Annotated in this window: 217 protein-coding genes, 2 tRNA genes and 1 other RNA gene (2 of these 220 running past the window's edge); 75 read left to right on the top strand and 145 right to left on the bottom strand. The window is 69.0% G+C overall.

The features are described 5' to 3' along the window. From serA to ACFVRO_RS12790, 3 genes are all read right to left on the bottom strand, one after another. Window positions 1-1,278, bottom strand: partial view of a phosphoglycerate dehydrogenase gene (serA, locus tag ACFVRO_RS12780; RefSeq protein ID WP_341942301.1) — the 5' portion only. 327 nt of this gene lie to the left of the window's left edge; 1,278 of the gene's 1,605 nt are visible here — the first part of the coding sequence; its start codon is at window positions 1,276-1,278; its stop codon lies off the left edge, out of view. 122 nt (window positions 1,279-1,400) lie between these two features. Next, the gene (locus tag ACFVRO_RS12785; protein WP_386952848.1) at window positions 1,401-1,748 is read right to left on the bottom strand and encodes a hypothetical protein; all 348 of its coding nucleotides are present in this window, start codon (window positions 1,746-1,748) and stop codon (window positions 1,401-1,403) included. Further along, window positions 1,745-2,224, bottom strand: a complete 480-nt coding sequence (locus tag ACFVRO_RS12790; RefSeq protein ID WP_386952851.1) for a hypothetical protein — start codon at window positions 2,222-2,224, stop codon at window positions 1,745-1,747. The genes ACFVRO_RS12785 and ACFVRO_RS12790 overlap by 4 nt, the downstream gene beginning before the upstream one ends. Window positions 2,225-2,312: 88 nt before the next feature. On the opposite strand from ACFVRO_RS12790, the gene ACFVRO_RS12795 reads away from it, so the two are divergent. Then, on the top strand, window positions 2,313-3,224 hold the full coding sequence (locus tag ACFVRO_RS12795) for a hypothetical protein (protein WP_386952853.1): 912 nt from the start codon (window positions 2,313-2,315) through the stop codon (window positions 3,222-3,224). 4 nt (window positions 3,225-3,228) lie between these two features. Here the strand turns inward: ACFVRO_RS12795 and ACFVRO_RS12800 are convergent, their stop codons facing one another. Continuing rightward, window positions 3,229-3,888, bottom strand: a complete 660-nt coding sequence (locus ACFVRO_RS12800; protein WP_386952856.1) for a GntR family transcriptional regulator — start codon at window positions 3,886-3,888, stop codon at window positions 3,229-3,231. 73 nt (window positions 3,889-3,961) lie between these two features. Between ACFVRO_RS12800 and ACFVRO_RS12805 the strand changes: the two genes are divergently transcribed. Further along, window positions 3,962-6,793, top strand: a complete 2,832-nt coding sequence (locus ACFVRO_RS12805) for an FAD-binding and (Fe-S)-binding domain-containing protein (protein ID WP_386952859.1) — start codon at window positions 3,962-3,964, stop codon at window positions 6,791-6,793. 62 nt (window positions 6,794-6,855) lie between these two features. Here ACFVRO_RS12805 and ACFVRO_RS12810 read toward each other — a convergent pair whose 3' ends face one another. Genes ACFVRO_RS12810 through ACFVRO_RS12840 form a run of 7 tightly spaced genes read right to left on the bottom strand, consistent with a single transcriptional unit; the run spans window position 6,856 to window position 14,588 of the window. Next, the gene (locus ACFVRO_RS12810) at window positions 6,856-7,590 is read right to left on the bottom strand and encodes a copper homeostasis protein CutC (protein WP_386952861.1); all 735 of its coding nucleotides are present in this window, start codon (window positions 7,588-7,590) and stop codon (window positions 6,856-6,858) included. Next, window positions 7,587-8,936 carry an alpha-L-fucosidase gene (locus ACFVRO_RS12815; RefSeq protein ID WP_386952864.1) on the bottom strand — a complete coding sequence of 450 codons (1,350 nt, stop codon included), beginning with the start codon at window positions 8,934-8,936 and terminating at the stop codon, window positions 7,587-7,589. Before ACFVRO_RS12815 ends, ACFVRO_RS12810 begins: the two co-directional genes overlap by 4 nt. Beyond that, entirely contained in the window at window positions 8,936-10,471 is a 1,536-nt protein-coding gene (locus tag ACFVRO_RS12820; protein WP_386954471.1) for a M81 family metallopeptidase, read from the bottom strand. Before ACFVRO_RS12820 ends, ACFVRO_RS12815 begins: the two co-directional genes overlap by 1 nt. Window positions 10,472-10,530: 59 nt before the next feature. After that, window positions 10,531-11,493 carry an ROK family protein gene (locus ACFVRO_RS12825; protein WP_386954474.1) on the bottom strand — a complete coding sequence of 321 codons (963 nt, stop codon included), beginning with the start codon at window positions 11,491-11,493 and terminating at the stop codon, window positions 10,531-10,533. 2 nt (window positions 11,494-11,495) lie between these two features. Continuing rightward, window positions 11,496-12,413: a carbohydrate ABC transporter permease gene (locus tag ACFVRO_RS12830; protein ID WP_386952866.1), complete on the bottom strand. Its 918-nt coding sequence runs from the start codon at window positions 12,411-12,413 to the stop codon at window positions 11,496-11,498. After that, window positions 12,403-13,308: a carbohydrate ABC transporter permease gene (locus tag ACFVRO_RS12835; protein WP_105673280.1), complete on the bottom strand. Its 906-nt coding sequence runs from the start codon at window positions 13,306-13,308 to the stop codon at window positions 12,403-12,405. Before ACFVRO_RS12835 ends, ACFVRO_RS12830 begins: the two co-directional genes overlap by 11 nt. Before the next feature lie 20 nt (window positions 13,309-13,328). Further along, window positions 13,329-14,588: an extracellular solute-binding protein gene (locus tag ACFVRO_RS12840; RefSeq protein WP_344010360.1), complete on the bottom strand. Its 1,260-nt coding sequence runs from the start codon at window positions 14,586-14,588 to the stop codon at window positions 13,329-13,331. Window positions 14,589-14,790: 202 nt separating this feature from the next. On the opposite strand from ACFVRO_RS12840, the gene ACFVRO_RS12845 reads away from it, so the two are divergent. Next, window positions 14,791-15,939 (top strand): ROK family transcriptional regulator, encoded by a 1,149-nt coding sequence (locus ACFVRO_RS12845; protein WP_105673279.1) that lies wholly within the window; start codon window positions 14,791-14,793, stop codon window positions 15,937-15,939. Window positions 15,940-15,945: 6 nt separating this feature from the next. Here ACFVRO_RS12845 and ACFVRO_RS12850 read toward each other — a convergent pair whose 3' ends face one another. From ACFVRO_RS12850 to ACFVRO_RS12885, 8 genes are all read right to left on the bottom strand, one after another. Continuing rightward, window positions 15,946-17,211 carry an alpha-L-fucosidase gene (locus ACFVRO_RS12850; protein WP_386952869.1) on the bottom strand — a complete coding sequence of 422 codons (1,266 nt, stop codon included), beginning with the start codon at window positions 17,209-17,211 and terminating at the stop codon, window positions 15,946-15,948. A 91-nt stretch (window positions 17,212-17,302) separates the two neighbouring features. Beyond that, window positions 17,303-18,331 (bottom strand): ketol-acid reductoisomerase, encoded by a 1,029-nt coding sequence (gene ilvC, locus ACFVRO_RS12855; protein ID WP_386952872.1) that lies wholly within the window; start codon window positions 18,329-18,331, stop codon window positions 17,303-17,305. 75 nt (window positions 18,332-18,406) lie between these two features. Beyond that, a complete protein-coding gene (gene ilvN / locus ACFVRO_RS12860) occupies window positions 18,407-18,916 on the bottom strand; it encodes an acetolactate synthase small subunit (RefSeq protein ID WP_105673276.1) in 510 nt (169 codons plus the stop codon). Between the two features lie 2 nt (window positions 18,917-18,918). Beyond that, entirely contained in the window at window positions 18,919-20,721 is a 1,803-nt protein-coding gene (locus ACFVRO_RS12865; protein ID WP_386952875.1) for an acetolactate synthase large subunit, read from the bottom strand. 58 nt (window positions 20,722-20,779) lie between these two features. Next, the gene (gene ilvD, locus ACFVRO_RS12870) at window positions 20,780-22,498 is read right to left on the bottom strand and encodes a dihydroxy-acid dehydratase (protein ID WP_105673274.1); all 1,719 of its coding nucleotides are present in this window, start codon (window positions 22,496-22,498) and stop codon (window positions 20,780-20,782) included. 9 nt (window positions 22,499-22,507) lie between these two features. After that, window positions 22,508-23,308 carry a trehalose-phosphatase gene (gene otsB / locus ACFVRO_RS12875; RefSeq protein ID WP_386952878.1) on the bottom strand — a complete coding sequence of 267 codons (801 nt, stop codon included), beginning with the start codon at window positions 23,306-23,308 and terminating at the stop codon, window positions 22,508-22,510. A 49-nt stretch (window positions 23,309-23,357) separates the two neighbouring features. Beyond that, entirely contained in the window at window positions 23,358-24,767 is a 1,410-nt protein-coding gene (locus ACFVRO_RS12880) for a trehalose-6-phosphate synthase (protein WP_386952880.1), read from the bottom strand. Window positions 24,768-24,818: 51 nt separating this feature from the next. Continuing rightward, the gene (locus ACFVRO_RS12885) at window positions 24,819-26,063 is read right to left on the bottom strand and encodes an MFS transporter (RefSeq protein ID WP_386952883.1); all 1,245 of its coding nucleotides are present in this window, start codon (window positions 26,061-26,063) and stop codon (window positions 24,819-24,821) included. Between the two features lie 185 nt (window positions 26,064-26,248). On the opposite strand from ACFVRO_RS12885, the gene ACFVRO_RS12890 reads away from it, so the two are divergent. Both ACFVRO_RS12890 and ACFVRO_RS12895 read left to right on the top strand, forming a co-directional pair. Then, complete coding sequence (locus ACFVRO_RS12890) at window positions 26,249-27,442, top strand: PLP-dependent aminotransferase family protein (RefSeq protein WP_386952886.1); 1,194 nt, start codon at window positions 26,249-26,251, stop codon at window positions 27,440-27,442. Between the two features lie 4 nt (window positions 27,443-27,446). Next, the gene (locus tag ACFVRO_RS12895; protein WP_341942317.1) at window positions 27,447-27,716 is read left to right on the top strand and encodes a hypothetical protein; all 270 of its coding nucleotides are present in this window, start codon (window positions 27,447-27,449) and stop codon (window positions 27,714-27,716) included. 48 nt (window positions 27,717-27,764) lie between these two features. On the opposite strand, the gene ACFVRO_RS12900 is transcribed toward ACFVRO_RS12895, so the two are convergent. Genes ACFVRO_RS12900 through ACFVRO_RS12910 form a run of 3 tightly spaced genes read right to left on the bottom strand, consistent with a single transcriptional unit; the run spans window position 27,765 to window position 30,361 of the window. Beyond that, window positions 27,765-28,943 carry an acetyl-CoA C-acetyltransferase gene (locus tag ACFVRO_RS12900; RefSeq protein WP_386952887.1) on the bottom strand — a complete coding sequence of 393 codons (1,179 nt, stop codon included), beginning with the start codon at window positions 28,941-28,943 and terminating at the stop codon, window positions 27,765-27,767. Between the two features lie 4 nt (window positions 28,944-28,947). Then, on the bottom strand, window positions 28,948-29,586 hold the full coding sequence (locus ACFVRO_RS12905) for a 3-oxoacid CoA-transferase subunit B (RefSeq protein ID WP_386952890.1): 639 nt from the start codon (window positions 29,584-29,586) through the stop codon (window positions 28,948-28,950). A 1-nt stretch (window position 29,587) separates the two neighbouring features. Further along, entirely contained in the window at window positions 29,588-30,361 is a 774-nt protein-coding gene (locus ACFVRO_RS12910; RefSeq protein WP_386952893.1) for a CoA transferase subunit A, read from the bottom strand. A 104-nt stretch (window positions 30,362-30,465) separates the two neighbouring features. Between ACFVRO_RS12910 and ACFVRO_RS12915 the strand changes: the two genes are divergently transcribed. From ACFVRO_RS12915 to ACFVRO_RS12930, 4 genes are read left to right on the top strand one after another with little or no spacing between them, the layout of a single operon-like run. After that, complete coding sequence (locus ACFVRO_RS12915; protein ID WP_105673266.1) at window positions 30,466-31,251, top strand: IclR family transcriptional regulator; 786 nt, start codon at window positions 30,466-30,468, stop codon at window positions 31,249-31,251. A gap of 33 nt (window positions 31,252-31,284) precedes the next feature. Further along, entirely contained in the window at window positions 31,285-31,722 is a 438-nt protein-coding gene (locus tag ACFVRO_RS12920; protein WP_386952895.1) for a MarR family winged helix-turn-helix transcriptional regulator, read from the top strand. Continuing rightward, window positions 31,719-32,945 carry an MFS transporter gene (locus ACFVRO_RS12925; RefSeq protein WP_386952898.1) on the top strand — a complete coding sequence of 409 codons (1,227 nt, stop codon included), beginning with the start codon at window positions 31,719-31,721 and terminating at the stop codon, window positions 32,943-32,945. The genes ACFVRO_RS12920 and ACFVRO_RS12925 overlap by 4 nt, the downstream gene beginning before the upstream one ends. A gap of 49 nt (window positions 32,946-32,994) precedes the next feature. Then, complete coding sequence (locus ACFVRO_RS12930; RefSeq protein ID WP_386952900.1) at window positions 32,995-33,474, top strand: YbaK/EbsC family protein; 480 nt, start codon at window positions 32,995-32,997, stop codon at window positions 33,472-33,474. A gap of 104 nt (window positions 33,475-33,578) precedes the next feature. Here the strand turns inward: ACFVRO_RS12930 and ACFVRO_RS12935 are convergent, their stop codons facing one another. Together ACFVRO_RS12935 and ACFVRO_RS12940 are read right to left on the bottom strand one after the other, a co-directional pair. Continuing rightward, a complete protein-coding gene (locus ACFVRO_RS12935; protein WP_386952903.1) occupies window positions 33,579-35,075 on the bottom strand; it encodes an Ig-like domain-containing protein in 1,497 nt (498 codons plus the stop codon). A 201-nt stretch (window positions 35,076-35,276) separates the two neighbouring features. Then, entirely contained in the window at window positions 35,277-36,752 is a 1,476-nt protein-coding gene (locus tag ACFVRO_RS12940) for a LuxR C-terminal-related transcriptional regulator (RefSeq protein ID WP_386952906.1), read from the bottom strand. 104 nt (window positions 36,753-36,856) lie between these two features. Between ACFVRO_RS12940 and ACFVRO_RS12945 the strand changes: the two genes are divergently transcribed. The 6 genes from ACFVRO_RS12945 (at window position 36,857) to ACFVRO_RS12970 (ending at window position 42,914) form a co-directional block, all read left to right on the top strand. Further along, window positions 36,857-38,533, top strand: a complete 1,677-nt coding sequence (locus tag ACFVRO_RS12945; RefSeq protein WP_386952909.1) for a SulP family inorganic anion transporter — start codon at window positions 36,857-36,859, stop codon at window positions 38,531-38,533. Window positions 38,534-38,535: 2 nt separating this feature from the next. Continuing rightward, the gene (locus ACFVRO_RS12950; protein WP_386952912.1) at window positions 38,536-39,213 is read left to right on the top strand and encodes a GAP family protein; all 678 of its coding nucleotides are present in this window, start codon (window positions 38,536-38,538) and stop codon (window positions 39,211-39,213) included. A 61-nt stretch (window positions 39,214-39,274) separates the two neighbouring features. Continuing rightward, on the top strand, window positions 39,275-39,649 hold the full coding sequence (locus tag ACFVRO_RS12955) for a PLDc N-terminal domain-containing protein (protein ID WP_223586547.1): 375 nt from the start codon (window positions 39,275-39,277) through the stop codon (window positions 39,647-39,649). Further along, entirely contained in the window at window positions 39,646-40,647 is a 1,002-nt protein-coding gene (locus ACFVRO_RS12960) for a DUF1214 domain-containing protein (protein WP_386952915.1), read from the top strand. The genes ACFVRO_RS12955 and ACFVRO_RS12960 overlap by 4 nt, the downstream gene beginning before the upstream one ends. 75 nt (window positions 40,648-40,722) lie before the next feature. After that, window positions 40,723-42,123, top strand: coding sequence for a hypothetical protein (locus tag ACFVRO_RS12965; protein ID WP_386952918.1), 1,401 nt, complete (start codon window positions 40,723-40,725; stop codon window positions 42,121-42,123). Next, the gene (locus ACFVRO_RS12970) at window positions 42,120-42,914 is read left to right on the top strand and encodes a tyrosine-protein phosphatase (protein ID WP_386952921.1); all 795 of its coding nucleotides are present in this window, start codon (window positions 42,120-42,122) and stop codon (window positions 42,912-42,914) included. Before ACFVRO_RS12965 ends, ACFVRO_RS12970 begins: the two co-directional genes overlap by 4 nt. 215 nt (window positions 42,915-43,129) lie before the next feature. On the opposite strand, the gene ACFVRO_RS12975 is transcribed toward ACFVRO_RS12970, so the two are convergent. Together ACFVRO_RS12975 and ACFVRO_RS12980 are read right to left on the bottom strand one after the other, a co-directional pair. After that, window positions 43,130-43,252: a hypothetical protein gene (locus tag ACFVRO_RS12975; RefSeq protein ID WP_386952925.1), complete on the bottom strand. Its 123-nt coding sequence runs from the start codon at window positions 43,250-43,252 to the stop codon at window positions 43,130-43,132. Window positions 43,253-43,764: 512 nt separating this feature from the next. Continuing rightward, window positions 43,765-43,837 (bottom strand) — tRNA-Lys (locus tag ACFVRO_RS12980). Window positions 43,838-43,985: 148 nt separating this feature from the next. Between ACFVRO_RS12980 and ACFVRO_RS12985 the strand changes: the two genes are divergently transcribed. Further along, entirely contained in the window at window positions 43,986-44,783 is a 798-nt protein-coding gene (locus tag ACFVRO_RS12985) for an inositol monophosphatase family protein (RefSeq protein WP_105673254.1), read from the top strand. 19 nt (window positions 44,784-44,802) lie between these two features. Next, window positions 44,803-45,372, top strand: coding sequence for a hypothetical protein (locus tag ACFVRO_RS12990; RefSeq protein WP_386952928.1), 570 nt, complete (start codon window positions 44,803-44,805; stop codon window positions 45,370-45,372). Between the two features lie 6 nt (window positions 45,373-45,378). Here ACFVRO_RS12990 and ACFVRO_RS12995 read toward each other — a convergent pair whose 3' ends face one another. The 5 genes from ACFVRO_RS12995 to ssrA all read right to left on the bottom strand — a co-directional run bounded on the left by ACFVRO_RS12995 (window position 45,379) and on the right by ssrA (window position 50,959). After that, on the bottom strand, window positions 45,379-46,827 hold the full coding sequence (locus tag ACFVRO_RS12995; protein WP_386952931.1) for an FAD-binding oxidoreductase: 1,449 nt from the start codon (window positions 46,825-46,827) through the stop codon (window positions 45,379-45,381). Window positions 46,828-46,838: 11 nt separating this feature from the next. Continuing rightward, window positions 46,839-47,927 carry a histidinol-phosphate transaminase gene (locus tag ACFVRO_RS13000; protein ID WP_386952934.1) on the bottom strand — a complete coding sequence of 363 codons (1,089 nt, stop codon included), beginning with the start codon at window positions 47,925-47,927 and terminating at the stop codon, window positions 46,839-46,841. Between the two features lie 28 nt (window positions 47,928-47,955). Beyond that, entirely contained in the window at window positions 47,956-49,443 is a 1,488-nt protein-coding gene (locus ACFVRO_RS13005) for a purine-cytosine permease family protein (RefSeq protein ID WP_386952935.1), read from the bottom strand. Between the two features lie 95 nt (window positions 49,444-49,538). After that, entirely contained in the window at window positions 49,539-50,291 is a 753-nt protein-coding gene (locus ACFVRO_RS13010; protein ID WP_386952938.1) for an IclR family transcriptional regulator, read from the bottom strand. Window positions 50,292-50,589: 298 nt separating this feature from the next. After that, window positions 50,590-50,959, bottom strand: a transfer-messenger RNA (tmRNA) gene (gene ssrA, locus ACFVRO_RS13015). A 131-nt stretch (window positions 50,960-51,090) separates the two neighbouring features. Between ssrA and ACFVRO_RS13020 the strand changes: the two genes are divergently transcribed. The 5 genes from ACFVRO_RS13020 to ACFVRO_RS13040 are packed head-to-tail and all read left to right on the top strand — an operon-like array spanning window position 51,091 to window position 55,114. Next, window positions 51,091-51,744, top strand: coding sequence for an SIMPL domain-containing protein (locus ACFVRO_RS13020; protein ID WP_386952940.1), 654 nt, complete (start codon window positions 51,091-51,093; stop codon window positions 51,742-51,744). Between the two features lie 43 nt (window positions 51,745-51,787). Next, window positions 51,788-53,389: a radical SAM protein gene (locus ACFVRO_RS13025; protein ID WP_386952943.1), complete on the top strand. Its 1,602-nt coding sequence runs from the start codon at window positions 51,788-51,790 to the stop codon at window positions 53,387-53,389. Then, window positions 53,386-53,694 carry a hypothetical protein gene (locus tag ACFVRO_RS13030; RefSeq protein WP_386952946.1) on the top strand — a complete coding sequence of 103 codons (309 nt, stop codon included), beginning with the start codon at window positions 53,386-53,388 and terminating at the stop codon, window positions 53,692-53,694. The genes ACFVRO_RS13025 and ACFVRO_RS13030 overlap by 4 nt, the downstream gene beginning before the upstream one ends. 3 nt (window positions 53,695-53,697) lie before the next feature. Beyond that, the gene (locus ACFVRO_RS13035; RefSeq protein WP_386952949.1) at window positions 53,698-54,504 is read left to right on the top strand and encodes a prolipoprotein diacylglyceryl transferase; all 807 of its coding nucleotides are present in this window, start codon (window positions 53,698-53,700) and stop codon (window positions 54,502-54,504) included. Continuing rightward, the gene (locus tag ACFVRO_RS13040; RefSeq protein WP_386952952.1) at window positions 54,485-55,114 is read left to right on the top strand and encodes a hypothetical protein; all 630 of its coding nucleotides are present in this window, start codon (window positions 54,485-54,487) and stop codon (window positions 55,112-55,114) included. The genes ACFVRO_RS13035 and ACFVRO_RS13040 overlap by 20 nt, the downstream gene beginning before the upstream one ends. A 5-nt stretch (window positions 55,115-55,119) precedes the next feature. On the opposite strand, the gene hflX is transcribed toward ACFVRO_RS13040, so the two are convergent. Further along, window positions 55,120-56,631, bottom strand: a complete 1,512-nt coding sequence (gene hflX / locus ACFVRO_RS13045; RefSeq protein ID WP_386952955.1) for a GTPase HflX — start codon at window positions 56,629-56,631, stop codon at window positions 55,120-55,122. Between the two features lie 68 nt (window positions 56,632-56,699). Here hflX and ACFVRO_RS13050 point away from each other — a divergent pair, with 68 nt between their 5' ends. Then, window positions 56,700-57,347 carry a class I SAM-dependent methyltransferase gene (locus ACFVRO_RS13050; RefSeq protein ID WP_223586562.1) on the top strand — a complete coding sequence of 216 codons (648 nt, stop codon included), beginning with the start codon at window positions 56,700-56,702 and terminating at the stop codon, window positions 57,345-57,347. A gap of 12 nt (window positions 57,348-57,359) precedes the next feature. Here ACFVRO_RS13050 and ACFVRO_RS13055 read toward each other — a convergent pair whose 3' ends face one another. The 17 genes from ACFVRO_RS13055 to ACFVRO_RS13135 form a co-directional block, all read right to left on the bottom strand. Beyond that, a complete protein-coding gene (locus ACFVRO_RS13055) occupies window positions 57,360-58,025 on the bottom strand; it encodes an HAD family hydrolase (RefSeq protein ID WP_386952958.1) in 666 nt (221 codons plus the stop codon). Next, window positions 58,025-58,897 carry a diaminopimelate epimerase gene (dapF, locus tag ACFVRO_RS13060; RefSeq protein ID WP_386952960.1) on the bottom strand — a complete coding sequence of 291 codons (873 nt, stop codon included), beginning with the start codon at window positions 58,895-58,897 and terminating at the stop codon, window positions 58,025-58,027. Before dapF ends, ACFVRO_RS13055 begins: the two co-directional genes overlap by 1 nt. A gap of 22 nt (window positions 58,898-58,919) precedes the next feature. Further along, window positions 58,920-59,354, bottom strand: a complete 435-nt coding sequence (locus ACFVRO_RS13065; protein WP_386952963.1) for a GNAT family acetyltransferase — start codon at window positions 59,352-59,354, stop codon at window positions 58,920-58,922. Window positions 59,355-59,377: 23 nt separating this feature from the next. Next, a complete protein-coding gene (locus ACFVRO_RS13070; protein ID WP_386952966.1) occupies window positions 59,378-59,908 on the bottom strand; it encodes a dihydrofolate reductase family protein in 531 nt (176 codons plus the stop codon). Then, window positions 59,905-60,816, bottom strand: a complete 912-nt coding sequence (gene miaA, locus ACFVRO_RS13075; RefSeq protein ID WP_386952968.1) for a tRNA (adenosine(37)-N6)-dimethylallyltransferase MiaA — start codon at window positions 60,814-60,816, stop codon at window positions 59,905-59,907. Before miaA ends, ACFVRO_RS13070 begins: the two co-directional genes overlap by 4 nt. Then, entirely contained in the window at window positions 60,813-62,360 is a 1,548-nt protein-coding gene (miaB, locus tag ACFVRO_RS13080; protein WP_386952971.1) for a tRNA (N6-isopentenyl adenosine(37)-C2)-methylthiotransferase MiaB, read from the bottom strand. The genes miaA and miaB overlap by 4 nt, the downstream gene beginning before the upstream one ends. Window positions 62,361-62,497: 137 nt before the next feature. Beyond that, the gene (locus ACFVRO_RS13085) at window positions 62,498-63,367 is read right to left on the bottom strand and encodes a regulatory protein RecX (RefSeq protein WP_386952974.1); all 870 of its coding nucleotides are present in this window, start codon (window positions 63,365-63,367) and stop codon (window positions 62,498-62,500) included. Between the two features lie 59 nt (window positions 63,368-63,426). Next, window positions 63,427-64,473, bottom strand: a complete 1,047-nt coding sequence (gene recA / locus ACFVRO_RS13090; RefSeq protein WP_386952977.1) for a recombinase RecA — start codon at window positions 64,471-64,473, stop codon at window positions 63,427-63,429. 267 nt (window positions 64,474-64,740) lie between these two features. Further along, complete coding sequence (locus tag ACFVRO_RS13095; protein WP_386952979.1) at window positions 64,741-64,965, bottom strand: DUF3046 domain-containing protein; 225 nt, start codon at window positions 64,963-64,965, stop codon at window positions 64,741-64,743. Between the two features lie 18 nt (window positions 64,966-64,983). Further along, window positions 64,984-65,292, bottom strand: coding sequence for a helix-turn-helix domain-containing protein (locus ACFVRO_RS13100; protein ID WP_105676581.1), 309 nt, complete (start codon window positions 65,290-65,292; stop codon window positions 64,984-64,986). 141 nt (window positions 65,293-65,433) lie between these two features. Beyond that, window positions 65,434-65,916: a CinA family protein gene (locus ACFVRO_RS13105; protein WP_386952982.1), complete on the bottom strand. Its 483-nt coding sequence runs from the start codon at window positions 65,914-65,916 to the stop codon at window positions 65,434-65,436. Beyond that, on the bottom strand, window positions 65,913-66,488 hold the full coding sequence (pgsA, locus tag ACFVRO_RS13110) for a CDP-diacylglycerol--glycerol-3-phosphate 3-phosphatidyltransferase (RefSeq protein ID WP_386952985.1): 576 nt from the start codon (window positions 66,486-66,488) through the stop codon (window positions 65,913-65,915). The genes ACFVRO_RS13105 and pgsA overlap by 4 nt, the downstream gene beginning before the upstream one ends. After that, complete coding sequence (locus ACFVRO_RS13115) at window positions 66,488-69,229, bottom strand: DNA translocase FtsK (RefSeq protein ID WP_386952988.1); 2,742 nt, start codon at window positions 69,227-69,229, stop codon at window positions 66,488-66,490. Before ACFVRO_RS13115 ends, pgsA begins: the two co-directional genes overlap by 1 nt. Window positions 69,230-69,297: 68 nt before the next feature. Then, a complete protein-coding gene (locus ACFVRO_RS13120; protein WP_105676586.1) occupies window positions 69,298-69,792 on the bottom strand; it encodes a GNAT family N-acetyltransferase in 495 nt (164 codons plus the stop codon). Window positions 69,793-69,856: 64 nt separating this feature from the next. After that, window positions 69,857-71,533, bottom strand: coding sequence for a ribonuclease J (locus ACFVRO_RS13125; protein ID WP_386952991.1), 1,677 nt, complete (start codon window positions 71,531-71,533; stop codon window positions 69,857-69,859). A 53-nt stretch (window positions 71,534-71,586) separates the two neighbouring features. Beyond that, complete coding sequence (dapA, locus tag ACFVRO_RS13130) at window positions 71,587-72,564, bottom strand: 4-hydroxy-tetrahydrodipicolinate synthase (protein ID WP_341942371.1); 978 nt, start codon at window positions 72,562-72,564, stop codon at window positions 71,587-71,589. 28 nt (window positions 72,565-72,592) lie between these two features. Further along, window positions 72,593-73,009, bottom strand: a complete 417-nt coding sequence (locus ACFVRO_RS13135) for an EF-Tu/IF-2/RF-3 family GTPase (protein ID WP_386952994.1) — start codon at window positions 73,007-73,009, stop codon at window positions 72,593-72,595. 39 nt (window positions 73,010-73,048) lie between these two features. Here ACFVRO_RS13135 and ACFVRO_RS13140 point away from each other — a divergent pair, with 39 nt between their 5' ends. Then, entirely contained in the window at window positions 73,049-73,591 is a 543-nt protein-coding gene (locus tag ACFVRO_RS13140; RefSeq protein ID WP_105676592.1) for an NUDIX hydrolase, read from the top strand. Between the two features lie 9 nt (window positions 73,592-73,600). Here ACFVRO_RS13140 and ACFVRO_RS13145 read toward each other — a convergent pair whose 3' ends face one another. Genes ACFVRO_RS13145 through ACFVRO_RS13155 form a run of 3 tightly spaced genes read right to left on the bottom strand, consistent with a single transcriptional unit; the run spans window position 73,601 to window position 75,646 of the window. Beyond that, a complete protein-coding gene (locus ACFVRO_RS13145; RefSeq protein ID WP_386952996.1) occupies window positions 73,601-74,362 on the bottom strand; it encodes an SDR family NAD(P)-dependent oxidoreductase in 762 nt (253 codons plus the stop codon). A gap of 1 nt (window position 74,363) precedes the next feature. Then, window positions 74,364-74,840: a dihydrofolate reductase gene (locus ACFVRO_RS13150; protein ID WP_386952998.1), complete on the bottom strand. Its 477-nt coding sequence runs from the start codon at window positions 74,838-74,840 to the stop codon at window positions 74,364-74,366. After that, a complete protein-coding gene (locus tag ACFVRO_RS13155; protein ID WP_386953001.1) occupies window positions 74,837-75,646 on the bottom strand; it encodes a thymidylate synthase in 810 nt (269 codons plus the stop codon). The genes ACFVRO_RS13150 and ACFVRO_RS13155 overlap by 4 nt, the downstream gene beginning before the upstream one ends. A gap of 95 nt (window positions 75,647-75,741) precedes the next feature. Between ACFVRO_RS13155 and ACFVRO_RS13160 the strand changes: the two genes are divergently transcribed. The 3 genes from ACFVRO_RS13160 to ACFVRO_RS13170 all read left to right on the top strand — a co-directional run bounded on the left by ACFVRO_RS13160 (window position 75,742) and on the right by ACFVRO_RS13170 (window position 77,264). Then, the gene (locus ACFVRO_RS13160; RefSeq protein ID WP_223586578.1) at window positions 75,742-76,152 is read left to right on the top strand and encodes a thioredoxin family protein; all 411 of its coding nucleotides are present in this window, start codon (window positions 75,742-75,744) and stop codon (window positions 76,150-76,152) included. A 20-nt stretch (window positions 76,153-76,172) separates the two neighbouring features. Continuing rightward, complete coding sequence (locus ACFVRO_RS13165) at window positions 76,173-76,751, top strand: DUF4395 domain-containing protein (RefSeq protein ID WP_386953002.1); 579 nt, start codon at window positions 76,173-76,175, stop codon at window positions 76,749-76,751. 87 nt (window positions 76,752-76,838) lie between these two features. Further along, window positions 76,839-77,264, top strand: a complete 426-nt coding sequence (locus ACFVRO_RS13170; RefSeq protein WP_105676601.1) for an OsmC family protein — start codon at window positions 76,839-76,841, stop codon at window positions 77,262-77,264. Here the strand turns inward: ACFVRO_RS13170 and ACFVRO_RS13175 are convergent, their stop codons facing one another. Together ACFVRO_RS13175 and dapB are read right to left on the bottom strand one after the other, a co-directional pair. Beyond that, window positions 77,265-77,702, bottom strand: a complete 438-nt coding sequence (locus ACFVRO_RS13175) for a hypothetical protein (RefSeq protein ID WP_341942377.1) — start codon at window positions 77,700-77,702, stop codon at window positions 77,265-77,267. Then, the gene (gene dapB / locus ACFVRO_RS13180) at window positions 77,699-78,439 is read right to left on the bottom strand and encodes a 4-hydroxy-tetrahydrodipicolinate reductase (RefSeq protein ID WP_386953005.1); all 741 of its coding nucleotides are present in this window, start codon (window positions 78,437-78,439) and stop codon (window positions 77,699-77,701) included. Before dapB ends, ACFVRO_RS13175 begins: the two co-directional genes overlap by 4 nt. Before the next feature lie 78 nt (window positions 78,440-78,517). On the opposite strand from dapB, the gene ACFVRO_RS13185 reads away from it, so the two are divergent. Next, on the top strand, window positions 78,518-79,387 hold the full coding sequence (locus ACFVRO_RS13185) for a hypothetical protein (protein WP_386953008.1): 870 nt from the start codon (window positions 78,518-78,520) through the stop codon (window positions 79,385-79,387). A gap of 13 nt (window positions 79,388-79,400) precedes the next feature. On the opposite strand, the gene ACFVRO_RS13190 is transcribed toward ACFVRO_RS13185, so the two are convergent. From ACFVRO_RS13190 to ACFVRO_RS13200, 3 genes are all read right to left on the bottom strand, one after another. Continuing rightward, window positions 79,401-80,003, bottom strand: a complete 603-nt coding sequence (locus ACFVRO_RS13190; protein ID WP_386953010.1) for a histidine phosphatase family protein — start codon at window positions 80,001-80,003, stop codon at window positions 79,401-79,403. A gap of 79 nt (window positions 80,004-80,082) precedes the next feature. Beyond that, window positions 80,083-81,111 (bottom strand): aldo/keto reductase, encoded by a 1,029-nt coding sequence (locus ACFVRO_RS13195; RefSeq protein WP_341942378.1) that lies wholly within the window; start codon window positions 81,109-81,111, stop codon window positions 80,083-80,085. Between the two features lie 216 nt (window positions 81,112-81,327). Next, window positions 81,328-83,604 carry a polyribonucleotide nucleotidyltransferase gene (locus ACFVRO_RS13200; protein WP_386953013.1) on the bottom strand — a complete coding sequence of 759 codons (2,277 nt, stop codon included), beginning with the start codon at window positions 83,602-83,604 and terminating at the stop codon, window positions 81,328-81,330. A 361-nt stretch (window positions 83,605-83,965) separates the two neighbouring features. Between ACFVRO_RS13200 and ACFVRO_RS13205 the strand changes: the two genes are divergently transcribed. Then, complete coding sequence (locus ACFVRO_RS13205) at window positions 83,966-85,276, top strand: UDP-glucose dehydrogenase family protein (protein WP_386953016.1); 1,311 nt, start codon at window positions 83,966-83,968, stop codon at window positions 85,274-85,276. Window positions 85,277-85,316: 40 nt separating this feature from the next. Here ACFVRO_RS13205 and ACFVRO_RS13210 read toward each other — a convergent pair whose 3' ends face one another. Then, the gene (locus ACFVRO_RS13210) at window positions 85,317-87,242 is read right to left on the bottom strand and encodes a GDSL-type esterase/lipase family protein (protein ID WP_386953018.1); all 1,926 of its coding nucleotides are present in this window, start codon (window positions 87,240-87,242) and stop codon (window positions 85,317-85,319) included. Between the two features lie 154 nt (window positions 87,243-87,396). Between ACFVRO_RS13210 and ACFVRO_RS13215 the strand changes: the two genes are divergently transcribed. Further along, window positions 87,397-87,969, top strand: coding sequence for a DedA family protein (locus tag ACFVRO_RS13215; protein ID WP_258132707.1), 573 nt, complete (start codon window positions 87,397-87,399; stop codon window positions 87,967-87,969). A gap of 38 nt (window positions 87,970-88,007) precedes the next feature. Then, on the top strand, window positions 88,008-88,184 hold the full coding sequence (locus ACFVRO_RS13220) for a DUF5302 domain-containing protein (RefSeq protein WP_181155964.1): 177 nt from the start codon (window positions 88,008-88,010) through the stop codon (window positions 88,182-88,184). A 54-nt stretch (window positions 88,185-88,238) separates the two neighbouring features. Here ACFVRO_RS13220 and ACFVRO_RS13225 read toward each other — a convergent pair whose 3' ends face one another. Further along, window positions 88,239-89,678 carry a cation:dicarboxylate symporter family transporter gene (locus ACFVRO_RS13225; protein WP_386953021.1) on the bottom strand — a complete coding sequence of 480 codons (1,440 nt, stop codon included), beginning with the start codon at window positions 89,676-89,678 and terminating at the stop codon, window positions 88,239-88,241. A 146-nt stretch (window positions 89,679-89,824) separates the two neighbouring features. Between ACFVRO_RS13225 and ACFVRO_RS13230 the strand changes: the two genes are divergently transcribed. Then, the gene (locus tag ACFVRO_RS13230) at window positions 89,825-91,099 is read left to right on the top strand and encodes an ATP-binding protein (protein WP_386953024.1); all 1,275 of its coding nucleotides are present in this window, start codon (window positions 89,825-89,827) and stop codon (window positions 91,097-91,099) included. Beyond that, window positions 91,096-91,791 (top strand): response regulator, encoded by a 696-nt coding sequence (locus ACFVRO_RS13235; RefSeq protein WP_386953027.1) that lies wholly within the window; start codon window positions 91,096-91,098, stop codon window positions 91,789-91,791. Before ACFVRO_RS13230 ends, ACFVRO_RS13235 begins: the two co-directional genes overlap by 4 nt. A gap of 123 nt (window positions 91,792-91,914) precedes the next feature. Here ACFVRO_RS13235 and ACFVRO_RS13240 read toward each other — a convergent pair whose 3' ends face one another. Further along, window positions 91,915-92,667 (bottom strand): hypothetical protein, encoded by a 753-nt coding sequence (locus ACFVRO_RS13240; protein ID WP_386953030.1) that lies wholly within the window; start codon window positions 92,665-92,667, stop codon window positions 91,915-91,917. 75 nt (window positions 92,668-92,742) lie between these two features. On the opposite strand from ACFVRO_RS13240, the gene ACFVRO_RS13245 reads away from it, so the two are divergent. After that, complete coding sequence (locus tag ACFVRO_RS13245; RefSeq protein ID WP_386953032.1) at window positions 92,743-93,732, top strand: hypothetical protein; 990 nt, start codon at window positions 92,743-92,745, stop codon at window positions 93,730-93,732. A gap of 133 nt (window positions 93,733-93,865) precedes the next feature. Here ACFVRO_RS13245 and ACFVRO_RS13250 read toward each other — a convergent pair whose 3' ends face one another. From ACFVRO_RS13250 to ACFVRO_RS13265, 4 genes are all read right to left on the bottom strand, one after another. After that, window positions 93,866-94,615 carry an SDR family oxidoreductase gene (locus ACFVRO_RS13250; RefSeq protein ID WP_386953035.1) on the bottom strand — a complete coding sequence of 250 codons (750 nt, stop codon included), beginning with the start codon at window positions 94,613-94,615 and terminating at the stop codon, window positions 93,866-93,868. Between the two features lie 62 nt (window positions 94,616-94,677). Continuing rightward, on the bottom strand, window positions 94,678-96,030 hold the full coding sequence (locus tag ACFVRO_RS13255) for an FAD-binding oxidoreductase (protein WP_386953036.1): 1,353 nt from the start codon (window positions 96,028-96,030) through the stop codon (window positions 94,678-94,680). 54 nt (window positions 96,031-96,084) lie between these two features. Continuing rightward, window positions 96,085-96,732, bottom strand: a complete 648-nt coding sequence (locus ACFVRO_RS13260; RefSeq protein WP_105676615.1) for an FMN reductase — start codon at window positions 96,730-96,732, stop codon at window positions 96,085-96,087. A 1-nt stretch (window position 96,733) separates the two neighbouring features. Further along, complete coding sequence (locus tag ACFVRO_RS13265; protein WP_386953038.1) at window positions 96,734-97,960, bottom strand: LLM class flavin-dependent oxidoreductase; 1,227 nt, start codon at window positions 97,958-97,960, stop codon at window positions 96,734-96,736. Window positions 97,961-98,070: 110 nt separating this feature from the next. On the opposite strand from ACFVRO_RS13265, the gene ACFVRO_RS13270 reads away from it, so the two are divergent. After that, complete coding sequence (locus ACFVRO_RS13270) at window positions 98,071-99,201, top strand: acyltransferase family protein (protein ID WP_223586588.1); 1,131 nt, start codon at window positions 98,071-98,073, stop codon at window positions 99,199-99,201. A 47-nt stretch (window positions 99,202-99,248) separates the two neighbouring features. Beyond that, window positions 99,249-99,686, top strand: a complete 438-nt coding sequence (locus ACFVRO_RS13275) for a VOC family protein (protein ID WP_341942390.1) — start codon at window positions 99,249-99,251, stop codon at window positions 99,684-99,686. A gap of 9 nt (window positions 99,687-99,695) precedes the next feature. On the opposite strand, the gene efeB is transcribed toward ACFVRO_RS13275, so the two are convergent. From efeB to efeU, 3 genes are read right to left on the bottom strand one after another with little or no spacing between them, the layout of a single operon-like run. Further along, complete coding sequence (gene efeB, locus ACFVRO_RS13280) at window positions 99,696-101,009, bottom strand: iron uptake transporter deferrochelatase/peroxidase subunit (RefSeq protein ID WP_386953041.1); 1,314 nt, start codon at window positions 101,007-101,009, stop codon at window positions 99,696-99,698. Window positions 101,010-101,034: 25 nt separating this feature from the next. Beyond that, on the bottom strand, window positions 101,035-102,267 hold the full coding sequence (gene efeO / locus ACFVRO_RS13285; protein ID WP_386953044.1) for an iron uptake system protein EfeO: 1,233 nt from the start codon (window positions 102,265-102,267) through the stop codon (window positions 101,035-101,037). Next, the gene (efeU, locus tag ACFVRO_RS13290) at window positions 102,264-103,208 is read right to left on the bottom strand and encodes an iron uptake transporter permease EfeU (RefSeq protein WP_386953046.1); all 945 of its coding nucleotides are present in this window, start codon (window positions 103,206-103,208) and stop codon (window positions 102,264-102,266) included. The genes efeO and efeU overlap by 4 nt, the downstream gene beginning before the upstream one ends. A 151-nt stretch (window positions 103,209-103,359) precedes the next feature. On the opposite strand from efeU, the gene ACFVRO_RS13295 reads away from it, so the two are divergent. Then, window positions 103,360-104,364 (top strand): isopenicillin N synthase family dioxygenase, encoded by a 1,005-nt coding sequence (locus ACFVRO_RS13295; RefSeq protein ID WP_386953049.1) that lies wholly within the window; start codon window positions 103,360-103,362, stop codon window positions 104,362-104,364. Between the two features lie 169 nt (window positions 104,365-104,533). Here the strand turns inward: ACFVRO_RS13295 and ACFVRO_RS13300 are convergent, their stop codons facing one another. The 3 genes from ACFVRO_RS13300 to rpsO form a co-directional block, all read right to left on the bottom strand. Then, window positions 104,534-104,857, bottom strand: a complete 324-nt coding sequence (locus tag ACFVRO_RS13300) for a transcriptional regulator (protein ID WP_386953052.1) — start codon at window positions 104,855-104,857, stop codon at window positions 104,534-104,536. Continuing rightward, window positions 104,854-105,759, bottom strand: a complete 906-nt coding sequence (locus tag ACFVRO_RS13305) for a hypothetical protein (protein WP_386953054.1) — start codon at window positions 105,757-105,759, stop codon at window positions 104,854-104,856. Before ACFVRO_RS13305 ends, ACFVRO_RS13300 begins: the two co-directional genes overlap by 4 nt. A gap of 146 nt (window positions 105,760-105,905) precedes the next feature. Then, the gene (gene rpsO, locus ACFVRO_RS13310) at window positions 105,906-106,175 is read right to left on the bottom strand and encodes a 30S ribosomal protein S15 (protein ID WP_005048780.1); all 270 of its coding nucleotides are present in this window, start codon (window positions 106,173-106,175) and stop codon (window positions 105,906-105,908) included. Between the two features lie 186 nt (window positions 106,176-106,361). On the opposite strand from rpsO, the gene ACFVRO_RS13315 reads away from it, so the two are divergent. After that, window positions 106,362-107,654, top strand: coding sequence for an MFS transporter (locus ACFVRO_RS13315; protein ID WP_386953057.1), 1,293 nt, complete (start codon window positions 106,362-106,364; stop codon window positions 107,652-107,654). 58 nt (window positions 107,655-107,712) lie between these two features. Beyond that, on the top strand, window positions 107,713-108,606 hold the full coding sequence (locus ACFVRO_RS13320) for a DNA-3-methyladenine glycosylase family protein (RefSeq protein WP_386953060.1): 894 nt from the start codon (window positions 107,713-107,715) through the stop codon (window positions 108,604-108,606). A 247-nt stretch (window positions 108,607-108,853) separates the two neighbouring features. On the opposite strand, the gene ACFVRO_RS13325 is transcribed toward ACFVRO_RS13320, so the two are convergent. The 6 genes from ACFVRO_RS13325 to ACFVRO_RS13350 all read right to left on the bottom strand — a co-directional run bounded on the left by ACFVRO_RS13325 (window position 108,854) and on the right by ACFVRO_RS13350 (window position 114,046). Continuing rightward, on the bottom strand, window positions 108,854-109,408 hold the full coding sequence (locus ACFVRO_RS13325) for a YceI family protein (protein WP_223586597.1): 555 nt from the start codon (window positions 109,406-109,408) through the stop codon (window positions 108,854-108,856). 165 nt (window positions 109,409-109,573) lie between these two features. Beyond that, entirely contained in the window at window positions 109,574-109,942 is a 369-nt protein-coding gene (locus ACFVRO_RS13330) for an FKBP-type peptidyl-prolyl cis-trans isomerase (RefSeq protein WP_105674561.1), read from the bottom strand. Window positions 109,943-110,028: 86 nt separating this feature from the next. Continuing rightward, window positions 110,029-110,841 (bottom strand): ABC transporter permease, encoded by an 813-nt coding sequence (locus ACFVRO_RS13335; RefSeq protein ID WP_223586598.1) that lies wholly within the window; start codon window positions 110,839-110,841, stop codon window positions 110,029-110,031. A 7-nt stretch (window positions 110,842-110,848) separates the two neighbouring features. After that, the gene (locus ACFVRO_RS13340; RefSeq protein ID WP_386953063.1) at window positions 110,849-111,676 is read right to left on the bottom strand and encodes an ABC transporter permease; all 828 of its coding nucleotides are present in this window, start codon (window positions 111,674-111,676) and stop codon (window positions 110,849-110,851) included. A 68-nt stretch (window positions 111,677-111,744) separates the two neighbouring features. Continuing rightward, the gene (locus ACFVRO_RS13345; RefSeq protein WP_386953066.1) at window positions 111,745-112,929 is read right to left on the bottom strand and encodes an extracellular solute-binding protein; all 1,185 of its coding nucleotides are present in this window, start codon (window positions 112,927-112,929) and stop codon (window positions 111,745-111,747) included. A 46-nt stretch (window positions 112,930-112,975) separates the two neighbouring features. Then, a complete protein-coding gene (locus ACFVRO_RS13350; protein WP_386953068.1) occupies window positions 112,976-114,046 on the bottom strand; it encodes an ABC transporter ATP-binding protein in 1,071 nt (356 codons plus the stop codon). 116 nt (window positions 114,047-114,162) lie between these two features. Between ACFVRO_RS13350 and ACFVRO_RS13355 the strand changes: the two genes are divergently transcribed. Together ACFVRO_RS13355 and ACFVRO_RS13360 are read left to right on the top strand one after the other, a co-directional pair. Next, window positions 114,163-114,960: a FadR/GntR family transcriptional regulator gene (locus ACFVRO_RS13355; protein WP_386953070.1), complete on the top strand. Its 798-nt coding sequence runs from the start codon at window positions 114,163-114,165 to the stop codon at window positions 114,958-114,960. A gap of 35 nt (window positions 114,961-114,995) precedes the next feature. Beyond that, entirely contained in the window at window positions 114,996-115,706 is a 711-nt protein-coding gene (locus ACFVRO_RS13360) for a cache domain-containing protein (RefSeq protein ID WP_386953072.1), read from the top strand. Between the two features lie 158 nt (window positions 115,707-115,864). Here ACFVRO_RS13360 and ACFVRO_RS13365 read toward each other — a convergent pair whose 3' ends face one another. Then, on the bottom strand, window positions 115,865-116,566 hold the full coding sequence (locus ACFVRO_RS13365; protein WP_386953075.1) for an alpha/beta hydrolase: 702 nt from the start codon (window positions 116,564-116,566) through the stop codon (window positions 115,865-115,867). 12 nt (window positions 116,567-116,578) lie between these two features. Next, complete coding sequence (locus ACFVRO_RS13370) at window positions 116,579-118,003, bottom strand: PrsW family intramembrane metalloprotease (protein ID WP_386953078.1); 1,425 nt, start codon at window positions 118,001-118,003, stop codon at window positions 116,579-116,581. A gap of 88 nt (window positions 118,004-118,091) precedes the next feature. Here ACFVRO_RS13370 and ACFVRO_RS13375 point away from each other — a divergent pair, with 88 nt between their 5' ends. Then, complete coding sequence (locus ACFVRO_RS13375; RefSeq protein ID WP_386953081.1) at window positions 118,092-118,961, top strand: fumarylacetoacetate hydrolase family protein; 870 nt, start codon at window positions 118,092-118,094, stop codon at window positions 118,959-118,961. 12 nt (window positions 118,962-118,973) lie between these two features. Here ACFVRO_RS13375 and ACFVRO_RS13380 read toward each other — a convergent pair whose 3' ends face one another. The 8 genes from ACFVRO_RS13380 to ACFVRO_RS13415 form a co-directional block, all read right to left on the bottom strand. Further along, window positions 118,974-120,107: a LacI family DNA-binding transcriptional regulator gene (locus tag ACFVRO_RS13380; protein ID WP_386953084.1), complete on the bottom strand. Its 1,134-nt coding sequence runs from the start codon at window positions 120,105-120,107 to the stop codon at window positions 118,974-118,976. Between the two features lie 53 nt (window positions 120,108-120,160). Continuing rightward, window positions 120,161-121,999: a glycoside hydrolase family 3 protein gene (locus ACFVRO_RS13385; protein WP_386953086.1), complete on the bottom strand. Its 1,839-nt coding sequence runs from the start codon at window positions 121,997-121,999 to the stop codon at window positions 120,161-120,163. 46 nt (window positions 122,000-122,045) lie between these two features. After that, on the bottom strand, window positions 122,046-122,933 hold the full coding sequence (locus tag ACFVRO_RS13390; RefSeq protein WP_386953087.1) for a carbohydrate ABC transporter permease: 888 nt from the start codon (window positions 122,931-122,933) through the stop codon (window positions 122,046-122,048). 4 nt (window positions 122,934-122,937) lie between these two features. Further along, on the bottom strand, window positions 122,938-123,888 hold the full coding sequence (locus ACFVRO_RS13395; RefSeq protein WP_386953090.1) for a carbohydrate ABC transporter permease: 951 nt from the start codon (window positions 123,886-123,888) through the stop codon (window positions 122,938-122,940). Between the two features lie 4 nt (window positions 123,889-123,892). Beyond that, on the bottom strand, window positions 123,893-125,158 hold the full coding sequence (locus tag ACFVRO_RS13400) for an extracellular solute-binding protein (RefSeq protein WP_386953093.1): 1,266 nt from the start codon (window positions 125,156-125,158) through the stop codon (window positions 123,893-123,895). Window positions 125,159-125,321: 163 nt separating this feature from the next. Then, window positions 125,322-126,782 (bottom strand): aspartate ammonia-lyase, encoded by a 1,461-nt coding sequence (locus ACFVRO_RS13405; protein WP_341942411.1) that lies wholly within the window; start codon window positions 126,780-126,782, stop codon window positions 125,322-125,324. A gap of 79 nt (window positions 126,783-126,861) precedes the next feature. After that, a complete protein-coding gene (locus tag ACFVRO_RS13410; protein ID WP_386953096.1) occupies window positions 126,862-127,782 on the bottom strand; it encodes a metallophosphoesterase in 921 nt (306 codons plus the stop codon). 43 nt (window positions 127,783-127,825) lie between these two features. Beyond that, window positions 127,826-128,404 (bottom strand): dihydrofolate reductase family protein, encoded by a 579-nt coding sequence (locus tag ACFVRO_RS13415; RefSeq protein ID WP_386953099.1) that lies wholly within the window; start codon window positions 128,402-128,404, stop codon window positions 127,826-127,828. 72 nt (window positions 128,405-128,476) lie between these two features. Here ACFVRO_RS13415 and ACFVRO_RS13420 point away from each other — a divergent pair, with 72 nt between their 5' ends. Then, entirely contained in the window at window positions 128,477-129,043 is a 567-nt protein-coding gene (locus ACFVRO_RS13420; RefSeq protein ID WP_386953102.1) for a TetR/AcrR family transcriptional regulator, read from the top strand. A gap of 13 nt (window positions 129,044-129,056) precedes the next feature. On the opposite strand, the gene ACFVRO_RS13425 is transcribed toward ACFVRO_RS13420, so the two are convergent. Both ACFVRO_RS13425 and ACFVRO_RS13430 read right to left on the bottom strand, forming a co-directional pair. Continuing rightward, a complete protein-coding gene (locus ACFVRO_RS13425) occupies window positions 129,057-129,395 on the bottom strand; it encodes a peptidase (RefSeq protein WP_105674599.1) in 339 nt (112 codons plus the stop codon). Continuing rightward, the gene (locus ACFVRO_RS13430) at window positions 129,392-130,738 is read right to left on the bottom strand and encodes an anion permease (protein WP_386953104.1); all 1,347 of its coding nucleotides are present in this window, start codon (window positions 130,736-130,738) and stop codon (window positions 129,392-129,394) included. Before ACFVRO_RS13430 ends, ACFVRO_RS13425 begins: the two co-directional genes overlap by 4 nt. A gap of 156 nt (window positions 130,739-130,894) precedes the next feature. Here ACFVRO_RS13430 and ACFVRO_RS13435 point away from each other — a divergent pair, with 156 nt between their 5' ends. Then, entirely contained in the window at window positions 130,895-132,991 is a 2,097-nt protein-coding gene (locus ACFVRO_RS13435) for a S9 family peptidase (protein ID WP_386953106.1), read from the top strand. A 260-nt stretch (window positions 132,992-133,251) separates the two neighbouring features. Further along, on the top strand, window positions 133,252-134,085 hold the full coding sequence (locus ACFVRO_RS13440) for an endonuclease domain-containing protein (RefSeq protein ID WP_386953109.1): 834 nt from the start codon (window positions 133,252-133,254) through the stop codon (window positions 134,083-134,085). Between the two features lie 590 nt (window positions 134,086-134,675). Here ACFVRO_RS13440 and ACFVRO_RS13445 read toward each other — a convergent pair. The 6 genes from ACFVRO_RS13445 to truB all read right to left on the bottom strand — a co-directional run bounded on the left by ACFVRO_RS13445 (window position 134,676) and on the right by truB (window position 140,976). Continuing rightward, on the bottom strand, window positions 134,676-135,704 hold the full coding sequence (locus ACFVRO_RS13445; protein WP_105674605.1) for an ATP-dependent 6-phosphofructokinase: 1,029 nt from the start codon (window positions 135,702-135,704) through the stop codon (window positions 134,676-134,678). A gap of 207 nt (window positions 135,705-135,911) precedes the next feature. Further along, window positions 135,912-138,056 carry a DEAD/DEAH box helicase gene (locus ACFVRO_RS13450; RefSeq protein ID WP_223586613.1) on the bottom strand — a complete coding sequence of 715 codons (2,145 nt, stop codon included), beginning with the start codon at window positions 138,054-138,056 and terminating at the stop codon, window positions 135,912-135,914. Between the two features lie 222 nt (window positions 138,057-138,278). Continuing rightward, on the bottom strand, window positions 138,279-139,232 hold the full coding sequence (locus ACFVRO_RS13455) for a bifunctional riboflavin kinase/FAD synthetase (protein WP_386953111.1): 954 nt from the start codon (window positions 139,230-139,232) through the stop codon (window positions 138,279-138,281). Beyond that, entirely contained in the window at window positions 139,229-139,672 is a 444-nt protein-coding gene (locus ACFVRO_RS13460) for a hypothetical protein (RefSeq protein ID WP_386953113.1), read from the bottom strand. The genes ACFVRO_RS13455 and ACFVRO_RS13460 overlap by 4 nt, the downstream gene beginning before the upstream one ends. A 45-nt stretch (window positions 139,673-139,717) precedes the next feature. Then, window positions 139,718-140,086, bottom strand: a complete 369-nt coding sequence (locus tag ACFVRO_RS13465) for a hypothetical protein (RefSeq protein WP_386953115.1) — start codon at window positions 140,084-140,086, stop codon at window positions 139,718-139,720. Further along, window positions 140,083-140,976, bottom strand: a complete 894-nt coding sequence (gene truB, locus ACFVRO_RS13470; RefSeq protein WP_386953116.1) for a tRNA pseudouridine(55) synthase TruB — start codon at window positions 140,974-140,976, stop codon at window positions 140,083-140,085. Before truB ends, ACFVRO_RS13465 begins: the two co-directional genes overlap by 4 nt. 87 nt (window positions 140,977-141,063) lie before the next feature. Between truB and ACFVRO_RS13475 the strand changes: the two genes are divergently transcribed. Next, on the top strand, window positions 141,064-141,963 hold the full coding sequence (locus tag ACFVRO_RS13475) for an A/G-specific adenine glycosylase (protein WP_386953118.1): 900 nt from the start codon (window positions 141,064-141,066) through the stop codon (window positions 141,961-141,963). A 19-nt stretch (window positions 141,964-141,982) separates the two neighbouring features. Here ACFVRO_RS13475 and ACFVRO_RS13480 read toward each other — a convergent pair whose 3' ends face one another. The 5 genes from ACFVRO_RS13480 to nusA all read right to left on the bottom strand — a co-directional run bounded on the left by ACFVRO_RS13480 (window position 141,983) and on the right by nusA (window position 148,864). Next, a complete protein-coding gene (locus ACFVRO_RS13480; protein ID WP_386953121.1) occupies window positions 141,983-144,052 on the bottom strand; it encodes a response regulator transcription factor in 2,070 nt (689 codons plus the stop codon). A gap of 159 nt (window positions 144,053-144,211) precedes the next feature. Next, on the bottom strand, window positions 144,212-144,643 hold the full coding sequence (gene rbfA / locus ACFVRO_RS13485) for a 30S ribosome-binding factor RbfA (RefSeq protein WP_105674619.1): 432 nt from the start codon (window positions 144,641-144,643) through the stop codon (window positions 144,212-144,214). 71 nt (window positions 144,644-144,714) lie between these two features. Then, window positions 144,715-147,474 carry a translation initiation factor IF-2 gene (gene infB, locus ACFVRO_RS13490; RefSeq protein WP_386953124.1) on the bottom strand — a complete coding sequence of 920 codons (2,760 nt, stop codon included), beginning with the start codon at window positions 147,472-147,474 and terminating at the stop codon, window positions 144,715-144,717. 94 nt (window positions 147,475-147,568) lie between these two features. Then, the gene (locus ACFVRO_RS13495; RefSeq protein ID WP_105674623.1) at window positions 147,569-147,823 is read right to left on the bottom strand and encodes a YlxR family protein; all 255 of its coding nucleotides are present in this window, start codon (window positions 147,821-147,823) and stop codon (window positions 147,569-147,571) included. A 57-nt stretch (window positions 147,824-147,880) separates the two neighbouring features. After that, window positions 147,881-148,864 carry a transcription termination factor NusA gene (gene nusA / locus ACFVRO_RS13500; protein WP_105674625.1) on the bottom strand — a complete coding sequence of 328 codons (984 nt, stop codon included), beginning with the start codon at window positions 148,862-148,864 and terminating at the stop codon, window positions 147,881-147,883. Between the two features lie 189 nt (window positions 148,865-149,053). Here nusA and ACFVRO_RS13505 point away from each other — a divergent pair, with 189 nt between their 5' ends. Further along, window positions 149,054-150,409, top strand: coding sequence for a flavin monoamine oxidase family protein (locus ACFVRO_RS13505; protein ID WP_386953127.1), 1,356 nt, complete (start codon window positions 149,054-149,056; stop codon window positions 150,407-150,409). Here ACFVRO_RS13505 and ACFVRO_RS13510 read toward each other — a convergent pair. Both ACFVRO_RS13510 and ACFVRO_RS13515 read right to left on the bottom strand, forming a co-directional pair. Beyond that, window positions 150,378-151,418: a TIGR00730 family Rossman fold protein gene (locus ACFVRO_RS13510; protein ID WP_386953128.1), complete on the bottom strand. Its 1,041-nt coding sequence runs from the start codon at window positions 151,416-151,418 to the stop codon at window positions 150,378-150,380. The two genes, ACFVRO_RS13505 and ACFVRO_RS13510, sit on opposite strands and share 32 nt — an antisense overlap. 50 nt (window positions 151,419-151,468) lie before the next feature. Next, on the bottom strand, window positions 151,469-152,629 hold the full coding sequence (locus ACFVRO_RS13515) for a P1 family peptidase (protein WP_223586619.1): 1,161 nt from the start codon (window positions 152,627-152,629) through the stop codon (window positions 151,469-151,471). A 174-nt stretch (window positions 152,630-152,803) separates the two neighbouring features. On the opposite strand from ACFVRO_RS13515, the gene ACFVRO_RS13520 reads away from it, so the two are divergent. Together ACFVRO_RS13520 and ACFVRO_RS13525 are read left to right on the top strand one after the other, a co-directional pair. Then, window positions 152,804-154,243, top strand: a complete 1,440-nt coding sequence (locus tag ACFVRO_RS13520) for an APC family permease (protein WP_386953131.1) — start codon at window positions 152,804-152,806, stop codon at window positions 154,241-154,243. A gap of 23 nt (window positions 154,244-154,266) precedes the next feature. Beyond that, window positions 154,267-154,866 (top strand): TetR family transcriptional regulator, encoded by a 600-nt coding sequence (locus tag ACFVRO_RS13525; RefSeq protein WP_105674722.1) that lies wholly within the window; start codon window positions 154,267-154,269, stop codon window positions 154,864-154,866. A gap of 51 nt (window positions 154,867-154,917) precedes the next feature. On the opposite strand, the gene ACFVRO_RS13530 is transcribed toward ACFVRO_RS13525, so the two are convergent. Further along, window positions 154,918-156,675: a proline--tRNA ligase gene (locus ACFVRO_RS13530; RefSeq protein ID WP_386953134.1), complete on the bottom strand. Its 1,758-nt coding sequence runs from the start codon at window positions 156,673-156,675 to the stop codon at window positions 154,918-154,920. Between the two features lie 41 nt (window positions 156,676-156,716). Beyond that, window positions 156,717-157,487, bottom strand: coding sequence for an isocitrate lyase/phosphoenolpyruvate mutase family protein (locus tag ACFVRO_RS13535; protein ID WP_386953137.1), 771 nt, complete (start codon window positions 157,485-157,487; stop codon window positions 156,717-156,719). Between the two features lie 100 nt (window positions 157,488-157,587). Between ACFVRO_RS13535 and ACFVRO_RS13540 the strand changes: the two genes are divergently transcribed. From ACFVRO_RS13540 to ACFVRO_RS13550, 3 genes are read left to right on the top strand one after another with little or no spacing between them, the layout of a single operon-like run. Next, a complete protein-coding gene (locus tag ACFVRO_RS13540; protein ID WP_386953140.1) occupies window positions 157,588-159,003 on the top strand; it encodes an RNB domain-containing ribonuclease in 1,416 nt (471 codons plus the stop codon). Between the two features lie 5 nt (window positions 159,004-159,008). Continuing rightward, window positions 159,009-159,704 carry a nucleotidyltransferase domain-containing protein gene (locus ACFVRO_RS13545; RefSeq protein ID WP_386953143.1) on the top strand — a complete coding sequence of 232 codons (696 nt, stop codon included), beginning with the start codon at window positions 159,009-159,011 and terminating at the stop codon, window positions 159,702-159,704. A gap of 40 nt (window positions 159,705-159,744) precedes the next feature. Beyond that, window positions 159,745-160,221 (top strand): NUDIX domain-containing protein, encoded by a 477-nt coding sequence (locus tag ACFVRO_RS13550; protein WP_386953146.1) that lies wholly within the window; start codon window positions 159,745-159,747, stop codon window positions 160,219-160,221. 42 nt (window positions 160,222-160,263) lie between these two features. Here ACFVRO_RS13550 and ACFVRO_RS13555 read toward each other — a convergent pair whose 3' ends face one another. The 3 genes from ACFVRO_RS13555 to ispG are packed head-to-tail and all read right to left on the bottom strand — an operon-like array spanning window position 160,264 to window position 162,673. Next, on the bottom strand, window positions 160,264-161,133 hold the full coding sequence (locus ACFVRO_RS13555) for a hypothetical protein (RefSeq protein ID WP_386953148.1): 870 nt from the start codon (window positions 161,131-161,133) through the stop codon (window positions 160,264-160,266). A gap of 38 nt (window positions 161,134-161,171) precedes the next feature. Beyond that, window positions 161,172-161,498 (bottom strand): hypothetical protein, encoded by a 327-nt coding sequence (locus ACFVRO_RS13560; protein WP_105674647.1) that lies wholly within the window; start codon window positions 161,496-161,498, stop codon window positions 161,172-161,174. A 23-nt stretch (window positions 161,499-161,521) separates the two neighbouring features. After that, window positions 161,522-162,673, bottom strand: a complete 1,152-nt coding sequence (gene ispG / locus ACFVRO_RS13565) for a flavodoxin-dependent (E)-4-hydroxy-3-methylbut-2-enyl-diphosphate synthase (RefSeq protein WP_223586627.1) — start codon at window positions 162,671-162,673, stop codon at window positions 161,522-161,524. A gap of 223 nt (window positions 162,674-162,896) precedes the next feature. On the opposite strand from ispG, the gene ACFVRO_RS13570 reads away from it, so the two are divergent. After that, on the top strand, window positions 162,897-164,780 hold the full coding sequence (locus tag ACFVRO_RS13570) for a chorismate-binding protein (protein ID WP_386953150.1): 1,884 nt from the start codon (window positions 162,897-162,899) through the stop codon (window positions 164,778-164,780). 42 nt (window positions 164,781-164,822) lie between these two features. Here ACFVRO_RS13570 and ACFVRO_RS13575 read toward each other — a convergent pair whose 3' ends face one another. Then, the gene (locus ACFVRO_RS13575; protein WP_386953152.1) at window positions 164,823-166,139 is read right to left on the bottom strand and encodes a M50 family metallopeptidase; all 1,317 of its coding nucleotides are present in this window, start codon (window positions 166,137-166,139) and stop codon (window positions 164,823-164,825) included. Between the two features lie 65 nt (window positions 166,140-166,204). On the opposite strand from ACFVRO_RS13575, the gene ACFVRO_RS13580 reads away from it, so the two are divergent. The 3 genes from ACFVRO_RS13580 (at window position 166,205) to ACFVRO_RS13590 (ending at window position 169,276) form a co-directional block, all read left to right on the top strand. Then, window positions 166,205-166,777, top strand: a complete 573-nt coding sequence (locus tag ACFVRO_RS13580) for a hypothetical protein (RefSeq protein ID WP_386953155.1) — start codon at window positions 166,205-166,207, stop codon at window positions 166,775-166,777. A 95-nt stretch (window positions 166,778-166,872) separates the two neighbouring features. Then, entirely contained in the window at window positions 166,873-167,538 is a 666-nt protein-coding gene (locus tag ACFVRO_RS13585) for a YcnI family protein (RefSeq protein WP_386953158.1), read from the top strand. Window positions 167,539-167,653: 115 nt separating this feature from the next. After that, window positions 167,654-169,276, top strand: coding sequence for a Mur ligase family protein (locus ACFVRO_RS13590; protein WP_386953160.1), 1,623 nt, complete (start codon window positions 167,654-167,656; stop codon window positions 169,274-169,276). 42 nt (window positions 169,277-169,318) lie between these two features. Here the strand turns inward: ACFVRO_RS13590 and dxr are convergent, their stop codons facing one another. Continuing rightward, complete coding sequence (gene dxr / locus ACFVRO_RS13595; RefSeq protein ID WP_386953163.1) at window positions 169,319-170,410, bottom strand: 1-deoxy-D-xylulose-5-phosphate reductoisomerase; 1,092 nt, start codon at window positions 170,408-170,410, stop codon at window positions 169,319-169,321. Between the two features lie 37 nt (window positions 170,411-170,447). Beyond that, complete coding sequence (locus tag ACFVRO_RS13600; RefSeq protein WP_386953165.1) at window positions 170,448-171,431, bottom strand: FKBP-type peptidyl-prolyl cis-trans isomerase; 984 nt, start codon at window positions 171,429-171,431, stop codon at window positions 170,448-170,450. 127 nt (window positions 171,432-171,558) lie between these two features. Here ACFVRO_RS13600 and ACFVRO_RS13605 point away from each other — a divergent pair, with 127 nt between their 5' ends. Next, window positions 171,559-172,338, top strand: a complete 780-nt coding sequence (locus ACFVRO_RS13605; RefSeq protein ID WP_105674664.1) for a 1-acyl-sn-glycerol-3-phosphate acyltransferase — start codon at window positions 171,559-171,561, stop codon at window positions 172,336-172,338. Window positions 172,339-172,353: 15 nt separating this feature from the next. Here the strand turns inward: ACFVRO_RS13605 and ACFVRO_RS13610 are convergent, their stop codons facing one another. Further along, a complete protein-coding gene (locus ACFVRO_RS13610; RefSeq protein ID WP_386953168.1) occupies window positions 172,354-172,833 on the bottom strand; it encodes an OsmC family protein in 480 nt (159 codons plus the stop codon). Between the two features lie 97 nt (window positions 172,834-172,930). On the opposite strand from ACFVRO_RS13610, the gene ACFVRO_RS13615 reads away from it, so the two are divergent. Next, window positions 172,931-173,926, top strand: coding sequence for an asparaginase (locus tag ACFVRO_RS13615; RefSeq protein WP_386953170.1), 996 nt, complete (start codon window positions 172,931-172,933; stop codon window positions 173,924-173,926). Window positions 173,927-173,938: 12 nt separating this feature from the next. Here ACFVRO_RS13615 and ACFVRO_RS13620 read toward each other — a convergent pair whose 3' ends face one another. From ACFVRO_RS13620 to prmC, 16 genes are all read right to left on the bottom strand, one after another. Continuing rightward, a complete protein-coding gene (locus ACFVRO_RS13620) occupies window positions 173,939-176,665 on the bottom strand; it encodes an FtsK/SpoIIIE domain-containing protein (protein ID WP_386953171.1) in 2,727 nt (908 codons plus the stop codon). Window positions 176,666-176,734: 69 nt separating this feature from the next. After that, window positions 176,735-177,529 (bottom strand): PP2C family serine/threonine-protein phosphatase, encoded by a 795-nt coding sequence (locus ACFVRO_RS13625; RefSeq protein WP_105674670.1) that lies wholly within the window; start codon window positions 177,527-177,529, stop codon window positions 176,735-176,737. A gap of 185 nt (window positions 177,530-177,714) precedes the next feature. Next, a complete protein-coding gene (locus ACFVRO_RS13630; protein WP_386953174.1) occupies window positions 177,715-178,548 on the bottom strand; it encodes a large exoprotein in 834 nt (277 codons plus the stop codon). A gap of 116 nt (window positions 178,549-178,664) precedes the next feature. Further along, a complete protein-coding gene (locus ACFVRO_RS13635) occupies window positions 178,665-179,411 on the bottom strand; it encodes a YaaA family protein (protein WP_386953175.1) in 747 nt (248 codons plus the stop codon). Window positions 179,412-179,496: 85 nt separating this feature from the next. Then, on the bottom strand, window positions 179,497-179,757 hold the full coding sequence (locus ACFVRO_RS13640; RefSeq protein ID WP_045258871.1) for a F0F1 ATP synthase subunit epsilon: 261 nt from the start codon (window positions 179,755-179,757) through the stop codon (window positions 179,497-179,499). 2 nt (window positions 179,758-179,759) lie between these two features. After that, window positions 179,760-181,214, bottom strand: coding sequence for a F0F1 ATP synthase subunit beta (gene atpD, locus ACFVRO_RS13645; protein ID WP_105674674.1), 1,455 nt, complete (start codon window positions 181,212-181,214; stop codon window positions 179,760-179,762). Window positions 181,215-181,235: 21 nt separating this feature from the next. Then, complete coding sequence (locus tag ACFVRO_RS13650; RefSeq protein ID WP_105674676.1) at window positions 181,236-182,135, bottom strand: F0F1 ATP synthase subunit gamma; 900 nt, start codon at window positions 182,133-182,135, stop codon at window positions 181,236-181,238. 19 nt (window positions 182,136-182,154) lie between these two features. Beyond that, window positions 182,155-183,795 carry a F0F1 ATP synthase subunit alpha gene (atpA, locus tag ACFVRO_RS13655; protein WP_105674678.1) on the bottom strand — a complete coding sequence of 547 codons (1,641 nt, stop codon included), beginning with the start codon at window positions 183,793-183,795 and terminating at the stop codon, window positions 182,155-182,157. A 47-nt stretch (window positions 183,796-183,842) separates the two neighbouring features. Continuing rightward, window positions 183,843-184,631: a F0F1 ATP synthase subunit delta gene (locus tag ACFVRO_RS13660; RefSeq protein WP_223586639.1), complete on the bottom strand. Its 789-nt coding sequence runs from the start codon at window positions 184,629-184,631 to the stop codon at window positions 183,843-183,845. After that, a complete protein-coding gene (locus ACFVRO_RS13665) occupies window positions 184,631-185,185 on the bottom strand; it encodes a F0F1 ATP synthase subunit B (protein ID WP_386953178.1) in 555 nt (184 codons plus the stop codon). The genes ACFVRO_RS13660 and ACFVRO_RS13665 overlap by 1 nt, the downstream gene beginning before the upstream one ends. 27 nt (window positions 185,186-185,212) lie before the next feature. Further along, window positions 185,213-185,449, bottom strand: coding sequence for an ATP synthase F0 subunit C (gene atpE / locus ACFVRO_RS13670; RefSeq protein WP_067198640.1), 237 nt, complete (start codon window positions 185,447-185,449; stop codon window positions 185,213-185,215). Window positions 185,450-185,492: 43 nt separating this feature from the next. Then, on the bottom strand, window positions 185,493-186,275 hold the full coding sequence (gene atpB, locus ACFVRO_RS13675; protein WP_386953180.1) for a F0F1 ATP synthase subunit A: 783 nt from the start codon (window positions 186,273-186,275) through the stop codon (window positions 185,493-185,495). 147 nt (window positions 186,276-186,422) lie between these two features. Beyond that, entirely contained in the window at window positions 186,423-186,929 is a 507-nt protein-coding gene (locus ACFVRO_RS13680) for a hypothetical protein (RefSeq protein WP_386953182.1), read from the bottom strand. Next, window positions 186,929-188,098 carry a glycosyltransferase family 4 protein gene (locus ACFVRO_RS13685; RefSeq protein WP_105674690.1) on the bottom strand — a complete coding sequence of 390 codons (1,170 nt, stop codon included), beginning with the start codon at window positions 188,096-188,098 and terminating at the stop codon, window positions 186,929-186,931. The genes ACFVRO_RS13680 and ACFVRO_RS13685 overlap by 1 nt, the downstream gene beginning before the upstream one ends. Then, on the bottom strand, window positions 188,095-188,802 hold the full coding sequence (locus tag ACFVRO_RS13690; RefSeq protein ID WP_105674692.1) for an L-threonylcarbamoyladenylate synthase: 708 nt from the start codon (window positions 188,800-188,802) through the stop codon (window positions 188,095-188,097). Before ACFVRO_RS13690 ends, ACFVRO_RS13685 begins: the two co-directional genes overlap by 4 nt. A 41-nt stretch (window positions 188,803-188,843) precedes the next feature. Continuing rightward, complete coding sequence (prmC, locus tag ACFVRO_RS13695) at window positions 188,844-189,704, bottom strand: peptide chain release factor N(5)-glutamine methyltransferase (RefSeq protein WP_386953186.1); 861 nt, start codon at window positions 189,702-189,704, stop codon at window positions 188,844-188,846. 99 nt (window positions 189,705-189,803) lie between these two features. Here prmC and cysK point away from each other — a divergent pair, with 99 nt between their 5' ends. Then, window positions 189,804-190,742 (top strand): cysteine synthase A, encoded by a 939-nt coding sequence (gene cysK, locus ACFVRO_RS13700; RefSeq protein WP_386953189.1) that lies wholly within the window; start codon window positions 189,804-189,806, stop codon window positions 190,740-190,742. A 9-nt stretch (window positions 190,743-190,751) separates the two neighbouring features. Then, a complete protein-coding gene (gene epsC / locus ACFVRO_RS13705; RefSeq protein WP_105674698.1) occupies window positions 190,752-191,321 on the top strand; it encodes a serine O-acetyltransferase EpsC in 570 nt (189 codons plus the stop codon). Window positions 191,322-191,324: 3 nt separating this feature from the next. Here the strand turns inward: epsC and ACFVRO_RS13710 are convergent, their stop codons facing one another. Both ACFVRO_RS13710 and ACFVRO_RS13715 read right to left on the bottom strand, forming a co-directional pair. Beyond that, entirely contained in the window at window positions 191,325-191,723 is a 399-nt protein-coding gene (locus tag ACFVRO_RS13710; RefSeq protein ID WP_105674700.1) for a phage holin family protein, read from the bottom strand. A gap of 70 nt (window positions 191,724-191,793) precedes the next feature. Further along, window positions 191,794-193,338: a CitMHS family transporter gene (locus tag ACFVRO_RS13715; RefSeq protein ID WP_105674702.1), complete on the bottom strand. Its 1,545-nt coding sequence runs from the start codon at window positions 193,336-193,338 to the stop codon at window positions 191,794-191,796. 145 nt (window positions 193,339-193,483) lie between these two features. On the opposite strand from ACFVRO_RS13715, the gene ACFVRO_RS13720 reads away from it, so the two are divergent. Then, window positions 193,484-195,166, top strand: a complete 1,683-nt coding sequence (locus ACFVRO_RS13720) for an ATP-binding protein (protein WP_386953192.1) — start codon at window positions 193,484-193,486, stop codon at window positions 195,164-195,166. Further along, window positions 195,163-195,816, top strand: coding sequence for a response regulator (locus tag ACFVRO_RS13725; protein ID WP_386953195.1), 654 nt, complete (start codon window positions 195,163-195,165; stop codon window positions 195,814-195,816). The genes ACFVRO_RS13720 and ACFVRO_RS13725 overlap by 4 nt, the downstream gene beginning before the upstream one ends. A gap of 22 nt (window positions 195,817-195,838) precedes the next feature. Here the strand turns inward: ACFVRO_RS13725 and prfA are convergent, their stop codons facing one another. The 5 genes from prfA to lysA all read right to left on the bottom strand — a co-directional run bounded on the left by prfA (window position 195,839) and on the right by lysA (window position 202,791). Next, window positions 195,839-196,918 carry a peptide chain release factor 1 gene (gene prfA / locus ACFVRO_RS13730; RefSeq protein ID WP_105674708.1) on the bottom strand — a complete coding sequence of 360 codons (1,080 nt, stop codon included), beginning with the start codon at window positions 196,916-196,918 and terminating at the stop codon, window positions 195,839-195,841. A gap of 11 nt (window positions 196,919-196,929) precedes the next feature. Further along, window positions 196,930-198,861 carry a transcription termination factor Rho gene (gene rho, locus ACFVRO_RS13735; protein ID WP_386953198.1) on the bottom strand — a complete coding sequence of 644 codons (1,932 nt, stop codon included), beginning with the start codon at window positions 198,859-198,861 and terminating at the stop codon, window positions 196,930-196,932. Between the two features lie 178 nt (window positions 198,862-199,039). Continuing rightward, window positions 199,040-199,969 carry a homoserine kinase gene (gene thrB, locus ACFVRO_RS13740; RefSeq protein ID WP_386953200.1) on the bottom strand — a complete coding sequence of 310 codons (930 nt, stop codon included), beginning with the start codon at window positions 199,967-199,969 and terminating at the stop codon, window positions 199,040-199,042. Window positions 199,970-199,971: 2 nt separating this feature from the next. After that, window positions 199,972-201,276 (bottom strand): homoserine dehydrogenase, encoded by a 1,305-nt coding sequence (locus tag ACFVRO_RS13745; RefSeq protein WP_105674712.1) that lies wholly within the window; start codon window positions 201,274-201,276, stop codon window positions 199,972-199,974. A 90-nt stretch (window positions 201,277-201,366) separates the two neighbouring features. Continuing rightward, on the bottom strand, window positions 201,367-202,791 hold the full coding sequence (lysA, locus tag ACFVRO_RS13750; protein WP_386953202.1) for a diaminopimelate decarboxylase: 1,425 nt from the start codon (window positions 202,789-202,791) through the stop codon (window positions 201,367-201,369). Between the two features lie 149 nt (window positions 202,792-202,940). On the opposite strand from lysA, the gene ACFVRO_RS13755 reads away from it, so the two are divergent. Further along, window positions 202,941-203,981, top strand: a complete 1,041-nt coding sequence (locus ACFVRO_RS13755) for a YihY/virulence factor BrkB family protein (protein WP_386953205.1) — start codon at window positions 202,941-202,943, stop codon at window positions 203,979-203,981. A 24-nt stretch (window positions 203,982-204,005) separates the two neighbouring features. Here ACFVRO_RS13755 and ACFVRO_RS13760 read toward each other — a convergent pair whose 3' ends face one another. Together ACFVRO_RS13760 and argS are read right to left on the bottom strand one after the other, a co-directional pair. Next, the gene (locus tag ACFVRO_RS13760; protein WP_386953208.1) at window positions 204,006-204,854 is read right to left on the bottom strand and encodes a DUF2993 domain-containing protein; all 849 of its coding nucleotides are present in this window, start codon (window positions 204,852-204,854) and stop codon (window positions 204,006-204,008) included. Between the two features lie 26 nt (window positions 204,855-204,880). After that, window positions 204,881-206,545 (bottom strand): arginine--tRNA ligase, encoded by a 1,665-nt coding sequence (gene argS / locus ACFVRO_RS13765; protein WP_223586651.1) that lies wholly within the window; start codon window positions 206,543-206,545, stop codon window positions 204,881-204,883. A 71-nt stretch (window positions 206,546-206,616) separates the two neighbouring features. On the opposite strand from argS, the gene ACFVRO_RS13770 reads away from it, so the two are divergent. Both ACFVRO_RS13770 and ACFVRO_RS13775 read left to right on the top strand, forming a co-directional pair. Then, window positions 206,617-207,423 carry an SGNH/GDSL hydrolase family protein gene (locus ACFVRO_RS13770; protein ID WP_386953211.1) on the top strand — a complete coding sequence of 269 codons (807 nt, stop codon included), beginning with the start codon at window positions 206,617-206,619 and terminating at the stop codon, window positions 207,421-207,423. A 16-nt stretch (window positions 207,424-207,439) separates the two neighbouring features. Further along, window positions 207,440-207,512 (top strand) — tRNA-Arg (locus ACFVRO_RS13775). A 94-nt stretch (window positions 207,513-207,606) separates the two neighbouring features. Here ACFVRO_RS13775 and ACFVRO_RS13780 read toward each other — a convergent pair. Together ACFVRO_RS13780 and ACFVRO_RS13785 are read right to left on the bottom strand one after the other, a co-directional pair. After that, on the bottom strand, window positions 207,607-208,434 hold the full coding sequence (locus ACFVRO_RS13780; RefSeq protein WP_386953214.1) for a CPBP family intramembrane glutamic endopeptidase: 828 nt from the start codon (window positions 208,432-208,434) through the stop codon (window positions 207,607-207,609). A 143-nt stretch (window positions 208,435-208,577) separates the two neighbouring features. Then, window positions 208,578-208,949: a hypothetical protein gene (locus ACFVRO_RS13785; protein WP_386953217.1), complete on the bottom strand. Its 372-nt coding sequence runs from the start codon at window positions 208,947-208,949 to the stop codon at window positions 208,578-208,580. Between the two features lie 82 nt (window positions 208,950-209,031). Between ACFVRO_RS13785 and ACFVRO_RS13790 the strand changes: the two genes are divergently transcribed. The 4 genes from ACFVRO_RS13790 (at window position 209,032) to ACFVRO_RS13805 (ending at window position 211,402) form a co-directional block, all read left to right on the top strand. Further along, entirely contained in the window at window positions 209,032-209,466 is a 435-nt protein-coding gene (locus tag ACFVRO_RS13790) for a MarR family winged helix-turn-helix transcriptional regulator (protein WP_223586654.1), read from the top strand. Window positions 209,467-209,488: 22 nt separating this feature from the next. Further along, window positions 209,489-209,911 carry an organic hydroperoxide resistance protein gene (locus tag ACFVRO_RS13795; RefSeq protein ID WP_386953220.1) on the top strand — a complete coding sequence of 141 codons (423 nt, stop codon included), beginning with the start codon at window positions 209,489-209,491 and terminating at the stop codon, window positions 209,909-209,911. Window positions 209,912-209,930: 19 nt separating this feature from the next. Then, window positions 209,931-210,908, top strand: coding sequence for a zinc-binding dehydrogenase (locus ACFVRO_RS13800; protein WP_386953222.1), 978 nt, complete (start codon window positions 209,931-209,933; stop codon window positions 210,906-210,908). A gap of 89 nt (window positions 210,909-210,997) precedes the next feature. After that, complete coding sequence (locus tag ACFVRO_RS13805) at window positions 210,998-211,402, top strand: RidA family protein (RefSeq protein WP_386953225.1); 405 nt, start codon at window positions 210,998-211,000, stop codon at window positions 211,400-211,402. A gap of 27 nt (window positions 211,403-211,429) precedes the next feature. Here the strand turns inward: ACFVRO_RS13805 and ACFVRO_RS13810 are convergent, their stop codons facing one another. From ACFVRO_RS13810 to ACFVRO_RS13830, 5 genes are read right to left on the bottom strand one after another with little or no spacing between them, the layout of a single operon-like run. Continuing rightward, window positions 211,430-212,506 carry a DNA polymerase IV gene (locus ACFVRO_RS13810; protein ID WP_386953228.1) on the bottom strand — a complete coding sequence of 359 codons (1,077 nt, stop codon included), beginning with the start codon at window positions 212,504-212,506 and terminating at the stop codon, window positions 211,430-211,432. 54 nt (window positions 212,507-212,560) lie between these two features. Then, on the bottom strand, window positions 212,561-212,953 hold the full coding sequence (locus ACFVRO_RS13815; protein ID WP_386953230.1) for a DUF1304 domain-containing protein: 393 nt from the start codon (window positions 212,951-212,953) through the stop codon (window positions 212,561-212,563). 37 nt (window positions 212,954-212,990) lie between these two features. Beyond that, window positions 212,991-213,881 (bottom strand): CPBP family intramembrane glutamic endopeptidase, encoded by an 891-nt coding sequence (locus ACFVRO_RS13820; RefSeq protein WP_386953233.1) that lies wholly within the window; start codon window positions 213,879-213,881, stop codon window positions 212,991-212,993. Beyond that, a complete protein-coding gene (gene trmB, locus ACFVRO_RS13825; RefSeq protein ID WP_386953236.1) occupies window positions 213,878-214,603 on the bottom strand; it encodes a tRNA (guanosine(46)-N7)-methyltransferase TrmB in 726 nt (241 codons plus the stop codon). Before trmB ends, ACFVRO_RS13820 begins: the two co-directional genes overlap by 4 nt. Window positions 214,604-214,652: 49 nt before the next feature. Then, entirely contained in the window at window positions 214,653-215,495 is an 843-nt protein-coding gene (locus ACFVRO_RS13830) for a DUF3097 domain-containing protein (RefSeq protein WP_341942466.1), read from the bottom strand. 122 nt (window positions 215,496-215,617) lie between these two features. Here ACFVRO_RS13830 and ACFVRO_RS13835 point away from each other — a divergent pair, with 122 nt between their 5' ends. From ACFVRO_RS13835 to ACFVRO_RS13850, 4 genes are all read left to right on the top strand, one after another. Beyond that, entirely contained in the window at window positions 215,618-217,648 is a 2,031-nt protein-coding gene (locus ACFVRO_RS13835) for a TPM domain-containing protein (RefSeq protein ID WP_386953239.1), read from the top strand. Between the two features lie 56 nt (window positions 217,649-217,704). Next, a complete protein-coding gene (locus ACFVRO_RS13840) occupies window positions 217,705-218,448 on the top strand; it encodes a PspA/IM30 family protein (RefSeq protein ID WP_105676542.1) in 744 nt (247 codons plus the stop codon). Window positions 218,449-218,514: 66 nt separating this feature from the next. Further along, window positions 218,515-219,318, top strand: a complete 804-nt coding sequence (locus ACFVRO_RS13845; RefSeq protein WP_386953242.1) for an arginase family protein — start codon at window positions 218,515-218,517, stop codon at window positions 219,316-219,318. Continuing rightward, window positions 219,315-219,794, top strand: coding sequence for a Fe-S oxidoreductase (locus ACFVRO_RS13850; protein ID WP_386953245.1), 480 nt, complete (start codon window positions 219,315-219,317; stop codon window positions 219,792-219,794). The genes ACFVRO_RS13845 and ACFVRO_RS13850 overlap by 4 nt, the downstream gene beginning before the upstream one ends. 70 nt (window positions 219,795-219,864) lie before the next feature. Here ACFVRO_RS13850 and ACFVRO_RS13855 read toward each other — a convergent pair whose 3' ends face one another. The 3 genes from ACFVRO_RS13855 to ACFVRO_RS13865 are packed head-to-tail and all read right to left on the bottom strand — an operon-like array spanning window position 219,865 to window position 221,562. Continuing rightward, a complete protein-coding gene (locus ACFVRO_RS13855) occupies window positions 219,865-220,335 on the bottom strand; it encodes an SIP domain-containing protein (protein WP_386953248.1) in 471 nt (156 codons plus the stop codon). Window positions 220,336-220,369: 34 nt separating this feature from the next. Next, a complete protein-coding gene (locus ACFVRO_RS13860; protein WP_386953251.1) occupies window positions 220,370-221,089 on the bottom strand; it encodes a tyrosine-protein phosphatase in 720 nt (239 codons plus the stop codon). Next, window positions 221,086-221,562 carry a carboxymuconolactone decarboxylase family protein gene (locus ACFVRO_RS13865; RefSeq protein ID WP_386953254.1) on the bottom strand — a complete coding sequence of 159 codons (477 nt, stop codon included), beginning with the start codon at window positions 221,560-221,562 and terminating at the stop codon, window positions 221,086-221,088. The genes ACFVRO_RS13860 and ACFVRO_RS13865 overlap by 4 nt, the downstream gene beginning before the upstream one ends. A gap of 170 nt (window positions 221,563-221,732) precedes the next feature. Between ACFVRO_RS13865 and ACFVRO_RS13870 the strand changes: the two genes are divergently transcribed. Together ACFVRO_RS13870 and ACFVRO_RS13875 are read left to right on the top strand one after the other, a co-directional pair. Beyond that, window positions 221,733-222,644 (top strand): alpha/beta fold hydrolase, encoded by a 912-nt coding sequence (locus ACFVRO_RS13870; RefSeq protein ID WP_386953256.1) that lies wholly within the window; start codon window positions 221,733-221,735, stop codon window positions 222,642-222,644. Between the two features lie 92 nt (window positions 222,645-222,736). After that, on the top strand, window positions 222,737-223,771 hold the 5' portion of the coding sequence (locus ACFVRO_RS13875; protein WP_386953259.1) for an ABC transporter substrate-binding protein. It continues 486 nt past the right edge of the window; only the first 1,035 of its 1,521 coding nucleotides appear in the window; the start codon lies at window positions 222,737-222,739; the stop codon falls past the right edge of the window.

A 223,771-nucleotide genomic window follows, 5' to 3' on the forward strand; every position in this document is an offset into this window, starting at 1 on the left:
CGTGCCGTCGGAGAGCGCGCCGCGCAGCGTGATGACGTTGCGGTACTCGTCACTGACGTCATCCTTCAGCAGGCGCACCGCAATGCCGCGCTGATCCGCGAGCAGCGGAGCGTTCACGTACGACACGGTCTCGCTGACGATGTTGGTGAAGACGCCCTTGAGCGCGGCGAGCTTCAGCACGCTCACGTCGTAGTCGTTCAGCTCGCCGTGCACCTCGACGTCGAGGCTGGTGAGGGGCGAGGTCGCGAGCGCCGAGAAGATCTGGCCGAGCTTCTCGACCAGGGAGATGCCGGGGCGCACATAGGGATCGATCACGCCGCCGGCGACGTTCACGGCGTCGGGGACGAGGTCGCCGCCGAGGGCCAGGCGCACGGAGCGGGCGACCGAGACGCCCGCCTTCTCCTGCGCCTCGTCGGTGCTGGCGCCCAGGTGCGGGGTGACGACGACGTTCGGCAGCGCGGTGAGGGCGCGCGCGGAGCTGCCCTCCGCCGGGGGCTCCGAGGTGAAGACGTCGAGTCCGGCGCCGGCGATCTCACCGGCGTTGAGCGCCTCGATGAGCGCCGCCTCGTCGATCAGGCCGCCGCGGGCGACGTTGACGACGTAGGCGGTCTTCTTCATGGCCTGGAACTGCTCGGTGCTGAGCATGCCCGTGGTCTCGGGCGTCTTGGGCATGTGGATCGTGATGAAGTCGGACTCGGCGATCAGCTCGTCGAGCGACAGGAGCTGCACGCCCAGCTGCTGGGCGCGCGCCGACGTGACGTAGGGGTCGTAGGCGACCACGCGCATGTCGAAGGCCGCGAGACGCGCGGCGACGAGAGCCCCGATGCGCCCGAGGCCGATGATGCCGACCGTCTTCTCGAAGAGCTCTGCGCCGGTGTAGGAGCTGCGCTTCCACTGCCCGGCGGAGAGCGAGGCGTGCGCAGCGGGGATGCGACGGGCGAGGCTGAGGATGTGTCCGATCGTGAGCTCGGCGGCGGAGACGATGTTCGACGTCGGCGCGTTGACGACCATCACGCCAGCGGCCGTCGCCGCCTTGATGTCGACGTTGTCGAGGCCGACGCCCGCGCGGGCGACCACCTTGAGCTGCGGCGCGTGTGACAGCGCCTCCTCGTCGATGCGGGTCGCCGAGCGGATGAGAACGGCGTCCGCCTCCGCGAGCGAGGCGAAAAGAGCCTCACGGTCGGTGCCGTCGACGCTGCGGACGTCGAAGTCGGGGCCCAGAGCCTCGATCGTGGCGGGAGAGAGTTCTTCGGCGATGAGCACAACAGGCTTCGGCACAGTGGATCCTTCGGGGCAGCGCGACATGCGGGAGAGGGCCGATGCGCCGCACACCATCGGGGGCGCGATCACGTCAACTGTACCGGAGCAGGATCGCTGCCCCGTGCCGTGTGACGGCAGGATCAGGCAGCCACCAGCTGAGACATGTTGAGGATGCTGTAGCCGAGCAGGCTCAGCCAGAACACCGCCACGATGCCCAGACCGGAGAGCAGCACGAGGCTGAGCTCACCCACGCGGCGCCGACGGCCGATCACGAGGGCGAACACGAAGACAAGGGCAGGGAACACGACCCCGAAGAGCAGCGTCGCCCACCCCGTCGCCGTCAGACCGCTCTGCGCCATGGACACCAGGTGCGCCACGGCGTTCCACACCGCATAGGCGTAGAAGAGGCCGCTGAGACCGATGACCAGCCAGACGATCCACCGCGGAGAACCCGCCGAGATCGAGGGCGTCGTCGTGGATGCGGTCATGATCCGATCACCCCCACGGTGACGAAGGGCCAGGGCACGAGGAGCACCACGCCCAGGAGGAGAACGAGCACGCGGATCCACGCGGCCCTGCCGCGCGTCAGCACCCACGTCGCGAGGAACCACAGGGCGGGGGCCGCGACGGCCAGCACGAACCAGGGCACGTACATGCTGTCGGCGACGATCAGGTTCGCGAGCGGCTTGAGACGGAGCCCGCCGACGACCCAGCCCACGGTGTAGAGCAGGTAGACCCCGCCGACCACTCCCAGGGTGAGGAGCATCCCGGTGCCCAGTGCGGCGGGCGCCTCGTCAGCCTCGGTCGGATCTTCGGATGCCGCGGCATCCGACTCCCTACCCTCCTCGACGACCCTGTCGCTGCCCTTGCCGACGGCGTTCCAGCCCGCGGGCAGGGCCGGTTCCTTCGGCGACGTGCCGTCGTCGCCCTCCCACGTCAGGGCGTCATCGGGATCGGTGCTCATGTCCTCCAGCGTAGGACACCGCGTCCACTAGGCTCAGGGGTGCAAATCGGCTGTGCACGCGGGTGCGCAGGGGGAAAGGGTGTTGATCGTGGCAGAGAGCAAGAGCGGCGAGTCCGTCGAACCGGCGGCGAACTGGAAGCCGACGGCCGAAGCCAAGTCCAAGGCGACCACCTTCCGCTGGATCGCCGCCGTGCTGTGGGCCGTCGCCATCGCGAGCGAGGCCGTCGCGATCTTCTGGCTGCTGCGCCAGCGCGACTACGTCGGCGAAGACGGCGTCCTCGTCCGCGATCCCGACACGGGGCTCCTCTCCGACCCCGGCGTGACCGCGCAGTTCCCGCAGTGGGCCTTCATCACCCTCCTCGTGATGCTCGTCGTCATCGCCGCTCTGTCGATCACGGGTTCCGTCCTCTGGAAGAAGGCGAACCGCCTCGACCCCGCGCGCAAGTCGGAGACCGTCCGCTTCTTCGTGCAGAACCAGCTCGGCGCGATCATCGCGATCGTCGCCTTCCTCCCGCTGATCATCCTCATCTTCCTGAACAAGGACATGAACAAGGGCCAGAAGGCCACCGCCGGCATCGTGGGCATCGCGCTCGCGGTCCTGGCGACCGTGATCGGCGTCGACTTCAACCCGCCGTCCGTCGAGCAGTACACGGCCGATCAGTCGGCCGTCATCCAACTGCTCGGCAAGGACGAGGTCGTCTGGGTCGACGGCGGCTCGGTGTACCACGTGTGCGACCAGGTCTCCGACATCCAGACCGGCAGCGAGAAGCGCACCGGCACCACCGCTCAGGCGATCGAGGCAGGCAAGATCCGCCTCACCCTGAAGTTCGCCTCCGAGCTGAAGACCTGCGGCCTCGCCGTTCCCGACAACGCCGACGCGATCACCGAGGCGCTGCGGTCCATCCAGGCCGGCCAGGTCGACACGCCGCTGCCGGCCCCGGTCTGGGCAGACCCGGCCGACGCCCCCATCGAGATCGAGGACGCCGCGCCCGCGAACTGAGCGCTCACCGGGCGCCGAGCGCCTCCACGAGCCGCTGCTCCGCGGCGGAGAGGTGGGCGTGGAGCAGCTCGGCGGCCCGCTCGCCGTCTCCCCCGGCGACGGCGTCGAGGATCCCCGCGTGCTGCTCGGCGATCGCCGAGGCGTCCAGCAGCTGCCTCCCCTGCACCTGCGCCATGCACAGCCGGACCTCGTCGATCACGCTGCGGTACATGCGCCCTGTGCGCTCACTCTCCAGCGCGTCGATCAACGCCGTGTGGAATCGCAGATCGGGGTCGACGGTCGCGGCGTCCGGTCCCGGCGGCATCGCCGCGATCTCCTCGTTCGCGGCGACTGCAGACGCGGGGACCGTCCGGGAGAGAGCGAGCTCCCGAAGGGCGGCGCTCTCCAACCTCGCCCTGGTGCGGTAAACGTCGCGGACGGTCTCCGGGTCGATGCCGACGACCCGCGCGCTGCGATGCGCGGTCCTGGCGAGGAGGCCGGAGGCCACGAGCTGCTCGATCGCCGCCTTCGCGCTCGGACGCGCGACCCCGTAGGCCATCGACACCGCGGCCTCGGTGAGCGGCGCCCCCGAGCGGATGTCTCCGCTGAGGATGCGGGTGCGCAGTCGCGCCGTCACGGCATCCACTACGCCGATCACTCCGAGGTCGGCATCCGTCGTCGTCATGCGGCCATGCTATCGAGACCCTCGCCTCTCGGTACACTTGTCAGACAATCTGTCCGCACTGTCGAGGAGCACCGTGCCCACCACGCTCGCCGAACCCCTGAATCCGGAACTGCTCGGCCCGTCGACCGCGGTGCATCTCCGCTCGATCGACCGCTTCGCCCGCGCGCACGACGCCTCCCACTACCTGCTGGTGCCGGATGCCGTCCTGTCCCCCGTCGATGCCGCCGGGGTCGCTCGCGCCTTCGATGCCGTACGAGCGGCCGGGCGGACGCTCACGTTCCGCTCCGGCGGCACGAGCCTCTCGGGGCAGGGCGTGAGCGGCGACATCCTCGTCGACACGCGCAGCGGCTTCCGCGCCATCGCGATCGAGGACGAGGGGCGCTCGGTCCGGGTTGAACCAGGGGCGACCGTGCGCCAGGTCAACACCCGACTGGCACGGTACGGCCGCAAGCTCGGCCCCGACCCCGCGAGCGAGATCGCCTGCACCATCGGCGGAGTCGTCGCGAACAACTCCAGCGGCATGGCCTGCGGCATCGTCGAGAACTCGTACCGGACGATCGAGTCCCTGTTGCTGGTCCTGCCGAGCGGCACGATCCTCGACACCGCGGCCCCCGACGCCGATGACCGGCTGCGCGCGGCCGACCCGGAGATCGCCGACGGTCTTCTCGCCCTGCGTCGACGACTCCTCGACTCGCCGGAGAACGTCGAGATCGTGCGTCGGCAGTTCTCCATGAAGAACACGATGGGCTACGGGCTCAACGCGCTGCTCGACTTCGACGACCCCGTGCGGATCCTCGAGCACCTGGTCATCGGCTCAGAGGGCACGCTCGCCTTCGTCGCCGAAGCACGGTTCCGGACGATCGAGATCAAGCCGGCGATCGCGACGGGACTCCTCGTCTTCGACACGCTCTCCGACGCGATGGCCGCTCTGCCCGGGCTCACCGCGCTCGGCCTCGCCACGATCGAGCTGCTGGATGCCGCGTCCCTCCGCGTCGCACAGGGGCTCAGCGATGTGCCGCCCGCGATCGCGTCGATCGAGGTGCGCGACCACGCCGCTCTCCTCGTCGAGGTGCACGCGCAGGACGCGGACGCGCTGGCCCTGGACACGACGACGGCCCTCGGACACTTCGCCACGCTCCCGCTCGCGATCGACGCGACCCTCACCACCGACGCGGCCGAGCGCGCCGCCCTGTGGCACGTGCGCAAGGGCCTCTACACCGCGATCGCCGGGGCACGCCCTTCGGGCACGACCGCCCTGCTCGAAGACATCGTCGTCCCCGTGGAGCGTCTCCTCGTCACCTGCGAGCGGCTCATCGCGCTCTTCGCCGCACACGGCTACGAGGGCTCCGTCATCTTCGGGCACGCCAAGGACGGCAACGTGCACTTCCTGCTCAACGAGCGCTTCGACGATCCGGAGAGCCTCGCCCGCTACCGCCGCTTCACCGACGATCTCGTCGAGCTGGTGCTGGAGCAGCAGGGCTCCCTGAAGGCGGAGCACGGCACCGGTCGCATCATGGCGCCCTTCGTGCGCCGCCAGTACGGCGATGAGCTCACCGACATCATGTGGGACGTCAAGCGGCTGCTCGACCCCTCCGGCATCCTCAATCCCGGCGTCGTGCTCTCCCACGACCCCGATTCCTACCTGCACGATCTGAAGCGCGTGCCGACGGTGGAGAAGGAGGTCGACCGCTGCGTGGAGTGCGGGTACTGCGAGCCGTCGTGCCCGAGCAAGAGCATCACGCTCACCCCGCGGCAGCGCATCGTCCTCCGCCGCGACATGGCCTGGGCGGAGGTGCGCGGCGATGACGAGCTCCTGGCCGAGCTGCGCGCCGACTACGACTACGAGGGCGTGCAGACGTGCGCGGTCGACGGCATGTGCGGCGTCGCCTGCCCCGTCGACATCAACACGGGCGATCTCGTGCGACGCCTGCGCGCCGAGCAGGCCTCGACGATCGAGGACGGCCTGTGGGATGTCGCCGCGAAGAGCTGGGGCACGGTCACGAAGGTCGGCGGCGTCGCCCTCACGGTGGCCGATGCCCTGCCCGCGCCTCTCGTGACGGCCGCGACACGAGTCGGCCGCGCGGTGCTCGGCGCCGACACCGTGCCGCTGTATGACGCCGGGCTCCCCCGAGGCGGCTCGACGCCTCCGCGTCCGGACTCGCCCGCCGACGCCAGGGCGGTCTTCTTCGGGGCGTGCATCGGCACGATGTTCGGCGCGGAGGGGCACGGAGAAGGATCGAGGGATGCCGTATCGGCGCTGCTCGACCGTGCGGGCATCCCCGTCGTGATCCCCGACGACGCCGGAGGCGTGTGCTGCGGAACGCCGTGGAAGTCGAAGGGACATCTCGCCGGATACGACCGCATGACCGAGCGCGTGCTCGCATCGCTGTGGGCCGCGAGCCGGCAGGGCGCCCTTCCCGTCGTGTGCGACGCCGCCTCCTGCACGGAGGGCCTGCACGTCATGCTCGCGAAGGGCGTGGACGCGCACCCCGAGTACGCCGGACTCGTCATCGAGGACGCGACGACCTTCGTCGCCCGCGAGGTGCTGCCCCGCCTGGACGTGCGGAGGAAGCTCGACCGGATCGCGGTGCATCCGACCTGCTCCACCACCGCGCTCGGTGCGACGGGGGCGCTGACCGCGCTCGCATCCGCCGTCGCCGAGGACGTCTACGTTCCCGACGGCTGGGGATGCTGCGCGTTCGCCGGCGACCGCGGCATGCTCCATCCCGAGCTCACCGCCAGCGCCACGGCGGTCGAGGCCGCAGAGCTGCGCGATGCCGAGAGGGAGCGCGGTTTCGACGCCTTCGTGTCGGCGAACCGCACGTGCGAGATCGGGATGACCCGTGCCACCGGCCGCGGGTATCGACACGTGGTCGAGGTGCTCGAGGAGCTCACGCGCCCCTGAGACGCGGCGATCGGCGCCGGCCCCGCCCGACACGGGCAGTTCGGCCGGCGCCGACCGCGAGATCAGTGTTCCGCGTGGAGGGCGGCCGCAGCGCGCGCGACGATCCCGCCGTCCGTGATGTCGAAGCCGGTGTCTCCGCCGCCGGGTCCGCTGGGGGCGAGGTCTCCCGACGACGTCTTGGCGGAGAGGTGGACCGCGTGCACACCGCACGCGCGCAGGGCGACGATGTCCTCCACGCGCACTCCTCCGCCCGCCATGATCTGCAGACGTCCGGCGGCCTCGTCGACGAGACCGGAGAGGACTCCGGCGCCGTCGATGCTGCGTGCCGCTCCCCCGCTGGTGAGGATGCGATCCACGCCGCAGTCGACGAGCTCTCCGATCACGGATCTCGGGTCGCTCAGTGTGTCGATCGCCCGATGGAACACGAACTCGGCAGTGCCCGCGGCGCTCTTCCAGAGATCGAGCGTGCGACGGTCCACGCCGCCGTCGCGGGTCAGCGCGCCGACGACCACGGCACCGGCACCACGGCGCACGACCTCGGCGACATCCGCCGCGACGAGCGCCACGTCCTCGTCGTCGTAGACGAACCCTCCGGTGCGCGGACGGACGAGCACCGCGAGCCGCTCGGGGCGACCGACGGCGGCGAGGACGGCGTCCACGGTCGCGGGCGACGGCGTCAGCCCGCCCGTCGCGCTCAGCGCCTGGCACAGCTCGACGCGATCGGCGCCCGCCGCCCGCGCGACCCGTGCGCCCGCGGCATCCTGCACGGCGATCTCGAGGGCGGGAACGGACATCATGGCGTCACGGTGACTGTGGCCACCGGGGTCTCGCGCAGGGCGTCGGGGATGCGCACGCTCGTGGAGCCGTCCGTCGCGCGGATCACCTCCGCGTGGGACCCGTCGGTCCACCGCGCCTCGCCTGCGGAGAGTTCGGACGGGAGCGGCAGCTCGCCGGCGCTGGGATCGAGCGCGTGCACGTGGACACCCGCATCCGACCGCGTGTACCGGATGGGCGCGCCCGCGGCCTCGCCGAAGCGCACCCACGGACGCGTGCCGTAGATCGCCGAGCCGTTGCCCCGGAGCCAGGCGCCGAGCTGCTGCATGGTCTGGCGCTGCAGCTCGGGGATCCGTCCTGCCGCGTCGGGTCCGACGTTGATGAGGAGGTTGCCGTTCTTCGACACCACGTCGACGAGCATCCGGATGAGGTCGGGACCCGACAGCGTGTGGCGAGTGTCCTCCGCGCTGTTGTAGCCGAAGGAGTACCCGAGCCCCCTGGTCGACTCCCACGGCTGCGGGATGATCTCGTCGATGCGGGTGTACTCGCGGGTGAGGAAGCCGTGGTACGGGACTCCCCACCGGTCGTTGACGACACCGTCGGGGACCGCGGCGAAGTACCGCGACAGCGTCTCGGCGACGCCGTAGTCCTCACGGCCCTTGCCGCCGTCCGGCCACTCGATGTCGTTCCACAGGAGGTCGGGTGAGAAGCGCTCGACGAGCTCGTCCAGCTGCGCGGTGGCGTAGCGGGCGAAGTGCTCGTCGTTGCGACGGTACCGGAAGAGGTCGGTGTCGGACTCGATGGCCGGGAAGTCGCTCACATGCCAGTCCAGCGCCCCCGAGTAGTACACGCCGAACTTCGCCCCCGCTCGGCGGGTCGCGTCGTGGAACTCCGAGATCAGGTCTCGGCGGGGCCCGCGCGCGACCGCGTTGAATCCCGTCGTCCCTGTCCCCCAGAGGCAGAATCCCTCGTGGTGCTTGGTGGTCGGGACGACGTACTTCGCCCCCGCGTCGACGAGCTCGCCGACGAACGCATCCGCGTCGAAGGCGGAGGCGTCCCACATGTCGGCCAGGTCCTCGTAGGACGTGCCCGCTCCGTAGAGGCGCTGATGCCGCTCCCAGGTCGGGCTGCCCGCGATGCGCACGGTGTTGCCGTACCACTCCGCGTATTGGTGCCAGGCGTAGGCGTCCTCGGTGGGGATGTTCACTCCCTCGCCGTGCTGCACGGCCCACGCGGGCACCGAGTACAGCCCCCAGTGCACGAAGAAGCCGAGCTTCGCGTCGCGATACCAGTCGGGAACGCCGTTGGTCGGATAGACGGGGGCCTCGGCACCGAAGTCGGGTCCGGTGCGCTTCTCGAAGTTCATCATCAGCGGATCTCCTCGCCGCGTCGCACGACGACGGCGGTCAGGTCGGGGGCTCCCGACGTGTCGAAGGGGTAGACCCCAGGGGCCAGTCGGTGGTGGCCGAGGCGCAGCAGGTCCTGGTCCACGCCGCCGGGGGTCAGCGCGAGAGTCCAGTCGGCGGCGAGGTCGTACAGCTCTGGCTCCAGGTAGCCGATCTTCACGACGACGATGTCCGCCGTGGTCGGCTCCAGACCGAGCATCCGGAAGTCGTCGAGGTGATGGAACGGCTTGCGGCGCTCCGTGATGATCGCGTGGAGTCCGCCGACCGCGATCACGACCTGCGTCCCCGCATCGTGGTCGTCCTCGGTGATCGAGAAGACGGAGCCGGTGATCTCGACGGGACCGTGGGGCCCGTCATCCACGCGCGCGCCCGCCGAGAGGGTGACGGTGGCGCCGACTCCCGCCGCGACGGCCTGCGCGACCGCGTCCCTGTCGAAGATCGAGGCCACGAGGGTCGTGCGAGAACCGTCGGTCAGCTCGGTGCGGCTGAGCAGCTGCGCGAGCGTCCAGGTCACGTCGCCCGCTCCCCCGGCCGTCGGGTTGTCTCCGGAGTCGGAGATCAGATAGGGATGCCGGGCCTCCGGCGCGAGCGCCTTCGCGAGGGCCTCGTCGAGCGAGCCGGTCTCCGCGACGAAGACGAAGTCCTCACGTGCGTCCCAGAACAACCGCGCGACGCGCTCAGCTTCGCGCGCGATGAGGCCGCGGTCGTCGCCCGTGACCACGACATAGGCCTGACAGCGCGGCTCATCAGCCCAGGCGTAGCCGATCCACACCGAGGCGTCCACGACGCCGTCGAGGGCCTCGATGCCGGGCAGCTCCGCGTAGATGCCGCGGGCGGGCTCGAGGCGCGTGCTCGTCTTCTCGCCGGGGAGCAGGACCGGCACGGGGACCCAGGCGCTGAACGGGCGACGACGCAGCGGGTCGGCGCCGTGCTCGCCGCGGAGTCGCGCCAGCAGATTCCAGACCGCGCGCTCCTTCGTGTTCAGCCAGTCCTCGTGGGGGGCCATGCGGTAGCAGGTGAGGAGGTCGACCGCATCGCGGAGCGCCTCGGACACGTTCCCGTGGAGATCCATCGAGGTGGACACGAGCGTGTCGGGTCTGAGGGCCTCGCGTACTGCCAGGGCCAGGTCGCCCTCGGCGTCGTCCATGCCCACGACGCTCATCGCGCCGTGGATGTCGAAGAAGAAGCCGTCGAACGGCCCCTGCTCGCGGATGCCCGCGACGATCGCCTCCTTCATCCGCCGATACGTCGCCGGATCGACCGCGCCTCCTGGCAGTGAGCGCCCGTGGGTGAGGGGGATCCACTCCGCGGCCTCCGCGAGCTCGCGCCCTGCATCGAGGAACGGGTAGTACGCGCGCAGATTCTCGCCCGTGCGGATCGTGAACGCCTCGTCGCCGGAGACGTGCGGGGAGAAGGTGCTCGATTCGATCGAGATCCCGCCGATGCCGATGCGCGGCGTCGCAAGACCTCCGTCGGCGACGGGCGGGAGGGCGCCCATCCAGATGTCGCTGGCTTCGGGGCGTTCGGTCACGTGCTGCTCCTTGGTCTGTGTCGTCTTCAGTGTGCGTCGGCGGGGACGAGGGCGCGACGCACGGCCTCGATGGCACCGAGGGCCACGGCATCCCCGCCCAGCGTCGCGGGGACGATGCGCAGAGGCAGTCCGGACACGGGGGCGTCGGTCCGCAGGGTCTCCTCGATCGTCGGCGCCAGGAGGTCCCAGGCCTCTGCGACTCCCCCGCCGACGATCGCGCACGGGAGGTCGAGAAGGGTCGCCGCGCTCGCGCAGGCGAGGGCGAGGGCGCGGCCCGCCGCCCGGAACACCGCGATGGCATCGGGATCGCCGCCACGCGCACGGTCGGCGACCTGGCGGGCGTCCAACGGCGTCGCGCCGATCCGCTCGGCGTAGCGCCGCCCGATCGACGTCCCCGACGCGAGGGTCTCGAGATGGCCGATCTGGCCACACGTGCACACCAGATCGCTGTACCCGGGCGTGTGTCCGATCTCTCCCGCGGCGCCGTGCGGTCCGTGGCGCAGTGCGCCGTCGATGATGACCGCTCCTCCCACGCCGGTGCCGAGCATCACGCCGAGCACATCGCGCTCGCCCGGGGCCGTGCGCGCCGCTTCGCCGAGGAGGAACGCGTTGACGTCGTTCTCCACGCGCACCGGCACGGAGAGTCGCGCGGAGAGCTCATCTCCGAGCGGGAATCCGGCCCAGTCGACGAAGGTCGCGGAGGCGGCGCGCACGACACCGGTCTCGTGATCGATGACTCCCGCTGCACCCACGCCCACCGCGGTCAGCAGAGAGCCGGAGCGGGCGGCGATGTCGCGGGCGAGGGCGGCGGCGGCATCCGCCATCGCCGCCCCGCCGACGCTCGCCGGCGCAGGCACGCTGCCCCGCGCCAGCACGGAGCCGTCCTCTGCCACGGCGATTCCTGCGATCTTCGTGCCGCCGATGTCGATGCCGATCACGCCGTCGGCCGACGCGATGGGCAGGGTTGTCCCCTCTTCCCGCGCGCGCACGGTCAACGGCCGCCGAGCCCGGCCATGGCGATGCCCTTGACCAGGTGCTTCTGCAGCACGATCACGAGCACGGTCGTCGGGACCATCGAGATGATCGCCGCGGCCATCTGAAGGTCCCACCTCGTGCCGGTGAGTCCAGAGAAGCTCGCGAGCCCGACCGGCAGCGTGCCGTGGGCGTTGTAGTCCACGGTCACGATCAGCGGCCAGAGATAGCTGTTCCAGAACGACAGGAATGTGAACACCGACAGCACGGCCACGGCGGACTTCGCCAGCGGAAGGATGATCTGCACGAAGGTGCGGACCGGCCCCGCACCGTCGACGCGGGCGGCCTCCTCCAGCTCGTAGGGGATGCCGCGGAAGAACTGCCGCATGAGGAAGGTGCCGAACGCGGTGAAGGCGAACGGGAAGATCAGCGCCTGATAGGTGTCGACCCAGTTGAACCACTGCATGACCTGGAACATCGGGATGACGAGGACCTCCGCCGGCACCATGAGGGTGGCGAGGAAGAGCACGAACACGGCGTCCCTCCCCTTCCAGCGCAGGCGCCCGAACGCATACCCGGCCGTCGTGGAGACGAACAGCACGACCAGGGTGCCGGCGATCGCCACGAAGAACGAGTTCCCGATGTAGGTGAGGAACGGTCCATAGGCGAACACGTCGAGGAAGTTCGTCCACCGCACCTCGGACGCGATCAGCGACGGAGGCATCGTGAACATCTCGGAGTTCGGCTTGAGCGCCGAGAAGAACGCGTACACGATGGGCGACACGAAGATCGCGGCGGCCAGATACACGAGCACGTGCGCGATGGCCAGGCGCACGCGCTCCGGCCCGCTCAGCGGCGCCTTGGTGCGTCCGGTGCGCTCGGTCTCGACGTGGTCGTCGTCGAGGACGACGGATGCCGTCGACAGGTCAGTGCTCATAGTGCACCCACTTCTTCTGCGCGCCGAACTGGAGCGCAGTGATCACGATGATGAGGGCGAAGAGGATCCAGGCGCCGGCTGCGGCGAGTCCCAGCTCCTGGAACTTGAAGCCCTGGTTGTAGATGAACTGCACGAGCGGCTGGGTCGCGTTGCCCGGGCCGCCGCCGGTGAGCAGCTGCGGCTGCACGAAGACCTGGAGTGCGGTGATCATGGTCATGATGGTCGCGAAGAAGATCGCCGGGGAGATCATCGGGATGACCACGCTGAGCTGCATGCGCAGTCCGCTCGCTCCGTCGATCCGGGCCGCCTCCATGACGGACTCGGGGAGCTGCTCGAGCGCAGCCGAGAAGATCAGCATGTTGTAGCCGACTCCCTGCCACACGCTCATCACGACGACCATGATCATGGCCCACTGCGGGTCGGCGAGGAAGTTCGGGAGCGTCACGCCGAACCAGGTCTCGGAGACGCCGTTGAAGAGACCCTGCGGCTGCAGGAGCATCTTCCACACCAACACGTTCGCGACCATAGGGGTCACGACCGGGATGAAGAAGAGCACCCGGAGCGCCCCGCGTCCGCGGATGCGCGGACCGAGCGCCATCGCGAGGACGAGCGAGAGGGCCACGTTCAGCGGGACGTAGAGGATCGTGAACACCGCGGTGTTCCGCAGCGCCGGCCAGAAGTCCGGGCTGGAGGTGAACAGTCGGATGTAGTTGTCGATACCGATGAAGGTCTTCTCGCCGAACGTCGGCCAGTCGAAGAAGCTCATCACGATGGAGAGCACGACGGGCACGACGGTGAACACGGCGAGGCCCGCCAGGGCCGGGGTTGCGAACCCCAGCGCCTGACGGCCCTCAGCCTTGGCGAGAGACCCCCGACGTCGCGCGTTGGTGGTCATCACTCGTCTTCCTGGATTGCTTACTTGCCGAACTGCTGCTGAGCGGAGTCGAGGACGTTCGCCATCGTCTCCTGCCCGTTGTACACGCTGACCAGCTGCGGCTGGACGTACGTGCCGACCTTCGCCCAGTTGTCGCTGACGTACTGGCCCTGGACGTTCTCGAAGGCCGCGGTGAAGACCTCCTTCACCTGCTCGCGGTACTTCTCGTCGATCGAGTCGAAGTAGAGCGGCTGGCTCTCGGCGCGTGCCGGGTAGCTGCGGCCGGAGGAGGCGATGTAGTCCTGCGCGTCCTTGCTCAGCAGGGAGCCGAGCACCTTGAGCGCGGCGTCCTTGTTGTCGCAGGTCTTGGAGATGCCGAAGCCCGAGCCGAGGATGAGGCTCAGCGAGGTGCCGCCCTCGGACGGGAGCGGGGCCATGCCCGCCGTGAAGCCGGACTCGTTGTTGAGGTAGCTGACCGCGTTCCAGGTGCCGTCGACGGCCATGGCCGCGTTGCCGCTGGAGTACTGGTTCTCGCCCCAGCCGGTGTCGGATGCCGATGCGACCGGGAGAGCGACCTTCTGATCGGTGACGAGGCCGGCGTACCAGGTCGACGCCTCGACGAACTTCTTGTCGGTGAGCTGCAGGGTGCCGTCCTCCGTCACCGGCTGCAGGCCGGACTTGGCGATCGGCAGCGCCTGCCACTGGAAGTCGCCCATGCCCACTGCGAACCCGGACTTGCCCCCGGTGGTCGCCGCCTTGGCCGTCTTCTCGAAGTCCTCGAAGGTCCAGCCTGCGGCGGGAGTCTCAGCGCCGGCGGCGGTCAGCTGATCGGCGTTGTAGTAGACGAGCATCGTCGCGACGTCGAACGGCAGGCCGTAGAGCTCGCCCTTGTTCTTCAGGATCTCGGTCGCACCGGGTGCGAAGTCGCTCTCGGCGAGACCGGCCGCCTTGAGGTCGGCGTCGGTGAGCGTGGCGAAGCCGTCGGTGTAGCTGGAGAGCATCCCGCTGTTCATACCGGTGATGCAGGCCATGTTGCCGGAGGCCATGTTGGTGGTGAGCTTCGTGAAGAAGTCACCCCAGGGCGCCGTGCGCAGCTCGATCTTGAGGTCGGGGTTCTGCTCCTGCGCGACCTTGATCTGCGCCTCGAGCGCCTTGGTGTCATCGGCGGAACCTGCCCACATGTCGACGACGATCGTGTCGTCCGAACCGGAGCCGGTCGAGCCGGTCGTTCCGGCGCAGCCCGTCATGGCGACTGCGACGCCGGCGACGGCGACGACGGCTCCCATACGCATCTTCTTCATTGAATGACTCCTAGCGGATCGGGAAGGTTGCTTCGCGGGTCGAAGCAACCTAGTAGGATTTCGTATGAAGTTACCGTGTCATACTTCACGGGCCGCCGCAAGCGGAACATCCGATGTTTATAGATCCTTGACCTTCCGCGTCATGACCGAGATCACGACCCGACACCGGTAGCCTGACGAGATTCGCCGACGAAGGAACGACATGCCCCGTACCGCCGATCGCTCTGCCGAGGATCTCCACTCGCGACGCATTCTCGACCTCGTCGCCCGCGGGGAGGCGCGCTCCCGCAGCGAGCTCGCCGCTCGACTCGGCATCGCCGCCTCCACCATCGGCCTCCGCGTCCAGGCGCTACTGGATGCCGGGATGCTCGAGGAGGCGGGAGACGGCGTCTCCCGCGGCGGCCGGCGGCCTCGCGTGCTCCGTGTGGCCGAAGAGGGCGGGATCGTGCTGTCCGCCGACCTCGGCGGCGGGCACGCGCGCATCGGGCGCCACGGTCTCGACGGCCACCTGCAGGAGGTGCGGACGACACGCATCGACCTGACGGACGGACCGCAGGCGACGCTCGCGACGGTAGCCGCGGTCTTCCGGGAGCTTGCGGACGGCTCGACCCTCCGCGCGATCGGGGTGAGCCTTCCCGGTCCGGTCGACATCGAGTCCGGATCCGTCGAACAGCCGTCCCGGATGCCGGGATGGCCGGGGTTCCGGGTCGGCGAGCATCTGCGGGAGGCTTTCGGCGTGCCGGTCGCCGTCGACAACGACGCCAATCTGGCGGCGCTCGGCGAGCATCGCCTGCAGCTCGGCTACACGCAGCACAGCATCACCGTGAAGGCGGGCACCGCGATCGGCAGCGGCGTGATCGTGGAGGGTCACGTGCACCGCGGTGCCACCGGGGCGGCAGGAGACATCACCCACACGCGCATCGACGGGAGCGGGGACATCCCCTGCTCGTGCGGGAACACGGGGTGCCTCGAGACGGTGGCGAGCGGCGCCAGCCTGGTCAGGCAGATGCGAGAGCGCGGACGCACCGAGGTGACCACGACGGCCGACGTGCTCGCGCTGGCGCGCGACTCCGACCCGGAGGCGACCATGCTGGTGCGGACGGCGGGCACGCACCTCGGGCAGGCCCTTTCCGGCGTCGTCAACTTCTTCAACCCGAACGCGGTGTTCCTCACGGGGAGCATGAGCGCATCGGAGCCGTTCATCGCCGCCGTGCGCAGCCGCGTCTACGAGGCCTGCCACCCGCTCGCGACGCAGCGCCTGCGCATCGAGGCGGCCGCGACCGGCGCCGACGCGATCCTGCACGGAGCGGCCAGGCTCGCCCTCGACGACCTCGAGCTGCCGGTCGCCTGAGCGGGGCTACTCCCCCGTCAGAACCAACTCGATCACGGGGAGCACCACGTCCGGCCTGCGGACCGGGAGGTGCACGGTGAGCGTTCCCTCCGCCTCCCCCGCCGGAGTCATGTGCGAGGCGCGCTGGTCGGGATCCGAGACGGACGTGCGCAGCCAGGACCCGTCGCTCAGCAGGCGCGCGTAGGAGACCTTTCCCGCGAGCCCGGGGAGATGCACGAAGCCGAGCGGCCAGGCGAGCAGATGCAGATACAGGCGATCCCCGCGCTGCGTGTACACGCCCTCACGGGGCGGGGCGAACGGGGCGTGTCCGGCGCCGACCACCGAGCCGCGGTGCAGGCGCATCCACTCCCCGATCTCCGACAGGGTCGCCGCATCCCGCGGTACGACAGCGCCGCGGCCGTCAGGACCGATGTTGAGGAGCATGTTTCCGTCCATGGACACCGAGTCGACGAGCATCTGCACGAGCAGCTGCGCGGACTTCTGATCGGTGTTGTCGCGGTCGTAGCCCCATGAGCCGTTCAGGGTCTGACACGCCTCCCACACCACGGGCCGGCCGTCCCTCAGGAGGGGTGAGGTGGGCTGATACTGCTCGGGCGTGACGAAGTCCGCCGGGATGCCGAGCCGGTCGTTCACCAGCATCCCCGGCTGGAGCTCGCGGCACATCGCGAGCAGCGCATCGGCGTCCCAGTCCTGAGGGCCCTTGCCCAGCCACCCCTGCTTCTCCTCCGGATACGTGAAGTCGAAGAACAGGTAGTCGATGCCGCCGTAGCCGGTGAGCAGCTCGCGGATCTGCCCGTGCAGATAGTCGCGGTACCTCGACATGTCGCGGCCCGCATTGAGGGCCGCTGCATCGGGGTCATCCCGACGGGGATGGTTCCAGTCGATCGTGAAGTCGGGGTGATGCCAGTCGATCAGCGAGTGGTAGAGCCCGACCTTGAGCCCCTCGCCCCGCACGGCGTCGACGAACTCCCGCACGAGATCGCGCGAGACGGCGGTCGCCGCGGTGAAGTCGGTCAGCGCCGAGTCCCACAGGCAGAACCCGTCGTGGTGCTTCGTGGTCAGAACGACGTACCCCATCCCCGTCTCCTTCGCCCGCCGGGCGATCGCGCGCGCGTCGAAGAGATCGGGGTCGAAGTGGTCGAAGTAGGGCCGGTACTCGGCATCCGTCAGCCGCTCGCGATTCTGCACCCATTCGTGGCGCGCGGCGGCGCTGTAGAGGCCGAAATGCACGAACATCCCGAAGCGGGCGTGGTCGAACCAGTCCTGTCGCATACCCTCATCTTAGCGTCAGACATCGGATGTCTAACGCTAAGCGCACGAAAAAGGGCGCCCCCGAAGGGGCGCCCTCTCACGGTGCTCGTCGTCAGCGCGCGGCGCTGCCGTCGATGTAGTCCTCGTCCTGCTGCTTCCAGGCGAAGAGAGCGCGAAGCTCCTTGCCGGTCGCCTCGATGGGGTGCGTCTCCTCCTTGGCACGAAGCGCAAGGAACTCCTGACCGCCGTTGTCCTGGTCGTCGATGAAGCGCTTCGCGAAGGCACCCGACTGGATGTCCGCGAGCACGGCCTTCATCGACTCCTTGACCTCGGGGGTCACGATGCGCGGGCCGGAGACGTAGTCGCCGTACTCCGCCGTGTCGGAGACCGACCAGCGCTGCTTGGCGATGCCGCCCTCCCACATGAGGTCGACGATCAGCTTCAGCTCGTGGAGCACCTCGAAGTAGGCGATCTGCGGCTGGTAGCCCGCCTCGGTGAGGGTCTCGAAGCCGGCCTGCACGAGGTGGCTGACGCCACCGCAGAGCACGGCCTGCTCGCCGAACAGGTCGGTCTCGGTCTCCTCGGTGAAGGTCGTCTTGATGACACCGGCGCGGGTGCCTCCGATCGCCTTCGCGTACGAGAGAGCCGTGGCCCACGCGGTGCCGGACGCGTCGCGCTCGACGGCGATGATGTCCGGGATGCCGCGGCCGGCGACGAACTCGCGACGGACCGTGTGACCGGGCGCCTTCGGGGCGACCAGGATCACATCGACGCCCTCGGGCGCCTCGATGTAGCCGAAGCGGATGTTGAAGCCGTGCGCGAAGGCGAGGGTCTTGCCCGCGGCGAGGTTCGGCGCGATCGACTCGCTGTAGATGCCGCGCTGGTGCTGGTCGGGAGCGAGGATCATGATCAGGTCGGCCCACTGGGTCGCCTCAGCAACGGACTTGACCGCGAAGCCGGCCTCCTCAGCCTTGGGCGCGGACTTCGAGCCCTCCTTGAGGGCGATCGCGACCTCGACACCCGAGTCGCGCAGGTTCTGCGCGTGGGCGTGACCCTGCGAGCCGTAGCCGACGATCGCGACCTTCTTGCCCTGGATGATGGACAGGTCGGCGTCTGCGTCGTAGAAGATCTCGGTGCTCACTTGTTTCTTTCTCCTTGATAGTTGCGTTTCGTCTCGCTTCGCTCGCTCAACGAACGGCGAAGGTCTTGTGGGTGCTCAGCCGCGCAGGACGCGCTCGGTGATGCTCTTGCCGCCCCGGCCGATGGCGAGGAGACCGGACTGCGCGATCTCCTTGATGCCGAAGGGCTCGAGCGCCCGCAGCATCGCATCGACCTTGCCCTTGTCGCCCGTGACCTCGATCACCAGCGCGTCGGCGGCGTAGTCGACGACCGAGGCGCGGAAGAGGTTCACGACCTCGATCACGTTCGATCGGGTGGTGTTGTCCGTGCGCACCTTCACGAGCATGTGCTCGCGCTGCACGGAGGTGGCGAAATCGAGCTCGACGATCTTGATCACGTTGATCAGCTTGTTGAGCTGCTTGGTGACCTGCTCGAGCGGGAGTTCGTCCACATCGACGACGACCGTGATGCGGGAGATCCCCGGCACCTCGGTCACCCCCACCGCGAGCGAGTCGATGTTGAAGCCGCGTCGGGCGAAGAGCCCCGCGACACGGGTCAGCAGGCCGGGGGTGTTCTCCACCAGCAGGCTCAGCACGTGAGTCGACATGGTCAGATCTCCTCGTCGAAGGAAGGCGCGTGTTCGCGGGCGTACTGGACGTAGCTGTTGCTCACGCCCTGCGGAACCATCGGCCACACCATCGCGTCAGCCGACACCACGAAGTCGATCACCACGGGGCGGTCGTTCGTGTCGAGGGCGAGCTGGATGGCGGCATCCACGTCCTCCTCCTTCTCCACTCGGATGCCGAGGCAGCCGTACGCCTCGGCGAGCTTCACGAAGTCGGGGATGCGGACGGTGCCGTGGCCCGTGTTCAGGTCGGTGTTGGAGTGGCGTCCGTCGTAGAACAGCGTCTGCCACTGGCGCACCATGCCGAGCGAGGAGTTGTTGATGATCGCGACCTTGATCGGGATGTTGTTGATCGCGCAGGTGGCGAGCTCCTGGTTCGTCATCTGGAAGCATCCGTCGCCGTCGATCGACCACACCACCCGGTGCGGCTCGGCGACCTTCGCACCCATCGCGGCGGGCACCGAGTAGCCCATGGTGCCTGCGCCCCCCGAGTTCAGCCAGGAGTTCGGGCGCTCGTACTTGATGAACTGCGCCGCCCACATCTGGTGCTGGCCCACGCCGGCCGCGTACACGGCCTCGGGGCCGGTGAGCTCGCCGATCCGCTGGATCACGTGCTGCGGCGAGAGGTGTCCGTCGGTCGTCGGCTGGAATCCGAGCGGGAACTCCTTGCGGAGGCCGTCGAGGTAGGACCACCACTCCTCGATGTCTGGCGTGGTCTGCGCCGTCGCACCGCGGAAGGCGGTCTCGAGGTCGACGAGCACGTCGCGCACATCGCCGACGATCGGCACGTCGGCCGTGCGGATCTTCGAGATCTCGGCGGGGTCGATGTCGACGTGCACGACCTTCGCGTTGGGCGCGAAGAGCGCGGCCTTGCCGGTCACGCGGTCGTCGAAGCGTGCGCCGAGCGCGACGATGAGGTCGGACTCCTGCAGCGCGAGCACGGCCGGCACGGTGCCGTGCATGCCCGGCATCCCGAGGTGCTGCGGGTGCGAGTCGGGGAACGCCCCTCGTGCCATCAGCGTGGTCACGACGGGGGCGCCCGTGAGCTCGGCGAGACTCTTCAGCTCCGCCGAGGCGCGGCCGCGGATCACGCCGCCGCCCACGTACAGCACGGGCTTCTTGGACTCGGCCAGCATCGCGGCCGCGGCCTGGATCTGCTTGCCGTGGGCCTTCGTCACCGGGCGGTATCCGGGCAGGTCGATCTTCGGCGGCCAGATGAACGGCGCCTTGGCCTGCTGAGCGTCCTTGGTGATGTCGACCAGCACGGGACCGGGGCGACCGGTCGAGGCGATCTCGAACGCGGCGGCGACCGCGCCGGGGATCTCGGCGACGTCCTTCACGAGGATCGAGTGCTTGGTCACCGGCATCGTGATGCCGACGATGTCGGCTTCCTGGAAGGCGTCGGTGCCCATGAGAGTGGAGAACACCTGTCCCGTGATCGCGACGATCGGGATCGAGTCCATGTAGGCGTCGGCGATCGCGGTGACGAGGTTCGTCGCTCCGGGGCCGGAGGTGGCGATCGTGACGCCGACGCGCCCCGACGCGGTCGCGTAGCCCTCGGCGGCGTGCCCGCCACCCTGCTCGTGACGCACGAGGATGTGGCGCAGCTCGGTGGAGTCGAGCAGGGGGTCGTAGACCTCCATGATCGCCCCGCCGGGGATGCCGAACACATCGGTCACGCCGATGAGCTCGAGCGAGCGGACGAGCGCCTGCGCTCCGGTGAGCACGGGCGCCGAGGAGTTCTGGGCCGGAGGCCTCGGCACGGCCGAGACGGAGTCAGTGGTCATGGGACTTCCTTCTGGTGGTCTGTGGGCGACGTCGGATGCCTGGGGCAGCCGACGCGATTCAGCCGGTCGTCGCGCCCTCGGCGGCGGACCGCACGAGACGCGAATACTTGGCAAGTACGCCACGGGTATAGCGCGGGGGAAGCGGCTCCCAGCCAGAGCGGCGGGAGGCGAGCTCCGCCTCGTCGACGAGTAGGTCGAGAGAGCGAGCTGCGATATCGACCCGTATCAGATCACCATCGCGCACGAAGGCGATGGGACCTGCGTCCACCGCTTCGGGTGCTATGTGGCCGATGCACAGGCCGGTTGTGCCGCCTGAGAATCGTCCGTCCGTCAAGAGTAGTACATCTTTTCCGAGCCCCGCGCCCTTGATGGCCGCGGTGATCGCGAGCATCTCGCGCATCCCGGGTCCGCCCTTGGGGCCTTCGTAGCGGATCACGATGACGGTGTTCTTCTCGATCTCGCCGTTCGCCACGGCATCCATCGCCGCCCGCTCACGTTCGAAGACGCGCGCGGTGCCCTCGAACACGGCGGCGTCGAAGCCGGCCGTCTTCACGACGGCGCCCTCGGGTGCGAGCGATCCGTGCAGGATCGTCAGGCCGCCGGTCGCGTGGATCGGGTTGTCGAAGGTGTGGATGACCTCGCCGTCGATCGGCATGGGGTCGAGCTCCGCGAGGTTCTCGGCCAGCGTCTTGCCGGTCACGGTGAGCGCGTCGCCGTGCAGCAGCCCCTCGTCGAGCATCGCCTTCATGATCACGGGGATGCCGCCGTGCCGGTCGACGTCGTTCATGACGTACTTGCCGAAGGGCTTCATGTCGGCCACGTGCGGGACGCGGTCGCCGATGCGGTTGAAGTCGTGCAGGCTCAGCTCGACCTCCGCCTCGCGCGCGATGGCGAGCAGGTGCAGCACCACGTTGGTCGAGCCGCCGAGGGCCATCGCCAGCGCGATCGCGTTCTCGAACGCCTCCTTGGTGAGGATGTCGCGGGTCGTGATGCCCTGACGGAGCAGGTTCACCACGGCCTCCCCCGAGCGGTGGGCGAAGTAGTCGCGGCGGCGGTCAGCCGCGGGCGGAGCGGCCGAACCGGGAAGGCTGAGACCGAGGGCCTCGGCGACCGACGCCATCGTGTTCGCGGTGTACATGCCGCCGCACGCGCCCTCACCGGGGGCGATCGCGCACTCGATGCGCTTGAGGTCCTCTTCGCTCATGAGCCCCGCACGGCACGCGCCGACGGCCTCGAACGAGTCGATGATCGTGACGTCCTTCTCGGTGCCGTCCGACAGCTTCACCCAGCCCGGCGCGATGGAGCCGGCGTAGAGGAAGACGCTGGAGAGGTCGAGGCGGGCGCTGGCCATCAGCATGCCGGGGATCGACTTGTCGCAGCCGGCGAGCAGCACGGAGCCGTCGAGGCGCTCCGCCATCATGACGGTCTCGACCGAATCGGCGATGACCTCACGCGACACGAGCGAGAAGTGCATGCCCTCGTGCCCCATCGAGATGCCGTCGGACACCGAGATCGTGCCGAACTGGAGCGGGTAGCCGCCCCCGGAGTGCACGCCCTCCTTGGCGCCCTGCGCCAGGCGGTCGAGGCTCAGGTTGCAGGGGGTGATCTCGTTCCAGCTGGACGCGATGCCGATCTGCGGCTTGTCCCAGTCGGCGTCGCCCATGCCGACGGCACGGAGCATGCCTCGGGAGGTCGTGGCCTCGATGCCGTCGGTGACGACACGGCTGCGGGGTTTGATGTCGATGGGCGCGGGAGACTCGGGATCAAGCGAGGTCATGACGGAAGTCTATTCCCGTCGCGCCGCGCGTTCGTCCGCCAGTGCCTCCAGAAGCTGGGCGATCTCTTGTGGGTTGCGCACACGGAGCCCGGCTGCTGTCTCGCCTTCGCCCACTCGCACGCCCAGATCGCCGTCGACGAGCACGCGCATGGCGTCCTCGTCGGTGACGTCATCGCCGGCGAAGAGGATGCCGGTGGCGTCGTAGCGCTCGCGCAGAGCCGTCATCGCGGCGTCTTTGCCCTCGAGGCGCGACGAGAACTCGAGCACGTGGTGGCCCTTGCGGCGCCTCCAGTGCGGGAACCGCTCCGCGACGAGCGCGTCGATCTCGGCGAACAGCTCGCGCTCCACCTCGGGCGTCGCGGCCCGGGTGTGCACGCCCATCCCGAAGGTCTTGGGCTCGAGCTCGGCGCCGTCGAACCGGTCGATGATCGGACGCGCGGCCTCCCACAGCTCCTCCTTCGTGCCGTCCTCCTCCGCGGCCGCGGACTCGGCACCGGACTCGCCCGAGCCGGGGTACCAGTACTGGGCGCCGTGCGACCCGGCGAGGGCGACCGGCGAATCGTCGGTGTGCTCCGTGATCTCGCGGAGATCGTGCATGCTGCGCCCGGAGACATACGCCACCACCGTGTCGGGCATCGCGCTCAGACGCTCCATCTGCGCGGCGACCTCCGGAATCGCGCGCGCCGCCATCGGGTCGAGCACGAACGGCGACGCCGTGCCGTCGAAGTCGAGGGCGACCACGAGTCGAGGGGTGGCTGAGATGGCGCTGAGCGCGGCATCCGTCGTTCCTGGCGTCCAGCTGCGGGTCACGAGATCTCCGATCGAGGGGAAGGGTGCCCTTCCAGTATGGCCGCCGGTCTCAGCGCCCATGCACCTCGGCGAGGGCGCGGAGGAAGGACGACGACCACGCGTTCACGTCGTTCTCCAGAACACGGCGACGCAGCGCCCGCATCCGTCTCCCCTGCTCGCGCGGCGTCATCTCCACCGCCTGCATGATCGCGTCCTTCAGCCCCTCGATGTCGTGGGGGTTCACCCGCACCGCCTGGCGAAGCTCGTCGGCAGCGCCGGTGAACTCGCTCAGCACGAGCACGCCCCGGTTGTCGGCCCTCGTCGCGATGTACTCCTTCGCCACGAGGTTCATCCCGTCCCGCAGCGCGGTGACCAGCATGACGTCGGCGGCGAGGTACAGCGCGACCATCTCCTCCCTGGGGTAGCCCTGGTGGAGGTAGCGGATCGCCGTGTGGCCCATCGTGTCGGTGTCGCCGTTGATGCGGCTCACCGCGAGCTCGATCTCATCCCTGAGGTGGACGTACGCGTCCACGCGCTCGCGGCTGGGGCTCGCGACCTGGACCAGCGTCACGTCCTCGACGTGCAGCCGTCCCTCGGCGAGGAGCTCGCCGTACGCCTTGATCCGGTGTCTGATGCCCTTGGTGTAGTCGAGACGGTCGACCCCGAGGAAGATGTGCGCCGGATTGCCGAGGCTCTCCCTGATCTCGGCGGCCCGCGCCTGCACGTCAGGACGCGCGGCGAGCTCGAGGTAGGGCGTCGTGTCGATCGAGATGGGGAACGCCTTCGCGACCGCTGTGCGCGTCTCCCCCGGCGCACTGGGCACGGCCACGGCGGAGCCCTTGACCTCGTACCGCAGGCGGCGCCGCACGGCGGTGAGGAAGTACGTCGCGTCCTGCGCGCGCTGGAACCCGATCACATCGGCGCCCAGCAGCCCGCGAAGCACCTGATCCCGCCACGGCAGCTGCGCGTACAGCCCGTGAGCCGGGAACGGGATGTGATGGAAGTAGCCGATGGTCACATCGGGGCGCAGCTCACGCACGAACTGCGGGACGAGCTGCAGCTGGTAGTCGTGCACCCAGACCGTCCCGTTCTCCGACACGGCGGATGCCGCGGCCTCGGCGAAACGGCGATTCACCGTGACGTAGGCGTCCCACCACTCGCGGTGGTACTGGGGCGGGGCAATCACGTCGTGGTACAGCGGCCAGATCGTGTCGTTCGAGAACCCCTCGTAGTACTCGGCGACCTCCTGGGCGCTGAGCGTGACGGGGATCAGGTCGATGCCGCCGATCTCGAAGGGTGCGAGCTCGAGGTCGGCCTGTCCCGGCCAGCCCACCCACGCTCCGTGGGCGCTGCGCATCATCGGCTCCAGGGCGGCGACGAGGCCGCCGGGCGAGGTCCGCCACTCCTCCTCGCCGTCGGGTCCCTCGATCCGGTCGACCGGAAGGCGGTTGGCGACGACGACGAAATCTGCGACGGCCATGATGGGTCTCCTCACACGAGCGGTTCGGTGTCCCCAGGCTATCGAGGTCGACTACGCCGTGGCGGCAGCGGCGGGTCGGATCGCGCTGAGCCGCCAGTTGAGCAGGCCCGCCGCGAACGTGATGAGGGCGGCGATGATCGGCAGCACCAGCGCCGCGGACGTGCCGACGCTCTCCGCGAGCTCCCCGGCGACCGCCGCGCCGATCGACTGTCCGACCACCACGCCGGAGCCGAGCATCGTCATGACGGTGGCCGAACGGCCGAGCGGGCTGCGCGCCGCGCCGAAGCTGTACTGCGTCACGAGCGTGGGGCCGATGCCGACGCCCATGATCGCGAGGGCGACCATCATCGTCGCGGGCGAGTCGACGAACGGCAGCAGCAGGGTCCCCGCCAGCAGGATGCCGGCGAAGACCAGCCACCGCGCGCGCATCGAGAAGCGCGGGGGCAGCCAGGCGACGCCGAGCGCGAGCACGGCGGAGCCGACGCCCATGACGCCGTAGAGCAGACCGGCCTGCTCCGGCGCGTCGCGGTCGGCCATGAACGACGTGAGCGCGGTCAGCATGGTGCCGAAGAAGATGCCGACGCCGAGGATGCCCAGCACGACGATGAGGAGCTGCGGCCGGAACAGCTCGGACACGGCAGACGGCGCTCTGCCGTCGGCGTCGCGGTGCAGGGAGACCGCGCGTGCGCTCGGATGCAGGGCGAACGCGCCGACGAAGAGCACGGTGAGTCCGGCGGCGACGACGAGCGGCGCCCACGGGGCGAAGGCGGAGGCCAGGATGCCGACGAGGAAGGGGCCGAACACGAACACGGTCTCGTCGGCGGCGGACTCGTACGCCATCGTCCCGGAGATCGTGCGGGAGCGGCCGACCTCCGGCATCCGATCGGTGATCATGGTGACGAGACGCGAGCGGGACAGCGGCGCGACCTGCGGTGCCGTCGCGCCGATGCCGAAGGCGCTCAGGAGCACGAACGGGTCGGCGGCGGCCCCGTAGACGACGACGGTGAACAGCACCAGCATCGCCGCGTTCGCGACCGCGAGCAGCGTGAGCACCGCGCGCTGACCGAATCGGTCGGCCGCGGCACCCAGGAGCGGGCCGAAGCACGCGGTGCCGAGGCCGACGGCCGCGGAGGTGAGGCCGCCGAGCGACAGCGATCCGCGCGCGGAGACGACGACGGTCAGGACGCCGACCACCATCATCGCGAACGGGAGACGCGCGATGAACGCGATGAGGAAGTAGGGAAGACCGGCGATGCGGAGCAGGGTGGGCTCTGCGGAGGAATGCGTGTGTGTCATGGCTCTCGCGCGCCCAGAGGACGCGGGGTGGGGTGCCGCCGCTGTCCGTCGGAGAGCCGACGGCCGGTAGATACACGGGTGCGACTGCGGCGGACCGCAGCCCCTCCAGGATACCGCGTCATGGAGAATCCGGCAGATCCCGCGGCGCAGTAGGGTGGTCGTCACCCGCGCACCCAGGAGGTCCCATGTCCAGTCCAGAGACGCTCGTCGCGCTGCCCGGCCGCTCCGAGCGCGCCGGATCCGCGAAGACCTCCCCTGTCCGGGATCTGCTCGCCCTCACCGAACGCCCCGAGGTCATCTCCTTCGCCGGGGGGCTGCCCGCACCGGAGCTCTTCGACCTCGACGGCATCCGCGCGTCCTTCGACGAGGCCCTCGGCGCACCGGCCGTGCTGCAGTACTCGACGTCGGAGGGCAATCACGCTCTGCGCGAGATCGTCGCCGGGCAGTACACGGCCGACGGTCTCCAGACGGATGCCGGGGACCTGATCATCACGACCGGTTCCCAGCAGGGCCTCGGACTCCTCTCCACGGCTCTGCTCGACCCGGGCGACGTGATCCTCGTCGAGGAGCCCTGCTATCTCGCCGCGCTGCAGACCTTCGCCCTCGCGGGAGCACGCGTGGTCGGCGTCCCCTATCTCGGAGACGAGCTCGACCTCGACGCCCTCGACGCCCTCGCCTCGGCGCATGCCCCGAAGTTCTTCTACACGGTGCCGACGTTCCAGAACCCCACGGGGCGGACCCACGGCCTCGCCGCCAGACGGCGGATCGCGGATGCCGCGATCCGCCACGGATTCCGCATCATCGAGGACGAGCCGTACCGTCAACTGCGGTACTCCGGCGACCCGCTCCCCTCGCTCGCGACCTTCGCACCCGATCATGTGCTGAGCCTCGGCAGCTTCTCGAAGGTCATCGCACCCGGACTGCGCATCGGCTGGGTGCGCACGACCGCTGACATCCGCCCCACCGTCACGATCGCGAAGCAGGCCGCTGATCTGCACACGTCGACCATCGATCAGGCCGCCGCGGCGCGCTACCTGGCGTCGGGTCGAAGCGATGCCGCCCTCGCGCGGATCCGCGCGGCCTACGCCGATCGACGGGACGCGATGCTCGACGCCCTCGCGACAGCGCTCCCTGCGGGCAGTTCCTGGAACAGCCCCGACGGGGGCATGTTCGTGTGGGCGCGACTCCCCGAGGGCATGGACGCCACCGCGGCCCTCCCGCACGTCCTCCGCCATGACGTGGCTTTCGTCCCCGGAGCGCCGTTCTACGCCGGCCCGGCCGACGCCCGGGCGATGCGGCTGTCGTTCACGACGTATGCTCCCGATCGCATACGCGAGGGCATCGCTCGCCTCGGCATGGGGCTCGCGGGGGTAGCGTAGGGGTATGCGCTACCTGTTCAGCACGGGACTGTTCGCCGCGATCTCCGCGGGGATCTCGCTGCTCCGCGGCACTCGAGAGGCGCCGATCACCTGGCGCGCGGTGCTCGCCTGGGTGAGCTGGGGCATCACCCTGGCCCTGGCCATCGGCGCCGTGATCGACACCAGACGCGACGAGCGCGGCGACATCGTCGCCCCCGACTCGCCGCTGGCGCCGACGCAGGCGAAGCGCGCCAAGAAGGCGGAGAAGGCCGCAGCGAAGGCGCTCAAGCGCTGATCCGACGCACGGCCCCCGCCGACCGACGGGACGAGGCCGGAACGCCCCTCACCTCGTCAGGATGAGGGCTTCTCCCTGTCCCCCGCCTCCGCACAGCCCGACCGCGGCCGTGCCGTGCCCACGCCGGGCGAGTTCATGCGCGGCGTGCACGACCAGGCGTGTGCCCGAGGCGCCGATCGGGTGACCGATCGCGATGCCCCCGCCGTGGATGTTCACGATGTCGCTGTCGAGGCCCAGCTCCTGCTGCGACCGGGCGACGACCGCTCCGAAGGCCTCGTTGATCTCCACGAGATCGAGATCGGACGGCGTGATCCCCTGCTTCTCGCAGGCACGCTCGATCGCGCGCGCCGGCTGCGCCTGCAGCGAGTTGTCCGGCCCTGCGGTCTGACCGCTCGCCCCGACGGTGACCAGCACGGGCCAGCCCTTGGACTCGGCGTTGGCGCGGGTGGTCACGACGACCGCCGACGCACCGTCGGAGATCTGCGAGGAGTTGCCCGCGGTGATCGAGCCGCCTTCGGCGAAGGCGGGGCGAAGACCCGCGAGGGATTCGACGGTGGTGTCGGGGCGGATGCCCTCATCCGCCGTCACCTGCACGGCAGGGCCACGCCGCTGAGGCACCTCGACGGCGACGATCTCCGCGTCGAACACACCAGCGACCTGCGCGGCGGCGGCCCTCTGGTGAGACAGCGCGGCCACGGTGTCCTGCGCCTCTCTCGTGAGCTCGTACCGCGCGTTGTGCCGCTCGGTGGAGGCGCCCATGCTCTCCCTGTCGTAGGCATCGGTGAGTCCGTCGAACGCCATGTGATCGAGCACCTCGACGCTGCCGTAGGTCCAGCCGTCACGCGAGCCCATCAGCATGTGCGGGGCGCGGGTCATGGACTCCATCCCGGCGGCGACGACGACCTCCGAGTCACCGGTGCGGATCATCCTCGCGGCGTCGATGATCGCGGTCAGCCCCGAGAGACAGACCTTGTTCACGGAGTGCGCGGGCACATCCCAGCCGATCCCGGCCCCGATCGCCGCCTGGCGGGCGGCGTTCTGTCCTGACCCGGCAGCGAGGACCTGGCCGACGATGACCGCGTCCACCTCGGCCGGGTCGATCCGGGCCTGCTCCAGAGCGCCGCGAATCGCGAAGGATCCCAGCTGCGGAGCCGTGAACGACGCGAGCTGGCCTTTCAGGCGCCCCTGGGGCGTACGGGCGGCGGCGACGATGACGATGTCGGTCATGGGTTCACTCCTTCGTGAGGATCAAAACGGGTTCGGTGGCGGCGATGACGTCGGCGGCGGAGGCCCCCGGCGCGGTCTCGACCAGGACCAGGCCCGCATCGGTCACGTCGATCACCGCCAGGTCGGTGATGATCCGGTCGACGACGCCGCGGCCGGTGAGCGGCAGAGAGCAGTCGTTCACGATCTTCGCCGAGCCGTCCTTGGCGACGTGCTCCATCAGCACGATCACGCGGGCGGCTCCGTGCACGAGATCCATCGCGCCGCCCGGGCCCTTCACCATCTTGCCCGGGATCATCCAGTTCGCGAGATCTCCCGATGCCGACACCTGCATGGCGCCGAGGATCGCCGCGTCGATCTTGCCACCGCGGATCATCCCGAAGCTCGCGGCCGAGTCGAAGAACGCCGCGCCGGGAAGCGTGGTGACCGTCTCCTTGCCCGCGTTGATCAGGTCGGGGTCGACCTCCTCCTCGCGCGGGTACGGCCCCACGCCGAGGATCCCGTTCTCGGACTGCAGGACGACGGTGACGCCCTCGGGGACGAAGTTGGGGACCAGCGTCGGCAGACCGATGCCGAGGTTCACGTAGGAGCCGTCCTGCAGCTCGGCGGCGGCGCGCGCGGCCATCTGCTCTCTGCTGAGTGCCATGTCAGGCTCCTTCCGCGGCGACCGTGCGTCGCTCGATGCGCTTGGGGATGTCGGTGCCGACCTCGACGACGCGGTGCACGTACACCCCGGGGAGATGGATGCGATCGGGGTCCAGCTCGCCCGGCTCGACCAATCGCTCGACCTGGGCGATGCACACCCGCCCTGCCATCGCGGCGAGGGGGTTGAAGTTGCGGGCGGCCTTGTTGAAGACCAGGTTGCCGTGACGGTCGCCCTCCGCGGCGTGCACCAGCGAGAAGTCGGTTCTGATCGCCTCTTCGAGCACGAAGTCGCGGGGTGCGCCGTCGATCTCGAAGGTCCGCACGTCTTTGACCGGGGAAGCGACGGCTATCGATCCGTCCGACGCGTAGAGCCGGGGCAGCCCGCCCTCGGCGACCTGGGTGCCGACGCCCGTCTGCGTATAGAACGCGGCGATGCCCGAACCACCTGCGCGCAGCTTCTCGGCGAGCGTGCCCTGCGGGGTGAGCTCGAGTTCCAGCTCCCCGGAGAGGAACTGCCGTTCGAACTCCCGGTTCTCCCCGACGTACGAGGACGTCATCTTGCGGATGCGCCGCGCCGCCAACAGGACGCCGAGGCCCCAGTCGTCGACGCCGCAGTTGTTGCTCACCACGCTGAGTTCCTTCGTGCCCTGCGCGAGCAGCGCCTCGATGAGCGCGATCGGGTTGCCGGAGAGTCCGAAGCCGCCGACCGCGATCGAGGCCCCGTCGGGGATGTCGGCGACGGCCTCGGCGGCTGTGGACCAGTTCTTGTCGATCACGCGTGCTCCTTCGAAGACGTGTACCCCTCCAGCATCCGCCCGCCGACCACGAGGCGACAGCAGGCTCTTGCGATGTGGGCGAACTCGGCGATAGCGTCCACATTATGGAATCCTCCCGCAGCGTTCCGGGCGCGCAGGCGATCGCCCGCGCGGCCCGACTGCTCCGGCTGGTGACGGCGGGCGGGTCCGACGGCGCCACCCTGCAGGATCTCGCCCGGAGCGCGGACCTGTCGCGCTCCACGACCCACCGGCTGCTCAGCGCACTCAAAGCCGAAGGACTCGTCGATCGCGACGGCGAGAGCACGAGATGGATGCCTGGGCCCGAGCTCTTCCTCATGGGAACCGTGGCAGCCGCGCGCTACGACGTGACCGCGCTCGCCCGCGACATCGTCCGGTCCCTGGCCGTGAAGACGGAGGAGAGCGCGTTCTTCTCCGTGCGCAGGGCCGACGAGACCGTGTGCCTGCTGAGAGAGGAGGGGTCGTTCCCGATCCGCTCCTTCGTGCTCAGCGAAGGGGTCAGATTCCCGCTCGGCGTCGCGAGCGCAGGGCTGGCCATCCTGGCCTTCCTTCCTGACCACGATGTGGATGCCTATCTCGACCGGCATCCCGAGCTCGCACAGGAGTGGGGGCGGCAGCATGCTCCCGACCCGCTACGGGCACGGCTCGCCGACACGAAGGAGCGCGGCTACGCGGTGAACCCCGGTCTCATCGTGGAAGGCAGCTGGGGGCTCGGCGCCGCGGTCTTCGACCGCAGCGGACGACCGGAGTGGGCGCTGAGCCTCACGGGGGTCGAGTTCCGCTTCGGTCCTGAGCGTCTCGCAGACCTCGGCCGCACGCTGCTGGCCCACGCCCATCAGCTCTCCGCGCGCATCGCGAACGGTCGCCGCTGACACTTACATACCATCAGGTATATACTCCTTGGTATGCAACGCGCGGATGTCATCCCCTCCCTCGTCCTCTCCGGGTACGCCCTGGGCAGAATCGCCGCACAGGATGCCGGAAACGACGCCCCGGCGGCGCAGTGGCGCGTGCTCAGTCTCCTCGATCAGAACGGCTCTCGCCGGGTCGGGGAGCTCGCGGCGGCGTCACGCACCACGCAGCCGGGGATGACCCGCCTCATCGGAGGCCTGCAGCGAGAAGGACTCGTGCTCCGCTCCCCCGATCCGGAGGATTCCCGAGCGATCGTCGTCGACATCACCCCTCAGGGCTCCCGGGCGCTGAGCGCCTGGCGCGAGGAGTTCCGCGACACGCTCGCCCCCCGCTTCGCCGATCTCGTCGACGAGGACTGGGCCGCCCTGACCCGCGCCGCGGAGATCCTCGCCGCGCACACCGCCACCGAACCGACAGGAGCAGTACGTTGAACACCGCCGCACCATCCGTGTGGAAGCAGCCCGCACAGGTCTGGGCCGTCGCCTTCGCGTGTGTCGTCGCCTTCATGGGCATCGGCCTCGTCGACCCGATCCTCCCCGCCATCGCCGAATCGCTCGAGGCGACCCCGGTGCAGACCGAGCTGCTCTTCACGAGCTACCTCGCGGTCACGGGCATCGCGATGCTGGTCACGAGCTGGATCTCGAGCCGCATCGGCGCGAAGAAGACGCTCCTGATCGGCCTCGCGCTCATCGTGGTGTTCGCGCTCCTGTGCGCCCTCAGCGGCAGTGTCGATGCCGTGATCGGCTTCCGCGCCGGCTGGGGCCTCGGCAACGCCCTCTTCATCTCGACCGCGCTCGCGACGATCGTCGGCGCCGCCTCCGGAGGCAGCGGAGCGGCGATCGTGCTGTATGAGGCCGCCCTCGGACTCGGCATCGCCATCGGCCCGCTCCTGGGCGGGCTCCTCGGAGAGCAGAGCTGGCGCGCCCCGTTCTTCGGCGTCGTCGTGCTGATGGCCATCGCCTTCGTCGCCATCCTCGCGCTGCTGCGGGGTCCGAGCGAGAAGCGCGAACCCGTGCCCTTCTCCGCCCCCTTCACAGCGCTCCGCCAGCCCGCACTCGCCGTCCTCGCCGTCGCGGCCCTCTTCTACAACATCGGCTTCTTCGTGCTCCTGGCGTTCTCGCCGTTCCCCCTCGGGTTCGGCGCCATGGGGATCGGTTTCACATTCTTCGGGTGGGGCGTCGCACTCGCGGTCACGAGCGTCTGGGTCGCTCCGCTTCTGATGCGCCGCATGAAGCGCACGCACATCATCCTCGTGGTGCTGCCGCTGCTGGCTCTGGATCTGATCGCGGCCGGTCTGCTGGTGGCCTCCGCCACCGCCCTGGTCGTGTGCATCATCGTGGGCGGACTGCTGCTCGGCGTCATGAACACCGTGCTCACCGAGGCCGTGATGGAGGCGACCGACCTGCCGCGCTCCGTGGCGTCCTCGGCGTACTCGGCGGTGCGGTTCCTCGGTGGAGCCATGGCTCCGCCGATCGCCGCGGCACTGTGGCACGCGTTCAACGCGACGGTCCCGTACCTCTTCGCCGCCGTGTCCGTGCTCGTCGCGGCGCTCACGATCCTCCTCGGTCGAAAGGCTCTCGCGCACATCGACGACGAGTCTGAAGGCGGTGCCGCCGAGGACGCGGAGGCGATCCTCCTCGGGGACGCCGCGTAGCACGTCGCCGCCCGAAACACGAGCCTGCCGCGTTCGATACGGTGGGGCGATGACCGCCCTCGACCTCCCTGAACGCAGCAGGCTCGTGCTCCGTCACCTCGAGGATGCCGGTGTCGACACCGTCATCCGTGTACTCCCCGACTCCGCACGCACGGCCGCAGAAGCCGCGGCGGCGATCGGATGCGACGTCGCCGCGATCGCGAACAGCCTCGTCTTTCTCGCCGACGGTGCGCCGATCCTCGTCATGACGAGTGGTGGTCATCGCGTCGACCCGACAGCCCTCGCTCGGAACGTCGGAGCGCAGGAGGTCGTGATGGCTCCCGCCGCTGTCGTCCGGGAGTCCACCGGGCAGGCTATCGGCGGCGTCGCTCCTGTCGGACACCCCGCGCCCCTGCGCACCTACATCGACGTCGACCTGGAGGATCACGGCGAGATCTGGGCGGCCGCCGGCCACCCGCACACCGTGATGCCCCTCACCTTCGACACGCTGAAGGCTCTCACCGGTGGAAAGGTGATCTCCGTCGTCTGAGCGGAACTACGCTGCGGTCGGAACCACCACCGTCATCCCCGTGACGAGGTGCACGACGGCCCGTTCCCCGCTCGATCTCGGCGATGGGGAACGGGCCGCGCACCTCAACGACGTCGACGGCGCAGAGTCGCACCCGTCGTCATCGCAAGACCGAGCAGCAGGGCCGCAGCGCCTGCCAGGAGAAGCGGCGTCGGCACGTCCGAACCCGTCGATGCGAGCGAGCCGGTCAGCGGCAGCTCCTTCGGCGGCGCGGGCTTCTCCGGCGTCGCCGGGGTGGGCGGAGTCACCGGCGGCGTTGTGGTCGCCGTGTTGGTCAGGGTGATCGACGCCGCAGCGCCCTCCCCGATGGTGAGCTGCGCCTTCCCTCCGTCGAGTACGCGCACTCCGGTGCCGCCGAACACGGGCGTGCTCCACACGACACCGTCCACGACAGGAGGAGCCGCCTCCTCGAGCGTCACGACCGTACCGAGGGGAAGCGCGATGCTCTGCACCGGGGTGCCCGGAACGAGCGTGATCGTCTTCGTCACGACGGGGTCGCCGTACGAATACGTCACGGTGTACGCCGCATCTGCGGGCACCTTTCCGGCGCCGTCTCCGGCCACTGCCTTGACGAGCGTGAAGGTGCCGGTCTCCTTGCCCGTTCCGGCGCCGCCACCCGCGGTCGTCCACACCTGGTTGTCGTGCACGGTGATGCCGTTGACCGTGGCGGTGTTCGCGTAGGTCGCGCCCTCCACCGGGTTGGTCGGCTCCGTCGTGTACTTGACCATGTAGTACTTGGTCGCATCGATGGGACCCGGGATCTCGAGATGGAACGCCGTACCCGTGGCGTTCCACTCCCCCGTCCATCCCGGCACGGTGAAGGGCTTGGTGTTCGTCTCGTCCGTGCCCCACACCGTGAGCACGCCGTCGACGTTGTGGTGCTCCGCGGTACCAGCACCAGCCGGGGTGAGCTCGTCGTCGACGGTGATCTTGCCGGCGTCAGCGAAGGCCGAACCGGGAATCGCGACCACCCACGCGATCTTCCCGTCATCGGTCAGCGACGACCACTTCGCCGGAGTCCCCGGCAGCGGCTTGCCCGGGATGATGCCGCCTCCGGGAATGTCGACGGGTGTGATCTTGCCGTCGACCACGAAGTCGACCGTGGTGTCGGTCGTGGCCTTGTCGGCCTTCGCGACGAACCAGAGCGTTCCTTCGATGCCGGTGCGCCCGGTGACGTAGTCGGTCAGCGTGCAGGTCACGACAGGCGCCGCGTCGGATGACACGGTGCAGTTCGCGACGGTCTGACTCGGATCATCCTTCGACGGGATGGAGAACGTGCCGTTGAAGCCGGCGAACTCCTCCGGAAGCGTGAACCCGAACGTCTGTCCTGCGGCGGCGCCGTCTGGCACGGACCAGGCCGCGTCGATCCTGATCTGCTCGCCGACGTTGACCCCGCCGGTGCCGTCGACCGTGGTCACCGTGATCGACGCAGGGTCGATCGCCGCCGGGTAGTCGTACTCCGCGGCAGACGCGGGCGCGATTGCAAGCCCGATCGTCGCCCCGAGAGCGATGAGAGCGCCGATCGCGGCGCGCACGCCGAAGCGCTTTCTGTTGCTGAGCATGGTGTTGTCCTCCAGTCACCGTTGCTCCCTCGCGTCCCCACGCGAAGGTCCCCATATGTAAGTAGACCGCAGAAGGTGCGATCCGTTACGCGGAATACCAGCATCTGGTGCAGATCAGGCATTTCTGCCGGTGAAGCCCGCCCGACGGCCCTTCACGAACGCGCGCTGAAACCGCCGCGGAGGGTCCTGGACGGACCGCGGCTAGCGCCCTTCGGAGACGAGCACCGCAGCACGTCGCGTGGAGACCCCGAACTTCCGGTAGATCGCGCGGATGTGGGACTTCACCGTGGGGTAGGCGACTCCGAGGCGCGCGGCGATCTCCTCGGCGGTCATCGTGGTGCGCAGGAATGCCAGCACCTCTCGCTCGCGGTCCGTGAGGATCCCGGCGAGCGCGGCCGCGTGCGCTCCACGCCTCTCGAACACGGCGAGCAGGAAGGACTGCTCGCTCGATCCCCAATGGGCATGGGCGCTGAGAAGGTCGGCGATCACCGGGTCGTCCGCCAGGAATGGCGCGAAGACGTTCTCGGACGCGGCGGTCTCCAGTGCTCGCTCGAGCTGCTCGTGGGCATGGGAGCCGCGCCCGGCGACGGAGTGGAGTGCGGCGGAGGTCACCAGCGTGCTCACCCTCGCGTACCGGGGCATCCCCGCGGCAGCGGCGAGTCGGAAGGCCTGACTCGACATCACCGGCTCACCCATCACCCGATACAGCTCGGCGAGAAGAGCGTGGGCGACGGCGGCGCCGGTCCGCGTGAGCACGGGCGCCGAGAGAGCGCGGGCGCGTTCGTCCTGCCCCTCTGCGTGCGCGAGCCAGGCCGAGACCACGCGACGGAGGGTGTCCCAGGGGATGCCGTGTTTGTCGGCCTTGCTGATCCCCCTGAGGAGGCCCGTCGCCGTGTGATAGCGGTCCTCGCGCTTCGTCGCCACGAGGCTCATCACGTAGTACAGGCGCGCCAGCGCCTCGAAGTTGTTGCCGGGGCTCTCCTCGACGATGACCGACTCGAAGAGCACGATCGCCCGTTCGAAGTCGCCGCGCCAGTAGGCGATGCATCCGCGATTCGTCTCGGGGAGACCCCCTTCGAAGCGATCCCAGTCGGACGGGTGCTCCGACGGCGGGACCGCATCGAGCACCCTCTCGGCATCCGAGAACAGCCCGGCCTGAGTGAGTGCGAACGCCAGGTTGGACTGGGCGAGCCGACGGGTCTCCGGCCGGTTCCGCAGACGAGCCTCGTCGGCGGCGGAGCGCAGGAGCGCGATGGCCCTGGCGAAGTCCCTGCGGAGCCTGACCTCGGTCCACCCGAGCAGGAACAGCGCCGACGGATAGTCGTCGCCCGCACCGCATTCGGCGAGCGCGACGTGGGCACGATCGGCGACGGCGGCCTTGGCTGCGGCGTCCGGAGCGAGCAGGAGGTCGGTGAAGCACGCGACGAAGTCGTCCTGAGCGACGCGCAGGCCCTGACCGCGCAGGTACTCCGCCCCGTACGAGTCGCCGGCGAGGTCGCGGCAGCAGGCTCTGATGAGGAGGATGTGCGGGTCGTGCGGGTCCTGGTGATCCACGCAGAGCTGCTCGAGCTCTGCGGAATGGGACTCGATGATCAACCGCAGCCAGTTCTTGCGCAGGATGCTCCGAGCCGCCTCGGGGTCCGCGAGCGCCAGTTCCTCGCGAATCGCCTCGATCATGCCTCCACGATAGCGGCGTCCGGAATATCGGAGCGGGCCGGCGTCTCATCCGCTGAGGATGAGACGCCGGCCGCAGCCGCCATCCGCACGCCAGGCTGGCAGCGATGAACCGTCTGCTCCCCGGCCTGAGTCGCCGGAACCTCGGCCGAGAGCTGCTCGCCGGAGTCACCCTGATCGCGATCTCCATCCCGATCAACATCGGCTACGCGCAGATCGCCGGTCTGCCCCCGGTCGCCGGCCTGTACGCGCTCGTGCTTCCGACGATCGTGTGGGCGATCGTCACCTCGTCGCGTCAGCTCGTGGCCTCGCCCGATGCCTCGGCGGCGGCGCTGGTCGCATCCTCCATCGGCGGACTCGCGGCGGCCGGGTCACAGGGCTATGCGGCGATGGCGCTCGCGCAGGCGATCATCTGCGGGGTGCTCTTCCTCGCGATGTCCGCGTTCAAGCTGGGCTTTCTCGCGAACTTCCTCTCCACGCCCATCCTCGTCGGATTCATCGCGGGCCTCGCCCTCGACGTGCTCGTCTCCCAGGTCGCGAAGATGCTCGGCATCCACATCGACTCCGGCGCCGAGTTCGCGGAGAAGTGCGTGACACTCGTCACCGGTCTCCTCGGCGCGAACGCCTGGTCGATCCTGATCTCGGCATCCGCCGTGGTCGTGCTCCTCCTAGGGCGAAAGGTCCTCCCGATCGTCCCCTGGGCCCTGGTGGTGCTCGTGGTCGCCACGGCGGTCGTCGCTCTCACGCACGCCGGTGATGCCGGTGTCGCGGTCCTCGGCTCCGTGCCCTCTGGACCGCCGGTGCTCACCTGGCCGGTGCTCGACTGGCATCAGTGGATCGCTCTCGTTCCTTCGGCCCTCGCCCTCACGGCCGTGGCGACGACGGAGGGGCTGCTCGTCTCCCGCTCCTACGGGGAGCGGCATCGCCATCCGACACGTCCGAACCGCGACGTTCTGGCGTTCGGGGTGGCGAACGTCGCCGCGGGCGCGAGCGGCTCCTTCTCCGTCGGCGCATCCACGAGCCGGACGGCGGCGATGGATCAGGCCGGATCGCGGACCCAGCTCCCCTCTCTCGTCCTGGCCGCCGGCACCGTCCTCCTGCTCCTCTTCGGCACGGCTCTGCTCGCGGAGATCCCCTCGCCCGCGATCGGGGCGATCGTCGGCGTCGCCGTGGTCCCGCTGCTCGGCGTCTCGGAGTTCCGCGGGCTCTGGCGCCTGTCGCGCTTCGAGTTCTGGATCGCGGCCGTGTGCCTCCTGGTCACCGTGCTGGTGGGGGCCATCGCCGGGATCGTGGTCGCCTTCGTACTGGCCCTGGTGAACCTCGTCCGTCGCGCCGCGAACCCCGCGATCGATGTGCTCGCCGAGAACGACGACCCCGGTGCGTCCCTGCTGGACGAGGCGCCGACCGGTGTCCTCACCGCAGACGGGGTGATCGTCGTGCGGATGTCCGCTCCCCTGTTCTTCGCCAACGGCACGGTCTTCGCACAGGCCGTCGAGAGAGCCGTCGAGGCCGCGGGCTCCGAGCAGGTGCACAGCCTCGTCGTGGATATGGAGGGCATCACCGATGTCGACGTGACGGCGGCGCACGCCTTCGATGGGCTCCGCACGTGGTTGCGGGACAGGGAGATCGTTCTCGCGTTCAGTCGCACCCGCGTCGGCGCACGTCCTCGCCTCAGCCGCTTCGGGATCATCGGCGACGACGACCCCGTCTACTCGACGAACCGTGCGGCGGTGAGCGCGCTGACCGGCGTCGACCATGGCCCCACCACCACGGAAAGGTCCTGACCATGCTCGCCACCGTCATCGGGGAGATACTGCCCCTCACTCTCGCCATCGCCATCAGTCCGCTCACGATCGTCGCCGTCATCCTCACGCTGCTCTCGCCGAATGCCCGACGCACGGGGATCGGCTTCCTCCTGGGGTGGGGCATCGGCATCGTGGTGCCCGTGACCGTCTTCGTGCTGGTGGCGGGCGCACTGCCCCCGAAGACCGGCTCCGATGGACCGGACCCAATACGGGCGGTCATCCAGTTCGTGCTCGCGGCGCTCCTGCTCCTCCTCGCCGTCGTGCAGTGGCGCAGGCGGCCGGAGCCCGGCGCAGAGCCCGCGCTGCCGACGTGGATGTCGGCGATCGATTCCTTCACCTTCGCGCGCGCCCTGGGGCTCGGCCTGCTGCTCTCGATCCCCCGTCCGAAGAACCTGCTGATCGCCGCCAGCGCGGGAATGCTCATCGGCGGCGCCGGCCTCTCCTCGGCATCCGCCGCGATCGCGACTGCGGTGTTCGTGCTCTGCGCGGTCTCCACGGTGCTCATCCCGGTCGTCGCCTACCTCCTGGCCGCAGAGCGCCTCCGCGCGCCCATGGAGGCGCTCCGCGAGTGGCTCGCGCGGGAGAACGCGGTGATCACGACCGTGCTGCTCGTCGTCATCGGCGTGCTCATGATCGGCAAGGGCCTCGGCTCGCTCTGACTCATCCATCCGTCGGGCCGCGACCTGCGCGCCTGATCCTCACCGAAAAAGGGAATCACACATGTACTTCTGGGAAATCCTCAGCTGGATGCTCTGGGCCGTCGTCTTCATCAGCTACCTGTTCGCCCTGTTCGCGATCATCACCGACCTGTTCCGGGACCGCGCGCTCAACGGCTGGTGGAAGGCGGTGTGGATCGTCTTCCTGATCTTCCTGCCCTTCCTCACCGCCCTGGTCTACCTCATCGCCCGCGGAGGGGGCATGGCCGAGCGCGGACAGCGGGCGGCAGCGGACGCCGAGGACTCCGCACGGGCCTCACTCCGAGAGCTCGCCGGAAAGAGCCCCAGCGACGAGATCGCCGCCGCTTCGGCGCTCCTGCAGGCCGGCACGATCACCCAGGACGAGTTCGCCCTACTGAAGTCGAAGGCGCTGGCATGAGCGCGGCCTCCGGTGTCGGCACCGGCACGGCGGGCCCCTCGTCCGGCGCGCGCAAGACGTCCCCCATCGAGGTCAACGTCCTGAACTTCGCCAGGGCGGAGACCGATCTCATGTTCTCGCGGCTGGATGCAGGCTCGGGCCTCGGCGTGTGGAATCACACGTACCAGCTGAAGCCGCTCGACGATCAGCCGATCATCCGCCAGAATCGCGACACCCTGTACAGCAGTTCGATCGTGGACGTCCGGGATGGCGTGACGATCACGATCCCGAACACCCGTGGTCGGTACATCTCCGTGTTCGTGATCAATCAGGACCACTACGGCCAGGCCATCCTCCGCGACCCCGGTGAGCACGTGCTGACCCGCGAACTCGTCGGCACGGACTACGCGGGCATCATCGTGCGCATCCTCGTGGACCCTGCGGACGACGAGGATCTCGCCACGGTGAACCGTCTGCAGGACGCCCTCCGCATCGTCGGAGGCGGCACCGGACCGTTCCCGATGCCGGTCTACGATCAGGAATCGCACACCGCGACGCGCGCCGCGATCCTCGACCTCGCGCGCGGCGTCAGCAAGTACGACCACTCCTTCGGCACGGTGGAAGAGGTGGATCCGATCATGCACCTGCTCGGCACGGCATCCGGCTGGGGCGGGCTCCCCGAGTACGAGGCCACCTACATCAGCGTCGACGAGAACCTCCCCGTCGACGAGTACCGGCTCCGCCTCGCCGATGTCCCCGTCGACGCGTTCTGGTCGGTGTCCCTCTACAACGCGGCGGGCTTCTTCGAGGAGAACGCCCTCGGAGTCAACAGCATCAACAGCCTCACGGCGATTCCGGATGCCGACGGCGGCGTGACCGTGCGCTTCGGCGTACGACTGGACGGCGTCGCGAACGCCCTGCCGATCATGCCCGGCTGGAACTACGTGCTGCGCCTGTATCGTCCGCGACCGTCCGTCCTCGACGGCTCCTGGGTCGCGCCCCGTCCGGAGGTTCTCTAGAAGACGGGTGGGGGCGGTCGCGCCCCCACCCGTCTTCCCTCCTCTTCTCCCCCATCCCCCGTAAGGACTCAAAGAATGGTCCAGAAGACAGCCGAAGAGCTCGCAGAGGAGCTCGCGCGACTCACCGCGGCCAACGCCGAACTCACCCGCGCGCTCGATCAGGAGCGCGAGGGGAGCACCACCGATTCGGAGAAGACTGCCGAGGCTGTTCCGCACACCAGACCACCGCGTCGCTGGGGCCGGACGCTCCTGGCGGCCACGCTGATCGCAGTCGGCGTGCTGTTGTCCCCCGTCGCCGTGGTCTCGACCTGGGCGCACAGACAGCTCACCGACACCGCCTACTTCGTCGACACGTTCGCACCGCTGGCGAAGGATCCGGCCGTGCAGGGCTTCGTCGCCGACCAGGTCATCGCTGCGATCGAATCCCAGATCGACTTCGATCGCATCGCGGACGACCTCTTCGCCGGTCTCCAGGATCTCGACGTCGGGCCGAGGGCCCAGGAAGCGCTGGCGCTTCTGCAGGCTCCTGCCGTGTCCGGCATCCGATCCCTGATGGAGACGACGGTGACGGGCTTCATCACGTCGGACGCCTTCGCGGCGATCTGGGTCGACGCGCTGGAGCTCACGCATCGGCAGCTGGTGAACACGGCCACGGGCAGGGAGGACGCGGCGATCACGATCGGCGCCGGTCAGGTCGAACTGCAACTCGAGCCGATCATCCAGGCGGTGAAGGACGAGCTCATCGCCGATGGTTTCCCCCTCGCCGACCGTATTCCGACGATCTCCCGGTCGATCGTGATCGCCGAGGGCGATTCCGTCGGCCTCTATCTCGCCGTCTACCAGCTCGTCGTCGCGATCGGCGTCTGGGTGCCCTGGCTCATGCTGATCGCCCTCGTCGCGGGCGTGCTGTCGGCTCGCAGTCGGGCGCGCGGGGCGGCGTGGGCATCCGGAGCCGTCCTGGTGATGATGCTGCTGCTGGGGGTCGGCGTCGACGCCGGGCGGAACGTGTTCGCGCTGGCCGTCGCCTCCGCCGTCCCGCACGACGCGGCGCTGGCCGTCTACAGCGAGGTCCTCGGATTCGTCACGAGCATGACTCTCGCGCTGGGCACCCTCTCCGCCGCCGTGCTGGTGATCGCGCTCCTCGCCGGTCCGTCGCGCTGGGCTCTCGGTCTAAGACAGCACGCGCGCCGCGCGATCACCGCGATCAGGACCAGTGCGGAAGCGCACGGCTTCACCACAGGAGTCTTCGGGGAGCGCGTGGAGCGCGGCAAGAGACCGCTTCGGATCCTCATCGGCGCCTCCTGCGCCGCGTTCATCCTGCTCATGCGGCCACTCACGCCTGGGATGATCGTGAGCACCGCTCTCGTCGGCATCGGCGCGCTCGCGGTCCTCGAGCTCCTCTCGCGTCCGGCACCCGTCCCGACGCGATCAGCACCATCCACCAGCGAAGACCTCTCGAAGGAGATAAGAGCATGAATGACACCCACGACCGCACGATCCCCCTCGCCAGCGCGCCGAACCTGCGCGATCTCGGTGGGATCCCCACCGAGAACGGGACCGTGAAGCGCGGTCTCCTGTATCGGTCGGCGACGCTCTCCTCGCTGACCGATATCGACCAGCACTGGTTCGCCACGGCCGATGTGCGCACGGTGTACGACCTGCGCACAGCGGACGAGGCCGCCGCATCGCCGGACAACCTCCCGGCCGGCACGATGGGCCGGAACCTGGACGTGCTCGCCGGCAGCCCGACCAGCGTGGCCGCGGGCCTCGCAGAGCTCGCCGCCGATCCGGGAGCCTTCGCGTCGACTCTCGCGAACGGCCGCGGTGAGGAGCTGTTCGAGGAGACCTATCGCGACCTGGTCCGGATGCCGTCGGCCGTGAGCGCCTACCGCTCGTTCTTCCTGAGCCTGATCGACGGCGACCGTCAGGGTGCGGCCCTGTTCCACTGCACCACCGGCAAGGACCGTACCGGGTGGGCGGCGGCGTCAGTGCTCTCGCTTCTCGGCGCCGACATCGACGACGTGTACGACGACTACCTTCAGACCAACACCGACCTCCTGCCCGCCCTGGAACCGCTGCTGCAGCAGGCGGAGGCACACGGTGTGGAGCGCGACGTGCTCCTTCCCGTCCTCGGTGTGCGCGAGAGCTACCTCGCCGCGGCCTTCGCGGAGGTCGATGAGCGCTTCGGCGGTATGCGCACCTATGCGGCGGAGGGGTTGGGGCTGACCGACGAGGAGATTCACGCGCTCTCGGTGCTGCTCACCTGAGCCGCGCGCTCCCGTGCGAAAGCCGACACGTGGAGTGCGCCGTCACGGACGCAGAAAAGCCTCGGAGACTGGCGAGAGTCTCCGAGGCTTATCCGTGCACCCCCAGGGACTTGAACCCTGAACCCACTGTTCGTCCATCGGGGATTCCAACGTGATTGCTCGTGTTCCCAGACGCAACCTGACTGAATCCAGTCTGTGGGCGAGGCCAGCAGGTTCTATTCGCGAACCGAACGCGTAAGTTCCATCACCCGCTGCGAGTAGGTATCGCCGTCGATCTCGCCTTCGTCGTACTGACGCATCAGCTCATCGATCGCGGCCTGTAGTTCTGCTCGGTCCATGCCAGTCCCCTTGCTCGTGTGTGCCCAGGTCTACATCTCGTCTTCTTGCTCGCACCAGTGATCACCGGCGTGCCCCCGCGCGAGACGGCAGAACACCCCACCGAGCGGCTTGCGCCCGCGTGGGAAGTAAAGCGCGTTGCACCACTGATCTTGGTCCACCATCGCGAGCCTCCTGGTCTTACTCGGCACCATGCACGGAACGGCGCGCCCATTCATGCGCCAGGATGAGTCTAATCGCGACATTTGCAACGCACGGTCGAGCGCGGTCAGCTGCCCAACCTCTCACGTCTTGGTCCTGTCGCAAGATGTCAGGGCCTGGCCTTCGGCTTGTCAACGACCATGAGGAGAGTGCCTCAGAATCACCAGAATCGAGCCGTCACGACGTTCGCATCCCGAAACGAATCCGGCCCGCTCGATGCTCTCTTGGCGCTCCAGCGCAGTCATGATGCAGAGCAGAAGTTGTAGACGCAGAAAAGCCTCGGAGACTGGCGAGAGTCTCCGAGGCTTATCCGTGCACCCCCAGGGACTTGAACCCTGAACCCACTGATTAAGAGTCAGTTGCTCTGCCGATTGAGCTAGAGGTGCGTGGCCCGGTGAATCCCCCGGCCGAGGAATTACATTACCAGCGGATGGGCTCCATGTGAAATCGAGCGCATCCCTTCACTCCCGCCGCGCGTGTCGCACCGCGTCCAACGCGCCGGGGGCCGCTCGCTCCGCCGACTATCCTGGACTGGTGACCGCCTCCCCCAGCGCCGACAGCCTCTCCGCCGACCTCGAACTCGCCCTCCGGCTCGCCGACGCCGCCGATGCGCAGGCGCTGCCGCGCTTCGACAGCGCCGACCTCGAGATCTCCACCAAGGCGGACAACTCGCACGTCACCGACGCCGACCTCGCGACGGAGCGCGCGATCCGCGCGATCCTCGAGACCGAGCGCCCGGAGGACGGCATCTTCGGCGAGGAGTTCGGCGCCCAGGGCGACACGCACCGCCAGTGGATCGTCGACCCGATCGACGGCACCGCGAACTTCCTCCGCGGAGTGCCCCTCTGGGGCACCATGATCGCGCTGGCCGTCGACGGCGTGCCGCAGGTCGGCGTGGTCAGCATGCCGGCGCTCGGGCGTCGCTGGTGGGCCTCGACGGGAGCCGGAGCCTGGACGGCGACGGATGCCGGCCCGCGCCGCCTCCGCACGTCCGCCGTGGCCTCCCTCGACGATGCGAGCGTCAGCTTCCAGAGCATCGCGCAGTGGTCGCAAGCGGGCCACCTCGACACGCTGCTGACCCTGGCCGATCGCGTGTGGCGCGACCGCGCCTACGGCGACGTCTTCGCGTACATGCTGCTCGCGGAGGGGCGCCTGGACATGGTCGCGGAGTTCGACGTCAAGGAGTACGACATCGCTGCCGCCGTGCCGATCGTGCGCGAAGCCGGTGGACGCATGACGGCCTTCGACGGAGCCGAGACGATCTCGGCTCGCTCGACACTGGCAACCAACGGCATCCTTCACGACGCCTTCCTGGAACTCCTGCACGACTGACACTCGACGAGGCCACGAGATGACCCCACGCATCCCCATCGCCGCCGCCGCAGCACTCCTTCTCGCGGCGACGCTGACCGCGTGCTCCGGCGGCCCGGATTCGGACGCCACCCCCACCCCGAAGGGCACGAAGCCTGCTGCGGAGTCGACGGCCGAGCCCGCGGCGACCCATGCTCCGGAGACGCCCGTTGCCGATCCCACGTGCGAGACGATCGTGACAGAGGGAACGGTCGCAGGCCTCACGGACGCGGGATGGACGTCCGAGCGCAAGGACTTCATCATCGGCGACGTGGCGCTCCCCGACGGCATCCTCTGCTTCTGGGCCGACTTCTCGACCGGCACCGATCACGGCCAGCTGTACGGATGGTCGCCGATCTCCTCCGACGATGCCAACACGGCGCAGTCCTCCCTGCTCGCGCAGGGGTGGACGCGCGAAGACGGACCCGAGGGCCGCTACTTCACGGAAGACCCCGAGTTCTCCCTGGGCACCGACGAAGAGGGATACGGCATGACCTATCTCTTCGGCGATGGCTGGGTGAAGCTCGCAGACACGAAGCAGAGTCTGATCCTCATCGACTGGGCGGGCTGACGGCTTTCAGCCATCCAGCATCTTGCCCGGATTGAGGATCCTCCTCGGATCCAGAGCATCCTTGATGGCCCTCATCACGCCGATACCCGAAGGATGCTCCTCGATCAGGTCCTGCATCTTGCCCACGCCGATTCCGTGCTCGCCCGTGCAGGTGCCGCCGACCGCAAGCGCTCTGCGGATCATCCTCGAGGTGAGCGCCGCAGCGCGCTCCCTCTCGTCGTCATCGCCGTTCCTGAGCACGAACGCGAGATGGAAGTTCCCATCTCCCACGTGACCAGCGATCGGCGCCACGAGACCGCTCGCATCGATGTCCGCCTGCGTCTCCGTGATGCAGTCGGCGAGGTGAGAGATCGGCACGCAGACATCGGTCGACCAGGTGTATGAATCCGGTCTCAGCGCCTGCGCGGCCGGAAGAGCATCATGCCGGACCTTCCAGAACCGCTCGGGATCGTCGCCCTCGATCCGTCGACGCTCGAGCATGCCCTGCGCGGCCATGATGACCTCGAGCCGCTCCGCTTGATGCACGATGATGTGCGGATCGCCGCTCAGCTCGACGAAGAGCGTCGGCGCGGCCCGGAAGTCCGTGTGCGAGTACGAGTTCAGCGCCTCGATCTGCACCGTGTCGAGCAGTTCAGCGCGTCCGAGGTCGATCCCCGCATGCAGCGCCCGCTGCACGACGAGGGCGGCGGCTCTCACCGACGGGAAGGAGTACACGGCGAGCTCATGCGCCGCCGGCACGGGCGTGAGGCGCAGAGTCAGCTCGGTGATGATGCCGAGCGTCCCCTCCGATCCGACGAAGAGATGGGTCAGATCGTAGCCGGCAGCGGACTTCCGCGCCCGGCTGCCGGTACGGACGACCGAGCCGTCCGACATGACGACGGTGAGACCGCGCACGTTGTCGGCCATCGTGCCGTGCTTCACCGCATTCGTCCCGCTCGCACGCGTCGCCGCCATGCCGCCGATGGATGCGTCGACCCCCGGTCCCGCCACGAACTGCAGACCGTGGACGGCGAGCGCCGGATTGAGTTCGCTCCGCCTCACCCCCGCCTCCACGGTCGCGTCGGCCGAATCCGGATCGACATGCAGGACCCGATTCATCCGCATCAGGTCGACGACGACGCTCGCGGATCTCGTCGTGTCGTCGCGATCGCCCATATCCTCGCGCACGGAGAGGGCGTTCGCTCCGCCCTCCAGACCGGTGCCCGCTCCCCTGGCGATCACCGCTACGCCCGCCGTTCCGCAGATCCGCACGGCGGTGGCGACGTCATCCGTCGACTCCGCCAGGACGACGGCCAGCGCGGGCGCCCAACGGTGACGGGACCGGTCATGCGAGTAGGGGCGAACGTCGGAGAGATCCCGCAGCACGCGTCCTGGCAGCGCGAGCTCCAGGTCCCTGATCGTCGTATCGGGATCCTTGTCAGTGAGCACGCCGCCACGGAGTTCGTGCGCGTCCATCGCCGGCCCCGTCACCGCGCACCCCGGGAACGCAGGTACGTGCGTGTGAGCGCGAGCAGGCGGTCGTGCGCCTCGGGAAGCCCGATGGACACGCGGACACCCTCTCCATCGAAAGGCCGCACGGCGAGCGCCTGAGCGCTGCACAGCGCCGTGAATTGCTCTGACCCCGCCCCCAGGGGCAACCAGACGAAGTTCCCTTGCGCATCGGGGATGCTCATGCCGAGAGTCAGAAGCTCGTCCCTGACTCTCGTCCTCTCCCGCACCGTCCGCTCGACGCGATCCCGCACCGCCGGCAGTTCATCGAGTGAGGCGATCGCCGCCATCTGTCCTGCCTGAGACACGGCGAAGGGGACGGCGACCGTCGTGAGGTGGCGGGTGACCTCCTCCCGGGCCACGCAGTACCCCACCCTCAGCGCGGCGAGTCCATGCGCCTTGGAGAAGGTGCGCAGGATGAGCGCATTCGGGAACTCCCGCTGCAGCGCGAGCGAATCGAGCCGGTCCGCGGTCCGAACGTACTCGATATAGGCCTCATCGATCACCACGAGCACGTGCGCGGGCACCCGCGACAGGAACTCGCGCACCTCGGCGTGGCCCAACGCCGGTCCCGTCGGATTGTTGGGCGTGCAGAGGATCACGATCTTCGTCCGCTCCGTGATCGCGGCGAGCATCCCCTCCAGATCGTGCGTCAGATCCGGCCTCAAGGGCACGGACACGGCCCGCGCTCCTGTCTCGCCGATCGAGATCGGGTACGACTCGAAGGACCGCCAGGCGTAGACGATCTCATCCCTGCTGCCGTCCGGTCGCCGTCCGGCGAACACGCGCAGGATGTCGTTCAGGACCGCGAGGCTTCCCGCCCCCGCGACGATGCAGGACGCCGGCACCTGGAGGACCTCGGAGAGCTTCTCGCGGAGCGGAAGCGCCGTGGGATCCGGATAGACGTTGTGTCGGTCGGCGCGACGAATCGCGTCGACGACCGCGGGCAGCGGCTCGAACGGGTTCTCATTGGACGAGAGCTTGAATCCGGTGAGCCCTGCTCTCTGCTGCGCCGGTACACCCGGGCGATAACGGGGCAGCTCCTGGATCTCGGGACGCGGCTGCACTGCTCCCTTCGCGGCTGAGACCGACACGTCAGCTCACCGCGATCTGGCCGGTCTGCGCCGCGGTGTACTCCGGTGGGTAGATCATGTCCGCCGGAGGTTTCATCGTCTTTTTCGCCCAGGGATAGTAGACGGCGAACGTGACGACCATCGAGACCGCCCAGGAGATGTCGATTCCGCCGAGGACTCCCGCCAGCGGTCCGTGGAAGTCGCCGAGCATGCTGTAGGTGTCGCTCGTGAGGAAGGGGATCTGCACGAGGATGCCGATGCCGTAGGAGACGATCGCCGTGAGGTTCACGGCGCCGTAGCGGCCGCGACGATCGTAGAGAGCGGGGATGTCGATGCGCTCCTTCGATATCAGGTAGTAGTCGACGAGGTTGATGATGCTCCACGGGATGAAGACCGCGAGGAGCAGCAGCACGAAGTTCTTGAAGTTGTTGAGGAAGTCGGCGCTGGCGGCGATCGCGATCACCATCGTCAACGCGACGAAGACGATGATGTAGATCGATCGGGCTCGACGCGAGATCCTCGTCTCGGCATTGAAGCTCGTGATCACCGTCACCGTGCTCATGATGCCTCCGTACGCGTTGAGGGTGTTCGCGGTGAGCTTGCCGACGATGATGACCAGGTAGATCGCGAAGGCCGCGTACGCCGGCCCTGCGAGGTGCCCGACGAAGCCGACGGGACCCTCCAGCAGCGCGCCGCCGGACACTGCACCGATCAGGATGCCCAGAGTCATCGAGATCTGCGTTCCGGTCACGCTGCCGAGGAAGGTCGACCAGAACGTCGTCGCGACCGACGTGTCGGCCGGGAGGTATCGGGAGTAGTCGGCGACGTACGGCGCATACGTCATCTGCCAGCTCGCCCCGAGCGTGAGGCAGACCATGAAGGTGGCAGGATCCGTGGCCCCGGTGCCGAGCGTCGCGCCGACGTCGTAATTCGCGAAGAGCTGGATGAACAGGTACGTGAACCCGAGGATGCCCGCTGCCGTGGCGATCCGGCCCAGCACGTGGATCAGCTGATAGCCGAAGATCGAGACGATGACCGTCAGCGCTCCGAAGATCAGGATGCCGACGATCGGAGCAGATCCTGCGGCGGTCGGGATGCCGAGCAGATGATTGATCGCACTTCCGGAGAGAGCTGCGCCGGTCGAGGCGAACCCGAGGTACATGCAGATCACGAGGACGAGCGGGAGCGTCGCGCCGAGGACGCCGAACTGCGCTCTGCTGGAGATCATCTGCGGCAGCCCCATACGCGGCCCCTGGCCCGAATGCAGTGCCATGGTCACGCCGCCGATGACATTGCCCACGAGGACGGCCAGGATCGCCGTGAGCGGTTCGGCGTGGAAGATCGCGACGGCGATCAGGCCGGTGACGATCGCCGTGATCTGCATGTTCCCGCCGAACCAGAGCGTGAACTGGTTCAGCGGAGTGCCGTGCCTCTCGTCCTTCGGCACCATGTCGATGGTCCGGCGCTCGACGGCGAGGGTTCCGGTGTTGGTCGTCTGTTGACTCGTCATCGGGTCAACTCCTTTCGGGTTGGGAGAACGGGCGTCCGTCATTCGCGCGGCTCCGGGTGCGAATCCGCGCGCCGACGCACGGCGGGTCCTCTCTGTCAGATGTTCAGCTGGTGTCTCGACAGCGCCTGGGCGGCCGAGACGGTCGCGGAGACGGCGGTGCGCATGAGGCGGGCCGCCCGCAGCACCGGTGCCATGGTCGCCACGGCGCCGACCACGCCCCCATCCGCGAACACCGGTGCTGCGACCCCCCAGACCCCCTCGTCGACTTCGCCTGCGCTCATCGCGAATCCCCGCTCGCGCACGTCGGGCAGCAGCGACAGGATGCCAGACGCGGTCGACCCCGCGACTCCATTGCGGGCGAGGATGCCGTCGACCTCTCCCCGCGGCGTGTGCGCGAGGATCGCCTTCGCGCTGGCGCCCGCCACGAGCGGCACGACCTCACCGACGACGAAGGAGCATCGCAGCACGCTGGACCCGTCCGCCGTGTCGACGCACACCATGTCGTCTCCGCGACGCACGAGGAGTGCCGCGAACTCCAGCGTCCGACCGGCGAGCGTGTGCAGGATGCGCGACGTCGCATCCCCACTGAGCACGCTGCGGCGGTAGCGCTCAGCAAGAGAGATCGAGACGATGCCCGCGTGGTATCTGCCTCGCGACGGCCCCTCCTCGATGAGGCCGGCCTCGAGAAGAGACGTGATGCAGCGGTAGACGGCGCTAGACGGCAGACCGGTGTGCTCGCTGATCTGGGCGACGCGCGGAGCGTCCATTCGCGACATGGCCAGAAGCACCTGCGCGACGCGATCGAAGCTGCCGCTGGGCGGCCCCGCGGGCAATGCGACCTGAGACATACGTCGGATGCTACAAGGGCGTCATGCTCCCAGAAAAAGGAGATTTGCGCTCAGTGAGAATTCATCGGAGTGCATTTCAGAAGGCATAATCCAGGAAGGCATTCTTTGCATCTCGCATATCCCCATTAGTGACGGAATCCTCGCCGATTCGTTCTTCGGACACGAAGGTCGACGAGCGCCGCGTCTCGCGCACCCCATCGCCCGGGCCGTGGACGTCGGCACAGGATCAGCGCCCAGAGACGACAGAAGCCCCCGCGGATCCGAGGATCCACGGGGGCTTCTTCTCGCGACAGCGACCTGGTGGAGCTGGGGGGAATCGAACCCCCGTCCAACGCTGAGTCTCCACGCCTTCTCCGGGCGCAGTCTGTGAAGACGTTCTACTCGGCTCCGACCTTTGTCACAGACACCTAAGTCGACAAGCCCAGCCTGGGAAGAGTCCCACGTGACGTCCAGACGCCGTCACGCAGCAAGATTCCTAGATGACGCCAGGATCCGTATCGGAATCACATACGGCCTGACGGACTATCGGGCTCGCTTATGCAGCGAGGGCGAAGTCGTTGCGCTTGGTTTCGGCAACTATTTTTTTGCAGAGAGCGTTTACGAGATAACTCTGCATCCTCGGCCCGCTTCTCGTGGATTCACAGGCGCTGTCGAAACCGATCAGCCCCGTGGTCCTTCTCTCGAAGGAGCCGCTGTCGCACTGTTGACTTTTCAGTTCGGGAGCCGCAGCACCCGAGCATCACAGACTACAACCATTTCGCCTCGTCCGCCATTCCGGCCCCTGGCGTAGAGTCGGCGCATGAGCGAAGTCACGATCACCGTCCGCGGCGAGCACGAGTCTCGTGTCGCCCCCGAACGCGCCACCATCCACGTCGCCGTCCGTGCCGAGGGCTCGGAGCGGACGGAGGTCGTCGACCGACTCACCCGTCTCGCCGACCCGGTTCGCGCCACGCTCGCGGAGCGGAAAGCCGCAGGCACGCTCGTCGATTGGTCGAGCACTCGTCTCTCTGTGCGTGCCGAGCGCCCGTGGAACAACGAGGGCAAGCGTCTCGCGCCGGTCTACTACGCGAGCGTCGACCTCGCCGCGATATTCTCCGAGGCATCCGAGCTGTCGATCTGGGTGAGCGACATCTCCCCCTGGGACGGTGTCGAGGTCGGCTGGGTCGACTGGCACCTCACGCCGGACACGCGCTCTCGCGTCGAACAGGAGGTCGCCGCATCTGCGGTCGGCGTCGCCGTCACGCGTGCTCAGGCGTACGCGAGCGCACTCGGGCTGAGCGATGTCGTCCCGACCGCGATCGCCGACAACGGGCTGATCTCCGCGGGCCAACCGGTGTCGCCTGCTCCGATGATGATGAAGGCCGCCGCCGCCGACAGCGGCGGCGCTGCGCAGTACGAACCCGAAGAGATCGTCGTGGCGGCCACGGTGGAGGCGCGCTTCGTGGCGCGCTGAGATCACAACACCGTCCCGAAGGCGCCGCTGCTAGCGTCGGACCATGTCAACGACGGCTACGAGCGGGATGCCGCTGCGCGATTACCGCATCCACCGCTACGTCAACGCGTTCTGCCCCGAGTGCCATGCGGAAGATCCTGACCGCCCACTCTCCGAAGTGAAGCGCCTGTCGGGTTGGCTGGCCGATCGAGACGGCACGATCTGGCTGGAACGCGGTTGTCGCACGCACGGACTGCAGCGCACGCTGTACGACGAGTCCGCGGAGATCCTGCGGTATCTGGAACAGTGGACCGCGCCGACGAAGGTGCACGAGGCCGACCTCACCGGCAATTTCGCCCCTGTGCCCGAGGCCTACCTCTACGGGCTCCCCGAGATGCAGACGCAGCACACCTGCATCCTGCTCGCCGACATCACCGACCACTGCAACCTGCGCTGCCCGACCTGCTTCGCGGAGTCCAGCCCCGCGGCGACGGCGGTCGCTCCGCTCGACGAGGTACTAGCGACCGTCGACGCGAAGCTCTCGCGGGAGAACAACCGCATCGACGTGCTGATGCTCTCCGGTGGCGAGCCGACCCTGTACCCGTGGCTCGAACAGCTGCTCGAACAGCTCATCGCCCGACCGATCGTCCGCATCCTCATCAACTCGAACGGGCTGCGCATCGCGAACGACGACGAGTTCCTGGCCGTGCTGAAGCGGCACCGCGAGCGCGTGGAGATCTACCTGCAGTACGACGGCGAGGAGCCGGAGACGTCGCGTTTCCACCGCGGCGCCGACATCCGACACTTCAAGGAGCGGGCGCTCGCCCGCTTGTCGGGCGCCGGGATCTTCACGACCCTGACCATGACCGCCGCCCTCGGTGTGAACGACCACGAGATCGGCACCGTCATCCGCCGAGCCATGGTCACTCCCTATGTCGGAGGCGTGACGATCCAGCCGGTCTTCGGATCAGGACGATCGAGCGGGATCGATGTGATGGAGCGTCTGACCCACACCGGCGTGCTCGCCCGTCTCGGACCGCAGACCGACGGCGAGGTCACCTGGCAGGACCTCACCGCCCTCCCCTGCAGTCACCCGCACTGCTGCTCTGTCGGCTATCTGCTGCGCGACGACTCCGACTCCTGGCGCTCGCTCACCTCGCTCGTCGGTCACGAGCAGCTGAAGCAGTTCCTCGACCTGAATCCCGATCTGATCGCGAACCGGATCGCCGACAGCAACATCAACCAGGCGCTCAAGGACAGCGTGAAGCAGTCGCTTCTCGACCTCCTCAGCGAGCAGTCGTCGCTCTCCCATCCGTCGATCGGGTCGCTGTGGAAGGACATCTGCGCCGGCTGCGATCTCGGGATCGGCACGCTCACGAAGCTCGCCACGGCAGCACTGCCGGGGCAGCACAAGCGTCTGCGACAGTTCCTCGGCGAGCGGGTGAAACGCATCACGGTCAAGCCGTTCATGGACATCAACACCATGATCGAGGAGCGTCTGACGCAGTGCTGCGTGCACGTGGCCACGGTAAACGACGAGACCGACGCCCACCAGTGCGCACCGTTCTGCGCCGTGCAGGCGTGGAAGCCGCTGTCCGATCAGAAGCTCTCGACCGCCACAGGTCGCACCTCGCTGCCGCTGATCGCGTCTGCCTCGACGTCATGACCGACTGGCCGCTGAACCAGCGCGACCCGAGCGTCGGAGACCCTCCGAACGCTCGTGATCCGCTGCGGCTGTGCGTCAATGCGACGGTCGCACTGATCACGTGCATCCTCGGGCCGATCGCTCTGCTGGGCTTCGCGAGCATGGCCATCGTCGCCTACGCCCAAGCCCGCCGTGCAGGCCTCCTGCGCTCACGATGCAAGCTCGGCGACACACGCAACGTGCTCGCCTACCTGATCGTGCTCGCCGTTCTCGCGGCGGTGGCCATCCCGTTCTGGGTGCTCCTGTGGATGCGGATGCTGGGCTAGCGCGTGTTCCCGACACTGAACGACCTGTTCGGCTTCGGCCCGCCCATCGAGACCCACGGGTTCTTCGAGGGGATCGGGATGCTCGCCGGCGGCGTCGTCTTCTGGATCGAAGCGCGCCGGCGGGGCGCGAAGGATCCACGGATCCCCTATCTCGTGCTCGGCGCGCTGGTCGGCGCCGCGATCTTCGCGCGGCTGGGCACCTGGGCACAACATCTCGACCCGTCGAAGAATCTCAGCCTGGGTGAGCAGTTCCTGTCGGGCAACGCCTCGATCCTGTCGGCGCTGGTCGGCGCGTGGGCCGGAGTGCACGTGACGAAGCGGATCGTCGGCTACCGCGAACGCAGCGGTGATCTGTTCGCCCCTGCCGTCGCGCTCGCACTCGCCATCGGCCGCTTCGGGTGCCTGTTCACCGAGAAGCCCGGAACGCCCACCGGCGGAGACTGGGGCATCGTCCTGACACCCGAGCAGGCGGCGCGAGTGGGCGCGCCGGCCGGGGTGGGGCTGCATCCGAGCTTCGTCTACGAGATCGTGTTCCACGCCGCCGCCTTCGCCGTGCTCTGGTTCTGGCTGCGTCATCTCGGCATCCGCAGCGGGGAGACGCTGACGCTGTACATCGCCGCGTATGCGGTCTTCCGCTTCCTCGTCGAGTTCGTCCGCGGCAACGAAGTCGCCTGGCTCGTCTTCACCCGTCCGCAACTGTTCCTGCTCCTGACCCTGCCGCTGCTCGCCATCAGGCTTGCCTGGCTGTCGCGAAAGGGCGCATTCACCCCTGCCGATCGGAGGATCCAGAATGAGCATCAACCCGCCTGACGGCCTTCCCGAAGACGCTGATCCGATCGTTCCGCCGGAGCCGGTCGTGCCACCCGGGCCGGTCGTCCCACCCGAGCCCGTCGTCCCACCCGAGCCCGTCGTGCCGCCCGGGCCCGTCGTGCCGCCCGGCCCCGCCGTCCCACCCGAGCCCGTCGTGCCGCCGGCACCCCCGTCGGCACCGCCCTATCCCGGCTCCGCGCAACCGTACTCGGGAACGCCGGCGCCGTACCCCGGCCCGCCGCCGTACTCGGGTCCTCTGCCGCAGCCGGGAACAGCCGGTCAGCCTGCCCAGCCTCCCTATGATCCGTACGCCTACCCGCACCACCCTCAACAGGGACGCGGGCTGGGAAACGGCGCGAAGGTCGGCATCGGCACCGGGATCGGATGCCTGTCGTACATCGTCGCCTTCGTGCTGTTCCTCAGTGTGATCTCAGCGCTCAGTTTTGCGGGCACCGCCGCGTACTTCGTGATCTTCGGGCTCCCGGTCCTGATCGGAATCGGGCTGCTGTTCTCCCCGCGGTCACGAGGCATCGGGGTCGGGATGCTGATCGTCTCGGCGGCCGCATGGCTCATCGTGATCGGGCCGTGCATCGGCCTGATATCGGGCTAGTCCGTTCAGTCTCCGTCGGCGAACGGCGCGAGATCTGCCGCGAGCCGCTCCGACACCCGTGCGCGCACGGCGGTTCCCGCCTCGCGGTGCTCGACGGCGAGCAGCATCCCGGTCTCGTGGATCGCAGCGACGAGGTCTCCCCTGTCGTACGGGATGACGGCGTGCACCTCGATCGCCGGCTGGGGCAGCGCCTCCTCGATGGCGGCGCGCAACTCCTCGATGCCCTCGCCGGAACGCGACGACACGAAGTGCGCGCGCGGCTCCAGGCCGCGGAGCACGAGTCGGTCGTCCTCGCTGATCAGGTCAGCCTTGTTGAAGACGACGATCTCCGGCATGTCCCGCACGCCGACGTCGCCCATCACATCGCGGACGGTCTGGAGCTGTCCTGCCGGGTCGGGGTGCGAACCATCGACCACGTGCAGAACGACATCGGCGTCGCCCACCTCTTCGAGCGTCGAACGGAAGGCCTCGACGAGCTGGTGCGGCAGGTTGCGCACGAAGCCCACGGTGTCGGTGAGCGTGTACACGCGACCGTCGGAGGTCTCCGAGCGTCGCACGGTCGCGTCGAGCGTCGCGAACAGTGCGTTCTCGACGAGCACCCCGGCGCTGGTGAGCGCATTCAGGAGACTGGACTTGCCCGCGTTCGTGTAGCCCGCGATCGCCACGGACGGGATGGTGTTGCGCTTGCGTTCGGCTCGCTTCGCCTCCCGGGCGGGTCCGAAGTCACGGATCTGACGGCGCAGCAACGCCATCTTCGTGCGGATGCGGCGGCGATCGAGTTCGATCTTCGTCTCACCGGGGCCGCGCGAGCCCATACCCGCGCCGCCGGCGCCGACCTGTCCACCGGCCTGACGACTCATGGACTCGCCCCAGCCGCGCAGACGAGGAAGGAGATACTCGAGCTGAGCGAGCTCGACCTGGGCCTTGCCCTCACGGCTCTTCGCGTGCTGGCTGAAGATGTCGAGAATGACCGTGGTGCGGTCGATGACCTTCACCTTGACGACGTCCTCCAGGGCACGACGCTGGCTCGGTGCGAGCTCGGTGTCTGCGATGACGGTGTCCGCGCCGGTCGCGGCGACGATGCCCTTGAGCTCCTGGGCCTTGCCGCGGCCGATGTACGTGGCGGCATCCGGGTGCGGCCTGCGCTGCAGAACCCCGTCGAGCACGACGGCTCCAGCCGTCTCCGCGAGTGCTGCGAGCTCACGCAGGGAGTTCTCGGCGTCCTCCTGCGCTCCCTGCGGGTACACCCCGACGAGCACGACGTTCTCGAGTCGAAGCTGCCGGTACTCGACCTCGGTGACATCTTCGAGCTCGGTGGAGAGGCCGCCCACACGACGCAGCGCATGACGATCTTCGAGATCCCACTGATCTCCGTCCGAACGGGTGTGCGCGGCGGTCGATTCATCCTGCAGCGCCTGTGCGGCACCGAACACGCGCACCTCCGTGCGCTTCTCGGCGTTCGCGAGAACGCGGTCGACGGCTTCGTCGTCGGTGGAGGGGGTTGTGGTGTCCGTCATCCGTTCCTGATCTCTGGGTTTTGTAGCGAGTCTTAACCTTAGCCCGCCCTGTCCGGTACGCTCACGGTATGGGGTCCGACCATTACTTCACTGCGGCCCCGGCAAGCCCCGAGAACCTGCGGACGATCAGTGTGTCGCTCGCAGGCCGTGAGGTCGACGTCACCACCGCCGGCGGCGTCTTCAGCCCGGATCGGCTGGATGCCGGAACTGCGGTTCTCCTCGCCAACATGCCCCCGGTACCGCCGGGTGGCCATCTTCTCGACCTCGGAAGCGGCTGGGGTCCCATCACGCTGTCGATGGCGTTGGCCGCTCCGCACGCGACCGTGTGGGCCGTCGACGTGAACGAACGCGCCCTCGACCTCGTGCGGCGCAATGCCGCAGCGCTCGGGCTCACCAATGTCAACGCATCATTGCCCGATGATGTTCCCGAAGACGTGACGTTCCGCACGATTCGCTCGAATCCTCCGATCCGGGTCGGCAAGAACGAGCTGCACGGGCTTCTGGAACGGTGGATCCCCCGGCTGGACGAGCGCAGCGATGCATGGCTCGTCGTGCAGCGCAATCTCGGGGCGGACTCGCTGCAGCGCTGGATCGCCGCATCCTTCCATCCCGGGTACAGCGTGTTCCGCACGGCGACCGGCAAGGGCTATCGGATCCTCAAGGTCCGCAAGCACGGGACGCCCCCCACGGAGCCGATCGCACTCACGGGGCTGTGACCCCCGCGACGGTCACCGCTGAGCGGCCGTCCTGAGCAGGCCGGGAAGATCGGCCATGTCCGCGAAGACGGTCGTCCCCTCGCCGTCCAGCCAAGACGGCGGCGTGAGTCCGCCGACGTAGCCGAACGATCGCATTCCGGCCGCACGCGCTGCTGCCACGCCGAAGCGGCTGTCCTCGATGACGACGCACCGAGATGGCTCGACTCCCATGCGCGCCGCCGCGTGCAGGAAGAGGTCCGGCGCGGGTTTCCCCTCATCCACGTCGTCGGCGCTGAAGATCCGCCCGTCGAACGTCGGCAGCAGTCCCGTCAAGCTCAGATTCCGTCGGATCTTGTCGTGCGAACCGCTCGAGGCCACGCACATGGCGCCGCCTATCGCGGCGATCGCCGCTTCGACGCCCTCCACCGCGGTGAGGTCGCTCTCGAAGACCTCCAGATACCACTGCTGGTAGGGCTCCTCCCAGTCGTCCGGCAACGGGCGCCCGAGGTGCGCTTCGACGTCGGCGCGGAAGTGAGTAGCAGAGCGCCCGACGAAGCGATGCACGATCTCCTCGGTGGTCAGCGTCCACCCGAGGTCCGTCAGAACTCGCCGATCGATCTCCACGGACAACCGCTCGCTGTCGACGAGCACGCCGTCGCAGTCGAAGATGACCAGCTCGATCGGCTCCGCGCCCGACATCAGACCAGATCGACCTCGCCGTGGAACACGAGCGTCGCGGGACCGGACAGCGCGACGTGCTCGCCGTCCTCCGCGGGGAACATCCGCACTCCGAGCGTCCCGCCCGGCACATCGACACGCCAGTTGTTCGGAGCCTTCTCCCCCGCCCAGTACCGCACGGCGAGAGCCGTGGCAGCCACCCCTGTCCCGCAGCTCAGCGTCTCGCCCACACCGCGCTCCGAGACCCGCATCTTCACGTGACCGATGCCGTCGCGGACGAGCGGCTCACCCGGGACGACGAACTCCACGTTCGCTCCGGCCGGCAGCGCGGGGTCGAGCTCGGGAGTGCGGTGCAGCTCGAGCGAGGCCAGCTCGGCGTCCGATGCCAGCGCGACGACGACGTGAGGATTGCCGACGTCGATGCCGAGGCCGGGGCGGGTCACGGAGAGCCCGCCTGCGGTGACCAGGGGATCGTCTCCGGAGAGCTTCCAGAGCCCGAGGTCGACCTGATATCCGCTCTCGCTGCGCGTCACATCCCGTACTCCGGCGCGCGTGCCGATCGGCAGCGTGGATCCCGGTTCGATCGCGGCGAGTCCCGAACGCACCAGATAGTGCACGAACACGCGGATGCCGTTGCCGCACATCTCCGCGATCGAACCATCGGCGTTGCGGTAGTCCATGAACCATTCGGCGGCGGGCTCCTCCGCCAGCGCCGCAGCACCGTCAGGGATCGCGGAGGACCGTACGACCCGAAGGATGCCGTCTCCGCCGATGCCGAAGTGGCGATCGCACAGAGCAGCGACCTGTTCGCTCGTGAGGTCGAGTTCCCCATCGGGGTCGGCGATGATGACGAAGTCGTTGCCGGTGCCGTGCCCTTTGGTGAATGCGACCATGTCCCCAGTCTAGGGAGGTCGGCTATGCGTCGGCGATGAGCCGCTTGCCCGTGTTCGCGACGGCGAAGCGTTCGTACCCGAGGCTGTCGTAGAACCCCAGGACGCCCTCGTTGCCCTCGCGCACCATGAGCTGCACCTTCGGGCAGCCCATGTCGAGAAGTCGTGCCTCTGCGTCGTGGACGAGGGCGCGAGCGACTCCACGACCGCGATGAGAGACCGCGGTGGCGAGGTAGTACAGCCACCCTCGATGACCGTCGTAACCGGCCATCACGCTGCCGACAGGGACACCGGGCATCGACGGATCCTCGACGACGAGGAAGAGCTCCGGCTGCACCGAGAGCTTTCGCTCTATGTCGAGCCTGGGGTCGTTCCACGGTCGCGTGAGACCCGCTTCCGCCCAGAGGGCGATGACGCCGTCGGTGTCGTCGCGTCGGAAGGGTCTCACATGCCAGGTCATGGCCTCCACACTATTGCGCGCGCTCACTCGCCCTTCAGCACCCGGTACCGCCCGCAGAGGAAGTTGCGGTTGCGGGCGACGTCGATCAGCTCGAGGTCGAGTGCGCGCGGGAGAAGCGGGGCACCGGAGCCCAGAGTCACCGGCGCATACTGCACCCAGACCTCGTCGAGGAGACCGGCATCCGCGAACTGACCCGCCAGGCCGCCGCCGCCGACGATCCACAGGTCCTTCCCGTCGGCAGCCTCGATCATCTGGGCGTGCACGTCCCGCACGTCGGACGATGTGAGGCGCACGTCACCCGTCTCGGGAAGCGCGAGCTCGCGATGACTGAACACCCACGTCGGCTGCGCGTAGCCCCACCGGCCTTCTTCGGCGCGCATCACCCACTCGTAGGTCGACGCCCCCATAGCGAGAGCCCCGATCGTCTCGACGAAGCCCGGATAGGCCATCGGCCCGTCCATGTCGATGTCCTGCTTCAGGAGCCATTCCAGCGAATGGTCGGCGGTCGCGATGAAGCCGTCGAGGCTGGACGCCGTGTAGTAGTGGGTGGTCATGCCTCCAGCATGCCGCGGACATCAGACATCGGCTCGCGCCACTCGATCCCCGGGTACCGCTTGAACCACGACACCTGCCTCCGGGCGTAGCGTCGAGTCAGGGCCTGGGTCTCGGCGATGGCTTCCGCCGGCGTGAGCCGACCGTCGAGCTGTCCGAGTGCCTGTGCGTAGCCGATGGCCCTGCTCGCCGTGACCCCGCCCTCGAGGCCTCGAGCGCGCAGATCGGCGACCTCGTCGACGAGACCGGCCTCCCACATGCGGTCGACGCGCGCGTCGAGACGCTCGACGAGCGCGGGCCTGTCGACATGGAGCCCGACGAGCCTGGTCTCGGGATGCCAGAGGACCGGGGCCTCCGGCAGCGCAGCGCCGTGTGTGGTGCCGCCCTGCTCCAGCACTTCGAGGGCACGGACGATACGGCGGCCGTTGTGCGGATCGACACGGGCTGCCGTCTCGGGGTCGGCTTCGCGCAGCCGCGCCATCAGCGCCGCGCCGCCGAGTGACTCCAGCTCGCTCTCCAATCGGGCTCTGAGCGCGGGATCGCGAGGCGGGAATCGGAAGTCGAAGACGACGCTCGACACGTAGAGGCCCGATCCTCCGACGAGGATCGCATCACCGCCGCGCGAGTGGATCTCTCCGATCGCTGCGCGGGCGAGCGGCTGGTACCACGCGACCGCCGCCTCCTCGGTGACGTCCCTCACATCGAGCAGATGGTGCGCGATCCCGCGGCGCTCCTCCGGGGACAGCTTCGCGGTGCCGATGTCCATGCCGCGGTAGAACTGCATCGCGTCGGCGTTCACGATCTCCGCGGGGTTGCCGCGTGCGCGGAGCTCCTCGGCGAGATCGAGAGCGAGGTCGCTCTTCCCGGTGCCGGTCGCGCCGACGACCGTCCAGAGACGCGGTCTCGTCACACGCCCACGCGCAGCGTCGGCAGCCCCAGCGAGACCGCGCGCGGCCCACCGTCAGCTTCCGGAGCAGGCACCGCGCACGACTCGGCCTGCGAGCGGTCCCAGGCGTCTCCGCCGCGGGTGCGCCGGATGCGCAGCGGCCGTCCAGAAGGATCGTCGGCGAGCAGGTGGAACGGAGCAGCGTGCGTGATGGACACGGTGACGACGTCGCCCGGACGCGGGAGCTCGGAGCCGGGGGTGACTTCGAAATGCACGAGACGGTTGTCCTCGCCGCGACCGGTGAGCCGATGCGTCTCGGCGTCCTTCTTGCCTTCGCCGACGGAGACCAGCACCTCGACCTCTCGGCCGACCTGCTTCTGGTTCTCCTCGAGGGAGATGCGCTCCTGCAGGGCGATCAGCCGTTCGTAGCGCTCCTGGACGACGGCCTTGGGAACCTGGTCCGGCATGGTCGCCGCAGGCGTGCCCTCGCGGATCGAGTACTGGAATGTGAACGCCCCCGAGAACCGGGACTGCTCGACGACCCGCATGGTGTCTTCGAAGTCCTCGTCGGTCTCGCCGGGGAAGCCCACGATGATGTCGGTGGTGATCGCCGCGTGCGGAATGCGCTCCCGTACGCGTTCGATGATGCCGAGGAACCGCTCGCTGCGGTACGAGCGACGCATCGCCTTGAGGATGCTGTCGCTGCCCGACTGGAGCGGCATGTGCAGCTGCGGCATGACGCTCGGAGTCTCCGCCATGGCGTCGATCACGTCATCGGTGAATGCGGCGGGGTGCGGACTGGTGAAGCGGATGCGCTCGAGCCCCTCGATCTCACCTGCGGCGCGGAGCAGCTTGCCGAACGCCTGCCGGTCGCCGAACTCGACCCCGTAGGAGTTGACGTTCTGACCGAGCAGCGTGACCTCGATAGCGCCGTCCTCGACGAGCAGTCGGATCTCGTTCAGGATGTCGCCGGGCCGGCGGTCCTTCTCCTTGCCCCGCAGGTGCGGGACGATGCAGAAGGTGCAGGTGTTGTTGCAGCCGACCGAGATCGACACCCAGCCGCTGTGTGCCGAGTCGCGCTTCGTCGGGAGCGTCGAGGGGAACACCTCGAGCGACTCGAGGATCTCGAGCTCAGCCTCGCCGTTGTGACGGGCCCGCTCCAGAAGCCCCGGGAGAGAGCCCATGTTGTGCGTGCCGAAGACCACGTCGACCCACGGCGCCTTGTCGAGCACGGCCTGCTTGTCCATCTGGGCGAGGCATCCGCCGACGGCGATCTGCATGCCGTCCTTGCGGCGCTTGACAGAAGCGAGCTGGCCGAGGGTTCCGTAGAGCTTGCCTGCCGCGTTGTCGCGGACCGCGCACGTGTTGATGATCACGACGTCGGCCTCTGCGCCGTCGGCCGCCCGGACGTAGCCGGCGCTCTCCAGCGAGCCCGAGAGCCGCTCGGAGTCGTGCACATTCATCTGGCACCCGAAGGTGCGCACTTCGTACGAGCGCTGCCGCCCGTCGCTGTCGACTGCTGCCGACGAGGCATCGATGATCGTCGGTTCACTGCGCGGGATAGTCATGATGGGTCAATTCTACGTTCGAGTGGCGTCTTCTCGCGCTCAGGAATGCCTCGTTCCCCTGACCGCGTCGAACGTCACCGAAGCGTCGACCAGGAACCCGTTGGGATCATGCTCGAAGAGCACGCCGTCGAACGCGACTACTCGAAGCGCACGCCCGAAGAAGGCCGCCGACCGCCGAACTGCTCGGCGGTGACCGTCCGAACCACGTTCGAGACCACCCCTCCCGGATAGCCACGACGAGCGAGTTGGCCGGTGAGTCGGCGCTTCGCGGTCTCCGGATCGAGCCGCGCCAGCGACCGCATCTTGGTGCGAGCGAATTCGAGCGCCCGCTCGATGTCGTCGTCGGGGAGCTCGTCGAGCGCCGCATCGATCACATCGCGAGGGAGGCCACGCTGGGCGAGAGCCCGTGAGACGGCGACCCTCCCCTGCTTCTTCCGCTCCACTCCGGAGGTGACGAGCTGGGCGGCGAGCACCGCATCGTCGAGGTAGCCGCGACGGCAGAAGTCGTCGATCACGTCGTCGATCTGTGCCGCGTCGAGCCGCTGCCCCTGCACCTCGAACCCCTTCAGCACCATCTGCGCTTCCGAGATGGAAAGCGATCTCGCGCGCAGCTTGCGCACGAGAAGCTCCTCCGCCGACTCTCGGATCTCGGCCGGATCGAGGCCGTCGCCGGCTTCCTCCACCGCATCCGGAGACTGCAGGGCACGCAGTCTCGGAGCGGACCTCTCCAGACCGCCTCGTGCCGGATGACGGTCGCTGGGACGGCCTGCGTCGGCGACGCGACTCGTCGCCGTACGCTCGCTCGACGCATCCCAGGTCGACCGCCATGCATCGTCACCGGTGCGGTGAGAGAAGACGTCCTCGACGTTCTCCCCCACCGCACCGGGCTCAGGAGCATCCACGGCAGCGGCCTCATGTTCGACCGTCGCGCCGAATCTGTCGCTGCTCGCTGCCGCAGGGCCGCCGAACAGCGGGATCACCGGCGCAATCCGCTCAGATTCGTCCATGGGTCACTCCGATCTTTGAGCAGGGCGGCACACGACCTCGGGCCGATACCGCAGCACGATCACGCCGGGCGACGCTCGGCGAGCTCGTCGGTCGGGGCCGCCTCGGCCTGCACACCGATGCCGAGCTTCTGCTTGATCTGGGTCTCGATGGCCAGCGCGATGTCAGGGTTCTTGAGGAGGAACGACCGCGCGTTCTCCTTGCCCTGGCCGAGCTGGTCACCGTCGTAGGTGTACCAGGAACCGGACTTCTTCACGATGCCGTGCTCCACGCCGAAGTCGATCAGGCTGCCCTCGCGGGAGATGCCGATGCCGTAGAGGATGTCGAACTCCGCCTGCTTGAACGGCGGAGCCATCTTGTTCTTGACGACCTTGACGCGCGTACGGTTTCCCACGGCATCCGTGCCGTCCTTCAGCGTCTCGATACGACGGATGTCTAGGCGGACCGACGCATAGAACTTGAGCGCCTTTCCACCGGCGGTGGTCTCCGGAGATCCGAAGAAGACTCCGATCTTCTCGCGCAGCTGGTTGATGAAGATCATCGTCGTGTTGGTCTGGTTCAGGCCACCCGTGAGCTTTCGCAGCGCCTGAGACATGAGTCGGGCCTGGAGACCCACGTGCGAGTCGCCCATCTCGCCCTCGATCTCCGCGCGAGGCACGAGCGCCGCCACGGAGTCGATGACGATGAGGTCGATGGCACCGGAACGGACGAGCATGTCGGCGATCTCGAGCGCCTGCTCACCCGTATCGGGCTGCGAGACGAGAAGAGCGTCGATGTCGACACCGAGCTTCGCCGCGTAGTCGGGGTCGAGCGCGTGCTCGGCGTCGATGAACGCTGCGATGCCTCCCGCCCGCTGCGCATTGGCGATCGCGTGGAGGGTCAGGGTCGTCTTACCCGAGGACTCAGGGCCATAGATCTCGACGATGCGGCCACGCGGCAGACCACCGACGCCGAGCGCGACGTCGAGAGCAATGGAACCGGTCGGGATGACGGCGACGGGGGCGCGCTCGTCGCTCCCCAGCCGCATGACCGAGCCCTTTCCGAACTGGCGGTCGATCTGAGCGAGTGCTGTCTCGAGGGACTTCTCGCGGTCTGCGGGTGATGGCATGATGTGTTCCTTCTGCTCGCGTGTTGCCGTCTGTAGGCTGTCGCGGCTCCCCCAGGCTGGGCGAACTCTCCGACAAGACGTATGGCTCCGTGGCCATGTCTTCACCGTACGGGGGGCCTCCGACATCGAGTCGGAACGCCCACGAACTGTGCAGAACACGGTTCCTGAACCACTTGTGCAGAAGACTACGCGGCCTCGAACAGATATTCGAGCACCTTGTGCGCTCGGCGTGTCGGAATGCGGAGCACTCGAACACTCATGATCTGTTCAGCGCCTCCGCGGTTCCAGACGCCCGGCACCGTGCCGACGCGCCAACGGGACGTCGGTCTCATCGCACAGCGCGAGCCAGATGTCGCGAGGAGGAACACCGGCATCCAGCGCTTCGAGCGCCGTACGGCCCGCGAGCTGAGACAGGACGAGGTCGTTCACCAGAGAGAGGGCTCTGCCCTGGAACTCCGCATCGACCGCACGGAGGAACTCGCTACGGCGCATGGAGATGCGGGGGACCGATCAGCGCAGCGAGAGCTGCGGCTCGATCGACGCGACCAGATCGTCGGGAACGACGTCCGGGAACACCTGGAGACCCTCGAGCACGGAGATGCGATCTCCGACTTCGCGCATGATGATCGAGATGGGGACGTCGAGCGCATCGGCGACCGAAGCGAGGATCTCGCTCGAGGCCTCCTTCTGCCCTCGCTCGACCTCACTGAGATAGCCCAGCGCCACAGACGCCTTGCTTGCGACCTGCCGGAGGGTGCGCCCCTTCTGCAGACGGAAGTCCCTCAGCACATCGCCGATTTCCTGCCTGACAAGAATCATCGGAACCTCCTCCCCGTTCGGTCCGCCGGAGTCTCCTCCGACGAGATCGCCAGTCTAATACCACTGGCATGCACAGAATCTACTCTTTCACCCTGTGGTTTGAATGTGAGCACACTCATGTCAACTTTGCCCTGGGGATTTCTATTCCCCGACGAGCTCTCGCAGGATCGCAAGCGCAGCGTCGACAGTCTGGGCTCTGATCGCAGCGCGATCGCCCGTGAACACGAACGCGCGGCTCACCTCCACGACGGGGGTCGCCACGCCGATGTGCACCGTTCCCACCGGCTGCCCGTCCGGCGAGTCCGGACCGGCGATGCCCGTCGTCGACACTCCGACATCGGCCGAGCGTCCTCCGATGGCCACTGCGCTCCTGACGCCCCGCGCCATCTGCGCCGCGACCTCCGGATGCACAGCACCGTGCGTGTCGAGCAGGTCTGCGTCGACGCCCAGGAGGGTGTGCTTGACCGGCGTCGCGTAGGCGACGACCCCGCCGAGCAGTACGGCGGACGCGCCGGGGACGCCGACCAGCGCCGAGCAGAGGGCGCCACCGGTGAGAGACTCCGCGACGCCGAGGGTCCACCCTCGCGCGTCGAGCGCGGCCAGGGCGTCGGAGGCTGCGCTCACGACGCTCGCCGGGCTCCACGGACCTGGGCGACGATGTAGTCGATGCCGCTGGCGACAGTGAGCACGAGGACGATGACCATGAGAACAGCGGTCACGAGCGTCCACGGCTCTCGTCCGATCAGCACGTGCAACGGGAGCAGCGCCCACGACAGGGCGACGCCCTGCACAGCCGTCTTGATCTTCCCCATCCAGGCCGCGGCGACCACGTGCTCGTTCACGATCATCAGGCGGTGGACGGTGATGCCCCACTCGCGCACGAGGATGATCGCGACCAGCCACCAGTTCACCTCGCCGAGGATCGCGAGTCCGATGAACCCCGCCCCCGTGAGGAGCTTGTCGGCGATCGGGTCCCACAGCTTGCCGAAGTCGCTGACGATGTCGTACCGGCGAGCGAGGTAGCCGTCTACCCAGTCCGTCGAGATCGCGACGATGAACAGCGCCGCCGCGACCCAGCGCAGAACGATGTCGCCATCCCCATACGTGCCACCGAGCAGAAGAAGCACGAAGAAGACGACGGCGAGCGGGATGCGGGCGATCGTGATCGCATTGGGCAGCTGCCGGGGAATGGACATCAGTCGCGCCCCGTCAGGCCCCAGGCGTCTTCATCGCCCTCTGCTTCGACGACCGGCAGTCCTTCGAACTGCGCCTCGATCGGGTCGTAGGAGTGCGCCGGCACCGCAGGCGCCTGCGCGACCGGAGCCGCCGGCGCAGCCGAGGCCGAGGAGGCTGCGGGCGCGTCGACTCCCCTGAGCTTCGCGAGCACCTGCGGAAGCTGCTCTGCGGTGGCCAGCACGTCGCGGGCCTTCGACCCTTCGGACGGGCCGACGATCTCGCGCGATTCGAGGAGATCCATCAGGCGTCCCGCCTTGGCGAAGCCGACGCGGAGCTTGCGCTGGAGCATCGAGGTGGATCCGAACTGAGAGGACACGATGAGCTCCGCAGCGGCGAGCAGCAGCTCGAGATCGTCGCCGATGTCCTCGTCGACGTCCTTCTTCTTGGCCGGGTCCATCGCCTCCTGCACATCGGAGCGGTACTCCGGGCGCGCCTGACGGGTGACGTGTTTGACGACGGCGTCGATCTCCTTCTCATCGACCCAGGCGCCCTGCAGACGGAACGGCTTCGACGAACCCATCGGCGAGAACAGGGCGTCGCCCTGGCCGATCAGCTTGTCGGCGCCGGGGCTGTCGAGGATGACGCGGCTGTCCGTCACGCTGGTGACGGCGAAGGCGAGGCGCGACGGCACGTTGGCCTTGATCAGACCGGTCACGACGTCGACGCTCGGCCGCTGCGTGGCGAGCACCAGGTGGATGCCGGAGGCGCGGGCGAGCTGCGTGATGCGCACGATCGAGTCCTCGACGTCTCGCGGGGCGACCATCATGAGATCGGCGAGCTCGTCGACGACGACGAGGAGGTACGGGTACGGCTTGAGCACCCGCTCGCTGCCGACGGGCACCTCGACCTCCCCCGCGCGCACGGCCCGGTTGAAGTCGTCGATGTGGCGGAAGCCGAACGACGCGAGGTCGTCGTACCGCATGTCCATCTCCTTCACGACCCACTGCAGCGCCTCGGCTGCCTTCTTGGGGTTCGTGATGATGGGCGTGATGAGATGCGGCACGCCGGCGTAGCTGGTGAGCTCGACACGCTTCGGGTCGATCAGCACCATGCGCACGTCGGAGGGGCGCGCGCGCATGAGAAGGCTGGTGATCATCGAGTTCACGAAGCTCGACTTACCCGAGCCGGTGGAACCGGCCACGAGGAGGTGAGGCATCTTCGCGAGGTTCGCCGTGACGAAGTTGCCGCCGACGTCCTTTCCGACGCCGATCGTGAGCGGATGAGTGTTCTTCAGGGCCGCCTGCGATCGCAGGACGTCGCCGAGCGCCACCGTCTCGCGGTCGGTGTTGGGGATCTCGATGCCGATCGCGCTCTTGCCGGGGATCGGCGAGAGGATGCGCACGTCGTTCGACGCCACGGCGTAGGCGAAGTTGTTGCTCAGCTGGAGGATCTTCTCGACCTTGACACCGTGGCCGACTTCGACCTCGTACTGCGTGACCGTCGGACCGCGCGAGAAACCGGTGACCTTGGCGTCGACGTTGAACTGCGACAGGACGCTCGTGATCTGCTCGACGATCCGGTCGTTGGCCTCGGAGCGCGCCACAGAGGGCGGGCCCTCGGCGAGCACGCCGGGAGACGGAAGGATGTACGGAGCGAGCGGCGCCTGCGGGCCGCCCTCCCCCGGGCCTTCGGTGCCGAAGCCGTCGAGGCCGGGGAGCTCGGGCATCTCGCCCGTGTCGGAGTCGTCGAGGAGCGCGGTCGTCTGCTGCTCCGCCAGCGCGTCGGTCACGGAGCGCACATCGGACAGCACCTCGGTGGCGGCGTCGTAGGGGTCGGCGACGGTGATCGCCTGGTCGTAGGCGGGTGTCGCGTCGGTCGTGGTGAGCAGCGCCGTGATGTCGTCGGAGTCGAGCGATCCCTCATCGGGATCCTCCTCGCGACCGGTCTTGTTGCGGCGCCACCACGGCAGGACATCGGGGTCGTCGACCTTGTCGGCCTCGTCGATCGCCGCGGCATCCTTCGCCGGCTTCTCGGCGCGCTCCGCGTCGAACATCCAGGCGTACAGGTCGCCGAGGCGCTGCCCGATGCGGTTCGGCGGCGTCTTCGTGAGGATGAGGATGCTGAGGCCCGCGAGCAGCGCGAGGACGATGTAGGCGGGGATCGTGGTCAGGTAGCTCAGCGGCTGACCGACCATCCAGCCGAACAGACCGCCCGCAGCGCTCAGGGAGACCATGCCCTCCCTGGGCTGCGGCATGCCGCCGGCGATGTGGCAGAAACCGGCCATCGTGATGGCGAAGAGGCCGAAGCCGATGCCGATGCGCCCGTTGTCATGCACCGACGAGGGGTGCCGGAAGAGCCATCCGGCGAGCAGGAGCAGCAGCACGGGCATCACGAAGGCGACGCGCCCGACGAGGAGTCCGACCGAGTAGGCGCTGATGTTGCCCGCGACCTCGTTGCCGATGAAGAACCACTCGTTCACGGCTCCGGCGATGGCGAGCAGAACCAGGAGGAACGGGAATCCGTCGCGCCGGTCGTCCTTCTCCAGCGTTTCTGGGCCGAAGGCGCGGAACATGCCGCCGACGCCGTGGGCGATACCGTTCCAGGCGCGCACGAGGACGGGAGGCTTCTCGGCCTCGTCGATGTACTTCTTCGGCGCGGCCTGGGCGCGCGGCGCGGCTTGCCGCTTCGGAGTGGCCTGCCGCTTCGGGCGCGACGGCGCGCTCTCCGATGCGCGCTCGGACTTCGTGGTGCTCCTGGCCATGGGACTCACGTTACGGCCAGCAACCGACAAAGCCGCGTAATGACGCGGCATTCCGGTGATCCGGGCGCTCAGGACAGGCGATGCACCATGGTGTCGCGATCGGGCAGAGCGTGCGTGACCACGAAGCCCTCCGACCGGTAGAGAGTGCGCGCGAAGTTGTCGCGCTCCACGCTCAGGCTGAGCCGTCGGTGCCCCTGCTCGCGTGCGCGACTCAGAAGCCGTCGCAGCAGGGCTCGCCCCGCGCCGTGAGCCCGCCAGATCGGCTGCACGCCGATGATCAGCTCGGGAACAGCCGTCTCGACGAAGCCCAGACCCGGATCGCTCGGCGGCAGCATCCGATACCAGGCCGCCCCGATCGGTCGATCGTCGGAGTCGACCGCGACGAATCCGGCATCCGCGGGCCTCATCCACCCGGCGATGTACCGGCGATGCTCGACGGAGGTGAGGATCTCATGCCGAGCACGAGGTGAGCGCCCCCGCCAGTTCGCCGCTTCGACGACCATATCGCCGAGGAAGCTGCCGTCGCTCTGGACGGCGGCGCGGATCGTGAAGTCCTCTGGCATGACCAGAGCCTAGGCCGGTCCCGTTACAACCGGATGACGCGCTCCTGTGAGTCGGAGCCCGCCCTCACGCCTCGATGACGAGCGGGACGATCATCGGACGGCGACGGAGCTTCTGGTTGACCCAGCGCCCGATCGTGCGTCGCACGACCTGCGACAGCGCGTGCGTGTCGCGCACGCCGTTGCCCGAGGCCTCCTTGAGCGCCGCGACGATCTTCGGCACGACGTCGTCGAACACGGAGTCGTCCTCGGCGATGCCGCGCGCGTGGATCTCGGGGCCGGAGATGATGCGACCGGTTCCGGCATCCACCACCACGATGACCGAGACGAAGCCCTCCTCGCCGAGGATCCGACGGTCCTTCAGGTCGGCGTCCGTGATCTCTCCGACGGTCGAGCCGTCGACGTACACGAATCCGAGGTCGAGCTGTCCGACGACCTTGGCGTCACCGTCCTTGAGGTCGATCACCGTGCCGTTCGAGGCGATGATCGTGCGCTCCTCGGCGATCCCGGTGTCCTGCGCGAGCTTGGCGTTCGCGATCAGGTGGCGGTACTCGCCGTGCACGGGGAGCACGTTCTTCGGCTTGAGGATGTTGTAGCAGTACAGCAGCTCTCCGGCCGCGGCGTGGCCTGACACGTGCACGCGGGCGTTCGCCTTGTGGACCACGTTCGCGCCGAGCTTGGTGAGGCCGTCGATCACGCGGTACACCGCGTTCTCGTTGCCGGGGATGAGGCTGGAGGCGAGGATGACGGTGTCGCCCTCGCTGACCTCGATCGCGTGGTCCATGTTTGCCATGCGGCTGAGCACGGCCATCGGCTCGCCCTGAGAACCGGTCGACATGTACACGATCTGCTCGTCGGGAAGGTCGCGCGCCTTCTTGAAGTCGATGAGCACGTTGTTGGGCACCTTGAGGTAGCCCAGCTGCTCGGCGATGGTCATGTTGCGCACCATCGAGCGTCCGAGGAACGCGACACGGCGCCCGTGCGCGTGCGCGGCGTCGATGACCTGCTGCACGCGGTGCACGTGGCTGGAGAAGCTCGCGACGATCACGCGACGAGGAGCCTTGCCGATCACCTGATCGAGCACGGGGCCGATCGACCGCTCGGTCGGGGTGAACCCCGGCACGTCGGCGTTCGTCGAGTCCACCAGGAAGAGGTCGACGCCCTCTTCACCCAGGCGCGAGAACGCACGGAGATCCGTGATGCGTCCGTCGAGCGGGAGCTGGTCCATCTTGAAGTCGCCGGTGGCGAGCACCATGCCCGCGGGCGTGCGGATCACGACGGCGAGGGCATCGGGGATCGAGTGGTTCACCGCGACGAACTCGAGGTCGAAGGGGCCGACCTTCTCCTGCTGCCCCTCCTTCACCGTCAGGGTGAATGCCTTGATCCGGTGCTCCTTGAGCTTCGCCTCGACGAGGGCGAGGGTCAGCCCGGAGCCGATCAGCGGGATGTCGCTCTTCATGCGCAGCAGATAGGGGACGGCGCCGATGTGGTCCTCGTGGCCGTGCGTCAGCACGACGCCGACGATGTCATCGAGGCGGTGCCTGATCGGCTCGAAGTCGGGAAGGATCAGGTCGACGCCCGGCTGGTGCTCCTCGGGGAAGAGCACACCGCAGTCGACGATCAGGATCTTGCCGTCGAACTCGAAGATGGTCATGTTGCGACCGATCTCGCCGAGGCCGCCGAGCGGCGTGACGCGCAGGGTCCCCTCGTCGAGTGCGGCAGGATCTGCGATGGGGATGGACATGCTGTCTCCTCAGTCGGACACTGTGCGCGTCCGTTCGTTCATGGCGACGCGGGTCAGCGCGTCGTGCCGTGCACCTTGGGCAGGGCGCCGCCCGCAGCCGCGTTGCGGTCGGGGCGGAAGTTCGAGAAGTCTGCGCCCGGCACGTCAGTGACGAGAGCGAGCTCGTCCTCGATGAGGGCGGCCTCCCACTCCTCCGGACCGACCAGGGGCAGACGGACGCGCGGGCTCGAGATGCGGCCGAGTCCGTGCAGGATGTACTTCGCCGCCACCGTGCCGGGCACATGCGTCATCGCGGCGCGCACGAGCGGCTCGAGGCGCTTGTGCTCTGCGGTCGCCGTGGCGAGGTCGCCGCGGTTCACCGCGTCGACGATGGTGCGGTACGGGGTGGCGGTGATGTTCGCGGTGACGCCGATGAGGCCCGTCGCGCCGATCGCGAGGTGCGGGAGCACGTTCGCGTCATCGCCAGAGAAGTACATCAGGTCGGTCTGGTTGAGCACCCGGCTGACCTCGGAGAAGTCGCCCTTGGCGTCTTTCACGGCGAGGATGTTGGGGTGCTTCGCGAGGCGCAGGATCGTCTCGTACTTGATGGGCACGCCGGTGCGGCCGGGGATGTCGTAGAGGATCACCGGCAGGTCGGTGGCGTCGGCGACGAGCCGGAAGTGCGTGAGGATGCCCGCCTGGGTCGGCTTGTTGTAGTACGGCGTGACGATCATGATGCCGTCGGCGCCGGCCTTCTCGCTGGCCTTGTACAGCTCGATCGCGTGCGCGGTCTCGTTGGACCCGCCGCCGGTGATGATCTTCGCGCGTCCCGCCGACACGGACTTGCCGACCTCGACGAGCTTGAGCTTCTCAGGGTCGGTCAGAGTGGAGGTCTCGCCGGTCGTTCCCGTCACGACGATGCCGTCAGCACCCGCGGTGATGACGTCATCCATGTGCTTCTCGACGGCGGGCCAGTCGACTTCACCGTCGGCCGTCATCGGAGTGACGAGCGCGACGAGAACCTGTCCGAAGGGGTTGCCCGAGTGCGTCATGCCTCCAGCGTATCGGTTCGGATGCCGCTCACGCTGACGAACGAGCCCGGATGACGTCGCCCCGGGCGATGTCGAGCTTCCCTCGGAGCAGGAGCCCTGCCATCGTCCCCACGGTCGCCTCGTTCGCCTTCTTGCGGAACATCTCGATGCCGGTGATCTCCGAGACCGCGACCTCGGACGCGCCGCGGTGCACGGTCACGGCGTCGCCGACGCGGAGCACGCCTGACGAGACCGTGCCGGTGGCGACCTGTCCGCGGCCGGTGATGGTGAAGACGTCCTCCACCGCGAACTCCGCCACGGATCCCGCTGCGGAGAACGACGGCCGTGCGGCATCCGCTGACGTGCCGTTCGCCAGCCTGGCCAGACGGGCGGCCTCCGCGTCGTTGTACCGCCGCAGCATCTCGTTCGCGTCCTGGGGATCGCGCTTCCTCCCGAACCAGCCCATGAGTCGATCCTAGGCAGACCGGGCACCTAGGCTCGTCCCATGGTCTGGGAGACGCACGAATCGACGACGGTCTACGCGAACAGCTGGATCTCGGTCAGGGAGGACCGGGTCACGGGTCCTGCGGGCGACGGCATCTACGGCGTGGTGACGATGAGGAATCCCGCCGTGTTCGTGGTGGCCGTCGACGACGAGGACCGCATCTGCCTGGTCACGCTCGACCGGTACACCACCGGCACATCGATCGAGGTCCCCGCGGGCGGCAGCGACGGGGAGGATCCGCTGGTCGCCGCACGCCGGGAGCTCCTCGAGGAGACGGGGCTCGAAGCGTCGGAGTGGACCGCGATCGGCACCATGAACGCCCTGAACGGCATCGCGGATGCGCCGGAGCACGTGTTCCTCGCCCGCGGCCTCCGACGTGCGGCCGAAGACCCGAAGCATAGTCAGGCCGAGGAGGGCATCGCCGCCGTCACACGGGTTCCGTTCACGGAGGTGCTGGCGATGATCGCGGACGGACGCATCACCGACGGCGAGACGGTCGCCGCGATCGCGTACGCCGGGATCCGCCTCGGACGCTTCCGCTGATCCCCTTCCTCAGACCCGTCCTCGGCGCGCGACACCCGAGGTGAGCCCACGCGGGAGGATGCGCGTCAGAGCGACGACGGCCTTATAGCGCAGGGACGGGATCGAGACCGCCCTGCCGCGCGCCGCGTCGCGCAGACCAGCGCGCACGACATCGGGAGCCTGCAGCCACAGGATGCTCGGCACGCCCTCGTGCCCCTGTTCGAGCCCCATGCGCTCGTGGAAGGTCGTGTGAACGAATCCCGGGCACAGGGCCGTCACGGTCACTCCGTCGCGTGCGTACTCCGCGTTCGCCCAGCGGCTGAAGCCGATCAGCCAGCTCTTGCACGCCGAGTAGGTGGAACGGGAGATGAAGCCGGCGACCGAGGCGACGTTGATGATCCTGCCGCCGCGACCGCGCATCGTCTGCAGAGCGGCGTGCATGAGGCGCATGGAGGCCTCGACGTGCACGCGGAGATGGCGCACCTCGTCGGCGATGTCGTTGTCGGCGAACTGCAGCGGAAGGCCGAAGCCGGCGTTGTTGACGAGCAGATCGACGGGGTCCGCGGTGTCGAGCAGCCGGGCGGCCACCCGCTCGACGTCCCCCTCGACGGCGAGGTCGGCGGGGAGCACCTCGACGGCGACACCGTACGTTCCTCGCAGCTCGGTCGCGAGCTCCTCGAGGGCGTCGCCGGAACGCGCGACCAGGATCAGGTCGGCGCGGCGACGGGCCAGCTGACGGGCGAACTCGGCGCCCAGGCCGGCGCTGGCTCCGGTGATCAGTGCGGTGGGCATCTCAGCGCTCGTATCCGAGGAAGCGGTAGCGGATGCCGGTGCGGGAGGTCTGCCACTCCCCCTCGTCGACGAGACGCCATCCCGCCTTCGACGGGGCGTAGGCGTCGCCCGCGACGTCGACGTCGAGCTCCGTCACCTCGAGACGGTCGGCATCCGCCGACACCTGGCGGAAGATCTCGGCGCCGCCGATGACCCATACCCGCTCCTGCCCGCGGACCGCCTCGGCGACGGTGGCTGCGCGCCGCGCACCCTCCCCCGCCCAGTCCTGCTGTCGCGTGATGACGATGTTCTCGCGCCCGGGAAGCGGACGGAACCGCTCCGGCAGTGAATCCCAGGTCTTGCGGCCCATCACGACGGGCGCACCGAGCGTCACGTCCTTGAAGTGCGCGAGGTCCTCGGGAACATGCCACGGCATCCCCCCGTCGGCGCCGATGACGCCTCCGTGCGCCTCCGCCCAGATCAGGCCCACCCACGTCATACGGCCACCGCCGCACGGATCGGGGCGTGGTGCTGGTAGCCCTCGATGACGAAGTCCTCGTATCGGTAATCGAGGATCGACTCGGGCGTCCGCGCGAAGCGGAGTGTGGGATAGGGGTACGCCTCGCGCGAGAGCTGCTCGCGCACCTGCTCGACGTGGTTGTCGTAGATGTGGCAGTCGCCACCGGTCCAGACGAAGTCGCCGAGCTCCAGGCCGACCTGCTGCGCGACCATCAGCGTGAGGAGCGCATAGGAGGCGATGTTGAACGGGACGCCGAGGAAGAGATCGGCGCTGCGCTGATACAGCTGGCACGACAGCTTGCCGTCGGCGACGTAGAACTGGAACAGGGCGTGGCACGGAGCCAGCGCCATGTCGGGGATGTCGGCGGGATTCCAGGCCGACACGATGAGCCGACGCGAGTCAGGGGTGGCCCTGATCTGCTCGATCACCTCGGACAGCTGGTCGATGCTCTCGCCGTCCGGCGTCGGCCACGAGCGCCACTGCACTCCGTAGACAGGACCGAGGTCGCCCTCGGCATCCGCCCATTCGTCCCAGATGGTGACGCCGTTCTCCTGCAGCCATCGCACGTTCGAGTCGCCGCGCAGGAACCAGAGCAGTTCGTAGGCGATGGACTTGAAGTGCACGCGCTTCGTGGTGATGAGCGGGAAGCCCTTCGCGAGGTCGAAGCGGATCTGCCGTCCGAACACGCTCGTGGTGCCGGTTCCGGTGCGATCCGACTTGTGCGTGCCGGTCTCCAGCACGTCGCGGAGCAGGTCTTCGTACGGCGTCAGGACGGCTTCGCTCATGACAGCCAGACTACCGTCCCCACGCGGAACGAGCTCGGGCGTCTTACTCCGAAACATCGACCCGCTCAGGGGCGGGACGGACGTACGCTCTTCGCATGTCGCCACTGCTCGCCCTCGCGATCGCGGGAGTCCTCCTCGTGGTCGCCGTGCTCGTCGGAGTGGTCCTGCGCGTGCTCGACGGGCGCCGGAGAGGGGGCGGACATCTGCGATTCGACCCCGCGGATGCCGCCGCAGAGCTGGGCGCCAAGGCCACGCTCGTGCAGTTCAGCACGGAGATGTGCGCTCGGTGCCCGCAGGTCAGGCGGATGCTCAGCACGATCGCCACGCAGGACGACGGGCTCGCTCACATCGAGGTCGACCTGACCCATCGCCCCGACCTGTCCACCCGCTACCGGGTGCTGCAGACGCCGACGACGTTCCTCGTCGACGGCTCGGGAGCCGTCCGCGCACGATTCAACGGCGTACCGCACCGGCACGCCCTCACCGAAGCCCTCGCCGCCGTCTGAGGCGCAGTCTGGAGTCCCCCATGTCCACTCCCGCCGGCATCGACCCCCGCGGCCCCCGCTTCGCCGCGACGATCACGACCGTGCTGCTGCTCGCGGCCACGTTCCTCGGACTCATCGGGCTCTCCACCGCACGGGCGACCACCGCGACCTTCGGCTGGTTCGCGTATCAGCCGCTGGCGGACGCGACCTTCCCCTCGGACGGGTGGGCGCTCTCATCGGCGTCTCTCGTGCAGCGCGTGCTCGACCCTGCGTTCCTGCTCACGCTCGTGATCGCCCTGCTCTTCCTGTGGAGCGTCGTGTCTCCGTCGACCGCCCCCTGGGGCGTTCTCTTCCGCAGGGCTGTGCGCCCCCGCCTCGCTCCCCCGACCGAACTCGAGGACCCGCGCCCTCCGCGATTCGCTCAGGGAGTGGGCCTCTTTGTGGTCACGATCGGACTCGTGCTCCACCTGCTCGGCGTGCCGTGGGCCCTCCCCATCGCGACGGCCGCCGCCTTCATCGCCGCCTTCCTGAATGCCGCGTTCGGGCTCTGCCTGGGCTGCCAGCTCTATCTGCTGCTCCAGCGCGCGGGACTCATCGGCAGGGCCGCCTCCCCCGCCTGAGCGCGCTGTTCCGCAGGGTCGCCCCGGTAGGTAGGCTGGCCGGGACGCGACGCTGCCGCTCGGGCAGTGCGAGAACCGGAGGTCACCATGCCCGTCACCAGCGAAGCCACCAGCACCTGGACCGGATCGCTCATGGAAGGCTCGGGCACCGTCGCGTTCTCGTCGTCGAACCTGGGAACCTTCCCGATCGACTGGAAGGCCCGCAGCGAAGGCAGCGACACCACCACCACGCCGGAGGAGCTCATCGCGGCCGCCCATGCGTCCTGCTTCAGCATGGCGCTCTCGCACGCCCTCGCCGAGAACGGCACCCCGCCGGAGCGCGTGAACACGAGCGCGTCGGTCACCTTCAAGCCCGGCACCGGCATCACCGGCAGCCACCTCAACGTGAACGCCTCCGTGCCGGGGCTCACCCCCGAGCAGTTCCAGGAGATCGCCGAGGGCGCCAAGGTCGGCTGCCCGGTCTCTCAGGCGCTCGCAGGCATCGAGATCACCCTCGAGGCGACGCTCGCCTGATCAGGCGCGTTCGAGGCGGATCGCCTCGCGGATGCTGGCCCGGGCGTCCTTGCGGCGCCCGGCGGCATCCTGCACCACACCGAGCCGATAGCGTGCACGCCAGTCGTCCGGCGCCTCCTCAGCGGCCGCGGTGTACTTCGCGATCATCGGCTCCACGTCCTCGCGGGGCAGACGTCCGCTCGCGCTGACCTCGCCCTCCGCCTCCGGCATCCCGCCCTCGGCGTCGAGCGCACGACCCAGCCGATCAGCGGCGAACCCGAAGCGCGTCTCGCGATAGAGCGCCCACGCGCCGATCAGCGGCATCACCAGGAGCGCGACGCCGATCGCGATGGCGATGGGCTCGCCCGTCATCAGCATGACGATGGCGCGCTGCCCCACGACGACGAGATACAGCGCCAGGCAGGCGCCCATCACGGCGACGCCGATACGCGACATCATGATCGGATGCCGATGTCGATCATGTTCTCCAGCCCCACGACCACGCCGGTCGCGGTCAACGCATGCGGCACGGCCAGGCGGATGCCGGGGGCGTAGGCGAGAGCGGAGTCGACGGTGTCGTGCGTGAACGTCAGCGACTCCCCCGGTCCGGAGAGGATGACCTCCTGCTTCGCGATGACCCCGGGGCGCCGCAGCGAGTGGATCGGCACGCTGCCGACCTGCTGGCCGCGGGCGCGCTGGTCGGCGTGCGGGGCACTCACCGGCCCCTGCTCCGCACGCGCAGCGGCGATCAGCTCCGCCGTGCGCACGGCGGTGCCGCTGGGGGAATCGATCTTCGAGGCGTGGTGAGCCTCGATGATCTCGGCCGAGCCGAAGAACGGGGCGGCCGCCGCGGCGAGAGCCGAGCCCAGCACCGACCCCAGCGAGAAGTTCGGGATGAACACGGCTCCCGTCCCCGCGGCCTCGACGAGCGGACGGACGAGAGCGATGCGCTCCGCCGACCAGCCGGAGGTGGCGACGAGCACGTTGATGCCGCGTTCGACCGCTGCGCGCACGACGTCGATGCTGATCTGGGGCGTCGTCGCGTCGATGACGAGATCGGCGCCGTCCATCTCCGAGAGGTCGCTCGACGACGTCAGCACGCGGCTCACCTCGATCCCGTCGAGCTCGTCGATCACCGCGTGGATGATCTTCCCGAGCTTTCCGGTTCCGCCGACGAGTGCAACGTGCTGGGTCATGGGTCCAGTCTATTTCGGTGAGAACGGCGGATGCGCGCGAGGGGGGGCGAAGGCCTCGACGTCGGATAGGTTGTGAGAGTGCCCCTGATCCGGCCTCCGCATGCGGACCCGTCGCTCGATCCGTTCGATGACGGCGTCGGCGTGCTCACACGCGACGGAGTGAACTGCGGCCACGTCTTCACCACGCGCAGCTGGTTCTGGTCGCCTTCCTCGCCGTTCCGTCGTCAGTGGTGGATCTGGTACACCGTGGTCTGGGCGGACGGCAGTCGCGAGCCCGAAACCGAAGACTACCCCCCGTTCACCGCCGTCACCGAGATGAAGTCCGGATTCCTCGACGTGATCAGTCGTGACTCCGGTCGCAGTGGCCGCTACGACTTCGAATGGCTGGACGTTGAGGATCTCCATGCGGCTCGCGCCGAATCCGTCGCTCCTCCGAGCGGCATCGACGACGCAGAGAAGCCGGAGGATGCAGTCGGCCCCGGACGCGCGCATCTGTCGCTCGTCGAGGCTATCGCCTGGTGGCGAATCGATGCTCGGGACGGTCGTCAGCGACTTGCGGATGCCGCAACCGATGCCCTCTTGGAAGGTGCGGACGGTCTGGCAGTGGCCCAGCTCGCGGGCCTTACTTCGGACGAGAACGCCTTCGAGATCGACCGTCTGATCGAACAGGTCGTCGACGAGCTCGAGCTCCACGCCGCATTGGACGAGGGCGACGAGATCCTGGCGAGTCGATTCATCTGCCGGGAGCTTCTGCGCGGTGCGATCACTTCGCGGGAGCTGACTCGTTGGGCGCACCAGAGGTTCCACCACGAAAGCACCTCGGAGCACCTGAATCGCCTTGCGGAGATCGATGATGACCTCGATCTCGCTGGCACCGTTCTCCGAAGATCTGTGCGCTCACACGACGAGGAAATCCGCCTGATCGCGCTTCGCATCGTCGAGGGCTGAGCGCTCGTCCTGCTCAGACGGGCATGCCGTCGGGGATGCCCGTGCGGAGCTCCACCGGGAGGTGCCCGGTGTCGTTGTGCGCGAGGAGCGTCCAGGGACGCCCCTGCTTCTGAGCGATCACGGTGAGCCCGCAGTGAGCCTGATTGAGGGTCATCCAGCGCCACTCGGGCGCGCCCAGCACCTCCCGGACGAACCAGGAGATCACGAAGTTGTGCGTGATGAGCACCTCGTGCACGTCACCGGTCTTGCGCACGAGGAACTCGTTGACCGCGTCGGCCATCTGCGCACCGCCCGCCTCGATCTCCGCCTCGGTGACCGAGCCGAAGAAGGGCTCGAACGCCGCAGGCGTCTCCTCCGTCATGCCGGTGGGTACGCAGTCGAAGAGCAGCGCCGTCGGCTCGGGATCGACGGACGGGAGGCGCTCGGCGACCGCACGCGCCGTCTCGTTCGCCCGCAGCAGCGGCGAATGCCACACCGCGTCGAGAGGGAGCCCGGAGAGGCGGTCGGCGATCAGCTCCGCCTGACGCTGCCCCCTGGGCGAGAGGGGTCCGTCGGCGAGGCCGTGCTCGGCATCCTGATGTTCACCGTGTCTGACCAGATATATGTAGTGCGTCACAACTCGCTCGCTTCATCGCCAGCATCTGCCGGGCTTCACTCCACCATATGCCAGGTATGTGACGGTCGCGTGACGACGCTCAGTTGCCCGCGCGAGTGAGGTCGGCGACCTGCGCGCGGGACAGCGTGACCCCTGCGCCCTGCATGAGCTCGTCGACGTGATCGGTCGCGAAGGTGTTCACGATCGGCGCCGCGATGGTGCGCTGAGCGAGCAGCCAGGCGATCGAGACGGCGGCGACGGGCACCGACAGCTCGGTCGCGACCTGGTCGAGCGCCCGCAGGATCTTGATGCCCCGACGGTTGAGGTGGCTCCTCAGCTGCTCGCCCCGAACCCCCTGGGATGCGAGCGCCTTGCTGCGGTGGCGACCGGACAGGAAGCCGTGCTCCAGCGCGTGCGATGGCGTGACCGCCAGGTTCTGCGCGCCGGCAACCAGACGCAGGTCGCCCTCGAACGGCTGACGGCGGACGAGGTTGTACGGCGCATCGATGACCTCGATGCGCGGATAGCCTGCGGAGGCGAGGATGCGCGCTTCGACGAGGCGCTCCGGCGAGAAGCCGAAGGCGCCGACCGAGCCGATCTTCCCGGCCTCGACGAGCCACTCCACCGTGGCGAGCGTGTCTTCGAGGTTGGTCGTGACGTCGAGCGTGGCGTCGAGGTACAGCACGTCGATGCGCTCGACGCCGAGTCGCGTGAGCGAACCCTCCACGGCGCGCACCAGGTTCACCGAACCGAGACCCGGGTTGTCGGCGTGAGCGCCGATGCGGACGCTCAGCAGGGTGCGGTCGCGGAGCCCGCGAGAACGCAGCCACTGGCCGATGATGTGCTCGCTGCGGCCGCCGGAGAACCCGTCGGCGGTGTGGATCGCGTTGCCGCCGAACTCGATGTAGCGGTCGAGGATGCCGTGGCTGGTCTCGAGATCGACATTCCAGCCGAACTCGGCGGCTCCGAGCATGAGGGGGAACGTCTCGAAGCCCGTCTCGCCGAGCGCGACGCGAATGTTCTCGCCGACGCCTGGGCCGACGATCGGAATGGGCGCGGACGGGTGCTCAGCGGTCTCGTGCTGTGCACGCTCGACCGGCGCCCCTGCGCCTACGCTGAACAACCGCATACTTTCACCCCCGCGTCGATCGGTGCGTTCCGACCTGCGTCACTGCTTGTGTGTGCACCCCCCGGTGCGTACTTCGAGGGTAAGCGACATCTGGGAACGGGCCGTCCATTCCGGCGAACGCCGCGGAAACTTCCCGTAACGTTTTGGTCACATCGAATACGACGGAACCCGGCCCCTCCGCGAGGGAGGAGCCGGGTTCCGTGCGAGCATCGATGCTTACTCGGCGGCGGCGTCCTCCGCAGGAGCCGCGTCGGCTGCCGGAGCGTCGTCGAGCACGGGCTCGAGCGAGAGCTTGCCGCGGTCGTCGATCTTCGTGATCTTCACGAGGATCTTCTGGCCGACCGAGAGGACGTCATCGACGTTCTCGACGCGCTTGCCACCGGCGAGCTTGCGCACCTCGGTGACGTGCAGCAGGCCGTCCTTGCCCGGGAGCAGCGAGATGAAGGCGCCGAACGTGGCGATCTTCACGACGGTGCCGAGGAACTGCTCGCCGACCTCCGGGTTGGTGGGGTTGGCGATCGCGTTGACCTGGGCGCGGGCGGCCTCGGCCGAGGGGCCGTCGGTCGCGCCGATGTAGACGGTGCCGTCCTCCTCGATGGAGATCTGCGCGCCGGTCTCGTCCTGGATCGCGTTGATCGTCTTGCCCTTCGGGCCGATCAGCTCGCCGATCTTGTCGACGGGGATCTGCACGCTGATGACGCGGGGCGCGGTGGGCGCCATCTCGTCGGGCGCGTCGATCGCGGCGTTGAGGACGTTGAGGATCGTCAGGCGCGCGTCGCGCGCCTGGGTCAGCGCGCCCGCCAGCACCGACGACGGGATGCCGTCGAGCTTCGTGTCGAGCTGGATCGCCGTGACGAACTCGCTGGTTCCGGCGACCTTGAAGTCCATGTCGCCCAGGGCGTCCTCGGCGCCGAGGATGTCGGTGAGCGCCGCGTAGCGGGTCTCACCGTCGACCTCGTCGGACACGAGGCCCATCGCGATGCCGGCGACGGGGGCGCGCAGCGGCACACCCGCGTTCAGCAGCGACAGGGTCGACGCGCAGACGGAGCCCATCGACGTGGAGCCGTTGGAGCTCAGCGCCTCGGAGACCTGACGGATCGCGTAGGGGAACTCCTCGCGGCTCGGCAGCACCGGCACGAGGGCGCGCTCGGCGAGGAAGCCGTGCCCGATCTCGCGACGCTTCGGCGAACCCACGCGGCCGGTCTCACCGGTCGAGTAGGGCGGGAAGTTGTAGTGGTGCATGTAGCGCTTGCTCGTGGTGGGCGACAGCGAGTCGATCTGCTGCTCCATCTTGAGCATGTTCAGCGTGGTGACGCCCAGGATCTGGGTCTCACCGCGCTGGAAGATCGCGGAGCCGTGGACGCGCGGGATGACCTGCACCTCGGCGTCGAGCGGACGGATGTCCGCCAGGCCGCGACCGTCGATGCGGACGCTCTCGGTCAGGATGCGACCGCGGACGATCTTCTTCGTGACCGACTTGTAGGCGGCGGAGAACTCACCCAGTGCCGACTCGGGCAGCATGCCCGCCTCGACCGCTGCGGCGAGCTCGGCCTTGACGCGGTCCTTGATCGCGTCGTCGGCGTTCTGGCGCTCGACCTTGTCAGCGATCTGGTACACGTCGGTGAGCTCGGCGAACGCGCGCTCGGAGACGAAGTCGAGGACCTCGTCGGCGTACGGGGGGAAGACCGGGTACACGCCCGGCTCCTTCGACGCCGTGGCGGCGAGCTCGGCCTGAGCCTTGACGAGCTGCGCGATGAACGGCTTCGAGGCCTCGAGGCCCTGGGCCACGATCTCCTCGTTCGGCTTGGTGGCGCCGGCCTTGATGAGGTTCCAGCTGCCCTCGGTGGCCTCAGCCTCGACCATCATGATGGCGACGTCTTCCGTGCCATCGGACTTGGTGACGACACGACCGGCGACGATCAGGTCGAACACGGCCTCGGACACCTGCTCGGCGGTCGGGAACGCGACCCACTGGTCGGCGTGCTCGCCGTGACCCGGGATGAACGCGAGGCGCACACCGGCGACGGGGCCGGAGAACGGCAGACCCGAGATCTGGGTCGACGCGGAGGCCGCGTTGATCGCCAGAGCGTCGTAGAACTCGCCGGGAGCGATCGACAGGACGGTGATGACGATCTGGACCTCGTTGCGCAGGCCGTCGACGAACGACGGACGCAGCGGGCGGTCGATCAGACGGCAGACCAGGATCGCCTCGGTGGAGGGGCGGCCCTCGCGACGGAAGAACGAGCCGGGGATCTTGCCGGCGGCGTAGGAGCGCTCCTCGACGTCGACCGTCAGCGGGAAGAAGTCGAAGCCCTCGCGCGGGTGCTTGCCTGCGCTGGTGGCCGAGAGGAGCATGGTCTCGCCGTCGAGGTACGCGGCGACTGCGCCCTGAGCCTGCTGCGCGAGGCGGCCGGTCTCGAAGCGGATGGTGCGGGTGCCGAAGCGGCCGTTGTCGAGAACGGCCTCGGTGGCGGTGATTTCAGGACCTTCCAAGAGGTCTCTCCTTCTTTGTTTAGACTCGCGAATCCGTATGACGCGCGAGCGTGTTCATGAAGGAGCGGAAGGGCAGGGTTCGGGCGCGCGGGCACTCCCGCGAATGTCGCCTGCGCTGGCCACCAGTAGAAAGCCACCCGACGATCGCCGAGGAACCCACCACAGGGGACCAGCTTCTCCGCCGATCGCTCCATGAGTCGATATGAAGTTGTGGGGTTGACACACGTCAACTCCCCCACCCTACCAGCGAGGGGCGGATTCCGACGTGGCGCCGGGGGCATCGCGGATCGGACACTCCCCGGTCATCGACCGTTCAGGCGGCGGACGCCGCGGCGTGGCCGGCATCCGCTGGTCTGTACCCATGCGCATGTCAGTGATCGGCTGCGGGTACCTCGGTGCCGTGCACGCCGCGGCGATGGCCTCGATCGGACACGACGTCATCGGCATCGACGTCGACGAGCGGAAGATCTCCTCTCTCTCCGACGGCGTCGTCCCCTTCTTCGAACCGCAGCTGACCGAGCTGCTGCAGGAGGGACTCGCGTCAGGGCGCCTGCGCTTCAGCGCGCGGATGGCGGATGCCGCAGGCTCCGCCGTGCACTTCCTCGCCGTCGGCACCCCGCAGGTCGCTGGTGGGCAGGCCGCCGACCTGAGGTTCGTGGATGCCGCGGTCGACTCGCTCCTCCCGCACCTCCGAGCCGGGGACGTGCTCGCCGGCAAGTCCACCGTCCCCGTCGGCACCGCGACCCGCCTCGCCGCGAAGGTCGCGGAGACCGGGGCCACCGTGGTGTGGAATCCGGAGTTCCTGCGCGAGGGATGGGCCGTGCACGACACCATCTCGCCCGACCGCATCGTGGCGGGAGTGCCGGACGGCGCAGACGGGGAGAGCGCCGCCGATCGGCTCCGGGAGGTGTACCGCCCCGCCGTGGATGCCGGGACGCCGTTCCTCGTGACGGATCTCGCCACCGCCGAGCTGGTCAAGGGAGCCGCCAACGCGTTCCTCGCCACGAAGATCTCCTTCATCAACGCGATGGCGGAGATCGCGGAGGCCGCCGGCGCGGATGTGGCGCTTCTCGCCGACGCGCTCGGCCACGACACGCGGATCGGGCGACGCTACCTCGGCTCGGGCATCGGGTTCGGCGGAGGCTGCCTGCCCAAGGACATCAGGGCCTTCGCCGCACGCGCGGAGGAGCTGGGCCGCCGCGAGGCCGTGGGCTTCCTGCACGAGGTGGACGCGATCAATCTGCGGCGACGCGAACGCGCCGTCCGGCTCGTGGTCGATGCCCTGGGCGGGCTCGTGTTCGGCGCCCGCATCGCCGTGCTCGGAGCGGCCTTCAAGCCGTTCAGCGACGACATCCGCGACTCCCCTGCGCTGGACGTCGCCGTGCGCCTGCGGGGTCTCGGCGCGGACGTGATCGTCACCGACCCCGCCGCGACCGAGAACGCCGCCTCCGTGCATCCGCAGCTCTCCTACACGCGAGAGAGGGACGAGGCCCTTCGAGACGCCGATGCGGTCGTCATCGTGACCGAATGGGACGAGTACCGCCGCGATCTCACTCCTGAACACGCCGGCGCACTGGTCTCGAAGCGCATCGTCATCGACGGTCGCAACTGCCTCGACTCGGCCGCATGGCGCGCCGCCGGGTGGACATACCACGGCATGGGCCGCCGCTAGCGAGACCACTGCCCCGCGAGCACGTGCCGCGGGGCAGTGGTCAGCGCACCTCCACCGCGCTCTGCACGGACGAGCGTCCGAGGTACACGTAGTCGTCGTGCTTCGCCGACCTGCCGTCTCCCGCGGCGCGGCCGTGCAGCCGACGCCAGACCCAGGGCAGCGCGTGGCGGCGCCACCAGACTCCTGCACCGATCGGCTCGTGCTCGTGCAGGGCGGCGTCGAGCGTTCCGAGCGCCTCCGCGTGCGGCACGCCGAGCACCTCACCGGCTCGGTACGCGAGGAACCGGTGCCCTCTGCTGCTGAGGTGCACGAGGTCCTCGCCCCAGTTGGGCCGGTCTCGCAGCGACGGATGCAGATCGGTGTCGATGAGGATCGCACCCGTGCGCGCGGCGACTCCGCTCAGCGCGGTCGCGAAGGCGGCGAACCGTCGCGTGTAGATCGCCGCCGCGCGGCGTCCGGGGAGGAAGGGGGTGACGAGCACCACGTCCGCGCCGCACGCTCTGAGGCGCTCCACCGCGTCCTCGACCCGTCGTGCCAGGGCCGGGACGTCGACGTTCGGCTTCACCAGGTCGTTCGCCCCGACGAGGATCGACACGAGGTCTGGGCGGAGCTGCAGCGCTCGCTCCAGCTGGGGGCCGCACACGTCCGACACCCGCTTCGAACGGATCGCGAGGTTCGCGTAGTGCAGTCCACCGCGGGCCGCGAGCAGCAGTGCGAGGCGATCCGCCCAGCCCCGCAGCGCGCCGTCGGGCGCCGGATCGCACAGCCCCTCGGTCAGGGAGTCGCCGAGGGCGACGTAGCGCCGCCAGCGCGTCTGCGGGGCCGGCGTCGCCCGCTCCGGCCTGACCACGCGGCGAGCGCGTAGACCACGGTCCACCGCCCCCAGGAGCATCGCGTCGTCGAAGTGCGAGAGCAGCTGGTCGCATACGCCGGCCCAGCTGCGCCCCTGCACGGCCTCGTGCCCCGCTTCCCCGAAGGCTCTGCGCTTGCGGACGTCGCCGGCGAGATCGGCCACGCGCATCCGCAGATCGTCGAGGTCGCCGGGTCGGTAGAGCCATCCGTCGATGCCCATGCGCACGAGGTCGAGGGGGCCGCCGCGCCCCGTGGCGACGACGGGGACGCCGCTCGCGTGGGCCTCCTGAAGGGTCTGTCCGAACGTCTCGCTCTCCCCCGGGTGCACGAAGACGTCGAACGAGGCCAGCGCCGCGGCGAGCGCATCGCCGTCGAGATGGCCGAGGAACAGCGCCTCGGGGAGCAGAGACTGCAGCCGCTGTCTGCTCGGACCGTCGCCGACGATCACCAGTCGGGTGCCGGGGATCCCGCGCAGCGCGACGAGGTCCTCGACCTGCTTCTCCGGGGCGAGCCTGCCCACGTAGCCGATCACGGTCTCCGCACCCCAGGACCCCCGCAGGGCAGGGTCGCGTCGCAGCGGCTGGAAACGCTCGGCATCCACCCCTCTCCCCCAGCGCCGCACCCTGTCGACGCCGAGCGTCGCGAGCTGGTGGGCTGAATCCGCCGATGGCGCGAGCGTGAGCGTGGCCCTGCGGTGCAGCCGCGCGATGTGCGTCTGGGCGATGCCGGTGGTGGCGGCGATCCGGTAGCGCTCCGTGTACGCGGCGACATCGGTCTGGTAGGCGGCGACCGAGGCGATGCCCAGACGCTCGGCCGCGAGCACTCCGCGCCACCCCAGGGCGAACGGCGAGGCCAGATGCACGACGTCCGGCTGGAACCGGCGCAGGGATGCCGCGACGCGGTGCGCCGGGGACGTGCCCACTCTGACGTTGCGATAGCCGGGCAGCGGGAGGCTGGGGATCGGCTCGACGATCGCTCCGTGCACGGTGTCGGGGATGCCGACGGCATCCGGTGCGATCACGTGCGCCTCATGGCCCGTGCGCTCGAGGTGCCTCAGGATCTGCAGCACGGATCCGGTGACACCGTTCATGTGCGGAAGGAAGGACTCTGTCACGATCGCGACTCTCACACGCTCAGGATGCCGTCGTCTCGAGGGCCTCGGCGCCCGAAACAGCTCCGGGCACCAGATGTTCACCGGATGCTGGAGCGCCCGTCACCGGCTATCCCGCCGTTGGTTGCCGTTCACCTGAGCCGCGCACTCTGGAGCCGTGCCGCTCGATCTGCTCTCCACCCCGTGGGCCCTCGCCGTGATGAGCCTCCTCGTCCTGGGCGACGCCTTCTTCGTGGTGATCCCCGGGGAGATCGCCGTCACCGCGCTCGGTGCGATCTCCGCGTCGTCCGGTACCCCTCCCCTCTGGGCGGTGATCGGCTGCGCGGGGATCGCCGCCGCGGCCGGAGACGCCGCCTGCTATCTGATCGGGCGCACGGTCGGCACGGAGCGCTGGCGGTGGATGCGCACCGCCAGGGTGCAGCAGGCTCTCGCGTGGGCGCGGCGCCGGCTCGACACGGGAACGGCCACGGTGCTCTTCACGGCGAGGTTCGTGCCCTTCGCCCGACTCGCGATCAATCTCGTGGCAGGGGCCTCGCGCATCCACCCTCCCCGCTACCTGGCCCTCGTCTTCCTCGCCGCACTGGGGTGGGCCGCCTATCAGGCCTCGGTCGGGGCGATCGTGGCCACGCTCATCCCCGGCGGCCCCGTGGTGGCGGTGCTCGTCTCGATCGCCGTCGCCGTCGGGCTCGGCGCGGCGATCGACCTGTCGACCCGCAGACTGCGGAAGTGAACAGCCGACCGGCGGGGGCGTGCCCTAGGCTGGCGGACATGAGCACCGAAGAAGGCGCGTCCTCGACCGAGGACATGAAGCGCAAGTTCAAGGAAGCGCTCGAGAAGAAGAACGCGCACCACCGGCAGGGCGAGGCCCACCTCGACGGCGACTCCGCCGTCCATGGCGCGCCCGCCCCGCAGACGCGGCGCGAGTTCCGACGCAAGAGCGGTTGACCACACGGATGCGGGAACCGGCTTCCACCGGCTCCCGCATCCCTCACCGCCCGCTCAGCCCTGGGAGGCGCGTGCTCTCGCCCTCTCCTCCTTCGCCGACATCTCGGCCACGGCGGCATCGTTGAGCTCGGTCAGATCGGCGGCCTGAGGTGCGGGAGCATCTCCGTGAGCGTCCACTCCGTCGAGCACCGACTCATCGAACGGCAGCTCGCCGCCGAGCACCTGCCGCACACGATCGCGATCGATCTGGCGGGTCCAGGTGCCGATGAGGAGCGTCGCGACCGCGTTGCCCGTGAAGTTCGTCAGCGCGCGTCCCTCCGACATGAACCGGTCGATCCCGACGATCACGCCCACGCCGTCGACGAGGTCGGGACGGTAGGCCTGCAGTCCTCCGGCGAGAGTCGCGAGGCCGGCTCCGGTGACGCCCGCAGCCCCCTTGCTCGCGATGATCATGAACACCAGCAGGCCGATCTGCTCGCCGATCGACATCGGCTGCCCCATACCCGTGGCGATGAACAGCGACGCCATCGTCAGGTAGATCGCCGTGCCGTCGAGGTTGAACGAGTAGCCGGTGGGGACGGTGATGCCGACGACCGGCTTGGAGACGCCGACGTGCTCCATCTTGGCGATGAGGCGGGGCAGCGCCGACTCCGAGGACGAGGTGCCGACGATCAGCAGGTACTCCCGAGCCAGGTACTTCATCAGGCTGAAGATGTTGACCCTCGTCACGGCCCACAGCAGAGCACCGAGCACGACGACGATGAACACGATGCACGTGATGTAGAACGCCACCATCAGCACGCCGAGGCTCCAGATCGCCGCGATCCCCGTCTTGCCGACGACGGCGGCGATGGCGCCGAAGGCGCCGAGCGGGGCGAGCCACAGGATCATCCCGAGGATGCGGAACACCAGCTTCTGCAGCTGCTTGACGGCGTCCATGATGCCGGCACCGCGCTCGCCGAGCCCCTGCAGCGCGAACCCGACCAGGAGAGCGATGAACAGCACCTGGAGCACGCTCTCCCCCGTGAACGCCGCGAAGAAGGTGGGCGGGATGATGCCGAGCACGAACTCCTGAGTGGTCTTCGCCTCGGTCGTGGTGGCGTCATAGGTCGCCCCCGCCATGTTCAGGCCCTCGCCGGGGTGGATGATGTTGCCGACGACGAGGCCGATGGCCAGGGCGAACGTCGACATCACCAGGAAGTAGCCGAGCGCGAGCCCGCCGATCTTGCCGACGGTGGCCGCCTTCGCGATCGAGCCGATGCCGATCACGATCGTGCAGAAGATGATGGGGGCGATCATCATCTTGATCAGCGAGACGAAACCCTTCCCGATGGGCTCCAGCGCCTGTGCGAACTCCGGCCAGACGAGCCCGACCACCGCGCCGAGAACGACGGCGATGATCACCGACACGTACAGCCAGGTGTGCCGGTCCCAGGCCTGCTTTCCGCGTCGCCAGTGGAATCCCGGCAGTGTGAATCCGGTCGTGATGGCCATGTGTCCTCCTCGGTCATGAACGTCGTCGTGTCATGCGTCTCCCCGCGTCGTCGCGGGGCGTGACATCACCGTCGCCGACTTCACAGACGGGCGCCATTTGTGGTCGTATTGGTCACGACCAGGCCGACGAAGACCGGAGGATGCCGATGACGCAGCGCCGCACGCTCAGCGCCGCCACCCGCGTCTTCCTCGTCCTCATCTCAGCCGCGGCGGTGATCGGAATCCTCGTCGCCGGGTTCCTCGTGGCGGAGACGCAGCGCGCCGTGCAGGCGGAGGCCGAGCGCGTGACCGGGGCCACCGCGGCGGCGATCGCCGCATCCGGTGCGGTGTCGAGCGCCCTCCGAGACGACGATGCGGACGCGGCGACCGCCGCCCTCGAGCCGTACGCGCTCTCCGTCATCGATTCCGCCGGGCTGGACTTCGTCACGATCATGACGACCGACGGCATCCGCATCACCCATCCCGACCTGTCGCAGATCGGCGGACGCTATCTCGGCACGATCCCCGAGCAGCCCGCCCCGCTCACCGAGACCTTCACCGGCACGCTCGGCCCTTCGGTCCGGACGATCGTCCCCGTGATCGACGCCGACGGCGTGCTGAGGGGCTGGGTCTCCGCGGGGGTGACGACAGAGACGATCTCCGTGACGCTCGTGCGACGACTCCCCCTCTCGCTGGCGATCACGCTTCTGCTCGTGGCGATCGGCGCGCTCGGAGCCTGGGCCGCTCGGCGCTTCACCCGGCGCATCGCCGGTGACCTGCCGCCGGGCACGGTCCGCGACGCCGTGTCATCGTACGAGTCGATCCGCACCCTGGGCGAGGCGCTGCGGGCGCAGACGCACGAGCATGGAAACCGGATGCACACCGCTGTCGCGCTGCTGGAGCTGGGGCGCACCGGCGAGGCGATCGACATCCTCACCGAGACCTCCCGGCAGAGTCAGTCGCTGGTCGACCAGGTCACGGCGCGCCGCCACGGGGATCCGGCGGTGGGCGCACTCCTGCTCGGCAAGGCCTCGCAGGCGAAGGAGCGCGGCATCGACTGGCGGGTGCACATCGAACCGGAGGCCCCGCGGTCGCCGCTGTCGACGGTGGACAGCGTGTCCGTGCTCGGCAACCTCATCGACAACGCGATGGACGCGGCCTCCGCGGCGGAAGACCGATGGGTCGAGGTGTCGCTGAGCACGTCCGACGCCGGTGGGATCGTGCTCGACGTCGCCGACAGCGGCGCAGGAGTGCCGACCGAGATCAGGGAGAGGATCTTCGAGCACGGCTTCTCCACGAAGCTCGCCGACGCCCAGGGGCGCGGCGTCGGACTCGCTCTCGTCCGCTCGGTCGTGACGGATGCCGGGGGCACCGTGGAGATCCTCGACGATCCGACGACCTTCCGCGTCACGCTCCCCGCCGCAGGCAGGAGAAGGTCGTGATCCGTACGCTGATCGTCGACGACGACGCCCTGACGCTCGAACTGCACCGCACCTACGTGGAGCGCCTGGAGGGTTTCGTCGTCGGCGGCGAGTGCACCGGAGCCCGTGCGGCCCTCGCCGCGGTGCTCGATCAGCCGCCCGAGCGCGCGTTCGATCTCGTGCTCCTGGACATCACGATGCCGGACGGCACGGGTCTGGATGTGCTGCGCACGCTCCGCGCTCGTTCCGCCGCGATCGATGTGATCGCCATCACCGCCGTGCGCGACGCGGAGACCGTGCGGCAGATGGCCGCGCTCGGGGTGTTCCAGTACCTGGTCAAGCCCTTCCCGTTCGCGGTGTTCGCCGAACGCCTCACCGCGTACCGCGAGCATCGCGATCAGGCCCGTACGACCGACGGGGAGGCGACCCAGGCGGAGATCGACGCCCTGCTCGGGCGGACCACCGGCAGAATCGCGCTCCCGAAAGGGCTGTCCGGCGGCACCCTCGACCGTGTCGCCACGATTCTGCGTTCGACCGGCCCGCTGTCGGCGACCGAGGCCGCAGACGCCCTGGGAATGTCGCGCGTCGCCACGCGGCGCTACCTCGAACACCTCGTCGCGGAGGGAGTCGTCGCCAAAGCCGCGCGCTACGGAACGCGCGGGCGCCCGGAGACCGAGTACGCGTGGAGCCGGAACCGGCCCGACGTCAGCTGACACTCGAACGTCCTGCTTGCGCTCCTGCCCACCCTCATGGAGAACGTGTCGGGTCGCAGGCTTCCCATGGCTGTATGGATTCCTGCTTCCCGCGGTTCCTCACCGACCAAATGCGTGAACGCCCTAGGCGCTGTCTGCGTCTCCAACAGGTCCGTCCGCATTCAGGTGATCCTGAAGCTCTCTTGATGCCAGAACATCGCGCATCTGACGCGCGTGGCGTGGATTCTCCCGAACCATTGCGAGAACTGCGGCGAACAAGAGAAGCGCGGCGGAACCCGCAACCAACAGGATCACTTCCAGGGGAGCACCCAGCTGCGTGAGAATCCACAAGGGGAGGGCTACGACCCCAACGACCCCGATCAGAAGAACCGACACCGCCCAGACAATGGTGATGAGAACGGGCGCATCGTGGTGCGCACCGACGATCAGCTGTTGCGGTCGTCTTTGGCCCGACTCCGAAGGAACGATCAGGGGAGCATGGCGGGGCAGCTTTTCCACGTAGGCATCCCAGGGAATCCAGGCCTCATACAAGGGGTTGCTCGACGTGAGCTTGCCCAGTTGCAGCTCGGCGTAAGCGAAGTATGCCCGCAAGATGTTCATCTCGTGAAAGTGCCGGACGATGACCGCAAAGATGAGCAGTATGACGACGGGAACGATGAGCATTCCCCACAGGAAAGGTGTGCTCTGCCCCCTCGAGGCGAGAGCGGCGGCGGCGCCGACGACAAGTCCCGCGAGCGAGACGAGCCTGATTGCCGCCGCTCCCTGGCCGCCGGCGCGAACCTGGTAGTAGTGCGCCTCACGCTGCCAGAACTGAATGGAGTTCTTGTTCCGGTCGTCGAACGCATCCGTCCCGCCGACCGCTTCGTCGTCGATCAAAATCCCCGCCCTTCGGCTGCCTTGTTCGCGGCGAAACCACGGGTGGCGCGGTCTCGCATGGAGAATACTACTGGCATGCGAACAGTCCGCAGCCTGCCCCACCCGCGACCCGGCATAGAGGCGCGCAGCACCGTAACCCGCTGGATTCCTGCATCGCGCCATGGATTCAACGTGTCGGTGACGAGTCCGAAGGCGCCGGAACGAACATCTGCGATCGTGTTCCCGATGCCGTACGACTATCGAATCGATCGACTGGCCCTGGATCGCATGGAGATTCTTGCCGCGAGAACGAACCGCACCGTGGTGGGAGTGGAGTCTCCGGGCATCACCTTGGACGAGGCGGACCCGGTCAGTGCAGGCGCATCCTCGGTTCGTGCCGATGTGCTGCTCGCGCAGATCGGCGGCGACTACCGCCCCGCCGCCTCCCTTCAGTTGTCTGCCATAGACGATGTGCTCGGAGGTCTGCCAGCTGAGCTTCATCTGGTGGGCGAGTCCCTCGGCGCGCAGTTCAGTGCCGCGATCGCCGGTCTGATTCCGTGCCGCTCGCTCACACTCGTCGAGCCGACGAACTGCGTGGACATGGGATGGCGTGGGCTCCTTCGGCAAGGAAAGCTCCTTCGGACGATTGAGGAATCGCGACGCGATCAGTACGTGGCCGCGAACGCGCAGCGCGGATGGCCGCCGACGTTGCCGTTCGAGAAGAGCAGCTCGCACGCCGCTGCAGTTGATCGACGACTCAAGCGATTCCGCCGTCAGGGCAAATATGCGCTCGTTTCAGCGCTGGGTATGCGGAAGAGCCTCGCATCCTCGCTGGAACGGGTCGATGCGGGACTCGACGTCATTCGAGTCTGGCGTGGAATCGACAGCACCGTATGTCTTGCGGCAGATGTCGCAGTGCTCTCAGCGAGGATCGCGCCGCGTCTTCGCGTGGAGGAGACGGTGATGGTTCTCGACGGGCTGCCCGCTGGTCATCATTTCCTCACCCAGATGGATGCGATGCTGCTGTTCGCCGACACATTGGCGGGTGATATCCGTCACCCGCCTGAAAAGGTTGCTTCCTCATGACGTTGTGAACAGCCGGCGTGTGGCAGGGCGGCAACGCCTGCCGCCCACGACGCCTTCGTGCTGTCTGGAACTTCTCTGGGCATGCTGAGTGGCACGACGGAGCGCTCCCTCGCGTGGCCCCGGTGCGTCGCCGTCAGCCGCGGGGCTGCGCGTTGAGCCAGTCGGCGAAGGTCACGGTGCCGAGGTCGGCATCCGCATCCGGGAGGATGCTGCCGTCGCGGATCGCACGCCCGAAGGCTCCAGGGAGCGAGAGCGCCGGCATCCAGCCGCTCCTGCCTGCGTGCGCGGCCCAGGAGCGCATCATGTCGACGAGCTGCTCCTCCTGCGGGCCCGCGATGTCCCGTGCCCGCTCCGACGGTCCTGCCTCGGCGAGGTCGACGAGCCGCGTCGCGACCTCCACGATCGCGATCGGCTGCGTGCGCATCCTCAGGGCGAGATGCAGCGGTCCGAGTGTCGCATTGCGGTAGGTCTGTGCGGCGAAGTCGTGGAACTGCGTCGCTCTCTGGATCGTCCACGGCACCTGCCCCGAGCGGACCGTCTGCTCCTGAGCGAGCTTTCCGGCGTAGTAGCCGTGGGGCGCCCGATCGACGCCGACGATCGACAACGCGAGATGGTGCCCCACCCCGGAACGGTGTCCTGCCGCGAGGAGGTGCGAGGAGGTCTCTGTGAAGAACTCCGTGGCCGCACGGGCGCTCTGCGTCGAGGTGCTGAGCACGTCGATCACGACGTCCGCGCCGGACAGCGCCTCATCGAGTCCGGCCCCTGAGCGCACATCGACGCCGTTGCCACGCGTGAGGACGCGGACTCGGTGACCACGCTGCTGAGCGATCTTCACGACCTCGGATCCTGCGATGCCGGTTCCGCCTGCGACTGCGATCTCCATGGCTCTCCATCCGAAGCTGGTGGGTGATGTCGGTTACGACGCTACCCCGAGAGCGGGCGACATCAGCGGGGCAGCCGCCCTTCGTGCAGGAGTCCGTTCGGATCGACCTCGGCGCGAAGTGCTCTGAGGCGCTCGATCTCCTCCGGTGTGGCGCAGAGATCGAGCGTCTGCCCCGGGGTGAGGAACGTCGGGATCGTGCGCCCGGCGGCGACCGGAGCGAGAAGGTCGCGGAACCCCGCGATGCTGGCATCTCCCGGCTCCCTCGGCGCGCCAGGGAACAGCGGCGAGAGCGCGTGCAGCAGCCAGCCGGCCGATTCGAGCGAGGCCAGTCCGGACCGACGAGGACGTGCGAGAGCCCCTCCGAGCATCCGGATGTCGATGCCGATGATGGGCCACTGCTCCGGCAGCTCGCGGAAGGCCAGCAGCTCGTCGATCGTGCTGTCGTCGAGGTCCGTGAGCGCCGCGGAGGCGCCCCGACCAGGCGTGGGATCGGTCGGTTCGTTCGACCCCGCAGCGAGAGTGGCGGGCGACGTCGGACCGGACACCTCCCTGCGCACGGTGCCAGCACGGCGGATGCCGTCGATCAGCCCCTCTGCGGCGCCATCGGTGGACAGCGCCTGCACAGTGAGGAAGCTGCGCCCGCGGATCTCCTCCGGCAGCTGCGGAGCATCGGGCATCCGCATCGAGTTCATGAAGACGTTGAGCGAGGAGGGCGCGGTCGCGGCGAGGTCGCGCACCGCTCGCATGACTGCTGCGGCATCCGCGACGTCGAAGGTCAGCCCGCTGCCCCACAGGTCAGGGGTGCGGACGAGGTCGATCTCGAGCGCCGTGACGATCCCGACGATGCCGCCCGCGCCGCGCAGCGCCCACATCAACTCGGGGTCGCTGTCGTCGTCGACGCGCCCGTGCGTGCCGTCCGGGCGCAGGATCCACGCCGCACGGAGACCGTCGGATCCCAGGCCTGCCGTTCGACTGAACCAGGAATGGCCTCCGCCGAGCGTGTAGCCCGCGACCGTGACGACGGGGCTCGTGCCTGCGGGCGCCGACCAGCCGGTGCCCTCCAGGGCATCGACGACGACTCCCCATCGAACTCCGCTGCCCACGCGGACGACGCCGGCGCCGAGATCGACGTCGAGCGCGTCGAACGCGCCCATCCGGACGATCACGGCGCCCGCGAGGTCTCCGGACGCGCCGTGCCCGCTCGGCTGCACCGCGAGGCGCACACCGGTGTCTTCGGCCATGCGCAGCAGAGCCCGCAGATCGGCGACATCGGCCGGCGCGGCCACGCCTTCCGGACGCTGCTCGACCGCCAGGTTCCACGGCCGGCGCTGGGCGTCGAAGCCGTCATCGGACGGCAGGACGAGCGCGCCGTTCACGCCGGCGCGGACGGACTCGAGTGCAGAGGAAAGGGGCATGACGCCACCGTACGATGCCCCACGGACATTGTCGACGGCGCCTGCCCCTGCCGCTCACTCCCCCGCGAGACCGCCCAGCATGTGGCCGAAGGAACGCCCTTCGCCCAGGTAGGTCGCGGGGTCGAACGGGTCGGCCGCCTCGGCCGTGTCCCGAGCGGCGACCGCATCTGCGAGCTCACGTGCGCCCTTCTCCACGCGCTTGGCGAGCGGGGCGACGTCGTCACCCGCACCGCCCCAGTCGCTGGAGGCGGCGAACACGCCGGTGGAGACGGCATCCGCGTGGAGGTAGGCGAACAGCGGACGGATCGCGTAGTCGATCGCGAGGGAGTGCCGCGCCGTCCCCGCGTTCGCACCGATGAGGACCGGCTTCCCCGTCAGGGAATCGGGATCGAGCACGTCGATGAACGACTTGAACAGACCCGAATAGCTCGTCGAGAAGATCGGCGTCACGGCGATCAGCGCGTCGGCGGACACGACCGTGTTGATCGCCGTCTCCAGCGCCGGCGGGGCGAAGCCCGTGAGCATGTTGTTCGTGATGTCGTGCGCGTAGTCGCGCAGCTCGATCACGTCGATGCTCGCCTCGATGTCGTGCGCGGCGAGCGCCTTCACGGTCTCGGCGGCGAGGCGATCCGCCAGCATCCGCGTGGACGAGGGGTTGGAGAGCCCGGCCGAGACGACGGCGATGCGACGCGTGGTGGTCATCTCACGCCTCCTTCCGGCCGAGGCCGAACGCGGAGCCGGCGGGCGCCGGGCTGTCCTGATAGGGCGAGTCGCCGGTGAGGTTGTCGCCGCGGTTCGCACCGGGGCGCGCCTGGCGGGTCGGGCCGTCGCCGTACACCGCCGTGACGCGCGCGGCGTGGGTCGGGGCGTCGGGCACCGACTCCGGGCGGTCCTTCGCGAGCTCCCTGCGGAGCACAGGGACGACCTCGGAGCCGAGGATGTCGAGCTGCTCGAGCACGGTCTTCAGCGGCAGCCCCGCGTGGTCGATGAGGAAGAGCTGACGCTGGTAGTCGCCGTAGTGCTCGCGCATCGCGGCGTAGCGGTCGATCACCTGCTGCGGCGAGCCGACGGTGAGCGGGGTCATCTCGCTGAAGTCCTCGAGGCTCGGGCCGTGGCCGTACACGGGGGCGTTGTCGAAGTACGGGCGGAACTGCGTCACCGCGTCCTGCGACTTCGCCGCCATGAACACCTGGCCGCCGAGCCCGACGATCGCCTGCTCGGGTGTGCCGTGTCCGTAGTGCGCGTAGCGCTGGCGGTACAGCTCGATCAGTCGCTGGTAGTGCTCCTTGGGCCAGAAAATGTTGTTCGCGAAGAAGCCGTCGCCGTAGTACGCGGCCTGCTCGGCGATCTCCGGGGTGCGGATGGAGCCGTGCCACACGAAGGGGGCGATGCCGTCCAGCGGGCGCGGCGTCGAGGTGAAGCCCTGCAGCGGCGTGCGGAACTTGCCCTCCCAGTCGACGACGTCCTCGCGCCACAGCTTGTGCAGCAGGGCGTAGTTCTCGATCGCCAGAGGAAGGCCCTGACGGATGTCCTGCCCGAACCAGGGGTACACGGGGCCGGTGTTGCCTCGGCCGAGCATGAGGTCCATGCGTCCGCCGGACACGTGCTGCAGCATCGCGTACTCCTCGGCGATGCGCACGGGGTCGTTCGTGGTGATGAGCGTCGTCGACGTGGACACGATGAGACGCTCGGTCTGCGCCGCGAGCGCGGCGAGGAACGTGGTGGGGCTGGACGACCAGAACGGCGGGTTGTGGTGCTCGCCGATCGCGAAGACGTCGAGACCGACCTCCTCCGCGTGCTTGGCGATCGTCATCGTGGCCGCGATCCGCTCCTGCTCGCTGGGCGTGACGCCGGTGGTGGGGTCGCGGGTGATGTCGCTGACCGACATGATGCCGAACTGCATCGCCTGTGCGCCTGACTGCTCGCTCATGATTCTCCGTGCTCTCCGAAGCGGACGACTCGGCATCCGTTTCTATTCATTTGAATGTATCTGAGTCAACGCGACCGCACCAACTTTATTCCCGGGGGTAGCCTCGGAGGATGAACAGCGCCGGAGCGGATGCGACAGGCCCCGTCACGGGGGCCGTTCCCAGGCCTCGACGCCGCGTGCCGTTCTGGGACAACGCGCGCTACATCTGCATCGTGCTGGTCGTGCTCGGCCACGCCATCCAGCGTCTCATCTACGACTCCGACATCGCGCTCGCCTTCTACCTGGCGCTCTACGCGTTCCACATGCCGGCCTTCGCGATCATCTCGGGGTACTTCTCGAAGTCCGGATCGCCGACCAGGGTCCAGATGGCCCGCGTCATCACCGACATCCTGGTGCCGTACGTCATCTTCGAGCTCGTCTGGACCCTCACGAAGTGGCTCGTCGAGGGGCAGGCGAACCCCAACCTCACCAAGCCGTCGTGGACGCTGTGGTTCCTGCTGGCCCTCGGCATCTTCCGACTGGTGCTCCCCTACCTCGCCCTGCTGCGCTGGCCGCTGCTGTGGACGATCGTCATCTCGATCGGCGTCGGCTACCTGCCGAACATCGACAGCACCTTCTCGCTCTCACGCACGCTCGGCCTGCTGCCGTTCTTCACTCTCGGCTGGTGGCTGCGGGAGCGCGACATCGTCTCGCGCTTCCAGCTTCTGGCACACCGGCCGTGGTGGTCTCGGGTCATCGCCGTCGCCCTCCTTGCCGGAGCCGGCTTCGCGGCGTGGTTCTGGCTCGACGTGTGGGAGAAGATCGACCTGCGGCACTGGCTGTTCTACGAGGACTCGTACGCCGATCTCGGCGGAGAGCAGTGGTGGGCAGGCGGGGCGCGGATCGCCCTGATGGTGGTCGCGGTGCTACTCAGCGCCGCCTTCTTCACGCTCATCCCTCGGGGGACCTACTGGTGGACCTCGTTCGGCCAGTACACGATGTACGTGTTCCTGCTGCACTCGTTCGTGCTGTACCCCTTCCGCGAGTCCGGCATCCTCCGCGATCTCGAGCCGACGTGGCTCTGGCTCCCGCTCGTGACCGTCTCGTCGATCCTCGTCGCGCTCGTGCTCGCCACGAAGCCCGTGCGGCGCCTGTTCCGCCCCCTGGTCGAGCCACGGCCTGCCTGGCTGTTCGCCGACCCGCAGCTCGCCACCCGCGAAGGGCACCGCAGCGACCCGACCGGCTCCCGGCGACCACGGTAGCGACGGTCGCTCTGGAGCATGTCGGGGACAGCGGTTAGCATGCCCCCATGCCCATCACTCTGGAGAACGTCGGGATCGCTGTGAGGGACCTCGACGAAGCCATCGCCTTCTTCACCGACCTCGGCCTGACGGTCATCGGACGGGACACGGTGAGCGGCGAGTGGGCCGACACCGCGGTCGGCCTCGACGGCAACCACGCGAAGATCGCCATGCTCCAGACGCCGGACGGCAACGGCCGACTCGAGCTGTTCGAGTACATCCACCCCGATGCCATCGAGACCCACCCGACGCTTCCCCACGAGATCGGCATGCACCGCGTCGCCTTCTCCGTCGACGACATCGACGCGGCCCTGGAGACGGCGGCGACGCACGGATGCGTCCCGCTGCGCGGCGTCGCGGACTACCAGGGCGTCTACCGGCTCACGTATCTGCGGGGTCCGAGCGGCATCCTGGTCATGCTCGCGCAGGATCTGACGAAGAGCTGAGGTCGATCCTCAGGCGAACAGCTCGGCGCCGACGTACGAGCCCGCTGCGGCGCCGCCGGGGATCGCCCAGATCCCCGATCCGACGTGGCGGATGTACTCGTTCATCAGGTCGGTCGAGAGGCGCTTCTGCAGGGTGATGAACTGCTGCGGGTCGCGCTGGTACGAGAGGAAGAACAGTCCGGCGTCCAGGCGTCCGAGCGCGTTGTTCCCGTCGACGTAGTTGAACCCGCGGCGCAGGATGCGGATGCCGTCGTTCTGGTCGGGGTGCGCGAGCCGCACGTGCGAGTTCCGGTCGATCGCCGAGCCCGAGAACGCCGGCTCAGTGAACTCGTCACCACCCGACAGCGGAGCGCCGCTGCCCTTCTCCCGACCGATGATCGTGTCCTGCTCGCTGAGCCGCACACGGTCCCACGTCTCGATGAGCATCGCGATCTTGCGCGCGACGAGATACGAGCCGCCGGCCATCCAGGCGGGCTCGGCGGACGCAGGCACCCAGACGTTCTCCTCCAGCGCCTTCGCGTCGTCGGCGAGGATGTTCGCCGTGCCGTCCTTGAACCCGAAGAGGTTGCGCGGAGTCGCGCCGGCCGATGTGGTGCGCGAGGTCTTGCCGAAGCCCAGCTGCGACCACCGGAGGCGGGCGCGTCCGAAGGCGATCCGGCTCAGATTCCGGATGGCGTGCACGGCCACCTGCGGATCGTCGGCGCACGCCTGGATGCACAGGTCTCCGTGCGAATGCGCGGGATCGAGGTCGTCGCCGAGGAAGGCGGGAAGACGCTCCAGCCCCTCGGGGCGCAGCGCCGCGATGCCGTACCGATCGCCGTCTTCGTTCTCGAAGAGGGTCGGCCCGAAGCCGATCGTGATCGTGAGCCCGGCCGCGGGAAGCCCCTGCGCCTCGCCGGTGTCGTCCGGCGGCTGCTCGGCGTCACCGCCCACCGCTCCGGTCGCGCTCACCTCGAGACCCTGCGTGATGCGAGAGGCCGCGTACGACCAGTCCTGCAGCAGCGAGATCAGATCGTCGCGGTCGGTGCGCGGCATCATGTCGAAGGAGGCGAAGTGCAGGTGCTCCTGCACCGGGGTGGTGATCCCCGCCTGGTGCGCGCCGAAGAAGTCGTAGACGCTCTGCGCGTCGGCATCCGCCCTCGCCCGCCCGAGCGCGACGCCTCCGGCCAGTCCCCCGCCGACGCCGACGGCGAGTCCGGCCACGCCTCCGCCGAGGGCCAACCCCAGCAGCCCACGCCTGCTCAGACCCGGGGAAGCGGATGCCGCGGCCCCCGCATCGTCATCCGACGCGGGGACAGCGGCATCCGTCTTGCTTTCACTCACCTCGGGATCGTACCTGTTCCGTGTATCAGTCGAGGATCGTGCCGGTCAGCTGCGAGACAGGCTCGGCCAGCGCGTTGATCAGGTCGGTGAACTCGCGCTTGTCGTCTTCGGTCAGCTGCGTGTAGCTCACGAAGCCGTCGGCGAGGGATCCGTGCTTGGCGAGCGCCGCCTCGAGGGCCGCGTAGCCGTCTTCGATCTCGGTCACGAGGGCCTTGCCGTCCTTGCCCTTGGCGTCGGCGAAGTCCTGCACGAGTGAGAACGCCATCTTGGACCCTTCGACGTTCGCAGCGAAATCGTAGAGGTCGGTGTGAGACCACCAGTCCTCCTCACCGGAGATCTTGCCCGTCGCGACCTCGTCGAGCAGAGCGGTCGCACCGTTCGAGATGCCCGTGATGCCCTGGTCGTTCAGCGCGGTGGTGAAGTCCTTGGAGTGCACGTAGTCGTAGAGCTCCTGTGTGTCGGCGATCAGCTGATCCCCGTACCCCGCGCGCTCTTCTGGAGTGGACGGCGCCCAGTCCTGCCAGGCCGGAGTCTCCCCGTCGGCGTTGAGGGCATCCTGGGCGGGCACCCAGAGATCCTTCTCGATGCGGTGGAAACCCGTCCAGTCGAGACCCTCGGCAACGGCGTCGACCTCGCGGTAGTCGATGCGCGGGTCGAGGTCGCCCAGCTTGTCGGCCACCGGCTCGATGCGCTCATAGAACGCGCGGGTCTGCGGGAAGAGCGTGCGTGCGGTCTCGTCGTCGCCCGACTCGTACGCGGCCACGAGGGCGTCGACCGCGGGGACGAGCTGCCCGACCTGGTCCTTCACGAAGGCCGCGTAGAGGTCGACGGCCTTCTGCTTCTGCTCGGCGTCCTCTCCGGTGACGGCGACGCGGTCACCCGTGACCGTGAACTCGGACTTGCCGACGCCGTCGCCGATCATCCCGGGCTTGCAGAGTGTGTAGTAGGTGCCGGGCTGCGCGACGACCGTCAGGGTGCGCGACGCGGCGGGGGCGATGTTCTCGACCTCTCCGACGATACGGAGGCCGTCCTCGGCCAGCAGGTAGAACTCGCTGGTCTGGCCGCTGGTGTTCTTGACGTCGAAGACCAGCGTGCCGCTCTTCGCGGTGGCGCCCGAGACGTCGCACGCGCTGTCGGTCGAGGAGACGTCGAACGAGGCGCCCGCGGCGACGTCGGCCTTGGCGACGCAGCCGCTCAGGACGAGCGCTGCCGCGCCTGCGGCGGCGAGGGCACCGAGGATCCGGCGAGAGGTGGTCATGCTGCTCCTTGCTGTGTGAGGGAAGACGTCGCGGCGTTCTCGACCGGCGCGACCGCTGCACGAGCGGTCCTGCGGCCGCGAAGACCGCGGAGGAAGAAGAATCCGACGACGAGGATGTAGACGGCCCAGACCACGACCTGAAGCCAGGACATCTGCGGGCGGAAGCCGATCGTGGCCTGGAGGATCGTCGCCCACGTGCTGTCCGGCGCGATCGCCGAGCTGACGTCGAACGCCCACCCGAACGGGAAGGCGGTCCAGCCGATGCCGACCGCGCCGGTGACGGGATCGACGGGGGCGAGCGGGCTGAACGGACCGGGGAGCGCCCCAGCCTCCTGCAGATCCATGATGGCGTAGGCGAGGACCCCCGCGGCGACGATCACCAGGAACCCACCTGTCCAGGCGAAGAAGCGCCGGGTGTCGAGGCGGACGGCGCCGCGTGCCAGGAGCCAGCCGACGACGACCGCGACCAGGAGCCCGAGGACTGCGCCGACGACGGCCAGAGGGGCGTCCCCGAACGACTGCACCATCGACCACAGCAGCAGCGTCGTCTCGATGCCCTCCCGCGCCACGGAGACGAAGCCGATCGCGACCAGCGCCCAGAGCCCGCCCTGGGTGAGCGCGCGATCGATTCCGCCCTCGAGCGTCGCCTTCATCGCACGCCCGGCCTTCTGCATCCAGAAGATCATCCAGGTGACCATGGCGACGGCGAGGAGCGACATCAGTCCGCCGATGAGCTCCTGCGCTCCCGGCGCGAGCGCGTACGCGCCGAACGTGAGAACGGCGCCGAAGACGATCGCCAGGGCGATCGCGAGACCGATGCCGATCCACAGCCGAGGAAGAGCGTCGCGGCGACCGAGCCTGCGGAGATAGGCGACGAGGATGCCGACGACGAGCGCGGCTTCGAGGCCCTCTCGAAGGCCGATCAGAAAGCTGGCGAGCACGGGTGGAGACTCTCTCGATACGGATGAAGGTAAGGCATCCCTTACCGATGAGACTTTAGCACCTGCGCATCACCCGCTCGAATGCCGTCTCTCTCGGTAATGCTCTGAAACACTCGGCGCCGGTGCCGCGCAGCCGATCTACTCTCGGGACATGGCTGAACTCTCGCTCCCGATCCTCGACCTCTCCCAGCTCGATGCAGGCCCGGAGGCGGCCGCACGGTTCCGCGACGACCTGCGGAAGGCGACCCACGACGTCGGCTTCTTCTACCTCACCGGCACAGGCGTCTCGTCGGACCTCGAAGCCCGGCTCCACCGCGCCGCCCTCGACTTCTTCGCCCTGCCGGAGGGCGACAAGCTCGCGATCGAGAACGTGAACAGCCCGCACTTCCGCGGCTACACCCGCATCGGCGGAGAGCGCACGCAGGGCAAGGTCGACTGGCGCGAGCAGATCGACATCGGTCCCGAGCGACCGGCGGTCGGCGACGGCCCCGCTTTCAACCGACTGATCGGACCGAACCTGTGGCCCGATGCCCAGCCGGAGCTCCGCGACGTCGTCGGAGAGTGGCACGAGACCCTCTCCGATGTCGCCCGCAGGCTGCTGCGCGCCTGGGCGCAGGCCCTGGGCGCCGAGGAGTCGTACTTCGACGAGCACTTCGGCGAGCCCTCCACTCTCATCAAGATCGTCCGCTACCCCGGCACCCACGAGCCCGAGCCGCAGCAGGGCGTCGGCGCACACAAGGACTCCGGCGTGCTGACCCTGCTCTGGGTCGAGCCGGGCAAGGGCGGCCTCCAGGTCGAGCGGGACGGATCGTGGGTGGATGCGCCTCCCGTGCCCGGCGCCTTCGTCGTGAACATCGGCGAGCTGCTCGAGTACGCGACCGGCGGCTACCTGAAGGCCACGAATCACCGCGTCGTCTCCCCGCAGGCACCGGACGAGCGCATCTCGATCCCGTTCTTCTTCAACCCCGCGCTGGATAAGCGGCTGCCGCTCATCGAGCTGCCCGCCGACCTCGCGGCCGAGGCGACCGGGGTCACCGAGGACCCGAGCAACCCCATCCACGCGCTCTACGGCGAGAACGCGCTGAAGTCCCGGCTGCGCGCGCACCCCGACGTGGCGGCGATCCACCACGCGGACCTGGTGGCGGCGACCGCCTGACCCGACGGCGCTTTCCGTTCCGTCGGTCCTGCCGCCCCATTCCAAGGCTCGGCTGGTCTCAGCAGACGAGCGGGCTGGGTCGGCGCAGTGCATCGCGCCCGCCGTCATGTCGGCGTCCCCGACGCGGTCGCCGAGCTCGTCCGTCGCCGCGGCGAACTTCCGAGAGACGTCAGAACCCGACGTGCCCGCCGAGCTCGACGATCTCGCGCAGCGCCCGCAGATGCCCGGAGAAGGCACTCATTCCTGCCGGAGTGGAGCGCACCCAGGTGCGGGGCCGGCTTCCCGCGCTCCCCTTGCGTGCTCGCACGTAGCCGGCGGCCTGCAGGTGCGAGATCGCTTTGCTGAGGGCGGAGTCGTTCGCCTGGAGGATGTCGGCGAGCGTCGCGAAGTCGAGTTCGACGCCTTCTCCGAGCGACGCCATCAGGGAGAACCTGATGGGCGAGGCGAAGTTGTCGTCGAGACGTGTCCGCGGGTGGGCGTCACGGTCGGTCATCTCCCCTCCGAAGGGGCCTCGGCCGTCGTGTCCGGCGCGGCGACCGGCGCAGGCAGACACGCAGCGATGCACAGCAGCGCTGCGGCTGCGGCGGCCGCTCCCAAGGCCATCGGCAGGGTCACGGCGTCGGAGTACGCGCGCTGGAGCGCGAGCCAGGTGACCACGCCCATGCTCGACAGGTAGGCCGCGATCTGAGGCCACCGCCAGTACCGTCCGAGCGCCTGCGGGCCGGCATCCGTCGCCCAGAGGAACAGCCACACGACCACGGCCATCATCACGAGGATGCCGACGATCGAACCGAGCAGCGCGTTCTCGATGCCGATCGACAGCGCGGCGACGCCGATCAGGATGCCGAGGCCCGCGGTGGCGGCTCGAGTCTGGCCCGGCAACGGCTCCCGCGGTCTCGCGGGTCGCCGTTCCTGACCTCGCTCGCGCCACAGTAGGGCAGCGCCGTAACCGCCGAACCCCAGAAGAATGGCGAGGCCGGGGATGAAGTTCATCCACAGCGGGCGGTTCTGCGCGTCGATGAAGATCAGCAGGAAGAGCGCGACCATCGCGACGCCGTAGACGACCACCGCTACGACCGACCACGGCCTCGGGCCGAACGCCCGCCACTGCACGCCCGCGCGCTCGGCGAACCCTGCGCTGATCTGACCCGTGACGATGATCAGGAAGATGAACGGCTGCGTCGACGTCGCGTCCGCGCGATTGACCAGCAGCAGGGCGGTGATGAGGATGGCGATGGCGATGCCGCTGAGAATGGCCTCCCACGACGACGCACGCCGGTCGACGCGCTCGTCACGACGACGGTGCACCTCCTCGACCTCGTCGAGGTACTGGCGCGCGACGTCGGCGGACGGCGGAGCGAGCGGTGCGATGCCGTCGATCGGCTTCTGTTCCATGATGACCCTCGGTTTCCATCGGGAAAGCTTCTTACTTTCCTACGGGAAAGAAGCCGGGCCGTCAACCGGGACATGACGAAGGCCGCCCACACCGTGGGCGGCCTTCTCAAGAATGTTCTGCGCGACTGAACGCTGGGCTCAATGCCTTATCGACGCAGTCCGAGACGCTCGATGAGCGAGCGGTAACGGTTGATGTCGATGTCCTGGAGGTAACCCAGGAGACGGCGGCGCTGACCGACGAGCAGGAACAGGCCACGACGCGAGTGGTGGTCGTGCTTGTGCTCCTTGAGGTGCTCGGTGAGGTCCTTGATGCGCTGCGTCAGCATTGCGACCTGCACCTCGGGGGATCCGGTGTCACCGGGGTGCGTCGCGTACTCTTCGATGATCGCCTTCTTGACGTCTGCTTCCAGTGCCATAGATTCGATCCCCTCTCTGCTTATTGCGCGGTGCCCGGCACCTGATGTGCGAGCTCTCTTTATCCGCGGCCGATCAAACGGCAACCTGAAGAGTCTACCAGCCATCCGGAGCTGCAGGCGACCATGCGCGGCGCCCGCTCCCCCGCCCCTCGGATACGCTCGGAGGGTGCAGGACCGAGAAGAACAGTGAGCGCGACGCGCGGCCATCTCATCGATCTGACCCCGCTGCGGCGGAGCCCGGCGTTCGCCAGGATGTGGATCGGATCCACCCTCACCGGCATCGGCGGGCAGCTCACCATCGTCACCGTGATGCTGCACGTGTTCTCCCTCACGCACAGCACCTTCGCCGTGTCCATGATCGCGGTGGCAGGGCTCGTGCCGATGATCCTCGCGGGCCTGTACGGCGGCATGCTCGCCGACGCCTTCGACCGCCGTCTCGTCGCGTTGATCGCCGCCACCGTGACGTTCGCCTCGACAGCCCTCCTCGCCGCACTCACCTGGACCGGCATGGAGACGATCTGGTGGCTCTACGCGCTCAGCATGATCAACTCCGCCGCGAACTCGGTGGGCATGGCCACCCGCACCGCGATCGTGCCCCGTCTGATCCCGAGAGATCAGCTCGCGGCGGCATCCGCGCTGAACGGCGTCGCGTTCGGGCTCACCGTCATGGCGGGGCCAGCGCTGGCCGGCATCCTCGTCGCCCTGACCGGATACGGCTGGACGTACTCGATCGACGTCGTGCTCATGCTGTCGATGTTCCTCGGGTTGTGGACGCTCCCGGCGCTGCGCCCCGAGGGCGAGACCGTGCGGCCGGGCCTCGAGTCCCTCAAGGACGGCTGGCGCTTCCTCCGCAGGGCCGGGAACATCCGGATGCAGTACATCCTCGACATCGTCGCGATGACCTTCGGGCAGCCGCTCGTGCTCTTCCCCGCGCTGGGCACGGTGATCCTCGGCGGAGGCGCCGTCACCACCGGCCTGCTCACCGCGGCCGTCGCCGTCGGCACCTTCGGATCGAGTCTGCTCTCCGGCCGCGTCGTGCAGTACCGGTGGCACGGACGCGGCATCGCGAGAGCCGTCGAGGCGTACGGAGCCGCGATCGCCCTGTTCGGCCTGGTCCTGCTCATCGGCGCCCTCACCGGCTCGGCCACCGAGAGATCTCCGAGCATCCCCCTCATCGTGGCTGCCTGCGTCGCGCTCGCCCTCTCCGGAGCCTCCGACAACGTGAGCTCGATCTACCGCAACACGATGATGCAGGCCGCCGTGCCCGACACGATGAGAGGACGCCTCCAGGGGGTGTTCATCATCGTCGTCGCGGGCGGGCCTCGGGTGGGCGCGCTGTACGCCGGCACCCTCGCCACCTTCACGGCGCTGTGGTTCCCGCCATTGCTGGGCGGGTTCATCGTGATCGCCCTCGTGGCGCTGCTGGCCCGGAGGAATCCACGGTTCCGCGCATACGACGCGGAGAGCCCCGAACCCTGAGCCCTGGGTTCTGACGGCAGACCACAGCGATGTCGGAGGTCGGGTGCAGAGTGTGGGCATGAGCACCTCCATCCGCACGGCCACGCTGCCGCTCACCGGGCCTTATGACCTCCGCGAGGTCGCACTCATGGGTTTCGGGCACCGCGACGAATCGTCCTTCGACGGCGTGATGCGCCTGGCCTTCTGCACGGACGCGCTCGACACGCAGGTCGGCGTCGAGGTGCGCCAGACCGATGGCGCGCTCACGCTCACCGTGCACGGCGACGGAGATCTCGGAGCGATCTCCGCTCAGGTCGCGCGCGTCGTGTCCGCCGATCAGGACGGAGACGCGTGGTCCGCGGTCTGCGCGGCGGATCCGGTCCTCACACGGGTGCACGCCGAGGCTCCCGGCTTCCGTCCGTCGAACTTCTACAGTCCGTACGAGGCGGCGGTCTGGGCGACGCTCTCGGCGCGGCGCTCGCGACGCCAGGGCATCGGCCTCCGCCAGCGGCTCTCACTCGCGCACGGCGCCGCTTTCGAACTCGCCGGCGGCACGGAAGCCGCCCTTCCTCTGCCGCATCAGCTGCTCGCCCTCGATGCGGTGCCGGGGCTGCCTGCCGACCGCATCCCGCGGCTGCACGCGATCGCCCGCGCGGCGCAGGAAGGCCTGCTCGACGTGGCGCGCCTCACCGCCATGGACCCCGCTGATGCCATGGCCGACGTGCAACGGCTGCCTGGTATCGGCCCCTTCTACAGCGCGCTCATCGTCATCCGCGCGTGCGGGCTGACCGATGTCCTCTCGACTCAAGAGGACCACTCGCGGGCCGCCGTCCAGAGCCTCTACGGCCTCGACCACACGCCGAGCGATGACGAGCTCGCGCGCATCTCCGAGGCCTGGAGGCCCTTCCGCACATGGGCGGCGGTGTCGCTGCGAGCCGTCGGTTCGCGTCTCTCTCCCCCGGCCGACGGTTGACGGCCGGCTGCTGACCGCCGGCGGGTGACTTGTCTCACCGCCAGCGGCTGACTTTTCTAAACGCCGGCGGCTGGCAGCAGGCGGCCCGCGGCTGGCGACTGGCGGCTGGCGGCTGATCTCTGACCGCCGACGGCTGGCGGCCCAGAGTCGGCCTGCAGGCATCCGACACACCCCGGACTCCGGATACGCCGACGGCGGGCGCCGAGAGTGTCGACGCCCGCCGTCGGGGATGCGGGTGCGGGATCGATCAGTCCTGCTGCAGGGCGCCCTGCAGGTCGAGGTTGATCGTGATGTCCTTGCCGACGAGCACCCCACCGGTCTCGAGGGCGGCGTTCCAGGTGAGGCCGAAGTCCTCGCGGTTGATGACGGTGGTCGCAGAGGCGCCTGCCTTGTACGAACCCCACGGGTCGGAGCCGAAGCCGCCGAAGTCGAACGCGAAGCTCACGGGCTTCGAGACGCCGCGGATGGTGAGGTCGCCGTCCACGAAGAAGTCGCCGTCCTCCACACGGGTGCCGGTCGACACGAACTCCATGGTCGGGAAGTTCTCGGTGTCGAAGAAGTCCGCGGAGCGGAGGTGGGTGTCGCGGCCCTCATCCTTGGTGTCGATCGAGGAGACGTCGACGCTGGCGGTGACCTTGGCCTCGAGCGGGTTCTCCGGAGCGACGAGCGTCGCGGACTTGATGCCGAACGTGCCGCGCACCTTCGAGATCATCATGTGACGGACGCTGAAGGTGACCTCGCTGTGCGCGGGGTCGAGCACCCAGGTGCCGGAGCGGTAGCCGGGGATGTCGATGCTGGTCATGGTGTCTCCTCTGAGGATCTGACGAAAAGTCCGGCCGCGTGCGCGGCGTCAGAGTGGTGCAACTTTCATTCACGGACATGTATTCCCGTGAATGAAGATTCTTCTTCGGAATGACGAAGGCGCCCCGCTCCCGAGGGAGCGAGACGCCTTGCGCAGAAGTGCGGATCAGCCGACGGCGACCAGATCGATGATGAAGATCAGGGTCTTGCCGGAGAGGAAGTGCCCGCCGCCGACCGGGCCGTAGGCCAGGTGCGGAGGGATGACCAGCTCACGGCGTCCGCCGACCTTCATGCCCGGGATGCCGTCCTGCCAGCCCTGGATGAGCCCGCGCAGCGGGAACTGGATGGTCTCGCCGCGACCCCACGAGGAGTCGAACTCCTCGCCGGAGTCGAACTCGACGCCGGCGTAGTGGACGGTCACGGTGTCGCCGGGCTTCGCCTCGGCGCCGTCGCCCACGATGATGTCGCGGATGACGAGCTCAGCGGGAGCGGGGCCGGCGGGTGCGTCGAACTCAGGCTTCGTACGATCAGTCATGACTCCATCCAACCCGAGCCCCGACCCCCGGTCAACGCGAGCGCACCTGCTCACAGCGAACACTCCGGCGACCGCCGAACGAGGTCTCAGTCCCGGTCGGCGAGGTCCCTCCCGAGGCGCTGCGACACCCACACGGGGATGAACGAGGCGAGGATGACGACGGTGGCGACCACGTTCACGACGTTCGCCTCGTTGGGCCTCGCCATCTGGTTCATGATCCACAGCGGAAGGGTGTCCACCCCGGGCGGGGCGGTGAAGATCGTGACGTAGACCTCGTCGAAGCTCAGCGCGAAGGCGAGGATGCCGCCGGCGATGAAGGCGCTGCGGAACTGCGGGAAGGTGACAAGACGGAAGGTCTGCCACGGCGTCGCGCCCAGATCTCTCGAGGCCTCTTCGATGCCGGGGTTCAACCGGCGCAGGCGTGCGAGCACGTTGTTGAACACCATCACGATGCAGAACGTGCCGTGCGCGATGATCATCCCGAAGAAGCCGACCTGGATGCCGATGGGCTCGAGGATCTGGTTGTAGGTGTTGCTCAGGGCAACGCCGGTGACGATGCCGGGCAGCGCGATCGGTAGCACGACGAGCAGGTTGACCGCACGCTGGCCGAAGAACGAGTACCGCTGCAGCGCGAAGGCGACGAGCGTTCCGAGGACGAGGGCGATCGCCGTGGCTCCCGCCGCGACCAGGATCGAGTTCAGGAGGGCCGCGCGCACGGGTTCGCTCGCGAAGGCCTTGCCCCACCACTCCAGGGAGAAGGAGCTCACCGGCCAGCTCGCGATCCGCGCCCCGTTGAAGGAGTTCAGCACCACGAGCAGCAGCGGCACGTACATGAACACGAGGATCGCGGCGACGAGGATCCCGAGGATCGTCTTGGAGGTCCTGGACAGTCTCAGCATGGCGGCCTCACATCCTTTCCAGTGCGCCGGTGCGCTGAACACCGACCAGGTAGATCACCACGAAGGCGATGGGCACGAGGGAGAACGCCGCGGCGATGGGCGGGTTGAGGTTGATGTTGGATGCGATCACGCTTCCGATCATCTGCGTCGACCCCCCGACGAACTTGGCGACGAGATAGTCGCCAAGACTCAGCGAGAACGTGAAGACCGAGCCGGCGATGACGGCCGGCTTGATGAGCGGCAGGACGACCGTCCTGATCGTGCGCCACGACCCTGCGCCGAGGTCGGCCGACGCGTCGAAGAGATTCGGAGGCAGCTGTCGGATCGCGGTGTACACGGGCACGGCCATGTAGGGCAGCCAGAGATAGGTGAGGGTGAGGATCACGGTGAAGGCGCTGAATCCCGGCCCGCGCCCGCCGACGGGTCCGACCAGCCAGTTGAAGAACCCGTCCTCCGTGAAGGTGATCCTCATGGCGAGGACCTTCACCAGATAGCCCGCCCACAGCGGCAGCGTGATCGACGCCGCGAGCACTCCGCGCAGCCATGGCGAAGCCACCTTCGCCATGAAGATCCCGAGCGGGATGGAGATGAGGATGCACACCGCGGTGACGGCGAGGGCGATCCCGAGAGTGCGCAACGACGTCGAGAGATAGGCCGGATTGGCGATGAGCTGTTCGAAGTTGCGGAGCGTGAACCCCGGTTTCACCTTCGAGGTGAAGGGGTCGGTCACCCAGAAGGCGGTCACCAGCAGCATCACGAGGGAGAAGATGTAGACGCCGATGAGCCAGGCCATCGGCAGGGCGAGCAGCCCCGCGATCCGTGCGCGTCGCTTCATGGTCATTCCTGTCTCGAGAAGTCGAGTGCGGGGGGCGGAGCCCGAACGGGCTCCGCCCCCCCCGTGGATCAGTTCTTGACCGTCAGCCAGGCGTCGGTCCACTGCTGGAAGTTGGTGCAGGTCGCGTCGGTCCGCCCGTCGATGCACTGCTCGATCGGGGTCGTCCAGAACCAGACCTTCTTGAAGTACTCCTCGTTCGTGGCGTTGTAGTACTCGCAGTGTGCCTTCGCCTCGTCGCTCGTGTCGCAGAACGCCGCGTTCGCCGGCGCCATGCCGAAGTTCATCGCGATCGCGCCGTTGACCTCGGGCGAGGACGCGTAGTCCATCCACGCGTACGCGCAGTTCGGGCTCTTCGCCTCAGCAGCGAGCATCCACGCGTCCGACCATCCGGTCGACCCTTCCTCCGGCAGCACGCTCTTGAACCTGTCGTCCTCGGTGAGCTTGCGCAGCACCTCCCACGACGTGCCCAGCACCGTGGTTCCGCCGGCGAACGAGGTGATCTGAGCCGCAGGATCGGCCCAGTACTCCGAGACGATGCCGTTCTGCTGCTTCAGCAGGTCGACCGCGGCGGCGAGCTGCTCCTCGTCCAGGGCGTACGGGTTCTTGATGCCGAGCTCCGGTTCGTGCGCCATGAGGTAGACCGCGGCGTCGGCGATGTAGATCGGCGCGTCGTAGGCGATGATCTTGCCCGCATACGGACTGTCCTTCTCCCAGGCCACGTCCCAGCTGGTGGGCTCCTCGGTGACGACCTCGCTGTTGTACTGCAGGATGTTCGCGCCGCGGCCGATCGGGATGCCGTAGGACTTGCCGTTGATCGTGTCGTAGATCTGCCCCTTCATCCCCTCGACGATGTCGTCGCCGAAGTTCGGGATCAGCTCGAGGTTGAGCGGCTGCACATCGCCGCCGGCGATGAGGCGGAGGCTCGCGTCACCCGAGGCCGACACCAGGTCGTAGTCCCCCGTGCGCATGAGCTGCACCATCTCGTCGCTCGTACCGGCGACGCGGCGGTTCACGACGCACCCCGTCTCCTCGGTGAACGCGTCGCTCCAGTCGGACTCGACGAAACCGCTCCAGGCGACGATGTTGACCTCGCCTTCATAGTCGCCGAGCTCCTTCTGCATCGGGATGTCGGGGACGTCGATCTCGAGCTGGCCTCCCCCCTCCACGGGGGCGTCGGTCGTTCCGGAACAGGCGGACAGGGAGAGCACGGCGACGGCGGTCATCGCCGACACGGTCAGGATCTTCTTACGCATGGATCGCTCCTTTGTGATCGGTGCTGCAGGTGGGTGTATGGGTGTTTCAGGGGAGCCGCGCCGCGTGGTCTGGTGTCCACGCGACACGGACGTGGTCCCCGCGGCCGAACGCGGCTCCCGCCGCGGGGTGGTGTGCGTTCGGGCGTTCGGCGATGATGTCGGCTCCGGCATCCGTCGAGACGAGGAATCGTGTCGCCGGCCCCGTATAGACGACCTCGCGGACGACCCCCGTCAGCGAGACCTCGCCCTCGTCGTGCGCGTCGTCGGCACCGAGCAGCCGAACGCGCTCCGGCCGGATGCTCATCGTGCGGCTGTCGCGCGTGAGCTCCTCCGCGAGGTCGCCCCCGATGAGGTTGGAGAGACCGAGGAAACGCGCGACGAACTCCGTCTGAGGGAACTCGTAGACGTCGCGTGCTGTCCCGATCTGCTCGATCCGTCCGTTGTTGAAGACGGCGACGCGGTCGCTGAGGGTGAGCGCCTCTTCCTGGTCGTGCGTCACGAAGATGAACGTGATGCCCACTTCGCGCTGGATCTGCTTGAGCTCGATCTGCATCTGCTCGCGGAGCTGCTTGTCGAGCGCTCCGAGAGGCTCATCGAGCAGGAGCACCTGCGGGCGCAGGATGAGCGCACGGGCGAGGGCGATGCGCTGCCGCTGACCTCCGGAGAGCTGATGAGGGAGCCGACCGGCGACATGGTCGAGACGAACCTGCTCGAGCGCACGACGCACGCGCTCGGTGCGCGTGGCTCTGCCCTCTCCCCTCACCTTGAGCCCGTAGCCCACGTTCTCCGCGATGGTGAGGTGCGGGAACAGCGCGTAGTCCTGGAAGACCGTGTTCACCTGCCGCGCGTGCGGCGGCGTGCGGGTGACGTCGACCCCGGACAGGCGGATGACGCCGCTCGTCGCATCCTCGAACCCGGCGATCATGCGGAGCACCGTCGTCTTGCCGGAGCCGGAGGGACCGAGCATCGAGAGGAACTCCCCCGATGCGACCTCGAGCTCCAGGTCGCGGACGGCGGTGAACTCGCCGAACGACTTCGTGACGCCGTGCAGAGTCACGGTGCCATCGGTCTTGGGGGGATCGGCGACTGCGTCGGCGACGGGGGCTGTGGCGATCATCTCGCGCTCCTCGGATCAACGTCGAACTCGGAAGGTTTCCTAAACATATAAACACAGAGGTAATATTTCAAGTACCGATTTTGTCGCGTTCACCGACAAGGGTGGAGAATCTGAGGATGGAACCGATTGCAGCGCCCACAGAGGCCGCCGCCGATTCCGCTGCGACGGCGCCGGAGAGCCGCGCGCAACAGCATCCTCACCGCCTGCAGGGAGCGCTCTTCCAGCCGATCGGAGACGAGGGCCGCGCCGAGCTCGTCGAGCGCAGGCTCGTCGACGCGATCACCCGCGGCCATCTGCGGGCCGGCGAACGGCTTCCCACCGAGGCGGATCTCGCCAAAAGCCTCGGAGTCGCTCCCGTCACGGTCCGCGAGGCGCTCCTCGCACTGCGCGGGCGCGGGCTCGTCACGACGCGGCGCGGACGCAACGGCGGCAGCTTCGTCGCGGAGCACGCGGACCCGCTCTCCTTCGCCCGCGAGGCCGTCCGGTCGACCTCACGCGTGGCGCTGCGCGATCTCGGCGCGCACTACGCGGCGATCACCGGCGCCTGCGTGCGTCTCGCGGCACGCCGCGCCGATCCCACAGAGACGCAGCAGGTGCGGCGGCGCATCGAGCGGCTGAGCGAGCTGGACGGCGATCAGCAGCGCCGTCTCCTCGACGACGTCCAGATCGAGATCGTGGCGCTGAGCCAGTCCGCGCGACTGACCAGGGAGCAGATGAAGCTGCAGGCAGAGCTCTCGCCGTACCTCCGCCTTGTCGCGTCGGAGAGCGATGACAGACTGCGACAGGCCCGGCATCTCGCCGCCGTCATCGACGCGGTCGAGGCCGCGGATCCGGATGCCGCGGGCGCCAGAACCGAGCTCATGGTCTCCGAGACCATCGACGCACTCATCCAGCTGCAGGCTGCAGCCGGCTGACAGATGACCGACATCGACGTGCACAGGAGGACGCGATGACCACAGGAACCGAGACCGCGGCGGTCGAGGCCGCGGCCGAGATCGTCCGGGGATACTTCTCCGAGCCCATCCGCGCGTTGCGCGCCTGGGCTCCCCGGTTCGCAGCGCAGGTGGCGGACGTTCGCGCCACCAGCCCGCTCACCAGCGCGAGGATCGATGCACTCGTCGAGCCGCACGCCCTCGCATCCCTCGACCTGCCCGGCGTTCCCGTGTACGGAGCGGGTTTCATCGCCGCGATCGATCTCCTCGCCGACGCGCGCAGCCACCTCGCGTGGTGGCAGGGCGCCGACCGCCGTCAGCTGGTGCTCGCCTCCCAGACGGTGAACAAGGAGGACATCGACTACAGCGCCCTGGAGTGGTATCGCGTGCCGATGACCACGGGAGAGTCGCATGTCGCCGGCCCGTACGTGGACTACCTCTGCAGCGACGAGTACACCATCACGATCGCCGTCCCCGCAGACATCGACGGGGAGCGCATCGGCGTGGCCGGCCTCGATCTGCTCGTGGCCGCCGTCGAGAAGGAGCTCACACCGCGCTTCATGGCACTCGGCCACCAGGTGACCCTCACCAACGGTGTCGGACGCGTGGTGGTCTCGACCGATCCGCGGTGCGCGACGGGCGACTCGGTGCGCGGCAGCCGGCTCGCCGCTCTCCCCCGAATCGCGTGCGAGGGTGTGGCCCTCGATGTGATCGTCGAGGAGATCTGACCCCGAAGGGGGCGCGAAGAAACCTCTTGACACCCGAGAGCACCGGGTGCACCCTGTTTACAGATCAACTCAGCGCCCGGTAGACATGCAGGCATCGCCGCAGCACCGGGCGCTGAGTCTTGCTACGACGTACCGCTGCGACCGGCGCGTCGACCCACTCACTCCCGTCCGGAACGGGCCTCTGCGGCGTACCCCTCGAGCATCACCGCGAGCTCGACAGGGCGGCTGAGCGGAACGCAGTGGCTCCCCGTGATGTCATCCGCGACGACACCGAGGCGCTCGAGCGCGAGCGCCCTGAGGAACTCCGGCGGGAAGAAGCGATCCTCGGTGCAGACGTTGTACTTCGTGCTCACGCGGGGCCACTCGGCCAGCGGCCAGGGCGCCGCCATCGCGGCAGAAGACGGATGCGCGCGTTCCTTGCTCATGGCCTCCTCGGCGAGTTCGCGCGGCACGTCGTGATAGAAGCTGACGAACGGATCCTCGTTGCCCGTGAGGCCCCCGTCGCGCTCCGCCGCTGCGGCGACCGCGTCGCCGCAGCCGGTGCGCGTCCACCATTCGTCGGGCGACTCCCCCGGCGAGGGGATCATGCCGGCGAGGAGCACGAGAACGTCGGCCGACAGCCGCTCAGCGAGGATGGGAGCGGTGAAGGCTCCCATCGAGTGCCCCACCACGACCAGATCGTGCAGCTCCCCCACCTCCGCGACGACGGCGTCGGCGTAGTCCGCGTACCCCTGGATCTCGTCGCCCCCGGGCAGATCGGGCGCGAACACCTCGTGGCCGCGAGCGCGGAGCTCAGCCCCCACGAGGTGCCAGGACCAGCCGACGTCGCCGGCGCCGTGGATGAGGAGGAACGTGCTCATGACCGTCTCCGCTCAGTACGCCAGCAGTGCTGCCCTGGTGGCGCGGGTTCGCACGAGGAGCGCCTGTTCGTCCTGCGCGGCGAGCGGATCCCGCCCGGTGATCGCACGCTGACGCACCGATGCCAGCGTCGTCGCGTCCTTGATGAACTCGCGCATCAGCGGACGCCTGTCGCCCCGGAGCTGCGCGGCCCAGCTCATGCCGACCTTGCGGCCACCGGGGGTCGCCAGCATGTTCACCTCCTCGGGGGTGAACCATCCGGCCGCCGCGTACTCGCCCAGACGCGACCGCGTCAGGCGCGCCTCCTCCCGACGGAGCGCGACGATCCCGAAGATGAAGCCGACGAACAGCGGCACCTGGAGCGTGAAGTACAGCAGGAAGAAGTCGGAGAAGGTGGCGGTGCCGTTCCACAGCGCGTGCAGGAGCATCGCGCCGATCCAGCCGAGAACCCCGAACCCGAGGGCCGCCCCCGCTGACGCGTGACGACGCGCCGCCAAGCCGATCGCGAGGCCGGTGAGCGAGGTGAACATCGCGTGTGCGAACGGCGACATCAGAGCGCGCACCACGAAGGTCATCGTCAGCTGGGGACCGCCGCCCTCGATGAGGCTGATCGCGAAGTACTGGATGTTCTCGGTGAACGCGAACCCGGCGCCGACCAGCGCGCCGTAGACCACGCCGTCGACCGGCCCGTCGAAGCTCCGCCTGGCGATGAGGAAGATGAGGAAGACGCCGACGCCCTTCCAGAACTCCTCCACGACGGGAGCCTGCACGACCGCAGCGGCCGCGTCGCTGCGCGGGCCGAAGAAAGCACTGAGACCGAAGTCCACGAGCAGCGTGAGCCCGATGGCGGCGATCGCGCCCCAGGCGATCGCGAAGAACACCAGGAGCTTGGGCTCCGGCTCCCACCTGTCGATCATGCGCACGACGAAGAACACGATCGTGAGCGGGATGAGCGCCAGCACGAGCCCGATGACGGATGCCCAGGTGCCCAGGAACATCGCGAAGTAGCCGATCAGCGCCATCAGCAGGAAGCCGAGGACGCCGAACAGGCAGTAGAGGGCGATGCGGCCGCCGCGCCGCGGCGCCGGGAGCGACGGGAGCCCCTGAGCCGGCGACGGCGCGACGGGAGCGGGGGGCGCGTAGGGAGTGGGCTGGGCGAGCACCGATCCGTAGACCGGCTGCTGGGTGAAGGCCGCCGGCGTGTAGTCCGACCGGGCGTACTGCTGAGCGCCGTACTGCGGCGCAGGAGCACCGTAGGGCGGCTGAGGCGACTGCGTCGGCGGCGCATACTGCGGTGCGGGCGCGCCGTAGGGTGGCTGCGGCGGGGGTGCGTATTGCGGAGCGGGCGCCGCCGGCGGACCGGGCTGCGGCGCCGGCTGAGGCTGCCCGGCGGGCGGCGGAGTGTACGGCGATGGCTGAAACGGTCCTCCGGAACTCATAGGCACAGCATATTGGCCACAATCAGGATCCTCCCGTCATGGCGACTTCCTCCAGGCGGCGCAGCGGCATGGCGGCTACCGTAGAGGTATGCGGTTCGCTCATCTGCGCCGTGCCGACTCCCCCGCCGCTCATCTCGCGGTCGTGGAGGGCACCGACGCCATCCTCGTCTCTGATCTCCTGTCCGACCCTCCTGCCACCCTGCAGCAGCTGATCGAGGGGGGCGACGAGACTCTGGACGCTCTGCGCTCCGCGCTGTCGTCGGCGTCAGCGCCGCGTCATCCGCTCGACGAGTGGGCGTTCGCATCGGCCGTCCTCGCGCCGCCGGCCGTGCTGGCCGTCGGTCTCAACTACGCCGCGCACTCCAGCGAGCTCGGTCTGAAGACCGATGCCGCCCCCACCGTCTTCACCCTGTGGCCCAACTCGCTCACCGGTCACGGAGAGACGACGACCTGGCCGCGCGCGCTCAGCGAAGCGGTCGACTACGAGGCGGAGCTCGGCGTGCTCATCGGCACACCGGCGAAGGACGTCGCCGAGGCGGAGGCCTTGAGCCACGTCTGGGGCTACACGGTCGTCAACGACATCACGGCTCGCAACGTCCAGTTCGCCGAAGCGCAGTGGTCTCGCTGCAAGTCGTTCGACGGGTTCACCCCGACGGGTCCGTTCGCGGTCACCGCCGACGAGATCCCCGACCCGCAGGATCTCCACATCTGGACCGTCGTCGACGGTCACACCGTGCAGGACGCCACCACGGGTCAGATGGTGCGGTCGGTCGCGAAGCTCATCGCGCACCTGTCGCAGTCGCTCACGCTGCTGCCGGGCACTCTGATCTCCACCGGAAGCCCGGGCGGCGCCGGCTACTCGCGCGACCCGCAGATCTTCCTGCGCGACCGCTCCACGGTCACGGTCGGCATCGACGGCATCGGCGAACTCACCACGCACTGCCGCATGATCGACTGACCGCGGTCGCCGTCAGCCGGCGCAGCCGCAGCTCTCACCGCGCTGGAGGCCGACGCCGAGGCGCACGGTCCTCGGCTCCATCGAGCCGTCGCCGGGGTCCGTCAGCAGAAGGTGCGCGGCGATCCTGCCCATCAGCTCCATCGGCTGACGGATCGTCGTGAGCGTCGGCGTCGTCGTGCGAGCCGCGAGGATGCCGTCGAACCCGACGATGAGCACATCGCGAGGCGCCTCGACGCCCTCGGCGCGCAGCACGTCCATGAGGGCGATGGCGACCTGGTCGCTCGCGCAGACGAGCGCATCCGGCAGGGTGCCCGCGCGGGCACGGGCGACGACGTCGGCGAACTCCGGCGCGATGTCGAGATCGACCTCGTCGAGCTGCTCCCCCGTCACGGCGTCTCCGCGTTCGGAGAGGATCCGGAAGAACGCGTCCCCGCGCTCCGCGTAGTCGTGCGAGAGGCGCGCGCCGATCCACCCCAGCGTCGACACGCTGTGCACGTCGACGAGGTGATCGATGAGAAGTCGTTCGCCGCCGACGTTGTCCACGAGAACGTGGTGGCCGTCGCCGGTCTCGCTGCTGAGCACCACGACGGGGAGGTTCGACGCCACGGAGGCGAGAGAGGCCATCGCCGACTTCCCCGGCAGCACCGCGAGCCCGTCCACCCGTCCCGCGGTGTCGGCGACATCGGACAGTCCCGTCCCGCCCGTGCTGAGCAGCACGGCGCGGCCGTTGCGCTTGCACTCCAGCACGAAGCCGCGCTGCACCTCGTCGACGTAGAGCGGGAACGTCTGAGGCTCGCTGAGGCGCGCGTCCTCCGCGGCATCCCACGGCACGAGCCCCGCATCGAGATCCAGCGTCTCGATGTCGACGCGCTTCTCGTGGGCGCCCGGCTGCTGCGGCAGAGCGCCGTCCTGCGGGCCGTCGAGGAGCAGATCGAACAGGTGGAGGCCGAGGACTCCCGTGCGGCCCCTGGCGAGGTTGCGGGCGGAACCGCTCGGCACGTAGCCGATCTCCCGCGCCGCCTCCAGCACGGCATCCCTCGTCTCCGGGCGGACCTTCTCGGGCCTGCGGAATGCGAAGGACACCGTCGCGATGGAGACGCCCGCGCGTTCGGCGACGTCGTAGACGGTGGGGCGGCTGGACGCCATGGACACCTCGCTCTCTGGGCGATTCTACTGACGGCCGCAGACTCCGGCCGCCGTCAGCTCAGGGTGAGTCCGCTGCGCAGCGGGTACAGCGGATCAGAGGTGTCCCCGGGAACATCGGCCCTCGATCGGCGCACGGCCTCCATCGAACGAGGTATCTCCACTGGCAGGGTTCCGCGGAGCGCGACCCTCCCGGAGAGCGCCGCGAGCACCGCCTCGTCCGAGCTGCCGAAGTCGACGACCAGCGCGGACGCGAAGGGCACGAGCGGGGTGAGGATGCCGGGGCGGTCGAGGTTCACGATCACCACGAGCGGACAGTGCGCGGCGATGCGCTGCAGGCGCACGACCAGTCCGGGAGGGAACTCCAGGGATCCCTGATGGAACCATCGTTCGAGGAAGAGGTCGTCGCGCGGCTCGAACGGTGCGCCGATCCTCACGATCGCGACGTCGGAGTCCTCCGGACGCGGCACCGAGTCCGCGTACTCGTCCAGCGCGCTCTCGCGCACTCCTTCCGCGTAGACGCGGGGGCGCGCGCCGCCGAAGAGCGGGAGCATCCCGTCGCGGTTCTCGAGCACGGTGACCGACTCCGCCTGCGCCCGGAAGCCCTCCGCGCGGAAGGCGGCCGAGCCGACGATGCGTTCGGCCTCGTCCTCGTCGACGAACGGGTCGTCGAACAGGCCCAGCTGGAACTTCACGAGCAGGATCCGCCGCACCGACTCGTCGAGCCTCGCCTCTGGAACCGCACCGGACGCGACGAGCTCGAGGAGCAGTTCCACGCACTCCTCCCCTCCGAACTGGTCGGCGCCCGCGTCGAGGAGCATCCGCATGCGCTCGATCGGCGAGAGATGCTCGACGCCCCATGCCCGCGCCGGCAGCACCTGATCTCCGACGTGGTTGTCGTTGACGAGCTCCCAGTCGGTGACGACGACGCCGTCGTAGCCGAGCTCCTCGCGGAGGAGGTCGGTGATGATCTGACGGTTGTACCCGAAGCCGACCTCGGCGATGCGCTCGCCGTTGCGCACCAGGTCGACGGGCATCCCGTAGTACGGCATCATGCCGGCGGTGCCCTGCCTGATGGCCTCCACGAACGGCTTCAGATGCTCCTCGAAGCGTCCGCCGGGGTAGACCTGCTCGCGCCCGTACGGGAAGTGCGCGTCCTCCCCGTCCAGCTGCGGCCCGCCGCCGGGGAAGTGCTTCGTGGTGCACGCCACGCTCTGCGCGCCGAGCGTCTCGCCCTGGAAGCCCTGCAGGTACGCCGCGGTGATCTCGGAGACGCGGTCGGCGTCGTAGCCGAAGGTCTGCGCCTGACGCCCCCACCGCGCTTCGGTGGGCAGGTCGATCTGCGGATGCAGCGCCGCACGGATCCCCACGGCGAGGTATTCCTGACGCGCCGTGTCGGCGAAGCGCCGGATCAGGTCGATGTCGTCGATCGCGGCGAGCCCCATCGCCTCCGGCCACTGCGAGAACGGACCGGCGGAGAAGGCGACTCCCGTGTTCTCCACGAAGGCGTGCCGCGGGTCGGTGCTGATCGTGACCGGAATGCCGTGCGGCGTCTGCTCGGCGAGGCGCTGCAGGTTGTTGTTCCAGCGCGCCCCGTCGCGCGCCGTCCGCATGGCGTGCACGTTGAAGTGGCTGAGGTGCTTGCGGAGGACGACATCCGATGTCGGCGACTTGGAGATCGCGCCCGGGGTCTCGAGCACCTCGCCGTCGGGCCCGATCTCGATGACCGTCTGGAACATCAGCCCGGCCTTCTCCTCGACGGACAGGCGTCCGAGCAGGTCCTCGGTGCGCTCAGCGGGAGACAGACGCGGATCCTCGTACGGATCCATCGTCCCGTTTCCGTTGAGATCGCGGTACTCGACGCCGTCGCTCGACGTGCGGAGGTGGGGGTTCATGCGTGTCCTGCTTTCCGTGGGACGGGGAGATGACGAGAGATGCCGCCTACTTCAGCCCGGTCGTCGCGACACCGCGGATGAACCAGCGCTGCAGGAAGACGAACAGGAGGAGGATCGGCGTGATGACGAGGACCGAGCCGGCGAGCAGCAGGCCGTAGTCGGTCGCGTTCTGTCCCGTCGAGTAGAGCGACAGGGCGACGGGGAGCGTGTACATCTCCTGCGTCTGCGCTGCGACGAGGGGCCAGAGGAAGTTGTTCCAGGAGGACAGGAACGTGAGGATGCCGAGGGTCGCCAGCGGCGGCCCGCACAGCGGCATGACGATGCGCGTGAAGATGCGCCACTCCCCTGCGCCGTCCAGCCGAGCCGCCTCCAGCAGCGGGTCGGGGATGCCGAGCATGAACTGCCGCATGAGGAACACCCCGATCGGCGCCGTCAGGAACGGCAGGATGAGTCCGGGGAACGTGTTCACCAGACCGAGCGCGGAGACCATGACGAACAGCGGGACGAACGTGACGACGCCGGGCACCATGAGGGTGACCATGACGAGCCCGAACAGCGCCTTCTTGCCGGGGAACTCCATCTTGGCGAGCGCGTACCCGACCATCGAGCAGAACACCATGTTGCCGAGCACGGTGACCACCGCGACGACGAGGCTGTTCACGAAGAAGTGCCCGAAGTCGAGCGGACCGAACCAGGCGGCGAAGTTCTCGCCCGTGGGGTTCTCCGGCCACCAGGTCGGCGGTCGGCGGAGGATCTCCCCCTGCGTCTTGACGGAGCCCAGCACCATCCAGACGAAGGGGATCAGCCACAGCACGAGTCCGACGGCCAGGACGGTGTAGGTGAGAGCGCGGCCGCTGCGGCCCGTCGAACGGCGCCGCTTCGGACGGCGGTGCGCCGCAGCATCCGCAGCGGGGGCGAGCGTGGAGGTCGTCATGGCGTCAGTCCTTCGAACGGAGCAGCCGGAACTGCAGCAGGCTGATCAGGGCGATCGCGAGGAAGAGCACGTAGCTCGCCGCCGACGCGAGTCCGTACTCCCCGAAACCGAACTGCTGATACGTGTAGAAGGCGACGGAGAGCGTCGAGTCCAGCGGGCCGCCCTTGGTCATCACGAAGGCCTCCTCGAAGAACTGGAGGTAGCCGACGGAGATGAGGACGGCCCCGAGGAGCAGAGTCGGCCGGAGCAGCGGCAGCGTCACCGAGATGAGACGACGCCAGGGTGAGGCGCCGTCCATCGTGGCGGCCTCGTTCACGTCTTCCGGCACGGCCTGGAGCCCCGCGAGGAAGATCACCATGAGCGTGCCGACGTTGCGCCACACCGCCATCATGATGAGCGATGGCAGCGCGAAGGCGGGGTCGTTGAGCCAGTTGGGGCCGTCGATTCCGACCAGCGCGAGTGCCGAGTTCAACAGCCCGTCCGGCTGCAGGATGTAGCGCCACACCACGGAGATCGCCACGATGCTCGTCACCACGGGCGCGTAGAAGCCCACGCGGAAGAACGAGACGATCCGTCCGCGCCCGTTGTTGAGCGCGAGAGCGAGTGCGAGAGCAACGATCATCGTGATCGGGATGCCGACGAGCACGAAGATGCCGGTGACCCCGAGGGAGGTGAGGAATCGGGAGTCGGCGAACAGGGTGAAGAACTGCTCGAGACCCACGAAGTTCACGGCGAACGGGGACCTGATGTCGCGCGCCGTGAAATCGGTGAAGGACATCGCGAACGATCCGACGATCGGGAACAGCATGAAGATCGCGAACACGACGACGAACGGGAGGGCGAAGCCCCAGGCGACGAAGGCCTGACGCCTGCGACGCACCGCGCCCAGGCTTCGCTTCCCCTCGCCGCGAGGGCCGCGGACGGCCCTCACGGCGGTGGCGGTGGATGCGGACATCGGGTCAGTCCAGCCCGATGGTGTCCGCTTCGCCCTGCAGCGTCTTCAGGACGTCGGCGACGTCGCCCGTCCCCCGACGGAGGGCCTCCAGCGCCTGGTCGCCCTTGGCAGCGACCTTGACCCAGCTCGTCGTCACCGGCGGCGCCTTGGCGGTCTCCAGCTGGGTCCCGAACGTCGCGAGTCCGGCATCGCCGGCGACGGCCGACTCCTTCCACGCCGCGGTGGACGCGGGCAGGTCACCGGTCGCCTCGAAGAACGAGGCCTGCGTCTTCGGCTGGCTCAGCCAGTCGACGAGCTTCCACGCGGATGACGCGTTGTCGCTGCCGTCGAACACGACGAGGTTCGCCCCGCCGCTGAAGGACACGGAGCCGTCGAGAGCCGGAAGCACCGCCGTCGTGTACTTGTCGGTGAAGCCTTCGCCGCCGACAGCTTCGAGCTGGCCCCGCAGGAACGGCCCTTCGACGACCATCGGCGCGGTGCCGTCGACGAACGCGGCCTCGGTCGCGCCGGGAGAGGTGTCGACGTTCGGGTCGGCGATGCCGTCCGTGAAGAAGCTCTGGTAATACTCCAGCCCCTTCGTCATCTCGGGGGTGTCGAGAGTCCAGTTCTTGCCGTCGGTGAGCTCGGCCCCGGCCGACCACGGCATCCACATGGCGCCCTGGAAGGAGTCGTTGCCCGCCGGCAGGCGCATGCCCCACGTGGAGCCGCCCTTGCTCTGCATGTCGGCGGCCATCTGCGACAGCTCTTCCCAGGTCTTCGGCGCCTCGGTCCAGCCCGCCTTCTCCGCGATGTCGGTGCGGTAGTAGAGCACGCGCGTGTCCACGTACCAGGGCACCCCCGCGGCGCGGTCGCCCACCTTCGTCGTGCTCAGGGCCCCCTCGAAGAAGCCGTCGGTGGAGATCTGCTCCGGAACCGTCGCGAAGGCGTCGGCGAAGTCGGCCATCCAGGTCGTCCCCATCATCGCGATATCGGGGGTGTTGCCGCCGGCGATGGCGGTCTGGATCTTGTTGTGCGCAGCATCCCAGGGGATCGGCGTCACGTCGATCTTCACATCGGGATTCTCCTTCTGGAACGCCTTCACGAAGTCGGGAAGGGCCTCGCCCTCCGCCCCCATCGCCCAGATCGAGATCGTGCCCGTCGCGGGTCCGTCGTCGATCGTCGTCGTCTCGCCGGGTCCGGATGCCGCGTCATCCGTACGCCCGCATCCGCTCAGCAGCAGGGTTGCAGCGGTCAGAGCCGCCACTCCCCCCAGCACGCTCGTGAACTTCACGTCTTCCTCCTCGAATCGCTCGCTCAGAATCTATGCGCTTAAACTCGCATGTCCTGCTATCTAAGCGCATAGATTCCCGATCGGCAACCCCTGCCGCGCGCACTCCGCCCCCGAAACGCAGAACAGCCCCGGCGCGGTGCGCCGGGGCTGTTCTGAGAAGGGATCAGATCTCTACGAGGTCATCCGGGGTGATGATCGGGATCGCCGCCGTCACAGCCTCGAGCCCGGACAGACGCGCCGGGGAGAGCTGCTTCGCGACCTCGTCGCGCGACATCAGCCCGGCCTCCACGACGAGGTCTGCGACGTTGCGGTTCGTCAGCAGCGCCGTCTTCGCGAGGGCTGCGGCCGCCGCGTAGCCGATGAACGGGGTGAGGGCGGTGATGACGCCCACCGAAGCACCGACCATCGCACCGAGACGGTCGCGGTTGGCCGTGATGCCGTCGACGCAGTTCACGCGGAGCGTCCACATGGCCTGGCGCATCCAGGTGATCGACTGGAAGATCGAGTGCGCGATGACGGGCTCGAAGGCGTTGAGCTGCAGCTGCCCCGCCTCCGCGGCCATCGTGACCGTCATGTCGGCGCCGGCGACGGCGAACGCCACCTGGTTGACGACCTCGGGGATGACGGGGTTGACCTTGCCGGGCATGATGCTCGACCCGGCCTGCATGGCGGGGAGGTTGATCTCGCCGAGACCCGCCTGCGGCCCCGACGACAGCAGTCGCAGGTCGTTGCAGATCTTCGAGAGCTTCATCGCGTTGCGCTTCAGCGTCGAGGAGAACGACATGAACGAACCGGTGTCGCTGGTGGCCTCGACGAGGTCGCCTGCGGTCACGAGATCGAGCTCGGTGATCTCACGCAGGTGCTTGAGCACGGCGGGCGCGTAGTCGGGGTGGGTGGTGATGCCGGTGCCGATGGCGGTCGCGCCCATGTTGATCTCGAACATCAGCGACGCGTTCTCGGTGAGGCGCGAGTGGTCGTAGCCGAGCGTGGTGGCGAAGCCGTGGAACTCCTGACCGAGCGTCATCGGCACGGCGTCCTGGAGCTGCGTGCGTCCCACCTTGAGGACGTCGTGGAACTCACGGGACTTGCCGAGGAAGGAGCGACGGAGGAGGTCGAGCTCCTCGAGCAGGGAGCGCAGCGTCAGCGACAGTCCGATCTTGACGGCGGTCGGGTACACATCGTTCGTGGACTGGCTGCGGTTCGTGTGGTCGATCGGTGACAGGAAGGCGTAGTCGCCCTTCTCCCGTCCGGCCATCTCGAGCGCGATGTTGGTGATGACCTCGTTCGCGTTCATGTTGGTCGAGGTGCCGGCGCCGCCCTGGATGACTCCGACCGTGAACTGGTCGTGGAACTCGCCGTCGATCACCCGTTGCGCCGCACGATCGATCAGGTCCGCGCGCTCGTGGTCGAGGACGCCGATCTCGCGGTTCGCGCGGGCACTGGCCTGCTTGACCATCGCGAGGGCGACCACCAGATCGGGGTACACCGAGATCGGGCGCTTCGTGATCGGGAAGTTCGCGTCGGCGCGGGCGGTGTGGATGCCCCAGTACGCGTCGGCGGGGATCTCCATGCTCCCGAGCGAATCGGTCTCTGTACGGGTGAGGGAGGGCGCGGCAGAAGCCATGTCACATCCTTGTGGGTCGTGGCGAGTGAGAAGTATGGGGGATGCCACAAGTCTACGCCTGCGCCACGGCCGCGCCCGTTCAGCGACCGCGTTTGCGGGAGAACGCCTCGAGCCGTTGCTCGGGCGAGAGGCGCGCCATCCGCTCCAGCCACTCCGGCGAGAAGTACGTGCCGGTGTCGGCATCGGTCACGGGGACAACCGCATGCGTGATCGTGTCGGGGTGCACGTGCACCAGCTGGAACGCCTGAGCGGCGTCCATCCCGTTGACCTCCGCCGCGGGCAGGGCCACGTTCATCGTGTAGCACGTCGCCGACGCCACGCTCACGGGAACGCCCGCGAACATCCCGTGCGAGGAGTAGTGCAGGTGGCCGGCGAGGATGCCGCGCACGTCGCTGCCGCGGACGATCTCGGTGAGCTCGTCCTGATGCCTCAGCTCGAGGATGTCGAAGAGCGGCAGATGACTCGGCAGCGGCGGATGGTGCATGGCCAGCAGCGTTCCGTGCGGGGCCGGCTCGCGGAGCAGATCGGCCAGCCAGTCGAGCTGTGCACGGTCGAGGTCGCCGTGATGCCAGCCGGGCACGCTGGTGTCGAGAGCGATCAGCCGGAGTCCGTCGAGGTCCCAGACCCCGGTGACCGGCTCCTCGGTGGGGCTCAGATCGAGGAGACCGGCCCGCAGCGCGGGGCGCTCGTCATGATTGCCCGCGACCCAGACGACGGTGGTGCCGAGCGCCTCCGCCACCGGTTCGACGGCGTCGCGGAGCCGGCGGTAGGCGTCGGGCTCCCCCAGGTCGGCGAGGTCACCCGTGATGACGATGGCCGCCGGATGGGGGTGCACCGCGCGGATCGCGTCGAGGGTGCGCCCGAAGTTCGCCTCCACGTCGTAGCGCCCGCCCAGCCGCGCACCACCCGCGAGGAAGTGCGGATCGCTGACGTGGATGAGCACGTGCGATGCGGGCCGGTGTCTGCCGAACGCGTACTCGGCTCCCTGGGGCTCGGACATGGCTCCAGCCTAGGCGGCGGGACAGACGCCCCGCCGCCCGCCGTCACTCGACGGTCGCGCGGACGTACTCGGACAGCACGACACCCGACCCGAACGCCGTCGTCCCGATCTCGTCGAACCGCTCCGGACGGTAGGGGCGCGAGCCGAACAGCGGGATGCCGCTGCCGAACAGCAGTGGGTTCCGCTTCAGCACGAGGCGATCGATCTCGTCGGCGAGGGTCGCCGCGAGAGCCCCTCCTCCGCAGAGCCAGATGGCGCCGCCGCTCTGCTGCTTGAGATCCCTGACCACGCGGACAGGATCATCCGCCGTCACCTCGAGGTTCTCCCCGCTCGCCGTGTTCGAACGGGAGAACACGATCTGACGCAGGTGCCGGTACGGGCTCGTGACCCCGAACGGCAGGCCCACGGCGTAGGTGTTCCGCCCCATCAGCACGGTGTCGAACATTCCGCCGTCGCGGGAGATCCCCTGCGCCTCGGCGATGTCGGTGGGAACGGTGTCCCCGAAGCGCTCGTTGATCGCCGCCATGTGATCGCCCTCGCTGAGGAGGGCGTCGAACTCCCCCTCAGGCCCGGCGATGAAACCGTCGAGGCTCACGGCCACGTAGTAGACCAGTTCTCGCATCACCACTCCAATCACAACATCTGTCGTGAATGAAGAGTACATCAGCTGTAGTGGTTGCGCTACAGTGAGCGCATGGCGAAGAACGACACCCGCCGCCGGTCTCTGGCGGATGCAGGCCTCACCGTGCTCGCACGCGAGGGGTCACGGGGTCTCACGCACCGCGCCGTCGACCTCGAGGCCGGCGCGCCGACGGGGACCACGTCCAACTACTTCCGGAGCAGAGACGCCCTCGTCGCCGGACTCGTCGAACGCATCGGCGAGCGTCTCGCCCCGACCGCCCAGGACCTCGACCGACGGGCCTCAGAGGTCCCGAGCAGGGCCCTGTTCGCCGACTACGTCCGCGACATCGTCCGCCGCCTCACCGGCGATCGCGAGGTCACGATCGCCCTGTTCGAACTGCGCCTGGAGAGCAGCCGGCGGCCCGAGGTCGCCGCCGTCCTCGGCGCGTGGCAGCGCGCGGGCTTCGATGGCGACGTCGCCTTCAACAGCGCGGCCGGACTCCCCGGCGGCCGACGCGAGATCGCCCTCTTCCACTACGCGATCGACGGTCTCCTGCTGGACAGACTGACCACTCCGATCGATCCGGACACCTCGACCGACGACGTGATCGACGATCTCGTCGCCGGCCTGCTGGGCTGATCCTCCTGGCTGGTCAGTGCCCGCCGATGACGATCAGCGCGATGCCGCCGATCACCGCGAGAGCGCAGACGACGAAGCAGGCGTAGGCGCCGACCAGGGAGAGGCGCTTCTGCGCGTCGGTGAGCGGACTCTTCTTGGCCGCCTTGGCCGCCTGCTTGGCGGCGCGCTTGAGGTCCTTCTCCGTGATCACCGTGATCGCGTCGGTGAACTCGGCGGGGCTCACCACGGGAGCATGCCCGCCGCGGACGAGCAGACGGAGGCCCATCGCGTAGAACCCGACGACCGCACACGCTCCGATCAGTGCGGCGGCGAACACCAGGATGAAGGCGTTCCAGTCGATCACGACGTTCACTTCGACTCCTCACCGGTCGATGCCGCAGCATCCTTCTTCGCCGACTTGCCCTTCGACGACTTCTTCCTGTCGTCGGCGGCCTTCTTCGCGTCGGCTTTCGCCTTCTCGCGGGCGGCGGCACGCGCCTTGGCCTCCGCCTTCGCCTGCTCGATGCGCTGCTGCCTCCGCGTGGGCGGCGGGGTGTCGGGAAGTTCGACGGCCAGACCGGACTCCGCCACGTCGCTCATCGCGTTGGCGTGCGTCACGGCGTCCTTGCGCGAGCGCAGGAAGAGGCCGATGATCACGCCGAGTGCGAGGACGGTGTCGATCGCGATGCCCCAGGGACCGAGCCAGGTGATCAGCAGGGCGGCGAAGGCTCCGACCGCGCCGGCGGCCGGAAGGGTCAGCAGCCACCCGATCGCGATGCGCCCCGCTGTGCGCCAGCGGACGGTCGACCCTCGGCGGCCGAGGCCGGATCCGATCACCGATCCGGAGGCGACCTGTGTGGTCGAGAGCGCGAAGCCGAAGTAGCTCGACGCGAGGATCGTCGCCGCGGTCGAGCTCTCCGCCGAGAAGCCCTGCGCGGGCTTGACCTCCGTGAGACCCTTGCCGAGGGTGCGGATGATCCGCCAGCCGCCGAGATAGGTTCCGAGCGCGATCGTCACGGCACAGGCGATGATGACCCACAGGTAGGGGTCCGCCTGGTCGCGGCTCTGCCAGCCGACGGTGATGAGCGCGAGGGTGATGACGCCCATGGTCTTCTGCGCGTCGTTCGTTCCGTGCGCGAGCGCGACCATGGACGACGTGAAGATCTGCCCCCAGCGGAAGCCGTCGCGTCCGTCGGGCTTGTTGTCGTAGCGTCGCGTGATCGAGTACGCGATCTTGGTGGCGGCGAACGCGATGAGCCCCGCCGTGACGGGGGCGATCAGCGCGGGGAGGATGATCTTGGAGAGCACGGCTCCGAAGTCGATGCCGCCGACGCCGACCCCGACGAGGGTCGCGCCGATCAGGCCGCCGAACAGCGCGTGCGAGGAGCTCGACGGAAGGCCGAGCAGCCAGGTCAGCATGTTCCAGGTGATCGCGCCGATGAGACCGGCGAAGATCATCGGCAGGAAGATGCTCGCCTGATCCTGCAGCCCCTCCTCGCGGATGATGCCGTGCGAGACGGTCTGCGACACCTCGGTCGAGAGGAACGCGCCGACCAGGTTGAGCCCAGCGGCGAGGAGCACCGCGGTCTTGGGCTTGAGGGCTCCGGTCGCGATGGGGGTCGCCATCGCGTTGGCCGTGTCGTGAAACCCGTTGGTGAAGTCGAAGAACAGTGCAAGTGCGATGACGAGCACGACGATGAGGGCTGCGGTTTCCACCGTTCGCTTTCGGTCGTTGAGGAAGAAGATTCGTGTCGACGGGATCGACGTGACGAACGAAGAGTTCATCGTGGGTTTGACTTCCGTTAACCGGCCCCGGTAAATCCTCCCACCCGCACAGGGGCCGGTCAACTCGACCTGGGCTAGCGTGGAACGGTGACTGATGCCCCGATCGCCGCCCGCCGCTCGACACTCCGCACCCACCACGGTGACACCTTCGAGGATCCCTACGAATGGATGCGCGACAAGGAGTCCGCAGAGGTCATCGCGCACCTCGAGGCGGAGAACGCCCACACGGATGCCGAGACGGCTCACCTCGAGCCGCTGCGCGAGCGCCTGTTCCAGGAGATCAAGGGTCGCGTCCAGGAGACCGATCTCTCCGTGCCGACGCGCCGGGGCGACTGGTGGTACTACAGCCGCACCGAGGAAGGGTCGCAGTACGGCATCCACTGCCGCACCGCTGCAGCGGCAGACGACTGGACTCCCCCACTGCTCGAGCCCGGTGTGCCCGTGCCGGGCGAGAGCGTCCTGCTCGACGGGAACGTCGAAGCCGAGGGGCACGAGTTCTTCTCGCTCGGCGCGTTCGACACCACCGACGACGCGACGAAGCTGCTCTGGTCGACCGACTTCGAGGGCGATGAGCTGTACACGGTGCGGGTCCGCGACCTCGTCACCGGCGAGACGCTGCCCGATGAGATCCCGAACACCGGCGGTGCGTTCTTCACCCCCGACGGCACGGGCGTCCTCTACACGACCCGAGATGAGGCCTGGCGCCCCGACACCCTGTGGCTGCACCGTCTCGGCACGGACGTCGCCGACGATCTGCGCCTCTTCCACGAGCCCGACGAGAAGTTCTGGCTCGGGGCGGGCATCACGCGCAGCCGGAAGTACCTCGTGATCGCCGTCGGGTCGAGCATCACGAGCGAGGAGTACCTCGTCGACCTGTCCGGCGACCTCACCGCGGAGCCGACCGTCATCTGGCCCCGCAGCGAGGGCGTCGAGTACTCCGTAGAGCACGCCGTCGTCGACGGCGAGGACCGGCTCTACATCCTGCACAATCAGGATGCCCTGGACTTCGAGCTCGTCTCTGTCGCCGCATCCGCGCCGCAGGGCGCGCGCCACGTCGTGCTCCCGCACCGTCCGGGGAGGCGGCTGCTGGGGATGGATGCGTTCCGCGACTTCGCGACTGTCGAGTACCGCAGCGAAGGCCTCGAGCGCGTGGCGCTGCTCGACTACGGCACGGATGCCGTCGAGGACATCGCCTTCGACGAGCCGCTCTACTCGGCAGGCGTCAGCGGCAATCCCGAGTGGCACGCGCCGTTCCTGCGGCTCGGCTACACGTCCTTCGTGACGCCGGGCACCGTGTACGAGCTCGACCTCGCGACCCGCGAACTCGTGCTGCGCAAGCAGGTCGCCGTGCTCGGCGGCTACTCCCCCGCCGACTACGGACAGGAGCGGGCGTGGGCCACGGCATCCGACGGCACCCGCGTGCCGATCTCGCTCGTGTGGAAGAGGTCCTTCGGCGACCCCGGCGCGGCGCTCCGCCCCGTCCACCTCTACGGCTACGGCTCCTACGAGCACTCCATCGACCCCGGTTTCTCGGTCGCGCGCCTCTCCGAGCTCGACCGCGGCGTGATCTTCGCGATCGCCCACGTCCGCGGCGGCGGCGAGATGGGGCGCCAGTGGTACGAAGACGGCAAGCTCCTGCACAAGCGCAACACGTTCACCGACTTCGTGGCCTGCGCCGAGCATCTGATCGCGAGCGGCGTGACCTCACCCGATCGACTGGTGGCTGAGGGTGCGAGCGCCGGCGGTCTGCTGATGGGCGCCGTCGCGAACCTCGCCCCCGAGTCGTTCGCGGGCATCCTCGCCGGGGTTCCGTTCGTCGACGCCCTCACGACCATCCTCGACCCCTCGCTTCCCCTCACCGTCATCGAGTGGGACGAGTGGGGCGACCCGCTGCACGGCGCCGACGTGTACGAGTACATGAAGTCCTACACGCCCTACGAGAACGTCCGCGACGGCGTCGACTATCCGCGCATCCTCGCCGTCACTTCGCTGAACGACTCTCGGGTGATGTATGTCGAGCCCGCGAAATGGGTGGCGCGGCTGCGCGAGGCGGGAGCGGCCGACGTCCTGCTCAAGTGCGAGATGGTCGCCGGCCACGGCGGCGTGAGCGGCCGGTACAACTCCTGGCGCGAGCGCGCCTTCGAGCTGGCCTGGATTCTTGACGTGGTCGGCCTGGCGGAGTAGCACCCCGGATACCGGATGCCCGGATGGCGGATGCCGGATGGCGGATGCCCGATGGCGGATGCCCGCGGCATCCGGGCAGTCCGAGATCCGCACATCCGACCGAAATGCGGAAGCCCCCGCCGGATCGATCCGGATCTCGGGCGAGGTGCCGCACCTCGGCCGGATCGCACTTCTCCTCCACAATGGAGGCGATTCACGGATCCGTCCACAGGCGGCACTATGGGCCCTGCGATGCACCTCCGCTCCCGCAGAATGTGCGGATGCTCCTCGAAGACTGGCTGCGTCTCCACGACGCGATCGCACACACCTCTGAGCTCTACGCCGCAGGGTTCGGCAAGCACGCGCTCGCCTCGGCCGTCGAGCGAGGTGTGATGCTGCGTGTGCGCCGATCCTGGATCGCTCTCCCCGACTGCGACGGCGACCTCATCAGAGCGATCACTGCGGGAGGGCGTCTCACCTGCATCAGCGAAGCGCGGCGCCTCAGCCTGTGGGTCCCTTCAGCTGACCCACGCGTGCACGTCATGGCGCCCGCAGGATCGGGGAAGATGGCGCTCGACGGCGTCCGAATCCACTGGTCGAACGGTCCTGCTCCCGTTCGTCGGCGCGCGCCAGCCGAACCGCTCGTCAACGTTCTGCACCATGTCGCGCAGTGCCTGGAGCCCTCAGCCGCGCTGGCGATCTGGGACTCCGCCCTCAACAAGAGGCTGATCGCCCCTCAGGTGCTCGAACGCGTCTCCTGGCGGGGGCGGCTCGAGAGGAGCCTCGCCTCGCGCGCGACGGCGCTCTCGGACTCAGGGCTCGAGACCGAGTTCGTCGAGATCATGCAGGGCATCGGGGTCAGCGTGCGACAGCAGGTCTGGATCGACGGTCACCCCGTCGACGCGCTGATCGGCGATCGGTTGATCGTGCAGCTGGACGGTTTCGCCCACCACGGTGCCGCGGCACGACGTCGAGACCTCGAGGCCGACGCCCGTCTGAGGCTGCGCGGGTACACGGTGCTCCGCTTCGACTACCAGCAGGTGTTCTTCCGACCGGAGTACGTGCGAGACGTCGTTCGGATGGCGATCGCCCAGGGGCTGCACCTCGCCGGTTGACGCACTGAGTTCCGGCATCCCTCCCGAGATTCGGATGCCGACGACGGATTCATCCGGAACACAGGAAGCCCGCCGGAACTCAGCACAGGGCACCACGGGCTACCCCAGCCACGAACCGGACGCCAGATCTCAGGCCCATCCGACCACACGACGCTCAGTTCCGGCATCCCTCCCGAGATCCGGATGCCGACGACGGATTCATCCGGAACACAGGAAGCCCGCCGCAACTCAGCACAGGGCACCACGGGGTACCCCAGCCACTGACCCGGACGCCAGACCTCAGGCCCATCCGATCACACGACGCTCAGATCCGGCATCCCTCCCGAGATCCGGATGCCGACGACGGATTCATCCGGAACACAGGAAGCCCGCCGCAACTCAGCACAGGGCACCACGGGCTACCCCAGCCGCGAACCGGACGCCAGACCTCAGGCCCATCCGACCACACGACGCTGAGATCCGGCATCCCTCCCGAGATCCGGATGCCGGCAGCGCATTCTTCCGGAACTCGGGCGATCGCGCGAAACTCGGGCGATCTTCCGGACCTCAGGCAGCCTGCCGGAACCGGACAGGCCGGACCTAGCCCAGGCTCAACCGAAGAGCGTGGCCGCGGCGTCGTAGCGGACCTGGGGAACCGTGTTCAGCTCGCCGAGAGCATCGGCGAAAGGAACCCGCACGATCTCGGTGCCCTGCATGGCGACCATCTGACCCCACGCGGCGTCGACGACGGCATCCGCGGCGTGCATGCCGAGGCGCGTCGCGAGAACGCGGTCGAAGGCGGACGGCGCACCGCCGCGCTGGATGTGCCCGAGGATCGTGGCACGGGTCTCGATTCCGGTGATGCGCTCGATCTCGGGGGCGAGCTGATCCCCGATCCCGCCCAGGCGCGGACGGTTGAAGGCGTCGAGGCCCTTGTCGCTGTAGGCCTCGTCCATGTCGCGGAGCTTGAACCCCTCGGAAACGACGACGAGCGGAGCACGGCCGCGGTCGTGAGCGCTCGTGACGAGCTCGCAGATCTCCTCGAGCGACATCGGGACCTCGGGGATGCAGATGACGTGGGCGCCGGCCGCCATGCCGGCGTGCAGGGCGATCCAGCCGACGTGGCGCCCCATGACCTCGGCGACCATGCAGCGTCGGTGCGAGTCTCCCGTGGTCCGCAGGCGGTCCATCGCGTCGGTGGCGATGTTCACGGCCGTGTCGAAGCCGAACGAGTAGTCGGTCGCGCGGAGGTCGTTGTCGATCGTCTTCGGCACGCCGATGACGTTGATGCCGTCCTTCGCGAGACGATCGGCCGCGGCGAGCGTGCCCTCGCCGCCGATCGCGATGATGCCGTCGATCTTGTGCCCGTACAGCGTCTTGGCGATGTTCTCCGCGCCGCCGCGGACTCCCTCGTACGGATTGGTCCGGCTGGTACCGAGGATGGTACCGCCGACCTTCGAGAGGCCCTTCACGTCGTGGCGGGTCAGGGGGAAGAAGTCGCCGTCGACGACACCTCGCCAGCCGTCGCGGATGCCGACGAACTCGAGGTCGTACGCACGGGTTCCCTTGAGCACGATCGCGCGGATGACCGCGTTGAGTCCGGGGCAGTCGCCACCGCTCGTCAGGATGCCGATCTTCATGCTGCCGCCTTCGGTTGTTCGGGTAAGTGAGGGGAAGGCGACGTTGCCTGCGAACGACACTAGCGCCCCAGAACGATGGAGCGCCATTCCAGGCGGTGAAAACGGAGGATCTTACGGTCGATTCGAGACGAAACCGCAGAAGTTCGAGAGTTGTGCCGAATACGACGCGAATGGGCGTTAAGAACCGAGGTTCTTAACGCGCATTCGTCAGACGGCGCCGAGGGCCTGTCGCAGCAGGTGCATGAGGGCCGCCAGCTGCACGGGCTCGCCCGCCACATCGTCGACGGCCTCGCCGTCGAGCGCGCGGGCCGCGAGCCCCTGCTTCTGGTCGATGAGCTCGGCGATCTTGGTGTCGATCGTGTGCGCGGCGATGATCCGCCACGCGGTAACCGGCTCGTCCTGTCCGATGCGGTGCACGCGGTCGATCGCCTGCGTCTGCTCCGCTGCCGTCCACGACAGCTCGGCGAGCACGACGTTCGAGGCCGCCTGGAGGTTCAGTCCGACGCCCGCCGCGGTGAGCGAGCAGACCGCGATGCCGACGGCGGGGTCGCCGTTGAAGTCGTCGATCGCCTGCTGACGGGCGGTGGTGGTCTGGTCGCCGCGGATCGAGACGGCGCGGATTCCGGCGGCGGCGAAATGCGCCTCCGCCTGGTCCATGACGTCGATGTGCTTCGCGAAGAACACGACCTTGCCCACCGAGCGCTGCAGCTGCGCGGCGTAGTCCGCGGCGAGCTGAGCCTTCGCCTGGCCGATGCGGCGGACCATTGTGAAGACGTTGTCCCCGCCCGTTCCCGCCGCCTTGGACTCCTCGAGCTCGTTCTGCGCGACGAGACGGACGATGTCGTCGTCGATCTCTCCCGGCGCGAGACCGCGATCTCCGCGGGCCTCGATGATCCGTCGGTAGCGGACGGCGAGTCGCTCGCCGAGCTCGCGCTCCGCCTGGCGGATGCTGCGGCCGAACTCGTCATCCAACTGGACGGGGAGGTCGGCGATGAGCTTGTCGGGGAGGTCGGCGGCGACGTCCTTCTTCTTGCGGCGCACGATGCCCATGGAGATGACGGCGTCGCGGGCCTCGGGGTAGAACGACTTGTCGGCGGGCGTGAAGCCGGTCGCGTCGAGCTTCTCCATCAGTTCGGGTCCCGGCTTCTCGCCCGTCGTCCATCCCAGGAAGCGCCAGATCGCGTCGAAGTCCTCGACGTCGTTGATCAGCGGGGTTCCGGTGAGGGCCAGCATCAGCGGGTTGCCGCCGGGAGTCCGCTCCCGCACGCGCGACGCGAGCGAGAGGACGTTCTGGGAACGCTGCGATGAGAGGTTCTTGATGAAGTGCGCCTCGTCGACGACCATGCCGCGCAGGCCGATCGACGCGAGCCACGAGAGATGCCGGTCGAGGATCTCGTAGTTGACGATGAAGATGTCCGCGAAGGCGTCGATGTCGGCGCCGTCGCCCTGGATGACGGTCGCGCGACGCTGCGGAGTCCACCGCTCGACCTCCCGCGCCCAGTTCATCTTGACGACGTTCGGCACCACGGCGAGCAGCGGGTAGGCACCGGCGACGGACGCCGCGAGGATGGACTGCGCGGTCTTGCCGAGCCCGGGCTCGTCGGCCAGCAGGAAGCTGCGGTGCCCGGCGCGCACGGCTTCGAGAAACCGCGACTGGTGGACCATGATCTCGAGGCCCTTGGGCGACAGGTGGTCGAACTCCGGCGCGGGGGGAAGGTCCATGGACGCGGCGGATCCGCCTGCACCGGTCTCGAACGCCTTGTAGAGCGGACCCATCAGCTCCCAGCCGTCCAGACGGCGGCGCGGGGTCGTGGTCACACGGGGCGTGAGGTCGGGAGCGAGGAACGGGTTCGCGAGCTGGCGCGACTCGACGGACGGCGGAGTCACCTGACGCTCCGCGATCGCGGCCGGGACGACGGGCGCCTGCACGGGCGCGACGTCGGCGATGATGAGCTCCTCCGGAGCGAGCTCGGCGCCGGACTCAAGCAGCCAGTCCCTGCGCATGCGCTTGGCGACCGGCGACGTGGCCTGGTCCGCCTCGAGGAGCTGGATCAGCGACGTGTCCCTCGCCGCGGTCTTGGCGAGGATCGTCGCGACGCCGTCGAGCCGCTTGAGCAGCTCGGAGCGTGCGGCATCGCCGATCTCGGCATCCGCTTTGACCCTGGCGCGCTCTTCGCGCACCAGGAAGGCGATGACCTGGAACTTGACGCGGTTCGTCGGTCCGAGCTTCCCACGCTGCGACTTCGCCTCGATCTCGCGCACCTTGCGCGCGAGGATCGGGATGAGGGGGGCCTCATCGTCGCGACGGGACGTCTTCCTTCGCCGCGTGGCGGCGGTTGCCGTGGTCGGCATGCTCCTCCTGAGCGTGAGGGCCGCGGCGCCGATGTGCGCCGAAGCCGTCTCGATGTCCGCGTGTGGCGCGAGATCTCACCGGTGTCGGCGAATCGTTACCAGGACCGTACGAACAGTGGTACAGATTCCCGTCGTTGCACGAAGGACGTGCGAGGATCACCGGGAACCGATCGTCAGTCTACGCCATACGTCTCGACGTCGGCGCGGCAGGACACGGAGAATTCATGCGCCCCGGGTGTCGAGCACCCGCTGCGCGTCGTCCACGTCGGCCGCCATCTGCTGCTTCAGCTTCTCGATGCCCTCGAACGCGACCATGCCGCGAAGGCGCTCCACGAACTCGACGGTGACGTCGTGTCCGTAGAGGTCGAGCTCCGTCTCCCCCATGACATGAGCCTCGACCTGACGCACCAGGACATCGTCGAAGGTCGGGTTGGTGCCGACGGAGATCGCCGACCGGTGGCGGATGCCGGTGTCGTGGTCGACCAGCCATCCGGCGTAGACGCCGTCGGCCGGGACGAAGGCGTCGGTGATCGTCGACAGGTTGGCCGTGGGGAAGCCGAGCTCACGTCCGCGCTTCAGTCCGTGCACGACCTCGCCGCGCACGTCCACGTGACGACCGAGCACCTCGGCGGCCGCGGCGACGTCACCGGCCATGAGGAGTTCGCGGATCCAGGTCGAGGAGACGCGGCGGTCCGATCCTTCGAGGAAGACGTCGTCGACGACCTCCACGGTGAATCCGAACCGCGGGCCCAGCTCGGCGAGCAGGGCCGGGGTGCCGGCCCCTCCGCGTCCGAACCGGAAGTCGTCTCCCACCAGAACGGTGGAGACCTTCAGCGCCGACACCAGGATGTCGGCGACGAAGTCCTCCGCGCTCCGAGCGGCGAGCTCCGCGTCGAAGGTCAGCATCAGGGTCGCGTCGATCTCCAGCTCGCTCAGGAGCTCGAGCTTGCGCTCGATCGTGACGACGTTCTCCGGGCAGAGATCAGGGCGCAGCACGGCGAGCGGGTTCCGGTCGAAGGTCACCGCGACCGCGCGCGCCCCCGAGGCCTCGGCCTGCTGCTTGAGACGGCGGATGACCGCGCGGTGCCCGGCGTGGACGCCGTCGAACTTGCCGATCGCGACGGCCGAGGGGCCGAAATCGGCCGGTACATCGAGCGGATCCCGGAAGACGATCATGCGGTCACCTCGGCGGACTCCTCCTGGGCGACCGGAGCCGGTCGATGCGTGCGCAGCCACCAGATGCCGAAGACGGGGAGGACGAGCGGGATGAACAGATACCCCCGCCCGAAGAGGGACCACACGGTCTCGTGCTGGAAGAGATCGGGCATGAGCAGACTGAGCGCACCGACGACGAGGACACCCGTCAACTCGAACACGATCGCGATCCATGCGACCGTGTACCACCCGCGCCTCTTGGCGAGCACGAGGGCGAGCGTCGCGAGGATGTAGACGACGGCGGCCAGTGCGGACAGTGAATACGCCAACGCGGCCTCGTCGAACCGGCGGAGGATCTGCACGAAGCTGCGGCCGGTCGCCGCCAGCGCCATCACGGCGTAGACGATCACGAGGACACGGCCGATGCCGGTCATCCGAGAAGGGGGTTCGGTGGTGCTCATAGCTCGATCCATCCTAGTTGCGGGTGGATGCGTCGGGATTCGCGCTCAGACGACCTGGATCGTCCAGATCGCGTGCATGCGCCAGACCATGATCGCGATGGCGAACGCCGCGACGCCGAGGATCACCGTGCTCCATCTGCTGCGCTCCATCAGGGCCCACAGCACGGCGCCGATCGGCAGGAGGACGGCGGACACCAGGTACACCCAGAATTCGAGGAGATCTCCCGTCGGCGGGTTCCCCGCCAGCGGCGCCACGATCGAGACCACGACCTGCACGATCAGCAGCGCCTCGACGGCGGCGAGAGCGCCGACCGTGACATCGCTGGGGCGGCGGCCTGCGAGTCCGGCCGAGACGCAGAACACGCCGGCGCCGACCGCGACGACGATCTGGACGATGGTCAGCCACAGGATCATCGTGCGACCTCCGGCATGTTCATCGCGCTCTTGAGGTCTGCACCGCGCTTCTCCACGACTCCGACGAGAACGCCGTCGTGGTCGATCGCGGCGGCCAGAGCTCCGTCGAGTCGTGACGCCTGTCCCTGCAGCCTCTTGCCGTGGCGCAGATCCCTCGCATCCTCCGCCGAGACGTCGAGTGGCTGAAGGACCCGCGCCGCCGCCTGCGCGGGCGTGAGGGTCGGCGCCCCCTCGAGGGCATCGATGCCGACGGCATCCGCGACGTCGAAGTCGCCGACCCTCGTGCGACGGAGCGCTGTCAGATGGCCGCCGACGCCCAGCCCCGACCCCAGGTCCCTCGCGAGCGAGCGGATGTAGGTGCCGGAGGAGCAGTCCACGATCACGTCGAGGTCGATGACGCCCTCCCCGTCGCGGCGTGCCAGCACGTCGAAGCGGGACACCGTCACCTCTCTCGCGGCGAGCACGACCTCCTCACCCGCGCGCACGCGATCGTAGGCGCGCCTGCCGTCGACCTTGATGGCGGACACCGAGCTCGGGACCTGCGAGATCCGCCCGGTGAGCGAGCGGATGCCGTCGGCGATGCGCTCCTCCGTGACGTCGGCCCATGCGTCGGACGGCGCCTGGACGATGATCTCCCCGTCGGCGTCGTCGGTGCTGGTCGTCTGCCCCAGACGGATCGTCGCGGCGTACGTCTTGTCGGCCCCGACGATGTACGTCAGCAGACGCGTCGCCCCTTCGATGCCGATGACGAGCAGCCCGGTCGCCATCGGATCCAGCGTGCCCGCGTGACCGACCTTGCGCGTTCCGAAGGCGCGTCTGGTGCGTGCGACGACGTCGTGGCTGGTCAGCCCAGCGGGCTTGTCAACGAGGAGGATGCCGGGCGAGACCATCCTCCCAGCCTACCGACGGCCGTCGGGGACGCTGCGCTCCGGCTCTCGACGGACGCACGGCGCGCGTCGGTCGCCTAGGCTGGCGAGATGCCCGCGATGACGTCTCCTGCGAGCGCGGGACTGCCGCGTCTGCCCGAGTGGTATCGCGGAGCCGCACGCGATCTCCCGTGGCGGCGCCCGGAGTTCCACGACGAGTACGGGGCGTGGGGAACGCTGGTCAGCGAGTTCATGCTGCAGCAGACACCGGTGAACCGTGTGATCCCGCACCTGGAGGCGTGGCTCACCCGCTGGCCCACGCCGGTCGCTCTGGCCGCGGCCTCTCCCGCCGAGGTCGTGCACCAGTGGGCGAACCTCGGCTACCCGCGTCGGGCGCTGTGGCTGCACAGGGCGGCCATCGAGATCGCCGAGCGTCATGGCGGTGTGGTCCCGCGCGATGTGGATGCGCTGCTCGCGCTGTCCGGCATCGGCGACTACACCGCACGGGCCGTCGCCGTGTTCGCCTACGGCGACCGGCATCCCGTGGTCGACACCAACACGCGACGCGTGCTCGCCCGCGCGGTCCAGGGGCAGGAGCAGCCCGCGCCCCCGTCGCGTCGCGATCTCGGTCTCATGGAGTCGCTGCTGCCCGCATCGGATGCCGAATCCGCGATCTTCAACGCCGCGGCGATGGAGCTCGGCGCAACAGTGTGCACGTCGCGGACGCCCCGCTGCGAGATCTGCCCGCTCCTCGACGGGTGCGCGTGGGTGGCGGCCGGCCGACCCGAGACGGGCGACCGACGTCGCCGGCAGGCGGCCTTCGAGGGCTCGGATCGTCAGGCCAGGGGCGCCGTGCTGAGGATGCTGAGGGAATCGGCCCCTCGTCCGGTGCCGATCCCCGCGATCCTGCCAGAGTGGCCCGATCTTCAGCAGCGCGACAGGGCGATCGACTCGCTCATCGCAGACGGTCTCGCCGAGGCCGATGGCGAGCTGCTCTCCCTCCCCCGGTGAGCCCGATGCCGGCCACCGGCTAGGAGTACCGTTCGGCGCGATGAGCGAGCACCGTCAGCTCGACCCTGTTGCGCACGCCGAGCTTCACGAACACCCGACCAAGGTGCACCTCGACCGTGCGCACCGAGACGCGGAGATCGTCGCCGATCTCGCGGTTGGATCCTCCCGTCACGGCGCGCATCGCGACCTCCAGCTCCCTGGACGTCAGCACCGGCTCCCAGGCGCGGCGGCACGCACCGACAAGGCTGTCCTCCGCGTCAACCGCACGATCCTCCCGTTCCGCCGCTGAGAGGCGTTCCTCGGTGTTGCGGGCCCATGCCTCGGCGCCGGACGTCTGGAACAGGGTCAGCGCCGTCTGGAGATGCTCGCGTGCCACGGCTGGCTCGTCCCTGACCAGCGCACGGGTGCCGAGCATCGACTCGACCCTGGCACGGGAGAACGGGGACGCGAGAGCCCTCGTCGCGAGGACGATCTCGTCGCGCTCCCGTCGCCACTGCGCATCAGGCGTCGCCGCGATGCGCGACATGAGCTCACGCGACAGCCGGGCGTCCGGCGGCTCGATCAACGGGGACGCGGGCGCTCCGTCATCGCGGACGAGTTCGTCGAGCTCGGGGACGGAGAACTGCCCTCGGGGAGAGCCGCGGTCCGCCCAGAGCCTCAAGAACGACGACGCCTCGTCGGCCTCTCCCCTGAGGAACGTCTCGACGGCGTGATCCACGAGACGATCGATGCGGACCGCGGACGGCAGCGACGCTGTCAGCGCTTCGGAGATCGGACCGATGCGTCCGCTCACGGCGAGGTCGAGTCGTCGCGCCAGCACCACCCCGAGACCGGCGAAGGGCATCGTGACGGGGAGGGCGAGCGCCGCCTCCCGAAGCCGCTCCCTGGCGTGGCCGAGATCGCCCCGCCAGACGAGCAGCAGCACCTCGACGACAGCGCGGTACGCCGCGACGAGCGGGCTGTGTTCGAAACCGGCGACGAACGGGTCGACCTCGGTCCCGAGTCCGGACCCGCCGGCCGCCAGGAACCTCAGCGCCTGATCGAGATCGCCGTCGACCGAAGCGCGGAGAGCACGGAGCATCCCTCCGGTGAGCGGCCCGGCTACGACCTCGCCGTCGATCTCATCCTCCCCGGCGATCAACCAGGCGAGGGTGACGACGGGGTCGCGCAGCGAGCTCTCGGCTCCGGCTCTCGCGCAGCCTTCACGCAGAGCCTCCAGCCAGGTCCGCATCCCTCGTCGATCGCCGCGCTCCGCGCTGAGGACGGCCGCGAACGCGGCTGCTCGCGCCCACGAGTACCAGTCCTCGTCGTCACCCGACTGTGGCCGGAGCGAAACGGGGTCCACCTCGGGGACCGCGCCCTGAAGGAACGCCTCGGCGACCACGAGTCCTCCGAGCCCCTGCAGGCGAAAGCGCTCCGTTCCGGCCGGGAACAGCGCGCCGAGCCAGGCCGCCGCCTCCGCGGCGTATCCGGCGCCGATGGCGGCGGCGCCGGCGACCTGACGCGCCTCGTCGAGATCCGACCCGGTGGCGTGCGCGGCGGCCTCCGCCGCGAGAAGCAGTGCACGATCGGGATGTCCTGATTCGGAGAGTCTCCGTGCGATGCGGGTCAGCTCGGGCGCGGTCTCAGGGATGCCGTACGAAGAGGCGCGCGCGCGATGCCAGTCCGCGTCCACTCCGGCGCCGGGCGCGCCGAAGATGGGGGCGAGCCTCTCGTGCACCGAGGCCTCGACGACCGGGTCCGCGGTCGCCCGCAGCCAGACCTCGAGAAGAGGATCGACCAATCGCACCCGCCCCGCGCGCACGACGAGGTGTGCGCCGATCGCACTCCGCATCAGCTCCTCGGCGCTCCGGCCGTCGAAAGCGAGCAGCGGCGCCAGCGCATCGTCCAGGCGCAGAGCGAGGGCGAGGAGGAGATCGCGGTCGCGCTCGCTCCATTCGATGCCGTCGTATCGCGCCGTGATCGAAGCGACCAGCGGCAGCGGAGAAGGAAGCGGGCGCATCCCCGTGCGCACGGCAGGGTCGAGGATGCGCACGACATCGCGGATCGCCTCACGGTCGCCGTCCAGTTGAGCGGCGATGCGGGCCATCACATGTGGTGCGCAGGTCAGCGCCTCGTCTCGAAGGTCCGCGAGGACCTCTTCGATGACCGGCGCCGCGAAGCGACTGCTCGAAACGTTGATGCTGTTCCCCCCGGATGTGCGAGAACCTCCTCGCACAGCCGAGGGTAGCAAAAACCCGGACGGGGATCAGCGATCGGCGTCGTCGTCCGCGTGGACGTACGGGTCCGCGTCGCCGGCGTGCGATGCCGAGGACGCGAGCCTGGCGACCTCTGCATCATGCTCCTGCGCCTGGCGGAGCAGCGCGGAGATGTGGTCCGCGTTCTCCGGCAGGGCGTCCGGGATGAACTCGAGCGTCGGCACGAGGCGCGTGCTGAGCTGCTTGCCCACCTCGCTGCGCAGCATCCCCGTGGCGGAGGTGAGAGCGGCGCCGCTGGCGAGACGCTCCTCCTCCGTGCCGAGGACGGTGTAGAACACGGATGCATGCTGAAGATCGCCGCTGACGCGGACGTCGGTGATCGTGACGAAGCCGAGGCGCGGATCGCGCAGCCCCTTCTCCAGCCGCTCGGCGAGGATCACGCGGATGCGGTCCGCAAGACGAGCCTGTCTTTCACCAGCCATTGTTCTCTCCCTCTACGAAGCCTTCGGGCGAGGATGCGCTCAGCATCCTCGCCCGAAGATATCGAACTCGATCAGCCGCGAGGCTTCTCGACCATCTCTGTGGTCTCGATCTCGTCGCCGATCTGGATGTCGTTGTACTTGCCCAGGCCGATACCCGCCTCGTAGTCCGTGCGGACCTCGGTGACATCGTCCTTGAAGCGGCGCAGCGACTCGATGGCGAGGCCATCGGCGAGCACGACGCCGTCGCGGATGACGCGAGCCTTGGCGTTTCGCGTGATCGTTCCCGAGCGCACGATGACACCGGCGATGTTGCCGAACTTCGAGGAGCGGAACACCTCGCGGATCTCGGCGACACCCGACTGGACCTCTTCGTACTCCGGCTTGAGCATTCCCTTGAGGGAGCTCTCGATCTCGTCGATCGCGTTGTAGATGACCGAGTAGAACCGGATGTCGACGCCTTCACGGGAGGCGCGCTCGCGCGCCTTCGTGTCGGGGCGGACGTTGAAGCCCACGATGATCGCGTTGTCGATCGTCGCCAGGTTCACATCCGACTCGGTGATCGCACCGACGCCGCGGTGGATGATGCGCAGCTGCACCGAGTCGTCGACCTCGATCTTGAGGAGCGACTCCTCCAGCGCCTCGACGGCACCGGAGACGTCACCCTTGATGATGAGGTTGAGCGACTCGACCTTGCCGTCTTCGAGAGCACGGGTGAAGTCCTCGAGCGAGATGCGCTTGCGGGCCTTGGCCAGCTGGGCGTTGCGCTCGACCGCTTCACGCTTCTCAGCGATCTGGCGGGCCATGCGGTCCTCCTCGGTGACGATGAAGACGTCACCGGCGCGGGGCACCGAGTTCAGACCCTGCACCTGCACCGGGCGCGACGGGTAGGCCTCGAGGACCTGCTCGCCGTTCTCGTCGGCCATGGCGCGCACGCGGCCGTAGGCGGTGCCCGCGACGATCGCGTCGCCGACCCGGAGGGTTCCGGACTGGATCAGCACGGTGGCGACCGAACCGCGGCCCTTGTCGAGCTTCGCCTCGATGGCGACGCCTCGAGCGCCCTTGTTCGGGTTGGCCGTGAGGTCGAGACCGGCGTCGGCGGTGAGCAGCACGGCGTCCAGGAGCTCCTGGATGCCGGTTCCCGCACGGGCCGACACGTCGACGAACATGACGTCGCCGCCGTACTCCTCTGCGACGAGACCGTACTCGGTGAGCTGCTGACGGACCTTGGCCGGGTTGGCCTCGGGCTTGTCGACCTTGTTGACCGCGACCACGATCGGCACGTTCGCCGCCTGGGCGTGGTTCAGGGCCTCCACCGTCTGCGGCATGATGCCGTCGTCGGCCGCGACCACGAGGATCGCGAGGTCGGTGACCTGCGCACCACGGGCACGCATGGCGGTGAACGCCTCGTGACCGGGGGTGTCGATGAACGTGATGGCGCGCTCGATGCCCTCGTGCTCGGTCCAGACCTGGTAGGCGCCGATGTGCTGGGTGATGCCGCCGGCCTCGCCCTCGATGACGTTGGTCTGACGGATCGCGTCGAGCAGTCGCGTCTTACCGTGGTCGACGTGACCCATGACGGTGACGACCGGAGGACGGATCTCGAGGTCGTCCTCGCTCTCGTTCTCCAGCTCGGCCTCGAGGTCGAGACCGAAGCCCTCGAGGAGCTCCTTGTCCTCGTCCTCGGGCGAGACCATCTGGATCTTGTAGCCGAGCTCGGCGCCGAGCACCTCGAAGGTCGCCTCATCCAGCGACTCGGTGGCCGTGGCCATCTCGCCGAGGTTGAAGAGGATCGTGACCAGGGTTCCGGGCTGCACCGTGTAACCGGTCAGCGTCTCGATCTTGTCGGCGAAGTCCGCGATCGACGCGCCGCGGCGCATGCGGATGACCTCTCCGTTGCCGCGGGTGACGTTGACGCCGCCGACGACCGGAGCGCTCCGCATCTCGAACTCTTGCCGCTTCGCCCGCCGCGACTTGCGCTGCTTGCTCTTGCCGCCGCCCTTGCCGAAGGCACCGGCGGTACCGCCGCCGGGACCACGACCGCGCCCACCGCCGCCACCCGGGCGACCGGCGAAGCCGCCACCGCCGGGACGTGCGCCGGGACCGGCACCGGGTGCACCGGCGCCGCCGGGACGACCGGGGCCACCGGGACGCTGCTGGAACGGAGCGCCGGGACGACCGCCCTGTCCACCGCGCGGAGCGCCGGGACGGGGGGAACCGGGGCGCGGAGCGCCCGGGCGGGGCGCGCCGGGGCGCGGAGCCTGCGGACGCGGGATGTTGCCAGGCGTCGGACGCTGGCCCATGCCCTGCGCCGAAGCGAAGGGGTTGTTGCCAGGACGCGGACCCGCAGGACGCTGACCCATCCCCTGCGAGGAGGAGAACGGGTTGTTTCCGGGGCGCGGCGCACCGGGCTTCGGAGCTCCGCCATCGGCGGGCTTCGGAGCTGCGGGACCGGGCTTGGCTGCGGCCTCGGAAGCCGCGGGAGCCGCCGGAGCGGCCTCTGCCGGAGCTTCGGTGACCGCGGGAGCAGCCGGAGCAGCGACCTCAGGGGCCGGAGCAGGCTTGGGGCCGGGCTTCGGACCCGGGGTGGGGCCGGAGGGCTTCACCGCTGCCGGCTTGGCTGCGGCGGGCTTAGACGCCGGGGCGGCGTCTGCCGAGGACTTCAGCGAGGCATCGGACTCGATCGCGGCGCGCAGCTTGCGCGCCACCGGCGGTTCGATGGTCGAAGAGGGGCTCTTGACGAACTCTCCGAGTTCCTTGAGCTTTGCAAGTGCGATCTTGCTGTCGACGCCGAGTTCAGCGGCGATCTCATGTACGCGTGGTTTACCAGCCACAATTCTCCTGTCGGGTTCGGTCCACCCAGACAGGGCAGACCACTAGTCGCGGACGGGTCTCATTTCGAGCCGTTCACTTTGTTTCCATAGCTGTTCAGCCTTTGTTTCTTGGCGAATAATCTTCGATGGTCTGCGTGTCCAGAATCGTGGACACACGCAGTGCTCGTCCGAAAGCGCGGCGCCGCAGTGCGGCATCCATGCATTCCCGCGTCGGATGCACCCACGCGCCACGCCCCGGCAGCACAGCACTCTCATCGATGATGAGGATGTCGTTCTGGGACACCACCCTGAGCAGAGTGGAGCGGGGAGCACGCGCGCGACAGCCGACGCACGTTCGTACGGGTTCCATCTTACACCTGCGTTTCACCCGGACTCACCGCCCGAGGGGGCGAGTCCGGGAAGCGGATCAGTCCAGGACGCTGTCGGGCTGGATGTCGATCTTGGCACCGGTCAGCTTCGCGGCCAGACGGGCGTTCTGCCCCTCCTTGCCGATCGCGAGAGACAGCTGGTAATCGGGGACCAGCGCGCGGACGGCCTTGGTGCCGGCATCGAGGATGAACGAGCTCGTCACCTTGGCCGGCGACAGCGCGTTCGCGACGAAGGCCGCGAGCTCGGGGTTGTAGTCGATGATGTCGATCTTCTCCCCCGCGAGCTCCTCGGTCACCGCGCGGACGCGACGGCCGAGTTCGCCGATGCAGGCGCCCTTGGCGTTGATGGCCGGGTCGTTGGCCTTCACCGCGATCTTGGTGCGGTGCCCGGCCTCACGGGCGAGCGAGACGATCTCCACGAGACCGCCGGCGATCTCCGGCACCTCGAGCGCGAACAGCTTGCGCACGAGACCGGGATGCGTGCGGGAGACCGTGATCTGCGGGCCCTTGAGTCCCTTGGCCACGCTGGTCACGTAGACGCGGAGGCGCGAGCCGTGGGTGTACTCCTCACCGGGGACCTGCTCCTCTGGCGGGAGGATGGCCTCGACGGAGCCCAGGTCGACGTGGATCATCCTCGGGTTCGGCCCCTGCTGGATGACGCCGGCGACGATGTCGCCCTCTTTGCCGCGGAACTCGCCGAGCACCGCGTCGTCTGCGATGTCGCGCAGACGCTGGCTGATGACCTGCTTCGCGGCGAAGGCGGCGATGCGGCCGAAGTCGTCGGGAGTCGCGTCCTCCTCGCCGATGACGGCGCCCTCTTCGTCGGTGACGACCTGGAGCACGTCGACGTGACCGGTCTTGCGGTCGAGGGAGACGCGGACGCCCTCGGGTGCGGGTCCGTCTCCGGCGACGTGCTTGTTGTACGCCGTCAGGATGGCCTGTTCGATGATCGACACGAGTTCGTCGAAGGGAATCGCCTTCTCCTTCTCGATCCCACGCAGCAGACTCAGTTCGATGTCCATGACGGCCTCTCTATTCAGCTCTCGCCTCGCGCAATCGACCGCGGGCATCGGTCCAGGATACCGGAAGCAGGCGGCGTCCCGCCCTCTCCGCCGGTCAGGGCGACGCGGCGGGCGTGCAGCGATAGCCTGGGCGCAACGCCGGAACGCGGCGAGCCGCACCGCTGCGGCGACGGAACGCAGGAGGAACGCGTGACCAGGTTCGACACCATCGTTGTGGGTGCAGGCATGTCGGGGATGACGAGTGCACGGATGCTGGCGGATGCCGGCCAGCGGGTCGTCGTGCTCGAGGGGCGGGATCGGATCGGCGGACGGATGAACACCGACCGCGCGTCCGGCTTCCCCGTCGACCTCGGCGCCTCGTGGATACACGGGATCGACGGGTCGCCGCTGTGGGATCTCACGCAGGCCCTCGGCATCCCGACCCTCGAGTACACGGTCGGCAGCTTCCAGGTCGGCGGTCGCCCGATCGAGAACTTCGACGGGGACGGCGCGGCGATGGATGCCGCCGCCACGGCGCAGTGGATCGCCGACGTCGACGAGGCTGATCGCCTGCTCGTCGAGGAGATCGCATCGTCCGCTCCCGGCGACACCTACCTCGACGTGACCGAGCGCGCGCTGGACCGCTCAGGACTCGACGCGGAGCGCATCGACGAGATCCGCGAGTTCTTCCGCCATCGCGTCGAGGAGCAGTGCGGCGCCTGGATCGGCGATCTCGACGCGCACGGACTCGACGAGGATGCGATCGACGGCGACGAGGTCATCTTCCCGCGCGGCTACGACGAGCTCCCGCGGCGGATCGGCGCCGGGCTCGACGTGCGGCTGAACCGGATCGTCACCGGGGTGTCCCGCTCCGCGAGCGGCGTCGTCGTCACCGCGGATGGCGAGGAGTTCACGGCCGATCGTGTCATCGTCACGGTGCCGCTCGGCGTGCTCAAGACCGGGAGAATCGCCTTCACCCCACCGCTCCCCGACGAGGTGTCCGGCCCGATCGAGCGCTTGGGCATGGGTGTGTTCAACAAGGTGTTCGTCCAGTTCCCCGAACGGTTCTGGAACGAGGACAGCTACGTCATCCGAGCGCTCGGCGAAGCGGGCGAGCACTGGCACTCCTGGTACGACGTCTCCGCGGTGAGCGGTCTGCCGACACTCCTCACGTTCGCCGCCGGACCGTTCGGCCGGCGCATGCAGGAGCTGTCAGACGAGGATGTCGTGGCCGACTCCGTCGCCGCCCTCCGTGCGCTGTACGGCACGAGGGTCCCCGCACCGACGGCGCACTGGATCACCCGCTGGCGGCAGGATCGCTTCTCGGACGGTTCCTACTCGCACCTGGCCGTCGGTTCGTCGCACCACGACCACGATGCTCTCGCCGGCCCGGTCGACGACGTCCTCCACTTCGCCGGCGAGGCGACGTGGGGAGACGAGCCCGCGACCGTGGGCGCCGCGTTCTACTCGGGCCACAGGGCCGCGGAGAGGATCCTCGGCCGCCCCGTGGACCTCGCGGCGTTCGCCGCCGCGATCAGCGAGCAGGAGCAGACGGCAGATCGTTGATCGCGCGGATCAGGCGGAACAGCTCCCCCACGCGGTACTGATCGAGGTGCAGGGACAATCGCGGCAGATCGAGCAGGTCGTCGTCGGCGACCTCGGGCTGGCGAGGCTCGGTGCGCTCGATGCGACCTGAGATCAGCATTCCGGCGAACTGCTCGTTGAGATCCTCGATCTCGGCGTCGGTGGGCGCGTTCCTCAGCCGGAGCACGAGCGTGCCGCCGACCCAGCGCAGGGAGTCGTAGTTGCGCCAGAACCCGGTGATCTCCGCCGTCGCGTCCTCGATCGAGTCGGTGATGACGACACGATCGAAGTCGCCCTCAGAGATGACTCCGGTCGGAGCGAGATCCTCGTCGATGAACCGCTTGAGTCCGGTCCAGAAGGTGCCGCCCTTCTCATCGAGCAGCACGATCGGCATCGGCTCCGCCTTGCCCGTCTGCTGTAGGGTCAGCAGCTCGAACATCTCGTCCAGCGTTCCGAAGCCGCCGGGCAGGCAGATGAAGCCGCGCGATTCCTTCATGAGCATGAGCTTGCGGGTGAAGAAGTACTTCATCGCGACCACGTGGTCTGAGGCCTCGATGATCGCGTTCGCCTTCTCCTCGAAGGGCAGACGGATCGAGACGCCCAGCGAGAGGGCGGGACCCGCTCCCTCGGCCGCCGCCTGCATGATCCCGGGGCCCGCCCCGGTGACGACCATCCAGCCGTCGGCGGCGAGCGCCGACGCCACGTCCCGCGCCTGGCGGTAGAGCGGATCGTCCTGCCTCGTGCGGGCCGATCCGAACACCGTGACCTTCGGCACTCCGCCGTAGGGGGCGAACAGGCGGAACGCGTCCCGCATCTCGGCGAGCGCGGCCGAGGCGATCTTGAGGTCGAGGCGGTCGGCGCCGTCCTCTCCGAGGAGGATGGCCGTGCGCAGCATCCGCATCACCAGTCGCCGGTCGGACCGCACTCCGGCGTCGTCGAGCACTCTGTTGATCTCGGCGCTGAGCGCTTCGGGGAGTGGTTCCTCAGTCATGCGTCCAGCGTGTCACGCGAACCGCCGCACGGTCGACGCAACGCCGCCGGTCAGCGAGCGTTCACCTCGGCGACCGCCGCCCTGACCTCCTCGTGCGGGAGCGCGTGGCTGACGTGTCCGTCACGGCCGACCATGTCCTCCGCCGCGACCAGAGCGTTCCACACCGCCTCGTCGACGGCTTCGGCGACCGCGGTGAGGAACGGGTCGATGCGCCCCCACGGGATGAAGCGCAGGGTCTCGTACTCTGCACGGTCGTCCGAGGGGAACGAGGAGGTGAGGGCTCCCTCGTTCGCCGTGGACAGCGCGAGCATGATGTCGCCGGAGAAGTGCCCTCCTGCCGTGCCGCTGCGTCCGAGCCCGATCGCTCCCCGCCGTGCCAGCGCGCCGCACTGACCGGGCAGCAGAGGCGCATCCGTGGCGATCACGACGATCGCCGATCCTGCCCCACCGGGGGCGCGCAGTCGTTCCCGCTCCCGATGGAACCAGTCGTCGCGCTCCATCGGGTTCGGCGCGGCAGAGCGCGACCCCAGCGGGATGCCGTCCAGGCGCAGCTCGTCGCGCGAGCCGAAGTTGGCCTGGATCAGCACGCCGACGGTGTACTCGTCATCGCCGTGCCGGACGACCCTGGATGAGGTGCCCGTCCCGCCCTTGAATCCGTAGCAGTTCATCCCGGTGCCGCCGCCGACGCTGCCCTCGGCCACTGGCCCCTCGGACGCGGCATCCAGCGCCTCCCGTGCGGTCGACGCCGTGACATGGCCGCCGTTGATGTCGTTGAGATAGCCGTCCCACGTCTCCCCCACGACCGGCAGCATCCACTGCGCGGCGACGTGCGGTGCCACCTCGGCCACCCACTGGTCGATGCCGCTGTGCACCGCACCCACGGAGTGCGAGCTCGTGATCCCGATCGGCATGGACAGCGCGCCGGACTCGTCGATCCACGCGCGTCCGGTGAGCTCTCCGTTGCCGTTGAAGGAGTGGACGGCGGCGGCGCAGGGCACGCCGACTCCGGAACGCCCTCGCGGCAGGATCGCCGTCACGCCGGTCCGCACCGCCCCTGCGCCCTCCCCCTCGATCAGCGTCCGCTGACCGACGGCGAGCCCCGGCACGTCGGTGATCGCGTTGAGCGGGCCGCTCCTCCCGGCGAATCCGATGCCGAGGTCGCGTGCCCTGACGGGGCGCTCCGTGCGCGCCGTCTCCGCGGATGACTCCATCACTGCTCCGATCAACTATGAACGATTGTTCAGATTCTAGTCACCGATTTCCCTGTTTTTCTTGACACGCGCAGGTTAACCCTTTTGAATCACTGTTCAGAAGATCGCATACGATCCTCACACCCGACCCGTCAGATTCCGGAGCCGCAGATGTCTCACCCGAATCCTCCGTCCGTGCCCACGACGACCACCACCACACTCGCACAGAGGCGTCTCGGCGTGTGGGCGATCGTGTTCTTCGTCGTCTCCGCCGCCGCTCCCCTGACCGTCGTCGCGAGCGCAGCCGCGACCGACTTCCGCCTCGCCGGCATCGGAGGGCCAGGAGCGATGCTCGCGAGCGGCGTCGTCCTCATCCTCTTCGCTTTCGGCTTCACGGCGATGTCGCGCTACGTGCGCAACACCGGTGCGTTCTACGTCTACGGCGCGCGCGGTCTCGGCAAGCCGATCGGGATCGGCATCGTGTTCGTGACGATCTTCTCGTATGCGGCGCTGTGCATCTGCTTCTACGGATTCGTGGGCTTCTTCGGCGAGATGACGTTCGCTGCGCTCTTCGGCATCGAGCTGCCGTGGACGGTCTACGCGATCGTGGCTCTGCTGATCGTCGGCGTGCTCGGCTACCGCAAGATCGACGTCGGCGCGAAGGTCCTCGCCGTGCTGCTCACCGCGGAGGTCGCGATCCTGCTGATCCTCGCGATCGCCGTCCTCGCGCAGGGAGGGCCCGAGCCGATCTCGTTCGCGTCATTCGCTCCCGAGAACGTCTTCTTCGCCGCGGGCAGCGGCGCCCTGTTCGTCTTCGGCTTCGGCGCCTACCTCGGGTTCGAGAGCACGGCGATCTACACCGAGGAGGCGAAGGATCCGGCTCGGACCGTTCCCGCCGCCACCTACATCTCCATCGCCTTCCTCGCGGTGTTCTACGCCTTCACGTTCTGGATCCTCACCGTCGCCTTCGGCGTGGACGGCGTGCTCGAGCTCGCGCTGCAGGACGACTTCCAGGACATGGTGTTCCACGCCGGCGACCAGTACCTCGGCGCCTGGGCCGGAATCACGATGCGGATCCTCATCGTGACGAGCTTCTTCGCCTGCCTCCTCGCCTTCCACAACGCCAGCTCCCGCTACCTGTTCTCGCTCGGCCGCGAGCGGCTGCTGCCGTCGTGGCTCGCTCAGACGCAGCCCACCACTCAGGCCCCCCACCACGCGAGTCTCGTCATGTCGATCGTCTCCCTCGTCGCCGTGCTCGTCACTCTCGTCACCGGGGCCGATCCCTTCCTGGGTTTCGCGCTGCCGGTGTACTCGATCGGCGTCGCGGGTCTCGTCTTCGCGCAGGCGGTGGCCGCGATCGCCGTGGTGGGCTTCTTCCTCAAGGACAGGAGGGGCCACAGCCCGTGGCGCGTGATCGTCGCCCCTGCCCTCGGCGCCCTCGGGCTCATCGTCGGCTGGGTGCTCATCGCGATCAACTTCGACCTCGTGACCGGCCTCACTGGATCGATCAACCTCGCCCTGCTGGCCCCGACGCCGGTGCTGTTCCTGGCAGGGATCGTGACCGGTTTCATCCTCAGAAGCCGCCGACCCCAGCACTATGCTGAACTGACCACGCTCGTTCCCGACGACGAGTGACGTCGGGCGAGAAGGAGAAGGACGTGGCCGAGCAGCGAGGACGCGCCGTCCGTCGCGCGGAGCTGATCTCCGCCACCAGGAGGGTCGCCCGCCGAAGCGGCATCGGCGGCACGAACGTGCGGGCCGTCGCCGCGGAGGCTGCGGTGAGCACGGGGAGCGTGCTCTACTACTTCCCCAGCTTCGACGAGCTGATGTACGCCACCGTCGAAGGCGTCCTGGAGGAGATGTACGAGCAGAGGCGGATGATCGCCGAGGGCCAGCCCGATCCGGCGAAGCGGCTCGTCGCGCTGATCACCGCCGGCGTGCCAGACGAGATCAGCGATCACCTGCGCATGGCGTACGAGAGCATCCCCCTGCTCCGCGAGCAGCCGGAGTACCGCCCGCTGCACCGTTCCATCGTCGAACGGCAGGTTTCCCTGTACCGCTCGACGATCGAGGTCGGCGCAGCGATCGGTGTGTTCCGCCCCACGGCCGATCTCACCGTGATCGCGCGCAACATCGTCGCTCTCGAGGACGCCTATGACCTCTACCCGCTGATCGGGCTGGAGCACGGCGCCGCCACCTACCGGGCGAACATCGTGTCGTACGCGCAGACCGCGCTCGGCTGCGAGCTCACGCTCTAGACGCGAAGAGAGCCGCGCCGCCCTCAGGGACGGACGCGGCTCTCGTCGTGTTCAGCGGCGCGACAGCCGCTCGAGCGCGTCGTCGACGGAGACCGTGTCGCGGTCGCCGGTGGCACGGTCCCACAGCTCGACCTGGCCGGCTGCGGCACCCCGACCGACGATGACGATCTTCGGCACGCCGACCAGCTCGGCGTCGCCGAACTTCACGCCGGGAGAGACCTTGGGCCGGTCGTCGTAGAGCACGTCGAGTCCTGCGGACTCCAGCTGCGCCGAGATGTCGGCGGCCACGTCGAAGGCGACCTGATCGCGGCCCGCCGCCACGACCTGCACGTCGAAGGGCGCGACGGACGCCGGCCAGATGAGGCCCTTGTCGTCGTTGTTCAGCTCGGCGATGATCGCGAGGATGCGGGTCACGCCGATGCCGTAGGAACCCATGGTGACGGTCACGAGCTTGCCGTTCTCGTCGAGGACCTTGAGCCCCAGCGCCTCCGCGTACTTGCGACCGAGCTGGAAGACATGACCGATCTCCATGCCACGGGCGAGCTCCACGGGGCCGGAGCCATCGGGAGCGGGGTCACCCGCGCGCACGTTCGCGATCTCCACGACGCCGTCCGCGGTGAAGTCGCGTCCTGCGACGACCGAGTGCGCGTGCTTCTGATCGATGTTCGCTCCCGTGATCCAACTGGTGCCCTCGCTGACGCGCGGGTCGACCAGGTAGCGGATGCCGGTGGCCGACTCCTCGCCGAGGATCGCGCCGGTCTCCGACCAGGGTCCGATGTAGCCCTTGACCAGCAGCGGGTTGTTCTCGAAGTCGTCCGCGGTGGCGGTCTCGACCTCGGCGGGTGCGAAGGCGACCTCCGCGCGCTTCTCGTCGACCTCGCGGTCGCCGGGGATGCCGACGATCACGAGCTCGCGGGTGCCGTCGAGGTGGGTGAGGGCGAGCACGACGTTCTTCAGCGTGTCGGCGGCGGAGTACTCGCCGTCGAGGTTCGCATTGGCGTGCGCGACGAGCGTCTCGATCGTCGGGGTGTTCGGAGAGTCGAAGATCACGGGGGACGCATCGGCGTCGAACGGCACGGCGGCGGGAACCGCCGTCGTGAACGCCTCGACGTTCGCCGCATAGCCGCCGGCGCTGCGGACGAAGGTGTCCTCGCCGACGGGAGTCGGGTGGAGGAACTCCTCGCTGCGGGAACCGCCCATGGCACCGGCATCCGCCTGCACGATCACGTACTCCAGGCCGAGGCGCTGGAAGATCCGCTCGTAGGCGTCGCGCTGGGCCTGGTAGCTCACGTCGAGACCGGCGTCGGACGAGTCGAAGGAGTAGGCGTCCTTCATCGTGAACTCGCGTCCGCGGAGCAGGCCGGCGCGCGGACGCGCCTCATCACGGTACTTGTCCTGGATCTGGTAGATCGTGAGGGGCAGGTCCTTGTAGGACGAGTAGAGGTCCTTCACGAGCAGGGTGAAGGCCTCCTCGTGCGTCGGGGCGAGCAGGTAGTCGCCACCCTTGCGGTCCTGGAGCCGGAACAGCAGATCGCCGTACTCCTCCCAGCGGCCGGTGGCCTCGTACGCCTCACGCGGCATGAGCGCCGGGAAGTGCACCTCCTGGGCGCCCGCTGCGGCCATCTCCTCTCGGACGACGGTCTCGATCCTGGCCTTCACGCGCAGACCGAGCGGCAGCCACGCGAAGATGCCGGCCGCCTGCGGTCGGATGTATCCGGCGCGGATCAGCAGCTTGTGGCTGGCGATCTCGGCGCCAGCCGGGTCTTCACGGAGTGTGCGGAGGAAGAAATTGGAGAGACGAGTGACCACGGGCCCAGTCTAGTGACCCGTGGTCGCCCGCCTTCACGGGCTCAGTTGAGCGCAGGGAGACCAGAGGGGATGACGCCGCCCGCGTACAGGCTCGCCGCGAGCTCCTGCGCGGCCGTCAGCGCCACGCGCTGCGGCAGCGGGCCGTAGGAGATGCGGGCGACGCCCAGCGACTCGTACTGGGCCGCGGTGAGCGCGCCGGGGAGGCCGATCACGCTGACCTTGCGCTCTCCGATGCCCTCGACGAGCTGACGGGTCACCGCCTCGTCGAGGATTCCGGGGACGAAGACGGCGGTGGCACCGGCGTCGAGATAGGCGCGCCCGCGGTGGATCGCGTCGGCGATGCTCTCCTCCACCGGACGACCTCCCCCGCGCACGAAGGCGTCGGTGCGGGCGTTGAGAGCGAACGGCACGCCCTCGGCCTCCGCGGCCTTCACGATCGCGGCGACGGCCGCGACCGACTCGTCGAGAGGCCGGAGACGATCCTCCACATTCGCGCCGACGACGCCGGCGGCGATCGCGAGACGCGTGGTCTCCCCCGCATCGCCGTACCCGTCGTCGAGGTCGGCGGTGACCGGGACGTCGACGGCCGCCGCGATTCGGCCGACCATGTCGATCATGATCTCGCGGGGAGTCGCGCCGTCGTCGTAGCCGAAGGACGCGGCAACGCCGTGGCCGGCCGTGGCGATGGCTCTCGTCTCGGGCAGCGCGGCGACCGCGCACGCGGAGACGACATCCCACACGTTCACGACGCGAAGGATCTCGGGGGCTTCGTAGAGGCCGATGAGGGTCTGGGCTTTCGCAGCAGTGGTCATGAGACCACGCTAGTGCGGCGCACGGACACAGGGGCCGATGGATCGCGCCGGATGACGCGTCGCTGAAAGCGTCGGAATCGCCGCGGCATAGTGTGGGGGCATGCCCCAGCGTCGATCGCATGTCGCCCCGTCCGCCGCGCAGACCGAGCTGGCCGCAGCGCTGGCACGCCTCAGGGAGGAGTCGGATGCGCCGAAGGACTTCTCCCCCGAAGCCCTCGCCGAGGCCGAGCGCGTCTCGGTGTCCGAGCCGGACCTGGATCTGAGGAACGTCCCCTTCGCGACGCTCGATCCCGCCGGGTCGCGCGATCTCGATCAGGCGTTCCAACTGGAGCGCGACGGATCGGGTTACACGGTCCGATACGCGATCGCCGATGTCCCGTCGTTCGTCGCTCCGGGCGGGGCTGTGGACGCGGAAGCCCGTCGTCGCGGACAGACGCTGTACGCCGCGGACGGCACGATCCCGCTGCATCCGCGCGTGCTGAGCGAGGACCGGGCATCCCTGCTCCCCGATGTCGATCGCCCCGCCCTCGTGTGGACGTTCTCGTTGGACGAGGCGGGCGTCGTCGGCGCGTTCCGTCTGGAGCGCGCCTTCATCCGCTCGCGAGCACAGCTGGACTATGTGAGCGCCCAAGCGTCCCTGGACCGTGGAGACGACGGCCCCGCGTCGCTGCTCCCCGAGATCGGCGCGCTGCGCATCGAACAGGAGAGGCTGCGCGGAGGCGCCAGCCTCAACCTTCCCGATGAGGAGGTGGTGCGGGCCCCCGACGGCGCGTACGCGATCGAGAGACGTCGGCCGCTTCCCGTCGAGGACTGGAACGCGCAGCTGTCGCTCATGACCGGCATGGCCGCGGCATCCCTGATGCTCGACGCCAGGGTCGGGGTGCTGCGCACGATGCCCCAGCCCGACGAGAGGTCCTTCGACGAGTTCCGCCATCAGACGGCCGCGCTGGGTCGCCCGTGGACGACGGGGCGCTACGGCGACTATCTGCGCGGGCTCGACCGTGCGGATCCGCTGACTCTGCCGATCCTCGAAGCCGCGGCCTCGCTGTTCCGCGGAGCGGGCTACGTCACCTTCGACGGCGCCGTTCCCGACGACGTGACCCAGGCGGCGATCGGGGCCCCCTACGCCCACACGACCGCTCCGCTGCGACGCCTGGTCGACCGCTGGTCTCTCGTCATCTGCCTCGCGATCTCACGGGGCGCCGAGGCTCCGTCCTGGGCGCGCGACTCGCTCGCCGAGCTTCCCGCGCTCATGCAGGAGTCCGGACAGCGTGCGTCGAAGCTCGACGCCGCGACGATCAACTGCGTCGAGGCCGCCCTCCTGACGCCGCTCGTCGGCTCGACGATCGAGGCGACCGTGATCGCCGTGCACGGCACCAAGGGCAGGGTGCAGATCGCCGAGCCGGCCGTCACGGCGACGGCGCCGCTCCCCGCGGACGCCACCCCCGGTTCCACGGTGCGCCTCACCGTCGTCCGCGCGGACATCGCCCGCGGAGAGGTCGAGTTCGCGTTGTGACGGACATGGATGACCTTCTCGCTCTCGCTGAGCGCTTCATCACCCGGAACTATCCCGACGCGACGATCGCCGTCGTCGGAGGGAGCACCGCCCGCGGCGAGCGCACCGCGTCGAGCGACATCGATCTGATCCTGCTCGGCGACGGGCTCTTCGACGATGCCGGTCAGACGAGCCGGGCGGCGACATACGAGTTCGAGGGAGAGACGGTCGAGGTCTTCGCGTACACCCTCGACGGCTTCGATGACTGGGCCCATCGCGGCGTCGCGCAGCACCGCCCCGTCATCGTGCACATGCTCACGGACGGGCGCCCTGTCCGCGACGACGGACGTCTCGACGGACTCCGTCGCGCATGGACCGCGATCCTGGAGGAAGGTCCGACGCTGACGGCCCAGGAGTCCGCCCTCCGCCGCTACATGATCACGGACCTCGTCGATGACCTGCGCGACGCCGTCGATCCGTTGGAGCGCCAGGTGACGGCATCCGCCCTCTTCGAGCGGATCGCCGAGCTCATGCTCCTCTCGGAGGGCCGGTGGATCGCCACGGGGAAGTGGCTGCCTCGGCGACTACGTGCCCTGAGCGAGGAAAGGACGGAGATGCTGAGCGCTCCCCTGCTCGCGGGAGACCACAGGAGCTTCGCCGACCGTGTCGACACCGAGCTGGAGCGCGCGGGAGGGCGTGTGCGCGCGGGGTTCGTCCGCTGAGCTCACGCGAGACGGGACCTGCCGACGTAGGCTCGGCGGCATGGCCATCTCCCCGTATGTGCGCGACCTCCGCAGCCGTGTCGGACACGACCTCCTTCTCCTGCCCGGCGTGACCGCGGTGATCCGCGACGGCTCGCGTTTCCTCCTCGCGCGACAGCACGGATCGCCGAGCTGGGGAACAGTGGGCGGGAGCATCGAGCCAGGAGAAGAACCGCAGGAGGCCGTGGCCAGGGAGGTGCGGGAGGAGCTGGGCATCGATCCCGTCGTCGGCGGCATCGTCGGCGCGTACGGCGGAAGCGATTTCGTCTTCGAATACGCGAACGGCGACCGCGTGAGCTACGTCAGCATCGCCTACGAGTGCCGGCTGCCTGCGCGCGCGAAGATCTCCTTCGTCGACGACGAGCTCGTCGAGACCGGCTGGTTCACCCGAGACGAGGTCGCGACGCTGCCCCGAGACCCCTGGGTCGATCGGATCCTCGGGGATGCCGCGCACAGGCCGGAGACCGCCGACGCGTGAACATGTGACGCGGCCGAGCGCCTGCCCCGTCGGGCTACAGCGTCAGGATGCGGGAACGGCGGTCGTCGTCATCACGAGGAGCTGGGGATCGCTCAGGTCGAGCGTCACCGAGATCGAGGCGAACTCCGCCAGCGATGAGACGTGGGTGCCTCCGCAGAGGATCTCCGCCGTGCCCTCCGGGAGCTCGCACACCCAGGTACGGCGGTCGACGATCGTCGGGCCGTCGGTCACGATGCGGCTCGGAGCGGATGCTGCCACCCACGCCGCCAGCTGCGCGTTGATGCTCGCCTCACGATCGGCGACGGTCGCCGAGAAGGTCTCCGTGTCGAAGCCTGCCCTGCGCAGGCTCTTGCCGAGCCGGTACTCGTCGACGGCGCCGTCCTCGTGGATCCGGCTCGACTGATTCGCGCGCCCCTCGAAGTCGGGCGTCCCGAGGGCGTCCGTCCCCGGGTCCTTGCGCCACAGGTCCGCGACCGCGAGGTCCAGCGCCAGAGAGGCCAGGTGGCATGCCGTGTGTCCGCGGCTCAGCCCCGCGCGTCGACCGGCATCCGCCGTCAGCGTGACCTCAGCCCCCTCGACCAGCCAGTCCGGAGCTGCGCCGTCGAGCCGATGGGCGACGAGCCAGGTCCATCCTTCCGCGCCGCGCTTGACCGGGATGTCGACGCCCACCTCGAAGGCGCCGTCATCGGATGCCGCCGCCATGACGGCCTCGGCCACACTCGCGGTGTCGCCGCCGTGAGAGATCGTGCCGGCGTCTCCCGGCTGGTCCGGCCAGGTGTGGTCGACCGGGTGGAACGGCGTCGCGTCCACAACGACCACGGCGCCGTCGGCCCCGCCGCGCTCGACGCGGGTGACGATGCCGTCGCCCGTGAGCGCACCTGCGGCGAATGACACGACAGTGGACGAGGACATGGTTCTCCTAGGGATTCAGCCGAGGGACGAGCGGACGCTCAGTGCCCGGGCGGGATGGTGAAGCTGGCGAGCCTGTCGCCGTCGACCACGAAGATGCCGTCCGACTCGCCGTTGAAGACGCGACTCGCCCAGCCGAAGCGGATGCGCGTGGTGTCGCCCTCGGTCTCGGACGAGAGCACGGTCATGCGCGCGCCTGCGCCGATGGCGTCGCTGTCGGCCCAGCCCCGGACGCCGTCGGGACCCGCCTTGACGGTGCCCCAGTCGCTCACGAAGCCGGCGGGGGTGAAGGCCGCGACGAAGGCGTCGGTGTCGGCCGCGTTGATCGCGTCGATCATCGCCTGGACGGGTGCGGGCAGCTGCGACATCTTCGTCTCCTTGCGGTTCTCGGTCAGACCGTGACGACCTGAGCGGCGCCGAGCGGGGCGTCGGGCCCCATCTCCGCGGCGATGCGGTTCGCCTCTTCGATGAGCGTGGCGACGATCTCGGCCTCGGGCACGGTCTTGATGACCTCTCCCTTGACGAAAATCTGGCCCTTGCCGTTGCCCGAGGCGACGCCCAGGTCTGCTTCACGGGCTTCACCCGGACCGTTGACGACGCAGCCCATGACGGCGACCCGCAGCGGGACCGTCATGTCCTTGAGGCCCTCGGTGACGTTCTCGGCGAGCGTGTAGACGTCGACCTGCGCACGTCCGCACGACGGGCAGGAGACGATCTCGAGCTTGCGCTCGCGGAGGTTCAGTGACTGCAGGATCTGGTGGCCGACCTTGACCTCTTCGGCGGGCGGAGCCGACAGGGAGACGCGGATGGTGTCGCCGATGCCCTCGCCGAGGAGGATGCCGAACGCGGTGGCGCTCTTGATCGTGCCCTGGAACGCGGGACCGGCCTCGGTCACACCGAGGTGCAGGGGCCAGTCGCCTCGCTCGGCGAGCTGACGGTACGCCTTGACCATCACCACGGGGTCGTTGTGCTTGACGGAGATCTTGAAGTCGTGGAAGTCGTGCTCCTCGAAGAGCGACGCCTCCCAGACGGCGCTCTCCACGAGAGCCTCCGCGGTGGCCTTGCCGTACTTCGCGAGGATCCGCTTGTCGAGCGAGCCCGCGTTCACCCCGATGCGGAGAGACACGCCGGCGGCTTTGGCCGCCTCCGCGATCTTGCCGACGTTGCCGTCGAACTCGCGGATGTTGCCCGGGTTCACCCGGACGGCGCCGCACCCCGCGTCGATCGCGGTGTAGATGTAGCGGGGCTGGAAGTGGATGTCGGCGATCACCGGGATCTGGCTCTTCATCGCGATGATCTTGAGCGCGTCGGCGTCGTCCTGGTGCGGCACGGCCACGCGGACGATCTCGCATCCGGATGCCGTGAGCTCGGCGATCTGCTGGAGAGTGGCGTTGATGTCGGTGGTCTTCGTGGTCGTCATGGACTGCACGGTCACCGGAGCGTCACCGCCCACGAGCACCTTGCCCACCTTGATCTGGCGGGACTTGCGGCGGGGGGCGAGGACTTCGGGGAGCTTCGGCATCCCCAGGTTCACTGCTGGCACCCCTCAAGCCTACGCCGCCCGCACGCACCGGGGCTGGATGACAGCCCCACGTCATCGGCCCGCCCTGGTCCGATCACCTGTGATAGTTTTCACCACATGCTCGCGAACCTCACCTGGTGGCCCGCCTCCTAGGCGGTGTGTTCGCGTTCCCACGAATCCAGACCGCCTTCAGGGGCGGTCTTTTCGTTTGAGCCGCGCCCGATACCTCGCACAGGAGACATCGATGACCCTCTCACGCCTCGCCGAGCTCAGCGCAGACCCGGCGGCATCCTTCGTGCTGATCGCGCGCGACGGAGCGGACACGGTCGAGCTGCTCACCGGCGACGTCGTCGACGTCGACCTGCTCGCCGACATCCCGCTGACCGTCGACGGCGCCGCACGGGAGGTCTTCGCGATGGTGCCCTATCGCCAGGTGCGGGAACGCGGGTTCGTCGCTCAGGATGACGGCGCCCCGCTGCGGTGCATCGTCGTCGACGAGCACCTGCACCTGCCGACCCCCGAGGTGCTCTCCGCACTCCCGTCGGCCTCCGTCCCGCTCCGCGACGACGGCTTCGACATCGCCGACGAGGAGTACGCCGCGATCGTCGAGCGCGTGATCGCCGACGAGATCGGCCGCGGAGAAGGCGCGAACTTCGTGATCCGCCGCGACTTCACCGCGAACATCGACGTCGACGACCGCACCGCCGCTCTCACCTGGTTCCGCGCCCTGCTCACGCACGAGCGCGGCGCCTACTGGACCTTCGCCGTCTTCACACCGGGCCACATCGCCGTCGGCGCGAGCCCCGAAGCGCACGTGGTCGCCCGCGACGGCATCGTCACGATGAACCCGATCTCCGGCACCTTCCGCCACCCCGCGGGCGGAGCCACGAAGGAGACCCTGGTGGACTTCCTCTCCTCCACGAAGGAGACGGAGGAGCTCTTCATGGTCGTCGACGAGGAGCTGAAGATGATGAGCGCCGTCTGCTCCGACGGCGGCCGCATCACCGGGCCGCACCTCAAGGAGATGTCGCGCCTCACTCACACGGAGTACATGCTCCGCGGCCGCAGCCGCCTCGACCCGCGCGAGATCCTCCGCGAGACGATGTTCGCCCCCACGGTGACCGGCTCCCCCATGCAGAACGCCTGCGCGGTCATCCGCCGTCACGAGCGCAAGCCTCGCGGCTACTACTCCGGCGTCGCCGCCCTGTTCACCCCGAACGCCGAGGGCGGTCACGACCTCGACGCCCCCATCCTCATCCGCACGGTATACCTCGAGAACGGTGCGCTCAGCGTTCCGGTCGGCGCCACCCTCGTTCGCCATTCCGACCCGTACGGCGAGGTGAGCGAGACCCACGGCAAGGCCGCCGGCGTGCTGGGGGCGATCGGCGCCATCGATCGCGACCGGATCGCCGAGGCGCGCAGCGATGCCGACGCCCCGACCGAGCCGCGCCCCCTCGCCGAGGACCCGACCGTCGCCGAGCTGCTCTCCTCCCGCAACGCGCGGCTGGCCGAGTTCTGGCTGAACCCGCAGGGCGAGGAGTTCACCGGTCCGTTCACGGGACGCACGGCCCTCGTGGTGGATGCCGAGGACCGCTTCACCACGATGCTCGCCCATCAGCTGCGCCACCTCGGCCTCGACGTCACGATCGCCCCGTGGAACGAGGTGCAGGATGCCGCGGTCGACGCGGCGGACCTCGTGGTGGCGGGGCCCGGACCCGGGGACCCTCGGGACCTGTCCAGCCCCCGCATCTCGCGGATGCGGGAGGTCGTGGCGCGCCGTCTCGACGCCGGGGCTCCGCTGCTCGCCGTGTGCCTGAGCCACCAGATCCTCGCCGATCGGCTCGGCATCGCTCTCACTCCCCTCGCGACACCGCACCAGGGGCTGCAGAAGTCGGTGCCCGTGTTCGGCGAGAACGCCTCGATCGGCTTCTACAACACGTTCACCGCGCGAGTGGATCCCGGCACGACGAGCGTGGATGGGGCCGAGGTGTCGGCGGATGCCGCCTCCGGCGACGTCTACTCGCTGCGCGGAGAGCGCTTCTCCTCCGTGCAGGGGCACCTCGAATCGATCCTGTCGCGAGACGGCATCCGCACGCTCGATCGGCTCGTCACGCACGCCCTGGCCTGACGAGTCCCCGACCGAGAAACGGCACCGGGGATCGTCGGCGGCTCAGCCTCCGAGCAGGTTCACCGGATTGAACAGGTCGGCCACCAGGAGAAGCGCGCCCATCGCGATGAGCAGCGTCGCCACGACCACCGTGAGCGGCACGAGCTTCGTCGCGTCGACCGGCGCGGGCGGGGGCCGGCGGAAGAGCTTCGCCCAGGCCCGCTTGATGCCGTCCCACAGCGCGACGACGATGTGACCGCCATCGAGTGGAAGCAGCGGGATCAGGTTGAACACGAACAGCGCGACGTTCAACGATCCGAGCAGCCCGAGCAGCACCGAGAACCGGTTCAGGATCGGCGCATCCGTCGCCGCGACCTCTCCGGCCAGGCGTCCGACGCCGACGACGCTCAGGGGGCCGTTCGGGTCGCGCTCGCCCCCGGTGACCAGCGAGGCGCCGATGTCCCACAGCTTCACCGGCAGCGTCACGATCAGCGACGCCACTCGGGCGACGCTGTCGGCCGCCATCTCCGGCCCCGCCGTCAGCGGCTGCTGCACGAAGCCCATCTGGGCTCCCATGCCGACATAGCCGACGGTCTTCACGACCTGCTCGCCCTTCGCGTCGAGCACGGGCCGACCGCTCGCGTCGGTGAGCTTGCGCTCGGCGGCGACCGGCGTGATCTTCAGCGTCTTCTCGGCGCCGTCCCGCAGCACCACCAGATCCAGCGTCTTTCCGGGAGACGCCTGCACGATCGAGGTCGCCTCCGCGAAGTCGGAGACGGGCTGTCCGTCGAGCGACACCAGCACATCTCCCGGCTTGATGCCCGCCTCCGCAGCGGGCGCCTCCGGGTCATCCGACCCGCACTCGGTCGCCGTGGAACCGGCGGGGAGCACGCACTGGCTCACCGAGGCGATCGTGGTCGTGCCCTGCTGCACGCCGATCCCCGAGACGAGGACGGTGAAGATGACGACGGCGAGGATCAGATTCATCAGCGGGCCGCCGAGCATCACGATGACGCGCTTCCATACCGGGAGCCGGAAGAAGACGCGCTCCTCCGCCCCCTCCGCGATCGTCTCGTCGTTCGCCGACCTGGCGTCCTGGATGAGAGTGCGGAAGACGCCCTTGGCCGGACCCGAGCCCTTCGAGTCGGGGTACATGCCCGACATCGAGATGAAGCCGCCCAGCGGCAGCAGCTTGAATCCGTACTCGGTCTCGCCGATCCGCTTCGACCAGATCCGCGGGCCGAAGCCGATCATGTACTGGCCGACGCGCACGCCGAAGAGCTTCGCGGGGAGGAGGTGGCCGATCTCGTGCAGTCCGATCGAGAGGCCGAGGCCGATCAGCATGAACAGGATGCCGCCCACATAGAGCAGTGTTTCCACGTGCCTACGCTACTGGTCGCAGCCTAGGAATCAGCCCGGCGCCGCCCCGAGGATAGGCTGAGGATGTGACCTCCCGCCAGCTGCGACTTCTGCGCGCGGCATCGGCGTCCTCTGTCGCCACGCTCCTGGCGGCGGTCTCGCACACTCTCGCGGGCGGTTCCGCTCCGCATCCGCTGCTGGTGCTCGCGGTCTCCTCGTTCCTGGTGCCGCCGGCGGCGCTGATGATCGGCGCAGCGCCGTCGAGGCTGCGTGTCGCCGTCACGGTGCTCGTGAGCCAGGCCGCGTTCCATCTGCTCTTCCAGGTCCTCGGCGCTCCTGTCGGCGGTGGCGTCATCGGCGCCGCCGGACACGCGCACCACCTTCTGCCGCTCGGACCTGTCGCCGTCGCCACGCTCCCCGACGCCACGATGCTCCTCGGCCATGCCGCAGCGGCCGTCGTCACCGTGCTCCTGCTCTGGCGCGGCGAGTCGACGGTCCGCGCGATCGCCTGCTGGGTCCGCGCCGTGCTCCGCCGCGCCGCCGCTGCCGCCCCGGCGCACCACGAGCGCCCCGCTCCGCTCCGCCCCGAGGTCCGCCCGCTGGCCGACGCCGTGCCCATCGCCGCGGTCTGCCGGCGCGGGCCGCCTGTCTCCGCCTGATCTCCGAACCGCCTCGACGAGGCCACCACCCCGCGGGATGCCCGCGCTGACCGGCGCGCCCGCAGATCATGCAGTCCACAGACAGGAGTTCCCTCATGCGTTCCACCACCACCACCATCACCGCCGGCATCATCGGCGGCGCCGTCCTCGCCGTCGTCCTCCCGCTCGCCGCGAGCGCTCACGTCAGCGTCTCCCCCGACGAACTCGTCGCGGGAGACCACGGCGTCCTCACCTTCTCCTTCTCCCACGGATGCGAGACGTCTCCGACGACCGCGCTGAAGGTCACCATCCCGAAGGGCCTCGCCTCCGTGTCGCCGACCGCGGACGGCGACTGGGCGATCGACGTCGAACGCGGAGACGACGGACTCGTGAGCGCCGTGACCTACACCGCGCTGACGCCCGTGCCGATCGACCTCCGGGGCGCGGTGAGCATGGGCGTCGGCCTCGACGAGGACACGCCCGACACTCTCGCGTTCCCCGTCGTGCAGACGTGCGTCGAGGGCAGCACGGAGTGGACCCAGCTCGCGAAGGACGGGGAGGACCCGCACAGTCTCGACACCCCGGCGCCGGTCGTGACCGTCGCCCCCGCCTCGGCCGAGGGCGGACACGACATGCCAGACGGGCACGCGGAGACGTCCGCGACGCCGGATGCCACGGCGACGGCATCCGATCCCCTTCCGGTGGCTCTGGGAGCGGGCGGTCTGCTCGCCGGCCTCACAGCCCTGGTCGTCGCGGTGCTCGCGTACCGCCGCAGGGCCTGAGCCCGGGACCCCGCCTTCGTCGCGCCGTCCGCCCGCATCGGGAGGCCTGCGCGACGAAGGCAGGGGCCGTGCCGCATCCGGCAACGGGATCGAGCCATGAGATCATGGTGGGGACATGTCGATTGAACAACAACCGAGCCTGCCTCCCGTGCTCCGCCCCGCGAACCCGCCCCGGCGCGAGCTGTCCGAACTCGCCACCCGATTCGCCCGCGAGGTCCGCGGCGATCTCACCGGAGTCGCCCTGACGGGGATCACCCTCGCCACGGCCGACCTCCGCGCCGGCGAGGCGTTCGTCGCGATCCAGGGCGTGAACCGCCATGGCGCCGAGTTCGCCGCCACCGCCGCCGAGAAGGGCGCCGTCGCGATCATCACGGATGCCGCGGGCGCCGTGATCGCCGAGCCCGTCGGACTCCCGACCGTCATCGTCGATGACCCGCGAGCCGTCCTCGGCGCTCTCAGCGCCTGGGTGTACGGCACCGGCGCGGACGACGAGCTGCCGCTCCTCTTCGCGACGACGGGCACGAACGGGAAGACCAGCGTCTCGCACCTGCTCGAGGGCATCCTCGATCAGCTCGGCGTCGTCACCGGGCTCTCCTCCACCGCCGAGCGTCACATCGCCGGCGAGGTCATCGTCTCCCGTCTGACCACCCCCGAGGCATCGGAGATGCACGCGCTGCTCGCCCTCATGCGCGAGCGGGCCGTCGAGGCCGTGGCCGTCGAGGTCAGCGCGCAGGCCCTCTCCCGTCATCGTGTCGACGGCATCCTCTTCGACGTGGCCGGCTTCACCAATCTCAGCCACGACCACCTCGACGACTACGCCGACATGGAGGAGTACTTCGAGGCGAAACTGCCTCTGTTCCGTCCTGACCGGGCGCGCCGCGGGGTCGTCTGCCTGGATTCCCCCTCGGGTGCGACCGTCGTCGCACGCGCGGAGATCCCCGTGGTCACCGTCGGCACCCCCTCCATCGCCGCTGATCCCGAGGCCGCTGCGCGCGCCGACTGGGTCGTGTCGATCGACGACGAGCGCGCCGCGGGCACCACGTTCACGATGACCGGCCCGGCCGGCGTCCTCACCACGACCGTGCCCGTCATCGGACCGCACATGGCGGCGAACGCCGCTCTCGCCATCGTGATGCTGCTCGAGGGCGGCTACGACTGGGACCGCATCGTCACGGCTCTGGAGCGAGACGGCGGCATCGAGGCCTATCTGCCCGGGCGCACGCAGCTCGTCTCGGGCGAGGCGGGCCCCGCCGTCTTCGTCGATTTCGGCCATTCGCCCGACGCGTTCGAGAAGACCCTCGCCGCCGTGCGCCGGGTCACGCCGGGCCGCGTCCTCATGCTGTTCGGCGCCGATGGAGACCGCGACGCGAGCAAGCGCTTCGACATGGCGCGCACCGCCGTCGAGGGCAGCGACATCCTCGTCATCACCGATCACCATCCGCGCTTCGAAGACCCGGACTCGATCAGGGCCACACTCGTGGAGGGCGCGCGCACCGCACGTCCGGATGCCGAGATCCACGAGTACTCACCGCCTGAGAAGGCGATCGTCGCCGCCGTCGGCCTGGTCGGCGAAGGAGATGCGATCCTCTGGGCCGGTCCGGGTCACCAGGACTACCGCGACATCCGCGGGATGCGCACTCCGTACTCGGCCCGCGAGCTCGCCCGCCGCGCTCTCAAGGCTGCGGGGTGGCCTGTGCCCGATTCGCACTGGCCCGTGCCGTACCCCGACGAGGGCTGAGGTCTCGCCGGGGCCCCGCGATCTGACGCCGGATCGACGGGGCTAGGCGGGCGCGCCTGCGGCGATGAACCGGTCTGCGGTGCGGCGCGCCCAGAGCTCCGCCTCGGCCAGGGACTCCACCGTGAGAGTCTCCGGCGGCTCGTGCGCATCGACCACCCTGGCGATGGTGTCCACGATGCCGAGGAACGACAGCCGTCCTTCGTGGAACGCGTCGACCGCCTGCTCGTTCGCCGCGTTGTAGACGGCCGGGAACGTGCGACCGGCGCGCCCCACCGCCTTCGCGAGAGCGACGGAGGGGAACGCCACGTCGTCGAGCGGCTCGAACGTCCAGGAGGATGCCTTCGTCCAGTCCAGCGGTCGCCCGACACCGCCGACGCGGTTCGGCCAGTCGAGGCCGAGGGAGATGGGCAGGCGCATGTCCGGCGGCGAGGCCTGCGCGATCGTCGAGCCGTCGACGAACTCGACCATGGAGTGCACGATCGACTGCGGGTGGACGACGACGTCGATGTCGTCGTACGCGACGTCGAAGAGCAGATGGGCTTCGATGACCTCGAGTCCCTTGTTGACCAGGGTCGCGGAGTTCGTGGTGACCATGCGCCCCATGTCCCAGGTGGGGTGAGCGAGAGCCTCCTGCGGGGAGACGGTCTCCATCTCGCCACGACTGCGGCCCCGGAACGGACCGCCGGATGCCGTGACGACGAGTCGACGCACCTCATCGTGCGTTCCGCTGCGCAGCGCTTGCGCCAGGGCGGAGTGCTCGGAGTCCACCGGCACGATCTGACCGGGCGCGGCGGCGGCGAGCACCAGGTCGCCTCCGACGATCAGCGATTCCTTGTTCGCCAGCGCGAGCGTGCGTCCGGCCTTCAGCGCGGCGAGCGTCGACCCGAGGCCGATCGACCCGGTGATCGCGTTGAGCACGACGTCGGCTTCGACGTCGCGCACCAGCTGTTCCGCCTCGACGGCGCCCAGAGCGGTCGCATCGACCTGGAAGCGCTCCGCCTGTTCCGCGAGCATCGTGGCGTTCGAGCCTGCCGCCAGGCCCACGAGTTCGAACCGTCGCGGGTTCGCCCGGATGACGTCGAGCGCCTGAGTGCCGATGGAACCGGTGGAGCCGAGGACGATGATGCGACGCATGCCGCCAGCCTATGTCACGCCCTCGGCTCGTCCCGTGTTACTGCGCGACCTCGATCGGGGTGGTCGCGAGGATGTCGACGACGAAGACGAGCGTCTCGTTCTGCAGCTCGTTGCCCTCCGACGCGCCGTAGCCGTCCTTCGGGGGCATCACGACGACGACCTGCGAGCCCACCTTCTGGCCTTCGAGAGCCGTCTTGAATCCGGTGACGACGCTCGTGGTCTGGAACTGCGCCGGCATGGCGCCACGGCTCCAGCTCGAGTCGAACTCCTTGCCATCCGACCACTTCACACCGCGGTACTGCACGGTGACCAGGTCGCCCGAGGCGACGACCGCACCGTCGCCCTGCTTGAGGACGGCAACCTCGGTCTCGGTCGGTGCATCGCTCTTCGGAACGGTGATCGTCGGCGCGCCGTCGTCATCGAGCTTGACCTCGGGCATGCCCTCGGTCGGGTCGACGGCGGTGCCGGACGCGGTCGTCGGCAGCTCGTCGATGGTCTCGACGTAGAGCACGCTCGGGTGCATCCCCTCCCCCGACGCCGGCAGCGTCAGCACGACGCTCGAGCCGATCGGCAGGCACTCCGCGGCCACGGTGAACACCGTGGACTGCGTGGGGTCGACGATCTGCTGCGACTGCTGGGTCGCCAGCAGAGCGGAGAGGACGCCGTCCGGACCGCGCTCCGAGGTGCTGAGCACCTCGTTGGTCGTCGCATCGACGAGCTGGTAGCGGAGGGAGACGAGGTCGCCGGGCTTGACGTCGTCGCCATCGCCCTTGACCACGACGGAGCGCTCGGCTTCCTTGATCTCCGTGCCCTCGGGGACGGTGACCTTCGCGGCGGCGCCGGTGCCGTCGACGGTGACGGCGTCGGAACCGGCGCCGGACTTCAGTTCGGCGAGGCAGGAGCTCGACGCCGTGGGGCTCGGAGTGCTCGACGACTCTGGCTTCGAGCTGCCGGAGCATCCGGCCAGGAGCAGGGTCGCCGCGGCGACGGTGGACAGGACGATGAGCGGACGCTTGCGCACAGTGAAGACCTCAGGATCTCTGGTGGGACATCCCATACTCTCGTACGCGGCTTGGTCCGCGCTGGGAGGCGCGGGGGCTGCGCATTGCATTCCGGTAACGGCATGGGATCGGGAGTAGCCTTCTCTGATGACCTCTGAGCAGTCCGTGGAGCCCGATTCCTCTCCCGCGGAGACCGCGAAGCCGCGTCACGCAGGGTTCACCTATGCGCTCGGCCGCAGCCTGATCAGCCCGCTCGCCCGTCTCATCTACCGCCCTCGCATCGAGGGAAGGGAGAACGTCCCCCTCGACGGCGCCGTGATCTTCGCGAGCAACCATCTGTCGTTCATCGACTCGATCGCCATCCCGGTCGCCGCGCCCCGCCCCGTGCACTTCCTCGCCAAGTCGAGCTACTTCGAAGGCACCGGCGCCAAGGGCTGGTTGAGCAAGACCTTCTTCGAGTCCATCGGGGCGATTCCCGTTCGCCGCGGAGCAGGCCAGGCTGCTCTGGACGCGCTGGACCTGCAGCGTCAGCTCCTCGAGGAAGGACTTGCCGTCGCGCTGTACCCCGAGGGCACCCGATCCACCGACGGCCGCCTCTACAAGGGGCGCACCGGAGTCGCCTTCCTCGCTTTGCAGACGGGCGCCCCCGTCGTGCCGGTCGGACTGATCGGCACCGACAAGGTCATGCCGGTCGGCGCGAAGATGCCCACCCTCTCGGAGCGCATCACGGTGAAGTTCGGAAAGCCGCTGGATCTCTCCCCGCACGGCCCGGCGACGAGTGGCAAGGCCCGGCGTCTCGCCACCGATGAGATCATGGCCGCCATCCACGCGCTCTCCGGGCAGGAGCTCGCCGGAGCCTACAACGAGGCGCCCGCGCAGGGCGCGATCGAGAAGATCAAGCAGGCGCTCCCCCACGAGCGCCGCTGACGCTTCACGCTGAGCTCAGGCCCGCTCAGCCGTGACCGTGGCCTCGTGACGCACGGGGAAGTTCATCGAGTTCGCGATGAAGCACCATTCGTTCGCCTGCGCGTGGGCCCGCTCGGCCGCCTCCACCATCGAGGTCTCTGCCACGACGACCTCCGGCCGCAGCACGACCTCGACGAACGCGCCCCCGCCGCGGCCGTCCTCCGTCATCAGACCGGACGCCGTGTCACGGTACGAGACCACGACGACTCCGGCGGTCACGCAGGCGTGCAGATACGACAGCAGATGGCACTCCGAGAGCGACGCGAGAAGGAGGTCCTCGGGGTTCCATCTCGAGACGTCCCCGCGGAACGGCTTGTCGCTCGATGCGAGGATCTCGGGCTTTCCCTGGACCTCGAGAGTGACGTCGCGTCGATAGTCGCGGTATCCGCTGGTGCCCGTGCCCGTGTTGCCCGTCCACGTCGAGGTGAGTGCGTACCTGTGCTCGCCGAGTGCCATGGATACAGTCTGCCAGCGTCACCCCGCCACGTGCCCCGACGTACGCCCCGACGGCGGGTGACCGCGAGCGCGCCCCCACCGGCGGTAGTCTTGGGTGGTGCTGGAGACTCTCACCGTTCAGGATGCCGTTGAACTCGCCGTCGTGGAAAGAAGCGGCTTCGTGGAGTCCCGCCACGCGGGCGCTGCCGTCGTCCTGTCCCCCGACGGCGAGGTCGTCGCAAGGCACGGCAACACCGACGCGCTGATCCTCCCGCGGTCCAGCCTCAAGCCTCTGCAGGCGATCGCCTGCATCACCGCGGGAGCTCCCCTCGAAGGCGAACAGCTCGCTCTGTCCACGGCAAGCCACGTGGGCACCGATCGCCATGCGGAGGTCGTCCGCGAAGTGCTCACCCAGGGCGGGCTCACCGAGGACGACCTCGGCTGCCCCGAAGCCTGGCCGAGCGACACGTCGACGCGTGACGAACTCGTGCGCGAGCACGGCGTCCCCACCCGCATCCGCATGAACTGCTCCGGCAAGCACGCCGCGATGCTCCGCGCCTGCGTGGCGACGGGTTGGCCGACCGATGGCTACCTCGACCCCGCGCACCCGCTGCAGGTGCACATCCGCGAGGTCGTCGAGCGTCTGACCGGCGAGAAGGTCGCCCACACGTCGGTCGATGGATGCGGAGCTCCCGTGCACGCGATCACCCTGACCGGGCTCGCCCGTGCGATCCACCGGATCGGAAGCGCGTCCGAGCGCTCTCCGTTCGCACTGCACCGGGTCGCGGGTTCGCTCGTCCGTGCGGTGAAGGAGAGCCCGTGGACCATCGAGGGCCCCGGACGGCCGGACACCCTTGCGATCGAGAAGCTCGGCGTCTTCGCCAAGGGCGGCGCCGAGGGCATCATGGTCATGGTCGCTCCGAACGGGACCACGGTCGCCCTCAAGATGCTCGACGGATCCGCACGCGCCTCCACTCTCGTCGCCGCGACTCTCCTCGTTCGTGCGGGCGCCCTGCGGGAAGCCGACGTCGCCGCTCTTGCCGAGGCCCTTCCGCTCGCCGTTCTCGGCGGCGGGAAGGACGTCGGCGCCATCCGGCTCGGAAGCGGAATCTGAGCGGCCCACCTGTCACCGCCCGTCCAGCACGGGTACGACCACCCTGCGTGGCCCTTCGGCCTCACGCAGCGACCATGCCCGCCCGGCATGGGTGCGGGCGAACGGCGGTGTCTCCCTGACCCCTGCGAGCTGACGGAGGTCGGCGGGGTTCTCGGCCCTGATCAGAACCTCGCCGCGCGTGCGCACCGTCTGCCACAGCGACCAGTTGCGTTGCCAGGTGTCGGCGTCGGCCACGAGGATGGCGGGCCGCGACGACGCGGACGGAGGCGTGGGAGCGAGGAGCACCTCGCAGTCGGGATAGGCCTCGCCGAGAACCCGCGCCACGGAGTGCGGCCCCGACGTGACGATCGCGGTGACGTCGGCGGTGGGAGTCCAGCCAGTAGACGCGATGGGCGCAGTCCACTCGGATGACGCCTGCTCCGGTACCCAGGCGAACTGCGTCTCACGTTCTCCCATCCACGCCCGCCCAGGGCCGCGATCGCGATCGAACGTCGCCGAGTCTCCGCCCGCGGCGAGGTGCTCGACTCTGCTGGGCATCCGCAGGAGGGCCCGCCTCGGGAGGGCGTCCAGGAGGCGCCCGACCGGTCCCGATGCTCTGGTCGCCGTGATGACGAACGTCGTGCCCGAACCTCCTCGAAGGATCCTGTCCCACAGGTGCACGAATAGCTGAGAGTGCTCGGGCGGCAGCTCGGACGCTCTGACGTCGAGATCGTCGCACAGCACGAGATCCGGTCCGCCGGTTCGTGCCAGCTCGGTCGCCGCATCCCATGCGCCCTCCGGATCATCGGGGATCCACAGCGCATCGGGTCGCTGATGTCGGAGCAGGCGCAGCAGTGAGGAGCGCCCCGAACCCGCGGCGCCGAGCACGGCGAGCCCGCGCTCCGTGCCGACCCGCAGCGTCTCCACCGGTTGGCATTGATGCTCGGGATCGTCCGATCGTCCCAGCAGGACTGCGCCGTTCTCCTCCTCACCACGAAGAGTCTCGAGAGGGATCGAGGAGGTGAGCACCGGCAGCCACGGGCTGGGAGAACGCTCAACCTGCGACCACCGCATAGCGACCGCGCGGAGGTCGGCGACACCGGTCAGCGCCGCTCTCATCACCGCCGGTTCCGAGTCCTGCGGCCGGCGCACCAGCGCCAAGCCTCTCGACATCGCACCTCCTGGCAGTTCGGCCGCGGCATCCGTGCCGATCACGATGCGACTGTCGGCCGGATCTCCGACACGCAGGCTCAGTCGGAGAGGGCAGTTCGCCGCCAGCGCGTCCCTGATCACGCCTGACGCTCGCTGCGTGCCGATGATCAGGTGCATCCCCAGCGCTCTGCCTCTGGCGGCGATGTCGGTGAACACCGCTCCCAGGTCAGCGTGCTCCTGCAGCATCGCCGCGAACTCATCGATCACGATCACCAGGCGCGGCATCCCCACGGCGCCGATGTCGCGGGCTCCCGCCGCGGCGAGGACGCCCTCTCGACGCCGGAGCTCTGCGGTCAGGCTGGACACTCCGCGCCGTGCGCCCGCCTCATCCAGGTCCGTGATCACGGCGGCCACCTGCGGGAGCGCGCGCAGGGGCTCGAAAGCGGTGCCGCCCTTGAAGTCCGCCAGGACGAAGACGACGCGGTCCGGTCCGTGCACCGCCGCCATCGCCGTCACCCACGAGACCAGCAGTTCGCTCTTGCCCGTGCCGGTCGTCCCGGTCACGATCGCGTGCGGTCCGTCTTCGACGATGTCGAGGACGACTGTCCCCTGCTCTCCGACGCCGACGGCCGCAGACAGGCCTCGCCCCTCGGCAGACGACGTCAGCTCCGACAGCATCACCTCATCGGGCAGAGCTCCCGTCTCGTCGTCTGCCGCCGCTACCGCGATCGCCGCTGCCTGCGCCGACGAGATGCCCTCGACGGCGATCTCCTCCATCACGCCCTGAGGCGTCCGCAGGCGGGCTCGACGCGGCTCGATGATGTCCAGCACCGTGGTGACGCCCCCAGGGACGTCACCGTCCCCTGAAGCGATCCAGAGCACAGCATCCGCCTGCGGACGCGCATCTCCCTCGCGGGCGACCCCGAGTCTGAAGAGCTCTCTGCGCGATCTCCCCGAGGAGACGAATGACCCGAGGCCCCATTCGACGAGTCGCTCACCCGCGAGCGCGATCCGACCGGCGCCGAACCGCAGATGCACCTGCACGACGAGGGCGCGCACAGCCGCAAGGACCACCGGCTCCGCTCCACGGAGACAGACTCCCCCGCCGAGAGGAACCACGATCGGCGCATTGGAGAGCACGCCGCATCGCTCCTGGAAGTCTCTCGCCCTCGCGTCATCGGCGCCGACGGCACGGACGCCGCTGCGAACGATTCCTCGTCCGATGACCAGTTCCGTTTCTGCGTCCACCGGATGGGTTCCGCGGAGAGGCGTCTGCACCAGACACGACGCGGCATCGGGATGACGATGATCGAGAAGACGTCTCTCCTCCTCGTGACGACGCGCGAGTTCTCCCTCGGCCCGCTGCCAATCGCGCTCTCCATCGCGCTCCGCGTCGCGCCTGGTCTTTCGGCGAACCCGCGCCCCATCGATCACGGACGCGGCGATCATCAGCGGACTGAGAGCCGCGAAGCAGAGCGCGTAGAGGGAGTCGGTCAGCAGCCACAGCACGATGCCCGACGCGACGGGGACGAGAGCCGCGAGAAAGGGGATCGGCGGTCTCCTGCCGTCGATGGGTGCGGCGGGAATCGAGATCGGGAGGGAGTCCATACCGACCAGTGGACCGCATACGCGAGAGGCCCGGAGCGTTCTCCACAGCCGAAGGCCGTGGAGCGGCGATCACTCCGCGGAAGTCGATTCCGTGGAGGACGAGTCGTCCACCTGGACGATGATGAGCGTCACGTTGTCCCTGCCGCCGTTCTCGAGCGCGGCTGCGAGCATCGCATCGACGGCGGGACCAGGGGTGCTGTGCTCGCGGAGGAAGTGCTGGATGCCGTAGTCGGTGAGCTCTTTGGTCAGCCCGTCCGAGCAGATGACGAACCGGTCGCCGACCTGGATGTCGATCAGCACGTAGTCGGGCGCCGTCAGCTCGCTCGCTCCGACCGCGCGAGTGATGACGTTGCTGTAGGGGTGCCCCTCGGCTTCCTCGGGGCTGATCTTGCCCGCGGTGATGAGTTCCTGCACCACGGAGTGATCGGTCGTCACCTGCACGAGCCGATCGTCGCGCAGGAGATACACACGCGAGTCTCCGATGTTCAGGGCGACCCAGCGCGCATCATCGCCGTCGACTTCGAGGAAGACGCCGGTGAGCGTGGTCCCTGTGCCCTCGTCGGTCGTCTCCGGATGCGCGGCGATGTCGCCCACGGCGAGCTCCAACGCGTTCTCGATCGCCTCGCGTCCGACCTCGCCCGCGGAGACGAGAGCCTCGAGACGGGTGACCGTGCTCTGACTGGCGATCTCGCCGCCGGCGTGTCCGCCCATGCCATCTGCGACCACGAAGAGCGGATACTCGGCGTAGAACGAATCCTGATTCGTCTCGCGCCGGAGGCCGACATCGGTGACTCCGGCCCACGACAGCGCCAGCTGCCGATGCGCGACCGTGACGCTGTGCGTCTTCGTTGTCGTCTCAGCCACGTGCTGCCTCCGGATTGCCTGCGGCGAATCGGGGGGCCTCAGGATACACACACATCGTAGTGGACTTCGGCACCATCTCACCCACGCCCAGGGGCACGGCGGTGACTATCGACGCCCTTCCCCACCCGGCACCGACAAAGGCAGAGAGCCCCCGACCGAAGTCGAGGGCTCTCTGTATCAGATCGTCACGCAGGGGGCTGCGTGGGGTCGCTCGGCGCCGCGGGAGGCGCGGTCGGAGCTGCCGGCGGTGCCGCGGGGGGCGCCGGAGGCGTCTGCGGAGCGGCCGGAGGCGTCTGCGGAGCCGGGGGCACGGGTGCGCCGGTCGCCGGAGCGGCCGGAGGCGCGTAGCCGGGCTGCGCCGGCGGTGCCGGCTGCGTGTAGCCGGGCTGTGCGGGAGGAGCGTACCCAGGCTGTGCCGGAGGTGCGTAGCCCTGCGGTGCGGGAGGCGCATATCCCTGCGGCGCGCCATAGCCGGGTGCCGGTGCGGCGGCGGACTGGACCGGGATGCCCTGCCAGACGGTGCGGTCCGCGAGGAAGCCGTTGCCCGCCCACGCGGCCGGGGCGATGTTGGCGTTCCACCGGGACTTGTCGAAGGCGTTGATGCCGAGCCACACGAGCGACAGGAAGATGTAGAGGATCACCCAGATGGAGTCCTTCTGCAGCTTCAGGCCGATGCGCCACGCGGCGAGAACGGCCACGATCGCGAACCCGATGCCCACGAGCCACCCGAGAACCGGGATCCACGTGAGGAACACGGCGAACGCCAGCCAGGGACTGACGTCACCCAGCTTGAAGAAGATCATCAGGTTGTAGAAGGGCACCCAGGCGCGCCACTTGCCCTCGACACCCGCCTTTTCGAAGAGCTTCATGTAGAAGAGCGCGCTGATGACGTAGCCGCCGACTGCGAACACGAGAATGAAGATCGCGTAGATGGCCCAGAAGGCGGCCGCCGCTGCGCCGCTTCCGTAGTCGTAATAAGATGCGGCGGCCGTCGATGCGGCACCGATAAGTGAGTTCATGATCCCCTCCGGATCCGATGGGCAGTCGCCGAGATACGCTGCGACACAACCATAGCGAGGTCGTCAGCGACGAGCAACGGCCCACGCGGAGCGGACCTCGACGCCGACATGTGGCGTCATTCCTCGACGACGAGCTCCAGAACCCCTGGCCCCTCGGTGTCGCGCAGCGTGATGCCCTGTCGGCCTGCCCAGTTCCGCAATGACCGCAGAGACCCGATACGAGGCCGCTGCTCCGCGAGCTCCCTCACCAGGAGCCCCTTGGACTTCTTGTTGAAGTGGTTGAGTGCGCGACCCTCGTGCGTCACCACGCGCACATAGGCCGACGGGACGGATGCCGGGATCGGCCCGAGCGCGGCATACGCCTCGCTGCGCAGGTCGAGGACGAACGGCGGTTCCTCCTCGGCGATCGCGGCGCTCGTCGCCTGCGCCCAGTGCCGGCGAAGCGCGCTCAGACCGGGGAGAGACGTCCCCGCGGCGAGGCGGTAGACGGGAATCGGGTCCAGGGCGCCCACCGGGCCGAAGGGCGCCGAATGGACCCAGACGTGCGCGCCGAGCCAGCGGCGCGACGCGGAGCTCAGCGAACCGGCGTCGAGAGCATCGAAGAGGACGCCCGTGTACCGGTCGACGGCCGGCATCGTCGCGGACGTGCGCAGCAACCGATTGTGGGCGATGTCGCCCGCCTGACGCTCGCTCAGCTTGAGCACCTTCTTCGCCGACGCCTCGTCGGCGGAGAGGTCGATGAGAGCGTCGATGACGGCGCTGCGGTGGCCGTGCAGTCCGGGCAGCGCCAGCTCGGCCAGGTCGAGCGGGGCGCCCGTCCCTCCCTCGCGCTTGGTCTCCGACGGCGGCAGCAGGATCTTCATGAGAACACCTCGGTGGATACAGACACGTCCGCCTCGGTGCCGCGAGCAGGACTCGCGGCGACCGAGGCGGACGCGGTGAAGATGATCAGGCGATGAGAGCCGCGTTGCCGGCGACGATCGTCAGGTTGTTGCCCTCCATGGAGAGGAATCCGTCCTGAGCGTTCGCCAGCACCTTGGTGCCGTCTTCCTGGGTGATGCGGACCTGGCCCTCGGCGAGGATGGCCAGCACCGGCTCGTGGCCGGTCATGAAGCCGATCTCACCCTCGACGGTCTTGGCGACCACGAGGCTCGCCTCTCCCGTCCAGACCTCCGCCTCAGCGGAGACGAGGCTGACATGCAGCGCCATGGTCAGGCATTCTCCTTCTGGATCTTGGCCCACTGCTCTTCGACGTCGGAGATGCCGCCGACGTTGAAGAACGCCTGCTCGGCGACGTGGTCGAAGTCACCGCGGGTGATCGCATCGAACGACTCGATGGTCTCCTTGAGCGGGACGGTCGAACCCTCGACACCCGTGAACTTCTTGGCCATGTAGGTGTTCTGCGAGAGGAACTGCTGGATGCGACGGGCGCGGGCCACGACGATCTTGTCTTCCTCGGAGAGCTCGTCGACACCGAGGATGGCGATGATCTCCTGCAGCTCCTTGTTCTTCTGGAGGATCTGCTTGACGGTGGTCGCGACGCGGTAGTGGTCCTCGCCCAAGTACCGAGGGTCCATGATGCGCGACGTCGAGGTCAGCGGATCGATGGCCGGGTACAGACCCTTCGACGCGATCTCACGCGAGAGCTCCGTGGTGGCGTCGAGGTGGGCGAAGGTGGTCGCCGGAGCCGGGTCGGTGTAGTCATCGGCCGGCACGTAGATCGCCTGCAGCGAGGTGATCGAGTGACCGCGCGTCGAGGTGATGCGCTCCTGGAGGAGGCCCATCTCGTCGGCGAGGTTCGGCTGGTAACCCACGGCGGACGGCATGCGGCCGAGCAGCGTGGAGACCTCGGAACCGGCCTGCGTGAAGCGGAAGATGTTGTCGATGAAGAGCAGCACGTCCTGCTTCTGCACGTCGCGGAAGTACTCCGCCATCGTCAGCGCCGAGAGGGCGACGCGCAGACGCGTCCCCGGCGGCTCGTCCATCTGGCCGAAGACGAGGGCGGTCTTGTCGAAGACGCCCGCCTCCTCCATCTCGTGGATGAGGTCGTTGCCCTCACGGGTGCGCTCACCGACACCGGCGAACACCGACACACCACCGTGGTCCTGCGCGACGCGCTGGATCATCTCCTGGATGAGGACGGTCTTGCCGACACCGGCTCCACCGAACAGACCGATCTTTCCACCCTGCACGTAGGGGGTCAGGAGGTCGATCGACTTGATGCCGGTCTCGAACATGGTGGTCTTCGACTCGAGCTGGTCGAAGTTCGGCGCCTTGCGGTGGATCGGCCAGCGCTCGGTGACCTCGATGGTCTCACCGGGCTCGCCGTTGAGGACCTCGCCGATCACGTTGAAGACCTTGCCCTTGGTCACGTCGCCGACGGGGACCGAGATGGCCTCTCCGGTGTCGCGAACCTCCTGGCCGCGGACGATGCCGTCCGTGGGCTTGAGGGCGATGGCGCGGACGAGGTCGTCGCCGAGGTGCTGAGCGACCTCGAGCGTGATCTCGGTGGACTCCTCGCCGATGACGATCGTGGTCTTCAGCGCGTTGTAGATGTCGGGGATCGAGTCGTGCGGGAACTCGATGTCGACAACCGGACCGTTGACGCGTGCGACGCGCCCGACGACCGCGGTCGCCGGCTTGTCAGCCGTGGCGGTGGGGGTCATTTTCGTCTCTCTCCTGATGGTCTATTTGCTCGACGAGAGCGCGTCGGCGCCGCCGACGATCTCTGCGATCTGCTGCGTGATCTCCGCCTGGCGCGCGTTGTTGCGCAGACGGGTGTAGTCGGTGATGAGCTTGTCGGCGTTGTCGCTGGCGGACTTCATCGCCTTCTGCGTCGCGGCCTGCTTCGCGGCGGACGACTGCAGAAGCGCGTTGAAGACGCGGCTCTGGATGTACACCGGCAGGATCGCGTCCAGCACGGTCTCGGCATCCGGCTCGAACTCGTAGAGCGGGTACACGGTGTTCCCGGCCTCCGACTCGTCGGCCTCCGCGATCTCCAGCGGAAGCAGGCGCACGGATTCCGGCTCCTGCGTCATCATGCTGACGAAGCGGTTGAAGACGAGGTGGATCTCATCCACGCCGCCGGCGTCTCCCCCGCGGGTGAAGGCCTCGAGCAGCGTGGCCGAGATCTCCTCCGCGGTGTGGAACGTCGGGGTGTCGGTGTCGCCGGTCCACTCCGCCGCCGCGGTGAGGCGGCGGAACTGGAAGTAGCCCACGGCCTTGCGGCCGATGAGGTAGAACACCGGCTCCTTGCCCTGCTCGCGCAGGAGCTCGGCCACCTCGAGACCCTCACGGAGGATCTGCGAGTTGAAGGCACCGGCGAGACCGCGGTCCGACGAGAAGATCACGACCGCGGAGCGGCGGATGTTCTCGGGCTCACGGGTGAGCGGGTGGTCGACGTTCGAGTGCGTCGCGACGGCGGACACAGCCCTCGTCACGGCCCGCGCGAAGGGGCTGGACGCCTTGACGCGTGCCATCGCCTTCTGGATGCGCGAAGCCGCGATGAGTTCCATCGCCTTCGTGATCTTCTTGGTCGTCTGAGCAGAAGAGATCTTCTGCTTGTAGACCCTGAGTTGAGCGCCCATGTTTCAGTACCCCGCGCGATTACGCGCGACGACCCTTGACGATCTTCTCCTGGTTGACGTCCTCAGCCTCGGCTGCAGCGTGCTCCTCGTGACCAGGGGCGCCGATGGCGTGGCCCTTGCCGCCCTGGAACTCCAGGATGAAGGCATCCGTCTGCTTCGACAGCTCCGCGACCGTGTCGTCATCGAGGACGTTGGTCTCACGCAGCGTGTCGAGCACCTTGGTGTTGCGACGCAGGTAGTCCAGGAGCTCGCGCTCGAACCGCAGCACGTCCTCGACCTCGATCGAGTCGAGCTTGCCGTTGGTGCCGGCCCAGATCGAGACGACCTGCTCCTCGACGGGGTACGGCGAGTACTGCGGCTGCTTGAGCAGCTCGGTCAGACGCGCGCCGCGCGAGAGCTGACGACGCGAGGCCTGGTCGAGGTCGGACGCGAACATCGCGAAGGCCTCGAGCGAGCGGTACTGCGCCAGCTCGAGCTTCAGCGTTCCGGAGACCTTCTTGATCGACTTGACCTGAGCGTCACCGCCGACTCGCGAGACCGAGATACCCACGTCGACCGCCGGACGCTGGTTGGCGTTGAAGAGGTCGGACTGGAGGAAGATCTGGCCGTCGGTGATCGAGATCACGTTGGTCGGGATGTACGCCGAGACGTCGTTGGCCTTGGTCTCGATGATCGGAAGACCGGTCATCGACCCTGCGCCGAGCTCGTCGGACAGCTTCGCGCAACGCTCCAGCAGACGGGAGTGCAGGTAGAAGACGTCACCCGGGTAGGCCTCGCGGCCCGGCGGGCGGCGGAGGAGCAGGGAGACGGCACGGTAGGCCTCGGCCTGCTTCGACAGGTCGTCGAAGATGATGAGGACGTGCTTGCCGCCGTACATCCAGTGCTGGCCGATGGCCGAGCCGGTGTAGGGGGCGAGGTACTTGAAGCCGGCGGGGTCGGATGCCGGAGCGGCCACGATCGTGGTGTACTCCAGAGCGCCGGCCTCTTCGAGCGCGCCCTTCACCGAAGCGATGGTCGAGCCCTTCTGACCGATCGCCACGTAGATGCAGCGCACCTGCTTGGTGACGTCGCCGGACTCCCAGTTGGCCTTCTGGTTGATGATCGTGTCGATCGCGATGGCCGTCTTGCCGGTCTGGCGGTCGCCGATGATCAGCTGACGCTGACCGCGGCCGACGGGGATCATGGCGTCGATCGCCTTGATGCCGGTCTGCATCGGCTCGTGGACCGACTTGCGCTGCATGACGCCAGGCGCCTGCAGCTCGAGCTCGCGAACGCCGTCGGTGGCGATCGAGCCGAGGCCGTCGATCGGGTTGCCGAGCGGGTCGACCACGCGGCCGAGGTAGCCGTCGCCGACGGGGACCGAGAGGACCTCACCGGTGCGGGTGACCTCCATGCCGGCCTGGATGCCGGTGAAGTCGCCGAGGACGACCACGCCGATCTCGTGCTCTTCGAGGTTCAGGGCCAGGCCCTTGGTCCCGTCGGCGAAGGTGACGAGTTCGTTCGCCATGACGCCCGGCAGTCCCTCGACGTGCGCGATGCCGTCGGCGGCGTCGATGACGGTGCCGACCTCGGTCGCTGCGGCGCCGGTGGGCTCGTATGCTGCGGCGAAGTCCTTCAGCGCGTCACGGATGACGTCGGGGCTGATCGATAGTTCTGCCATTGTCTTCCCTTTGTATCTGGGTGCGCGGTTCCCCGCGCGAAGTCGTGTTAGCCCGCGAGCTTCTGGCGAAGATCTGCGAGTCGAGCGGAGATGCTGCCGTCGATGACGTCATCGGCGATCTGCACGCGCAGACCTCCGACCACGGCAGGGTCGATGACGACGTTGAGCGAGACCTGACCCTCGTAGCGGCTCGAGAGAGCCGCGCTGAGCCTGGTGCGCTGAGCCTCGCTGAGCGGCGAGGCGCTGTGCACCGTGGCGACGACGCGTCCGCGCTGGCTGGAGACGATGTTCATCGCCCGGCTCAGCAGCTGACGCACTCGACGGTCGCGCGGCTGGCGGACCAGCGACGACACGATGACGGACGTACCCGTGCTGACGCCGCCGGAGAGCAGACGCTCGACGAGAGCGACCTTGGCGTCCTCTCCCCCGAGACGGCTGCCGAGGGCGAGCTCGAGCTCGGAGTTCTGGGCGATCACGCGGGAGAAGCTGAACAGCTCGCCCTCGATGTCGGCCTTCGGGTCGGCGATCGCCGCTGCGCGGATGGCCAGCTCCTGGATGCCGTCGATGAGCTCATCGGCGTTCGACCAGCGCTCGGCGACGACGGTCTTCAGGACGTTCTGCACGTCCTGGGAGAACCCGCCGAACACCGCTGCCACGACGTTCTGTCGCGCCGCGGCCGGAGCCGCGGGGTCGGCCAGCGCGCCGCTCAGATGCGACGACTCGCCAACGGCGTGCGCGGCGGCGAACAGCTCGCGCGCAGTGTCGATGCTGACGGACGACGCCGCGGCAAGCGCCTCAGTGGATGCCGCGAGTGCCTGAGTGGTCGCGCTGCCCATTACTGAGCCGCCTTCTCGGATGCCTCGAGGTCTGCGAGGAAGCGGTCGACGACCGCCGTCGCACGTGCATCGTCGGAGAGCGTCTCGCCGACCACGCCGCCGGCGAGGTCGATGGCGAGCGAGCCCACCTCGCTGCGCAGCGAGACGAACGCCGCCTGGCGCTCGGCTTCGATCTGCGTGTGCGCGGTGGCCGTGATGCGCGCGGCCTCGGTGGACGCGGCGTCCTTCGCCTCGGCGACGATCTTCTTGCCGTCCTCACGGGCGGCCTCGCGGATCTCACCGGCTTCGGTGCGAGCCTCGGCCAGCTGACGCGTGTACTCCTCGAGCGCGGCCTCGGCCTGCTTCTGAGCCTCGTCGGCCTTGGCGATGTTGCCCTCGATCGCAGCGGAGCGCTCGTCGAGCATCTTCGTGAACCTGGGAAGGGCGACCTTCCACACGACGATGAGGATGACGACGAACCACAGGCCCGACCAGATGATGTCGTACCACTCGGGGATGAGGGGGTTCTTGGGTTCCCCCTCCGCCGCGAGGTTCGTGACAAGAGCGTTCAGCATCCTGTCTCCTTCAGAGATCGGTGCGGATTACGGGAAGGGGATGAATCCGACGGCGATGCCGACGAACGCAAGCGCCTCGGTGAAGGCGATACCGATCCACATGAGGACCTGAAGGCGACCGGCCAGCTCGGGCTGACGGGCAACACCCTCGATGGTCTTGCCGACGACGATGCCCACACCGATGGCCGGGCCGATGGCTGCGAGGCCGTAGCCGACAGCTGCGAGGTGACCGTTGATGTCTGCGAGAACCGTAGTAGCGTCCACGGGTTTTTCCTTTCGTTGGGTGGGAAGGCTGTTGCCGACCCGCTCAGTGCTCTTCTGCGACCGCGAGCTGGATGTAGACCGCGGTGAGGACGGTGAAGACGTATGCCTGCAGGACTGCAACCAGCACCTCGAAGAGGGTGAAGGCGCCGCCGAAGGCGAGGGTTCCGACACCGAGGGCGGCCCAGCCGCCACCTGCGGTGAAGAAGAAGAACTGGGTGGCCGAGAAGCACAGCACCAGGAGCATGTGACCGACGACCATGTTCATCAGGAGTCGGAGCATGAGGGTGACCGGGCGCAGGATGAAGGTCGAGACCAGCTCGATCACTGCGACGATCGGGAGCGCGAAACCGGGAACGCCCTGCGGCAGCAGCGCGTTCTTGAAGAAGCGGAAGCCGTGGCGGCGGATGCCGGCGTAGATGAAGGTGACGTAGCTCACGACGGCCAGCAGAAGCGGGACCGCGGCGATGCTCGTTCCGGCGATGTTCAGGAACGGGATGATGCCCGTGATGTTCATGAACAGCACCATGAAGAAGATCGTGGTGAGGATCGGCAGGAACCGGTCGCCGTCCTTGCGCCCGAGCAGGTCGTGGGCGATGCCGCCGCGGACGAAGCCCAGGCCCATCTCCACGAGGCTCTGGAAGCGCCCGGGGACGACCTTCATCCGGCGAGTACCCAGAACCAGGATCACGACGATCGCGATGACCGAGAGGAACTGGACGAGGTGGATCCGGTGGACGGGGATACCCGCGATATTGAAGAGGATCTCCGGGAAGAACTCGTCGATCGAAGGTCCGTGGAACTCGCCATCAGTGGCGAGTCGTGGCATCAGGGTCGCAGCAAGATTGAACAGCGCGGGCTCCAGCTTCGGGGCACCGGTCAGAACCGGGGCGACGATGGTCGGTGTGCTTCACAGCGCAAGCGCTCGCGGACGAGCGGCGGGCACGTGTCAACCCTATCAGAATCTGAGGGTCTCCTAAGACGCGGAGCCGCCCTCGGGAGTACCATTCGCGGCCCCCGGCGCGCGATCCTCGGGCACCTCGGTCGGCAGAGTGGTGTCGCTCACGTGGGGCAGGCGCATCCTCGTCAGCACGAGCACGTCGATGACGAGGGACATCAGCACCCCGGCGACGATGGAGAGGAAGAACACCATCGGGTGGATCCACGGCTGCCCGCTGAGCAGGATCATCACGACGACGAAGACGCCGAGCTTGAGCAGCCACCCGCCGAGGACGATCGCGAAGAACAGCTGCACGTACAGCGGATCCCCGTACCAGCGGTTGGCGACGAGGATGCTGATGCCGGTGATCGCGAGGAAGAGCGCGGCGAGCAGGACTCCGAGCAGTCCGCTCACGAGACCCTGCCCCTGGGCGACGATGTAGCCGACGCCTCCGGCGATGACCGCGAGGATGCCCGTGGCCACCGCCGACCAGATCAGAGTGCGCCGAAGGATCGGCGTGCTGGAAACGGGGCTCGGGCTCATCAGGACTCCACAGGTGTCGGGTCGGGTGCAGCGCCCGCCGCGTGCGTCCTGCGGCGGGAGGGGTTCAGGGTGATGACGAGGCAGGCGGCGATTCCCACGACGCCGAAGGCGACGCCGGGAAGGTACTGACCGGGCCAGTCCTCGCGCGCGCCGACGTACATGAGGAGCACGGCGAGCGAGATCACGGCGGTCCACGCGTAGAAGATGAGGACGGCGTCGCGGTCGCGGTGACCGAGGTCCAGCATCCGGTGGTGGAGGTGCTTGCGGTCGGGAGAGAACGGCGACCGGCCGGCGCTCATGCGGCGGAGCACGGCGAGGCCGAAGTCGAGAAGGGGCAGCAGCACCACGAGCAGCGGCAGCAGGATCGGGATGAACGCGCCGAGGAGACCCGAGCGGCCGATGCGCTCCGGATCGATCATGGACGGGTCGAGCTGACCGGTGAGGGAGATCGCCGACGTGGCCATCAGGAGCCCGATCACCAGCGCCCCGGAGTCTCCCATGAAGATCTTCGCTGGACTCCAGTTCAGGGGCAGGAAGCCCAGGCACGCGCCGATCAGGACCGCGGCGATGAAGGTGGAGAGGTTGAAGAACGTCGAGGCGCCGGTGTCACGGGTCACGATGTACGAGTAGGCGAAGAACACGCCGTTCGCGATGAGGCAGACGCCGGCGACGAGCCCGTCGAGCCCGTCGATGAAGTTCACCGCGTTCATGACGATCACGATCGCGAACATCGTCATGGTGATGCTCAACCAGCTGGAGAAGACGAGCATGTCCCCGAACGGCAGCGAGAGGATCTGCAGGCCGCCGCCGATGGTGATGATCGCGGCCGCGAGGAACTGCGCCCCCAGCTTGATCATCCAGTCGAGATCCCACAGGTCGTCGACGACGCCGATGATCGCGATCAGCAGGGAGGCACCGAGGATGGACCAGATCGCCTGGGGCGGCGTCCAGATCGTGGCGAAGAACGGATTGGCCGCGGAGACGAGCATCGCGACGGCGATGCCGAGGAAGATCGCCACACCGCCAAGGCGCGGCGTGGGCGTCTTGTGCACATCGCGCTCGCGGATGCTCGGGTAGAGCTTGAAGCGGAGGCTGAGCCGCCACACCGCCGAGGTCAGTGCGAACGTGATCGCGGCGGTGAGGATGATCGTGAAGAGGTACTGCTTCACGAATCCCCGTCCTCTTCGGACGGATCGAGGGCCGGCTCCAGAAGGTCGCCGATGACCTCTTCGAGCTGGGCGCGGGAGATCGCGCCGTCGCGCAGGATCCGTACGCCGCCCGTGGCCGGTTCGGCGCCGCGGGTCACCAGCGACGTCGCATCGATGATCGTCGAGGCGATGCCGTCGCGGCTCATCCCGTCGGCGAGGTAGACGGCGACGCTGTCGCCGAGCATCCGCTCCGCGTCGAGGGCCGACACCGCAGCATCCTTGCCCGTGAGGTTCGCGCTGGACACCGCGAGCGGCCCGGTCTCGGCGAGCAGCTCGAGAACGACTCGCCCCTCCGGCATCCGCACCGCGACCGTGCCCCTCGTCTCGCCCAGGTCCCACACCAGCGAGGGCTGCGCAGGGAGCACGATGGTGAGTCCGCCCGGCCAGAAGGCCTCGACGAGCCGCTCGACGGGCTCCGGCACGCTCTCCACGAGGGCGGCGAGGGTGTTGCGCGAGCCGATCAGGACGGGCGGGGGCTGGTTGCGCCCTCGGCCCTTGGCGTCGAGGAGCCGCTGCACGGCCGTCGGCGAGAAGGCGTCGGCGGCCACGCCGTACACGGTGTCGGTGGGGATCACGATGAGCTCGCCGCGGCTGATCGCCTGACGCGCGTGGCGCATACCGGCGAGAAGCTGCGACTCATCGCCGCAGTCGAAGATGGAAGACATGACGGGTCGATTCTAGTCGGGGATGGCTGTGGGGCCACCGGTCAGGGGCGGACGGCCGTCGTCACGCGGTCGCGAAGGGTGAGATCGCGGTGGGTCGCCGTCGCACGCCACCCGTCTGCCGCCAGGATGCTGCGGATCTGCTCGCCCTGCAGCTCGCCGTGCTCCAGCACGAGGAGCCCGCCGCCTCGCAGCAGCTCCAGACCCCTGGTGCTGAGGATGCGCACGATGTCGAGTCCGTCCTCTCCCCCGTACAGCGCCATGGCCGGATCGAACAGCCGCACCTCCGGGTCGCGCGGGATCGCGGCGTCGGGGACGTACGGAGGGTTGGAGATGACGACGGATGCCGTGCCGGCGAGGTCGCGGAACGCATGGGCGAGGTCTTCGTTGACGAGGGTGAGGTTCGCGACGCCCTCGGTGTTCCTCCGCGCCCACGGGTATGCCTCGGGCGAGAGCTCGGCGGCGAAGACCCGCGCGTGCGGCACCTCGGTCGCCATCGCGAGGGCGATCGCGCCGCTGCCCGTGCCCAGATCGATGCCGATCGGCTCGGGCTCGGCCGCGGCGAGAAGCGCGTCGATCGCGTACTGGACCACGGTCTCGGTCTCCGGCCTCGGCACGAAGACCCCAGGGCCGACCGCGAGCTCGAGCTGGCGGAAGGGCGCCGTCCCCGTGATGTGCTGCAGCGGCTCCCTCGCCGCGCGACGCACGACGACGGCGTCGATGGCCGCGGCCTCTTCCTCTCTCGGCGCATCGCCGCGGATGATCGCCGCCTGCACCTCTCCCCTGCTCCGGCCGAGCACGTGCCCGGCGAGGAGCTCGGCGTCGACCAGAGGATCGGGGACGCCGGCCTCGGCGAGACGCTGAGCGGCGGCGTGCACGAGGGCGGCGAGCGAGGTGTCGGGCATGGGTTCCAGCGTAGAGTGCAACCGACCGTCATAAAGGCGAGGCGCATAGACCCCTCCCCTAGGCTGTCGGCAGTCACCCCGCTCAGGAAAGGCTCTTCCATGCCCGGCATCCACTCCGACATCACCACGGCGTTCGGCAACACCCCGCTGGTGCGCCTGAACCACCTCACCGACGGGCTGGACGCCACCGTCCTCGTCAAGCTCGAGTCGTACAACCCGGCATCCAGCGTCAAGGACCGCATCGGCATCGCGATCGTGAACGCTGCTGAGGCATCGGGAGAGCTGAAGCCCGGCGGCACGATCGTCGAGGCCACGAGCGGCAACACCGGCATCGCCCTCGCCCTCGTCGGCGCGGCGCGCGGGTACAAGGTCATCCTGACGATGCCCGCCTCGATGTCCAAGGAGCGCCGCGTGCTGCTCAAGGCGTTCGGCGCCGAGCTCGTGCTGACCGACCCGACCAAGGGTATGAAGGGCGCCATCGAAGCTCTGCAGGAGATCATCGAGAGCACGCCGGGCGCCGTCTGGGCCCGCCAGTTCGAGAACGCCGCGAACCCGCAGATCCACCGCGAGACCACCGCGCAGGAGATCCTCCGCGACACCGACGGCGACATCGACTTCTTCGTCGCGGGCATCGGCACCGGCGGCACCATCACCGGCACCGGCCAGGCGCTCAAGGCGGCCAAGCCCGACGTGAAGGTCATCGCCGTCGAGCCGAAGGACTCCCCCCTGCTCTCCGAGGGTCACCCCGGACCCGCGAAGATCCAGGGCATCGGCCCGAACTTCGTGCCCGCGATCCTCGACCGCGACGTGATCGACGAGATCATCACCGCCGAGTTCGACGAGTCCATCTCGACCGCGCGCGCACTCGCCGCACGGGAGGGCCTGCTGGTCGGCATCTCCAGCGGCGCCGCCGTCGCGCAGGCGCTCAAGGTCGCCGGGCGCCCCGAGAACGCGGGTAAGACGATCGTCGTCGTCGCACCGGACACGGGCGAGCGCTACCTCTCCACGGCGCTGTTCGAAGACCTCCGCGAGGACTGACCCGCACCGATGGGCATGATCGGCCGAATGCGCGAGGACATCGCGGCAGCGAGGCTCCGCGATCCGGCGGCCCGCAGCGCCGCCGAGGTCGCGCTGCTGTACCCAGGGCTCCACGCGATCTGGGCGCACCGCGTGTCGCATGCGCTGTGGCGTCGCGGACTGCGGCTGCCCGCACGTGCGGGCTCGCAGCTCGCGCGCTGGCTCACCGGCGTCGAGATCCATCCCGGCGCCACGATCGGCCGACGCTTCTTCATCGATCACGGCATGGGCGTCGTGATCGGCGAGACCGCCGAGGTGGGTGACGACGTGATGCTCTATCACGGCGTCACCCTCGGCGGCCGCACGCGGGACTCGGGCAAGCGGCATCCGACCCTCGGCGACGGCGTCGCGGTGGGAGCGGGCGCGAAGATCCTCGGCCCCATCACCATCGGCGCGGGGTCGGTCATCGGCGCCAACGCCGTCGTGACCCGCGACGCGCCGGCGGACAGCATCCTCGTCGGCGTCCCTGCCAAGGCGCGCAGTCGCACGGCCGGCGAAGACACCAGGGCGCTGCTCACCGCCCCCGACTACTCGATCTGAGCGTCAGCGGCGGCGGTTGCGCACTTCCTTCTTGAGGAAGATCAGCGGCAGCACGACGCTGCCGATCGCGGTGACGAGCCAGACGATCACCGCGCCCAGAAGCCAGCCCGTCGCGTCGACGATGCGCAGCCCTCCGATGGGCAGCAGCACGACGACGATGAGGGAGATCAGCGTCGAGAAGATGCCGATGCCGCCCATCAGCACAGGGGCGTAGCGGTCGGCCAGCTTGCTGACCCACGGGGAGAGCACGCTCTGCAGGATCGCGAAGATCAGGATGCAGATGACGAAGCCCCACCACTTGTCCCACTGGATCTGGAATCCGGGGAGCAGCAGGTCGGCGACGATGAGGCCGATGCCCGCGGAGACCAGGTACATGAGCGAGCGGAAGAGAAGCGTGATCACGGGCTGAGCATATCGCTCTCCCGCGCGGCCGGTGGGAGCGCGGAGTCTGCGCGTCCACCGGCCGTCGCGCTCACTGTGCGGCGAAGAACGGGATGGCGCCGGTCAGGATGCCGACCCCGAGCATCACGAGCGACACGATCGCCGCACGCCACAGCACCTTGCGGTGGTGATCGCCCAGGTTCACGCTCGCGAGCGAGACGAGCAGCAGGATCGCCGGGACGAGAGGGCTCTGCAGGTGCACCGGCTGACCTGTGATCGAGGCCCTCGCCATCTCCACCGGGTCGATGCCGAAGTTCGCGGCGCTCTGCGCGAGCACCGGGAGGATGCCGAAGTAGAAGGCGTCGTTCGACATGAAGAACGTGAACGGGATCGACAGAATACCCGTGATCGGGGCGAGGAAGGGGCCGAGGGCGGGCGGAAGCACGTTCGTGATCCAGTTCGCCATGGCGTCGACCATGCCGGTGCCGGTGAGCACCCCGACGAGGACGCCGGCGGCGATGACCATCGAGACGACGCCGACGATGCTCGGCGCGTGGGCGACGATCTCCGACGCCTGGTCCTTGATCCCGCGGAAGTTGATGAGCAGGGCGATCCCGGCCCCCACCATGAAGACGTAGGGCAGCGGCATGATGTCGAGCACGAGCAGCACCATCACGGCGAGCGTGAGCACCAGGTTGAACCAGATGAGCTTCGGGCGGAGGGTGGGCCTGGCCGGATCCAGCATCGTGTCGGCCATCGCCGTGTCGGCCGGATCGACGCTGGCCGCGGCGACCGGACCGTGTCCGCCGGCCACCACCACGATGTTGCCGGTGCGAAGCGCCGCCCTGGCGCCGGGCTTGGGCTCAGCGCCGCGGAAGATCTTGGGCACCGTGGCCAGCGCACCACCGTCGCCGCCCGTGAGCAGCCCGTCGGAGTCGAGGCGACCGAGGCGGCGGCGCTCCTGCAGCCCCAGGATCCAGGCGAAGCCGAGGGTCACGATCAGCCCGGCGCCGAGCGCGGGCAGCATCGGCACGAAGATGTCGGTCGGCTGCAGTCCCAGCGCCGTCGCCGCGCGCACGGTCGGCCCTCCCCACGGCACGATGTTCAGGGTGCCGTTCATGAGACCGGCCACACAGGTGAGCACGACCGGGCTCATGCCGAGGCGGAGGTAGATGGGCAGCATCGCCGAGGTCGTGATGATGAAGGTCGTCGAGCCGTCGCCGTCGAGCGACACCGCGCCGGCGAGGATGGCCGTGCCGAGCACCACCTTCGCCGGGTCGTCGCCGAGCACGCGGGTGATCACCCGGATGAGCGGATCGAACAGTCCGACGTCGATCATGATGCCGAAGAACATGATCGCGAACATGAGCAGCGCCGCCGTGGGCGCCATCTTGCCGATCGAGTCGAGGATCATGTCCCCGAGCCCGAGTCCGGCCCCCGCGAACAGCCCGAACGCCGTCGGGACGAGGATCAGGGCCACCATGGGCGTGAGGCGCTTCGTCATGATGAGCGTCATGAACGCCAGCACCATGGTGAAGCCGAGGAGCACGAGCACCCACTCCGGCGGCACGAACGCCACGTCGTACGTGGGCGCCTCTTCGGCGGCCGCGAGCAGGCCGGTGAGTGCGTGGGACATGCGGTGACTCCTTCGTCATGGCTCCGTCGTCGGCGACGGATCCTGATGAGACTAGGGAATCGGCACGCTCAGGGTGCGGTATCCCGCATTCCCTCCGGTTGTGCGCGTAGCGTGGGTTCTGCGCATATTGCGCGGGAGGAGCACAGTGCCCAGGACGACGTCGACCAGGCCGCGGTTCGCGACGCGTGCGCTCCTGCTGCACCTCGCCACCGTCGCTCTCGTCGTCGCGCTCTGCACCGGCGTGTATCTCCTGCTCGCGGTACAGCAGCTGCGGGCGGAGGCCGAGTCCACCGCGCTGGGCATCGCCAGGACGCTGGCCGAGGATCCGCAGGTCCGCTCAGAGGTCGCCCGCATCTCCGCATCCGATCGCGAACCGGATGCCGAGGCGCTCCGTCACGGCGATCTGCAGCGTCTCTCCACCGACGTCGCCTCGCGCACGGGGGCGCTGTTCGTCGTGATCACCGACGACAACGGCATCCGTCTCGCCCACCCCACTCCGTCGCGCATCGGCGAGGAGGTCAGCACTCCCTACGAGGAGGTGCTCGCCGGCAGCGAGATCGTGGACTGGCAGACCGGCACCCTCGGCGAGTCCGCTCGCGCGAAGGTCCCTGTGCGTGATGCGAGCGGGACCCCCGTCGGAGAGGTCAGCGTCGGATTCGAGCGCGCCGGCGTCTTCGACGATCTGCCGCCGCTGCTCGCCGTGATCGCCCTCACCGCGGCGGGGGCGCTGGGGCTGGCCGTCCTCGCCTTCCTTCTGCTCCGCCGACGGTGGGAGCGTCTGACCCTCGGCGTCCAACCCGAGGAGCTCGTCGCGCTCGTGCAGAATCAGACCGCGGTGCTCGACGGCGTGGACGACGGCGTGCTCGCGATCGACCCGCAGGGAGTCGTGCGCGTGAGCAACGCCGCCGCGGATCGGCTCCTCGGGCTCGATGTGCCCGTCGGGCGCCCACTCGACGGGCTGGGCCTGCCCGCCGCGGTCCTCGACACGACGACCGGCGCCCGCGCGCGGTCGAGCGCCCTGGTCGGAGACCGGATGCTGTACCTCGACTCGCGCCCGGTGATCCGCGACGGCCGTGCGCTCGGCGACGTGCTGATCGTGCGCGACCGCACCGATCTCGTGGCGCTGACGGAACGGCTGGAGACCGTCAGGACGATGACGGCCGCGCTGCGCGTGCAACGGCACGAGTTCGCCAACCGCATGCACGTGGCCGCCGGACTCATCGACGCCGACCGTGTCGCCGACGCCAGGTCCTTCCTGGGCGAACTCGTCGCACGCGGCCCGGTGGCGTTCCCCGTCGCGGGACTCGACCTCCTCGGCGACCCGTTCCTGCACTCCTTCCTCGGCGCCAAGGGCGTGGAGGCCGGAGAACGCGGCGTCGCCCTGCGCATCGCCGAGGACACCCAGCTGATCGGAGGCGTGAGCGCCGCCGAAGACGTGGCCGCCGTGCTCGGCAACCTCGTCGACAACGCGGTCACCGCAGCCGTGTCAGGAGAGCGGACGCCGCGCTGGGTGGAGGTCGCGGTGCTGGACGACGACGACGCCCTCGTGTTCACGGTGTCGGACTCCGGCCCCGGTCTGCGCGGAGTCGACCCCCTGTCGACCTCGACGTCGGCCGACGGCGCCGCGGACGGCGTGCACGGTCACGGCATCGGCATCCCTCTCTCGACCGAGATCGCCCGCCGCAGCGGAGGGGACCTCTGGGTCATCGACCCCGGTGACGACGAGCACGGAGCGGTGTTCGCCGCCCGGATCGGCGGAGCCGTGGACCCCGCGCGCGCAGAGCAGCCCGCCCGCACAGACCGGACAGAACAGCAGGAGACGCCATGACCGACCCCCTCCGCGTGCTCATCCTCGACGATGACTTCCGCGTCGGGCAGCTGCACCAGGGCATCGTCGACGAGCATGCCGGCTTCACGGTGACGGATACGGTGCGCTCGCTCGCCGAGGCCCGTGACAGCATCCGCTCCTCCCGCCCCGACCTCCTGCTGGCGGACGTGTTCCTCCCGGACGGCGACGGCATCGCGCTCGTACGGGAATCAGGGGTGGATGCGATCCTCATCTCCGCAGCCGACGACGCCCCGACGGTGCGTCGCGCACTGAGATCGGGGGCGGTGGGCTACCTGAGGAAGCCGTTCGAGCGGCGCGCTCTCTCCGGCCTGCTCGATCGGTACGTCCGCTACCGCAACCTGCTCGCCGGCGACCGCGCGCTCCGCCAGGAGGACGTGGACAGGGCTCTGGCGATCCTGCACGGCGCCGGCGAACCGGTGTCGCTGTCGCGGTCGGCGACCGAACAGCTCGTGCTCGCCGCTCTCGGCGACGGGGAGGCCTCCGCGGCCGAGGTCGGCGAGCGCGTCGGCATCTCGCGGGCGACGGCGCAACGGCATCTGGCAGCACTCGCCGCGAGGACCGTCGTGGAGGTGCGGCTCCGCTACGGCGCCACGGGGCGCCCCGAGCACCGGTACGCAGCGCGCACCTGACGCCCAGGGCGGTCGCGCCCGCTCAGGACTCGGAGCCCACCGCGGCGAGGCGGGCCTCTTCATCGGCCTGGATGGCCGACTCGATGATCGGCTCGAGAGCGCCGTCCATCACCTGATCGAGGTTGTACGCCTTGAACCCGGTGCGGTGATCCGCGATCCGGTTCTCCGGGAAGTTATACGTGCGGATGCGCTCGGAGCGGTCCATCGTGCGGATCTGCGACTTGCGGGCGTCGGATGCCACGGCATCCAGCTCCTCCTGCTGCTTGGCGAGCAGTCGGGCGCGGAGCACGCGCATCGCCGCCTCGCGGTTCTGCAGCTGCGACTTCTCGTTCTGCATCGACACGACGATGCCGGTCGGCACGTGCGTGATGCGGACGGCCGAGTCCGTGGTGTTCACCGACTGGCCACCAGGCCCGGACGAGCGGAACACGTCGATCTTCAGATCGTTCTGATCGATCTGGATCTCCTCGGGCTCGTCGACCTCGGGGAACACGAGCACGCCGGTCGTGGAGGTGTGGATGCGCCCCTGCGACTCGGTCGCCGGCACGCGCTGCACGCGGTGCACGCCGCCCTCGTACTTGAGGTGCGCCCAGACGCCCTGCGCCGGATCGGAGGACGAGCCCTTGATCGCGACCTGGACGTCCTTGTAGCCGCCGAGGTCGGACTCGTTGCGCTCGAGCAGCTCGGTCTTCCAGCCCTTGGACGCGGCGTACTGCACGTACATCCGCAGCAGGTCGGCGGCGAACAGCGCGCTCTCCGCGCCGCCCTCCCCCGCCTTGATCTCCATGATCACGTCTCGGGCATCGTCGGGGTCGCGCGGGATCAGCAGACGACGCAGCTTCTCGTGCGCGGCCTGCAGCCCCTCCTCGAGGACGGGCACCTCCGCGGCGAACGTCTCGTCCTCGCGGGCGAACTCGCGCGCGGCGTCGAGGTCGTCGGATGCCGCGACCCACGCGTCATACGCCGCGACGATCCTCGACAGCTCCGCGTAGCGGCGGTTGACCCGTTTCGCGCGCGCAGCGTCGGCGTGCACCGCCGGGTCGGAGAGCTCCTCCTGCACCCGGCGATGCTCGTCGATCAGAGTCTGGACGGACTCGAACACGGCGGCGATGCTCAGCGGATGTTGTTGTCGTGCCCGTGCGCACCCGACGGGAGCGTGGGGATCGACTTCTGCATCTGGACGAGGAACTCGACGTTCGAGTGCGTCTCCTTGAGCTTGCCCAGGACGACCTCGAGGGCCTGCTGCTGGTCGAGGCCGGCAAGGGCGCGACGCAGCTTCCAGGTGATCTTCACCTCGTCGGGAGAGAGGAGCATCTCCTCGCGGCGGGTGCTGGAGGCGTTCACGTCGACAGCGGGGAAGATCCGCTTGTCGGCGAGGGCGCGCGACAGACGCAGCTCGCTGTTGCCGGTGCCCTTGAACTCCTCGAAGATGACCTCGTCCATCTTGGAGCCGGTCTCGACGAGCGCGGTCGCGAGGATCGTGAGGGATCCGCCGTTCTCGATGTTGCGCGCGGCGCCGAAGAAGCGCTTGGGCGGGTAGAGCGCCGAGGCGTCGACACCGCCGGTCAGGACGCGACCGGAAGCAGGAGCCGCGAGGTTGTACGCACGGCCGAGACGGGTGATCGAGTCGAGCAGAACGACGACGTCGCGGCCCAGCTCGACGAGGCGCTTGGCGCGCTCGATGGCGAGCTCGGCGACCGTCGTGTGGTCTTCGGCGGGGCGGTCGAAGGTCGAGGCGATGACCTCGCCCTTGACGGTGCGCTCCATGTCGGTGACCTCTTCGGGGCGCTCGTCGACGAGCACGACCATGAGGTGGACCTCGGGGTTGTTCTGCGCGATCGCGTTCGCGATCTGCTGCAGCACGATCGTCTTGCCCGCCTTGGGCGGCGCGACGATGAGGCCGCGCTGGCCCTTGCCGATCGGCGCGACCAGGTCGATGATGCGCTGGGTCAGCTTCTCGGGGGCCGTCTCCAGACGCAGTCGCTCCTGCGGGTAGAGCGGGGTGAGCTTGCCGAACTCGACGCGGGTCGCCGCATCGTCGATCGACAGGCCGTTGATCGAGTCGACCTTGACCAGCGCGTTGTACTTCTGGCGTCCCGGCTGCTCACCCTCGCGCGGCTGCTTGATCGAGCCGACGATCGCGTCGCCCTTGCGCAGGTTGTACTTCTTGACCTGGCCGAGCGAGACGTAGACGTCGCTGGGACCGGCGAGGTAGCCGGTGGTGCGCACGAACGCGTAGTTGTCGAGCACGTCGAGGATGCCGGCGATCGGGATGAGGACGTCATCCTCGCCGATCTCGGTCTCGAACTCGTCGGTCGGAGCGCCGTTGGTGCGGCGCTTGTTGCGCTGACGGTTGCGGCTGTTCGCCGAGCCCTGCTCGTCGTCGGCCGGAGCGCTCTGCTGCTGCGGCTCGTTCGCGCCCTGCGCGTTGCCGTTCTGGCCACGGCCACGGTTGCGGCTGCGGTTGCGGTTGCGGCCACGGCCGCCCTGCTCGTCGCCGCCGTCTGCGCCGTCGGCCGAGTCGGATCCCTGAGCGCCGTCGGCGGCCGGAGCGGCCTGCTTCTCGGCGGCGGGAGCGGCCTGCTTCTCGGCAGCGGGAGCAGCCTCTGCCGGAGCGGCATCGGCGGCGGGCGCCTCGGCGGTCTCCGCAGCGGGCTTCTTGGCGCCGCGACGGGCGCGGGTGGTGGTCTTCGCGGCGGGCGCCTCGGCATCCGCGGCGGCGGCCGGAGCCTCGGCAGCGGGCGCGGTGGCGGGAGCATCCGACGCCGGAGCCTCGGTGGTCTCCGCGTCGGCCTTCTTCGCACGGCTGCGACGAGGGGCCTTCGCCTTGGGCGCGGCCTCTGCAGCGTCGGCCGCAGGCGCCTCGGAGGCGGCCGGAGCCTCAGCGGCGGCGGGTGCCTCCGCTGCGGACTTCTCGGCCTTCGCCGCGGCGGTCGCGGTGGTGGCCCTGCGCGGTGCGCGCTTGCGAGCCGGGGCGGCCGCAGCCGCCGGTGCCTCGGCGACGGGCGCCGCCTGGTCGTTCTGGGTCTCGGAGAAATTCTCCACGAGTACTCCCTCTTTGGTCTCGGAGACATGAGCGTCTCGCGCACAACGGGTGCTGCGCGCGATCGCACGGGCTGACGCTCGGCGCCGGCCGGCCTTGGCACCGGATGCTCAGATGAGCGGTGCCTGAAGGATTTGCGTGCGGGTCTTGCAGAGTTGCAATGGGGCCAGATTCACGCAGTTACGTGGAGCCCTCCGCTCGATCCCCCACTGTACCACCACGCACGTCGACCGCGAGCAGCAGCGCTTCCCACGGGGTGTCGGTGACGCGGTTGGCGAGTTCGACGGCGTCCTGGCGGCTGCCCGGTCCGTCGGCGAGCACGAGCACGCTGGGGCCCGCACCCGAGACCACGGCCGCGAACCCTGAGGCCCGCAGGGCCTGCACGAGCCGCTGGGTCTCCGGCATCGCCTCGGCGCGGTAGTCCTGGTGGAGCCTGTCTGCGGTGGCGTCGAGGAGGAGCTCGGGGCTCTGCATGAGCGCGGCGATGAGCAGCGCCGAGCGCGAGACGTTGAAGACCGCGTCCTCCGTCGACACCTGCGGCGGCTGCAGCGAGCGGGCCTTCGAAGTCGACATCGTGTACGAGGGCACCAGCACGAGCGGAGACACGCCGCGGTGCACGAGGAGCTTCTTGTGCTGCGGACCCCGCTCCCCCATCCAGGCGATCGTGAGGCCCCCGAAGAGCGCGGGCGCGACGTTGTCCGGATGCCCCTCGATCTCCGTGGCCAGGCGCAGCAGGTCGGCGTCGTCGATCTCGACGTCTCCGGCGAGCAGCCCCTTGGCCGCGAGGATGCCCGCGGTCACCGCGGCACCCGATGAGCCGAGTCCGCGCCCGTGCGGCACGCCGTTCTCGGCGACGATGCGCAGTCCGGGCATCGGGCGCCCGAGGTCGGCGTAGACGTGCCGGATCGTGCGGACGATGAGGTTCGAGTCGTCGCGCGGGATCTCGGCGGCTCCCGATCCGCTGACCTCGATCTCGAGCTCGCCCGCGGGCAGCTCGGTCACCAGCAGCGAGTCGTAGACGCTGAGCGCGAGACCGAGGGTGTCGAACCCCGGGCCGAGGTTGGCGCTGGTCGCCGGAACGGTGACCTCGACGGTGCGGCCGGCGGGCATCGTCACTCGCCTTCCACGCGCAGCACGGACACGACGCGCTCGACGACCGCGCTGCCGGCCAGAGCGTCGACGGTGGCGCTGAGAGCCTCCTCGGTGGCGCGGTGCGTGCCGATGATGAGGCGCGCCGTCGGCTCCGACTCACCTTCGACCGTCTGCACGACCGTCGCGACCGAGACGCCGCCGTCGCTGAGGATGCCGGCGACGGTGGCCAGGACGCCCGCGGCATCCGCCACCTGCAGGGTGATCTGGTAGCGCGTGGTGACGTGGCCGATCGGGACGACGGGCAGGTTCGCCCTGGTCGATTCGCCGACGCCCACGCCGCCCGCGATGTGACGACGAGCAGCGGAGACCACGTCGCCGAGCACAGCGGATGCCGTCTGCACGCCGCCGGCGCCGGCGCCGTAGAACATCAGCGAGCCCGCGGCCTCGGCCTCGACGAACACGGCGTTGTTCGCGCCGTGCACGTTCGCGAGCGGGTGCGACTGCGGCACCAGGGCCGGGTAGACGCGCACCGAGATCGACTCGGCGCCGTTCGCCTCGATGCGCTCGCACACCGCGAGCAGCTTGATGACGAACCCGGCGGCCCTGGCCTCCTCGATCATGGAGGCGGTGATGGAGGTGATGCCCTCGCGGTGCACGGCCTCCAGCGGGACGGCCGTGTGGAAGGCGAGGCTGGCGAGGATCGCCGCCTTCTGCGCGGCGTCGTACCCCTCGACGTCGGCGGTCGGATCGGCCTCCGCGTAGCCGAGCCGCTGCGCGTCGGCGAGGACGTCGCCGAAGTCGGCGCCCTCGGTGTCCATGCGGTCGAGGATGTAGTTCGTCGTGCCGTTGACGATGCCCATGATGCGCACGACGCGGTCGCCCGCGAGGGAGTCGCGCAGGGGGCGGATGATGGGGATCGCTCCCGCGGCGGCGGCCTCGTAGTAGACGGAGGCGCCAACCCGATCGGCGGCCTCGAAGAGCTCGGGTCCGTGCGTCGCGAGCAGCGCCTTGTTGGCGGTGACCACGTCGGCGCCGGAGCCGATCGCCTGGAGGATGTTCGTGCGCGCCGGCTCGATGCCGCCGATGAGCTCGATCACGATGTCGGAGCCGAGGATGAGCGACTCCGCGTCGGTCGTGAACAGCTCCTTGGGCAGGTCGACGTCGCGAGGGGCGTCGAGATTGCGCACGGCGATGCCGGCGAGCTCGAGCTCGGCGCCCGCGCGGTCTGCGAGCTCGTCGCCGTGACGCAGCAGCAGCGCCGCGACCTGGGACCCTACGGCTCCGGCGCCCAGAAGCGCCACCCGAAGTCGTCTGTACTCTGTCATTTCGCCGCTCCTGCGTCGCTGGTGGTCATGGGTGTCTTTCAGAGGTGTCTCGCTCGCCGTCCGCCGTCGCGCGCCCGCGCGACGGGAGGATCAGCGCTCGATGTCGATGTCGTCGGCGGAGGCCGGGTCGATTCCGGCATCCCGTGCCAGCACATCGGCGATGGTCTCGCCGCGGACGATGATCTGCGCGCGGCCGTCGCGGACGGCGACGATCGGCGGGCGCGGCACATGGTTGTAGTTGCTCGCGAGCGACGCGCAGTACGCGCCGGTAGCGGGAACCGCCAGCAGGTCTCCTGGCACGAGGTCGTCGGGGAGGTACTCGTGGTCGACGACGATGTCGCCGGACTCGCAGTGCTTGCCGACGACGCGGCTCAGCTGCGGGGCGCCGATCCCCGATCGAGACGCCAGGCGTGCGGAGAACTGCGCGCCGTACAGCGCAGGGCGGGCGTTGTCGCTCATGCCGCCGTCGACGCTGATGTACCGGCGCACCGCCCCGGACTCCAGCTCGACGTCCTTCGTGGTGCCGACCTCGTAGATCGTCACACCGGCGGTGCCGACGATCGCCCGACCGGGCTCGAAGGACAGCGCCGGGATCTCGATGCCGCGAGCGGCGCACCCCTCGGCGACCGCCGCCACGATCTCTCCGGCGAGCGTCTCGATCGGGGTCGGGTCGTCGACCCGCGTGTACGCGATCCCGAAGCCGCCGCCCAGGTTCAGCTGCGGCACGGGCCCGCCCTCGAGCAGCGACGCGTGCAGTTCCAGCACACGGGAGGCCGACTCGCGGAAACCGGCGACGCCGAAGATCTGCGAGCCGATATGGCAGTGCAGTCCGGCGAACTCCAGCCCGCGGATCTCGCGGATGCGGGCGACAGCGCCCTCCGCCTCGGCGAGGGGGAATCCGAACTTCTGGTCTTCGTGAGCCGTGGCGAGGAAGTCGTGGGTCTCGGCGTGCACGCCGCTGATCACCCGCACGAACACCCGCTGCACGGCATCCGTCCGCGCCGTGATGGCTGCGAGGCGCTCGATCTCGATGGCGCTGTCGACGATGATCGATCCGACGCCGACCTCGACGGCGCGCTCCAGCTCGGCCGTGGACTTGTTGTTGCCGTGGAACCCGACGGACGCAGGAGCGACACCCGCCGCGAGCGCGACCTCGAGTTCCCCTCCGGTGCACACGTCGACGCGGAGTCCCTCGTCGACCACCCACCTGGCCACCGTCGTGCACAGGAAGGCCTTGCCCGCGTAGTACACCTGGGCGGTCGTGCCGTTCTCTCCGGCCGCGGCGTCGAAGGCGAGCCGGAACGCACGCGCACGAGAGCGCACCTCGTCCTCGTCGAGGACGAGCAGCGGGGTTCCGAACGTCCGGGCCAGTCCCGTCGCGGACAGTCCGGCGATGGTGAGCGCTCCGTCGACGTCGCGGCGGGCCGATGACGGCCACACGGCGGGCACGAGGTCGTTCGCGTCGTCGGGGACGACGAGCCACTCAGGGGCGAGCGAGTCGGCAGGGGAAAGCACGGAGCACCAATCGTGGGATGGAGCGCGCCACGGGATGCGCGCGTCGAGTTGACCCGATTCTAAGGCAAGCCCCGGATCGCCTCCGTCACGGAGACGTGCCGAGTCAATCCCCTGCACCGACCGACCAGCGGCTCGTAGGGTGGGGCGTGATGAGCACCGAACAGCACACCCCAGGCCCCGCCCGCCCCGGTCCGATCCCCCGCGCCGTCGCTGCGGTCGTGCGCGGGGCGCTCACCCTCGCCCCGGTCCGCGCCGCGCTCCTCTACGTGGAGCGCCGGGGCCCGATGCTGGCAGACAGCGTCACCTACCGCGCGCTCTTCAGCGTGTTCGCCGGAGTGCTTCTGGGGTTCTCCATCGCGGCGCTGTGGCTCGCGGGCAACCCGGTCGCGTGGAAGGCGATCATCGACGCCGTGCAGGCGGTCGTGCCCGGCCTGATCGGCGAGGAGGCCGTCGTGAAGCCGTCCGAGCTGCGCCGCCCCCTCTCGTTCTCGATCGCGGGCGCCGTCTCCATCGTCGCGCTGACCGGTTCCGCTCTCGGTGCGATCGGCTCGCTGCGCACGGCGGTCCGCGTTCTCGCCGGCACGGCGCAGGACGACATCCTCTGGATCTGGGTGATGCTGCGCAACCTGCTCCTCGCCGTGGGAATCGGCGCGGCCTTCGTGCTCGCGGCCTTCCTCACCGTCACCGGCCGCGTCGGCATCACGTGGATCAGCGGCCTGCTCGGCCTCCCCGCCGACTCCGCGGTCGCGGAGTGGAGCGTCAGGCTGGTGTCCCTGCTCGTCGTCTTCGCGATGGACGCCGCACTCATCGCGGCCGTGTTCCGACTGCTGTCGGGACTGCGGGTCTCGAGGCGGACGCTGTGGACGGGATCCCTGCTCGGGGCCATCGGTCTCCTCGTCCTGCAGGAGCTGTCCGGCCTCTTCGTCGGCGGAGCGGCGAGCAATCCCCTCCTCGCGTCCTTCGCCTCGCTGCTCGCGCTGCTGATCTGGCTCAACCTGTCGGCGCAAGTCATCCTGATCGCGTGCGCGTACATCGTCACCCTGCACGAGGAGCAGGGCGACAGGGTGCGGTCCCGCTACGGTGCAACGACCTTCGAGGCGCGGCGGGTCCAGCGCGCAGAGGTCGACCTCGCCATCGCGACCGCAGCGCTCCGCGCAGCGCAGGACGCCGCCTCCTCCGCGAAGCCCTGACGGACCACCGCGGCGCCGACGGGGTCAGCCCCGGGGGCAGGTTCCCGGCTGCTGCAGGCTGTCGTCAGTGACGATGGCGCCGTTCACGTCGACGTCGATGACCGCACGGGTGCCCGTGATCTTCAGCCCCGTGATCGTGATGCCCGCCGGGAGCTGATCGGCGATGCAGATCGTCTGCGTCTTGGTGAGGGCGGCGCCGACGGAGCCGAGCGTGTCCTGGACCCGGTCCGCGTCGAGCACGATGCCGCCCACGCTGATCCCCTGCGGCGTGAGCTGCAGGTCGCCGTCGACGACGCCGGGGGTCACGGTGACCGAGACCGGGAGCGCGAGTCCGAGCACCTGCACGCTGCCGCTGACCGTGGCGTCCGGCGCGTCGAAAGCCACCTGATCGACCGGGAGGTCGGTGGACGAGAGCAGCGTCGTGAACTGGCTCTCGTCGACGGTGATCGTGCCGGAGGCTCCGGCGAGATCGCCGCCGCGCAGCGGGACGCCCTTCGCCGTGACGTCGGCGGCGCCCGTGATCCCCTGGATCGTCACGGAGTCCGTCGAGAGGTGCAGACTGTCGAGACGGCCCCCGATGAGCTGCGGCAGCAGGATGCCGTCGGCGTCGACGTCGAGCTGCTGGTCGGCGGGGAGGTCGAGCTGCTCCACGACGATGGAGCGCACAACGCCGGGAAGGATCGCCCGGACGAGGAGCTCCCCCGCGACGGCGAGGAGCGCGAGCACCACCACGATGATGAGCAGCACCCACGGCCACCGCTTGCGCCTGGCGGGGGCGGGGGCATCCGCCGTCTGCGCCCCTCCGGGGATCACGAGGGTGGGATGCTCGGCATCGGCCTCGGGATACGGCAGGGTCGGGTTCTCATCGCTCATGCCCCAATCCTGCCGTACCCGGGAGGTCACATCCGTTCGGGCGCGGAGACTCCGAGGAGGTCGAGGCCGTTGCGGAACACCTGCCCTGCGGCGTCGTTCAGCCACAGGCGGGTGCGGTGCACGCTCTCGATCGGGTCGTCGCCCTGCGGGATCACACGGCAGTTGTCGTACCAGCGGTGATACAGCCCTGCGAGCTCCTCCAGGTAGCGCGCGACCCGGTGCGGCTCGCGCACCTCTGCCGCGAAGCCGACGATGCGCGGGAACTCCTGCAGCGCGCCGAGCAGAGCGCTCTCGGACTCGTGGGTGAGCGTCTCCGGTGCGAACTCGGAGCGGTCGACACCGGAGTCGGCGGCGTTGCGGGCGACGTTGTGCGTGCGCGCGTGGGCGTACTGCACGTAGAAGACCGGGTTGTCGTTGGTGCGCTTCTGCAGCAGCTCGGGGTCGAGGTCGAGCGGAGAGTCGGCGGGTGAGCGCTCGAGCGCGTACCGCAGCGCGTCGGTGCCGATCCAGGACTGCAGGTCGTCCATCTCGATGATATTGCCCGCGCGCTTGCTCAGGCGGGCGCCGCGGATCGACACCAGCTGGCCGATCAGCACCTGGATGTTCTTCTCCGGGTCCTCTCCCGCGGCCCCGGCGACGGCCTTCAGACGGTGCACGTAGCCGTGGTGGTCGGCGCCGAGCAGGTAGATCTTGTTCTCGAAGCCGCGGTCGCCCTTGTTCAGGTAGTACGCGGCATCCGCGGCGAAGTAGGTGTACTCGCCGTTGGAGCGGCGGATCACGCGGTCCTTGTCGTCGCCGAAGTCGGTGGTGCGCACCCAGACCGCGCCGTCCTCGTCGAAGACGTGCCCCTGCTCGCGCAGACGATCGAGGGCCTGGTCGATGAGGCTGGTGCCGTCCTCGCCCTTCGCGTGCAGCGTGCGCTCCGAGAACCAGACGTCGAACGGCACGTTGAAACGGCCGAGGGATGCCTGGATCTCGGCGAGCTGGAACGCATAGGCCAGGTCCCGCGCCACGACGAGCTGCTCGTCCTCGGGCAGCCCCAGCAGGTCGGGACGAGCCTCAAGCACGCGCCCCGCGAGCGTCGTGATGTACTCGCCGGGGTACCCGCCCTCCGGCGTCGGGCGCCCGTTGGCCGCGGCGACGACGGACAGCGCGAAGCGCTCCATCTGCGCCCCGGCGTCGTTGATGTAGTACTCGCGGACCGCGTTCGCGCCGCTGGCGAGCAGCAGCCGGACGATCGAGTCGCCGAGGGCAGCCCAGCGCGTGTGCCCGATGTGCAGCGGCCCGGTCGGGTTCGCCGAGACGAACTCGACGTTCACGCTCACGCCGCGCTGCGACTCGTTGCTCCCGTAGGCGTCGCCGGCGTCGACGATGACCTTCGCGAGCGCTCCGGCCGCGGCCGCGTCCAGGCGGATGTTGATGAACCCGGGTCCGGCGACCTCGGTGCTCGCGACGCCCTCGACCTGCGCGAGGCCGTCGGCGATCTGCTGGGCGAGTTCTCGCGGGTTCGTGCCGAACGGCTTGGCGAGGCGCATGGCGATGTTCGACGCCCAGTCGCCGTGGTCGCGGTTGCGGGGGCGATCCAGCACGATGTCGGATGCCGAGAGCCCGAGCGGCTCGCCCGGACGTCGCTCGGCGGCAATCGGTGCGAGGACGGCGATGAGGGCTTGGGCGAGCGTTTCAGGATTCATAGGCTCCCCAGTTTACGGCGCGTCGACGGGTCGGAATTTGCGCGGAACCCGGCGTGATCTACAGTCATGCCATGAATCCGGTGATCGACCGTCGTCGTCTGCTCCTCGCGGGGCTCGCCGTCGGAACCGTGCTCGTCCTCGCGGCGGTGGTCCTCGGCGTGTGGAAGCCGTGGTCTCCTGGGCCGTCGAGCGCAGCCGTGGCGGGCGCCGGGCACGGCGATGCGGTCACGATCGCCCCTGCGCCGCTGACGCTGCCCGAGCATCCGACCGTCCTCGTCTTCGGCGACTCCTGGACGTACGGCTCCGCCGCGAGCGAGCCCACTCTCGGCTACGCCTACCTGCTGGCGGACCTCGTGCACGGGACGACGATCGTGAACGGCGTCCGCGGGAGCGGCTATCTCAAGCCCGGCATCGACGGCCCCGCCTTCGGCGAGCGCATCGCCGCGCTCGACCCCGCTCTCGCACCGGACCTGATCATCATCCAGGGCTCGATCAACGACAGGGCGCAGGGAGAGGCCGGGTATCGCGAGGCGGTGACGGCGGCGTGGGACGCGATGGCGGCGAAGTACCCCGAGGCGCAGATCGTCATCCTGGGCCCTGCACCGCACAAGCTGCCGGTGGGGGCCTCGACGGCGCGCATCGACAGGGATCTCGCCGCGCTCGCCGGCGCGCGCGGCTGGTGGTACATCTCCCCCGTCGCAGACGGCTGGATCACTCCGCAGAACTACCGCAACGTGATCGACGTCGACCTCGGACGCAAGCATCCGTCCACCGCAGGACACCGCTACCTGGCCGAGCAGCTCGCCGCTGCGCTCGCTGAACTGAGCGGCGCGCCGGTCACGGTGGCCGGTGGTTCGGAGACCACCCCCGAGCAGTGATATTGTCGATCGGTACGCCTCCGTAGCTCAGGGGATAGAGCGCCGGTTTCCGGTACCGTAGGTCGGGGGTTCGAATCCCTCCGGGGGCACACACACGGGTTGAGAAGTGCGAGCGAGAGCGTCGCGATGTGAACCCAGAGACACGGAAGGGCCCCGCCTGATCAGGCGGGGCCCTTCGTCGTCTCAGACCTGCGCCGGCCGAACGACTCCGCGGACGACGGGCGCACCACCCTTGCGCATGAGCCAGACGGCCGCGGCGAGCGTGAGCACCCAGCCGATCACCTCGATGAGCAGGTGATCGGTCGCGTTCGGCACCGACTGCAGCAGGTACACCCGGATGCTGTTGATCGCCCCGTGGGTCAGGACGGCGGGCCACACGCTACCCGACCGCCAGCGCAACGCGAGCAGGAGCGGCGCCCACGGCAGCATCCCCGCGAAGTAGATCACGATGTCCCAGAACGGGAGGTCGCCGATGACGGCGAGGACGGGCAGGTGCCAGACGATCCACACCAGGCCGCTCACGACCGCCAGCGGCCAGAAGCCCCACGATGCGGCGCGGGTGGCCAGCCAGCCCCGCCAGCCGAACTCCTCGCCGATGGCGAAGACCGACTGCATCACGAACACCGGGAGTATCCACACCGCGGTCCCGATGATCTGATCCACAGGGTTGAGCGTCCAGATACCCGTGGCCACCGCGATGGCGGTCTGGATCGCCGCGATCGCTGCGATGAGGCCGATGCCGATGCCGGCCCAGCCGAACGCTCCGCGCCAGCCGGTCGCGAAGGTCGACCGGAAGGTCCCCGGCCTCCGGATGAGCCACATGATGATCGCGGCGAGCAGCGGCGTCATCTGCATGATCGGGGTGATCACGTTGTAGAGGTCTGGCGGGACGAGCCGGAAGACCATCGGCACGGAGATCGCGAAGCACAACAGGATCGCGATCGTGAAGAACCAGGCGACATCGGCGCCGATGGGACCGGCGGGTCGGCTGCGTGCGGGAGACACCTTCATGGAGACCTCTGTTCGTCGACGTGAGCGGGCGAACTTTCGTCGCCTCTGGCACCGTAGGCGTGGGCTCTCGACGGCAGGAACGGGGGTAACCCGACGACTCCCGGGGGAAACCCGGAATCACCGATCTCCGGACCCGAGGACGGTCAGTTCAGAGCCGCGGTCTCCGCGATCGGGCCGAGACGGGCGAGAAGGAGCTCCCCCGCCGTCCCCATGGCCGCCACCGCGCATACGATCACGATGAAGCCGATCAGGACGAAGAGGACAAGCCCTCTTCGTCTCTGCACGATCGTGAGCACCACTGCGGCGAGCGCGCCGAGCATCGCGACGGTCTGCCCGGCCACGGTCGCGAACGCCATGCGCATCGCGGACTCCTCCGTGAGCGCGCCGTAGCTGTTCAGCAGCACAGACAGTACGGCTGGGAGCACCAGCACGCTCATCAGGAGCACGAAGCGGCGGCGCAGCCACCATCGCGGCATCGTCGATACGACGGGGGCATCAACGGCGACTGTGCTCATGGGGCCACCCTAGAGGTCTCCGGCGTCGACGGACAGCCGTCATTAAATTGTGCACAATTGAATTGTGTGCAAGACTCGCCTCATGCCGATCACCGAAGAGATGGTGTGCTTCTCGCTCTACTCGGCGGCGCGCGCCACCACACAGGCCTATCGCACCCTGCTCGCTCCGTGGGGGCTCACGTACCCGCAGTACCTCGTGCTGGCGATCCTCTGGAACGAGGGAGAGCAGACCGTCGGATCCCTCGGAGATGCGATGCAGCTCGACTCCGGCACCCTCTCCCCCCTGGTGCGCCGCCTCGAACAGGCCGGCCTCGTGACGAAGCAGCGCAGCACGACCGACGAGCGCGTCGTCACGGTGCAGCTGACCGAAGCCGGCCGCGCGCTGCGCGCCGAGGTCGCCCCGATCCGCGCGCAGATCGCCGATCTCGCCGGCGTGCACGACGATGACCGCCGCCGGCGGCTGATCGCCGAGCTCCAGGAACTCACCGCGCTGCTCCAGAAGAGCACCGCGAACTGACCACTCGAAAGGAATCCACACGATGGACGCTCTCTACACCGCAGAAGCCCTGGCGACGGGCGCAGGCCGCAACGGCCGGGTCGCCACGTCAGAGGGTCGACTCGACGTCGACCTCGCCGTACCCAAGGAGCTCGGCGGCAGCGGAGACGGCGCGAACCCCGAGCAGCTGTTCGCCGCCGGCTACGCGGCCTGCTTCCACTCCGCACTGCAGACCGTGGCCCGCGCGCAGAAGGTCGCGATCACCGATTCCTCGGTGGGGGCGCGCGTGCAGATCGGCTCCAACGGCGAGGGCGGGTTCGGGCTCGCCGTGCAGCTCGAGGTGGTCATCCCCAACCTTCCCCACGAGCAGGCCGTGGCGCTGGCGGATGCCGCGCACCGGGTGTGCCCGTACTCGAACGCCACCCGCGGCAACATCGACGTCGACATCACCGTCTCCGACGACTGATCCCACAAGGAGAACAGACATGCGTGCACTCATCCACCACACGTTCGGCGAGCCCGAAGAGGTCCTCGCAGTCGAAGACCGCCCGCTTCCGGAGCCCGGTCCGGGGCAGGTGCGCCTGCGCATCCTCCTCTCCCCGATCCACAACCACGATCTGTGGACCATCCGCGGCACCTACGGCTTCAAGCCCGAGCTGCCAGCGGCGTCCGGCACCGAGGCGCTCGGCATCGTCGATGCGCTCGGCGACGGCGTCGAGAACCTCACGATCGGCCAGCGCATGGCGACGGGCGGAACCTTCGGATCCTGGGCGGAGTACCTCGTCACCACGGCCGCAGGCCTCGTGCCGGTTCCCGACGCGATCCCTGACGAGAGCGCCGCGCAGCTGATATCCATGCCGTTCAGCACGATCAGCCTGCTGCAGTTCCTGGAGGTCGGCGAGGGCGACTGGATCGTCCAGAACGCCGCGAACGGCGCAGTCGGACGGATGCTGGCGCAGCTCGGGGCTGCGCGCGGCGTCAACGTGCTCGGTCTCGTGCGCCGCACCGAGGGCGTGGAGGAGCTCCGCGCCCAGGGCATCGAGAACGTCGTCGCGACCGACCAGGACGACTGGCGCGAGCAGGCGGCGGCGCTCACCGGCGGCGCCCCGATCGTCGCCGGTGTGGACTCCGTCGGCGGAGCCGCATCGGGACACGTGCTCTCGCTGCTCGCCGAGAACGGCACGCTCGTCGCCTTCGGCGCGATGAGCTCGCCCGTGATGGAGATCGCCTCGGGCGACGTCATCTTCAAACAGGCCACCGTCAAGGGCTTCTGGGGAAGCAAGGTCAGTCAGGCGATGGATGCCGCCACGCGCGGCGCCCTGTTCGGAGAGCTGATCCAGCGCGTCTCCGACGGCACCCTCACCCTGCCCGTCGCCGGAGTCTTCGACGCGGCCGACGCCGCGGATGCCGTCCGCGCGAGCAACACGCCGGGCCGAGTGGGCAAGGTGCTCCTGAAGTTCTGAGCGTCTGCGATGTCGAGGGGCGGGGCGCATGGCGCTCCGCCCCTTCTCGCGCCCCACGCGATGTCGGCGCCCAGGGCCACACTGGGGCCATGGACACCATCACTCTCCTGCAGCCGGACGGCCTCGTCGTCAGTCCCGCATTCAGCCACGTCGCCGTCGTCCCGCCCGGCGCGACGACGATCTACGTCGGCGGCCAGAACGGCGTCGACGCGACCGGCACCGTCGTCTCCGCAGACGCCGGCGAGCAGTCACTCCGTGCGGTGGAGAACGCCCGCGTCGCGCTCGAGGCCGCCGGGGCAGGTCTCGACGACGTGGTCAGCTGGACGGTGCTGATCCAGCAGGACGCGGATCTGCGCGCCGCGTATGGCGCGGTGGCGTCGAAGCTGGCACGCGAGGGTGCACCTCCCCTCGTGACCGCGGCGCTCGTCGCGGGTCTCGGGGTCCCCGGTGCGGTGATCGAGGTCAGCGCCGTCGCCGCGGTGTTCCGCGACTGAGCGCGCGCCGGGCCTCGCCTCCCGACGTCAGATCCTGCCGCGCACCGGCGTCCGCTCCGCGGTGTCGGCGTCATCGGGCATGGTCATCTCCGCGCGGACCCCGAGCAGTCTGACCTCGCGGTCTCGATCGAGCGTGCCGCCCAGCTCGAGAGCGGCGGCGACCACCTGGTCGCGGTCGAGGGTCGGCTCGGCCAGCTTGCGTCCGAACGTCTTCGTCTCGAAGGGCGCGTACCGCACCTTCAGGTGCACCCGCACGACCGCGCGCTCCTCGGCCGCGCAGTCGTCGAAGGCGCTGGCGGCGAGCTCGCGGATCGCCACCTCGACCTCCTCCGCCGTCGTGAGATTCCGCTGAAAGGTCGTCTCGCGGCTGTGGCTGCGCGCCACCCAGGGAGTGTCGTCGACGATCGCGGGGCCGATCCCCGCGCCGAGATCGCGGTACCAGATCCCCATTCGCGGCCCGAACTCCGCGACGAGCTCCTGCTGATCGGCATCCGCGAGCTGGCGCACGGTGTCTATCCCGTGCGTCGCGAGCCGCTTCTGCACCTTGGGTCCGACGCCCCAGAGGTCGCGCGTGGGCTTCTCCCCCATCACCGCGAACCAGTTCGCGGCGGTGAGGCGGAACATGCCGCGAGGCTTGCCGAACTCCGTCGCGATCTTCGCTCTCACCTTGTTGTCGCCGATGCCCACCGAGCAGTGCAGCCCTGTGGCGTCCCGTACCGCCGTCTGCGCATCGCGTGCGACCTGCTCCGGATCGTCGGACTCGACCCCGAGGAAGCACTCGTCCCAGCCGATCACCTCCAACACGACGCCCGGCAGCGAACGCAGCGCGGTCATCACCTCGTGCGAGGCGGCCTCGTAGGCCTCATGGTCGACGGGGAGGAAGACGGCGTCATCCGGAGCCTTCCTCGCCGCGATCTTGAGCGGCATCCCCGACCCGATGCCGAAGGCTCTGGCCTCGTACGACGCCGTCGACACGACGGCGCGCTCCGTGGGGTCTCCCCGCCCTCCCACGATGACCGGGAGGCCGGCGAGCTCGGGGCGGCGCAGCACCTCGACGGCCGCGATGAACTGGTCCATGTCCACGTGCAGCACCCAGTCGGCCATGACACGAGTGTGACGGCTCCGAGCCGCGGTGTCACCCCCGGGGACGCGACGACGTCAGGAGACGGCGACGCCGATCGCGGTGGCGACGACGGCCAGCAGCGGCAGCGTGCCCTGCATGAGCGCGGCACGGGTCTTCGACCGGTCCGACAGGACGAGCACGAGAGCGGCGGCGAGCATCGTGCCCGTACCGGCGAAGACGAGAGTGAGCCCGACGGTCGCGCTGCCCATGATGTACAGGCCCACCCCGAGCAGCGCCGTGAGCGCCAGGAAGAGGTTGTAGAAGCCTTGATTGAAGGCGAGCTGCTTCATCGTGACGGCATCCGCTTCGCTGGCGACGCCGAAGATCTTCCTCGTCTCCGGCTCCGTCCACTTCAGCGATTCCAGCGCGAAGATGAAGACGTGGAAGGCCGCCGCGGCGGCGGCGAGGACGAGTCCGGCGATGATCATGACTCGATTCTCCCACCGGCGGAGCCGGGAGACATCGTCAGACGAGGAAGATCGGCAGCAGTCCAGGGTTGTGCGCATGCACGAGCACGCCGAAGACCACCGCGTCGAACAGCAGATGCACCGTGACGACGTAGGCGAGCGAGTGCGTGCGGACGAAGATGAACCCCTGAAGCAGGGCGAACGGGATCGTGAGGACGGGTCCCCAGGCGCGGTACCCCAGCTCCCAGAGGAAGGACACGAACACGATCGCCTGCAGCACGTTGGCGACGGCATCGGGGAAGTGCCGGCGCAGCAGGGCGAAGACCGTGCAGATGAAGAACAGCTCGTCCCAGATGCCGACGGCCCCGACGCCGACGAACAGTCGGGCGATCAGCTCGGGAGAGTCCACCACTGGCCAGTTCTGGTAGACGCCGCTGGTGATGAAGTAGAACGGCAGGATCAGCCATCCGAGCACCAGGACGGCGACGAGCCATCCCCACTGCAACCGCCCCCAGCGACGATGCGCACGCCAGGGGAATCCGATCGCGCGGTCGCGGAAGAGGTATCGCGACACGATGTAGGGCACAACGACCGCTCCGCCGAGGGCGAGGGTGAAGCGCAGCATGGCGAGGTTGTCGAGTTCGGCGGCGAGGGGGATGACGCTGACGATCAACAGTCCGATCGCGATCAGGGACAGGTCGCGCGTGAGCGAGGGCTGCCGACGGATGCCGATCTGCCGAGCCGTCTCGCGCCGCGCTCCCATGCTGACGATCTGGTCGTCGACGGCCTTCCCGCGTTCGCTCAGCCAGGCCGTGCCGATGCCGAGCGCGAGGAGCAGCCAGCCGAGCCATGCGATCTGGAGCACGAAGAACGCCGGCGCGGCCGCGCAGACGAGAAGGGCGGGCGCGATGCCGGGCCATACCGCCGTGCCGCGCCCCTCCGCGCTCATGCGCGGTCTCGCCTCCGGTACACGAGGTCTCGGATGTCCCGCCCCTTGGCGATGCCCTTGCGCTCGAAGGCGGTCATGACGCGCCCGTCGAAACGCTCGGCCCACTCCCCTTCGAATGCCCGCTCGAAGAGCGGCTCGGCATCCAGGACCTCGCGCATCTGCAGCGCGTAGTCCTCCCAATCGGTGGCGAGACGCAGCAGTCCGCCATCGCGCAGCGCTCGCGCCGCGGCGTCTCCGAACCCGGGGCGCACCAGCCGACGCTTCGTGTGCTTCTTCTTGTGCCAGGGGTCGGGGAAGAAGATCCACACCTCGGCCGCGGCTGCGTCGGGGAGATACGACGAGAGCACCTCCGGTGCGTTGGCCTCGACGACCCGCAGGTTGCGCGCGCCCTCGCGATCCGCATCGAGCATGGTGCGCGCGAGACCTGCGCGGAAGACCTCCACTGCGAGGAAGTCGTCTTCCGGGCGCGACGATGCCGCCGCCACGATCGCGTGGCCCTGGCCGGAGCCGATCTCGATGTACAAATCAGCGTCGCGGCCGTACTCGGACGACGGGTCGAGCCGAGCGTCGGGGTGGACGGAAGTCCACGCGATGTCGCGAGGGACGTCGAGCAGGTACTGCGGGGCGAGCTCTGCGAAGGCGCGCTCCTGCGCATCGGACATCCGACCGCTCCTGCGTACGAAGGACACCGGCTCGTCGCGGAAGATGCGGGGTTCGGGCATCCTTCCAGGGTAGTAGAGAGGCGCGGCGGCATCCGCTCCTCCCGTCCGGCTACCGCGGCGCGGGAGCCGTCACGAAGTCGATGAGCTCTTCGACCCTGCCGAGCAGAGCCGGTTCGAGGTCGCGATAGGTGTGCACCTTCGACAGGATCCGCTGCCACGCGATGCCCGTGTCCGCCTGCGTCTCGTAGGGCCATCCGAACGCGCGGCAGATTCCGGTCTTCCAGTCCGTGCCTCGCGGGATCTCCGGCCACTTCGCGATGCCGAGCGCCCGAGGGGTGACGCACTGCCACACATCGACGAACGGGTGCCCCACGATCTTCACGTGACGACCGTGCGGGCCGCGCGAGACGGCGTCGGCGATCCTGGACTCCTTGGAACCCGGCACGAGGTGATCGACGAGCACGCCGTAGCGGCGGTCCGCGCTCGGCGGCTCGGCGGCAAGCAGCTCGTCGAGCAGATCGACGCCCTGCAGGAACTCGACGACGACGCCCTCGACGCGGAGATCGGCGCCCCACACCTTCTCGACGAGCTCGGCATCGTGCTTGCCCTCGACGAGGATGCGGCTGGGCAGCGCGACGCGGGCGCGCTGGTCGGCCACGACGAAGGAACCGGATGCCGTGCGCCGGGGCCCCTGCTCCACCGCCTTCGGAACCGTCAGCCGCACAGGGCGCCCCTCGATCAGGAAGCCGCCGCCGAGCGGGAACAGACGCTTGCGCCCCTTCCAGTCCTCGAGCTCCACGGTGCCGCCCTGCACCTTCGTCACCGCGCCGCAGTAGCCGTCGTCGGCGACCTCGACGACCAGATCGAGGTCGGCGGGCACCTCGGGCACCGGCTTCGCCGCGCGCTCGCGCCATCCCGCGGCGAGCACATCCGATCCGTATCTGTCATCCATGCCATCCAGCGTATGTGTCTCCGCTGAGGGCGAACGGCGATCAGCGCCCGAGTGCTGTCGCGTGTCGGCTCGTATGCATAGACTCGACCCATGGGGCACGGCCACCGGTCGGAGGGACAGGCATGAAGACTCGCTGGCTGACGTTCGGTGCGCTGGTGCTCGCCGCCACCGCCGGACTCATCTCGTCTGGAGCCGCGTACGCGACCGATCCGCTGACGCTCGACCAGGGCTACGTCACCGATGCCGCGGGAGTGCTCAGCGCCGACGAGGAGAGCGCGGTCGAGGCGCGGCTGCAGACCCTCTCCGAGAACTCGTCGGCCGACCTCTTCGTCGTGCTCGTCGACGACTTCACCTCCCCGTCGGACAGCGCGCAGTGGGCCGATCTCGTCGCCGAGAACAACAACCTCGGAACCGCGCAGTACCTCCTCGCGATCGCTGTGGAGGGGCGCAGTTACTACATCTCCGCCGCCCCCGGCGGTCCGCTCAGCGACAGCAAGCTCGATGACGTCGAAGACAAGATCCAGCCGCTCGCGAGCCAGAACGACTGGGAGGGCGCGATCGTCCTCGCCGCAGACGAGATCCAGGGCGACGGCGGCGCCGGCGCCCTGCGCACCTTCTTCATCGTCCTCGCCGTCATCGCCGCCGGGCTGCTGATCTGGCTCGTGATCTTCCTCGTGCGGCGGTCGCGTCGCGCCGCCGCGATCCGCGAACGCGGGGGAATGCCCGAGAAGCCCGACCCGAACGACCCGTTCTCGACGCTCACCGACGAGCAGGTGCAGACCCAGGCAGGCGCGGCACTCGTCCAGGCCGACGATGCGCTGACCTCGAGCAAGGAGGAGCTGGGATTCGCCGTCGCGCAGTTCGGCGACGGCCCCACGTCCGAGTTCACGGCCGTGATCGACGCCGCGAAGGCGAAGATGTCGGAGGCGTTCGACCTCAAGCAGAAGCTCGACGACGAGATCGAGGACACGGTCTTCGATCGTCGCGCGTGGCACATCCGCATCATCCAGCTCTGCGCTGAGATCGACGCGGTCCTCGACGCCAACACCGACGCGTTCGACGAGCTCCGCAAACTGGAACAGAACGCTCCCCAGGAGCTCGAGCGAGTGCGCGCAGAGCGCGCAGCGCTGACGCCGGTGCTCGCGGGGGCCGCTCCCGCGCTCGCCTCGCTCGCCGCCGCCTATGATCCGTCGGCGCTCCGCACGGTTGCGGACAACCCGGCGCAGGCTCAGGAGCGCGCTGCGCTGGCCGACCACTCCATCGAGGCCGCCGCCGCGGCCATCGCCGCGGCGAAGACGGGCGATGCCGCATTCGCGATCCGCACGGCGGAGCAGTCCGTCGCCCAGGCGACCCAGCTCGTCCAGGCCATCACCTCGCTCGGCGCCGAGCTCGCGTCCATCGAGACGCAGGCCCAGGCTCTCATCACCGAGCTGCAGGGCGACATCGCGACAGCGCAGCAGCTCCCCGACGGCTCCGGCACGATCGCGCAGGCCGCCGCCGCGACGCAGCAGCAGCTGCAGCAGGCCCAGGCGAACCTCACGGGTGCCGCGCGCAGCCCTCAGCGGGTTCTGGAGGCTCTCACCGCGGCGAACTCGCAGATCGACGCGGCGATCGCGCAGGGCAGGGAGACCGTCGAGCGCGCGCGCCGCGCACAGCAGATGCTCGAGCAGACCCTCGCGCAGGCCGACTCCCAGATCCGCGCGACCAGGGACTTCATCGAGACGAGGCGCGGCAGCGTCGGCAGCACCGCGCGCACCCGGCTCTCTCAAGCCGAGGCGGAGCTCAATCAGGCGCTGAGCCTGCGCGCGAGCAGTCCGGAGCAGGCCCTCGCCTCCGCGCAGAACGCCGTCGAGCTCGCACGCCAGGCCAGCTCCTCCGCGCAGTCGGATGTCTCGTCGTACGTCGCAGACGACAGCTGGGGCGGCAGCCCCTACGGCGGCTCCCGCTCCGGCGGCTCCGGTCTCGGCGGAGACATCCTCGGCGGCATCATCGGCGGTCTCCTGTCCGGAGGCGGCGGAGGTGGCGGCGGCTCCTCACGGAGCAGCTGGCGATCCAGCGGCAGCGGCGGCTTCCGCAGCTCCGGGTTCGGTGGCGGCGGCGGACGTTCCAGCGGGGGCGGACGCTCCGGACGCTCGGGCGGACGACGCTTCTGAAACTCATAGACGCATAAGTGAAGATCTCGATCAGGACCCTCTGAAAGGAAAACCGCATGACCAAGCAGTCCATCTTCGGACGAATCTCGACGCTCGTCCGCGCGAACATCAACGCGCTCCTCGACTCTGCAGAAGACCCGCAGAAGATGATCGACCAGCTCGTTCGCGATTACACCAACAACATCGCCGACGCCGAGTCCGCGATCGCCGAGACCATCGGCAACCTGCGCCTGCTCGAGCGCGATCACGAGGAAGACGTCCAGTCGGCCACCGAGTGGGGCAACAAGGCTCTGGCCGCGAGCCGCAAGGCCGACGAGATGCGCTCGACCGGAAACGGTGCGGATGCCGACAAGTTCGACAGCCTCGCCAAGATCGCCCTCCAGCGCCAGATCAGCTCGGAGCGCGAGGCCTCTGCGGCCGAGCCGCAGATCGCCGCTCAGACCGAGATCGTCGACAAGCTCAAGACCGGCCTCAACGGCATGAAGGAGAAGCTCGGCGAGCTGAAGAACAAGCGCAGCGAACTGCTCGCCCGCGCCAAGGTCGCCGAGGCGCAGACCAAGGTGCAGGACGCGATCGGCTCAATCAACGTCCTCGACCCCACCAGCGAGCTGGGCCGGTTCGAAGACAAGGTCCGCCGCCAGGAGGCTCTTGCGCAGGGCAAGGCCGAGCTCGCGGCATCCAGCCTCGACGCCCAGTTCGAGAGCCTCGAAGACCTCGGCGAGCTCACCGAGGTCGAGGCGCGCCTCGCCGAGCTGAAGGCGGGCGGCTCCGCCCCCCGCACGGCCATCGAAGGCTCCTGATACACCCGCGGATGCTCCGGACCCTCCCGGTCCGGAGCATCCGCTCCTTCCTCTCTGGAGGCACCCATGGTGCGTTTCCTCGTCGTCCCGCAGTGGCAGGGCTCTCCCGCCGCCCGCGCGATGCTCCTCATCGACGGCGCCACCGCCATCGCGGGTGATCTCCCCCGCGCCGCGACCACCGTGCTCGACGTCCCGGTCGAAGCCGGCGAGTCGCTGGGCACCGGTGTGCGGCGCCTGAGCGCCCTGCTGCGCACCCGCGACCTCGTCCGCGATGCGATGACCGCCGATACGGTCGTCATCGGCGGCGACTGCAGCGTGACCGTCGCCGCCCTGGCGGCACTGCCCGGAGGCACCGACGACCTCGCCGTCGTGTGGTGCGACGCGCACCCCGACATGCACACCCCCGAGACCTCGCCGTCCGGCGCCTTCTCCGGCATGGCCCTGCGCGCCGTGATCGGCGACGGCGAGCCTCAGCTCGCCCTCTCCCCCGGGATCCCGCGCGAGCGCATTGTGGCCGTGGGCCTGCGCAACCTCGACGATTCCGAGGTCGCGGAGACCGATGGACTGAACATCCTGTCCGCCGACGACCTCGAATCCGCCGACGCGCTGGCCGACGCCGTCCGGGCGACCGGAGCCGCACGGGTCTGGGTGCACATCGACGTCGACGTGCTCGACCCATCGGAGCTCTCCGGCGTGTCCGAGGCTGCGCCGTTCGGCCTCGCCACGGCCACGCTGAGCGCGGCGATCCGGAGGCTTCGTGAGAGCGTGCCGCTCGCCGGGGCCACCATCTCCGGCTTCGCGCCGCGGACACCAGCCGACGCCGTCGACGACCTCGGCGCGCTGCTGCGGCTCGTCGGCGCGGTCGCGTGATCGACGACTGGCGACCCGCCGCCGAGGCGGCGCTGGAACGCGGACGGCGATTCGATCGACGCATCCCGTCGTTCCTGCTCCGCTCCCCTGTCAGCCGCATCGGCTACTGGTGGGGGACGTCCGTCGGCTGGCTCTGGGGATCCCTGTGGAGCACGGGGCCGGTCGAACGCCGCGCAGGACTCTGGGTGTTCCGCGGGATGCCGAGCTGGACGTTCAATCGCGGCGGGGTGTGCGTCGGCGGCTGCTTCCTCACCGGCGATGACGACCCGAGCGACGCCGTGCTGCGTCACGAAGCCGTGCACAAGGCGCAATGGCTGCGGTACGGCTTCCTGATGCCCGTGCTCTACCTGTTCGCAGGCCGGGACCCGCTGCGCAACCGCTTCGAGATCGAAGCCGGTCTCGAGGACGGCAACTACGTGCGTCGCAGTCCTGCTCAGCGCACCGCAGCGCGCAGCGCGGATCACTCCCCCGCGTAGGCTCCACCGCCGGACGCACGAACGGGCGAGATGCCGAGGCCGCTGTGCAGCCCTGGTCAGCAGTCGGGAATCAGCGCTCGATCGGGAGCAGACCGAAGCGCTCCGGCGCGTGGATCTGCGTCGGCTCGACGTCGAGCGTCGAGGTCAGGTGCTCGATGATGTCGGCTGTGCCGAGGAACCCACCGAGCAGGGTGACGTGCGTCTCGAACTCGTCGTCGATGAGCATCTCGTCGGCCCAGGCGCAGGTGGCGCGCGCGAGCGCCTGCCCCGATGCGCATGCGCGACCGGTGCCGGGCGCGCCGCTGCGGTCGCCGCGGGCGAGCCACGTCACGGTCATCCGACCGGGGGCCTCGATCACGCCGATGTCGGAGGCCTGAGGAACCTCGATGAAGATCCGCCCCGATGCGCACAGAGGCAGCGTGGTGAGGAAGACCTCCAGCTCGGCGAGCGAGTTCTCATCCGCCGTCACGAGGTGGTGGGAACGCCGACGAGCCGCGCGGCGCTCTGCGCGCGTGCTGCGAGTGTCGAGGGAGGTGTTCATCGTCCCTCCATCGTATCACCCAGTGAAGGCTTGCCTAACCTTGGTCGGCAGGTTCGACCAGCGCAGCCCGCAGCGCGTCGAGTTCGGCATCCGTCAAGCCGTTCGCACGCAGGTAGTCGGCCGCAGACCCCCACCGCTCGTCGACGCGCTCGAGCAGGCGGCGCATGACAGGGGCGGGCGACTGCGTCGCCAGGGCGACCGCGTGCACGGCCTCCGGGTGCTGCGAGCGCAGATACGCGGCGATCCGCTGCGAGCGCTCTGGCGGCAACTGCGACTCCGTGAGCGCGTAGTCGGCGATGATCGCCTCGCGGTCGGCGTCGACCGCGGCGAGCGCGAGAGCGACGGTCACCCCTGTGCGGTCCTTGCCGACGGTGCAGTGCACGAGCGTGGGGTGACCGGCGGCGATGATGCGGACGGCCGCGACCAGCCGTTCGCCGCTCTCCTCAAGCAGGTGGAGGTACAGGTCGTCGAGGCTCGTGTCCGCCTCGAAGAACGAGCGCACCGAGCCGAGGAAGAGCGGAAGGTGCGTGGTGTCGGGTCCCGCGATCTCGGTCGGCTCCGCGGCGACCTCCTCTCCGTCGCGCAGATCCACGATGTGACTCACCAGCTCGCTCAGCGCGTCTGCGCCGCGCGGGGTCGCCGTCGACAGCTGTCCTGAGCGCAGCAGCACCCCGGAGCGGATCCTCCCGCCGGCCGCGGGCATACCGCCCACGTCGCGGAGGTTGTTCACGCCTTCGACGTCGATGACCGTCATGCCTGAGCCTGCGGCGTGCGAGGCGGGACAGGGTAGCGGCCGGCGATCACGATGCGATTGAAGGCGTTGATCGAGACGCAGGCCCAGCTGAGGGCCGCGTACTCCTTCTCGGTGAAGACCCCTCCGACGCGGTCGTAGACCTCGTCGGAGATACCCTCCTCGGAGATGAAGGTGAACGCCTCCGCGAGCTCGAGCGCCGCCTGCTCCCGATCGCTGAACACGCCGCTCTCGCGCCACGTCGCGATCTGCATGAGCGTGTCAGTGTCGATCCCTGCCTTGAGCGCGCGGTCGACGTGGATGCGCGTGCAGTACCCGCAGCCGTTGAGCTGGGAGCAGTGGATCATCACCAGCTCCTTGAGCCGCTCGTCGATGCCGTTCGCGGCGCAGATGTCGCCGACGGTCCGGGAGAAGTCGTCCAGCGCCCGGTACGCGGTCGGCTCGGTCTTGGACAGGTGCACTCGCGTCTCGCTCATGACTCCATGCTATTCGCTGCGAGAGCGACTGCGGCGAGCAGCGATTTCGTCGCCGGATGCAGAATGTCCGCTCTCAGTGCAACATGAAGACCGAAAATGCAATACAAGGTCATCTTCTGCTTGTCGATATGCTCCCGAGTTTCCTTGCAACCCCGAAGCGGGAGCAGAATATGCAGGTGGCGATCGACATCAGCGAGTTCAGCTATCTTCCCGCACAGGCCGAAGCGCTCGGGGTTCCCCTCCCCCGTGTCGAGCGACTCACCCTCTCCCTTCCCGACGGACGCGCGCTCAGCGCCCTCCGCTTCGGCACGGAGTCCCCCCGGGTGACGCTCCTGCACGGCGCCGGCCTCAACGCCCATACCTGGGACACCACGGCTCTCGCCCTCCAGCAGCCTCTCCTCGCCATCGATCTCGCCGGCCACGGCGACTCGTCCTGGCGCGACGACCTCGACTACACGCCGCGGCCGCTCGCCGCCGACGTCGCTGCGGCGCTCCAGGCGTGGACAGACACCCCTCAGCTCGTCGTCGGCCAGTCCCTCGGCGGCCTCACCGCCGCAGCGCTCGCGGCCGCGCATCCCGAGCTCGTCGCCGCGGTGATCGTCGTGGACATCACACCGGGAATCGACGTCACCGCCGGCCCCGCGGCTCTGCGCGAGTTCTACGCCGGCCCGACGCACTTCGCCACGCGGGACGAGCTCGTCGACAAGGCGATCTCCCTCGGGTTCGGCGGCACGCGTCCGGAGACCGAGCGCGGCGTCTTCCTGAACACACGGGTGCGCCCCGACGGCCGCATCGAGTGGAAGCACCACTTCGCCCACCTCGCCGCCCAGGCACTGGCGGCGCACGACCCCGGGTCCGCGGCATCCCCGTCCGTCCTGCACGAGACGGGCTGGGACGACCTCGCCGCCGTCACCGCCCCGATCACCCTCGTGAGAGCGACGCGGGGCTTCGTCAGCGAAGCGGATGCCGACGAGTGGGAGCGTCGCGTGCCCGGCGCGCGTGCGATCGCGATCGACGCGACCCACAACGTCCAGGAGACGGCGCCGAAGGAGCTCGCCGAGCTCCTCACCCGCGCTTTGTGACCTTCCGTTCCACAGACGACCCCGACCCACCCGACTGATCCCTAGGCTCGATCCACCGGCACACAGCATCTGCCGCACCGAGAGGAAAATCCATGTTCCGTCGCACCCGACGACTCGCGTTGATCTCCGCGATCGCGGCCACCGCCGTGATCCTCAGCGCCTGCACAGGCACCAGCTCCCCTGAGCCCACCGCCACGGCCACCGGCAAGCCCGACCCCGACGCCACCCTGCAGGTCGGGCTCGTCCTCGAGCCGACCAACCTCGACATCCGCCACACCAGCGGCGCCGCCCTCGAGCAGGTCCTCATCGACAACATCTACGAGGGACTGGTCAGCCGCACGCAGGACAACGAGATCGTCGACCGGCTGGCGTCGAAGCACACCGTCTCGGCTGACGGCCTGACCTACACGTTCACGCTGAACGACGGCATCACGTTCCACAACGGCGCGGCGCTCACCTCCGCCGACGTCGTCGCCTCCTACGAGGCCGTGCGCACGGACGCCACCCTGCAGGGCAACTCCGACTTCGCCTCGGTCGCCTCGATCTCGGCGCCCGACGCCGCCACCGTGCAGATCGTGCTCACCGAGCCGAACCAGAACTTCCTCTTCGCGCTCACCGGCCCCGCGGGGCTCGTGTTCCAGGCCGGCGATGCGACCGACCTCAAGACCGCCGAGAACGGCACGGGTCCGTTCACCCTGACCCGCTGGAGCAAGGGCAGCTCGATCACCTTCGGACGCTACGACGCGTACTGGGGCGAAGCCGCCGGCGTCAAGACCGTCGAGTTCCTCTACATCCCCGACTTCACCGCCGGTGTGAACACCGCTCTCGACGGCGGCGTGCAGGTGCTGACGGCGGTCGATCCCAACCTGGTCTCCCAGTTCGAGGGCACCGACTTCACCCTCACCACCGGTCGCACCACCGACAAGGCGACCCTCGCCTTCAACAACAAGAAGGCGCCTCTCGACGATGTGCGCGTGCGTGAGGCCCTCCGCCTCGCCATCGACCACGAGGCGCTCGTCGAGGCCGTGGGCGCCGGCTCCACCCTGTACGGACCGATCCCGGAGCTCGATCCCGGTTACGAGGACCTCTCCGACGTCATCTCCTACGACCCCGAGAAGGCGAAGGCC

Source organism: Microbacterium sp. NPDC057944 (genome assembly GCF_042887445.1).
GTDB lineage: Bacteria > Actinomycetota > Actinomycetes > Actinomycetales > Microbacteriaceae > Microbacterium > Microbacterium natoriense.

What these genes read in the sequence shown, in the direction of transcription:
- ACFVRO_RS12785 (WP_386952848.1), bottom strand. Translation starts at nt 1,748, where the DNA reads ATGACCGCATCCACGACGACGCCCTCGATCTCGGCGGGTTCTCCGCGG.
- ACFVRO_RS12790 (WP_386952851.1), bottom strand. Translation starts at nt 2,224, where the DNA reads ATGAGCACCGATCCCGATGACGCCCTGACGTGGGAGGGCGACGACGGC.
- ACFVRO_RS12800 (WP_386952856.1), bottom strand. Translation starts at nt 3,888, where the DNA reads ATGACGACGACGGATGCCGACCTCGGAGTGATCGGCGTAGTGGATGCC.
- ACFVRO_RS12810 (WP_386952861.1), bottom strand. Translation starts at nt 7,590, where the DNA reads ATGATGTCCGTTCCCGCCCTCGAGATCGCCGTGCAGGATGCCGCGGGC.
- ACFVRO_RS12815 (WP_386952864.1), bottom strand. Translation starts at nt 8,936, where the DNA reads ATGATGAACTTCGAGAAGCGCACCGGACCCGACTTCGGTGCCGAGGCC.
- ACFVRO_RS12820 (WP_386954471.1), bottom strand. Translation starts at nt 10,471, where the DNA reads ATGGGCGCCCTCCCGCCCGTCGCCGACGGAGGTCTTGCGACGCCGCGC.
- ACFVRO_RS12830 (WP_386952866.1), bottom strand. Translation starts at nt 12,413, where the DNA reads ATGAGCACTGACCTGTCGACGGCATCCGTCGTCCTCGACGACGACCAC.
- ACFVRO_RS12835 (WP_105673280.1), bottom strand. Translation starts at nt 13,308, where the DNA reads ATGACCACCAACGCGCGACGTCGGGGGTCTCTCGCCAAGGCTGAGGGC.
- ACFVRO_RS12840 (WP_344010360.1), bottom strand. Translation starts at nt 14,588, where the DNA reads ATGAAGAAGATGCGTATGGGAGCCGTCGTCGCCGTCGCCGGCGTCGCA.
- ACFVRO_RS12845 (WP_105673279.1), top strand. Translation starts at nt 14,791, where the DNA reads ATGCCCCGTACCGCCGATCGCTCTGCCGAGGATCTCCACTCGCGACGC.
- ACFVRO_RS12850 (WP_386952869.1), bottom strand. Translation starts at nt 17,211, where the DNA reads ATGCGACAGGACTGGTTCGACCACGCCCGCTTCGGGATGTTCGTGCAT.
- ilvN (WP_105673276.1), bottom strand. Translation starts at nt 18,916, where the DNA reads ATGTCGACTCACGTGCTGAGCCTGCTGGTGGAGAACACCCCCGGCCTG.
- ACFVRO_RS12865 (WP_386952875.1), bottom strand. Translation starts at nt 20,721, where the DNA reads ATGACCACTGACTCCGTCTCGGCCGTGCCGAGGCCTCCGGCCCAGAAC.
- ilvD (WP_105673274.1), bottom strand. Translation starts at nt 22,498, where the DNA reads ATGACCTCGCTTGATCCCGAGTCTCCCGCGCCCATCGACATCAAACCC.
- ACFVRO_RS12880 (WP_386952880.1), bottom strand. Translation starts at nt 24,767, where the DNA reads ATGGCCGTCGCAGATTTCGTCGTCGTCGCCAACCGCCTTCCGGTCGAC.
- ACFVRO_RS12885 (WP_386952883.1), bottom strand. Translation starts at nt 26,063, where the DNA reads ATGACACACACGCATTCCTCCGCAGAGCCCACCCTGCTCCGCATCGCC.
- ACFVRO_RS12890 (WP_386952886.1), top strand. Translation starts at nt 26,249, where the DNA reads ATGTCCAGTCCAGAGACGCTCGTCGCGCTGCCCGGCCGCTCCGAGCGC.
- ACFVRO_RS12895 (WP_341942317.1), top strand. Translation starts at nt 27,447, where the DNA reads ATGCGCTACCTGTTCAGCACGGGACTGTTCGCCGCGATCTCCGCGGGG.
- ACFVRO_RS12900 (WP_386952887.1), bottom strand. Translation starts at nt 28,943, where the DNA reads ATGACCGACATCGTCATCGTCGCCGCCGCCCGTACGCCCCAGGGGCGC.
- ACFVRO_RS12905 (WP_386952890.1), bottom strand. Translation starts at nt 29,586, where the DNA reads ATGGCACTCAGCAGAGAGCAGATGGCCGCGCGCGCCGCCGCCGAGCTG.
- ACFVRO_RS12915 (WP_105673266.1), top strand. Translation starts at nt 30,466, where the DNA reads ATGGAATCCTCCCGCAGCGTTCCGGGCGCGCAGGCGATCGCCCGCGCG.
- ACFVRO_RS12920 (WP_386952895.1), top strand. Translation starts at nt 31,285, where the DNA reads ATGCAACGCGCGGATGTCATCCCCTCCCTCGTCCTCTCCGGGTACGCC.
- ACFVRO_RS12930 (WP_386952900.1), top strand. Translation starts at nt 32,995, where the DNA reads ATGACCGCCCTCGACCTCCCTGAACGCAGCAGGCTCGTGCTCCGTCAC.
- ACFVRO_RS12935 (WP_386952903.1), bottom strand. Translation starts at nt 35,075, where the DNA reads ATGCTCAGCAACAGAAAGCGCTTCGGCGTGCGCGCCGCGATCGGCGCT.
- ACFVRO_RS12940 (WP_386952906.1), bottom strand. Translation starts at nt 36,752, where the DNA reads ATGATCGAGGCGATTCGCGAGGAACTGGCGCTCGCGGACCCCGAGGCG.
- ACFVRO_RS12945 (WP_386952909.1), top strand. Translation starts at nt 36,857, where the DNA reads ATGAACCGTCTGCTCCCCGGCCTGAGTCGCCGGAACCTCGGCCGAGAG.
- ACFVRO_RS12950 (WP_386952912.1), top strand. Translation starts at nt 38,536, where the DNA reads ATGCTCGCCACCGTCATCGGGGAGATACTGCCCCTCACTCTCGCCATC.
- ACFVRO_RS12955 (WP_223586547.1), top strand. Translation starts at nt 39,275, where the DNA reads ATGTACTTCTGGGAAATCCTCAGCTGGATGCTCTGGGCCGTCGTCTTC.
- ACFVRO_RS12960 (WP_386952915.1), top strand. Translation starts at nt 39,646, where the DNA reads ATGAGCGCGGCCTCCGGTGTCGGCACCGGCACGGCGGGCCCCTCGTCC.
- ACFVRO_RS12965 (WP_386952918.1), top strand. Translation starts at nt 40,723, where the DNA reads ATGGTCCAGAAGACAGCCGAAGAGCTCGCAGAGGAGCTCGCGCGACTC.
- ACFVRO_RS12970 (WP_386952921.1), top strand. Translation starts at nt 42,120, where the DNA reads ATGAATGACACCCACGACCGCACGATCCCCCTCGCCAGCGCGCCGAAC.
- ACFVRO_RS12975 (WP_386952925.1), bottom strand. Translation starts at nt 43,252, where the DNA reads ATGGACCGAGCAGAACTACAGGCCGCGATCGATGAGCTGATGCGTCAG.
- ACFVRO_RS12990 (WP_386952928.1), top strand. Translation starts at nt 44,803, where the DNA reads ATGACCCCACGCATCCCCATCGCCGCCGCCGCAGCACTCCTTCTCGCG.
- ACFVRO_RS12995 (WP_386952931.1), bottom strand. Translation starts at nt 46,827, where the DNA reads ATGGACGCGCACGAACTCCGTGGCGGCGTGCTCACTGACAAGGATCCC.
- ACFVRO_RS13005 (WP_386952935.1), bottom strand. Translation starts at nt 49,443, where the DNA reads ATGACGAGTCAACAGACGACCAACACCGGAACCCTCGCCGTCGAGCGC.
- ACFVRO_RS13010 (WP_386952938.1), bottom strand. Translation starts at nt 50,291, where the DNA reads ATGTCTCAGGTCGCATTGCCCGCGGGGCCGCCCAGCGGCAGCTTCGAT.
- ACFVRO_RS13020 (WP_386952940.1), top strand. Translation starts at nt 51,091, where the DNA reads ATGAGCGAAGTCACGATCACCGTCCGCGGCGAGCACGAGTCTCGTGTC.
- ACFVRO_RS13025 (WP_386952943.1), top strand. Translation starts at nt 51,788, where the DNA reads ATGTCAACGACGGCTACGAGCGGGATGCCGCTGCGCGATTACCGCATC.
- ACFVRO_RS13030 (WP_386952946.1), top strand. Translation starts at nt 53,386, where the DNA reads ATGACCGACTGGCCGCTGAACCAGCGCGACCCGAGCGTCGGAGACCCT.
- ACFVRO_RS13040 (WP_386952952.1), top strand. Translation starts at nt 54,485, where the DNA reads ATGAGCATCAACCCGCCTGACGGCCTTCCCGAAGACGCTGATCCGATC.
- hflX (WP_386952955.1), bottom strand. Translation starts at nt 56,631, where the DNA reads ATGACGGACACCACAACCCCCTCCACCGACGACGAAGCCGTCGACCGC.
- ACFVRO_RS13050 (WP_223586562.1), top strand. Translation starts at nt 56,700, where the DNA reads ATGGGGTCCGACCATTACTTCACTGCGGCCCCGGCAAGCCCCGAGAAC.
- ACFVRO_RS13055 (WP_386952958.1), bottom strand. Translation starts at nt 58,025, where the DNA reads ATGTCGGGCGCGGAGCCGATCGAGCTGGTCATCTTCGACTGCGACGGC.
- dapF (WP_386952960.1), bottom strand. Translation starts at nt 58,897, where the DNA reads ATGGTCGCATTCACCAAAGGGCACGGCACCGGCAACGACTTCGTCATC.
- ACFVRO_RS13065 (WP_386952963.1), bottom strand. Translation starts at nt 59,354, where the DNA reads ATGACCTGGCATGTGAGACCCTTCCGACGCGACGACACCGACGGCGTC.
- ACFVRO_RS13070 (WP_386952966.1), bottom strand. Translation starts at nt 59,908, where the DNA reads ATGACCACCCACTACTACACGGCGTCCAGCCTCGACGGCTTCATCGCG.
- miaB (WP_386952971.1), bottom strand. Translation starts at nt 62,360, where the DNA reads ATGACTATCCCGCGCAGTGAACCGACGATCATCGATGCCTCGTCGGCA.
- ACFVRO_RS13085 (WP_386952974.1), bottom strand. Translation starts at nt 63,367, where the DNA reads ATGGACGAATCTGAGCGGATTGCGCCGGTGATCCCGCTGTTCGGCGGC.
- recA (WP_386952977.1), bottom strand. Translation starts at nt 64,473, where the DNA reads ATGCCATCACCCGCAGACCGCGAGAAGTCCCTCGAGACAGCACTCGCT.
- ACFVRO_RS13095 (WP_386952979.1), bottom strand. Translation starts at nt 64,965, where the DNA reads ATGCGCCGTAGCGAGTTCCTCCGTGCGGTCGATGCGGAGTTCCAGGGC.
- ACFVRO_RS13100 (WP_105676581.1), bottom strand. Translation starts at nt 65,292, where the DNA reads ATGATTCTTGTCAGGCAGGAAATCGGCGATGTGCTGAGGGACTTCCGT.
- pgsA (WP_386952985.1), bottom strand. Translation starts at nt 66,488, where the DNA reads ATGTCCATTCCCCGGCAGCTGCCCAATGCGATCACGATCGCCCGCATC.
- ACFVRO_RS13115 (WP_386952988.1), bottom strand. Translation starts at nt 69,229, where the DNA reads ATGGCCAGGAGCACCACGAAGTCCGAGCGCGCATCGGAGAGCGCGCCG.
- ACFVRO_RS13120 (WP_105676586.1), bottom strand. Translation starts at nt 69,792, where the DNA reads ATGCCAGAGGACTTCACGATCCGCGCCGCCGTCCAGAGCGACGGCAGC.
- ACFVRO_RS13125 (WP_386952991.1), bottom strand. Translation starts at nt 71,533, where the DNA reads ATGTCCATCCCCATCGCAGATCCTGCCGCACTCGACGAGGGGACCCTG.
- dapA (WP_341942371.1), bottom strand. Translation starts at nt 72,564, where the DNA reads ATGACGCACTCGGGCAACCCCTTCGGACAGGTTCTCGTCGCGCTCGTC.
- ACFVRO_RS13135 (WP_386952994.1), bottom strand. Translation starts at nt 73,009, where the DNA reads ATGGGCTGGTTCGGGAGGAAGCGCGATCCCCAGGACGCGAACGAGATG.
- ACFVRO_RS13140 (WP_105676592.1), top strand. Translation starts at nt 73,049, where the DNA reads ATGGTCTGGGAGACGCACGAATCGACGACGGTCTACGCGAACAGCTGG.
- ACFVRO_RS13145 (WP_386952996.1), bottom strand. Translation starts at nt 74,362, where the DNA reads ATGCCCACCGCACTGATCACCGGAGCCAGCGCCGGCCTGGGCGCCGAG.
- ACFVRO_RS13150 (WP_386952998.1), bottom strand. Translation starts at nt 74,840, where the DNA reads ATGACGTGGGTGGGCCTGATCTGGGCGGAGGCGCACGGAGGCGTCATC.
- ACFVRO_RS13155 (WP_386953001.1), bottom strand. Translation starts at nt 75,646, where the DNA reads ATGAGCGAAGCCGTCCTGACGCCGTACGAAGACCTGCTCCGCGACGTG.
- ACFVRO_RS13160 (WP_223586578.1), top strand. Translation starts at nt 75,742, where the DNA reads ATGTCGCCACTGCTCGCCCTCGCGATCGCGGGAGTCCTCCTCGTGGTC.
- ACFVRO_RS13165 (WP_386953002.1), top strand. Translation starts at nt 76,173, where the DNA reads ATGTCCACTCCCGCCGGCATCGACCCCCGCGGCCCCCGCTTCGCCGCG.
- ACFVRO_RS13170 (WP_105676601.1), top strand. Translation starts at nt 76,839, where the DNA reads ATGCCCGTCACCAGCGAAGCCACCAGCACCTGGACCGGATCGCTCATG.
- ACFVRO_RS13175 (WP_341942377.1), bottom strand. Translation starts at nt 77,702, where the DNA reads ATGATGTCGCGTATCGGCGTCGCCGTGATGGGCGCCTGCCTGGCGCTG.
- dapB (WP_386953005.1), bottom strand. Translation starts at nt 78,439, where the DNA reads ATGACCCAGCACGTTGCACTCGTCGGCGGAACCGGAAAGCTCGGGAAG.
- ACFVRO_RS13195 (WP_341942378.1), bottom strand. Translation starts at nt 81,111, where the DNA reads ATGCGGTTGTTCAGCGTAGGCGCAGGGGCGCCGGTCGAGCGTGCACAG.
- ACFVRO_RS13205 (WP_386953016.1), top strand. Translation starts at nt 83,966, where the DNA reads ATGCGCATGTCAGTGATCGGCTGCGGGTACCTCGGTGCCGTGCACGCC.
- ACFVRO_RS13220 (WP_181155964.1), top strand. Translation starts at nt 88,008, where the DNA reads ATGAGCACCGAAGAAGGCGCGTCCTCGACCGAGGACATGAAGCGCAAG.
- ACFVRO_RS13225 (WP_386953021.1), bottom strand. Translation starts at nt 89,678, where the DNA reads ATGGCCATCACGACCGGATTCACACTGCCGGGATTCCACTGGCGACGC.
- ACFVRO_RS13230 (WP_386953024.1), top strand. Translation starts at nt 89,825, where the DNA reads ATGACGCAGCGCCGCACGCTCAGCGCCGCCACCCGCGTCTTCCTCGTC.
- ACFVRO_RS13245 (WP_386953032.1), top strand. Translation starts at nt 92,743, where the DNA reads ATGCGAACAGTCCGCAGCCTGCCCCACCCGCGACCCGGCATAGAGGCG.
- ACFVRO_RS13250 (WP_386953035.1), bottom strand. Translation starts at nt 94,615, where the DNA reads ATGGAGATCGCAGTCGCAGGCGGAACCGGCATCGCAGGATCCGAGGTC.
- ACFVRO_RS13255 (WP_386953036.1), bottom strand. Translation starts at nt 96,030, where the DNA reads ATGCCCCTTTCCTCTGCACTCGAGTCCGTCCGCGCCGGCGTGAACGGC.
- ACFVRO_RS13260 (WP_105676615.1), bottom strand. Translation starts at nt 96,732, where the DNA reads ATGACCACCACGCGTCGCATCGCCGTCGTCTCGGCCGGGCTCTCCAAC.
- ACFVRO_RS13265 (WP_386953038.1), bottom strand. Translation starts at nt 97,960, where the DNA reads ATGAGCGAGCAGTCAGGCGCACAGGCGATGCAGTTCGGCATCATGTCG.
- ACFVRO_RS13270 (WP_223586588.1), top strand. Translation starts at nt 98,071, where the DNA reads ATGAACAGCGCCGGAGCGGATGCGACAGGCCCCGTCACGGGGGCCGTT.
- ACFVRO_RS13275 (WP_341942390.1), top strand. Translation starts at nt 99,249, where the DNA reads ATGCCCATCACTCTGGAGAACGTCGGGATCGCTGTGAGGGACCTCGAC.
- efeO (WP_386953044.1), bottom strand. Translation starts at nt 102,267, where the DNA reads ATGACCACCTCTCGCCGGATCCTCGGTGCCCTCGCCGCCGCAGGCGCG.
- ACFVRO_RS13295 (WP_386953049.1), top strand. Translation starts at nt 103,360, where the DNA reads ATGGCTGAACTCTCGCTCCCGATCCTCGACCTCTCCCAGCTCGATGCA.
- ACFVRO_RS13300 (WP_386953052.1), bottom strand. Translation starts at nt 104,857, where the DNA reads ATGACCGACCGTGACGCCCACCCGCGGACACGTCTCGACGACAACTTC.
- ACFVRO_RS13305 (WP_386953054.1), bottom strand. Translation starts at nt 105,759, where the DNA reads ATGGAACAGAAGCCGATCGACGGCATCGCACCGCTCGCTCCGCCGTCC.
- rpsO (WP_005048780.1), bottom strand. Translation starts at nt 106,175, where the DNA reads ATGGCACTGGAAGCAGACGTCAAGAAGGCGATCATCGAAGAGTACGCG.
- ACFVRO_RS13320 (WP_386953060.1), top strand. Translation starts at nt 107,713, where the DNA reads ATGAGCACCTCCATCCGCACGGCCACGCTGCCGCTCACCGGGCCTTAT.
- ACFVRO_RS13325 (WP_223586597.1), bottom strand. Translation starts at nt 109,408, where the DNA reads ATGACCAGCATCGACATCCCCGGCTACCGCTCCGGCACCTGGGTGCTC.
- ACFVRO_RS13330 (WP_105674561.1), bottom strand. Translation starts at nt 109,942, where the DNA reads ATGACTGATCGTACGAAGCCTGAGTTCGACGCACCCGCCGGCCCCGCT.
- ACFVRO_RS13335 (WP_223586598.1), bottom strand. Translation starts at nt 110,841, where the DNA reads ATGCTGAGACTGTCCAGGACCTCCAAGACGATCCTCGGGATCCTCGTC.
- ACFVRO_RS13340 (WP_386953063.1), bottom strand. Translation starts at nt 111,676, where the DNA reads ATGAAGCGACGCGCACGGATCGCGGGGCTGCTCGCCCTGCCGATGGCC.
- ACFVRO_RS13345 (WP_386953066.1), bottom strand. Translation starts at nt 112,929, where the DNA reads ATGCGTAAGAAGATCCTGACCGTGTCGGCGATGACCGCCGTCGCCGTG.
- ACFVRO_RS13350 (WP_386953068.1), bottom strand. Translation starts at nt 114,046, where the DNA reads ATGATCGCCACAGCCCCCGTCGCCGACGCAGTCGCCGATCCCCCCAAG.
- ACFVRO_RS13355 (WP_386953070.1), top strand. Translation starts at nt 114,163, where the DNA reads ATGGAACCGATTGCAGCGCCCACAGAGGCCGCCGCCGATTCCGCTGCG.
- ACFVRO_RS13360 (WP_386953072.1), top strand. Translation starts at nt 114,996, where the DNA reads ATGACCACAGGAACCGAGACCGCGGCGGTCGAGGCCGCGGCCGAGATC.
- ACFVRO_RS13365 (WP_386953075.1), bottom strand. Translation starts at nt 116,566, where the DNA reads ATGAGCACGTTCCTCCTCATCCACGGCGCCGGCGACGTCGGCTGGTCC.
- ACFVRO_RS13370 (WP_386953078.1), bottom strand. Translation starts at nt 118,003, where the DNA reads ATGAGTTCCGGAGGACCGTTTCAGCCATCGCCGTACACTCCGCCGCCC.
- ACFVRO_RS13375 (WP_386953081.1), top strand. Translation starts at nt 118,092, where the DNA reads ATGCGGTTCGCTCATCTGCGCCGTGCCGACTCCCCCGCCGCTCATCTC.
- ACFVRO_RS13380 (WP_386953084.1), bottom strand. Translation starts at nt 120,107, where the DNA reads ATGGCGTCCAGCCGCCCCACCGTCTACGACGTCGCCGAACGCGCGGGC.
- ACFVRO_RS13385 (WP_386953086.1), bottom strand. Translation starts at nt 121,999, where the DNA reads ATGAACCCCCACCTCCGCACGTCGAGCGACGGCGTCGAGTACCGCGAT.
- ACFVRO_RS13390 (WP_386953087.1), bottom strand. Translation starts at nt 122,933, where the DNA reads ATGACGACCTCCACGCTCGCCCCCGCTGCGGATGCTGCGGCGCACCGC.
- ACFVRO_RS13395 (WP_386953090.1), bottom strand. Translation starts at nt 123,888, where the DNA reads ATGTCCGCATCCACCGCCACCGCCGTGAGGGCCGTCCGCGGCCCTCGC.
- ACFVRO_RS13405 (WP_341942411.1), bottom strand. Translation starts at nt 126,782, where the DNA reads ATGGCTTCTGCCGCGCCCTCCCTCACCCGTACAGAGACCGATTCGCTC.
- ACFVRO_RS13410 (WP_386953096.1), bottom strand. Translation starts at nt 127,782, where the DNA reads ATGTCCGAGCCCCAGGGAGCCGAGTACGCGTTCGGCAGACACCGGCCC.
- ACFVRO_RS13415 (WP_386953099.1), bottom strand. Translation starts at nt 128,404, where the DNA reads ATGCGAGAACTGGTCTACTACGTGGCCGTGAGCCTCGACGGTTTCATC.
- ACFVRO_RS13420 (WP_386953102.1), top strand. Translation starts at nt 128,477, where the DNA reads ATGGCGAAGAACGACACCCGCCGCCGGTCTCTGGCGGATGCAGGCCTC.
- ACFVRO_RS13440 (WP_386953109.1), top strand. Translation starts at nt 133,252, where the DNA reads ATGCTCCTCGAAGACTGGCTGCGTCTCCACGACGCGATCGCACACACC.
- ACFVRO_RS13445 (WP_105674605.1), bottom strand. Translation starts at nt 135,704, where the DNA reads ATGAAGATCGGCATCCTGACGAGCGGTGGCGACTGCCCCGGACTCAAC.
- ACFVRO_RS13450 (WP_223586613.1), bottom strand. Translation starts at nt 138,056, where the DNA reads ATGCCGACCACGGCAACCGCCGCCACGCGGCGAAGGAAGACGTCCCGT.
- ACFVRO_RS13455 (WP_386953111.1), bottom strand. Translation starts at nt 139,232, where the DNA reads ATGATCGTCTTCCGGGATCCGCTCGATGTACCGGCCGATTTCGGCCCC.
- ACFVRO_RS13460 (WP_386953113.1), bottom strand. Translation starts at nt 139,672, where the DNA reads ATGAGCACCACCGAACCCCCTTCTCGGATGACCGGCATCGGCCGTGTC.
- ACFVRO_RS13465 (WP_386953115.1), bottom strand. Translation starts at nt 140,086, where the DNA reads ATGATCCTGTGGCTGACCATCGTCCAGATCGTCGTCGCGGTCGGCGCC.
- truB (WP_386953116.1), bottom strand. Translation starts at nt 140,976, where the DNA reads ATGGTCTCGCCCGGCATCCTCCTCGTTGACAAGCCCGCTGGGCTGACC.
- ACFVRO_RS13475 (WP_386953118.1), top strand. Translation starts at nt 141,064, where the DNA reads ATGCCCGCGATGACGTCTCCTGCGAGCGCGGGACTGCCGCGTCTGCCC.
- ACFVRO_RS13480 (WP_386953121.1), bottom strand. Translation starts at nt 144,052, where the DNA reads ATGGCCCGCATCGCCGCTCAACTGGACGGCGACCGTGAGGCGATCCGC.
- rbfA (WP_105674619.1), bottom strand. Translation starts at nt 144,643, where the DNA reads ATGGCTGGTGAAAGACAGGCTCGTCTTGCGGACCGCATCCGCGTGATC.
- ACFVRO_RS13495 (WP_105674623.1), bottom strand. Translation starts at nt 147,823, where the DNA reads ATGGAACCCGTACGAACGTGCGTCGGCTGTCGCGCGCGTGCTCCCCGC.
- nusA (WP_105674625.1), bottom strand. Translation starts at nt 148,864, where the DNA reads ATGGACATCGAACTGAGTCTGCTGCGTGGGATCGAGAAGGAGAAGGCG.
- ACFVRO_RS13510 (WP_386953128.1), bottom strand. Translation starts at nt 151,418, where the DNA reads ATGACTGAGGAACCACTCCCCGAAGCGCTCAGCGCCGAGATCAACAGA.
- ACFVRO_RS13515 (WP_223586619.1), bottom strand. Translation starts at nt 152,629, where the DNA reads ATGGAGTCATCCGCGGAGACGGCGCGCACGGAGCGCCCCGTCAGGGCA.
- ACFVRO_RS13535 (WP_386953137.1), bottom strand. Translation starts at nt 157,487, where the DNA reads ATGACCACTGCTGCGAAAGCCCAGACCCTCATCGGCCTCTACGAAGCC.
- ACFVRO_RS13540 (WP_386953140.1), top strand. Translation starts at nt 157,588, where the DNA reads ATGCCCCAGCGTCGATCGCATGTCGCCCCGTCCGCCGCGCAGACCGAG.
- ACFVRO_RS13545 (WP_386953143.1), top strand. Translation starts at nt 159,009, where the DNA reads ATGGATGACCTTCTCGCTCTCGCTGAGCGCTTCATCACCCGGAACTAT.
- ACFVRO_RS13550 (WP_386953146.1), top strand. Translation starts at nt 159,745, where the DNA reads ATGGCCATCTCCCCGTATGTGCGCGACCTCCGCAGCCGTGTCGGACAC.
- ACFVRO_RS13555 (WP_386953148.1), bottom strand. Translation starts at nt 161,133, where the DNA reads ATGTCCTCGTCCACTGTCGTGTCATTCGCCGCAGGTGCGCTCACGGGC.
- ACFVRO_RS13560 (WP_105674647.1), bottom strand. Translation starts at nt 161,498, where the DNA reads ATGTCGCAGCTGCCCGCACCCGTCCAGGCGATGATCGACGCGATCAAC.
- ACFVRO_RS13570 (WP_386953150.1), top strand. Translation starts at nt 162,897, where the DNA reads ATGACCCTCTCACGCCTCGCCGAGCTCAGCGCAGACCCGGCGGCATCC.
- ACFVRO_RS13585 (WP_386953158.1), top strand. Translation starts at nt 166,873, where the DNA reads ATGCGTTCCACCACCACCACCATCACCGCCGGCATCATCGGCGGCGCC.
- ACFVRO_RS13590 (WP_386953160.1), top strand. Translation starts at nt 167,654, where the DNA reads ATGTCGATTGAACAACAACCGAGCCTGCCTCCCGTGCTCCGCCCCGCG.
- dxr (WP_386953163.1), bottom strand. Translation starts at nt 170,410, where the DNA reads ATGCGTCGCATCATCGTCCTCGGCTCCACCGGTTCCATCGGCACTCAG.
- ACFVRO_RS13605 (WP_105674664.1), top strand. Translation starts at nt 171,559, where the DNA reads ATGACCTCTGAGCAGTCCGTGGAGCCCGATTCCTCTCCCGCGGAGACC.
- ACFVRO_RS13610 (WP_386953168.1), bottom strand. Translation starts at nt 172,833, where the DNA reads ATGGCACTCGGCGAGCACAGGTACGCACTCACCTCGACGTGGACGGGC.
- ACFVRO_RS13620 (WP_386953171.1), bottom strand. Translation starts at nt 176,665, where the DNA reads ATGGACTCCCTCCCGATCTCGATTCCCGCCGCACCCATCGACGGCAGG.
- ACFVRO_RS13630 (WP_386953174.1), bottom strand. Translation starts at nt 178,548, where the DNA reads ATGAACTCACTTATCGGTGCCGCATCGACGGCCGCCGCATCTTATTAC.
- ACFVRO_RS13635 (WP_386953175.1), bottom strand. Translation starts at nt 179,411, where the DNA reads ATGAAGATCCTGCTGCCGCCGTCGGAGACCAAGCGCGAGGGAGGGACG.
- ACFVRO_RS13640 (WP_045258871.1), bottom strand. Translation starts at nt 179,757, where the DNA reads ATGGCGCTGCATGTCAGCCTCGTCTCCGCTGAGGCGGAGGTCTGGACG.
- atpD (WP_105674674.1), bottom strand. Translation starts at nt 181,214, where the DNA reads ATGACCCCCACCGCCACGGCTGACAAGCCGGCGACCGCGGTCGTCGGG.
- ACFVRO_RS13650 (WP_105674676.1), bottom strand. Translation starts at nt 182,135, where the DNA reads ATGGGCGCTCAACTCAGGGTCTACAAGCAGAAGATCTCTTCTGCTCAG.
- atpA (WP_105674678.1), bottom strand. Translation starts at nt 183,795, where the DNA reads ATGGCAGAACTATCGATCAGCCCCGACGTCATCCGTGACGCGCTGAAG.
- ACFVRO_RS13660 (WP_223586639.1), bottom strand. Translation starts at nt 184,631, where the DNA reads ATGGGCAGCGCGACCACTCAGGCACTCGCGGCATCCACTGAGGCGCTT.
- ACFVRO_RS13665 (WP_386953178.1), bottom strand. Translation starts at nt 185,185, where the DNA reads ATGCTGAACGCTCTTGTCACGAACCTCGCGGCGGAGGGGGAACCCAAG.
- atpB (WP_386953180.1), bottom strand. Translation starts at nt 186,275, where the DNA reads ATGCCACGACTCGCCACTGATGGCGAGTTCCACGGACCTTCGATCGAC.
- ACFVRO_RS13680 (WP_386953182.1), bottom strand. Translation starts at nt 186,929, where the DNA reads ATGAGCCCGAGCCCCGTTTCCAGCACGCCGATCCTTCGGCGCACTCTG.
- ACFVRO_RS13690 (WP_105674692.1), bottom strand. Translation starts at nt 188,802, where the DNA reads ATGTCTTCCATCTTCGACTGCGGCGATGAGTCGCAGCTTCTCGCCGGT.
- prmC (WP_386953186.1), bottom strand. Translation starts at nt 189,704, where the DNA reads ATGCCCGACACCTCGCTCGCCGCCCTCGTGCACGCCGCCGCTCAGCGT.
- cysK (WP_386953189.1), top strand. Translation starts at nt 189,804, where the DNA reads ATGCCCGGCATCCACTCCGACATCACCACGGCGTTCGGCAACACCCCG.
- epsC (WP_105674698.1), top strand. Translation starts at nt 190,752, where the DNA reads ATGGGCATGATCGGCCGAATGCGCGAGGACATCGCGGCAGCGAGGCTC.
- ACFVRO_RS13715 (WP_105674702.1), bottom strand. Translation starts at nt 193,338, where the DNA reads ATGTCCCACGCACTCACCGGCCTGCTCGCGGCCGCCGAAGAGGCGCCC.
- ACFVRO_RS13725 (WP_386953195.1), top strand. Translation starts at nt 195,163, where the DNA reads ATGACCGACCCCCTCCGCGTGCTCATCCTCGACGATGACTTCCGCGTC.
- thrB (WP_386953200.1), bottom strand. Translation starts at nt 199,969, where the DNA reads ATGCCCGCCGGCCGCACCGTCGAGGTCACCGTTCCGGCGACCAGCGCC.
- ACFVRO_RS13745 (WP_105674712.1), bottom strand. Translation starts at nt 201,276, where the DNA reads ATGACAGAGTACAGACGACTTCGGGTGGCGCTTCTGGGCGCCGGAGCC.
- ACFVRO_RS13755 (WP_386953205.1), top strand. Translation starts at nt 202,941, where the DNA reads ATGAGCACCGAACAGCACACCCCAGGCCCCGCCCGCCCCGGTCCGATC.
- ACFVRO_RS13760 (WP_386953208.1), bottom strand. Translation starts at nt 204,854, where the DNA reads ATGAGCGATGAGAACCCGACCCTGCCGTATCCCGAGGCCGATGCCGAG.
- argS (WP_223586651.1), bottom strand. Translation starts at nt 206,545, where the DNA reads ATGAATCCTGAAACGCTCGCCCAAGCCCTCATCGCCGTCCTCGCACCG.
- ACFVRO_RS13770 (WP_386953211.1), top strand. Translation starts at nt 206,617, where the DNA reads ATGAATCCGGTGATCGACCGTCGTCGTCTGCTCCTCGCGGGGCTCGCC.
- ACFVRO_RS13780 (WP_386953214.1), bottom strand. Translation starts at nt 208,434, where the DNA reads ATGAAGGTGTCTCCCGCACGCAGCCGACCCGCCGGTCCCATCGGCGCC.
- ACFVRO_RS13785 (WP_386953217.1), bottom strand. Translation starts at nt 208,949, where the DNA reads ATGAGCACAGTCGCCGTTGATGCCCCCGTCGTATCGACGATGCCGCGA.
- ACFVRO_RS13790 (WP_223586654.1), top strand. Translation starts at nt 209,032, where the DNA reads ATGCCGATCACCGAAGAGATGGTGTGCTTCTCGCTCTACTCGGCGGCG.
- ACFVRO_RS13795 (WP_386953220.1), top strand. Translation starts at nt 209,489, where the DNA reads ATGGACGCTCTCTACACCGCAGAAGCCCTGGCGACGGGCGCAGGCCGC.
- ACFVRO_RS13800 (WP_386953222.1), top strand. Translation starts at nt 209,931, where the DNA reads ATGCGTGCACTCATCCACCACACGTTCGGCGAGCCCGAAGAGGTCCTC.
- ACFVRO_RS13805 (WP_386953225.1), top strand. Translation starts at nt 210,998, where the DNA reads ATGGACACCATCACTCTCCTGCAGCCGGACGGCCTCGTCGTCAGTCCC.
- ACFVRO_RS13810 (WP_386953228.1), bottom strand. Translation starts at nt 212,506, where the DNA reads ATGGCCGACTGGGTGCTGCACGTGGACATGGACCAGTTCATCGCGGCC.
- ACFVRO_RS13815 (WP_386953230.1), bottom strand. Translation starts at nt 212,953, where the DNA reads ATGATCATCGCCGGACTCGTCCTCGCCGCCGCCGCGGCGGCCTTCCAC.
- ACFVRO_RS13820 (WP_386953233.1), bottom strand. Translation starts at nt 213,881, where the DNA reads ATGAGCGCGGAGGGGCGCGGCACGGCGGTATGGCCCGGCATCGCGCCC.
- trmB (WP_386953236.1), bottom strand. Translation starts at nt 214,603, where the DNA reads ATGCCCGAACCCCGCATCTTCCGCGACGAGCCGGTGTCCTTCGTACGC.
- ACFVRO_RS13830 (WP_341942466.1), bottom strand. Translation starts at nt 215,495, where the DNA reads ATGGATGACAGATACGGATCGGATGTGCTCGCCGCGGGATGGCGCGAG.
- ACFVRO_RS13835 (WP_386953239.1), top strand. Translation starts at nt 215,618, where the DNA reads ATGAAGACTCGCTGGCTGACGTTCGGTGCGCTGGTGCTCGCCGCCACC.
- ACFVRO_RS13840 (WP_105676542.1), top strand. Translation starts at nt 217,705, where the DNA reads ATGACCAAGCAGTCCATCTTCGGACGAATCTCGACGCTCGTCCGCGCG.
- ACFVRO_RS13845 (WP_386953242.1), top strand. Translation starts at nt 218,515, where the DNA reads ATGGTGCGTTTCCTCGTCGTCCCGCAGTGGCAGGGCTCTCCCGCCGCC.
- ACFVRO_RS13855 (WP_386953248.1), bottom strand. Translation starts at nt 220,335, where the DNA reads ATGAACACCTCCCTCGACACTCGCAGCACGCGCGCAGAGCGCCGCGCG.
- ACFVRO_RS13860 (WP_386953251.1), bottom strand. Translation starts at nt 221,089, where the DNA reads ATGACGGTCATCGACGTCGAAGGCGTGAACAACCTCCGCGACGTGGGC.
- ACFVRO_RS13865 (WP_386953254.1), bottom strand. Translation starts at nt 221,562, where the DNA reads ATGAGCGAGACGCGAGTGCACCTGTCCAAGACCGAGCCGACCGCGTAC.
- ACFVRO_RS13870 (WP_386953256.1), top strand. Translation starts at nt 221,733, where the DNA reads ATGCAGGTGGCGATCGACATCAGCGAGTTCAGCTATCTTCCCGCACAG.